The following is a 221,515-nucleotide window of genomic DNA, read 5'->3' on the forward strand; positions in this document are numbered from 1 at the left end:
TTAACACGGGGTACCAGAATGCTGATAATATCCGAGCTGATTTTGGCCAACATGGCTTCTTCTTCATCAAAATCATCGTGCTGAGTAGATATTACGATGGCATCAATGCGTTGCGGCTGGTTATCATCGCTGTACTCCAGTGTTACCTGCGATTTTGCATCTGGCCTCAGGTATTTGATCTCGCTGTTTTCGCGACGAATGGCAGCAAGCTCTATCAATAAAGCATGAGCAATATCCAATGCCAGCGGCATATAGTTTTCTGTTTCGGCGGTAGCATAGCCAAACATCATCCCCTGGTCTCCAGCGCCCTGTTCTTCAGGGGCTTTACGTTCAACACCCTGGTTAATATCAGGTGATTGCTCGTGAATAGCTGATAGCACACTGCATGAGCTGCCGTCAAACATATACTCGCCTTTGGTATAACCAATTTTGTTGATCACCTCGCGGGCGATTTTTTGTACGTCTAAATAGGCTTTTGACTTTACCTCGCCGGCTAAAAACACCTGCCCGGTTGTTACCAGGGTTTCGCAGGCAACTTTTGAATTAGGGTCAAATGCTAAAAAATGATCAATAAGCGCGTCTGATATCTGGTCAGCAACTTTATCCGGATGTCCTTCTGATACGGATTCTGAGGTAAATAAATATGGCATATAATTTTTTTTATATTTTATTTAACTAATGTAAAAAAAGAAGTGGGTTTGAAACGGATCGTAGTAAAAAGAAGCATTGGTTTTAGCACTTTTTTACGTGGTTGCAATCCAGCCTGGTAAATTCAAGGCAATTAAATCAGTCCACTTTCGGGTGGCAAAAATAAAACAAATTTCACAAAGCCGAAAATAGATTTACTTTTGATGGCTGAAATAATACATATAATTGAAACGTAAAGCGTTATTTATAATAAACCCTATATCGGGCGGCAAGAAAAAGGACGGTGTACCTGAGCTGATAGATCAAAACCTTGATAAAGGTGTATTTGATTCCACGATTGTTTTTAGCGATGGCATATCGCATGCACGTATCATTGCATCGGAGGCAGTGAATAAGTATGATGTAGTGATAGCTGTAGGCGGCGATGGTACTGTAAATGAAATAGCATCGGCCATTGTGGGGAGCAATACAGCCCTGGGCGTGGTTCCTTATGGATCAGGCAATGGGTTGGCGCGGTTTTTAGGCATTCCCATGAACCCGCAACACGCCATAAAAACATTGAGTACCGGCCGGGTTGAAAATATTGATTCGGCCACGGTGAACGGACAGCCATTTTTTAATATGGCGGGTATGGGTTTTGATGCCCACATCAGCGAGGTTTTTTCACATGGCAAAAAGCGTGGCTTTGTATCCTATATAAAATCATCAATGCAGGAAATAGCAACCTATAACGAGCAGGAATACCATATTGAAGTTGATGGAAAGGTTTATAACCGTAAGGCCTTTATGTTAAGTATTGCCAATTCATCGCAATATGGCAACAATGCGCATATATCACCGCGGGCATCGGTGCAGGATGGCTTACTTGATGTTTGTGTGATCAGGAAGTTCCCGTTATGGCGCTTTCCTGAAATGGGTATCAGGATGCTAACCAAAACAGCCGAAGGCACCAGCTATGTTGAAATTATACGCGGCAAGCAAATTAATGTAACCCGTCAAATGGATGGACCTATACATCTTGATGGTGAGCCCCAGATAATGGGTACAGCTATACATATTAATATAGTACCAAATTCGTTAAAGGTTATTGTGGGCCAATCCTATAAAAACTGATATTATGGCTAAGAAGAATTTTACAGGCGTAGTTTATTCAACTGATCCCGATTTTAAATACCAGGAAAATGCGGGTCAAGCCTCGCAAACACTGCCTCCGCAGCAGCAAAACTTTAAAATTTATTTAGATCGCAAAGGCGGGGGCAAACTGGTTACGCGTATTACCGGTTTTATAGGTACAGATGCAGATCTGGAACTTATTGGCAAAAAGCTTAAAACAAAATGTGGTGTTGGCGGCTCGGTAAAAGACGGCGAAATATTGATACAGGGCGATTTTAGGGATAAAATTTTAATTCTGCTGCAAACAGACGGTTATAAGGCAAAAAAGGCGGGCGGATAATATTTAGTGTTACCCAGGCGTTTAAAGCCGCATTAAGTGGCGGCTAAGCGTACAATGTACACTAAAACAAAAATCATGTACTACTGTTGTATAGCACCGCAGGGATTATAAACACTGTATAAAACGTTATTGTAACAGATTAATAACATAATTTTTATTGGGGATTGCTTGATAATCTAAAAAAAAATGGTTTTCATTGCAAATAATTGTCGTGGAAACACACAATATTTATGCTTTGTAACGTTATTTATGACCAATTGGTTACAAAATGTAATTTGGTATTAAAAAATTGTAAAGAATAACATAAAAGATTTTTTTATTTCATTAAAATTCTATTTTTGTTATTCGCTAATTAAAAGCACATTTAACAAACTTATAATATAAACAAAAACTAAAACTAAAATTTAAAAGTAATGGCAAACGCACCAACAAAACCAACTACTCCTATTAACAAAGAAAGCTCAAGTGCATCGGGCATGTTTGCTTCTTTAACTATTCCAATCTGTCTGATTGTAGCAATCTTAATTTATATTTTCATTCTTGGCGATCCAAGCCACTTTAAAGGTGGTGACGTAGTAAACGGTTATCCTGCAGATATTTTCGGAACAGTTCATAAAGGTGGAGTGATTGTACCTTTGATCATGTCGTTTTTATTAATGGTTATCGTTTTCTCTATCGAGCGTTTTGTAGTAATTGGTAAAGCATCAGGTACAGGCAGCGTTGACGCATTTGTTAGAAAGATCCAATCTCAGCTTAATGCAGGTAATATTGCTGGAGCATCTGCAGAGTGCGATAAACAAAAAGGCTCAGTTGCAAACGTTATTAAATCAGCTTTGAAAAAATACGGCGAAATGGAAGCTGAACCAAATTTAGATGTTGACCAAAAAACTTTGGCTATCCAAAAAGATATTGAAGAAGCAACTGCATTGGAAATGCCAATGTTAGAGCAAAACTTAACTATCATCGCTACATTGGTATCTATCGGTACATTAACCGGTCTGTTAGGTACGGTTGTGGGTATGATCGGTGCGTTCTCTTCTTTAGCAACTGCTGGTGTGCCTAACCAGGTTGAACTTTCTTCACACATTTCTGAAGCTTTGATTAACACAGCATTAGGTATTAGTACTTCAGCAATTTCAATTATCATGTACAATGTGTTTACATCAAAAATTGATAAGCTGACTTACGCTATTGACGAAACTGGATTTAGCATTGTGCAAACATTTGCTGCATCACATAAAAATGCCAACAGATAAATATATAAGTGCTTAGTTTTTCGTCCCTGTATACACAAGGAGAACAGGGCATGGATAGTTAATAATAACACTATATATATTAAAAAATTTAAATATGTCAAGGATAAAAGTCCCAAGAAAGAGTACAGCGATTGACATGACCGCCATGTGCGACGTGGCTTTCCTTTTGCTTACTTTCTTTATATTAACTGCAAAAGTAAAAACCGAAGATCCGGTTCCTATCGATGTACCAAAGTCTTCGATACAGCAACCAGTGCCAGAGTCTGATTTTGCTACAATATCTGTAGGTTCTCAGAAGGCATTTTTTGGAGTTGAGGGAACAGATATACGTAAGCAAACCTTAACTCAAATGGGCGAAATTTATAAAACTACATTTACGCGCGAGGAATTGAATAGGTTTTCAACCATTACAGCATTTGGTGTTCCGTTTAGCCAGATAAAGCAGTTTATCGCTTTATCCTCTGAGCAGCAAAAAAAGCTTAACCAGCCCGGTATCCCAAGAGATTCTGTAAGCAATGAGTTATCTAACTGGATCCGGGAGGCTCGTAAAGCTACTGTAGCATTGCATAATACCCAGTTGCGAATAGCCATAAAAGGCGACAGTAAAGAAGAATACCCGGTTATTAAGGATGTTATTGGTATTTTGCAAAAGCAAAAAGTCAACAAGTTTAGTTTAATAACAGATCTTGGCGGCGGCGGTGGCGCTGCTCCTAAAAAATAAAGAATCATGGCAGAATTAGACACCTCCGGGGGAGGCAAAAAAAAGGGCGGGAAGGTACGGAGTAAAAAAGCTTCGACCCGTGTAGATTTAACCGCAATGGTTGATTTAGCTTTCTTATTGATCACATTCTTTATCATGACAACAACACTGGCTAAGTCAAAAGCTATGGACCTTGTAATGCCTGATAAGGATGATAAAACAAAGGACCAGTTAGCAGTTAAAGCTTCGTCATCACTAACGTTACTGTTGGGCAGCGATGATAAACTGGAGTGGTATCTTGGTGAGGCTGGTAAATCAGCCCCTACTATTGATAACTACGGAAAAGATGGTTTGCGTAAAACACTTGTTGAAAAAGGCAAGGATATTATGACATCTACCGGTAAACCCATGATAGTTTTGATAAAGCCAAGTATTAAGTCAACGTATAAAAACGTAGTTGCAGCACTTGATGAAATGAATATCACCAACGTACAAAGCTACGCTATAGTTGATATCACGCCAGCGGAAATTGCTTTATTACAGAAAGACGGTTTGTACAACGATAAGAAATAATATTTTTCGCAAAATAGCGTTATTAATCACCATTAAATCCTAAAAGATGTTCGGATCGAAATTAGACATATTAAAACAGGAATGGATCGACGTTGTTTTTAGTAGCCGGAACAAAGCCTATGGGGCTTATGAACTAAGAAGAGATAACTCAAAAAATACAGTAAAGGCACTTGTTATAGCCATTGTACTATTTGTGTTTATTATCTCTTTGCCTACTATCATCAACAAGATAAAGGGACTTATCCCTAAGCCAGACCAAAAAGTGAAGATAACAGACGTAGTCCTGTTACCTCCGCCACCGGTGGATCAAACTAAAAAACCACCACCACCGCCACCTGAACCACCAAAACCAAAGGTTGACCAGGTACGTTTCCCTCCTCCGGTTGTAAAACCAGATAACGAGGTTAAGGAAAAAGAACCACCAACCGTAAAGGAACTGCAGGTTGCTGACCCTGGGCAAAAAGACCAGAAAGGTGATCCGAATGCCGACATCAGAATTGATGAGCCAGTAGGTAACTCAGATATTAAACAAGTAGTTGAGGCTGATCCTAACCAGATCTTTACCTCGGTTGAGCAGGTTCCGGAGTTTCCGGGAGGTTTGGATAAGTTTGGTGCTTACTTAAGTAAAGCTATCAGATATCCGGCTGTTGCACGTGAAAACGGAACACAAGGACGTGTAATTGTTACCTTCGTTGTGGAAAGAGACGGCTCTTTAACTGATATCAAAGTTACAAGAGGCATCGGTAGCGGTTGCGATGAAGAAGCAGTACGTGTATTGAAAAATTCACCAAAATGGAAACCTGGTATACAAAACGGTCGCCCGGTTCGTGTACAATACAGCGTTCCAATTAGCTTTACATTAGCAAGCGATAATTAGGATAATGCCATTTAATTTTAATAAAGAACAAAAATCGCCCAAAAAGCGGTTTTTGTTTATTTTAGGCACTGTCACCTTTGTTTGTTTTGTCGTTTTGGGCATTATGATCGCATTTTGGGAGCAGTTGCCTATACAGTTACCAAAATACCAGCGATATCTATTTGGAGCATTTGTTATTGCTTACTCCATTCTGCGGTTTTCCAGATTGTTCAAGAAAGATCAGTATGAAGATTAATTTAAATAGTAAATTCTTATTTATTTCGTTGCTTTTACTTGTTGGCTTGCAAGCCTGCAAGCAAAAAGCCACAAAATTTTCTACGGATAATAATTTTAAATCGGGTACCGCCACTTTTGTAGCTGATGATTCGTTTTCACCGATAATTAGCCAGGAACTTTATATTTATAAAAGCTTAAACCCTGCGGCTAATCCAACTATTCTGTACAAAACAGAGGCTGAGGTTGTAAATATGCTCATTAATGATAGTGTACGCGTAGCCATACTTTCCCGGGAGTTGGATACAGCAGAACATTCTGCCCTAACCAAAAGGCAGTTAGTTGTTGAATCTGTACGGTTTGCAACCGATGCTGTAGCGCTTATTGTGAACACTGCTTCAAATGATACATTAATTACTGTTAATGAGTTAAAAAAACTACTTAACGGCCAGGGAAACTTGAGTAGAACTATCGTTTTTGACAATCCTAATTCAAGTTTGGTAAGATATTTGAAGGACTTTGCTGGAAGCAAAGGATTTACACAAAAAAATATTTATGCCCTTAAGTCAAATAAAGAAGTTATTAAATATGTAAGTGAGCATCCGGATGCATTGGGTATAACCGGTTTTAGCTGGTTAAATGATCCGGATAAAGATTATGCTGATTATGTGGATAAAGTTAAAGTTGTTGGTGTTAAAGATGAAGCTAACAAGGAATATCCTAATACATATTTTAAACCTTCGCAGGAATCACTTGTCTTAAAACAGTATCCGCTGAGCCGGGGATTGTTTATGATTAATTGTTCAAGCAAGGTAGGGTTGGCAACAGGCTTTGCTACGTTTTTAGCCAGCTCAACAGGACAACGTATAATTTTAAAATCGGGCCTGTTACCCGATTCAATACCCACGAGGGAGATTAGTTTAAAAAATAAATTTGATTAAAACATGAAAATGATCAGTAAAATAGCCACGGCATCATTAGGACTGGTATTAGTAGGTTCATCAGTTTTCGCGCAGAGTCTCGCTGACGCCAAAAAAGCTATTGACGCGGAACAGTATCAGAAAGCCAAATCGATGCTTAAAAACCTTACGGCTACACAAGCAGACAAGGACGAGAATTTCTTTTATTTGGGATGGGTGTATATTAAACAAGACTATACCGATTCTGCAAAAACTGCCTTTAATAAAGGTATAGCTGTAAATGCAAAATCTGCATTAAACTATGCAGGTTTAGGAGCAGTTGCCCGTTTAGATAAAGATAACGCCGGTGCAACAAACAACTTTAACCAGGCCACTACACTGGCTGGTAAAAATTCCAAACCTTATGTATATGTAGGGCAGGCTTATTTATTACCAATAACAGCCGACGGGAAAGTTTCTCCGGCAGATGCTAATGCAGCCATAAGCGTTTTAACAAAAGGTAAAGCAGTAAACCCTAAAGATGCTGACTTACTTATTGCATTAGGTAATGCTTACCGTTCGCAATTAAAGAGTAATGAGGCTTACCAAAACTACTCTGATGCAACAGCAGCCGACCCTAAAAATCCGGGTGCTAAAGTTGCTACAGGTGTATTGTGGAGATTTGCCAACAACTTTGAAGATTCTGAAAAACAATTTCAGGACGCTTTAGCAATTGATCCTAATTACGGACCAGCTTATCGTGAATGGGCCGAAACAGACCTGCGTTGGTCAATGAACGATCCTAAAATGGCTTCTGTTAAAATAAAGGCAGCATTAGATGAGTATAAAAAATACCTGAGCCTAACAGATCTGTCAATTGAGTCAAGAATGCGTTATTGCGACTTCCTGATCCTTGCCGGTGATTATAAAACCCTGCAGCAGGAAGCAACCGCGTTATCACAATCAGCAGGTAATAATGCCCGTGTATATCGTTACCTGGCTTACTCAGCTTATGAAAATAAGGATTATCCTGCAGGTTTAACAGCCATGAACACCTGGTTCCAAAAAGCAGACCCAAAACGTATTATTCCTCGTGATTATCTGTACATGGGCCGTTTACAAGTTAAATCAGGTCAGGATTCTGCAGGTATCAATACTTTAAGGAAAGCCTTAACGCTTGATACTACACAGGCTGATGTTTATGGTGAAATTGCTTCAAGCTTATATGCTCAAAAGAAATATGCCGAAGCTGGTGATGCTTATAAAGTATACATATCTAAATCACATACCGCAACATTAAATGATTATTTAAAAGAAGGTGTAAGTTATTACAACGCTTTTAAATTGCAATACTATAGTACTGCTAACCCAAAACCAGTAGCCGATACTACTTTATTGGTAAAAGCAGATTCAGCATTTAGCTACATACAGCATAAGGCATCAGCTCCGCTTGCTGCGGTAGCACTTTATCAGGCCAGGGCTAATGATTTAAAAGAGCCAAGCAGGAATACTACCAATGGATATGCTAAACCATACTATGAACAGTATATCACGCTGTTAATTGCAAAACAGCCAGTTGCTGATGCAGATAAACCTTACCTTGCTGAAGCTTATGTTTACTTAGCAACTTACTATGAGTTCAAGGAAAAGGATGACGCTAAAGCCGCTGAAAACTACACTAAAGCGCGTGAAGCCGACCCTACTAACAAACAGGTGTTAGCTTACTTTGCCCGTAAAGGTGGTGCAGGTAAAAGCAAATAATAAAAATTATTAAACAGATTAAGGCCTCTTGAAAAAGAGGCCTTTTTTATTATAGTTGCATTAGTATATTTGCATCATGGAATTACAAAGTTTACCGGTTAATTATTTGCCCATCATATTTCAAATGCTGGTGGCTATAGGGTTTGTGGTAACCACTATGTTTGTAACGCATAAAATTGGTCCTAAGCGTGTTACCCTGGATAAATTGACTCCTTTTGAGTCAGGTATTGAGGTTGTAGGTAATGCCCGTACACCAATGTCTATCAAATATTTCCTGGTAGCCATATTGTTTGTGCTCTTTGATGTAGAGGTGATATTCATGTATCCCTGGGCCGTTAATTTCAGGGAGATGGGTAAAGAGGGCATGATTGAAATGTTCATATTTATGGGCACACTTTTATTAGGTTTTGTATACGTAATAAAAAAGGGTGCTTTAGATTGGGACTAAGTTTAGATTGATTCTAAATATGCCCTCTGCATACTCATAGTGTACATTTTACATCGTTATTATTGTAAATTTGTACTCGCTATCCGTCTTTTTTGGAATAGTAAAATTTCTATTAAAATAGTGCAATGAGTGATATTCAAATAGTTGATGCCCCTGCAGGAATAGAAGGCGCTGGGTTTTTTGCTACCTCGCTTGATAAAGTAATAGGTATAGCACGCTCAAATTCATTGTGGCCCCTGCCATTTGCTACTTCATGCTGCGGTATTGAATTCATGGCAACTATGGCATCTCATTATGACCTGTCAAGATTTGGTGCCGAGCGTTTAAGCTTTTCACCCCGCCAGGCCGATCTTTTGATGGTTATGGGCACCATCGCCAAAAAAATGGCTCCTGTATTAAGACAGGTATATCTGCAAATGGCCGAGCCCCGCTGGGTTATGGCCGTAGGCGCATGTGCATCAAGTGGTGGTATATTTGATACTTACTCTGTTTTACAGGGTATAGATGAAGTAATACCGGTTGACGTTTATGTGCCCGGATGCCCGCCACGCCCCGAAGCTATTATTGATGGCTTTATTAATATTCAAAAATTGGTACAAACAGAATCGCTTCGACGCAGAAATGAGCCTAAGTACCAGGAATTGTTAGCTAAATACGGAATTCAATAATGGCCCAGATACCCAACGAAGAGCTTTTAAAAAGAATTGGCGAAAAGTTTGACCAGCAGGTAACCATAGTAGGTGAGCCGTATGGTTTGCTTACTGTAGAAACCGGTCGCGAACAGATTATTGACCTGTTAACCTTTTTAAAGACCGACGCTGCTCTTCAATTTATATTTTTAACAGACATTACCGCTATACATTATCCTGAACAGGAAAAGCAAATTGGTATTATTTACCATTTGCATAGCCTTACAACAAATACCCGCATCAGGATAAAGGTTTTTTTAACCGATGGCGATGTGCATATCCCTACTGCTACTGTGCTATGGGATGGCGCCAACTGGATGGAACGTGAAACGTATGACTTTTTCGGAGTTATATTTGACGGCCACCCTGATCTGCGCCGTATATTAAATGTCGATGACATGACGGCTTTCCCGATGCGAAAAGAGTTTCCGCTGGAAGACCCTAACCGCGTTGATAAAAAGGACTACTTCTTCGGAAGATAACATATATAGAATTTAGTATCAAGTAGTTAGTATCAAGTATCAAGATTTTTGAAGTGCCCAAACGGTACATGGCAATAGTCTTGATACTTGATACTAACTACCTGATACTGATTAAACAATTATACTGATGCAAAATCATCCTGTATATACAGACAACGATCCGCAAAGCGAGCTTTCAACCCTTAACCTGGGCCCAACTCACCCTGCAACCCATGGTGTGTTTCAAAATGTGCTGCAGTTAGATGGCGAAAGAATAGTTAGCGGCGTATCAACCATTGGTTATATACACCGTGCGTTTGAAAAAATTGCCGAACACAGGCCTTTTTACCAGATCACCCCGCTTACAGACCGTTTAAACTACTGCTCATCGCCTATCAATAATATGGGCTGGCACATGACAGTTGAAAAACTGCTGGGCATCACCATGCCAAAAAGGGTTGATTATCTGCGCGTGATTATCATGGAGCTTGCACGCATCTCTGATCACATCATCTGTAACGGTGTATTGGGTGTTGATACCGGCGCGTTTACAGGGTTCCTGTATATGATGGAACACCGCGAATCCATTTATGAAATTTACGAGGAGATCTGCGGATCGCGCCTTACTACCAATATTGGCCGTATAGGAGGTTTTGAACGTAACTTTAACGCTATTGCATTTAATAAGCTGCGTGCGTTCCTGAAAAACTTTCCTGTTACGCTAAGAGAATTTGAATCGCTGTTTAACCGTAATCGCATTTTTGTTGACCGCACTAAAGATGTGGCCGCCGTTACTGCCGAAACCGCGTTAAGCTATAGCTGGACAGGCCCTTTACTGCGTGCTGCTGGTGTTGACTATGATGTAAGGGCCATGAATCCGTATTCGTCATACGAAGATTTTGATTTTGAAGTACCTGTTGGCACCAACGGTGATGTTTACAGTCGCTTTTTGGTACGTAACGAAGAGATGTGGCAAAGCTTGCGCATTATTGAGCAGGCCCTGGTGAAACTGGAAAAAGAGCCAACAGATATTTTTCATGCCGATGTGCCTGAGTTTTACCTGCCTCCGAAAGAAGAAGTTTATAATAACATGGAAGCCCTCATCTATCACTTTAAAATTGTGATGGGCGAGATACCAACCCCTAATACCGAAGTATATCACTCGGTTGAGGGAGCTAATGGTGAACTGGGTTTTTATTTGGTGAACGATGGCGGGCGCAGCCCATACCGCTTGCATTTCCGCAGGCCAAGCTTTATCAATTACCAGATGTATGCCCCGATGAGCCAGGGTATGTTATTATCTGACGCGATTATTAACATGAGTAGTTTAAACGTTATAGCCGGAGAATTAGATGCTTAGAGTGGATGATGCTCAGGTGCCGGTTGATTTTTCGCCGGAACTGATCAGTAAATTTGATGATGTAGTTAGCCGTTATCCGCAGGGAAAACAAAAATCAGGGCTGCTGCCTATACTGCATTTTGTACAGGCCGAGTTTGGCTGGTTAAGCGTACCCGCAATGGATAAGGTAGCGGCATATTTGGATATACTGCCTATCGAGGTTTATGAAGTGGCTTCATTTTATACCATGTACTTTTTACGCCCGCAGGGTAAATATGTACTGGAGGTTTGCCGTACCAGCGGTTGCTGCCTGGTAGGTGCCGAAAAGATCATGGATCACATTGAACAAAAGCTGGGTGTAAAAGAAGGTGAAGTTACTGCCGATGGCCTGTTTAGCTGGCGCGGTGTAGAATGCCTTGCTGCATGCGGCTATGGTCCGGTTTTACAAATTGGCCCTGAATATACTTTTTACGAAAATTTAACTAACGATTCGGTAGATAAGTTGATCGGCGATTTAAAAGCGAAAGGAAGTAATTAAATGAACAGGAAAAAATTAATTATCACTGATTTGCTCCTTGTTATTGGCATAATATTGTTAACCTATGCGAGCGATGGTTTTAATAAAGCAATTATGCCATTAATGCTGTTAATTATTTCGGCCTTTACGGGCTGCTTTATAAGGCATGCAAATTATTACAAGCTTACTAAAAAGATCTATTAAGCTATGGGACGTAAATTATTATTAGAACATATAAACGTACCCGGCATCAATACATTTGATGTTTACCGCTCAAAGGGTGGTTACGCGGCTGTTGAAAAAGCTATAAAAACCATGTCGCCCGAGGAAGTGGTTGAGGAGGTGAAGAAGTCGGGCTTACGTGGGCGTGGTGGCGCAGGTTTCCCAACCGGAATGAAGTGGAGCTTTTTGGCTAAGCCAGAAGGAGTACCCCGTTACCTGGTTTGCAACGCCGATGAATCAGAACCCGGTACTTTTAAAGACCGTTACCTGATGACCTACATCCCTCACCTGTTAATTGAGGGGATGATCGTATCGAGCTTTGCATTGGGCGCCAATACCTCATACATATATGTACGCGGTGAAATGATGCCGCAGATCAGGATCCTCGAAAAAGCTATTGCCGAAGCTAAAGCGAAAGGCTTTTTAGGTAAAAATATATTAGGCTCGGGTTACGATCTTGAACTTTATGTACAGCCAGGTGGTGGTGCATACATTTGCGGTGAAGAAACCGCTTTGTTAGAGTCGTTAGAAGGTAAACGGGGTAACCCGCGTATAAAACCGCCATTCCCGGCCATTGCCGGCTTGTACGGCCGCCCAACGGTAGTGAACAACGTAGAGTCAATTGCGGCAGTAGTGCCAATTGTAAATGAGGGTGGCGATGAATATGCCAAACTTGGAATTGGCCGCAGCACAGGTACCAAGCTGATCTCGGCTGGTGGTAACCTTAAAAAACCTGGTGTTTATGAAATTGACCTGGGTTTACCGGTTGAAGAATTTATATACTCCGACGAATATTGCGGCGGTATTGCCAATGGCAAACGCTTAAAAGCAGTTGTTGCCGGTGGTTCGTCGGTGCCCATTTTGCCAGCTAACCTGATCCTGAAAACCATTAACAACGAACCCCGCCTAATGAGCTATGAATCATTAAGCGATGGTGGTTTTGTGAGCGGTACCATGATGGGTTCGGGTGGTTTTATTGCATATGACGAGGATGCCTGTATTGTGCGTAATACCTGGAACTTCGCCCGTTTTTATCACCATGAAAGCTGCGGACAATGTTCGCCATGCCGTGAAGGTACCGGATGGATGGAAAAAGTATTACACCGTTTAGAGTACGGTCATGGCAAAATGAGCGACATGGACCTGCTGGTTGATGTATCTAAAAAAATTGAAGGAAATACAATTTGTCCGCTGGGTGACGCGGCAGCATGGCCGGTGGCCAGCGCTATTCGCCATTTCAGGGATGAATTTGAGTGGCACGTAACAAATGCCAGTGAAGCAATTTCGAGAAATTACGGACTGGCGCATTATGCAGATCCGTTGGATGTAAAAGAAACAGCTTAAAACCGCGCGTCATTGCGAGGTACGAAGCAATCCCCGATTTACAGAGCCGCTCTGTGTAGCATGGAGATTGCTTCGTACCTCGCAATGACGAGTTGAAGAAATAAAATAAAGAATCAGAATTTTTAATTTTGACTTAATGAAAGTAACAATAGACGGGATACCCGTTGAAGTAGAACCAGGGACAACCATCCTGAATGCCGCAAGGCAGATAGGTGGCGATATTGTTCCGCCTGCTATGTGCTATTACTCCAAGCTGGAAGGTAGTGGTGGTAAATGCCGTACCTGTTTGGTTAAGGTAAGCAAGGGCTCTGAAAAAGACCCACGCCCCATGCCTAAACTGGTGGCTTCATGCCGTACCACGGTAATGGATGGCATGGAGGTGCAAAATATTACCTCGCCCGAAGTTGTTGAGGCCCGTAAAGGCGTGGTTGAAATGTTATTGCTTAACCACCCGCTTGATTGCCCTGTGTGTGATCAGGCTGGCGAATGCCACCTGCAAGACTTAGGCTTTGAACATGGCGCCGCTAAAACCCGTTATGAGTTTGACCGCCGCACGTTCGAGAAAATTGATATTGGCGATAAGATACAACTGCATATGACGCGTTGTATCCTTTGCTACCGCTGCGTATTCACTGCCGATCAGATCACCAATACTCGTTTACATGGTATCCTGAACAGGGGCGATCATTCTGAAATATCAACCTATATCAGCAAAGCTGTTGATAATGATTTTTCAGGTAACATTATTGATGTTTGCCCGGTAGGCGCCTTAACAGATAAAACTTTCCGCTTTAAAAATCGTGTATGGTTCACCAAACCGGTTGAAGCACACCGCGATTGCGATAAGTGCTGTGGCAAAACCACTTTATGGTACAAAGGCGAAGACGTGATCAGGGTAACCGGACGTAAGGATGTGTATGGCGAGGTTGAAGAGTTTATTTGCAATACCTGCCGTTTCGACAAAAAGAAAACAGCCGACTGGGTAATTGAAGGCCCGCGCAAGGTATCGCATAAATCGGTTATCAGCTCAAATCATTACGAATTTACACCGCTGCCGGTGGTTAAAACCAACCCGGTGCTGATGGAAGCGAATAAAGAACAATTTGAAAGAGACACACGCTTATAATGGGATCAACTGCAGATATATTAATTAAAATTGGCCTGATATTGATCATTTTCGTTATCAGCCTTGTTATGGCCATGTACTCAACTTATGCTGAGCGCAAGGTTGCCGCATTTTTCCAGGACAGAATTGGCCCTAACCGTGCTGGTCCGTGGGGTATTTTACAACCCCTGGCCGATGGTGGTAAAATGTTCATGAAAGAAGAGATCATCCCTACCAACGCCACGCCGTTTCTGTTTATAGTTGGTCCGTCATTGGCTATACTTACGGCCTGTATAGGTTCGGCGGTTATTCCATGGGGACAAAAAATGATTATTGGCGGTCATAGTATCGACTTGCAAGTAACTGATATTAACGTAGGGGTGCTGTATATCTTTGGCGTAGTATCATTAGGTGTTTATGGTGTAATGATAGGTGGCTGGGCATCAAACAATAAATATTCATTGTTAGGCGCCATCCGCGCGGCATCACAAAATATCAGCTACGAAATTTCGATGGGCTTATCCATCATAGCTTTGTTAATGGTTACCGGCACTTTAAGCCTGCGCGAAATTGCTGAACAGCAGCATGGCTGGCATTGGAATGTTATTTATCAACCATTTGGGTTTATATTATTTATAGTATGCGCATTTGCCGAAACCAACCGTACACCATTCGATTTACCTGAGTGCGAAACCGAACTGGTAGGTGGTTACCATACGGAGTATTCATCAATGAAGCTGGGTTTTTACCTTTTTGCTGAGTATATCAACATGTTCATATCATCGGCAGTAATGGCTACCTTGTACTGGGGTGGTTATAACTATCCAGGTATGGATTGGGTATTGGCACATACCGGGCCGGCTATTGGGCCGCTTATTGGTGTGGTGGTATTCTTCATAAAAATAGTTTCTTTCATCTTCTTCTTTATGTGGGTGAGATGGACCATCCCCCGTTTCCGTTACGATCAGTTAATGGATCTGGGTTGGAAAATATTAATACCATTGGCTATTGCCAATATTGTACTGACCGGACTTGTTATTACTTTTTTAAAATAGATTGGAGTTTAACTAAAATGGAATCATTAAGTAATAAACGCAAAGTATTGGAAATTAAGCCGCTCAATTTTTTAGAGCGCGCTTATCTGCCTGCTATTGCAGGCGGCCTTATTACCACCATGAAGCACTTTTTCAGGAAACCGGTAACAATCAGTTATCCTGAAGAAAAACGCGAATTTTCAGAGAATTTTCGTGGTATGCATTCATTGAAACGTGATGAGGATGGCCGTGAACGCTGCACCGCCTGCGGACTGTGCGCCCTCTCATGCCCGGCCGAAGCCATCACCATGACGGCGGCTGAACGCCAGCCTGGTGAAGAAAATTTATATCGCGAAGAAAAATACGCCGCCGTTTACGAAATAAACATGCTGCGCTGCATTTTTTGCGGTTTGTGCGAAGAAGCATGCCCTAAAGAAGCAATTTATCTTGACGGTGATATTGTGCCTGCCGATTATTTGCGGAAGGATTTTATTTACGGTAAAGACAAATTAGTAGAGGCGCCCTTAAATCAATAAAGAAGTTTTATACCTTTGCCCAAACTTTAATGGGAAAGGGTATTTTGTAAATATAAACATGAGTACATTTTACTTCATCGCGTTTTTGTCCATATTCTTTTCGATACTGGTTATCTCGGCCAAAAACCCGGTACATAGTATCCTTTATTTGATACTTACCTTTTTTACATTCACCATTCATTATATTTTAATGAACGCCCAGTTTTTGGCGATAGTTAATTTTATAGTATACATGGGCGCCATACTGGTATTGTTCCTGTACACGCTGATGCTCATTAACCTGAATAAGGAAAGTGAACCTGTAAAACCATTTATGGTGAAATTTGCCGGTGTTGTTGGTGGTGGTATTTTAATAGTGGCCCTGGTGGCCTCGTTAAAATCAATGGGTATATCTGACCCGGTTGTACTGAAAAACCCTGACCTGGGCCTGGTGAAAAACTTAGGTAAAGTATTGTTTAATGAATTTTTACTGCCATTTGAAGTATCGTCAGTATTGCTTTTATCAGCAATGGTGGGCGCGGTTCTATTGGCTACAAAAGACCCTAAAGCTGCGTAATGAATAATATAATCCAGTCGGTACCGCTTAATCATTACATATTATTAAGCACCATCATTTTTTCGATAGGCGTAATAGGCGTATTGATCCGCCGCAATGCCATCGTGATCTTTATGTCGGTTGAGCTGATGCTTAACGCGGTTAACCTGTTGCTTACTGCATTCTCAGTTTACAGGGGCGATGCAACCGGGCAGGTTTTCGTTTTCTTTATTATGGCGCTGGCTGCTGCCGAAGTTGCAGTAGGGCTGGCCATTATTGTGATGATATACCGGAATACAAATTCGGTTGATATCAATGTGCTGAACAGGCTGAAATGGTAAGCCCCCTGACCCCCTGAAGGGGGAGGGTTTAAACAAAATAAAACGCGTCATTGCGAGGCTGATCAAACTGCAAGCAATGGTTTAATGATAAACATAAAAACGTATAACGCAACACGTACAACGTATAACATAAAATATGAATCAATACATCTGGCTTATTCCCATATTACCGTTAGCCGGTTTTATTATTAACGGACTTGGCCGCAATTCATTATCAAAAAACGTAATTGGCTTTATTGGCAGTTTACTGGTGCTGGTATCTTTTGGTTTAAGTCTGGCCGTTTTCTTTCAGATCAAATCAACAGGGGCACCTGTTAACGTTACTTATTTCAACTGGTTCTCGGTTGGCGCGCTAAAAATACCATTCGCATTCCTGGTTGATCAGCTCAGTTCCATTATGCTGCTCATTATTACGGGCGTTGGTTTCCTGATCCATTTGTACTCAGTAGGTTACATGCATGACGATAAAGGCTTTGGTAAGTTCTTTGCCTACCTCAACCTGTTTGTGTTCTTCATGTTGCTGCTGGTAATGGGGTCAAACTACCTGATCATGTTTATTGGCTGGGAGGGTGTAGGTTTATGCTCATACCTGCTTATCGGTTTCTGGTATACCAATCCAAGTTATGCCGATGCTGCTAAGAAGGCCTTTATCATGAACCGTATTGGAGACCTGGGCTTTTTATTAGGTGTGTTCCTGATCATATATGCTTTTGGCAGTATAGAGTTTGCCACCATATTCCCTAAAGCAGCCACAATGAAAGTGGGTTCGGCCCCATTTTTTACCATCACTATATTGCTGTTTATAGGCGCGGTTGGTAAATCGGCACAGTTACCATTGTTTACCTGGCTGCCTGATGCCATGGCAGGTCCAACACCGGTATCAGCACTGATACACGCTGCTACGATGGTTACAGCCGGTATCTACATGATAGCCCGCTCTAACATATTTTATACGCTATCGCCTGATACGATGGAGATCGTAGCGATAGTAGGTTTGGCAACCGCGTTGTTTGCCGCGCTGATAGCCTTAACACAAACCGATATTAAAAAAGTACTGGCTTATTCAACCGTATCGCAATTGGGATATATGTTTTTAGGTTTGGGCGTAGGTGCTTATACCGGCGCTTTTTTCCACGTATTAACACATGCTTTCTTTAAAGCCTTATTATTCCTGGGTGCAGGTTCTGTGATCCACGCGATGGGCGGCGAACAGGATATGCGCAAAATGGGTGGTTTAAAAGGAAAAATTAAAGTAACCTTTGTTACCATGCTGATAGGTACCATTGCTATATCAGGGATCCCTCCATTCTCGGGTTTCTTTTCAAAAGATGAAATTTTGGCTCATGCCTACGCGCATAGCACTACGTTTTATGTAATAGGTGTATTTACAGCCATGCTTACATCCTTCTACATGTTCAGGATGTTGTACCTTACTTTTTACGGCAAGTTCCGCGGTACACACGAGCAGGAACACCACGTACATGAGTCGCCTGCAAGCATGACTATTCCGCTTATTGTGCTGGCTATACTTTCTATAGTAGGGGGCTTTGTTGGTGTACCTGAAGTTTTAGGCGGCCATCATGAACTGGAGCATTTCCTGGCGCCAGTGTTCGAAAAATCAAATGCCATTATGGGCGAACATCATTTACTGGCAAGTACCGAGTATATACTGATGGCTTTTTCGGTAGGTGTTGCCCTGGTAGCTTTGATATATGCTTATATTAAATATGCTAAAAATGGCAGTGTTCCGGTTGCCGATGGTGAGGAACGCCCTGCATTAACCAGTATATCATACCATAAATTTTATATCGATGAATTGTATGACCTGCTGATCCGTAAACCTTTGGATTTCCTGTCCACATTTTTTTACAACGTGGTGGAGCGCCTGGGTATTGATGGTTTAGTGAACGGACTGGGTAAAGGTACTATTGAAACCAGCAAAGGCTTGCGCTTATTGCAAACCGGTAATGTGGGTTTTTACATATTTGTAATGGTGCTGGGTATTATTGCTGTATTAGCGTATAGCATATTTGGATTAACTAAATAAACGATAAGCGTTTACAATATAACATGACCGTTAGTATATTAATTTTTTTACCAATAGTTGCCGCAATTATTGTTGCCTTATTAAAAAATGAGGTTGCCAAATATGCTGCATTGTTTTTTGCTGTTGCCGAACTGGTAATAGCCGGCATATTTTTAAGCCGTTTTACACCCGATGCAAGCACTCAATTTACAATTGATGTGCCCTGGATCTCCAAATTCGGCATTTACTTTAGCGCCGGTATCGATGGCATCAGCATGATCATGGTATTGCTTACCACGCTGCTTGTACCGCTTATTATTTTATCAACCTTTCAGCATCAGCATAAAAACGCGGGCGCTTTTTACGGTTTGATATTGTTTATGCAGGCTGGCTTACTGGTTGTATTTACCGCTTTAGACGGATTTTTATTTTACGTAGGATGGGAAGCCGCCCTGATCCCTATTTACTTTATATGTGCCCTGTGGGGTGGCGAAAACCGCATCCGCATCACCATTAAGTTTTTTATATACACGTTTGCCGGTTCGTTATTTATGCTTTTGGGTATCATTTACCTGTACCTGCAATCACCAGAAAAAACTTACGACCTGCACGCGTTTTATAAATTAGGTTTAAATGCACCGCACCAGTCGCTGGTGTTCTGGGCGTTTTTCCTGGCCTTCGCCATAAAAATGCCATTGTTCCCTTTCCATACCTGGCAGCCGGATACTTATACCGAGGCACCAACTGCAGGAACCATGATGCTATCAGGCATTATGCTAAAAATGGGTATTTACGGCGTTATCCGTTGGTTAATACCCAATGCGCCAATAGGTTTTATACAATGGCAAAGCCTGGTAATGATATTGGCCGTGATAGGCATTATATATGCATCACTTATAGCCTTTAATCAAAAAGATGGAAAACGTTTGGTAGCCTACTCATCCATAGCGCACGTAGGCTTGATAGCCGCCGGTATTTTTGCCTGGAATGCACAAGGTATACAAGGCGCCATGATACAAATGCTTAACCATGGTATCAACGTTGTGGGTATGTTCTTTATATGGGATATCATCAGCAGGAGATTAAACACACGCGACATCAGTCAGCTTGGAGGTATTGCCAAAGTGGCCCCGCAATTTTCTATAGCCTTCTTAATTATTGTGCTGGGTACAGTAGGCTTACCATTAACAAATGGCTTTATAGGCGAGTTTTTATTGCTGAATGGTGTTTTTGAATATAGTGCTTACCATTACGTGAATATAACAATAGCTGCAATAGCAGGATTAACCATCATTTTTGGTGCAGTATATATGCTGCGCATGTACAAAAATGTAATGCAAGGCGAAACCAACGAACTGACCGCCACATTTACAGACATTACCGGGTCGGAGAGAGTAGTATTGGCCATCATTTGCATTTTAATAATAGGCATAGGTGTTTATCCTCAACCTATTATGCATATATCCGAGGCTGCTGTTAATAATTTAATACATACTTTAAATGCAAGAGCGAATTAAATAAATTCTAAAGCATAAGTTCTAAAATATAAAATGAATACTTTAATCATCATATCTGTTTTACCTATAGTGCTTTTGTACCTCGGCTTGTATAAGGCTACAAAATCATTATTGCCGGTTACTATTGTTGGCTTATTGGTCGCTTTAGGTTTAGCCATTGCTCAATGGAATAATGTTGCCCTGCCAATTTATCATGGTATGATGATGTTCGATAATTTTTCTATCGCGTTTTCAGGCATTACCATCATTGCTACTATCCTTATCGTGATGTTATCAGGCGGATATTTTGAAAAGATCAGCAGGAACGTGGCGGAGTATTATGCCATTATCTTGTTTTCGCTGGCTGGTATCATTGTTATGGTATCATTTTATAACCTTACCATGCTGTTTATCGGTATCGAGATCATGTCGGTAAGTTTATATGTATTGGCAGGGATCAAGAAAAGTGATTTTGCATCAAACGAGGCTGCTTTAAAATATTTCCTGATGGGGGCGTTCTCAACCGGCTTCCTGTTATTTGGTATTACCTTAATATACGGAACAACCGGTTCATTCAGCCTGGAAGTGATACGCGACTGGGTGCTGTCCCATCCACACCACATCGACCCTATGTTTTATACCGGCATAGCTCTGATCATTGTTGGTCTTTGCTTTAAGGTAGGTGCCGCCCCCTTCCATTTCTGGACACCAGATGTATATGAAGGTTCGCCAACCCTCATTACCGCGTTCATGTCAACCGTGGTAAAAACTGCTGGTTTTGCAGCTTTCCTGCGTCTGTTCTCAGCCTGTTTTGCTCCACTGTCTGACTTTTGGGTGCCAGTACTATTGGTCATCACCATCATTACTTTATTTATAGGCAACATTACCGCGCTGTACCAGCAAAGCTTTAAGCGTATGCTGGCATTTTCAAGTATATCACATGCCGGCTATCTGCTTTTCGCTATTGTGGCTTTAGGTTCAGGCTCGGCTAATTCAGTATTTGTTTATGCAACAGCTTATTCTATTGCCTCCATTATTGCCTTTGGCAGTTTGATCCTGGTGCAGCAGCAAAGCGGCAGCGATAATTTTGAAAGCTTTAACGGCCTGGCAAAAAATAATCCTTTCCTGGCGTTTGTGCTTACCATATCTATGCTTTCATTAGCGGGTATACCACTTACTGCAGGCTTTATGGGTAAGTTCTTCATGTTCTCGGGTGCACTGGCAACATACCATGTTTGGCTGGTTATTATAGCTGTAGTAAATGCCATTATCAGCATTTTTTATTATTTCAGGGTTATTATAGCCATGTATTTCCGCTCGGCCGACCGTGCAGAACTGGTTGTGCCTGCTTACTATAAAATTGTATTTGGCTTCTCGGCTTTGGTAACTATTATCATCGGCATCTACCCTGATTTTATTGCCCGGTTCATTTAATCGGTAAACAGATAACTGCAAATTGATTTAATATTTGTAGTTTTACAGATATAGTGAATGGAAAGTTTTTGGGAACACCTTCAAAATTTAACGGACGCTCAATCCATTATAAGCAGGGGAGGCTTTTATCTCCTGCTTGTTGTTGTATTTGCTGAAACCGGATTATTTTTTGGCTTTTTTTTACCAGGAGATTATTTGCTTTTTATGGCCGGCCTGCTATGCTCGGCAGGTAAGGTTGATGTATCCATATCTACATTAGTGTTATCGCTCATTGGGGCAGGAATATTAGGAAATTTTACGGGATATTGGTTTGGCTATCGAACGGGGCCCGTGCTGTTTAACAAAAACGATTCGCTGTTTTTTAAGAAACGATATGTAACACTTGCCAGCGAATTTTATAATAAGTATGGTGGCATGGCGCTGATTTTAGGGAGATTTTTCCCAATAGTTAGAACATTTGCCCCTATATTTGCAGGAGTTGTTAAGGTTGATATAAAAAGGTTTACTTTATATAACTTTATAGGCAGTATTACCTGGGTATGTACATTTACTTTGAGCGGGTTTTTCTTAGGGAAAAGGTTTCCGCAATTAGAAAATTACCTGCAATATATAGTTTTAGGGCTTATAGTGGTTACATCAATTCCGCTTATAGCAGCTTATATAAGGAAGAAGTTTTCGGAAGCAAAAGAAAAAGATAAGGAAAAAGAAATAAAATAAATATAATATACTAAATGAGTACTCAACACCCCTGGCACCAGGTTTCTCCCGGTGAAAATATTCCTGAAATTGTTAATGCTATCATCGAGATACCAAAAGGTTCAAAAGCAAAGTATGAAATTGATAAGGATTCCGGTTTGTTAAAATTAGACCGCGTTTTGTTTTCATCAGTAATGTATCCGGCCAATTATGGCTTTATCCCGCAAACTTATTGTGATGATAAAGATCCGCTGGATATTCTTGTTCTTTGTTCTATTGATGTGTTCCCAATGTCAATCATCGAGGCAAAAGTGGTAGGTGTGATGCACATGGTTGATAACGGTGAGCAGGATGACAAGATCATTGCAGTGGCTAAGAATGATATGTCTGTAAACTATATCAATGACCTGAACGAACTGCCGCCTCATGCCATGACCGAAATAGTCCGTTTTTTTAAGGATTATAAAAAACTGGAAGGCAAAAACGTAACCATTGAACATTTATTGGGCTTACGTTATGCGCATAAAGTGATATTAGAAAGTTTGGAATTGTATAAGTCTACTTTTCCTGTCACGCAATAATTAATAGATGGACCCCGCGCATTACGAAATAAGTACCTTTTATTTAATTGCAACCGTATTTCTGGTTTTGCTCAATGGTTTTTTTGTAGCCGCAGAGTTTGCCATGGTAAGGGTACGGGGGTCACAAATAGAAATAAAGGCCAAATCGGGGAGCGGGGTTGCTAAGGTTGCACGCGGTATATTACATAATCTTGATGGTTACCTGGCTGCAACGCAATTGGGTATTACTATTGCATCACTTGCACTTGGTGTTGTGGGCGAAGAAGTGGCCACTAACGTGGTGATCAGGGGCTTTATGGCAGTAGGGATAAATCTTTCAAGTGGTTTTATCACCGCCAGTCACATTTTAGCCTTTACTTTTATTACCGTATTGCATATTGTGTTTGGTGAGCTTGCTCCCAAATCAATAGCTATTCAAAAATCAATACGTACGGTGCTGGCAGTTTCTCTTCCGCTTAGGTTTTTCTTTGTGTTTTTCAAGCCTTTGATATGGTTGTTAAATGGGTTCGCTAATTTTATTTTGAAGCTTTTAGGGATTAATACTTTAGAAGGCGGAGAGGCCCATCACAGCTCCGAAGAATTACAATACCTGCTTGAACAGGGTAAGGAATCAGGCGCTTTGGATTCGAACGAACATGAGCTGATACAAAATGTATTTGATTTTAACGAGCGGGTGGTTAAAAATATCATGGTGCCGCGTACCAAAATATCAGGTATCGACATCAGCTCATCCAAACAGGAACTGCTTGATATGATCATTACCGAAGGTTACTCACGTATGCCGGTTTATGATGATGTTATTGATAAAATAATTGGTATTGTACACGCCAAAGATATACTGCCATTATTGGCCCGTAACGAAGAGATCGTACTAAAAGATATTATCCGTAAACCGTACTTTATCCCCGAAACCAAAAAGATCAATGACCTGATGGCCGAGCTGCAGCAAAAACGCATACAGATTGCCATTGTGCTTGATGAGTTTGGCGGTACGGCCGGCATGGTTACGCTGGAAGATATTGTGGAAGAACTGGTGGGTGAGATACAGGATGAGTATGATGAAGAAAAGCCTATTGTTGAAAAAGTGAACGACCGCGAGTTTATTGTAAATGCCCTTGCGCCTATATATGACGTAAACGAACATTTACCGCATGATCTGCCCGAAGATGGAGACTTTGATACCGTATCGGGCTGGCTGGGCGATATATTTGGTAAAATACCGGATGTTGGTGAGCAAAAGGAATCAAACGGGTACAATATTACCGTGTTGAGAAAATCTGACCAGAATATTGAATCGGTTAAGCTCGAATTGCTGATAAATGAAGAAGATACAGTAGATTTACACTAAACGGAAGCTAAAAGCTGAAGGCTGAAAGCATAAAGCTAAAGTCACTCAACGCTTGGTGCTTTCGGCTTTATGCTTTTAGCTTTATGCTTTTTTATACCCCCGATATTGAACCATCGCACCCACAATATTTTCTTAGTGAAGAAGAAAGCAGGCACGCTATCCGTGTATTAAGGCTTGAAACCGGTAGCGAAGTACAACTGATTGATGGTCGCGGAGGTTTTTATACCGCTGTAATACAGGATGCGCACCCCAAACGCACCATACTAAATATCACATCGGTTACAACTGGTTTTAACAAGCGTAACCATTACCTGCACTTAGCGGTAGCCCCAACAAAAAATATTGAACGCCTGGAGTGGTTCTTAGAAAAAGCCACGGAGATTGGTATCGACGAAATATCACTGATCATTAGTCAGCGGTCTGAGCGTAAGGAGGCCAAAGTTGACCGGCTGAATAAGATCATTACCGCGGCTATCAAGCAATCATTAAAAGCATACCACCCCGTTTTAAACGAGCCTGTAAAACTAAGCCAATTGTTTGCCCAGCCATTTGATGGCCAAAAATTCATAGCGCATTGTGAACCAGGTGATAAGTTTAATCTTCGTGACGAGTTGACTTTGCAGGGGCAGTATTTGATACTGATAGGCCCCGAAGGCGATTTTACACCTGCCGAAATTGAAACAGCTTTGCAAAACGGATTTAAACCCATAACTTTAGGTGAAAGCAGGCTGCGTACCGAAACCGCCGCGCTTGAGGCTTGCTTTGAAGTGAATTTTTTAAACCGCGTATGAAAACTGCTAAATTTATCATAACTGCTTTTGTTATTATTATGGTTATGAGCGGTTTTAACGCGCCTGCGTATAAAATTGCCCGCATTAAATATAGTGGTGGCGGCGATTGGTATGGCGACCGTACTGCTTTGCCCAATCTGGTAAAATTTTGCAACGAAAATTTAAAAACAAATTTTGAGGCGGAGGATGATGTTGTTGAAGCTGGCAGCACTTCATTATTTAATTATCCCTTTACTTTTATGACCGGGCATGGCAACGTGATATTTACCGATCAGGAAGCCCGCAACCTGCGCAAATACTTAACTGGTGGTGGCTTTTTGCATATTGATGATAACTATGGCTTTGATAAATTCATCCGCCCGCAAATGAAAAAGGTTTTCCCCGAGCTTGATTTTGTTGAGCTGCCGGTTAATCATCCTATTTATCATCAAAAATATAGCTTCCCTAATGGCTTGCCTAAAATTCATGAGCATGATGGTAAACGGGCGCAGGGTTTCGGGCTTATATATAAAGGAAGGCTGGTGTGTTTTTATACCTACGAGTGTGATCTGGGCAACGGTTGGGAAGATTATGGGACCTATGCCGGCGATACACAGGAAGCTCGCTTAAAAGCCTTAAAAATGGGCGCTAACCTGATTCAATATATATTTACCCAATAAGGGTTTTCAGTTTGCATTAAGCAGTAAAAGTTACCGTTGGGTAGTTAGAGGTTATCAACAAAAATTAATAACTTTAAAACGCTCAAAGCCTATTACTCCAAAACTAATCACTTATATGTACCAATTAAAAGTAAACGACCGGCATGATCTTGAAATTGACAGAACTTCACAGGACCTGCTGGTAAATAACGTGAAAACCGTGGTTGATGTAAAGCATATAGGTGGCGCAATATATCATGTTATTGGAAACAACCAGTCATCATACAACGTAGAAATAGTTGGTTTTAACAGTGCGGAAAAGACGGCCGAAATTAAGGTGAACAATACCACTTACTCCATTTCGGCAAAAGACCAGTTTGATGTATTGCTGGATAAGCTTGGCTTAAGCAACCTGACCAGTGCTAAGGTGAGCGAAATAAAGGCGCCAATGCCAGGAATGGTACTTAAGGTTTTTGCAGCCGAAGGTGATGAAGTAAAAAAAGGTGATAACCTTTTTGTGCTGGAGGCCATGAAAATGGAAAACATCATTAAGTCGCCGGCTGATGTTGTCATAAAAAAGATAAAAATAAAACCCGGTGATAAAGTAGAAAAGGGCCAAATTCTGATCGGGTTTTAAAAAATAACCCTCTTTAGTGTAATTTATAGTAATATTTGCAATGAAAGCAGCGGATATTTAGGGTTTTTATTGTTTTTACTCTTTTTTTTTAATAGCTTACTTCTTTTAACTAAATACTAACTACATGAAGAAAAATTTACTAACAATTTTGTTGTTATTTTCTTGTATCTCATTTGTTTTTGCACAAAACCGTGTTATAACAGGTAAAGTAACGGATCAAAAAGACGGGTCGCCCTTACCTGGGGTAAGTGTAACCGTGAAGGGAGTTGCCGGAACCGGAACTCAAACAAGCATTAATGGTACCTATAGCTTATCAGTACCGGCCAATGCCAAAGTACTTGTTTTCAGATTCCTGGGCTTTAAAGAAGCCGAATCACCCATCAATGGTCAGGTAATAAATACGGCGCTTGAACAGGATTCAAAACAACTTACCGAAGTTGTTGTAGTTGGTTATGGTACCCAAAAAAGACAATCTATAACAGGTTCCATTGCATCTGTTTCTTCAAAAGAGATACAAGGCACCCCGGTTACCACACTTGAACAGGCAATACAAGGTAAAGCCGCAGGTGTTAATATACAAGCCAACAACGGTAAACTTGGGCAGGGAATTAAAATCAGTATACGTGGTACGGCCTCTATTACTGCCGGTACGCAGCCATTGGTAGTAGTTGATGGTATTGTACTTAATAATTCAGATATTTCCAGTACATCGGCAGCAACAAACCCACTTGCAGATATTAACTTTAACGATGTAGAATCGGTTGACTTTTTGAAAGATGCTTCTGCATCAGCAATATATGGTGCACGTGCTTCAAACGGAGTAATGCTAATTACTACCAAAAAAGGTAAAGCCGGAACCGCTAAAATCAATTTCTCTGCCCAGTTTGGTACCAGTACTCCATCCCGTCATCGCGAATTTTTAAATTCAACCCAATGGCTGGCAATGGAAGAACAGGCTGGTATTGGAGCAGCTAAACAAGATTTTGCAGCAGATCTTTATCCCTCATTAAATGCTGCCCTGGCTGATTATAAATCATATGTTGAGGATAAATTTACTACCTATGCGGCAGGTAAAACTAAAGACTGGGGCACAACCAATACCGATTGGGAAAAAGAAGCTTTCCAAAGCGCGCCCCAAGCACAGTATGACCTTAACGTATCAGGAGGTAATGATAAAACCACTTATTATATAGGTGGCCAATACCTTGATCAAACCGGGATATTGAAAGGTAATAATTTTAAAAGAATGTCTGGTCGTTTAAACCTCACTTCCAAGCTTTTCAATAACTTTGAAGTGGGTATGAACATGAACTTTACCCACTCTTTAAATGAACGGATTGATAATGACAACTCATTTGGTACACCACTCCAGGTTGTGGCATTATCTCCTATAACTCCTGTTATTGATCCACGCACGGGTTTGTTAAGCGGAAGTTTGCCCGGTGCTGCCAGCAGTTACCCGCTTTACTACAATCCATTATTGAATGTGGATAATGCTTATTTTCATACCAATAATTACAGAACGTTAGGTAATATATATGCCAATTGGGATATAGTAAAACATTTAAGTTTCCGCTCAGAGTTTGGTGTTGATCAAACCAACTCCAATGAGGATAGTTACTCAGGCCGGTTAACATTCAGAAATTCGGGCCAACCTAACGGTTTGGGCGAAAATACAAACACCACTATAATACACTATACAGTAAATAATTACTTCACCTATAAAAACACCTTTGGCACAGATCATACCTTAGATGCAACACTGGGTACAAGTTACGAGTACAGCCGTAACAATGGTAATGATATACAAGGGCAACAGTTCCCGTCAGATGCGTATAAACAAATAGCTTCTGCGGCCGTAAAATCAGGTGGTACATCAACTCAAACCGAATATAGCTTTGTCTCTTATTTTGCAAGGGCCAATTATGCTTTTAAAAGTAAATACTTATTATCAGTAAGCGGGCGTACAGATGCTTCATCAAGATTTGGTGCAAACAACAGGTATGGTTTTTTTCCTGCGGGATCAGTGGGTTGGGTTATTAGCCAGGAAGACTTTTTGAAAAATTCAAATACCCTTAGCAATTTAAAGCTTAAGGCCAGTTATGGTTTAACTGGTAATGCAGAAATTCCTGAGTATGCAGCGTTTGGTTTATTCTCGGGCGATGCCGGATATAACGGTGTTCCCGGGCAGCGTTTTTACCAAATAGCCAACCCTAATTTAAGATGGGAAAAAACACTGCAGTTTGATGCTGGTTTTGAAATAGGTTTCTTTAATAATCGTTTGTCAGGAACTTTTGATTATTACCGTAAAAACACCCGCGATGGTTTGCTTGAGGTAAACGTACCGCAAACTTTAGGGATAGCTTCACAACAACAAAATTTAGCTAAGCTGTACAACAAGGGTTATGAAATTTCTTTATCATCAGATAATTTTGTGGGTAAATTTAAATGGTCTACATCATTTAATATAGCTTACAATAAAAACGTAGTAACTTATGTAAACGGTTTAATTATTGGCGACAATGATTTAAACCGGGTTATGGAGGGGCAGCCGATAGGTGTGTTTTACGGACGTGAATATGCGGGCGTTGACCCGGCAAATGGTGATGCCTTGTACTACTTAAACACTAAGGATGCAAGCGGAAACGTTAACCGCGCAAAAACAAATGACTATAATGCTGCACAGCAAGTGCCATTGGGTAACCCAGCACCTAATTATACGGGTGGTTTAACCAATAATTTATCGTATGGAGGGTTTGATTTTTCTATTACCTTCCAGGGATCATTTGGTAATAAAATTTATAATGGCGGTGGTCAGTACATGAGCGCTAATGCCAGCAACGGCTTTGATAACCAGACGATTGATCAGCTAAGTTATTGGAAAAAACCTGGTGATATTACTAACGTACCTGAGCCTCGTTTGTTTTATGCTAACGGAACAAATCCATCAAGTCGTTATCTTTCTGGTGGTTCATACGTTCGTTGTAAAACTGTTAGTTTAGGCTATAATATACCAAAAGATGTTTTATCAAAAATAAAGATTGATAGGGCAAGGATATTTGTTAACGCTTATAACCTGTTCCTGATCACCAAATATAAAGGTTGGGACCCTGAAGTTAACGCCGACTTTGAAGCGCAAGACCATAATTACAACCTTGGTGTTGATTTTTACTCGGCGCCACAACCCCGTACAATTACTTTTGGTGTAAACATAGGATTGTAACCATTAATATTTACAGAGATGAAAAAAATAAAAATATATATAACAGCTTTTGGTACCATACTTTTATTAGGGGCCTGTAATAAGCAATTAAATCTAAACCCATCCAATCAAATAGAGGCCGATAAGGCAATACTTACGGCCACAGATGTGCAAAGCACGCTTATAGGTGCCTATAACCGTATGAGCCTTAGTGACTTGTATGGTGGCAGAGTGTTTCTGGAGCCCGACCTTATGGCTACACAGTCGGTTGTTGATTGGTCTGGTACTTTTCAGGGTTTAACTCAAATGGTAAGTCAGGAAATCCCTATTGATAATACTTTTGTTAACTCCATATGGCTTGATGGTTACCGCGTTATTAACCAAACTAATAATGTTTTGGCTAATTTAGATAAGGTTGCTGCCGGTGATAAAAATTCGACCGAAGGACAGGCCAAATTTTTAAGAGGGCTTGTTTACTTTGAAATGGTAAGGCTGTTTGGAAAATCATGGAATGATGGTAACCCAACTGTTAATTTAGGTGTTCCTATCGTGTTAACTCCTACATCAGTTATCAATTCATCATCGTATCCTTCCAGATCAACTGTAAGCCAGGTTTATCAACAGGCTATAGCTGACCTTACCGATGCTGAAACTAAATTAGGTAAAGGTGTTACCTTTTTCGCAAACAGCTATGCCGCTTCGGCTATATTGGCAAGGCTTTACCTACAGCAAGGTGAGTATGCAAAGGCTGCTACCGAGGCAACAAAGGTTATTAGTTCCAACGCGTATTCATTAGTGGCGGTTTATACGGACGAATTTCCTTTTCCAAATCAATCGGCGGTACACGTTGATAATACAACCGAGGATATTTTTGCTATTCAGTTAACCAGCCAGTTAGGAACAGGGGTTTCTAACGAGTTGAACACCTTTTATGCATCGTCTGAATTTGGCGGGAGGGGTGATATAACGATAAAAGAAAGTTTTTTAAATCAGTTTAGCAATGGCGACACTCGTTTAGATATATACAATGAAGACTCCGATGGTAACTTAAGGTGCGATAAATTTGATAATTTATATGGCAATGTACGCATAATACGCCTTGCTGAATTATATTTAATTCGTGCGGAAGCCAACCTGCGTTTGGGGACAAGCACGGGAGCCCAACCGATTGCAGATATTAACGTGATCAGAAAACGCGCTGGTATTGCCAACTACGTACCACCAGTTAACCCGGATCCTACGAAAGTAATAGCAGCTAACATTGCCGAAGTGCTGAAGCAAAGGGTATTAGAGCTTGCATTTGAAGGGGGCTTCTTTTTTCATGACGCCAAACGTTTAAAACAAAAGGTTGGCCCATCAGAGTTTGATGCTACAAACGTGGTATTTCCTATTCCGCAAACAGAAACAAACGCCAATAAAAATCTAAAACAAAACGATGGTTATTAATTAAACCCATCATAAGTTAAGCCCCGGCACCAGTAATGGTGCCGGGGCTTTTGTTTATCTGAAGTTCTTAAATGCTGCTCAAATTGTATGTGGTTTTGGATGCCATGATGCGAGCGTAGCGTAGCAACCGACCATAGGGAGCTCATAGGATAGGTAACGAACTCTGCTTGTATAACCTGCATGATAAGATTGCTTCGTTAGCAATCACATGTTTGTTAACTGCGATAATTGAAGCACGTAGCGGGTAATAACGAAGGATCTAATGGTTAGGGTAGTATGCACCATTTATATACTTCGCTTAGCATCGGTTAAAAACAAAAAAGGCCGTTCAACTACTGAACGGCCTTTTTATATAAATAAAGAGTTTTTATTTTGATTTATAAGCCCTGGCTTTTTTAATGCTGTAATGCGGCTTGCCTGTAGGGTAAATTTCTGGCGCGCCAACCAACGTCATAGCGCAGCGGAAACCAACTTCGGCGCTTGCCTCATCCTGGTCCATAAAGCGGCGGGTTGATGGGTTTAACCAATAAGCCATATCATTCCATGAACCACCTTTGTAAACTTTTGAATGGTTGTTAACCAAAGTGGTGGTACCATATAGTGCCATATTAACGGTGTCTTTTTCGCCCCTCATATCGGCGTTAAAAGCTTTTCCGGAGTTTTTAGCCGAGAGCGGATTATTCGGATTAACCGCCGCATTACCGTTAGCAGGAGCGGCTGCAGCAACTGAGTCGGCGCTTTGCCCTTGTAAGGCTAAAAGTTCACTGTATTTTAATTTTTTATTTGATTTTGCAGGATCCTTAATGGGGCGGCCATATTTATCCTTGGCGTAAAGTCCCTTTGTAGGATCGGCTAAACGTTTGTTGGTATACTCATTACCGCGAAAAGGGTTAAAATCATCAAACTCCTCAAATGAGGTTTGGCGATAGGTATCGGCTACCCATTCATTCACGTTACCTGCCATATTATATAAACCAAAATCATTTGGCGCGTATGACCTTACCGGAGCGGTAATGTCGGCCTTATCATTCAGGTATCCACCCACACCGGCATTATCACCATTACCACGTTTAAAGTTAGCCATGATTAAACCACGGGTTTTGCTTTTGGCCGAACGTACGCCTAAGCCATTCCATGGATACAATTTACCATCGTCAATATTTTCAAACTGGGTATTACCGGCCAAAGCCAAAGCTGCGTATTCCCACTCGGCTTCTGAGGGCAGGCGATAACCTTGCTTCAATATACCATCTTCCATACGTACCGGTCTTACAGGCTTACCGCCTTTACCGGTACCCGGCTGTGCATTAGGACTTAGATCTGGCATCATCTTTTTACCGTCAATTCCGGCACCTTTCATTTGGCCGTTAAGGTAAATGTCGGTATTAAATGGTTGTGCCGATGCCGTTGCCGGGGCAGCCGCAGCCGCGCCTTTTTTGCCGCCACCATTTAAGTCTTTCCAGGATACCATTCTGCCCGACTCACGTAAAATATTCTCATTGGTACGATCGGTGCGCCATTGGCAGTAATCCTGGGCCTGGTCCCACGTTATACCTACAACAGGATAATCCTGGAATGCAGGGTGGCGCAGGTAATTATCTACATAGGGTTCATTATATGATAGCGCTTTACGCCATACCAGCGTATCGGGTAACGCATCATAATATAATTCACGATCCTGAGGGAAGGTGATGGCGGTCCAGTGCAGGTAATCAAGCCAATCCTGGTTTGATACCTCGGTTTCATCCATATAAAATGAAGGAACGGTTACCCGGCGGCGCACATTATTATAATCATAAGTAACATCCTGGTCTGCACTACCTCCCATTACAAAAGTACCGCCCTCAATAGGCACCAAACCCGGTCCCGGAGCTGGGTGGGTTTGTCTGAAGCGCACATAACCACCATTGGTTTTGTCGTTATATGTGATTCCGGTTTTTTGCGACTGTTCGTGTTTACTGCAGCTGCTCATCACGGCGCCTACAGCCAACATCACTAAAGCAGTTTTAGTAAAAAGTATTTTCATATTTTTACAGTTATATTTAGAGGTAAATTTAGAAAAAAATGGCTATAATGCTAATATTCATTAACCATTATTAAAAATAAATCAAACTATTATCTCGCATTTGAACGAAAAAATGATGAAATTAGTTGCATTGGATTGCTTTTTTGATTGAGCAACTCTTCAAACAGTTCCTTGAAAAATCCAAAGTGAATTTTGAGTGTATCTATATATCAATTAAATTATTAAAGTTAAATTGCACCCAATGAACTTTTTTACCTTTCGCTGTATTGTTTATTCCGTGCTGTTTTTATTGCCGTTTGCAGGCATTGCACAAACCTCTGGCACAAACCCAAATGGAAGTAATATTAATGCAATACCGGTACAGGTACAATTTCTGAACATCGCTCCTGACTCGCGCGCGGGTGGCATGGGTGAAGCCGGCGTAGCTACATCACCTGATGTTAATGCTAACTACTGGAATCCCTCAAAACTGGCTTTTTTAGAAAGTAATGATGCCTTGTCAGTATCATACAGTCCATGGTTAAGGCACCTGGTACCCGATATCAGCCTGTCATACCTGAGTTATGCACATAAATTAAATGATCGTAATACTTTAGGTGCATCCCTGCGTTACTTTAATTACGGCTCCGTACAATTAACTGATGATCTATCCAATAATCTTGGTACATATACACCTAACGAATTTTCACTGGATGGTTCTTTTGCGCGTAAATTTGGCGAAAACCTATCATTGGGCTTAACGCTGCGCTATATACATTCCAATATATCAAGCATCTCCTATTCGCAGGGATCTGGTCAGGTTAGCAAAGCCGGTAACGCGGTTGCTGCCGATGTTTCTTTATACTATAAAAAGCCTTACGGCATTGATAACCTTTTTGCCTTTGGTGTGCACGTATCAAACATTGGTACAAAAATAAGCTATAGCGATGTAGAGCCCGGCTACTTTTTGCCGGCCAATTTAAAGATTGGTGCCGCCAACACCTGGAACCTTGATGAAACCAACCAGCTTACTGTTACCCTTGATCTGAATAAGCTATTGGTACCCACCGGGCGCGATTCAACAGGCGTTATAAGTGATATTTCGGTGCCATCAGGTATTTTCAGATCTTTTACCGATGCCAGGGGCGGATTTAGCGAAGAGCTTAAGGAAATAAGCCTTTCGCCAGGTATAGAGTACTGGTATAATCAGCAGTTTGCCTTTAGGGCTGGGTATTTTTATGAAAACCCCTCAAAAGGCGACAGGCATTACCTAACCCTGGGTGTAGGTATGAAGTATGATATTTTTAATTTTGATTTTTCGTATCTGGCTGCCAGCCAGCAAAACAGCCCTTTGGCCAATACGCTGCGCTTTACCTTGTCGGCAAACTTTGGCGGTACAACAAATGTGAGTAAACGGTAATGGGTAAAATAAAGGTAGGTTTTGGGTTTGATGTACATCAGTTAAAAGAGCAGCATCCATTTGTTTTAGGCGGCGTAAATTTAGAGCACCATTCAGGAGCCTTCGGACACTCTGATGCCGATGTATTACTACATGCCATTTGCGATGCCTTGCTGGGTGCCGCCAATTTACGCGATATCGGCTTTCATTTTTCAAACACCGATAACCGGTGGAAAGGCATAAGCAGCCTGGTGTTACTGCAGCATGTGGTAGTGCTTATAAAAGAAAAAGGGTTTAGTATAGGCAATATTGATGCCATGGTATGCCTGGAAGCACCAAAGATAAACCCGCATATACCGGCCATGAAAACACAAATTGCCGCCGCCGCCTCCATAAGCGAGGATGATATATCCATCAAAGCTACTACTAACGAACAATTAGGTTTTATTGGCCGGGAAGAAGGTGTAGTGGCCTATGCGGTTTGTTTGATTGAAAGGGATTGATTTTAAATTGCCTGCCGCTTCCCAATTTTTAAAGCTAAAAAATAGCGTCATTGCGAGGAACGAAGCAATCCCCGATAAGCAGAGGGACTCTGTATAGCATAGAGATTGCTTCGTTCCTCGCAATGACGTGATGGTTTTGTAAGAATATTATATTATTAACCTTACACCTGACTTTCCTTCTCTTTTTCAACCTTAACGTTTCCGGTACGTTTTAATACGCCCCAACCGCTCAGCTCGCCTTTTAAGGCTTTCCTGATCGATTTAAACAGTACATAATACATAAGCTGACGCCACATGAAACGCTGCGGTATAATGTAGATAAGCTTCTTATAATTCTCTTTTTCCATCTTGAAGGCAATGATGCCCACGATGAAATCAATCAAAACAAAGGCTAAATAATAGAATAGCATTTTTTCGGGCTTGGCACCAAACAGGGCAAATATCATCATCAGATCGGCCAGCGGCGAAAACAGGGGTAATATGATCTGGAAGATGAGGATATTAGGCATGCCCACCATCCCAAAAAACTTATATTTTTTATTGAACAGCGCGTCGCGGTTTTTCCAGAAACTTTGTATTACGCCAAAACTCCAGCGGAAACGTTGTTTCAATAGCATATTAACGGTTTCAGGGGCCTCGGTATAAGCTATGGCTTCGGCACAGTTCTTAATGATATAACCCTGTTTTAATATGCGCATGGTAAGGTCGCAATCTTCGGCAAGGGTATCATAGGTAAAGCCCCCGGCTTTAAAAATTGCCGATTTCCTGAACGCGCCTATCGCGCCTGGCACCACGGTAATGCTGTTGATAAGATCAAAGGCGCGGCGGTCCATATTTTGGGCCGTAATATACTCAATTGATTGCCAGCGCGTAATGATATTGGTTTCGTTACCTACTTTTACCGTACCTGCCACTGCGCCAATTTCATCATCAGTAAAATAGGTCATTAAGTGATAAATAGCATCTGTTTTTAGCTGTGTATCGGCATCAATACAAACCACAAAATCGTTTTGGGCATGGGTAATACCGAAGTTAAGGGCCGATGCCTTACCGCCATTGGGTTTGGTTAATATTTTAACCAGCGGATTACCGGCATAAGCAGCGGTAACCACTTCAAATGTTTTATCTTTTGATCCATCATCAACAAAAATGATCTCGAAGGATGGGTATTCGGTTTTTAATAAACTTTGTATGGTTGCAACAGCGTTCACCTCTTCGTTATAGGCAGGTACAATGATACTTACCGGCGGCAACGGAATATCGTTGCCCCGTAATTTTATCATCTTTTTATTTTCGCCATGCTGCCTTACTGCCAGTATGCCAATTAAAACAATACGGCCAATGGCCAGGAAAATAGCCGATAAAAATACGTAGATCAATATCCAGTTAATATAAAAATAGCCATGTACAAATACATCATACATAGGCCCTAATATGCCGCTGTTGGGGTCGTTCTTTATTGGCGGCATCAAATCGGCCTTGGTTTTGCCCAGTACATCGGCAATGGTTGTAAACTTGTAACCGTGCGATTTAAAGTAATGTATAATTGCGGGCAGAGCCTTTACCGTTTCTTCGCGGGTATCACCGCCGGCATCATGCAGTAATATCATGGAACCATTATCCTTTTGCCTGATGGTGCGTGCTATAATACTATCAGCCGTTACACCGGGCTGCCAGTCCCAGGGGTCAATTGATTCGCCAATGGTGATATAGCTTTGCCTGCGGCTTTCAGCAACCGGTATAACCTCTGCAAGCGTTTGGGGCTCGGCATCAGCATTAAACGGTGGTCTGAACAATATGGTGCTGCGCCCGGTTATCGATTCAATGAGCTTGCGCGTGGCATTAAGCTCCAGTACAACACGGTCAAGGCTTATGGTTGAAATATCCGGATGGAAAAAGGTATGGTTACCAATTTCATAACCTTCTTCATATATCCGGCGCACTATCTGCATGTTCTTTTCGGCCATTGAGCCTACCACGAAAAAGGCTGCCGGTACGTTTTCTTTTTTTAATATATCTAAAATACGTGGGGTAAAGTCTGGATCAGGGCCATCATCAAAAGTTAAAACCAGCTTTTTAGGTGCATACCCATAGCGGCGTATCACATATTTTGTGGGCAGTTTAATATATTGCTGGTCGGTTATGGTAAAATTGCTGGTATCCAGTTTTACGTTTATTTCGCCTGTTGTAGGGGTGGTGATCAGGTCAAGCACTTCACCATCGCCATCATAATCAACATTTACACGGTTATTTAAACCTACGGTAGTTAATTTTTTGATATCGACACCGGTTTTCCTCAAAGAGTCGATAGACAGATTTTTTTGGAAATATGACCACAAACGCGGATCCTCGGCACCCAGGCGCCATAGTGCCACTCCACCCGTTGCCCAATCGTCGGCCATGCGGATCACGTTAAAATTGGTAGCGGCATCGGTAAAGTAAATGGAATGCTGCAGGCTATCCTGATCGAGATATTTGAAATGCAAATTAGCCGACATCGGATCAAATACAATTTTGCTTTTTTTCTCCTGCGCCGTGCTGATGGCCTGTTGGTAGCCTATCGATTTACCTACGCTGTTTTCGGGCCAGTCATAAGCGCCGCCTGCAAAAGTTAAGATGATCTTCTCGCTTGGTACTTTGGTGCACACATCGTCCAGTATCTGTTCAACCCAATGCTGGTTAGAAAGATCACCGGCATTGCTTGATTCGTTATGCTCATCAATGGCCATAACAAACAGAAAATCATTAAAATGCTGCAGCTTAACAAGATCATAAGCTTCGTCTTCGGGTACCACGTTTTGGGTTACCAAAAAGTTTTTCTCATGCAGAACGGTGTAAAGCTCCTGCAAGAATGTCATATAGTTTTTGCCGTTCCTGTCTTTAACATCGTCAAAATCAACATTTATGCCTTTAAATTTATATTTGTTGAGTGCATTTACAATGCTGTTAATAAAGTTTGTGCGAAGCCTTTTGTTTTTAATAATACGCTCAACATCCTTAGTATCGTAACCACCACTTGTATTGTTATAATTAACATAGTTGGAGAGCGTGATTAATACAGGCTTGTTGAGTTTTTTATTAAGATTGATAAGGCCGGTATCTATTTTGGTAACAACGGTATCAACTCCGGGTGTGATTGAAAAACCCTCACTTACTACCATATCCAGTCGGGATAAATTGGTAACCAATGAATTATAGGCCTGTGGCTCCCAGGCACGGTAAAACGCGGCGTTTATACGATCTTTATTGTTGGGGTGTTTTTGCTGGTGCAAGCTCCTTGCACGCTCCATCGCCTCTATCTCAGACTTTTGTATATTGAAGTACTTGAACCTGGTTGATTTTTTTAACTGGTCAAGCTCTTCTTTCGACATTTTTTTGGGAGCCGGATTCAGATTTGGCAGATCAGGGTAATAAGTTGATTTAACAGTAACTATTACGGCTATTATTCCAATAACAAGTACTGCAAGAAGTACGCGGCTTAGCCACTTGAATTTATTCCATCTACCCGGTGAGTCGGCCTGAAAAACTTGCTTGTTTGAAGACATTAAGTGATTTTACTTTTATTTAAAAGTATTAATTACAGATGAAGATTTAATGAATGGTAATGCAGGTTATTTATGTGCTTTCCCCGTTTCGATACCAGAAAAATCAACACCGCATTTACAATTACCGCCGCATCCCTTTTTTGCAGTTATGCTTTTATACATCATTCGACCGATGTAAAAAATTGCAGCAGCAAAAAGAATTATTACAATTATGGCCTGGATATTCATGTTGCAAAAATACTACATTTTTAATATATACGTACAGACGCATTTAATAGTATAAAGTTTAACGCGGTATAAAGGCAATTGTTCCGCCTACCCAATCAAAATCTTTATTATATCGCACCCCTATCATTTTACCGCGGCTAAGCCTGGCCAGGTTAATGGCCAATGTAGGCTTTGTATCGCCATCGGGCCATAAATACAACAGGCGTATCTCGGCTTTTACACCACCATCCGGAGCCTGTATCACTGGTTCGTAATTTACCTTTTGTTGTAATATCCAGTTTTCAGGATCCTGAATGTTCTTAATGTCATTTTCGGTAACATCAATGATCACGCCCTGCCCTGCAAATGAGAACAAAGGTTTAAGCACATAGTTTTCCAGATCGGCAGGTATTTGTTTTAATAGGTGCAAAAATTGTGTTTTAGGTATGTAATTGCCGCTTAAATAGGGCATGGTGAATTTGCTGATGCGGTAAAACCAGTTAGGGTGGGTTATCCACTCTACGTCAAGCTGCTGGCGTATATCAACCACCTGATCAAAAATGGTGTCGTCGCCATCAATCTCGTCAAATATCAGTCTGTTGTAAATGCGCCGGACGCGTTTTTTTTCGCCATTGACCTTATAAAAAAGCTGTTTATCTTCCTGCTGCAAATCGCTAAGGGAAACAACCGGAATGCCCAGGTATTGCTGGGTAATATAAAAATCGACTACTGTTTTTTGTTCGGGGGCGTTTACATCCATTAGTACTACCTCATGGGGTTGATATGGGCCAAGGATGGTTTTTTTAAGCAGATCAAGATACGAATTCCTGTCAAGCCCATTAAAATAGATGGATTTATCGGTATCAATGTCAAAAATTTCCCGATAGGTATCACCCAAATGAACCTGGAAGCCATATAATGAAGGAAAGCCCTGCAGCTCGATCAGTTTGGGGACTATCTGCCCGTCGGCATCTTTACAGATCCCAAAATCAAGCGCGATAAAATGCGGATTATCGTTCTCATTAGCTACCCGCCACTTATCAGGGATTGCGCGTTCTGTTAACTCTTTAAAGCCGGGTTGTAAAATGGTATCAATAATATTGTCGCCGGCGGTTATCAGTTTATCCCTAAAGTCGGCGGTCAAAAAAACCGGCGTTTCGGCCACGCGAAATTGTACGGGGCTGTGCAAACCATCATTAAGCCGGTTTAAAAAAGCCTGATACTTTTGGATGGTAAAATTTTGGTTAAATGTTTTTCTGGCTGATGGGTTCATTGGCAACAGGTGTTAAACAAACTTAACCAATTTGATTTAATTTTATCCTTTGTCTTTTATCCGTCTGTGCTTCCTCCTAAAAATCTGCATAATATTTCATTAATTTGCTTCGTCAATTAAAACCTGGCAGTACCATTTTTATTTGTTGATGTATAAGCAAAAGAATAAGATCACAGTTGTTGGCGGAGGGAGCTGGGCTACAGCCAATATTAAAATGCTGGCTGATAATACTACAGAAAAGGAAATTTTTTGGTGGATGAGGAATGCGCAGACGGTTGAACACCTGCATAAATTTGGGCATAATCCTAATTACTTAAGCTCTGTTGAAATAAAACTACCCCCGCAAAATATCTCGGGCAATTTAAAGGAACTTATACAGCTTGCCGATATTGTATTGCTTAATGTACCCGCTGCATTTTTAAAGGAAGCCTTAGCAAGTATAACCCCTGCCGACCTTGCTGGTAAAAAAGTGGTATCGGCTATTAAAGGGATAGTACCCGACGAAAACTTAATTATAGGCGAATTTTTAAACCAAAAAATGGGCGTTTCGTTTGATGATTTTATGGTGATCAGCGGGCCATGCCATGCCGAAGAGGTGGCGCTCGAAAAACTATCGTACCTTACCATTGCCTCGCGCGATACGGCACTGGCTGCCGAGTTTGCGGGAATGATTAACACCCGCTATATTAAAACCATTGTATCTGATGATATTTACGGTACCGAGTATGGCGCGGTTTTAAAAAATGTATACGCCATTGCCAGTGGTATTTGTCATGGTGTTGGTTATGGCGATAATTTTCAGGCGGTACTGATATCAAATGCCATACGTGAGCTGGAAAGATTTGTTGATGTTGTTCACCCGATAAACAGGGACATTAAGGAATCGGCTTACCTTGGCGACCTGTTGGTTACTGCTTACTCGCAATTTAGCCGTAACCGTACGTTTGGCAACATGATAGGTAAGGGCTACACGGTAACATCGGCCCAACTGGAAATGAATATGATAGCCGAAGGATACTATGCAGTAAATTGCCTACATCAGGTGAATAAAAAGTACAACGTGAACATGCCTATTTGCGATGCTGTTTATGCTATTTTGTACCAGAAAAGCTCACCGGCATTTGAAATGAAGAATTTGGCAGAAAAATTGAGCTGATTATTGAAAAATAAACTTAATTACAGCCTCTTATGAAAAATTTATTCAAAATTGCCATGCTTGCAGCCGGTACATTTATAATATCGCCAAGCTTTGCACAAACACACAAGGATTCAACCCTGGGTCATAAAATAGGTAACACCGCAAAAAAGGTAGGCCATAAAACATCAGAGATAGCAGCCAAAGGCGCATCAGGTGTAGTTGATAAAAAATATGCAGGTAAAGTTGGCCCGGGCGGTCAAACCATTTATATTGATAAGAATTCTTATTATTATTACATCAACAAAAAGGGCAACAGGGTATATGTTAAAAAAGCGAATTTGATAGATAAACCCGCCAAACAATAATAGTTAATTCAATGGCGCCGGCTACGGGCGTAAAAAATGCATTATGAAAAAAAACGCTTTAATAGTCCCGATAGTTGCATTGGTATTACTGGCCTTTGCATGTAATACAGAACCGGAGCACCAGGTTAATAAAAAACTGGTTGGTAAATGGCAATCAAAAGATGGTAATACCAAGCTTGAAATAACTGATAAAGGTTTCACCATGGATGATGGCAAACCGCTTACCGAGGATTATTTTGTAAATAACGATACCATTTTTACATCATACCAGGGTAGCAGGCCGTTTACAAAATTCCTGATCAAAGATCTGGACGACCATAAGCTTACGCTATTTTACCCCGACTCAGATCTTGTTGAATTTTCGCGTTAAAAACAAAAGCCTTCAGGCTGCTGGCGGCAGTTGAAGGCTTTGTTAACAAAACTAAACTAAAACTAATGCTTCTTACCACGGAAGCTTCATGAAAACTATCTTTTAAAGTCTTAAGTTCTTAGTCTCCAGTCAAAAGTTTTTATGACTTTGGACTGGAGACTCAAGACTTTTTATATTAGAATCTTTTGCGACGTTCGGGACGATCTTCACGGCGTTTGCCAGAGAAATCACGGAAACCACCACCGCCACCGGCAGCATTGCTTCTTTCGCCACCGCGATATCCTCCGCCTTCACGACGTTCGCCACCACGGTAACCACCGCCACCTTCGCGACGTTCGCCACCACGGTAACCGCCTTCACGACGTTCGCCGCCACCACGGTTATCACTGGTGCCTTCGCCAGATACTTCTATCCTTACAGGGCGACCTTTAAATTCAATTTCTTTAAAGTTGGTCATTACTTTTTCTACTTCCTCATTTGGAACTTCGAAAAATGAATAAACACCCTTAACATCTATTTTACCAACGGTACGACCGCTTATTTTGGTAGTGTTGCAAATGTAACCCAACAGATCGCCGCGGTTAAATTCATCAACAGAACCCAGGTTTATAAATAAACGGGTATAAGCAGATGGTCCGCTTGATGCACCGCGTTCATGACGGTCATCAGATCTTTCGCGACGGCCTTCCTCCATACTTGCGTTCAAGTCAGGAGCGTTTTTGTAATAATCAAGGAAACGGTTAAATTCAATTGAAGCAAAACGCTTAATGAAATCTTCCTTGGTCATATCCTTAAACTCTTCCATTATACGGGGCAGGTATTGCTCAATTTGCTCTTCATTCACCTGTACATTATGTACTTTATGAACAATAGAGAATAATTGTTTTTCGCAAACATCAAACCCTGTTGGTATTTCGGCTTTAACAAAACGCTTGCCTAAGCCACGCTCTATCTGGCGTATTTTACCTAATTCTTTAGCGTTGATGATAGAGATAGATACACCAGTTTTACCGGCACGGGCTGTACGGCCGCTACGGTGGGTGTAATTCTCAACCTCATCAGGCAATGAGTAGTTAATAACGTGTGTAACATCATTAACATCAATACCACGTGCGGCAACATCAGTAGCAATTAATAATTGCAGGTTGCGCTCACGGTAACGTTTCATTACCTTATCGCGTTGTTGTTGTGACAGGTCACCATGTAAAGAATCGGCATTGTAACCGTCTTTGATCAGGGCCTCTGCAATATCCTGAGTTTCAATTTTAGTACGGCAAAATACGATACCAAAAATATCAGGGTTAAAATCAACAATGCGTTTAAATGCGGCATACTTATCACGGGCACGTACTATATAGTATTCGTGCTCAATGTTGGCATTACCGGTGTTTTTTGTTCCCATGGTAAGCTCAAACGGCTCATTCATGTACTTTTTCGCTATACGGCGAACTTCAGTAGGCATGGTGGCCGAGAATAACCAGGTTTTTTTCTCATCGGGTGTGGTAGATAGGATACTGTCAATATCTTCCTGAAAGCCCATGTTGAGCATTTCATCAGCTTCATCCAATACTACGTACTTCACCTTCGAAAAATCTATCGCCTTGCGGTTGATGATATCAAGCATACGGCCTGGTGTGGCCACAACGATCTGTACACCGCGTTTTATCTGGCGTAACTGATCCATAATACTTGCACCACCATAAACGGCAACAACGTTAACGTTGCCCATTTTTTTGGCGTAATTTTTAATGTCGTTTGTAATCTGTAAGCAAAGCTCACGTGTTGGGCATAAAACAAGTGCCTGTGGATGATTTTCTTCGAAATCCAACAGCTCTAATAATGGTAGGCCAAAGGCAGCAGTCTTACCGGTCCCGGTTTGGGCTAATCCGACAAAATCGTTGCTGCCTGTTAACAATACCGGAATTGACTGTTCCTGGATTGGCGTTGGGTTTTCAAACCCTAACTCAGAGATGGCATTAACAATATCATGACGGATTCCCAGTTCAATAAATGGGTTCATGAATTAAAATAACGAATTTGGCAACATCGCCAAATCGGGCGCAAAGATAGCTACTTTAATTTTAAATTCCAATAGGGTATATTGCTTATTGTAATTATGGAATTTTATGGGTTAAAAAACTTGTGTTTTTTATGGTATTGATATCTTTTGTTGTTCAAAACAGGCTTGCTATCAGCAACATGACATTAATGAAGTGTTTGCTTGTTAGATAAAACGGTAGGTGACGCATAGGTTCACCCGTTCATTGCTGCGCTTGGGCGCCCTCTCTTCGGTTTTGGCGGATACTACCATGTGTACATTCCTCGAAAACAGCCAACAGGATAATATGCTCCGTTAGCAGCTACCTGTAATAAAGTTGTTTTTTACCGCAGCCTATCTGCCGATTTGATCAGCTTTTCATCGCGCTGGATACTTTTTGCCGCCAGGATCAGGAGTACAATGCTTAATGAAGTAAGGAACAAGCCGATGCCCATGGTCCGGGAATCAAGCTGAACGCTGCCTACCGCGTTTTTAACCGTTTGGGCCATCCAAAAACTGTACCCAATTAATACCAGTATGGCGCTGTAGCAAAGCGCGATTTGCTGTTTGCGTTTTTTAAATAAAAATATAATAACCAACGGTATCAGGGCAACAATGGCGGTTACCGCTGTAAGGGCTGTAAAATGTTCGGTATATTTTTGTGCGCCGTCGGTATCCTGAAAAATGCCTGTAACCATAATACTTACGGGTTTATCGGCTACATAAACGTTATGTGCTAATGGAAAAAAGAAAAGAGCAAACAGCACAAGGCTGGCAAATAGCAAGTAAATGCTTTGTATTCGTTGCAGCATAATATTAAAATTATAATGGCAAATATAATTGTTTTAATTATTGCCGTGCGGCATTTTTATTGGGCAATGAATTTGCCTTGAATGATAATTATTGCCGTATATTTATAATTAATTTCTAATTAATAAACTTGGTTATGACCCAACCCCCAGCTAACAGCCTATCGCCGCAGGATGTGAAGTTTGAAGACGCGCACCTGAAAAAAATATTCCTGGAACATTTAAATAGTATTTATTGCGGCAAGCAGCACTTGATACATTTTTTTGAAGAGATTCAAGGTTTGTCAACCCTTAAGTTTTTAAAAAAAACCATACAGGAGTGCAGCGATGATGCCCAGGAACAATTGCAGCATCTGGATGGTATATTTAATTCCATTAATCAGGACCAATCAAAAATTAGTGTTTTAGGCATGAAAGCCATGACGCTCGAAGCCTATATATCGGCCATTAAGGCTGGTAAAACACCCATGGAGCGCGATGTTTTTATTGTTTTTTACCTGCAGTTAATTGAAGGTATTGAGGTTACCTATTTTAAGGTGTTGAAAAACCTGGCGAAGGCCATAGGTTATAGCAATACCTTTTTAGATAAACCCTTTAATCAAGCGGTTGAAGACAGGGTGATGTTTGAATCTATTTATAAAGAATATATAAGCGAACCGGCACCATAAGGGATGACTCACCCGGTCTTTGCTTCGCTCGACCACCCTCTCTTCGCCTGCGGCGGAAAGAGGGTTTAAATTCGATACATAAAAACTTTCTTTACCCCCTCTTTCCAGCGAAGCTGAAGAGAGGGCAACAAGCGCAGCGATGTCGGGGTGAGTTTAATCATTATGCCTGAATTTATAGTTTGACCAAATAATGAACACCCATACCCGGCATATTGCTAACTTTGCCGCGTGACGGATAAACAACGCTATTTTATTGAATTGGCTTATGATGGCACCAGCTATCATGGCTGGCAGATACAGCAAAATGCCGTAAGCGTACAGGAGGTATTGAATAAAGCCCTGGCTATTATTTTACGCCAGCCCGTTGAAACCGTCGGCTGCGGCCGTACAGATACCGGTGTACATGCCCGGGAGTTTTTCGCGCATTTTGATGTGGATGTCCGTAGTCCGTTGACTATAGACCATAGTGCAAGCGACAACCATGGACCATTGACTATGGACCATGGACTATCAACTATCGACTATGGACAAAAAGTTCGCGGCCTCAACGCCCTGCTGCCTCACGATATCGCCATAAAAAATATTATTCCGGTTCATGCGGATGCTCATGCGCGGTTTGATGCCACGCTGCGGTCATACCAGTACCATATCCATTTTAATAAAGACCCTTTTTTACGCGGGTACTCCTGGCAGGTTCGGGATGTGCCAGATATGGAATTGATGAACCAGGCTGCCGCGATGATCATGGAGTATATTGATTTTAGCTGTTTCAGTAAATCAAACACGCAGGTTAAAACCAATAATTGCAAAATAAGCAGGGCCGAGTGGGTAAAAACGGAACAAGGCATGGTTTTTCATATTTCGGCCGACAGGTTTCTGCGTAATATGGTAAGGGCCATTGTAGGTACGCTGATGATGGTTGGCAAACATGAAATGCCGCCCGAAGCCGTGCGCCAGATCATTGAAAGTAAAAATCGATCAAACGCGGGCATGAGTGTGCCGGCTTGCGGCTTGTATTTAACGGAGGTGAAGTACAGCCCCTAACCCTCTGAAGGGGGAACGATAATGTAAAGGAAATAAGACAATGATTTATAAATTAGTTGATAAATTAGCAAATCAAAAAACTCCCCCTTTAGGGGGCTGGGGGGCAAAATGTCTGAAATAACCGGAAAAGCGCTTGATTGGAAACTGTTAAAACGGGTGATGCATTATGTAAAACCGTATAATAGTACATTTGTAATAGCCGCATTTTTAACCATTTTTTTGGCGGTTAGCGCGTTGGCGCAGCCATTCCTTATTCAGCACACGTTGGATGTTGATATTCTGAATGATAATTATGACGGCCTTGTTTTTATGGTGGCGTTTATGATAGGGCAGCTCATTATTCAAACAGTGGCTCAATATTATCAAACTTATTTAACCAATGCGCTGGGTCAATCCGTGATCCGCGATCTGCGCATTGATATTTTTAATCATATCACCAGCCTGCGTCTTAAATATTTTGACCGTACACCTATCGGGATGCTCATTACCCGTACCGTGTCTGACTTGGAAACTATTGCCGATATTTTTTCTGAAGGATTGATCTCCATCATGGGCGATATGCTGCTCGTATTAGCGGTGATTGGCTTTATGCTGTACCAGGATTGGAAACTGGCCCTCATTACGCTAATCCCCATGCCGTTCCTGTTCGCATCGACCTACGTGTTTAAGGAGGCCATCAAATCATCTTTTCAGGAAGTGCGCACACAGGTGGCCCGTTTAAATACTTTTTTGGCCGAGCATATTTCGGGCATCAGCATTATACAGTTATTTGCCCGCGAAGACCAGGAAATGCGCAAGTTTAAAGCGGTTAACCAAAAATACAGGGATGCCAACATTCGCTCCAACTGGTACTACTCCATATTTTTTCCGGTTGTTGAAATTTTGTTTGCCATTTGTATGGGGTTGCTGGTTTGGTATGGTTGTAAACGGATGCTGTCTGATAGTCAGTTGGCGGCGCTCTCGGCAAGGCCGGGCGGCATTACCCCCGGTGTTATTACAGGCTTTATTGTATTGCTCAACATGCTTTTCAGACCGATACGCCAACTGGCAGATAAGTTTAATACCCTGCAAATGGGTATGGTGGGTGCCGACAGGATATTTAAAGTATTGGATACCGACGAAGTGGCCGCTGATACAGGTACAATAAACACAGGCAGGCTGCAGGGCGATATTGAGTTTGACAAAGTTTGGTTTGCTTATAACGACGAGAACTGGGTTTTAAAGAATATTAATTTCCGGGTAAAACCCGGCGAAACACTGGCTCTGGTGGGCGCTACCGGTGCAGGTAAATCATCAACCATAAATATACTGAACCGCTTTTATGAAATTGGTCAGGGCAATGTTAAGGTAGACGGTCATGATATACGCGAATACCAGGTTGAGTTTTTACGCTCACAAATTGCTACCGTTATTCAGGACGTATTTTTGTTTACTGATACCATTGCCAATAACATCAGCTTGAATAACCAGTCCATTACGCGCGAGCAGATTATAGCTGCAGCTAAAGATGTAGGTGCGCACGAATTTATTGAACGCCTGCCCGGCGGATATGATTATAATGTGATGGAAAGGGGCGCAACGCTTTCGGCAGGGCAATCGCAACTGATCTCATTTATCAGGGCCCTTATATATAACCCGGCAATTTTAGTTTTGGATGAGGCTACCTCATCTGTAGATACCGAAACCGAGATCCTGATACAAAACGCCATCAATAAACTGATGCAGGGCCGTACCGCCATTGTAATAGCTCACCGCTTATCGACCATACAAAATGCCGACAGGATCATTGTGCTTGACCACGGCGAGATCATGGAGAGTGGTACCCACCAGGAACTCCTGAAAATTGAGCACGGTCATTACCGCAAACTCTACGATCTGCAATTTAACTCGGCTGGGATAGCGAGGTGATTATAAAATTGTCATCCTGAATTTGTTTCAGGATCTCTCAGGACAAGTGACCAGTATGTTGTATAATTAGCATGTGGGATGCCGAAATAAATTCGGCATGACCTGTTTTAATATCACGGCTGTACTTTACCCTTTTCCATTCCTTTTTCCTTAGGCGGATCTTTAATCGGTTCAACTGGCTGCTCTTCTTTTTCGTGTTTTTTGGCAATGTCGCCGCCGTGAGGGGTATCGGCGTGGTATTGTTTATCCTCTTTTCGTATTTTACTTTTACCACCGTTATCCTGGGGTCTTTTGGTTGGTGTATCTGACGGTGATGGTTTGTCGGGTGAATTTGCTGGCTTTGTCATGTGTATTTAACAAAGGGATACGGGGATTTGTTTATTGTCTGAACCGGGATTAAGCGGATTAAGCAGATTCATTGGATTTTGGGGTTATTGTCTGAACCTGGATTAAGCGGATTTATCAGATTCATTGAATTTTGATTTGCATTACGGTTATTGTCTGAACCTGGATTAATTGGATTTATTAGATTCATTGGATTTTGATTTGCAAAAGGAGAAAAATCGTGGTTAATCCTTCAATCCGCTTAATCCTGGTTCAGACAAATAGTTCATACAATAGTTAATAAATGTTAAAACTACCGGTCTAATAAGCTATTAAACAATATTTATAACTAATAAACTTTTACCTTTAAGGCGGGTTTCTTAATTTCGCACAAATCCGGATGGGTGGTTGTGTATGAGCAGTATTAATCTCATATATCAAATCTCACATCTCATATCTATATAGAATGGAAGAATTTGAAGCAAGCGCATCGGCAAAAAAAACAAAAACCATATACGTATCTACCGTATTTGGTATTGCTATGGTATTAGTAATGATTGGGCTTTTAGGGCTCATACTGGTACATGCCAATAACCTGTCGCGCTATGTAAAAGAAAATATAGTGCTCAATATTTTTGTTGATGATGCCGCGCATGAAACCGATGTATTGCAATTGCAAAAACAATTGGATGCCAACATGATGGTGAAGCAAACCCAGTACGTAAGTAAAGAACTTGCCGCGCGCAACCTGCAAAAAGACCTTGGCGAGGATTTTGTGAAGTTTTTAGGATATAATCCACTATCACAATCGCTTGATGTTTATCTGAAGGCCGACTATGCTAACAATAAAGACATTGAAAAATTTAAAGCCGACCTGTTAAAAAATCCATTGGTTAAAGAAGTGAAATACCAGCAATCACTGGTTGATCAGATGAACCAGAATTTGGCTTCTATCAGTTTAATTATTTTAGTGTTCGCCGCCATATTTGTTGTACTATCAGTAGCGTTAATTAATAACACCATCAGGCTGGCTATTTACTCACAGCGCTTCCTGATCAAATCAATGCAGTTGGTAGGGGCTACTAAAGGATTTATCCGCAAGCCGTTTTTATTTTATGGCATATGGCACGGACTTTTAGGAGGCTTAATAGCCATTATTATATTAATCGGTACACTTTACCTGGGCTACAGACAAGTACCTGATCTGGTAATATTGCAAAACTATGCCGAGTTTGGCATTGTATTTTTAGCGGTTATTGGCATTGGGATATTTATTTCGGCCTTTAGCACCTTTTTAGCGGTCAACAAGTTTTTACGTTTAAAAATATACGATCTATATAGATAGTTGGAGATAAGGGATAAAGCGGAACGGTTTTAACAGGAAGCTTAATTCACTAACTCAATAATTCAATAATTAAAATATATGGCACAGCAAATTAAACCAGCCGCAACGGCTAAAACCACAACAAAAACAACCAGCAGCGAGCCTGTACAATTTATATTTGATAAAAGTAACTACAGGTTGCTGATCATCAGTGTTGCTGTGGTGGCTTTTGGCTTTGTATTAATGGCAGGTACAACTGATATTTACAGCACTACCAAAATTGTTATAGCTCCTATTGTAGTATTAGCAGGATTTGCATTAGGCTTTTTCGCGATATTAAAGAAGCCGGAAGTTAAGTAATTTGGTTGATTAAGTTGATTGGGAGCGTGGCTGATTGAGTTGAAAAGACTAATCAACCTGCTGATCCAAACCCAATCAACTTAATCCAGCTCAATCAACCAAATCTAATCCAACTCAATCCCCAATCTACCCCCAATGAATATCATCCACGTTATTATCCTTGCTATAATTGAAGGGATAACAGAATTTTTACCGGTATCGTCAACTGGCCACATGATTATTGCCTCATCCGTAATGGGCATAGCAGCCGATCCTTTTGTTAAGCTATTTACCATTGCCATACAGTTAGGCGCTATATTATCGGTTGTAGTATTGTATTACAAAAGGTTTTTACAATCGGTTAACTTTTACATAAAATTGCTGGTAGCTTTTATACCCGCGGCTATATTCGGCGTATTATTCAGCAAAAAAATAGATGCTTTTTTAGAGAGCGCGCTTACAGTAGGCATCACGATGTTTGTGGGTGGTATTATATTGTTGTTTGTTGATAAATGGTTTAACAAACCAACCGTAAAGGAAGAAAAAGACATCAGCTATTTAACGGCGCTTAAAATTGGTTTTTTCCAGTGTTTGGCCATGATCCCCGGTACATCACGTTCGGCAGCAAGTATTGTAGGTGGTATGGCGCAAAAGCTTACGCGCACAGCCGCGGCCGAGTTCTCTTTCTTTTTGGCAGTACCTACCATGTTTGCGGCAACCGCAAAAAAACTATACGATTTTCATAAAGAAAACCACGTATTTACAGGCGAAGAAATTAAACTGCTGGCCATTGGTAATGTAATAGCGTTTGTAGTAGCCATGCTGGCCATCAAAACATTCATTACCTTTTTAGAGCGTAAAGGCTTTGTAATATTTGGCTGGTATCGTATTGTTGTAGGCGCACTTATTATCGGGCTCATCTGGAGCGGGCATCCTTTGCAGATCGTTTAAATATTATTTTTTTAATCTGAACCATGATTTCCGGGATTAAAGGATTGAGGGATTTTTTCCCTTAAAATCGTGGTAATCTCTTAATCTGTTTAATCGTGGTTCAGACAAAGTCTTTAATCCCGGTTCCTGCAAATTCCCTACCTTTGCCCCAAATCCCGGGGATATCCGGTAAAAAGAATCCATATTGAAAAAAACTTATACCAAAATAGAAGAATTTGCCGAAGGACAGCTGCTGCTGGTTAACAAACCCTACAACTGGACAAGCTTTGATGTGGTAGGCAAAATTCGTAACTCCTTTAAGCCGCTTAAGTTAAAGGTGGGCCATGCCGGTACACTTGATCCGCTGGCTACAGGTTTGCTGATCATTTGCACCGGTAAAATGACCAAGCAGATAGATACTTTCCAGGCCGAAGAAAAGGAATACACAGGTACCATGATATTGGGCGCAACCACGCCATCATACGATATGGAGACCGAGCCTGATAAAAAGTTTGATACCAGCCAACTTACCGAAGAGCAGCTGCGTAATAACTGCGAACAGTTTATTGGCGACATACAGCAATATCCGCCGGCGCACTCAGCTATAAAAATTGATGGTGAACGCTTATATGAAAAGGCCCGCAGGGGCGAGGATGTAGAATTGCGTTTACGCAGTGTTACCATCAGCGCGTTTGAGTTAACCCGAATTGAACTGCCCGAAGTTGATTTCAGGGTAGTTTGTAGCAAGGGTACGTATATCAGGTCGCTGGTGAATGATTTTGGAGCTACGCTTAATAACGGGGCATACCTTTCAAAATTAAGGCGCACCCGCAGCGGTAATTACCGGGTAGATGATGCCTGGGAAGTGATGGAGCTGGTAAACATGATCAGGGGATTAAAGGTGGTGAACGAGCCGGCGGCAGAGTAAATACATTTCTGCGTCAAAATAATGTGCAGCTTCACCGTGGTCAACTAAAAAATTAACTTTGTGCTTTTACTCATAAAATGAGGATATATCATCATATTGACGAATTTACAGCGGTAAAAAATGCGGTAGTAACCATCGGTACATTTGATGGGGTGCATATTGGTCACCGTAAAATTATTTCGGGGATAAAGGAACTGGCGGATAGCATTGGTGGCGAAACCGTTATTTTAACCTTTTTTCCGCATCCGCGCATGATATTGCATCCCGAGGATGAAAGCCTGAAACTGATCACTACCATTACCGAAAAGGCTCAGTTAATGGAGCAATTAGGGGTTGATCATTTGATTATTACGCCATTTTCAAGAGATTTTTCAAACCAGACCGCCGAAGGTTACATTCGCGATGTGCTGGTTAATAAAATAGGAACCAAAAAAATTGTAATAGGTTACGATCACCGCTTTGGTAAAGACAGGCAAGGGGGCCTTAATGATCTGCTCAAACTTGGTCCCGTTTATGGTTTTGATGTAGTAGAAATACCTGAGCAGGACATCAATGAGGTGGCCATCAGTTCAACCCGTATCAGAAATGCTTTGTTAAGTGATAAAATTGATCTGGCTAATTCCTATTTGGGCTATCCATTTTTTATTACCGGCACCGTGATCCGTGGCGATCAGCTCGGCAGGCAGCTGGGTTATCCAACGGCAAATATTGTGGTAGAGGAAAAATATAAGCTTATCCCCGCCGATGGTATTTTTGCCGTAACTGTAAATGTGGCCGGCATTGAGCATAAAGGCATGGCCTATATTGGCAGCCGCCCAACGGTGAATGGCTTAACCCACAACATCGAGGTGAATATTTTTGATTTTGACCAGGAGATATATAACCAGCCCATCCGCATGGAATTTCACCACTATGTACGCGGCGATATCAAGTTTTCATCCCTTGATGAACTCAAAGTGCAGTTAGCAAAGGATAAGGAAGACGTGCTGGCGTTGTTGTAATAATTGCTTGAACCGGGATTTTTGGGATTAAGAGATTATAGGATTCTTTTTCTTGAAAATTGTGTTAATCCCTTAATCTGTTTAATCCCGGTTCAGACAAAGTCTTTAATCCCGGGTCATACAAACCATAAGAAACTCAAAACTCTTAACTAACTTCCCCAAGTTTTCAACTAAAACTGTACCTTTACCTGTCAATATGGCTCTGTTAATTGCCTTGGCGCAATTGTTGAGTTTGTAGGATCATATCAAATTAATATGTTAGATTTTATCAGTAAGCTTTTTGGAAGCAAATCAGAACGGGATGTAAAAGCAATACAGCCAATAGTTGAAAAAATTAAAGCTGAATTTGCAAAACTCGACAACATCAGCAATGATGAGCTTAGAGCTAAAACCATAGATTTTAAAGAAACAATAGCCCAGGGACTTTCAGGCATTGATGGCGAGATACAAGCTATTAAAGATCGCACTGAAAATGAGCTGGATATGGATGTAAGCGAAAAGGTAGAGCTTTATACTCAGTTAGATAAACTGGAAAAAGACCGCAATAAAGAGCTGGAAGATATATTGTTAAATATATTGCCCGAAGCTTTTGCGGTAGTAAAAGAAACCGCCCGCCGCTTTGCCGGTAATAAAACCATTGAAGTTACCGCCACCCAGTTTGACCGTGAACTTGCCGCGAGCAAGAGCAACGTGGTTATTAAGGGCGATCAGGCTATACACCACAATACCTGGCTTGCCGCTGGTAATGAGGTAACCTGGGACATGGTACACTATGATGTGCAGCTGATAGGCGGTTTTGTACTGCACCAGGGTAAAATAGCCGAAATGGCTACTGGTGAAGGTAAAACGCTGGTAGCCACGCTGCCTGCGTATTTAAATGCCTTAGCCGGACAAGGTGTTCACATAGTAACGGTGAATGATTACCTGGCCCGACGCGATAGTGAATGGATGGGCCCGCTGTATGAGTTCCACGGTTTATCGGTTGATTGTATTGATAAACATGAGCCAAATTCAGAGGAGCGCCGCGCCGCTTATCTGGCCGATATAACTTTTGGTACCAACAATGAGTTTGGTTTTGATTACCTGCGTGACAATATGACACGTAGCCCTGAAGAATTAGTACAACGCAAATTGCACTACGCGATGGTGGATGAGGTCGATTCAGTTTTAATTGATGATGCCCGTACACCTTTAATTATATCAGGCCCTATACCACGAGGCGATGAGCATGAGTTTTATGAACTGAAACCACGCATTGAGCGTTTGGTTAACGCCCAGAAAGCTTATGTTAATGGCGTACTGAACGAGGCTAAAAAAGCCATTAATGAAGGTAATATAGATGCTGATGGTGGTGGACTGGCCTTACTACGGGCTTTTAGGGGTTTGCCAAAAAGCAAGGCTTTAATTAAGTTTTTAAGTGAGGGGGCCAACAGATCGCTTTTGCAGAAGATCGAAAACCATTACATGCAGGATCAGGGTAAGGATATGCCTAAGGTTGACTCCGAGCTTTTCTTTGTGATCGACGAAAAAAATAACCAGGTTGAACTGGCCGAAAAAGGTATCGAACTGATCACCTCATCGGGCGAAGATCCTCACTTTTTTGTGATGCCTGATGTAGGTACCGAAATTGCCGAGATCGAAAAATCGACCCTGAGCACTGAAGAGAAAATTGCCCGCAAGGATGAACTGATGCGCGATTTCTCTATCAAATCAGAACGTATCCACTCGGTTAATCAGTTGTTAAAGGCCTATACCCTGTTTGAAAAAGATACTGAATACATTTTGGACGAAGGCAAGGTGAAAATTGTTGATGAGCAAACAGGTCGTGTATTGGATGGCCGCCGTTACTCTGATGGTTTGCACCAGGCTATCGAAGCAAAAGAAAATGTAAAGGTGGAGGATGCAACGCAAACATTCGCGACCATCACCCTGCAAAACTACTTCCGTATGTACCACAAGCTTTGCGGTATGACCGGTACTGCTGTTACAGAGGCAGGTGAGTTTTGGGAAATATACAAACTGGATGTGGTGGAGATACCAACCAATACCCCTGCAAGCCGTGCAGACAGGCAGGATCTGGTATACCGTACCATCCGCGAAAAATATAATGCCGTTGCCGATGAGATTGTTAAACTGACAGAGGCCGGCAGACCGGTACTGGTAGGTACTACATCGGTTGAAATTTCTGAATTGCTAAGCCGCATGCTTAAACTGCGCGGCATTAAACATAACGTACTGAATGCCAAGATGCACCAGAAGGAAGCCGATATTGTGGCCGAAGCCGGTAAAACTGGTACAGTGACCATTGCTACCAACATGGCTGGTCGTGGTACGGATATAAAATTAGGGGCTGGCGTTAAGGATGCAGGTGGTTTGGCCATTGTTGGTACAGAACGTCATGAGTCGCGTCGTGTTGACAGGCAGTTGCGTGGTCGTGCCGGTAGGCAGGGTGACCCAGGTTCGTCACAGTTCTTTGTATCGTTAGAGGATAATCTGATGCGTTTATTCGGATCAGAGCGGATCTCTAACCTGATGGTGCGTATGGGTATTGAAGAGGGCGAAGTAATCCAGCACTCTATGATCTCCAAATCCATCGAGCGTGCACAGAAAAAGGTAGAAGAGAACAACTTTGGTATCCGTAAGCGTTTGCTGGAGTATGACGATGTGATGAACTCACAGCGTACCGTTATTTATACTAAACGTAAAAACGCCTTGTTTGGCGAACGCCTTGACGTTGATTTGAGCAATACTATTTTTGATGTTGTTGAAGATATCGTTACTGAGTATAAAGAAACCAATAACTACGAAGGTTTTACCCTGGAGGTGATCCGTTTGTTTTCGGTTGATATTGAGTTAAGCATTGATGAATTTGCAGCCACATCTATCGCAGCGCTTACCGACAGGACTTTCCAAACGGTAATGGACTTTTACAAGCGTAAAGCCGAAGCCGTTGCGCAACAGGCATATCCGGTGTTGAAAGATGTATATGATACCCGCGGCCAGTACGTTGAAAATATAGTGGTGCCGTTTAGCGATGGTATACACGGCATACAGGTTTCTGTTCCGCTTAAAAAGGCAGTAGAAAATCATGGGGTTGAGGTATTTAAATCGTTCGAAAAGAATGTGACCCTGTACCTGATTGATGATGCCTGGAAAGAGCACCTGCGCGAAATGGATGAGTTAAAACAATCTGTACAAAACGCGGTTTATGAGCAAAAGGATCCGTTATTAGTTTACAAGTTTGAAGCTTTTGAACTATTCAGGGGGATGCTGGCCAACGTGAACAAAGAGATCGTGAGCTTCCTGTTCAGGGGTGGTATCCCGGTTCAGCAACAGGCCGAAGAGGTAAAGGAAGCCAAGCCACAGCCTAAGCTTGATCTGCGTAAAATGAAAACTTCCAAACCTGAGCTGGTGAACGAAAGCAGTGGCCTGCCGATGGATGATTTCCGTGAGCAACAAAAAGCTACCCCGGTTAGGGTGGAGAATAAAATAGGCCGCAATGACCCTTGCCCTTGCGGTAGTGGTAAAAAATATAAGAACTGCCACGGCGTAGGACAAAATTAAAGCCCCTCTAAATCTCCCCTAAAGGGGAGACTTTAAAAAGACAAAAGAGAGATGTCATCCTGAACTTGTTTCAGGATCTCTCAGGATAAGTTGGCCAGCATGAAGCCGATTTTACATGTGGGATGCCGAAACAAGTTCGGCATGACAGCCCTTGTTTTTAAGAAATAAAAGAAAATGAAAACAGCAGTATTTGATCATAAATCTAAACCAGCCTTCATCAAATACTGCTTTTTTTTTATACTGATACTGGCATCAACCCAAACCTTTGCCCAGCAGGTACGTGGCCGGGTTGAGGTCATTAAAGATCCGCTTGTTGATACGCTGATAGCCAAAAGATTTGAAATGAATAACGCGGCGGGAGTTCCGACTGCATTTTCATCCTACGGTTATAGGGTGCAAATATTTAGCGGATCAAACCGTAAAGATGCCTACAGCGCCCAGGCCAGGTTGCAGGATCAGTATCCCGAATTGCGTACGTATATCATTTACAGCGAGCCTAACTTTAAGGTTCGTGCCGGCGATTTCAGGACACGCATGGAAGCCCAAAAATTGATGCAGGAACTCCGGTCTTCGTTTTCAAGCCTGTTCATCATCTCCGAAAAAATTAACCCTCCTAAAACAGATCCCGATAATGATTAAAGAGCAAATACAGGAATTATCCAGGAAAATATTTGATGATGTGGTAGCTAACCGCCGCCATTTGCATAGCCATCCCGAACTATCTTTCCACGAGCTACAAACCTCTGTTTTTGTAGCCAACAAATTGGAAGAACTTGGTTTGGAGTATCACAAAATGGCCGATACCGGCTTGGTGGCCCTTATAAAAGGGGATAAACCATCAAACAATGTGGTTGCTTTGCGTGCAGATATGGATGCATTGCCTATCACCGAGGCTAATGATGTACCCTACAAATCACAAAACGTAGGGGTAATGCACGCTTGCGGTCATGATGCGCATACTTCATCATTGCTGGGTACTGCCCGTATTTTAACCGAACTGAAAAGCCAGTTTGCAGGTACTGTAAAACTGATATTTCAGCCGGCAGAAGAAAAGCTGCCCGGCGGAGCCAGTTTGATGATCAAAGAGGGGGTATTGGAAAATCCAAAACCACAGGCCGTGTTGGGCCAGCACGTAATGCCTTTAATAGATGCCGGTAAGGTAGGTTTCCGTGCAGGTAAATACATGGCCTCAACCGATGAGCTTTATGTTACGGTGAAGGGTAAGGGAGGCCATGGCGCCCAGCCCCAGCAAAACATTGATCCGGTAATTATTACCGCTCATATATTAACCGCCCTGCAACAGGTAGTAAGCCGCTTTGCCGATCCAAAAAGTCCGTCGGTATTATCATTTGGAAAAGTGATTGCCAACGGGGCTACCAACGTGATCCCGAATGAAGTTTATTTGGAGGGTACTTTCCGCACCATGGATGAGAAATGGCGTGAGGAAGCCCACAAACGCATGAAGAAGATGGCTGAGGGCATTGCTGAAAGTATGGGTGGCAGCTGCGATTTTAATATTATGCGCGGTTATCCATTCCTGATCAACGAAGAAAAACTAACCGCCTCAACCCGTGGCCACGCCGAAGATTATCTGGGCAAAGAGAACGTGCTTGACCTTGATATTTGGATGGCTGCCGAGGATTTTGCCTATTATTCACAAGTTGCCGATTCTTGTTTTTACCGTTTAGGTACACGTAACGAAAGTCGCGGTATTACCTCATCGGTACACACATCCACGTTTGATATTGAAGAGAGCGCCTTTGGTATAAGTACCGGTTTAATGGCTTATCTTGCAGTTAAACAGCTGGGAAATTAGCAACTGCATCTGTCATGCCGAACTTGTTTCGGCACCCCATATGCAAGGTGTACTTCATAATGGCAACCTATTCCATGAGATCCTGAAACAAGTTCAGGATGACTTAATGGTTAGTTCTTTTGAATGGTATGTACAGTTTTAAATCTTGAACATCAATAGTGTGATAAAAAAATTATTATTAATGCTGGCGTTAACAATAGCCGGCAGCGCTACCTTTGCCCAGCAGATCAATCGTTTTAATCCTGATACCATTCGCACTATTGTTATTGACTCATTGGTTGATATCAGGTCGCACAAACTTAACGCGCAGGATTTTATTGATGCCGTACTGGCCGATACCAGTTTTTATAAGGCTTTTCAAAACATGAAGCAGTACGGCTTTACTGCCGAGAACCGCATTTTTACCTACGATAAAAAGAACAAGGTTGACGGTAAGATCTATCGTAAAATAGTACACAGTAGTGTTGCCGGTAAACACAAAATGGAGTATTTAGCCAAACTTGATAGCGGCAACATGTTTAAAAAGAACGGCAAATACCAATTGTATACCGTAGAGATGTTTGATTATATTTTCATGAATGCCTACAACTCTGATTTTGTTAAGGGCGATGCGCTGCCGGGTTCGGGCGGTAAAAATGAATCATATAAAGACAAACTTAAAACACTTATCTTCACCCCAGGGCGTAAGGTAAAAGGTATCCCGTTCATCAGCAGTAAAACCGAGATATTTTCGGAGGATATGCGGGAATATTATTACTATGAATTTGCCCGCGGCAAATATCTGGATACCATACCTGTTTACCGGTTTAGGGTAAGGAGCAAGCCAAGCACATCTGACGGCGATACCATGATTAAGGAAATGACCACCATATTTGATGAACGCACGTTCCAGATACTGGGCCGCTATATTGATATGAAATTTAGTAACATGTTTGTTGATTTTGATGTTCAGATGAACATTGAGCTCAACAACTTTGAGGGCGAGTTACTGCCCACAAAAATAACCTACCAGGGCAACTGGAATATTCCTTTTCATAAGGAAGAACGTGCCAGCTTTTTGATTGTTCATAAAGATTATAAAAAGAACTAACATTGATAGAAGAAATTACCATCCGCAGGCATTGGAAAAAATTCTACCTAAAGGTGCTTCTGTTAGTGCTTTATTACCTGTCGCTGGCCCTTATTGTAGGGAGGCTATATGAAGAAGCGCTTTCAAAAGCAGGCGAGGGCTTTATAATTTTGATGAGTTTAAGTTTCATAATTTTGGCCCTGTATACCATAGTTCGATATTTTAAAAACGTTCCAAATTTTTACATTAATACAGATGCTGTAGTAATTAACCGCAATACTACCTTTTTGTGGCAAGACCTTGAACGAATTGAGTTAGCAGGCAAAAGACCTTTTAATTATATGTTTGGCTATCCAAGGGAAGGGATAATGTTCAAATTTAAAGGCAGCAACAAAATATATTTATTTGATGATATGTATGCTAATACAGCGGCCATTAAAAGATTTATAAGATACCACATTATTAAGAAAACCAACGATTGGATAGAACCAATTATAAGGCCCACTATTTCAGATATTCAGCATGAACAATTTGTACGGTATAATGGCTCTCAGTTTCTTAATTACAGAGGGGTAATTTTATGGATAGTTCTTGGCCTTTTATGTTATGGTATTATAATAACTAACCACGTATGGCTTGTAGCTTTTTTAATTTGCCTGGGTATTATTTGTTTCTGGTGGCTATCCTCATTCATGTGCTTTTTCGGTGTTTCGGATAAATATTTTATAGTCCGGAACCCTAACTTATTTTGGGTGAAAAAAATATACCGGCTTGGTGATATTAAAGAAGTGGTTTTTGAACAGCAGGATTCTAACATGCCTTATTCATTAAGAATAATAAGTGTAGATTTTGAAAGTGACCTATATATGGCAGGCACACTGCGGAATAAAAAATGGCGTCAGTTACAAGAAAACCTTGAAGATAAAAATATCAATGTAAGGAATGAATGCGTGTTTTAATATTTTCATGCTCCATTAAGTTAAAATGAAAAGGCCCTAAAAATGGGCCTTTTCATTTTATAAACTGTTGATCCACTTTACCAACTCATCACGGGATTTGCCCGTTTTTTGCTGAAGTTTCCCTAACAATTCATCGTCCTTGCCTTCGTCGCGTATCAGGTCATCATCTGTCAGATCGCCGTAGGCTTGTTTTATTTTGCCCTTCAACTCATTCCAGCCGCCTTTTATTTCTAATTTATCCATGGTGTTTTATATTTAGATGTATTAGAATAACCGCAGGAAGTTAGATTGGTTTTGGGGAATAGGAAATTTGAGCCAGGATGCGAGAATCAGGAACAGAAAAAACGCGTCATTGCGAGGTACGAAGCAATCTCTATGCTATACAGAGTGCACTGAAGTGCATAATTGATCTACTTCCGTAGAGATTGCTTCGTACCTCGCAATGATGTGTTGGAGCCAGATTTGGTCCTTGATCCTTGTTCCTTTATCCTAAAGTCTTTAATCCCCTTACAATGCCCCTGCCTTTATTTCATCCACCACAGCCGGATCAAGCAGGGTAGAGGTATCGCCTAAATTAGAGGTGTCCCCTTCAGCTATTTTACGCAAAATACGGCGCATGATCTTACCGGAACGTGTTTTAGGCAAACCAGTTACAAATTGGATCTTATCGGGTTTGGCAATAGCGCCTATAATACGGGCTACAGTCATAATGATGTCTTTACGGGTAAGCTCTTCATCATCATGTTGATTAGGGCATACCACAAAGGCATAAACGCCTTGTCCCTTAATATCATGTGGGTAACCAACCACGGCCGACTCTACCACGCTGCTATGCATGTTAATGGCGTTCTCTACCTCGGCAGTACCAATCCGGTGACCAGATACGTTCAGCACATCATCAACACGGCCTGTTATGCGGTAATAGCCATCCTCATCGCGCAGGCAGCCATCGCCGGTAAAATATAAATTGGGGTAAGTGGCAAAATAGGTAGTACGGCAGCGTTCATGATCGCCATAAGTGGTGCGCAGCATACCCGGCCACGGAAATTTGATACACAGGTTGCCACTTACGCCGTTGCCTTCAATTTCTTGCCCGGTCTCGTCAACTAATACGGGTTGTACACCCGGTAATGGCAAGGTTGCATAACCCGGTTTGGTGGGTGTAACACCGGCTATTGGCGATATCATAAAACCACCGGTTTCGGTTTGCCACCAGGTATCAACAATAGGGCATTGTTTATGACCAATTTTTTCGTCGAACCAGTGCCAGGCTTCTTCGTTGATGGGTTCACCAACCGAGCCCAGCTTTTTAAGTGAGCTAAAGTCTTTGCCTTTTAAAATATCATCGCCAAAGCTCATGAGTGAGCGGATGGCTGTAGGAGCCGTATATAATATGTTTACTTTATATTTTTCAACTATATCCCAAAAACGGCCTGCAGTTGGCCATGAAGGGATTCCTTCAAACAATACGGTAGTTGCTCCCTGCGATAATGGTCCATAAGCGATATAAGAGTGACCGGTGATCCAACCGATATCAGCAGTACAAAAATAAACCTCGCCCTTATTGTATTGAAACGCGTTGGCAAAGGTATAACCGGTATAAACCATATACCCGCCACATGTATGCACCACTCCTTTGGGTTTGCCTGTTGAACCGGATGTATACAGGATAAATAACATATCCTCGGCATCCATTTCTTCGGCGGGGCAATCTGTATTACCCTGTGTTTCTACTTTTTTAATTTCATCTTCCCACCAAACATCCCGGCCTTTGATCATCGAAACCGGGGTACGGTTACGGGTAAGTACAATCACTCTTTTTATAGAAGGGCATTGTACAAGGGCGTCGTCAATAATTGATTTTAGAGGGATCTCCTTGCTGCCCCTGAAACCGCCATCGGCAGTTATAACAATATTACAGGTGGCATCATTTATCCGGTCGGCAATTGATTGTGCCGAAAAACCGCCAAACACTACCGAATGGATAGCGCCTATGCGGGCGCATGCCAAAACCGCAATGGCAAGCTCAGGTACCATAGGCATATAGATACAAATACGGTCGCCTTTTTTAGCGCCGTTGTTTTTAAGCACATTGGCAAACTGGCAAACTTTGTCATGCAGCTGGCGGTAAGTTAGTATACGGTGGTTTTCCTGCGGATCATTTGGTTCCCAAATTATAGCAGGTTTATCACCCATGGTTTCCAGGTGGCGGTCAAGGCAATTCTCGGTAATGTTAAGTTTGGCTCCCTGAAACCATTTAATTTTAGGTTCCTTAAAGTTCCACTCGAGTACCTTGTCCCATTTTTTGCGCCATAAAAAGTTTTCGGCAATGCCGGCCCAAAATTGCTCAGGCTGCTCAACACTTTGCTGATAAACCTGTTTATACTCGTCAAATGATGTAATTTTCATGTTGGTTTAAATGGAGGCGTAAAATAGCAAATTATGTGTTAAGTGTAAATTAAAAACAAATCTTTTTAAATAATTTTAAGAAGTGGGAATAACTCTGAGAAAGGCCGTAATATTTTGATTACAACAGCTGTAATTAGTTTATTAATTAAACGGAATTATTAGATAGAACATATCTTAGTTAAGTTTAAAAACATTGATCAATGAAAGCGTTCGCCATTGGGGTATTTTTAGGTTTGAGCATTTTTGTAAGTAGGGTTGAGGCTCAAAAAGCGCTTGATCCATTTAAAAAAGATAATTTATTTGGCAGGATAAAGCAAATTACCGAAACAGATTATAAAGACAAAGCAAAGTTTGAAGGAAGTACCGGCGTGGATTCGTTGACTAAGAATGTTATCAAGTACGATAGTGCCGGTAACATAACAGAGCGGGTTTATTATAGTAGTGGAAAAGACAATCAGTTTCAGTTTAATACCAGGTTTGTTTATCAACGGAAAGAAAATACCGGTGACAGTATAATTATGGAACTTTATACTAACAGGAAACAAGCCGATCTGTATTTTGATGGAACGGGTAATATAATTGAATTTAATTTCTATGCGGATGAAAGAGCTTTTCGGTATAAGAATAAATATAAATATGATAGAAAAGGGCACCAGGCGAAGGATGAAGAATATGATCAGAAAGGTGATATGGTACTTGTAAATGAATTTAAATATAACAAGGCCGGCTTTATTAAGGAACAAAATAGCAACATGGTAAACCGCAATCACATCAAAACGCATTATACTTATACGGCTTTTGATAAGGCAGGCAACTGGATTAAGCGCATAAAAGTACCCGAACTTGATAACGGAACCCTATCCCAACCTTTTTATACCGAAAGAAAGATAGTTTATTATCAATAAGTGAGATAGCCTTTCGGGAGGTAGCGAATACGCTTTTTTGAGGCTCGGAATATTTATTTAATCTTTTTTGAAAACACCCTTGAATATTTGATTTAAAAGTCTGATATTTGCAAACTCTTTTAAGTAAAGGGTTGATAATTAAAAATATTTGTCATGTCAAGAATTTGTGATCTAACAGGAAAAGGATCTTTAGTGGGTAATAACGTTTCTAACTCAAACGTTAAAACAAAACGTAGGTTTCATCCAAACTTAAAACTTAAAAAGTTTTATATCCCTGAAGAAGATAAATGGATTACCTTAAAGGTATCTACATCGGCTGTTAAAACCATTACTAAAAATGGTATAACTGCCTGTATCAATAAATTTGTAAAAAAAGGATACATTTAGTAGGGTTGTACGTTTGATGTTTTACGTTATACGTAAGATTCAAAACGTGCAGTATTATAATTAAAAAATTACGTAAGCCGGGAGGTGACACGTACAACATAAAAAGAAAATGGCAAAAAAAGGCAACAGGGTTCAGGTAATTTTAGAGTGTACTGAACACAAAACAAGCGGTATGCCAGGCATGTCTCGCTATATTACCACTAAGAACAAGAAAAACACAACTGAAAGACTGGAAATGAAAAAATTCAACCCGGTTTTAAGGAAAGTAACAGTTCATAAAGAGATTAAATAATTGGTTGATTAAGTTGATGGTTGATTAGGTTTAAAGTGCTAACAACAATTAACTCACTAATTCAATAAGTCACTAATTCAATAATTAAAAGAAATGGCAAAGAAAGTAGTTGCAACACTGAAAGTAGCAGGTAAAGGCAAAGAATATTCAAAAGTGATCACTATGAATAAATCACCTAAAACAGGTGCTTATTCATTTAAAGAACAAATTGTCCCTAACGATTTTGTTAAGGATGCTATTGCAGGTAAAACACTGTAATAACTTTTGATCAAAATATAGAAGCCGTCTTGTTTTTACGAGAGGGCTTTTTTTGTTGATTACATACTGATGTGCAGATTTCAAGTGTACAGATGTGCAAATGAGATCATATTATAACATTGATCTGATATCTGCTAACATGAATATCGGCATATTTGCAAGGCTAAGTTTAAACATCAAAAAATCTGCATATTTGAAATCTGCATAGCTGCACATCTAAAATCTGCATATCTAAAAAACTATGGGATTATTTGATTTTTTTAAGAAAAAGGATAACACACAGCAGGAGCAGCAAGCCCTTGATACTGGTTTAGAAAAAACCAAGGATAACTTTTTTTCAAAGATCACCAAGGTAATAGCAGGCAAATCAACAGTTGATGATGATGTTCTTGATGAGCTGGAAGAAGTGCTGGTAACATCAGATGTTGGTGTAAGCACCACTCTAAAAATAATTGAGCGCATACAGGCTCGCGTTGCCCGCGATAAATATGTAGGCACCAACGAACTGAACACTTTGCTGAAGGACGAAATTCAGCAGTTACTGGCCGAAAACAACAGTAACGATTTCAGGAACTTTGAATATGGCAACCACAAGCCTTATGTAATTATGGTGGTTGGGGTTAATGGTGTAGGTAAAACTACTACCATTGGCAAATTGGCCCATAAATTAAAGCAAGCAGGCAATAAAGTTGTCTTAGGCGCTGCCGATACCTTCCGCGCTGCCGCGGTTGAACAGCTGCAGCTTTGGGGCAAAAGGGTTGATGTAAGAGTAGTTGCGCAGCCTATGGGCTCAGATCCCGCATCTGTAGCTTATGATACATTGACATCTGCAGTGGCCAATGGCGATGATGTGGCTATCATTGATACCGCAGGCCGTTTACATAATAAAGTAGGTTTAATGAACGAGCTTACCAAGATCAAGAATGTAATGCAAAAGGTGATCCCTGGCGCCCCGCACGAGATATTGCTGGTGCTGGATGCCTCGACCGGGCAAAATGCTATTGAACAATGCAAGCAATTCACCGAGGCTACCGCGGTTAACGCGTTGGCGCTAACCAAGCTTGATGGTACGGCCAAAGGTGGTGTAGTGATAGGAATTTCGGATCAGTTTAAGATCCCGGTAAAATATATAGGTGTAGGCGAAGGCATGGAGCATTTGCAACTGTTTGACAGAACTGAATTTGTGAACAGTTTGTTTAAAGTGTGATTTCACTGATTATTTGAGTTGATTTCACCGATTGATATGTCAAACTTTGAACATGATGCTCTTACTGAAAAGATAATAGGCTGCTGTTACGAAGTTCATCGTTCATTGGGGCCGGGATTTATTGAAAAGATTTATGCTAAAGCGCTGCAACATCAGTTAGTATTAGAGGGAATAAATTTTGAAGTAGAAAAAGAGTTTAACGTTGTTTTTAAAGATCAGTTTGTTGGAAAATTCAGGTGTGATCTTTTTGTTGAAAACAAAGTTATCGTTGAACTTAAATCAGTAACGGGGTATATCCCAGCATTATTTAAAAGTCAACTACTTTCCTATCTCAAAGCAAGTAAGGTAAAGACAGGATTACTTATCAATTTTGGTAATCCAAGTTGTGAAATAAAAAGGATATCAGTTTGATCAAATCAATTGTAATTCTTAATAAAGATCGGTGAAATCACTCCTAAAATCAGTGAAATCTCAAAAATATTATGAAAACAAAAGAAATTTCAAGGCCGACAGCCCAAATAGTTAAACCCCGTGTAAACGTGGTTACTTTGGGCTGCTCAAAAAATATATACGACTCTGAGATCCTGATGGGTCAGCTGAAGGGCAACCAGTTTGATGTGGTGCACGAGGCTGAATCTGTTAACAGCAACGATATCATCGTGATAAATACCTGTGGCTTTATTGATAACGCCAAGCAGGAATCTATCGATACTATTTTACAATACAGCGAGCTTAAAGAGCAGGGTAAAGTTGGGAAAGTAATTGTGACCGGTTGCCTGAGCGAGCGTTATAAACCTGAGCTGGAAGCCGAGATCACCAATGTTGATGCTTACTTTGGTACTAACGATCTGCAGAATTTATTGCAATCAGTTGGTGCAAATTATAAACATGAGCTGATAGGCGAACGCCTGCTGACCACCCCATCGCATTTTGCCTATTTTAAAATTGCCGAAGGTTGTAACCGTCCTTGTTCATTTTGTGCCATCCCGCTGATGCGTGGCAAGCACCTAAGCACACCAATTGATCAGTTGGTTATGGATGCGCAGAAGCTGGCAAAAAATGGCACCAAAGAGCTTATACTCATAGCGCAGGACCTTACCTATTACGGGTTGGATCTGTATGGTAAACGTAACCTTGATGAGTTGCTTCGCCGCCTGTCTGATGTAAACGGTATCGAATGGATCAGGTTGCAGTATGCTTATCCATCCGGTTTCCCAATGGAGATCCTGGACGTGATGAACGAGCGCGATAATATTTGCAAATACATGGATATGCCTTTACAGCACATCAGCGATAATATGCTGAAATCCATGCGCCGTGGTCTTACCAAACAAAAAACAATAGATGTAGTAAACGAGATCCGTGATAAAGTACCGGGTATTGCTATGCGTACTACCTTAATTACCGGTTACCCCGGCGAAACAGAGCGCGATTTTGAAGAAATGCAGCAGTGGGTTGAAGAAACTAAGTTTGACCGTTTAGGTTGTTTCACTTACTCACACGAAGAAAAAACCCATGCCTACTCTTTAGTTGATGATGTTCCTGATGAAGTAAAACAACAGCGTGCCGATGCCATTATGGAAATTCAGCAAGGTATTTCGTTTGATAAGAACCAGGAAAAAATAGGTCATACTTTTAAAGTGCTGGTTGATAAAAAGGACGGTGATTACTTTGTGGGCCGTACCGAGTTTGACTCGCCCGAAGTGGATAATGAAGTTTTGATTGATGCTAAAATTGATTATGCAACTATAGGAAGCTTTGTTAATGTAAAAGTTAACAGTGCCGAAGATTTTGACCTTTATGGACAAATTGTAAAATAATGTTAATTTGTGGCACATTACCAGTAATGATTTTACATTTGGATTAATGGAAGCCTCCTGTACAAGTTATAAAGACACCGGATTTTTTTCGCCCACGGTTATTGATTACCTCGAGAACCGTGCTGATCTTAAACAATTTTACGGCTACCGACCGGATATGACAGGTTTTGCCGAGCTGCTAAAAAATAAAAAGGTAGTTGCCAACAGGGAGGTACTGGTACGTGTATTGACAAAACAATATGCCCATAATGAGCCTTATCCATCCATTGTAGAGCACAATATTGAGCTGCTTAAAGAAGATAGTACTTATACAATTACCACAGGTCACCAGTTAAATATTTTTGCAGGCCCGCTTTATTTCCTTTATAAAATAGCTACGGCTATTAAATTAGCGCAGCAACTAAAAGCCGCTCACCCCAATAAAAATTTTGTTCCTGTTTACTGGATGGCCAGTGAAGATCATGACTTTGCCGAGATCAACTATACCAATATTGGTGGTAAAAAGGTGCATTGGTGGTACGAGGCATCGGGCGCGACAGGGCGTATAAATCCCGATACCATGCGCCAGGCCCTTAACCAGTATAAGGGAGTTTTAGGCATGGAGGGTTATTCGCAAGATTTGGCAAAAATTGTAGAAACAGCCTATACCCGATTTGATAAACTTGCCGATGCTACCCGCTACCTGGTTAATGCCTTGTTTGGCCAATACGGCCTGGTGATTATTGATGCAGATGACCATGAGTTTAAGCAGCAGTTTGCCCCAATCATGGAGCAGGACATCATTGGTCAGCACAGTTTTAAAAATATAAGCACCACCAATGAGCAATTGCAAAAATTGGGGGTACATATACAAGTTAATCCGCGAGAGATAAACTTTTTTTACCTGAAAGACAGCCTGCGCGAACGTATAATTTTTGAGCAGGACAGCTATCAGGTAATGAATACTGATATCCGTTTTACAGAGGCTGAGCTGAAAAAGGAAATCGCGACAGTGCCGGAGCGTTTTAGCCCAAATGTGGTGATGCGCCCGCTATACCAGGAATGTATTTTACCCAACATTGCCTATATTGGTGGTGGCGCCGAAGTGGTTTACTGGTTTGAGCTTAAATCTAATTTTGATTTTTATCAAGTCGATTTCCCTATCCTGATATTGCGTAACTCGGCTTTGGTGGTGCGTAAAGAACAGGCTGCCAAAATTGAACGTATGGATCTGGATGTTGCCGCCCTGTTTAAGCCGACAGACGAATTGCAAACTGAATGGATAAAAAAGCATAGCGAACATAATCTTTCATTAGAGGGGGAGTGGCGTGAATTGACCAGCGTTTTTGAAAAAATAAAACTGAGGTCGTATAAAATTGACCCCACATTGTCACCATCTACAGCTGCAGTGCAAGCCCGCCTTAAACATGCCGTTGATAATCTGGAAAAGAAATTAGTTAAGGCCGAAAAACGCAATTACAAGGTAAGGCTTGAACAGCTATCAGCAGTTAAAGCCGAATTGTTCCCTAAAGACAGCTTGCAGGAGCGTACCGAAAACTTTGGTCTGATGTATGTAAAATGGGGGCAATCATTCATTGATGAACTCATTCGCCATTTTGAACCGCTTGAGTTTAAGTTTACTATTTTAACAGAAGAATAAGCTAAATTTAGTCAACTACATAGGGAGTAATCCCCTATCGGCGGCTCAACTATAAACAATTATATCTCAAACGTGTTTTAAACATAATCTTAGTTCCTTTGCTGCTTTAAGCAGTTTTCTCTCTATTTCGTTATTAGCCAGGAACTCACTAAATATGTTGTTATTTAAAAGAATTTCGTTACTGTTTATTCTCGAAATGATAGCAGTATTTAGAGTGCTCAAATGAATAGTTTGGCTTTTGTCTTCGTAGTTAGGCATTTTGCCATTTTGAAGGTTAAAAATGATTACCTGAAAGTAGCTTTCAATATTTTCATAGCTGATAGAAATAACATGTACCTTATCTCCATAACGGATGTCGTAAAAAGCATTCCCAATTATTTTTTCATCAATGAGGTTTAAATTAAATTCACTAATGAGGAATGAATAATATTCCTTTGTTTTGCTTATATAATGCTTTCCATCTATCATTTTATTGTGTCCGTATCAATCAAATATGAGTATTCGTGCAATGAATATAACAAAACCAACTATACTTATTGTAAACGACGACGGAATAACCGCCTCCGGTATAAAAGCCTTGATTTTTAAAACTTAAGTCTCAAATATAAATCTTCAAAATATACGCTGATTAATAACCGCCATAAAACTGTCCTTGAATTTTTCGCTAACGGGGATCTGTTTATCGCCAATGTATATATGGTTATCCTGAATTTTGTTGAGCTGTTTGGTATTTACAATGTATGAGTTATGTACGCGTACAAATGGAATTGACAGTTGCTCTTCAATATCTTTCAACCGCCGGTAAATAAGTAATTGATCGGTATGCGTCACCACCCTTACATACTCCTTTTCACCTTCAAAATATAGTATGTGTTCCAGTAATATTTTGCGGAGCACTTTGCCCGATTTTACAAAAAAATATTCCTGCTCGGGTTGTGTTGTTGGGATAATAACTGGCTGGGCTTTTCCGAAATAAGCTTCTATCTTTTGCATAGCAGCCAGGAAACGTTTCAGTGTTATGGGCTTTAGTAGATAGTCAATAGTTTGAAAAGTATAGCTCTCGGCAGCAAATTCAGAATAAGCGGTTGTAAAAACAATTTTGGTGTCAGGTGATAATAGTCCGGCGAGTTCCATACCGCTCAGATGCGGCATGTTGATATCTAAAAATATAAAATTGACCTTATGCTTGTTCTCTTTTAAAAATGCAAGCGCTTCCAGGCCGTTATAACACTTTGTTAACAGTTGCCATTGCGTGGTTTGACTGATCAGCATTTCGAGCAGTTTTACCGCATTTGGTTCGTCATCAATAATAATACAACTTAAATTCACGCTAAAGGGATTTTTAAAAAAGCTGTAAACGATAGTTCATTTTTATTAACATCCAGTTCAAAGTTTGTTCCGTATAGCAAGGTAAGCCTTTTATGCAAATTTGCTATCCCAAATCCGTTACTGCCATTTTGTTTAGGTTTGGCATATACACGGTTAGTGGTTTCAAACAATAGGTAATTATCCTGCTGAATCAATGAAATTTTGATGCAGTTATCCAGGCTTGATTTATCAATGCCATGCTTAAAAATATTCTCTATAAAAGTCATCAGCAGCATAGGCGGAATCCGCAGGTCCTGGCTAAAATCTTTTTTAAAGCTCATCTGGGTATCATGCCTTATACGGATCTTTTCCAGCTCCATATAATTCTCAATAAATTTAACTTCGGTGGCGATAGCAACCTCATCCTTAGGACTCTCATCCAAAAAATAGCGCATAATGTCTGACAGGCGCTCGATCAGAGCAGCGGTTCTCGGCGCTTCGCGATAAGCCTCGTAATAAATGTTATTGAGTGTGTTGAACAGAAAATGTGGCTGTACCTGCGATTTTAAAAGATTCAGCTCTGCCTGGCTTTTTTGTACCATGATCTCTTCGGTTTGCTGTTTCAGTTTAAAATAGGCAATAGCTATGCGGAATATAAAACTGAGCGCGAATATTAAAATTCCGGCCAATGAATATTTTAGCTGGCTAAGAAATGTTGCAGGCTCAATTTTAGAGGGTTCGGCAAAGTATGTATTGTAAATAAACGAAGATAAATAACCCCGGGTTAGTCCTGTTATCAGCAAAAGAAGGATCACCAATAATACATACACTGCATATTTTTCACGCTGGTAAAAACGCGGAAACAAAAACAGGATATTGCCATATATAATAACCGCATAAAAAAAGCAATTGATCACGGGGAACACAGCCGATTCTGCAAGCCCATCCATTGGCAGATAGGAAAAAAATGTAATAACGTAGAATGAAACCCAGGCAAGCCATTGCAGTTGAGTAATGGTTGCCTTTCCTTTAAATACTTGCATGTTTTAAAATTACAAAGGTTTTTTATTGTTCTTGCTTTTTTTCAACCGATGCCTTTGTTTATTAAACCAAAGGGGTACAGGGTTTAATAAACGGCGTAAAGGCCTGTTTATTGAATGTTTGCCGCCAGTTGTTAAAAATAGCTATGCAGCAGTTGAATTGATTTTTTTTGGCGGTGAATAAGAGGCAGTTTTAATCATTAATTATAAAAAGGACGTGCTTTAAACCATTAACTATCATGAAAACAGACTGCTGCTCTATCATCAAAATTATTTTGACAAGTTTAGCCTTGCTGTGGCAATTGCTGGGCAATTTAAGGCCGGTATGGGCACAAACAGATACCATACGCCTTAATGATAAACGATTGATGACCCAGGTGTTACAACCGGGCAATAAGCAATACCTGGTGTATTTTCAAAATGTAAAAAGTAAAAAGAATTTACGATTTTGGTTTTGGTTGCGCAATATTGAAGTGGGAACCAAAAATAATGAAAAGGTTTTTACCATAAGTCAAAACTGGTTTGGTAGCGATAGCACATCATTCAGACAAGTTTATTCTGTTAATAAGGTTGCCGATTTTGCACCTCTTTACCATGCAGAAACTATGGGCGGCAAAACAAAAGCCTATAACTGGGACACGGATAAGATCACCGCGGCCGATACCGTAAAAGATAACGTCGCGAAAAATTTTTCGCTTGATTTTAAGCAACCTAATTTTAACTGGAATTTGGACATTGAAACTTTTGAAATGCTGCCATTGGCGTCAGGGAAAACCTTCGCTATTAATTTTTATGATGCCGGTTTGGAGCCACCCATGTACGTGCTTTATAAAGTTACCGGCGATGAGGTGCTTACTACCTTAAATAATGACAAGGTTGATTGCTGGAAACTGTTTACCGAAAGTGATTACCAGGGTAAACACTATACAGAAACCTATTGGATAAGCAAAAAGGCACACGAGTTTTTAAAGGAGGAAGATGCTTTTGATGGAGGCTATCGCTATAAAATTAAACTCCTGGCCGCGGCGCCTGATCTGTTGAAAAGGTTTGTAAAGTAGGGGTGGGATAGAGATCTTAAAAAAAACAACTTGCCTCGTCACAGCCGAGTGCAAGTTGTTTTTTTAAGATGAAAACCATGTCATTGCGAGGCACGAAGCAATCTCATAAAGACAAGTAGTAGACTTTGTATGAGGAGATTGCCACGCTATCGCCCGCAATGACATATTTTTTATGTTATCATGCTGAAACCAGATGCGTTTTATATATAATGATGTCGCCATCACGCAGATCGGCAGAGTTGGTAACGAAGTTTTGCAGGTGGGGCTGGCTGTTATGCAGCTCTAATCCAGCGGCATCGCTCCACTCTTCATGAAAAATATAAATATTAGGATCTTCTTCAACTTGGTGCAGATCATACTGCAGGCAGGCGATCTCAGTTTTTGAATGGCTCACTAATTCCAGTAAGTGTGCTTTTAAAGCATCGGCATAGCCTGGTTTGCTTTTAATTATTGCAGTTAAGTAAATGCTCATGTTCTTGTGTTTGGGCGATGATGAAATTTTTGGTAAGATGATCTATATAGGTGTTAAGATTATGTTGAATATCGGCATTTTTCATCACATCATGAAAATGCAGGCTTTGCAAAGGCGTCATACCGGTAAAAGCATTCATCCGGTGAAAGCCAAATAATGGTCCGTCGTCAACACTGGTTTCCATAAAAAACTCATTCGGCAAGGTAAAAGCTTCTTTGGGCGCGTTCCATGAAGTGGTTACCATATATTGCCTGCCGTGCAGCATACCACCGGTGCCATAATTAATTGTTGGGTTTTCGGCCGTGCGGCCATCGCTTTTATATATCCCATTTGCGTGACCTTCTGTAAATACCACATCAATATATTTTTTAAGTCCGTGTGGTACCTGGAACCACCAAATAGGTGTGTGGTATATCACCACATCTGCCCATACATATTTTTGAACTTCTTCGGCTGGGTCGTACTCTTCATTAATATCAGTGTATTTAACCTCGAAGCCGGGTTGGTTTTCGAAAAAATCAACAGTTGTTTCGGTTATTGTTTTATTAAACTTTCCTCCGGAATGGCCAAATTTTTGGCCGCCGTTTATTACAAATATTTTCTTCATTTTGTTATGCTCTAATTTTATGACACAAAATTAGGTCTGATTTATCTACTATTAAAATAATTTAAATCATACATTTGTATCATAATTATGATAGATAGAAATGGTAAATTTAGAATGGTACAGAACTTTTAAGGCCATTTATGAAACCGGGACATTAACAGGCGCTGCCGAAGCGCTGTATGTATCACAACCCGGAGTTAGCCTCCATTTAGGTTCGCTGGAGGCTTATGTTGGTTATAAGCTTTTTGACCGCACCTCGCGTAAAATGGTATCAACCGAACGGGGAAAGATATTGTATAACTATATACAGGAGGCATTGGAAAAACTGGAATCGGCCGAAAAACATTTTCACAGGAGTACGGAAAAGGATACGCCCACCATAAGTATAGGCATGTGTTTTGAAACTTTTCAAATTACTTTAGAGCCTTATTTGGCCGGGTTGCCCTTCAACGTGATCATTAAGTTTGGCGAATACCCGCAAATGCTGAGCGACCTGGACAATGGTATCCTCGACTTGATCATTACCCCGCAGAAGGGCAATAATAAAAGCATAGAATACACGCCGTTCTCCAAAGAGACAATTGCATTGGTAGCTGGGAAAAATACCGATACTACACGCTTTGAAAAGTTGCTCACGCAAAATGACATGCCTGGGTTACAACAATGGCTCACCGACCAGAAGTGGTATGGTACAACCGGTGATATGGAACATTGGCTAAGGTTTTGGTATGTTAATTTTAACAGGCGGCCAAATTTTAAACCCAACTATATAGTACCCAACTTAAGCTCCATTGTTCGGTGTTTAAGCAGTGGTGTAGGTCTGGCCGTGATTCCTGATTTTTTATGTAAAAAGGAACTTGAAAGCGGTGATGTAAAGTTGATATGGGAAGGTAAACAGAAAGTGGAGAACACCCTGTACTTTGCCATGCGCAAAAAAACCATTTACACCAAAGAGATCAATGTTATCCAGGAGATCTTTATGAAGGAAATGGCTTAAAAGCAACATATCATCGCGACATTGCGGGAGAAAGAAGCAGAAGCCTCACCCAACCCTCTCCAAAGGAGAGGGCTTTAAAAGATTTTAAAAGTCTCCCCTTTTAGGGGGAGATTTAGAGGGGGCTTCTACTTCTTCCACTCATTATCAACCAACCGCCATATCTGTAGCGGATTAGCATCCTGCAAAGCCAAAGGCAACAAACTATCTGGCCAGTTCTGGTAACATACCGGGCGAACCCAGCGTTTTACGGCATTAACACCAACAGCGGTAAAACGACTATCGGTGCTGGCCGGATAAGGGCCGCCGTGCACCATGCTGGCACAAACTTCAACTCCTGTAGGTACACCGTTAAACAATATCCTACCGGCAATGGAAGGTAATACATCCACCAGGTTTGGATGATCTGTCAGATCCTTAACGGTACCCATTACGGTAGTGGTAAGCTGTCCCGATACCGATTTTAAAACCGTTACCAATTCTTGCTCATCCTTACAGCTTACCATGAGCGAGTATGGTCCAAAAACTTCCTCATGCAGTATAGGATTTGCTAAAAATGTTTCGCCGCTAACCAGGGCAACGGTTGGCAGAGCTTCAATGTCATGAGCGGCCGTAGCGGCTTGCTGAACCAGCTTTACACCTTTTTGCTCCAGTGCCTCGTGGCTCTTTTTTTCGTAAGCTAAATGGATACCAGCATGCAGCATTTTAGCCGGTTGTATGGCTTCAATGCCTGTGCTTAAATGATCCAGGAAATCATGTAGAGCAGGGCTTTCAACCGCCAGCATTAAACCGGGGTTAGTGCAAAACTGCCCCATGCCTAAGGTGATAGAGCCTGCGTATTGTGTGGCCAAACCGGCGGCATTTTGTTGCAGGGTATCTGGTAAAAATATAACCGGGTTTATGCTGCCCATTTCCGAAAAAACAGGAATGGGGTTTTTTCTTTGTGCTGAATAATCAACCAAGGCCTTACCCCCGGCGGTAGAGCCGGTAAAACCTACCGCGGCTGTATGGTCGGCCTGTACCAGGGCTTTGCCACTTTCAAATGAGGTTCCGTGTACATGCTGAAAAACATCTTGAGGTATGTTGCAGGTAGCTATGGCTTTTTTAATAGCGCTGTATACCATTTCAGAAGTTTCGGCGTGGGCAGGGTGTGCCTTTACCACAACCGAACAACCGGCCGCCAGCGCGCTGGCAGTATCGCCACCAGCGGTGGAATAAGCAAACGGGAAATTACTGGCGCCAAATACAACCACCGGCCCCAGCGGGATCAGCATTTTACGAAGATCGGGTTTTGGCAACGGGGCTCTGTCAGGTATGGCGGTGTCAATGCTGGCCTCTACCCAGCTGCCTTCGCGCAGCATGGTGGCAAACATGCGCAACTGTGCAGTGGTACGGGCACGTTCGCCGGTTAAGCGACCTATGGGTAAATTAGTTTCTTCGGATGCCTTTTGCAGCAGGGCATCGCCTAATGCTTCAATTTCATTGGCTATGGTATCCAGAAATGTGCTTTTTTCTTCGATGCTCTTTTTTTGAAAGATCTGAAACGCGGCATGTGACTGCTGCATTACCTGGTTTATTTCTTCAACGCTTGCTTCTTTAAAATGGTTAGCCATGGCAGATTTTATGATGTGTTATATATGATACAAACGGGTTGTATCCAAAATAATTTTAACAAATATATTTAAACAAGGTTCAATATAACTCACCAATACTATCCATTAATGCTATGATTTTGGCATGTTTGATCCGTAGGGCTTTAAACAGAGATTACTATCCCATATGTCAATGGTTTTAATTAATATTTAAAAGTACTGATATACAATAAAATATATCTATCTTTAAGCAATTCCTTCCTCGCTACTGCAATAGATTCTTAGGCATTGCCATTTTTTGATACGGTAATAATTAAGCTTTAGTTAATAAAACGATATCAGTGCAATCATATAAAAGAATGGTTATATCAATAATCGCCATGTTTTTAAAATGCTGCCCTTATATTGGTAATTGCTGGTACCCGGTAACAAAGGAACTAACCCTAAGAGATAACAAACTATGATAATGGATAAGCAAACAATTGAAAGCCAAACCCGTATGTACATGTTCGATCTATTGAACACAGCCAAAGAACATGGCTTTAAAGGCGAGGATAATTGGGAATTGAGCATGGTTACCAATACCGAAAGAATAAAAATTCAGAAGGATTACTACCCTACCGTTGCCGCCAAAATATTTCCCGAGATCCTGTTGCAGGTACTCCACACTATTAAAACAAGGCTCAATCAGTCGGCCCATAAAGAAGAACAAAAACAGGATAGGAACAATGTTTTAAATGAGGAACTGAACTATTTAGTAGCCTTTAATCCCAAAAGACCGCGTACTTAATTATCCAAAGTATCTTATTAAGCAAAGGGATCTGTCATCCTATGCTTGTCGGAGGGTTGTGTGTAAAGGCCTGCTCATAATGCTTCGACAAGCAATGTGACATTCTTTTTTTTGTATGTAAATTACCGGGAGCTCTCTACTGTATAAACAAAACTATCAGCCTTGTAATAACCAAGATTGTATTCAATAGGCCTTTCGCCCTGGTCAAAAACAAATCTTTTTCTGAACAGCACTGCGCTGCCAACACTTACCCGCAACTTTTCGGCAATGAAACTACCGGCCGATTTAGCACTGATCTCTTCTTTTGATAAGGTGGCGATAACAGAATGGTCCTGTTCCAGCATTTCATACAATGGTCTTTTGAAATCTTCATCGCCGGTAAGACCAACGCGGGGGTGAAAATAAGAAGCAAAATAAACAAAAGGCTCATCGGCCCGCCCCCTAACCCGTTCCATTTTTAATACTTTGCGGTCGGGTTTTATTTCAAAGAATTTGGCTAAGGTCTCATCCGGGAAAACCCAGGTAACATGCAGTTCAAAATTCTTAATGGGTATACCCCTTAATGCCATTTCCTGCGAAAAGCTTAGCCAGTTATTTGATTTTGAACTAACCGCAGCCTGGGCAACCTTGGTGCCAAATCTTTTTTTGCGCACCAGTAATCCTTCAAAAACCAATTTATTGATGGCTTGTCTTAAAGTTGTACGAGATATGGCCAGTTTTTTGGCAAGGTCAACTTCGTTGGGTAAAAGCTTACCTTCCTGATATTCTTCTTCGGCTATTAACTTTCTTAAAAGAGCTTCGGCCTGTACGTGTAAAGGAATAGGGCTTTTATGGTCTATAGCGTATTTCATTTATCGAATAAATTACAATGATAACCATTTTTTAATAACAAGTTTATTTGTTACTACATAAAGACGTTTTGAAATAGTTTTTATTATTAGCCGTTTTACTTATTTATATACGAAAATAAATTAATTTGAAAATTATTTGGATTATGAAATTATTTATATGTTTGTACATAATAAATAATAAGCCAATCTGTTTTGAATGTTACAAATATAAAGGAATAGGCCTTTAAGTTCTTTATAAATGTTAATTAATATGTTCATACATTATTACAAATAAATGAATACTGATCAACCTAATACCAACACTCCTGGACAACCTAAACCTGAGGAAGTATTGTTCCGAAAATCGTCACAATTTTTAATGCCAGTAAAGTTAAACAGCTCGGGTACCGAAAAGGACGAATACAATATTTATCCGGTATGTTCGGTAGGGAGTGGGAAAATTTTTAATGGATATGATTCGCTGGGCCAATATATTGCCGGTAAAAAAACAGTGATAATTGATGGCTATGCCGGGGTTTTTTGGAATAGGATACAAGGTTCATTAAATAAATATTTTGCAAAAAGAGGCTTAACGGTTAACTGGGTACAAACTTCAGAATATTTAAAACCCGCCGAAGTAATTGAAGCTTTGGTTAAGCCATTTATGGGTGCGGAGGATGCTGTATGGGGAACAAAGTGTACTTTATCACTGCATGATTTTTATGAGCTGGATAAGTTAACAGAACAAACAATAAATAATGAATATGATATTAATATAGTTATTGGCACGGCCGCTGCGTGGATTGGTTGGGATGCTCCGGTAATTTATATAGACCTGCCAAAAAACGAATTGCAGTTTAGGATGCGGGCCGGCTCCGTAACCAATCTGGGGACCGATCAGGTTAACGATCCGTTTTATATGTACAAGCGGTTTTACTTTGTTGACTGGGTTTTACTAAATAACTATAAAAAGCAAATATTGGGCAAAATAGCCTTAATAGCTGACGGACAATGGCCTGATGATATTAACTGGATGCACCGGGTTGACTTTTTGACTGGCCTAAATCGCCTTAGCCGGTCGGTTTTTAGGGTTAGGCCCTGGTTTGAACCTGGCGCGTGGGGAGGACATTGGATAAGGGAGCATATAAAAAGCTTAAACAAGGATGTGGTAAATTACGCCTGGTCGTTTGAGTTGATAGTGCCCGAAAATGGTTTGGTTTTTGAAAGCGATGGTTACCTGCTTGAGGTATCATTTGATTTTCTGATGTTCCATAACCAGGAACAGGTGTTAGGGGCACACGCGCAAAAGTTTGGCCATGATTTCCCTATCCGCTTTGATTTTCTGGATACTTATGATGGGGGCAATTTATCCATCCAATGCCATCCTAAATTAAAATATATACAAGACAATTTTGGGGAAACCATAACCCAGGACGAAACTTATTATATACTGGATTGCAAGGATAAAGCCGAGGTTTATTTAGGTTTCCGGGAAGGTATTGACCCGGAAGAATTCAGATCGGTACTTGAAACAAGCCAGGCCGAAAATAAAGAGGTTGAAATAAAAAAATATGTGCAGGCCCATACTGCTAAAAGGCACGACTTGTTTTTAATTCCGAATGGTACGGTACACAGCGCCGGAGTTGATAATCTGGTACTGGAGATCAGTGCTACGCCTTACATCTTTACCTTTAAAATGTACGATTGGTTAAGGCTTGATCTTGATGGCAACCCGCGGCCTATAAATATTGATCACGCATTTAATAACCTCGACTTTAGCCGCAAAGGACAAAAAGTTCAGGATGAGCTTATTTCAAAACCAGCGGTTATACAACAGGGCGAGGATTGGCAAATAGTTCATTTACCAACACACCGCGAGCATTTTTACGATGTTCACCGCATGGAATTTGACAGCGAAATCAAAGTTAAAACCAATAATCAATGCCACGTAATGATGCTGGTTGAAGGTGCAGCAGTATCTATAAAAACTGCCGACGGAACAGAACATGTTTTTGCTTACGCCGAAACTTTTGTGGTACCGGCAGCTGCAACGTCATACACATTAACCAACCTGGGGCAAAGCCGTGCAAAAGTTATCAAAGCCTTTTTAAAATGAATGAAGTAATAACAACCGTAAACAATAAAGAGGCAAAAATGAGCAATACCTACCTGTACTTCGTTTGTTTGGTGGCCGCCCTTGGCGGGTTTTTATTTGGGTTTGATACTGCTGTAATTTCAGGAACGGTAAGCTTGGTTAAGCACGATTTTAGCTTAAATGCAGTTAGCGAGGGCTGGTTTGTAAGCTGCGCGTTGTTGGGCTGCATCATTGGTGTAAGTTGCTCAGGTAAATTGAGCGACAAATACGGCCGTAAGATTGTATTGATCATTTCGGCGGTTTTGTTCCTTGCATCGGCATTGGGTTGTATGCTTTCAGACTCGTTTACAACATTAATTTTATTTCGCTTAATTGGTGGGTTGGGTATTGGCGTGGCTTCTATGGTATCGCCATTATATATATCGGAGTTTTCGCCGTCACGTTTTCGCGGAATGATGGTATCCCTTTACCAGTTGGCTTTAACCATAGGCATTGTATTGGCCTATTTTTCAAATGCGTACCTGGCCAATCATGCCGCTGATACATTTGACAGTGCAAGCCTGGGGAAAATATTTTCGGCCGATGTGTGGCGGGGGATGCTGGGTTTAGGCACATTACCAGCCGGTATATTTTTGATCAGCCTGTTTTTAGTACCCGAATCGCCACGATGGTTGCTATTAAAAGGGCAGGAGCAAAAAGCTATGGCTATACTGGTTAGGATTGACGGCGCTGAGGCCGCCCAAAAAGAGATAGAAGCATTTAACTCCCTGGGTGATAATGATGAAGGCTCTCTTAAGGAATTGTTTACCCCCATTTACCGCCGTGCTTTATGGATAGGTTTACTGCTGCCCTTTCTGTCGCAGGTATGTGGTATAAACGCTGTTATTTATTACGGCCCCAGGATTCTGGAGCAAGCAGGCTTTACCCTCAGCAATGCGTTGGGTGGGCAGGTAACCATAGGTTTGGTTAATGTGGTATTTACCTTTGTGGCCATTTTTACTATTGATAAATGGGGCCGCAGACCGTTGTTGTTTGCAGGTATTGGCGGCGCTGTATTTTCATTGATCATTATTGGGGCTTTGTTTGGGCTGGGTATAACCTCAGGCCCCTGGATCCTGATCTTCATTCTTGCTTTTATAGCCTGTTTTGCTTTTTCGTTCGGGCCGGTTTGCTGGGTGGTGGTTGGCGAAATATTTCCTAATGCTATTAGGGGTAAGGCCATGGCATTGGCTACCCTGTCTTTATGGGTGGGTAATTTTTTGGTAGGACAGCTTACGCCCTTGATGTTAGAAGGTTTAGGTTCTTCATGGACATTCTGGTTATTTGCACTGTGCTGCTCGCCCGCTCTTTGGCTTACCTGGAAACTGATACCCGAAACCAAAGGTCGGTCATTGGAAAATATTGAAGCTTACTGGAAAGAAACGCATAAATAATAGCAGTAAAAAGGCATAATATAGTTACCCATAGCACCGCAGCCAATTCTTTAAAAATGAATTGGTTTTATTTTGAATATCGTTATATAAATAAAAATATATCGAATAAATTAGCAGAAAACAACCACCTATGCTAAAAAAGTACTTTCTTCTAATCCCAATAATGCTTACTGGCAGTGTACTATATGCTCAAAGCCGGAAAAAGATCATTCCGGCTGATACGGTATCCAAAAAAAGCGATACCACACAAATAAAAAAACATGAGCTTAATGAAGTGGTGGTTTCCGCTTCGAGGATTAGTGAAAGTATCTTACGGTCGCCGATAAGTATCGAAAAAATAACAGCTGCAGATTTTAAGCGGTCGGCCGCGCCATCGTTTTTTGACGCGTTGGAAAATGTAAAAGGTGTTCAGTTAATAACACCCAGTCTTGGTTTCCGGATCATTAATACCAGGGGTTTTGCCAATACCACCAATGTGCGCTTTACCCAACTGGTTGATGGGGTTGATAATCAGGCGCCGCATATAGGTGCCCCAATAGGCAATGCCCTGGGGCCAGGTGATCTGGATATAGAAAGTGTGGAGATCATTCCCGGTACAGCATCAGCATTGTATGGATTGAATGCCATTAACGGCCTGGCTAATTTTATCACTAAAGATCCTTTTACCAGTCAGGGCATCAGTATTCAGCAAAAAACAGGGATAAATCATGTTGGCGATAAAGAAACCTCGGCTAAACTATTTTCAGAGACCAGTTTCCGGATAGCTAAGGCCGTATCCAAAAAATTCGCCTTTAAATTGAATGGAACCTATACCACAGGATATGATTGGATAGCTGATAACACAACCGATTTGAACGCCGCCGCAAACGCTAAGCTGGGCATAGCTGGTGGACCGGATAATCCGGGTTATGATCCGGTAAATGGCTATGGCAATGAATCATCAGACCGAAAAACTGTAACGCTGGGTGGCAAACAATACTCCATTGCACGCACCGGTTATGCCGAAAAGGATGTAACCAGTTACGATTTGCATAACGTAAAGGTGGATGTTGGACTGGCTTATAAACTGAATGAAAATACCCGGATCAACTATACTTATCGCTTTGCCGATCTGGATAATATTTACCAGCGAGCCAATCGTTTCCGGCTATCGGGCTATATTTTGCAGCAGCACGCGTTGGAGATAAAAAATAACATTTACCAGGTACGCGGCTACTGGACAAGCGAAAACACGGGTAAATCATACAACCTGCGCTCTGCCGGCGAAAACATAGACAGGAATTATAAGGATGATAATACCTGGTATGCCGATTTTACCAAAGGCTTTAATGCGGCTACAGGGGCAGGGGTCTCGGTTCCGCAAGCTTTGCAGCAAGCCCGGCAACTGGCTGATGCAGGCAGGTACCAACCCGGAACGGCTGCTTTCAAAAATGCACTTGATAAACTGGCCGATATCAATAACTGGGATATAGGGGCTGCATTACGGGTAAAGGATGATCTGCTGCATGTAGAAGGGCAGGTAAATATCTCCAATGCCATATCCCCAACGTTCCAAAAAGAAACAGGGATCGATCTGCTGGCTGGGTTTGATCACCGTACCTATATCATTCACCCGGATGGTAACTACTTTATTAATTATGTACCGGGTAAGGCCTATAGCAATATAGATTATAGCAAAACCGGCGGCTTTGTGCAGGTGGCCAAAGAGCTTTTTGATAATGAACTTAAACTATCGGCCACCCTGCGTGCAGACAGGAACGATTATTTTGATCTTAAACTGAACCCGCGTTTTACTGCTGTTTACTCGCCGGTAGCTGAGCAAAATTTCAGGATATCTTTTCAAAGCGGTTATCGTTTCCCAAGCATATTCGAGGCATTCTCAAACGTGAACAGTGGCGGTGTTAAGCGTATTGGCGGTTTAAAGGTGGTATCAAACGGGGTATTTGAAAACTCCTACCTGCGTACTTCAATTGATGCTTTCCAGGCTGCGGTAAAGAATGATTTTAACGCAGGCTTAAGTACAGATGCTGCCATTGAAAAGGAGAAGGGTTTACTGAAAAAGAACACCTATACCTACCTGCAACCTGAACATATCAATTCATTTGAAGCGGGTTATAAATCTATACTGTTTGATGGGCAGCTCAGCGTTGATGCCGACTTTTACTACAATAAATACAACAATTTTATTGGCCAGGTAGAGATCAATGTACCTAACACCCAAAAGGCTGATTCCATACCCTATTATCTGAATGATAAAACCAAACAAGCCCGTTACCGGGCCTGGACAAACTCGCAAAGCACAGTGTACAATATAGGAGGCAGTTTAGGCTTATCCTATAAATTATTCCAGAAGTATGTTTTAACAGGCAATGTATCTTACGCCAGGTTACAACGTACCGCTAATGAGGATGCGCTGGAAGATGGTTTTAATACCCCGCAATGGATCACCAATCTCTCTTTTGGCGGCAACAGAGTAGTGGGTAACTTTGGTTTTAATGCAACTTATAAGTGGCAAAGTGGCTTTTACTGGCAATCGTTTTTAGTTAATGGCGATGTGGCTGCTTACGGTACTATAGACGCGCAGGTAAATTATGACTTTTTAAAAACCGGACTTAATTTAAAAGTAGGCGCTACCAACCTCACCAATAAATATTACAATTCATTTTTGGGCGGCCCGGCCATTGGTGGCTTTTATTATACCACACTTACGCTTGCGATTAAGTAAAATTGTAGTGGTATTGAAGGAAGTGTATGATAATCATGCGATTGTCAGTTTCTTTGCTTTCCAAAGAATTTAAATGCAATAATGTTGCATTTAAATTCTTTTAAGTAACTTGCCCTCATTACTAATAAAATAAGGCGATGAGCAATTTTGAAATGGATTTTGATGTAATTATTATTGGCGGTAGCTATGCCGGCCTTTCGGCGGCTACCGCTTTGGGCCGTGCACTGCGTAAAGTGTTGGTTGTTGATGCAGGTAAACCATGTAACCGCCAAACGCCCCATTCACATAACTTTTTAACCCGCGATGGTGAAACTCCGGCCGCTATAACCAATATTGCCAGGGAGCAGCTTGAAAAATATAAAACTGTTAAACTGATTGGTGACTTTGTTACTGACGGATCAAAACTCACAGATGGCTTTAAAATACACACCCTGGCGGGGCAAACCTACACCGCGCAGGTGGTATTATTTGCTACCGGCATAACTGATGTGATGCCTGATATCGCCGGGTTTGCCGAGTGTTGGGGTATTACCATATTGCATTGCCCTTATTGTCACGGATATGAAGTGCGCCATCAGTCTACCGGTATTCTGGGTAATGGAGATATAGGATATGAATACGCAAAGCTCATTAGTAACTGGACCGATGATCTTACGTTATTTACCAACGGTATATCGACACTTAGTGCTGAACAGGCAAAAAAACTAAGATCACATAATATAAAAATTGAAGAGGCGGATGTTAAAACCATAGTTCATGAAAACGGGAGAATAAAAAGTATAAAGCTTCAAAATAATGAAACCTATGCTTTAGCTGCATTATATACAAGACCGGCTTTTACCCAACACTGTAATTTGCCTCAGCAATTGGGTTGTGATTTTACCGATGCCGGATACATAAATGTTGACGGTTTTAGCCGAACCAATATTCAAGGCATTTATGCCGCAGGCGATAACACCTCACCTATGCGTTCAGTAGCAGGGGTTGTAGCGGCGGGTACAGTAGCAGGCGCAATTATCAATAAAGATTTAATTGACAATAATTATATTTAATCCATACCGATAACCTGATCAGCGAATAGGATATTTATAAAACTAAGTTCAATCTATTGAAATACAAAAAGGCAGCCTGTTTTACTGGTTGCCTTTATAGTTTAAACCAGTTTTCTATGAAAGTATGGCGACAGTTTTTACATGGCAAAGTGTTAATAAAACACTTTGTAAGTTTTTATTAACTAAAATGTTACGAAACAAATGAAAAATTCAACGAAACTATTACAATCCGCATTTGGTTGGTATTTGATTTTTTTTCAGTTTTGTTGATTGGTTAATATTTTAATTACATCATATTAACCTGGGTGTTATTTAGGTTATGACTGATTTTACAGAGCTGTCCGAAGAGGAACTGATAAGATTGCTGAGGCAAGACAGGCTTAATGCATTCCGTGAGATATACTCCCGGTACTGGAAAAGACTATTTGACGAAGCATATAAAAGGTTAAAAAGTAAGGAATTAGCGGAGGAGGTTGTACAGGAGCTTTTCACCAATCTATGGACAAAAAGACAATTACTTCAAATTAACACCACCATAGGCGCCTATCTGTTTTCGGCAGTTACCCATCAGGTTATTGATATTTACCGTAAAGAATTGGTAAGGGCAAAGTATAACCAGGCTTTTAAAGTTGTGCACACAGAGGCTGATAACTCGACCGAAGATGCCATTATGCTGAAGGACCTGACTTACACCATTGAAGAAGAGATAAGTCATTTGCCTGATAAATGCCGTTCTGTATATGAACTGAGCCGCAAGGAGCATAAAACCAATAAAGAAATTGCCAGCTACCTGGGCATATCTGAAAAAACAGTAGAGCAGCACCTAACCAAAGCGCTGAAAAAAATACGTCTTACGCTTAGTCATTACCTCCTGATCGCGGCGCTTGCTTTTGCTGGTAAAGTAATCCAAAGATCTATTAAGCCTGCCTATAATACCAGATCGTATCTTAATTCAATCAGTGGTTTATCAAATGCGTGCGATACTTTTTCTTCAGTTAAACGGAAGCCATATCTGGTATAGAGCGATATCGCTGCCTGTTGTTCATTAGTTGTCCATAGATACGCTTTTTTATAACCAAGTTCATTCATATAAGCTATAAACTCATCCATCAATTTTTTTCCGAGCCCTATTCCTCGATACTCCGGCAGGAAAATGAAATATCGCAGTTGAACCGATTGTTCCCGGTTAACACCCACAAGAAATCCAATAATTTGCTGATCATGCTCACAAATCCATACCCGGTCTTTAGAGGGGGCATACTGGCGCGCGAACTCCTGCAGGCCTTCCAGAACATAGCCCTCAAAGTTTAATCCATAGCCAAGTTCTTTAGCGTACTGTTTCCCATGCAGGTAGGCAATATATCCCAGATCTCCTGGTAATAGTTCTTTTCTTAATTTGATATCATTAAGAGTTATTTGCGTATCCATGGTAATAATTATTGCTGCTTTTTAAAAATGTTCATTATTGAATTCATATGCGATACCAACTCCTGCTGATCTGTATTGTTTAAATTGGTAAGCAGTTTACCGATCTGTTCATCAGAGGCTTTATTCAGGGTATCAAACTCCTTCAAGCCATTTTTGGTTAAGGAGATCAGCATAGCCCGGGCATCATGACCGGATGGTTTTTTGATAATCAATTTCTCCTTTTCCAGCTTTTTTAACAACCTGCTTAAATAGCTCTTATCAATATTCATAGCTGTCATAATTTGAGATGCCTGTACATTTCCTCCAATATAGATTTCATAAATGATCCTGGCTTCGGCAAGGGAGTAAGCGCTATTTAGCAAGTGTTTGTCTAACAAACCAATAATGTCTGTATAAAACCGGTTGAATGCCCTGATATCAGGGATAGGATTTATTGTGGTAGCCATATTACAAAGGTAAATAAATATGGTGGACTTTGTCAACTATATTTATTGTTAAAGAAATTTTAAAAAAAATTATTTCCCGACTAAGGGATGTGCCTTTCATAAACGTCAATCATAGTATAAACCGAATTATTTCTTTTTCATGAAAGAACATCTATCAATTGAATTACTGGAAAAGTATATTAATGGGAATTGCACGGAGGCCGAGGTTGCATTGGTAAAACAATGGTACCAGTCATTTGAGCATGATCCTGATTATACACCTACCCTAAGCACAAGCGGGCAAAAGGAATTGGAGGAAAAGATATACAACAGTATAATAAACAATATAGATGTTGTAAATGATGAGGAAACGCCGGTAAAAACATCAGGCATCCGCAGGTTGCATACCTGGCAGTGGGTAAGTGGTGTTGCTGCCGTGCTGCTTGTAGCCATAACCATAGGCACCTATCAAAAAGTACAGGTAAACAAAAAACTTTCTGCTGATGCGGAACAGCTGCAAATAGTAGCTATAACTAACAATTCAAACCGTATTTACAAGTCAATACTTCCTGATAGTAGTTCTGTATGGTTGAGCCCTCATGCACAATTGAGATATCCTAAAGTATTTGCCGCTTCCTCACGGGTGGTTTTCATGTCGGGTGAGTGCTTTTTTGAGGTTACTAAGAATCCTAAACGTCCTTTTATTATCAATAGCCGCTCCATCATTACTAAAGTTTGGGGAACAAGTTTCCGCATACGTGATAATGATCAAAGCAGCGAGGCCGATGTATCGGTTGTTACAGGTAAGGTTTCTGTGAGCATAAAAACAAAACAAAATATTAATAATGCTTCGTTAAGTATAGCTAAAGGTGATGTTATGCTTTACCCACATCAAAAAGTGGTGTATTCAACAAACGATCATACCCTAAAGCCCGAAAGCACCGCGGATGAGCCTGCCCTGAAAATATGGAACCGTGTGGATCTTTTATTTGATAACAAGCTTTTGAAAGATATTATCCCGGTACTTAACTCCAAGTACCATGTTCATATCGTGGCGGCAAATGAAAAACTAAATCATTATATGCTTAATGCCGATTTTTCTGGTTTTAACCTGCCCGATGTTTTGGAGGCGCTTAATAAATCGTTAAATATCGATTACGAGATAAAAAATAACACTATTGAACTTAAATAAACCAATTAATTAACCAAACAATAAACGGATGAAACAGAGAACAAAAGCTTAAATACCATTATAAAGCCAGTAAAAACCGGCATAAAATAAAAAAACTTAGAAGTGTTACGACCACTCCTAAGTTCAGATTAGCCCACTATCGATGGACACCATTTTTAATGGTGACGGGGCGTTAATTGTCTCATTTTTAAAAAGAAACATAACAAATATATGAAATTTCGTTTACGAACACCCATTCCCTGGTATCAAATCATGAGGATTACATTTATTCAAATTCTGATATCGACCATGTTAAGTGGCATAGCATATTCAAACACTTTGAATGCTCAGGATATACTTAATAGAAAGATAAGCATATCATTAAATAACACCACATTGGTTGATGTATTAACTCATTTGCAAAAAAATGACAACGTTAAATTTATATACAGCAGCGATGCCATTAACGGTTTACAGAAGGTTACCATCAATATGGAAAACCAGTCGCTTAAAAATGTGCTTGATCAGGTATTAAAAAGCAAAGGCATTAATTACGAAGTATTGCAGGACAGGATTGTTCTGGGTAAAGCTACTGATGCCGTGCCTTTAAATGCTACTGAACCTGTAATTATATCAACTGTAAACGCTGATGCATCAACGGCCGTAACCATAACCGGTAAAGTAGTTGATAAAACCGGCGAGCCGATAATCGGCGCCAGCATTTTAGAAAAAGGTACTACTAATGGTGTATCTACCGATCTGAACGGTAATTTTAAATTAAGCGTAGCAAGTCCGGGTTCAGTACTGGTAGTGGCCTATATTGGCTTTAACAACCAGGAGGTTACTGTTGGCAACCAAACCAATATTACCATAACCATGGTTGAAGGTGTAAAAAACCTGACCGAAGTTGTGGTAGTAGGTTATGGTACGCAAAAGAAACTTACGGTTACCGGAGCTATCAGCAGTATTAAAGCTACCGATCTGCAGGATCAGCAGGTAACCCGTATTGATGATGCATTAAGAGGCAGAACTACGGGTGTAAATGTTGTTCAAAGCTCTGGCGCTCCAGGTTCAACACCACAGATCAGGATCAGGGGTATTACTTCAAGGCTAAACAGCGATCCTTTATATGTAATTGATGGTGTTGTAGTAGATAACGGCGGCATTGACAACGTTAACCCGAATGATGTAGAATCAATTGATGTTTTAAAAGACGCGTCAGCTGCTATTTATGGTTCGCGCGCGTCAAATGGCGTTATTATAGTTACCACTAAAAAAGGAAAAAAAGGCGAGCCACAAATCTCTTATAATGGTTATGTAGGTGTGCAAGGCCCGGTTAGTAAAGTAAAATTAGCCAATGCATCACAATATGCAACTTTAAGGAACGAAGCCCTGACCAATGACGGTAACGCAGCCGCATTTGCCAACCCTTCATCATTCGGGACCGGAACTAACTGGCAGAATGAAATTTTCAGCAACAGCGCCCTAATCCAGAATCATAACCTAAGCATCAGCGGTGCTACTGATAAAGCCAATTACTATACATCTTTTGGTTACCTTGATCAAAAAGGTATAGTTACGCCTGATATTTCTGATTACAAGAAATTTAACTTTACTACCAATACCAGTTATAAAGTTAAAAAATGGTTTACCATAGGCGAAAACTTTACTTATGCTTATACACGAAGCAAAAGCGTAGGTAATACAAACAGTGTATTTGGTGGTCCGCTTAGCTCAGCCCTCAATCTTGATCCACTTACACCGGCGGTAGTTAACAATGTTAACGCTCAGCCAAATGCAGCCATTTATAACGATCCTACTAATCCAATTGTGTATAATGCACAGGGTTTACCATACGGTATATCAAACTATGTATCGCAGGAAATTACGAACCCATTGGCATATGCGCAAACCCGTGCAGGTAACTACAGCTATGCCACTAATCTTTTAGGTAGCGCTTTTGCCGAGATCGAGCCAATTCAGGGTTTAAAGATCAGGTCGCAGATCAGCGCCAAACAGGCTTATTATGGTCAGGATGGTTTTACACCTATCTACTATCTGAATTCAAGTACCAAGAACTTGTCAAATACTTCTCAATACCAGGAAAATGACAGGAATTTATCATGGAACCTTGACAACACAGCCACTTATACCCGTGCATTTGGCAAGCATAATTTTACTGCCTTGGTGGGTACCAGCGCGCAAAAAACAACATCATCAGGTTTAGGGGGTACATTTATTGGCGAACCGGTAAACTCATTTGACGATGCCTCAACAGGTTTCGCTTTACCGGCTACTAACAGGATAGCCAATGGCATTACCGCCCAGCCGCATACACTGGCGTCAACTTTTGCCAGGTTAACGTATGATTATGACCAAAAATACCTTTTCACCGGTATTGTTCGTCGTGACGGATCATCAAAATTTGGTAGCAATAATGTATACGGAACTTTCCCATCTGCACAGGTTGGTTATGTAATGAGCCGTGAAGATTGGTTCCCGAAAAATACATTTATCGACTTTATTAAATTACGTGGTTCATATGGTATAGTGGGTAATGAAATGGCGCTTGATCCATTCCAGTATGCCGCAACTATTGGCAGCGGTCGTAATTATGTGTTTGGTAACGATGGACTTATTATTGGTTATAGCCCTAACGCGCCGGCAAACCCTGACCTGAAATGGGAAGAAACCCGCAGCGCCGATATTGGCTTTGATGCAACGTTGTTCCAAAATTTAAGTGTAACCTTTGATGTGTACAGAAAGCTAACTAAAGGTATGCTACAACAAGTACAGTTCCCTACATATGCCGGTTTTAGCGGTCAGCCATTTGCTAACGTAGGTGATATGGAAAACAAGGGTGTTGAACTTAGCCTGGGATATACTAATAAAGTAGGCGACTTTAATTATAATGTAAGTGGTAATATATCATATAACCATAATGAGGTAACTAATCTGGGTCCACAGATCAATTACTTTACTGTTGGTACTGTACAAAGCTCAACTTATGAAATTGGCCGCACAGCCGTTGGACAACCGGTTGGTGAATTTTATGGATTTCAGGAACTGGGTGTATTTCACTCACAGGCAGAGATCAATGCCTATACTAAAAATGGCCAGCTGATACAGCCAAATGCAAAACCCGGCGATTTTAAATGGGCCGATACTGATGGCGATGGTAAAATTACTCAGGCCGACCGTAAGTTCCTGGGCAACCCACTGCCTACATTTACGTATGGCATTAATTTCAACGCCAATTACAAAAACTTTGATATCAAGTTATTTGGACAGGGTGTTTGGGGTAATAAAATTTACCAGGCCTACCGTCGTTTAGACATCGCCAGCGCTAATTATCCTATCGCGGCTTTGGATGCCTGGACACCAGCTAATGCCAGCAGTAATTACCCACGTTTAACTGATGCAGACCCTAATCAGAACTTTAAAAACCCATCAAACTTCTATCTGCAAAACGGTGCTTACTTCCGCATTAAAACGCTGCAGTTAGGTTACACTTTACCACAATCATGGCTTAAAGCAGCCGATGTAAAAAGGGTTAGGGTATTTTTAAGCAGCAATAACCTCGTTACCATAACAGGTTATAAAGGTTATGATCCGGAAATAAGCGGTGGTATTGATATGGGTATTTACCCTCAGGCCCGCACATTCATGGCAGGTTTAGATATTACTTTATAATAACAAATTACAATTATCATGAAATCAAAATATTATATATATACAGGAGCTATTTTGTTGGGCATTGGCACTATGGCATCCTGCAAAAAATCATTCCTGGAATTACAACCCCAGGGCGAGTTTTTACAGTCAAATTATTACGCCAACCCTGCCCAGGCGCTTACCGCTGTAGTGGCTGCATATGACCCTTTGGTTACTGAAACTGGTGGTATCGACAACACCTATTCTTCACCGCTGGGTGCACTTAACTCGGCATCTGATGATTGTTTTGCAGGTGGTGGCAGTTCATCCGATGTACCGGCATGGCAGGCAATTAATAACTATACAATTTCTCCAACGGTTGGTCCGCAAAACCAGTTTTGGGCTATTAATTTTCAGGGTGTAAATCGTGCCGACGTATTGTTGGAACAACTACCCAAGGTACCTGGTTTAAGTGCCGATCTTTTAAAAAGATATACAGCCGAAGGCCAATTTTTACGTGCACATTATTACTTTGACCTGGTTAGGTTATTTAAAAATGTGCCCTTGATTCTATCTACCCTGAATCTTACCAACGTATATGATCAGCCGCAGGCAACTCCCGAGGCTGTATATACACAAATAGAAACAGATCTGAAAGCTGCCATTGATGGTTTACCGGTAACTGTTGCCGCTGCCGAAAACGGACGTGTAACCCAGGGTGCTGCAAAAGCGTTATTAGGTAAAGTTTACTTATACGAGAAAAAGTGGGCGCTTGCCGCTACAACCCTGCAGGATGTTAACACCAATTATGGTTACAAATTGCAGGCAAATTTTGGAAGTGTATTTAGCGTTAAAAATAAATTTAACAGCGAATCGATATTTGAACTGGTACACTCAGGTACGCAAAACTATACCTGGAGCAACTGGGACCAGTTTAAATCAAACATCTTAGTACAAATGGTTGGTCCGCGTAACTATAAAGGCCCAATTTATTACGGCGCTGGTTATGGTTTTAACCCGGTAACCACCCAATTGGCTACAGCCATGAAAGGCGACCCAAGGTATGGCTATACTATTGTAAATATTGATAGCTTAACCAAAGCTACCGGTACAAGTTATGAGGCAAGCTATCAAAACACCGGGTATTTTATAAACAAATACGCTCCCGTGTTAGCAAACATAGTAACTACAGGTATTACTGATTTGAACTGGCCTAATGATTATATTGAGATCCGTTTAGCTGATACTTACCTAATGGAAGCCGAAGCAGATCTTAACGGAGGCGGTACCGGACGTGCACAAACATTATTGGACGCAGTACGTAGCCGTGTTGGTTTACCATCGGTACCTGCAACTTTACAAAACATTTATACCGAAAGGCGCCTGGAGCTGGCAACAGAAGGCCACCGCTGGTTTGACCTGGTAAGATGGGGTCAAGCCCCTACAGCACTTGCATTTAAAGGCTTTAAGGCAGGTGTTAATGAAATTTTACCTATACCATTAAATGAAACCACTAATGGCAGTAAAGTAAAACAAAATCCTGGTTACTAATTAATAATCAGGCCTAAACAAAAGGCTGTCGCTCATGGTGGCAGCCTTTTGTTTTTTATTTGTTTTGTTTAATTATTGAAGTAAATTGTTGCTGATTTTATAATGATCTTTTAGAGGATCAAACCAATTTTAAACCGCTTTATCCAATACGCTGAATTAAAAGATATGCTTAAAAAAAAGACATTTTTCTTTGTTTTAATTGCGCTGATCCCCTTAAGTTTTATTTTAACACAATGTTATAACGGTGGTGCTCCCGAAGATGATCCACGCGGCGAGATATACGCGGGCTCGGCCAGTTGCGTAAAATGCCATAGCAGTGTTTATGATTCTTATATCCACACTGCTCACTTTCAAACTTCGGGCCCGGCATCACCAAATACCATCAAGGGTAGTTTTGCTAAAGATTCAAATACTTTTGAATATGGTAATGGCCTTAAAGTGACCATGGAAAAGCGGGGCGATAGTCTTTACCAGGTGGGTTACTTAAATGGAAAACAAACCGAGGCACAAAAATTTGAAATAACCATTGGCCTTGTAAATGCCCAAACCTATCTGTACTGGAAAAACAATCAATTATTTGAATTGCCGGTATCGTACTTTACTGCCTTGCACAACTGGGCAAACAGCCCCGGTTATGATCCCACCCGTGTCAATTTCCAAAGGCCAATTTTAAGGAAATGCCTGGAGTGCCATACCTCATACATTAGCGAACTGCCTATGGAACATATGTCGGTAGGGTTTGACAAGGCATCGCTGATATATGGAATTGATTGCGAGCGTTGCCACGGACCGGCTGCCAATCATGTAAATTACCATACCGCGTACCCCGATGAAAAGAAGGCAAAATATATAACCACTTACAGCTCGTTAACCAGGGGCCAAAAAATGGACGCCTGCGCTGTTTGCCACTCGGGTACTAAAGGCGCTTTTTTGAGGTCATCATTTAGTTTTCAAATGGGGGATACCCTGGCTAAGTTTAAAGAGCTCGACTTTGTAGGCAACAGCCCGGTACCCGCTACGCTTGATGTGCATGGCAATCAAAGTTCATTACTGCCAACAAGCAAATGTTATATCATGAGCAAGATGGATTGCGGCACTTGCCATAACCCGCATGTTAGCCAAAGTCAAAGTTTGGCTTTGTACACACAAAAATGTTTAAGCTGCCATAGCGAGGCTAAACATAATTTTTGTACCATGGCACCCAAATTAGGTACGGCCATCAACACTTATTGTATAAACTGCCACATGCCCCAAAAATCTTCCCACATCATTACGATAGGCGAGGCCGGGGGTAAAATGAACGCGCCTTACCTGTTGCGCACCCACCGGATTGCCATATACCCGGAAGAAACCCAAAAGATTTTAGCCTTTATAAAAACAAAGAATTTGTAAGCCCCCGAAGGGGGAGCTTTTATCAAGATGCTTCTTAAAACCTCAATTTAATACGTAAGCGTTAAGCCCCCGCCCAATCCCATATCGCTATCATAATGGCTCGACAGAGAGAAATACTTGGTGAAAATATACCTGAAACCCGCGGCATATTCTTTATCAGTATTGCCCATAACGGTGAAACGCAGGCGACTGGTAAGCGGTATATCATCCCGGCTTAACTGAAACCGTAATTTTCCATTCCCATCTACCCGGGCATCGGCGATTAGTAACATGGGCAGGGTATAAGCCAAACCGGCAACTACAGTTTTACGGTTATTTTTATTGCTTACCTGTCCAAACAGGTTCTTCTCCTGCCCCTCGGCTTTTTTATAGTGATAATCAAAGCCGCCATAGGCATACAACCATTGCATTTGTCCAAAATAGCGGCCCACCATAGTTTCACTTTCGTAACCGTCATGATCATTTAAGCCCAGGTGCCACAGGGTTGATAGTTTCCAGCGGGTATTGGCGAGGGCCGCGGTGCCATCACTGCCATTACTTTCCAGCCCTACTTTTGCGGTAGCATAAAAATGCTGGTCATCGGCATAGATCTTTTTGATGGCTGTTGCCGGGTCCGGGATCTCGGGGTTAGGCGGCGAGTTCTCATAACTGAATATACGCCCCATACCGCTCATCATATGATAAAGTATATGGCAGTGGAAAAACCAGTCGCCGCTTTCCGTTGCTTTAAATTCAATAGTATCCCTTTCCATCGGCATAATATCCAGCGTGTTTTTTAGGGGGGAGTATTCACCCTGCCCGTTCAACACCCTGAAATAATGGCCATGCAGGTGCATGGGATGCCGCATCATGGTATTGTTGTACAGGATGATCCTTACATTTTCGCCATTTTTGATCAGGATCTTATCTGATTCAGATACCGTTTTATTATTGATGGTCCACACATAACGATTCATGTTACCGGTAAGGTCAAACCTTAACAGCTTGGTCGGCCCTTTAGGCAGGGTAGTAACTTTGGTTGATTTTAACATGCCGTAATTCAGGGTAACTATATCTGATGTGCTTCCGCCCATATCCATACCCGGCATATCATCCATTTTAGCAGCGGTTGAGTCTTTTGGATGATCGGCCATTTTTGCATCACCGGTTATCTCCGGATACATTACGGTGTTCATATCCATTACCTGGTTGGTCATCACCATACCATCCATTTCTTTCATATCGCCGTTCATACTCATCATGCCGTTCATCATTTTCATTCCCTCAAAGTATTTGAGTTTGGGCAGATGTTTTGCTTTATGCTGTGTCCCTGAACCAAGCCATAAGGAAGTGTATTTAGTGCGGTCTTCGGGCGTAGCTAAGAACTCATAGCTGCCGTCTTTGGGGATGGTTACCAGTACATCATAAGTTTCGGCAACAGCAATGATGAGCCTGTCGACCTGAACGGGTTCCACATCCTCCCCGTCGTTGGCTACCACGGTGATTTTGCCACCGGCATAATTGAGCCAGAAATAGGTAGACGAACTTCCGTTAACCACATGCAACCTTACCTGGTCGCCGGCTTTAAATTGCGGGGCAGTGTTTTCGGGTTTGCCATTGCTAAAAAAGCGGTCGTAAAAAACATCGCTCACATCCATAGCCAGCATTCTTTTCCACTCGTTGCCTATCTTGGTTTTAAAATGACCTTCTTTAATAGCCTCAAAGTAATTTTGTGTACTGCCCTTGCGTATAGCATACCAGTCGGTAGCATTATGCAGGGAGCGTTGTACCTGTTCGGGGTTTTCATCTGTCCAGTCACTGAGTAGCAGGGTGTAATCTTTTACCGTCGAAGGTTGCTTTTTGTGGATGATAAAAGCGCCATACATACCGCTTTGCTGCTGGGTCATGGTGTGCGAATGATACCAGTACGTGCCATTTTGAACCAGCGGAAATTTATACAGATGTGTTTCGCCGGCCTTTATAGGCGAAGTGGTTAAGTACGAAACCCCATCGTACCGGTTGGGCAATATCAACCCATGCCAGTGGATGGAGGTTTCCATCATCATATTGTTGTGTACATAGATCTCGGCAGTATCACCCTCCGTAAAAGTTAAGGTAGGTGCCGGGATAGAGCCGTTAATGGCCATGGCAGGCCTTGCTTTACCGGTGTAGTTAACCACGGTATCGCCAATATATAAATGGTAAATGTCCCTGTTGCCAATTTTGGTATAAAAGGGCAAACGCTTTTCGGCAGCACCACTATCCATTTTCATAGACATGTTATGCTGACCGAAAGCAAAAAATGACAGGAACAGATTTACCCATATTAAAAGGTAAGTCTTCATAAATAAAACCTGTTAAAATTATTTAGTAGCCGGGGCCAGTGTCTCGGTTGTTTTGCCGCAGGTAAGCATTTGTTTGCCGTAGTATGGATTTTTGATGGCGCTGGTTTCGCTTAACCAGGTAGCTTTTTTCATGGGGCAATATTGCTCATAAACTGTAGCAGCGTTCAGCTTTAACCCTTTTATTACTTCATACAGGTTTTTTGAAAGACTGGTAAAATGTTCGCGTTGATGATCAATAGCATCGCTTTCGCTGATGTGCCTGCTATCAAACTCCAGCTTTTCACTGTAGGTCATCCATAGCTTGTGTTGCTCTGGTGACAGCTTATCCATAGGCACGGTATTTATAGCGGTTAGCAAATCATGGGCCTTGCTTTTGGCAGCAGCTTTATTATCGGTTGTTAAGGCATTTTTAACATCCAGATAAGCGGTAAGCACATTATTTACAGCGCTTGCTGCCGGCTTGTCCTGCGCATTAACGGTTGAATAAGTTACAAATACGGTAAAAAGTATGATGAGTGTTTTAATAGTTTTCATGGTTTTATTTATTAAAGATTTTTAAATTTTATCTGATGGTTATAGCCCGTAAGCAGCAATAATCGTGCTTGTAGTAAAGCTATTTAACCTGGTAATTAAATCGGGATTGGAAAAAATGGAGCAATAAATGCCCGGCTGCACATCATGCAGGTTATCTGTTTATCAGATCTGAAGTGAACGTAACTGAATGGAAATTTCCTTACCCGATAAGCCTGGTGGTGCCTTGCCATATCGTGGCACAAATTTATTCAGGGCTGGAGATTGATCAGGTAATGGTATGTAATTAAATTCACGAAGGATCGCTGCCATTTGTGGCAACTGTAAAGCTACCATACCTGGCTTAATGTTTTCTTTAATCACATAATTGCCATGCTTTTTGCAGCAGTCGCAATCCTTATCTTTTACGTTATGCTTATGTTGTTTACTCTGATGTTCATCATGGTTCATGGCCTGCATAGCCATTTTGGGATGAAATAAGCTTTGGCCGGTACAATGCACCATACAGACAAACATCCCTGTGGTGAGTAACAGGTTAAATGCCGCTATACTTAAAATGGCCGCTCTTTTCATTAAAACAAAGATATACTATTCACACCTATCTGTTTTATAAAATTTTGTAAGCTATTTATAAAATTTCGCGATAATACCAGGGCATAGTGTGGAGAAAGATCAGATATAACTCACAGCTTTTATCAGACTCTCCGGGCATTTCTTGTATTTATTTTTGTTGTAAATATTTTTCCTGCATATAGCTAACAGAAGCGCTGACCATTTTTCGCAGCACCTCTTCGTTAACATCCTGCAGCTTTTTTATATAGATGCAACCAACACTGGTTTTGTGTTTGCCAAAATTTGCAAGCAGTTTTTCTTTTTCTGTAAAATCCTGTGACAGGTAAAGGGAAATTTCGCCCTTACGGGGAGAAAAACCTGCCAATGGCGCATCACCCTCATGACCGCTTGCATATTTGTAATGATAACTGCCAAAGCCTACAATACTTGGTCCCCACATTTTGGCTTGGTATCCGGATTGTTCTTCCATGATCTCCACCAGGCGAAAGCTGTCGTTGCGTTTCGTTTCGTCAGGTACTGTATTTAAAAAATCAGTTACACTGCCTGTAGTTTCGGTTGTTTTGTTCTTAGCCATTGTATTATATGTTAGGTTAATACTATCCTAAGGCGACATGAATTTTTATGCCACAACTATATTTAAATATAGGATTTTTAACAGCTAATAAACGCTTTTGCGTTATTTCAATGTTGAATAATTATAAAACTGGAGCCTGCCTGTGCCATTTATTTTGATGGTTTTGGTTTCATCAGTTCCCCGGGCATTTTTCATAGTAATACTGATCTGATTTTCGCCTTTTTGCAATGGGATACGGGCATAAGAAATACTGGCCGGCAGGGTTTGCCAGTTGCGGGTATCTGCTTTTTCAGAAAGCAGGCTGTACAGCTGCATACCATAACCCAAGCCTTCTAACAGTGAATTGCTTTTATGATCGTCGCTTTTAGCGCTTGCGCGTAACGCATATTCAGCCATTTTTTTTACGGCCAGCCTGGAGAGCACTTTGCCCATTTCATTTAGGGTGCGTTGCTGCAATGTTTTAAAAGCCAGTTCATTAATATCTTCGGCTTTTTCAAATGGGATCTTTTCCTGGTTTACGGTGATTACAGCGCTTAAATAATAAGGTGTTTGCGCAATATATTTTGGCCATGCTGCTCTTAAACTTTCAACCGATTTAGTATTCACCCTGTTCCTGTCGCCATTATAATTAAAAGGTATTACCAGCCCGCCGGCAGCATCTGTAAAGAAAAGGTCGCCATTACTGTTTCTGATCAGGCTAAAAAACAGATCGACCTGGGTTTTAACCGGTGCAAGGCCATTTTCCCAGAAAAATATCAGTTCCCCGCCTTCGGCCGGTTTTTGAGGTTCGTATTTAATGCCAAACGTTTTTTCAAACTGGTCTGCTTCTGTTGTAAATCCATTTAATGAAGCGGTACGGATTACATCCTCTTTAAGCCCGAACGGTATGCGGGTGCCATAGTAGGTGCTGTCCGGGCTTTTCAAATATATTTCGACAGCGTTACGGTAGGATATAAAGGCATTATTAACATCATTATTGCTTTCATAAAGCATTCCCTGTAACATCAGCGAAAATGCATCATTGCTATAACGTTTATCCTTATTATTAAATTTATCCCCTTGCTCCTGCGCCTGTAAAGTGATGCGTCTGGCTTCAACAATGGCATCTTCGGTATTGTGCAGGTACGTGTAATTGAGTGCTTTATAATAATGGATCATGAATTTTTCAAAATCCTCGCCCTTATACTTCTGCTCCATAGGGTTAAGCAACACACCAACAGCCGCGTCCGAAGCACTTGATAAGCCCTGATCCAGCATGGAGTCGGCCTCATTAAAATATCTGTTACTGTTTTCGTATTCCCCGTTCAGGTGGCTTATCCTTCCTTTTTCCATCAAATACAGCAGTTTATTCCGTGGTTTTTGTATCAGGCTATTTTTGTCAAGCTGCGTTTCTGCTTCCCGGTAATTTCCAGCCGAAACATTTTTGTAGTATGGAAGAATACGGTCGTTATAAGAAGCGCAGCCTAACAAAAAAAGCATCAATCCTATAACAGATGATGCCCCAAGAATATACGTACGAATATTTGTCATTATGAAAGTGTTCGTATCAAGTAGTTAGTATCAGGTATCAAGACAGCTTCGGTAAGCTATATTAATAATATTCAAAAAAATCCTGATACTTGATACTAACTACTTGATACTAAAAGTGGATTAGTTTTTAACGTACTTGGCTATTTTCTTTTCTCCTATCCACACCACTTCATTGGTTTGGATGTTTGTCAGTTCCAGGTTTACCTGATAATAAACTACCTTTTGACGTTTGTGCGCGTCAATAATTGAATTTATAGAGCCTTGCAATATGTAATCAGCACCATTTTCAAGTCCGAATTTTTTCATGCTTGAAACCGTTGCATTGGTTTGCTGGTCTTCTTTCTCGGCGCGCAATTCATCACGCTTTTTGCCGCCCTGTACCAAACGTACTTTTTGCGTTTGTATAAATGAGCTTTCAATATCTTTTATAAACGTTTCGGCATCTATGTGTTCATGACTTTTGTTTTGAACAAACCCAACAATAACTACCGGTTTTTTACCCTGGTGTTCTTCCTGATGTGTGCTTATCCAGTTGGCGCCCAAAATTTTACCGGTTAGCTCATCTGCTGCCATTCTTGAATCGCTGTTATTCCAGCTGCCGCCTACGTCTATTGTTTGATCTGTGCTTACACGAGTTACTTGTCTGGAACAAGAGGCTATAAGCATTCCCGAAACTGCAATTGCAGCAACTGTTAAAATTTTATTGAATTTCATTTGTATTGTTAGGGTTTTTATGATGTTTTAGATTGTATTTAATATAAATTGTTACCAGCCAAAGCCAACGCCTATTCCAATGTTGCTTCGGCCACCCCAGCGGCCTCCGTAACCACCACCCCAGCGGTTGCCATAGCCACCGCCCCAGCGGTTACCCCAACCGTAGCCTAAGCTAACACTTGGGTAATAATTACCATAAAGGCCCCATGATGGTGTATAATCATAATATCCATTCATGCGCTCCTGATGTCTCCATTCGCGATTTTGACGGCGACGTTCCATTTTGGCCTCGTACCAGTCATAGGCTTTGTAAGTGTTTTGAATAGTAGTACCATGCAGGCTGTTCAAACTGTCGGCACCCATGGCGTATTTGCGCTGACTCTCCATATATCTTGGATTTTGGTCGGGCAACAAAGCAGTTTGCTGGGCGTTTACTATGCCGCTATAAAAGCTGCCAAATAGCAAGCCGGCTATAATAATTAATTTCCTTTGCATCACTTTAAAATTATAGAGTAAAAATAAGCAAAATATAAGCTCATATGTTCACGTAAAGTTAGCCTGAGGTCATAATTTAACGTTATTTAACTATGGCGACCATATTTAAACAATTAATAAATTTCAACAGGAAACTTACCATATGTTGACAGCCAAACTTCTCCATTTTGACATAAAATTTGACAAATGGATTAATACAGCTTCAATTAATCTTCATAAACCTAACCATAAATGGAGTAATACCTGATCTGGTTTCATAATAAGTGTTTAATCAACGTTTATAATCCAGAATTTTTTAAGAAAACTTCAAGATAATGAGATCAATAGCTAAACTGCTATGATGGGGCTATTATGTTTATTTTATAGGTAAAAAATATAATTGCGCAAAGATATAAAGTATTTTCCAGGGCAATTTTATCAAAAAAAATGTAATTAAAAGCATTTAGCTTATCCACGGGGGGTATTCTGTAATTTTTTTAAGTGTTTATTTCACAATTAAATAAAAATTATTATACCTTAGATTTTAATTAGTATCACCGATACTTAATAATAAACCAAACACCAATTATATTAAGGTTAACTCAGTTCAGATAAATGCCTGGTTAACTCATAAAACTTATAAAATATGAAAACGCCTGAGAAAAAATTTCTTTCATTGATTTGTCTTGCATTAAGTTTAACTGTTGGATGCAGTGGTCCGGCTCATGATAATGCTGCTGCAAGCGATTCAAGCTCGGTTGCAAAAGACTCATCTATAATCAACGAAAAGAATTTTGAAGGTACGGTTAATGATAAGGCCGTAAAACTTTTTATACTAAAAAATAGCAAAGGTGCACAAGTTGCCATTACCAATTACGGCGGAAGAATAGTAAGTCTGCTGGTTCCGGATAAAAAGGGAACTTTAACCGATGTTGTTTTAGGCTATGATAGTTTGAAAACCTACCAGAAACCCAAGGAACCCTATTTTGGCGCCATTATAGGCCGGTATGGTAACCGTATAGCCAAAGGCAAATTTACCCTTGATGGTAAATTATACCAGCTTGATATTAATGACGGTGTAAATACACTGCACGGCGGGTTTAAAGGATTCTTTTCGCAGGTATTTGATGCTGCGCTGGTTAACGGGCAAACGCTTAACCTCACCTATATTTCAAAAGATAGCGAAGGCGGTTACCCGGGCACTTTAACGGTTAAAGTGGTTTACACCCTAACTGATGATAACGCCCTTAAAATTGATTACACCGCTACTACTGATAAAACCACTATAGTTAATTTAACCAACCATGCTTATTTTAACCTGAATGGCGCGGGCAGCAGCACTATAACCAATAATATATTAAAAATTGATGCCGATGCCATCACCCCTGTTGATACTACCCTGATCCCGACCGGGCAGTTGCAACCGGTTAAGGGTACACCTTTTGATTTTACCACAGCCAAAGCTATAGGCTTAAACATTAACGATAAAAATGATCAGCTAAAAAATGGTAAGGGCTACGATCATAATTTTGCGTTGAACAAACATGATACTTCAAAAGTAGTAGCCACCGTAAGCAGTCCCGAAACCGGCATAGTGATGGATGTTTATACCCAAGAACCGGGCCTGCAGTTTTATAGCGGCAATTTTTTAACCGGCGAAACCAACGATGGCAAAGGCGGCAAAGCATATGGGTACCGTTCGGCATTTTGTTTGGAAACCCAGCATTTTCCTGATGCCCCTAATCACCCTGCATTTGCATCAACCGTGTTAAAACCGGGTGAAACTTATCATACCACAACCACCTATAAATTTTCGACCAAATAGCACTTGGGGCAAATGCAGTATGTTGATTTATTAACAAACGATTAAAGATGTTGGATACCGGGATCAAAGATTTACTGAATAACATTGCTTTGAATAATGATCGGGCATCTTTTAAAAGACTGTATTTATTTTACTATGGCAAATTATTTAGTCTGGCTAAATCATTTGTGAAATTTGATGAACTTGCCGAGGAGGTTACCAACGATGTGTTTTTAAACCTTTGGATAAAGCGTGCCGGTTTAACGGAGATCAACAACTTTACTTTTTACTGCTATACCGCTATTAAAAACAAATCACTTACCTGTATTTCAAAGGGACTGGCTAATAATGTAAATATTGATCAGCTCAGTTTAGATATAGCAGACACTTCGGCCACAGGCGAGGATAAGGTTGCCTGCGAGGATCTTACAAAAATTATAAAAAATTCTTTAGGTAAGCTTTCTGAACCGTGCCGGATTGTTTTTAAACTGGTAAAAGAAGACGGATTAAAATACAGGGAAGTTGCAGAACTGCTGGATATATCTATTAAAACAGTGGAGTACCATATAGGCAATGCCCTTAAAACCTTGTCGAAAGGAATTGAAAACTCCCAAAGATCAATGGCTCCTCCCGCTCCGGATAAAATTTTAAAAAATAATTAAGTTTCCCACTGGGGTATCGTCATTATTTGTAGTCTTTATATATAGAAGCTATAAATAATGATTAATAACATTTGGATACTTATTGGTAAAAAGGTAAGCGGTGAGGCTTCGCCCGAAGAACTGCTTGAACTTGAGGAGCTGTTGCGGCAGGGAGCAGCAGATCAGTATCCGCTCCCATTGCTGGAGGAGATCTGGAAAAATGAGCATCAAACCAATTCCGACGAAAAATTACTAAACAAATGGGAGGCCTTTGAGGCTAAGCTTGATGTTGCCGATAAAAATGAAATTGATGAGGCTGCTCAGGTTGCGGAGTCTAAAACCAGCGGTGCAAAACAAAAAATAATAAAATTCATTAAACGAGGTTCCTGGCTTGTTGCTGCAAGTTTAGTTTTGGGAGTACTATGGTTTACACGCCATGGCGATGCTGCCAATAACAAGCCAAATGAAATAAGCGCCCCCAAAAACGGCATCAGTAAAATTCAACTGCCCGATGGTACTAAGGTATGGCTAAACTCAGGCAGCAAGTTGGTGTATGGTAATGATTTTGGAACGGATTTCAGGAAGGTATCATTAGTTGGCGAAGCTTTTTTTGATGTGGTGAAAGATGCCAAACATCCGTTTATTGTAACAACCCCAACTATCAGCATCAGAGTATTGGGTACCCGCTTTAATTTACGGTCCTATAAAAATGATAAAACTTCTGAAGCCGCGCTGATACGCGGACAAATAGAACTAACTGTTTTAAGGAACCCGGAGAAGAAGATCATTTTAAAGCCATCAGAAAAATTAACGGTTATAAATAATGAAGACGTTGCCGGTAAAACCAACACACAACAGGCAAACGTATCCGAAGAAATACCTCTGATTGCACTAAGCAGGATCCACCAGGCTAAACAGGATACTTTACCCTCGGAAGCGCTTTGGCTCGAAAACAAACTGGCCTTTGATGCCGAGGATTTTGAGGGGCTTGCTAAAAAGCTGGAGCGCCGGTATAGCGTTTCTATTGTTTTTGAAAACGAAGAGGTGAAAAAATTAAGATTTACCGGCAAATTCCAGAATGAACCAATTAACAAAGCTTTAAGGGCTTTGCAAACCACAACCAATTTTCATTATAAAATTGATAGCAATCAAATTGTAATTTATTAATTATTAAACAATTATAAAATGCCTATGCATAAATAACTATCTAAAACCTACACCAAAAAAATGGGGAAATGTTGAAGCATCCCCCCATGTAAATGGTACAAGTTAACTACCAGTCCTTCTATAAACCAAATAGTTAAATAACCTTAATGCTAAATTATGAAAAAAAATGCACACCGCATTAACCAAGTGCGGCTGAACCAATTTTTGAAAGTACTTCTTATGTTTAAATTTATCCTTATTCTGGTCATCGTCTCCTCTATGCAGGCGTTTTCCAAAGGGTATGGTCAGACCAAAATTAATGTCAGTTTTGAGAAAGTGCCGTTAAAAAAAGCGCTTAAAGAGATTGAAAAAAAATCTGATTACCACTTCTTGTACAATGATGATGTGCTTTCGAGGAACGATCTGCCTGCAAGTCTGAATATTAAAGATGCATCGCTTGACCAGGTAATGAACGCCTTGCTCAATAAAACCAATCTGGGATACACGCTGAGCGACAATAATCTTGTTATTTTATCCGAAAAGGGAAGTGTGCTTTCTGCGGCTACAGTAACAGGAACCGTAACCGATGAAAATAACCTGCCATTACCCGGGGTAAGTGTTAAAGTTAAAAACTCAGGGTTAGGTACCCAAACCGATGTAAATGGTAAATATTCCTTAAATATTCCCGATGCAAATGCTAACAACGTTGTACTGGTATTTTCGTTTGTTGGTTTTAACCAGCAGGAATTACCACTCAATGGCAGTACGGTAGTTAATGTAAAGCTTCTGGCTGCATCAAGCTCGCTTAATGAGGTAATTGTGGTGGGCTATGGTGGTGTAAAAAAGAAGGATATTACCGGCTCGGTAGGTATTGTGGATGCTAAAGAAGCCAAAAAGTTTTCAACTAATGATCTTTCGCAATTGTTACAGGGACGGGTAGCAGGTGTAACAGTTAACAGTGATGGGCAGCCGGGCGCTTTCCCAAGTGTAAGGATCAGGGGGTTCAGCACATTTGGCGATTCAGCACCATTATATGTAATTGACGGGGTGCCCATGAGCAACTCTCCGCGCGATTTTAACCCCAATGATATTGAATCTATGCAGGTGTTAAAGGATGCTTCGGCAGGTGCTATTTATGGTTCAAGGGCTGCCAATGGGGTAGTTATTATCACCACAAAACATGGTAAAAAAGGATCTCCTTTCAAAGTTGATTATAGTGCCTATTATGGCGTCGATAAAATATGGCAACAAATACCGGTACTTGACCGTGTTCAGTATCAGACAGTGATCAACGAGGTAAATACCAATGCTGGTTTGCCCTTAATTCCGGGTAACGATCCAAGTTCGCCGGTTTTTGTGAGTAACACCAATACCGATTGGCAAAAGGTGGGAGAAAAAAATGGCAATCGTCAAAATCATAATGTTAACTTCTCGGGCGGAAGCGAACATTTTACCTATAACGTATCTTTAGATTATTTTGGTAATAAAGGAACTTTTGTAGGTAATGGTCCAACTTATGACCGTTATTCAACCCGTGTAAATACAACCGGCGAAAAAGGTATTTTCAGGTTCGGAGAATCAGTTTTTTATGCCCATTCGCATGAAAACGCACTTACTTACCGGTCTGATATTTTAACAGGTAACCGCCCGCCCCTCATTATCGATTTGATTGAAGCTGTACCTACCCAGCAGTTATATGACCCTACAAAAGTTGGTGGTTTTGGGGGTATTCTGTCAAGCGTTCAAAATGTAATTTCGCTTAATGCGGTGGGTATTAACTCGCTGATAAAAAACTATACAGATGTTGACCGTGTACTGGCCAATGCATTTGGCGAGGTGACCCTATTAAACACAGGAGGACATAGCCTGAAATATAAGATCAGCTTAAGTTATGATAAAGTGCTGGCTAATGATTTCTCCTACCAGCCGCCTTTTGATTTGGGATACTTTTTTAATCAAAGCATATCACGTCTTGATAATACCGAGCGTTTATACACTACCGGCATCATTGAAAATACCTTAACTTATAATAAAGCTTTTGGCAAACATAGTGTTGATGTTTTGTTAGGTCAGTCATACCAGCAGGACAATTTCCAAACGCAAACCGGCCATGCCGAAAACGTAGTAGCCCCATATCTTGTTTTGGATAACGGCGTCAATAAAACCACATCAGGTTCAAGGTCCGAAAGTACACTGTCATCTTACTTTGGAAGGGTGAATTATAATTTCGATTCCAGGTACCTTTTAACAGCAACCCTGCGCAGGGATGGCTCATCGCGCTTTGCACCTTCAAACAGATTTGGTTATTTCCCATCCGCAGCGGTAGCCTGGCGTATTACTAACGAGCCATTTTTTACCGTACCTAAAGATATCCTTAGCGATCTTAAATTCAGGGCGAGTTATGGCGAGCTGGGTAACCAAAACATTGGTAATTACCTGTACACCTCATACATTAACCCCAACATTGTATATAATTTTAACAATACTAAGGTAACCGGCGGTTTGGTAACCAGCCTGGTATCAGAAAACATCAAATGGGAAACCCGTAAAACCACCAACGTGGGCTTCGACGCTACCCTGCTGAATGGCATCTTTGATCTGTCGGCCGAGTATTATAACAGTACCTCATCAAACGTACTGGTTGGGGTTCCAATCCCTTCCTCAACCGGATCTGTAAACCAGGCACCCTTAATTAACGCCGCGACTTTACGTAACACGGGTATTGAGATATCAGTGGCTTATCATAAAAGAGCAGGTGATTTTACGCTTGATGTTGCTGCCAATGTAGCAACAGTTAAAAACAAGGTACTGGCCCTGGGCGGTAACAATGAGCCTATATATGGAGTAGGTTCTAAAACCGCTGTAGGTGGTGAAGTAGGCGAACACTTTGGCTATGTAGCCGAAGGTATTTTCCAAAACGTTGCCGAAATTGCCGGCCATGCCAAACAAGAAGCAGGCACAGCTCCCGGCGATATTAAATTTAAAGACATCAATAATGACGGTGTAATTAATACCGAGGATAGAACATACCTGGGCAGCGCTATACCTAAACTTAATTATGGCCTAAACATAGCTGCAGCTTACAAAAGCTTTGATCTTTCTATCAATACATCGGGCAGTTCGGGGTTCTTGATAAACAGCCGTTTATACCGCGATCTGATGCTGACTACTGATTACATTAACAGGAGCACTGATATATTAAACCGCTGGACACCAACCAACACCAATACCGATATACCTCGTGTAGTTCAAAATGATCCAAACCAAAACCAGCGCGACTCGAACCGCAAAGGCTGGTTACAGGATGGCAAATACCTGCGCATTAACACCGTATCGCTTGGTTATACCTTTAAGAAAGGGCTTATAAAAGGACTTTCAAATGCAAGGATCTATGCTACAGCTCAAAACCTGTACTCGTTCCAGGCTTACAAAGGGTTTAACCCCGATTTTACTTCGGGCGTGTTTAATCCCGGATTTGATGCAGGCTCCTTCCCTAAGCCAAGAACCATATTAATGGGTGTACAGGTAGGTTTTTAACAAAGTTGTTTAGATCGTTAATTGAATCAACATGAAAAAATTTAAATATTTCGCTATAGTAATATTAACAGCATCCATGTTTGGGTGCGATAAAAAGCTGGACCTTCAAAATCCTAACGCGCAAACATCAACACAGTACTGGAAAACAGCTGCAGATGCTACCGCCGGGGTTGTGGCCATTTATAACAGTATGATACAGGATGGCAGCTACATGCGTATGTACCCTGCACTTAGCGATGGTCGCGGAGATGATTTTAAGGGCGACAGTCCGTGGGGCGACCTTGTCCAGGTAGCCAATTTTACTATTCCAACCACATCGGGCCCGGTACAATGGGTATGGGCCCAGCATTACCAATGGGTATACCGTACCAATCAGGTTTTAACCAACGTGCCAGCCATTACTATGGACGAAGGTTTAAAAACGCGCCTGTTAGGGCAGGCTTACTTTTTAAGGGCGCTTGCTTATTTCAATTTGGCACGTACCTACAAAGTTGTACCGCTTATTTTAACCATACCTAAAGACCAGAAGGATTACTACCCGCCAACGGCAAGCGAAGATGATATCTGGAACCAGATCTATACCGATTTCCAGAAAGCCGCGACCATGCTGCCGGTAAGTTATGCCAGTGTTAACGGGCCCGATCAGGGACAAAAAGCTCGGGCTACAAAAGGTGCCGCGGTTGGTTTACTCGGAAAAGCTTACCTCTACCGCCAGAAATGGCAGGAGGCTGCCAATCAGTTTAAGCAGCTCATTGATGGACCTGAGTTAAATACTTATAGCCTGATGACCGATTTCAGGGATAACTTTAAACCTACCAATGAGAACAATGCCGAGTCGTTATTTGAAATACAGTTTGCTGATCCGGAAACGGTTGGTGGTACGGTAGGTAACTATGGCGGTGAGCCCAAGGCCAACTGGAAACAGGTATCATCAATAGGGCATACTTATGCTATGGAAGGTTTTGGTTATTCAGACTTTTTACCCACCCGCTGGATCTATGATGAATTTAAAAAGGAAAAAACGGTTGATGGCCAGCTTGACCCCAGATTGTTGGCTACCATAGCATCATATGAGCCCGGTGTATCTGAGCTGGCTTATTTTGGTCCCTGGCTTAATCCCAAAACTAATATTTATCCCCGTAAATATACCCATGACGGCATCCCTGGTTTTACCAATGAGAATAATGGTATTGAAAACTCCGGTATTAATTACCGTGTTTTAAGATACTCAGATGTGCTGTTAATGTATGCTGAAGCATTGAATGAACTGGGCCAAACAGCCGCAGCCTATCCTTATATCCAAAAAGTAAGGGACAGGGCACATCTGCCTAATTTGGCTACGACCAAACCGGGAATGAGCCAGGCCGATATGCGTGAGCAGTTGGGCCATGAAAGGGCTTTGGAATTTGCTATTGAAGCACAACGTATCAATGATATCATTCGCTGGGGCTGGCTGTATAAAGCAGATAAACTAGCAGAGTTAAAAACCCATGATGTAGAGTTTAACACCTGGACACCTGGCAACGAATATTTGCCGGTCCCTCAAACGGAATTGGATGTGAACAAGAATTTGAAACCTAACCCGGCCAACTAAAGCATGACCTCCCTTCCGGTAATTAAGCCGGAAGGGAATTATGCTAAGTCTTAGTTTAAAATCTATTTTATGAAAAATATGAACAGGTTAGGGGGGCTTTTTATGCCGCTTATTTTAGCAGTAAGCTTATTAAGCGCGTGTAAAAAGGAAGGTACCGGATCAAAGCTAACTGATACGGTTGTTGTAAAACCGCCGGTAACAACGGCATTTGACATTAATTCCATTACTGATACTTATGCCGATATTGCATCATTTGCAACCTATCAAAAATGGACTGTGTACAATGTGCATGACCCATCAGTAAAAAAGTTTGGCGATTACTATTATAGCTACAGCACGGATGTTGCTTTTGGTACCGACGTAAGACCCGGCCTGCAGATCCGCAGATCAAAGGACCTTGTACAATGGGAATATGTTGGCTGGGTGTTTAATGCAATCCCGGCAAAAGGCGCGGCTTTTATAAGTAATTTAGGTGGAACAGCCTTTAATGCCTTATGGGCTCCTTATGTATTAAAGGTAGGTTCGGAGTACCGGTTGTATTATTCCCTGTCGTCAGCCGTTCCGCGCCTCAGTGTTATCGGGATGGCTACCGCCACATCGCCCGAAGGGCCCTGGACCGAAAAAGACCTTGTAGTAACATCTGCCAATGATGCCAGTATACAAACCAATGCTATTGACCCCACCGTGGTAACTACTACCAGCGGGGAGCAGTACATGTATTATGGTTCGGCATGGGATGGCATTTACATATTGAAGCTTGATCCGGCTACTGGTCTTGCCTCATCATCGGGTGATAAAGGAAAGAGGATAGCCAACAGGGGTTTTACTGCCGGCAAATACAATGGTAATATTGAAGGTGCTGAGGTGATCTATAACCCCGATCTTAAAAAGTATTTCCTGTTTATATCTTATGATTGGTTGCAAACTAAGTATAATGTAAGGGTAGGCAGAAGCGATAACCCAACTGGTCCTTTTTACGATTATAATGGACATGATCTGAACACCAATGAAGATCATGGCCCTATGATACTGGCACCTTACCAGTTTGCAAACCAGAGCGGCTGGCAGGGAACCGGACATTGCGCGGTTTTTGATAATGGCAGCGGACAATATTTTATGGCACATCAGGCAAGGCCGGGTGTTAATTCTTTCTTTATGGATTTGCATGTACGTAAAATATCATGGACAACGGATGGCTGGCCCATAGTATCGCCCGAAAGATATGCCAATGTTGTTCAAACCGCCATCACGGCTGCTGATGTTGCAGGTGTATATGAAAAAATCACACTGAACTATCATGTAGTGCCGGGCTACGGAACTGAACAGGTTTCGCCCGATTTTCAAACCGCTGTAGATTTTAAACTTGATGCCGGTGGCACTATAAATGGAAACGCGGGCGATAAATGGACTTTTACCACGCCCTGGATAACCTTAACTTATAGCAATGGCGATACCTACAAGCTCAAAGCCGAAAGGGAAAGAGATTGGGAAAACAAAATAGCATCTACCATAATTTTTACCGGTTTAGATAAAAGCGGTACGGCTATATGGGGGAAGAGAAAATAATGATTGTTAAATCAACACTTATTAAATAATTATTTTTACATTTAGCTACCAATAACACCCAAAATGATCAGGAAAGCTTTTTTTACCATTTGCAGTGCAGGTATGTTTTTATCAGCCTATGCACAAACGCCTAAGGTTTACACCATTCAGGCCGATAAAATTAAAACCCCGATACAGAAAACCATGTACGGGATCTTTTTCGAAGATATTAACCTGGCTGCCGATGGCGGGGTATATGCCGAACTGGTAAAGAACCGCTCGTTTGAATTTAATATGCCATTAATGGGCTGGCAACAACATAAAAAAGATGGTGGTGATGGCCGGGTAGAAGTGATTAACCGCGCGACGGAGCGGCCCGAAAACCCGCATTTTATAAAAGCATACGTAACATCGGCAACAGGAGCTTTTGGTCTCGACAATGAAGGCTTCCGTGGGATGGGTATTAAGGAAGGTGAAGAATATAACTTTTCTGTAATGGCCAAACAGGATGGAGCCGCCAATGTAATGCTGAACATTGAGCTTCATGGAGATAACGATGCTATTATAGGCAAAGCCGAATTAACCCCCACCGATAAGGAATGGAACAGGTACAGCGTAAAGTTTAAGTCGGCGGCAACGGTGCAAAAGGCCCGATTATATGTTTGGCTTAGCGGCGAAGGTGTTATCGATCTGGATATGATCTCGCTTTTTCCTGAGCATACCTGGAAGAATCGTCCGGGTGGCCTGCGTGCCGACCTGGTGCAAAAACTGGCCGACCTGAAGCCTGGCTTTTTGCGTTTCCCCGGTGGTTGTATTGTGGAAGGTCGCGATTTGAACAATCGTTATCAATGGAAAAAAAGTATTGGCGATATTGATAAACGTACCAACATCATCAACCGCTGGAATGTTGAGTTTGCCCATCGCCCTACACCTGATTATTACCAGACATTTGGCCTTGGTTTTATGGAATATTTTATGACCGCCGAAGATATTGGCGCATCGCCGCTGCCGATCCTGAACTGCGGTATGGCCTGCGAGTTCAATACATCTGAAATGGTGCCGCTTGACCAGCTTGACCCGTATCTGCAGGATGCGCTTGACCTGATAGAGTTTGCCAACGGCGATGCCAGTACTAAATGGGGCAAACTGCGGACAGATCTTGGTCACCCTGCTCCCTTTAATTTGAAAATGATAGGTGTTGGCAACGAGCAATGGGGCCCGCAGTATATAGACAGGTGGAAGATATTTACCAAAGCAATTAAGGGAAAATATCCGGATGTGAAGATCATATCTGCTTTGGGGCCATTCCCCAAAGGGCCGGAATTTGATCTGCTCGATAAAACTTTCCGCAGCCTGGGCGCGGATATCCTGGACGAGCATTATTACGCATCGCCACAATGGTTTAGGGATAATGCCCGCCGGTATGATAACTATGACCGCAAAGGACCGAAGATTTTCGCGGGCGAATATGCTGCCCAAAGCGTACAGACTGTTAGTCCGAAAAATAAAAACACCCTGGAATGCGCCCTGGCTGAGGCGGCCTTTATGACCGGCCTGGAGCGCAATGCCGATGTGGTGACTATGGCCTCATACGCACCGCTTTTTGCTCACGTGGAGGGCTGGCAATGGTCACCAGACCTGATCTGGTTTGATAACCTGAACAGCTATGGCACACCCAATTATTATGTACAACAGCTATTCTCGCTCAATAAGGGTACCGACGTGGTACCGCTGACGCTGGGCAAGGAGTCGGTTGCCGGGCAGGATGGCTGTTTTGCCACCGCCAGTTTGGATCGCAACACCAACGAACTGGTAATTAAATTTGTAAATACAGCCGCTTCGGCACAAAAAGTAAGCTTTAAAATAAATGGCGGCAGCTACCAAAAACAAGCAACTCTAATAACACTGAAGGGTGAAAAAGACAGCGACGAAAATTCATTAACCAGCCCGACAGCAGTAAGCCCCGTGCAAACCGCCCTGGCAGTTAACGGCAAAACGGTAAATGTTGATGTGGAACCGTATGCTTTTAAAGTGATCAGGTTAAAGAATAAATAAGTTGAAAAGGTTTTGTTTAGCAATAGCCATCATATTCCTGGGTATTAATTTAAATGCCCAGGAATTAAAAACTGATATCTCGGTTCATGACCCTGTTATCATTCAACAGGATAGCAATTATTATGTCTTTTGTACAGGCAGAGGTATAGCCATGTGGTCATCGACAGATCGTGTGCATTGGAAGGCCGAAAAGCCTGTTTTTGCAAACGCACCGCAATGGGCGGTTGATACTATCCCGGGTTTTAAAAATCATATCTGGGCGCCGGATATTTCGTATTATAAGGGGCAGTATTACCTGTTCTATTCAGTATCGGCATTTGGTAAAAACACATCAGCCATAGGGCTTGCCATCAATACAACTTTACATACTGACGATCCCAACTACAAATGGGTTGATCATGGCAGGATCATTCAATCTATCCCCGGTAAAACAAACTGGAACGCTATTGACCCTAATTTAATTACCGATAAGGATGGTACCCCTTACCTGGTATTTGGCTCGTTTTGGGACGGACTGAAATTGATTAAGTTAAACAAGGACAGGCTAAGTGTTGCTGAGGATATCAGGAATATACCGACCGTTGCCACGCGCAGAAAAAAATCATCTGAAAAACTCGCAGCAGTTGATGGTAACCCGGTTGATGCTGGCGGTAATGCCATTGAAGCACCTTTTATTTTTAAGCACGATAAATACTTTTACCTGTTTGCCTCTATTGACTATTGCTGTAAAGGGCCGCAAAGCACGTATAAAATGATTATCGGCCGATCTAAGAGTCTTAGAGGGCCTTATTTGGATAAGACTGGTTCGGCGATGAACAAAGGAGGTGGTACCATTTTACTGGCCGGAGATAAGGATTGGTATGGGGTAGGGCATAACGGGGTAAGCACTTTTGATGGTACGGATTACATCATATTTCACGGTTATGACGCGGCAGATAAGGGGATATCCAAACTGCAATTGAAAAAGTTGAGTTGGGCTGATGGGTGGCCGGTAGTAGTGAAGTAAAAGTCATTGCGAGGAAGCCCCCTCTAAATCTCCCCCAAAGGGGGAGACTTAAAAAAATATATTAAAGCCCTCTCCAAAGGAGAGGGTTGGGTGAGGCTTTTTGTTTCGTGCCTTGCAATGACGTAATTATATAAGTTAATAGTATTTACAATGAAAATATCAAAATATATTCTCACAATAACAATTGCCCTCGGCTGTTTAACGGAAACTAAGGCAGCAGTTGTAAACCCTGATACTACTATCCACGCTACCGGTAACCCCATTATCAGGCATGAGTTTACGGCCGATCCGGCGGCTATGGTGTATAAGGATAAAGTTTATTTATATACAGGGCATGACGAAGCGCCTACAGGGAAAAATGGTTACGTAATGCACAACTGGACCTGCTTTTCATCATCAGATATGGTGAACTGGACCGAGCACCTCTCACCCCTTAATATTAAGGATTTTGCCTGGGCAAAGGCGGATGCCTGGGCATCACAGGTAATTGAGCGCAACGGCAAGTTTTATTGGTATGTAGCGGTTGAACATGGTACTATTCCGGGTAAAGCTATTGGAGTAGCTGTGTCTGATAGTCCGACAGGGCCTTTTAAGGACGCCCGGGGTACCGCATTAGTCACCAACGATATGACCAAAGCCATTAAGCATTCCTGGGATGATATTGACCCTACAGTTATTATAGATAAGGATGGGCAGGCTTACCTGTTTTGGGGCAATGGTATGTGTTATTATGCCAAACTTAAAAGCAACATGACCGAGCTTGACGGCCCGATAGAAACAATTACTTTGCCGCATTATACCGAAGCCCCCTGGGTACATCAACGTAATGGCTGGTATTATTTATCATACGCCTATGAATTTCCTGAAAAAATAGCTTACGCCATGAGCCGTAGTATAAATGGCCCCTGGGTTTATAAAGGCATCATCAATGAACTGGCCGGCAACTCCAACACCAACCACCAGGCCATTATTGATTTTAAGGGCAAATCATATTTTATATATCATAACGGGGCATTAGCCGCCGATGCCGGAAGTTTTCACCGTTCGGTATGTATTGATTATTTATATTATAACAAGGATGGCAGTATAAAAAGGGTGGTGATGACAAGCGAGGGGGTAGGAGCGGTTAAATGATAAACAGCCTATCCGCTGCTACATCAGTTGTTCCTCTTTTATTTTGCCTGTTTGTAAGTTCATGGTCAAAAAGTCGAAATGGTTCCAGCCATTCATTATTTGACCGTCTTTTAACTCTGTTATACTTGTTCCTGTGAAGTTAACCTCCTTGCCAGTTTCATTATGCTTAGCTTTTACGGTACACAATGCTGTTACATAATCACCTTCATTCAGAATTTTATCAACAGTTACCTGAATGTCTGAATAGGCGCTTTTAAAAGCTTTATAAAAGGGTTTAAACCCTGCCGGGCCAATAAGTGGTTCAGCTCCCAAACCATGAGCTTTTCCTTGCGGATGCAATAGCTCATCAATAGCATTTTCATTACCTTTATTCCATACTTCATCATACCAACGAAGTATTATATTGTTGTTTTGATTGGCCATATAATTGGTTTTTAGGTGGTTGGTAATATCAATCTAATTTAAATAATTAATTCTGTTAATTGTCTTCTTACGCAGGTACTACGTGGTTGTGATGCAACCAACTTGTATTTTTCTTAAATTAGTTCTAAACTTTTCTTCTATAAACCAATAAAATACGGTGTCGCAAAGTCACCCTTAATTTGTCTTTTCCGGCCTCTATAATATTTAAACAAGCATACTATGTTTGCTTTATCAAAATCAAACTACAAATCATCTATTTAAAAATCAACCAAATGAATACAGCAGAAAAAGTAACCATTACAGTAGAAGCTACCGTGAATGCACCTATTGAAAAAGTTTGGAATTTATGGACCAATCCTGAGCATATCATTAACTGGAACAATGCATCGGACGATTGGCATACACCCCGCGCAGAAAACGATTTACGGGAAGGTGGGAAATTCCTTGCGCGTATGGAAGCCAAAGACGGAAGTTTTGGTTTTGATTTTGGCGGTGTGTACGATAAAGTAAAAACAAATGAACTGATTGCCTATACCATTGGTGATGGTAGAACAGTAAAAGTTTCTTTTACCCAAAATGGCAATACAACAAAGGTGACTGAAACTTTTGAAGCAGAAAACACACACTCCATTGAGATGCAGCAAGGTGGCTGGCAAGCTATTTTAAACAGTTTTAAAAAGTATGCAGAATCAATAGCTAATTAACTATCAAAAAAATGAAAACTAAAATAAATAATAGTATAGCATTTATTTGATTTGGGAGCTGAAGGATATAAGCTTTTAATTTTAAATAATTCAATATAAACAGCAAAGCCTGATACAAAAGTATTGGGCTTTGCTGTTCATAAGCATGTGATTTAATATAGTAAATTATGGTTTTGAGTTGCTATATTTTCCATTTTTTTAGCTTCCAGAACTGCTTAAATATCAGGCATGTATCAGTATTTTAAAGTTGATTTAGGTAAGCGAAACATAAAAAAAGAGGATACTTGATGAGTATAAATGAGTTAAGGCTAATTTATTTGTACTCGATTTGCAAAATCGAGAGCTTTTATATATATTGCATCAATCAATTATTATCCCAATTTTAATGTTTAACTTATTGAATAATAACTGTTAAAATGCAAAGTAGACCTTCTGCAGGTGTAATTTGACTTTTTACGAGTGTTAATTATAAATTCGTTAATTGTAAAATTTATTTATCCCGATAAATCAAAGTCAAATTCGTCAATAGTATGAAGGCGATAGTTCATAGCCGATAAAAAAAACACTTTCTTCCGGAACTAAATAAGCGAGCCGGATGGAGGAAATAAGAAACGGAGGTCCCATACAATTTAGGAATTTATTAATTAAGTATCGTGAAATTTTTAAAGTTATAAATTTTGTTCCCTGCAAAAGTTCAAAATTGAAAGCAAATTAAACTACAATAACTTTAACCTTATGTTATGAATGAATGCATTCTTATCATCGACGACGAGGATATAATAAGGGGCGTCGCTGCTAAAATATTAAAAAATGCAGGCTATAATATAATACAAGCCAACAACGGAAAAACCGGAGTTAGTTTAGCCTCGCAAATGAAACCCGACCTAATATTATGTGATATTATGATGCCGGAATTAGATGGTTTTGATGTTTTGCAACTACTAAGCAAAAGTCCGGAAACAGCCATTATCCCTTTTGTTTTTTTAACAGCCAAAACCGAGCAGATGGATTTTAGAAAAGGGATGGAAATGGGTGCTGATGACTATATAATTAAGCCATTTAATCAAAAAGAGCTCCTTAACGCAATTGAAGGCAGATTAAAGAAAAACGAAATACGAAAAGTATCTTTTACCAAAGCGTTAAAAAATCTGGAGAGCCTGGCAAACAATTCAAAAGATGAAAAGGCCGAACTAAAGGCTTTAATAGCAAGCCGCAAAATACGTCAGGTTAAAAAAAAGCAGATCTTGTATTATGATGGAGACCAGCCTACCGGTATATATTTGATACTTGATGGCTGTATTAAAACAATAAAATTTTCAGATGACGGGAGAGAATTTATGACTGGATTATACAAAACTGATGATTATTTAGGTGTAAATGCGCTGCTGTTAAATGAAGCATTTAAAGAAACAGCGATAGCTATTGAAGATTCAACGGTATGCTTGCTTCCTAAAGATATTATTTTATCATTGCTTACAAAATATCCAGCCATCAGTCAGCAGTTTTTAAGGATACTTTCAAACAATATATCCGAGAAAGAAGACCAAATGCTTGAGCTTGCCTATAATTCGGTAAGGAAACGATTAGCACAAGTATTGTTGCGGTTAAATAAACAATCTGATGATCCAATATTGTTGAAAATATCCAGGGAAGAGCTGGCCGGCATGGCAGGTATGGCTTTGGAAACAGTTAGTCGTACTTTAACCAATTTTAAAGAAGAAGGATTGATTGATAAAAAAAACGGACATATTACGATACTGGAACACGATCGTCTTGAAAAAATAAAAAATTGATAACTATCCTACTTATCATTTTAACAGCAAAGCAGTAATGGCAGGTTTATTGTTTTATGATAAACAATGGCTTTGCAGATAAACCAGTTTCTCTCCGAAACGGTTTAAACCTATTTTACATTTTGATTACTTCATTAAAAAGCCAATGTGCTTTTATAAACATTAAAACCGCAACATTTTATTTCTATTACCTTTTTTTCTGACTTCCGCCTGATAACGCATGGATATTAGTTAGTTATTTATTTTGACTGCTTAGCTATAATGGGCGTGATTAATCTCATTATTAAAAGTGATGACGGTCACAGTAAACCTCATATTGGGTAACGATATTAGTTGTGATCACAATAACCAATTATAAGATAGAAAATTAAAAATCTATCTGATCACTGTTCAGGATTTTAATAAAACTAAATTTTATCAATATAAAGTTCATACAAAAAAATAACGCTTATGTGTGGAATAGTAGGTTATATCGGGTTTCGCGAAGCTTGGCCGATAGTGATTAAAGGTTTAAAAAGATTGGAATACCGTGGTTACGACAGCGCTGGTGTTGCAATTATAAACAACAACGGATTTAATGTTTACAAAAAAGCCGGAAAAGTTTCGACCCTCGAAGATTTTGCCAGCGACAAAGACCGAAGCGGAAGTATCGCTATAGGGCACACCCGCTGGGCCACTCACGGAGCCCCGTCTGATGTTAATTCCCATCCGCATAGTTCAAATGATAATCGTTTACATATTATTCATAACGGTATAATTGAAAATTACTCCACACTTAAAGAAGAGTTAATTAGCCGTGGGCATGAGTTTAAAAGTGCTACCGATACTGAGGTTTTAATTCATTTGGTAGAGGAAATACAAAAAATAGAACAAATTGATTTGATGGAAGCGGTTAGGCTTGCTTTAAACTCAGTAATTGGCGCCTATGCTATAGTAATTATAGACAGGGAAAACCCTGGTCAATTAATTGCTGCAAGAAAAGGTAGCCCATTGGTTATTGGAGTAGGGAGTGGCGAATATTTTATTGCCTCTGATGCCACACCAATTGTTGAATACACTAAAAATGTGATTTATTTAAAAGATAATGAAATAGCATTAATAAAGCCCAATGAGCTTTTAATCAGGCGCCTTGATAATGTGATCCAAACCCCTTTGATACAGGAACTGGAGCTCAAGCTGGAGGCTATTGAAAAAGGAGGCTTTGACCACTTTATGTTAAAGGAAATATATGAACAGCCACGATCTGTAAAAGATTGTATGCGCGGTCGTATCAATCTAAAAGACGGTAAGATAGAATTAGGTGGTATTAAAGAGTACGCCGATAAATTAAAAAATATTGAACGGATAATAATTGTTGCCTGCGGTACTTCATGGCACGCAGGTTTAACAGGTGAATATTTAATTGAGGAATATGCCCGTATCCCCGTTGAAGTTGAATATGCTTCAGAGTTTAGGTACCGTAATCCTATTATTAATGAAAAGGATGTAATAATTGCCATATCCCAATCGGGCGAAACAGCAGATACCATGGCAGCTATTGAAATAGCAAAAGAAAAGGGCGCAACAATTTTTGGAATTTGTAATGTTGTAGGGGCATCTATACCACGTATTACACACGCAGGTGTTTATACCCATGCCGGTCCCGAAATTGGCGTAGCTTCAACAAAAGCATTTACTGCTCAGGTAACCGTTTTAACCCTGATGGCACTTTATATTGCTCAGCAAAAAGGAACCCTTCCAGTATCTAAATTAACCAGCCTTTTAACCGAATTGAATAGCATACCTGATAAAATACAAACAGTTTTGGCTACCGATTATTTAATTAAAAATATTGCTGCTAAAGTTAAAGATGCAAAAAATTGTCTGTTTTTAGGGCGTGGCAGTGGTTTTCCGGTTGCTTTAGAGGGCGCTTTAAAATTAAAAGAGATATCCTATATTCACGCAGAAGGTTATCCTGCTGCCGAGATGAAACACGGCCCGATTGCATTAATTGACGAAAAAATGCCGGTTGTTTTTATTGCCACAAAAAACTCTTCATATGAAAAAGTGATTAGTAATATACAGGAAGTTAAAGCTCGCAAAGGAATAGTTATAGCCATAGTAACCCAGGGTGATACAGAGGTTAAAAAAATGGCCGATTACTGTATTGAAATACCTGATGCGGACGAAGTCTTTTTGCCTTTGCTGGCAACTATTCCGTTACAGCTGCTTGCTTATCACATTGCGGTAATGCGTGGTTGTAATGTTGACCAGCCCCGTAATCTGGCTAAATCGGTAACTGTTGAATAAGTTAATGTGTGTAATAAAGCTCCCATAAATGCAGCGTTCTCTACAGGTAAATTACCAGGCAGTAAACTATCTCACCTGCAAATAAAATTCTCAAAATACTTCATAAATGCAATGCTAAGAATCAATTAAAATTCTTAGCATTTTTTGTTTAATGGCACTGACCATATTGCCCGCCTGGTGCCTTTTTATAGCCCTCGTAATTAATTCCAGTTAAGTTTAACGGGGTTAATACAGATGTAAATTCTGCCATCATCGCACCGGTAATCTCCACTATTTTAAGTCCCTTCAAGAATTTTCTTTTTTCTCCGTTGATGGATTATTTCACTAATTTATTTTTTCCAAAAAAAAAGTCATTTTAGGTACTCATAAACCTAAAAACAGCCTTGATAATTACTCAGAACAAGGCGTTTTTTTTACATCTTTTTTACAGCATGTGTAAACTACACCTCGGTTTTCTTTACACTTTATGTAAAAAAATAATGTGGTTTTACAATTTAATTTCAATCGTGAAAATCAATATGTCATTGATGGCCAAATAGATATATTTGATATGTAAAAGCAAAAGAAATATATAACCAATAAACCTTATTACACATGATTATGAAAATACTAACTCGAAGTTCCGTCTTGATACTGCTGGTGATAAGCGCCTGCGCTCCAAGAAGAGATCTGGTTTATTTTAGCAACATGGCCAATACCACTACAACAAATGATGCACAAAACCCGGAAGCTCGTATCCGTCAAAATGACATTGTTAATATCACAATGAACAGCTTAAGTCCTGAATCGAATTTACTATTTACCAGCAAAAATATTTCGCCGGATGCTACTTTAAAAGGCTACCGGGTAAATAAAAGCGGCAACATACATTTACCATTAATCGGCGACTTTAAAATAGAAGGAATGACCATTGAAGAGGCTCAGTCAGGGATTGCTGCTGCATTAAGTGAGCATGTGAAAAAACCCGAAGTGGAGATACAAATTGTAAATTTCAAAGTTACGGTTATAGGCGAAGTTAATAAGCCCTCTACATTCATAATAACCGATGAAAAAATAAACCTGCTTGAAGCTTTAGGAATGGCCGGAGATATGACGGTATATGGTAAACGGGATAATGTATTAATTATCCGTACCGAAGACAATCGTAAAACCATGAAAAGGCTAAATCTGAATAATCAGGAAACGTTGAATTCGCCTTACTTCAATCTTAGGCAAAATGATATTGTTTACGTTGAGCCAGATCGGTCTAAAGCGGTTGAATTTAGTTCAAATACCCGGATAGCACCAATGATAATAGCTTCGATATCAGCCGCCGCCGTTTTAATTGCCGTGCTGCTAAAAAGATAAGAACCAATAAAACTATTGACCAATGTTAAAAACTGATGTTATGGCAACCAATTTTATTTATAAGCCCGCTGTACACACTAATTATAAGGATATAATTATGCCATATTTAAAACAGTGGTATTTATTTTTAATAACATTAATGGTCAGTTTGGGGATTGTTTGGCTTTATCTTGATTTTTCAACACCACAGTATAAAATAAGCAGCACTTTGCTTATACCTGATGATAAAAAGGGCGATGGCGGCCTGCTCAAGGCCACCGCTTTTAGTGATCTCAACATGTTTCAGGAAACCAAAACGGTAGATAATGAAATGGAGATTTTACGGTCCAGGGATTTGATTTATACAGCACTAAAAAACCTTAACCAGGAAACCAGATATTATGAACTCAAAGGTTTTAAAACCACAGAGCTCTATGGAGATGAGATTCCCTTTAAAGTTACGGTGAAAAAGCTTAACAAGCTGGCTTACTTAAGAAGGTTACAGCTGCAAAGTTTATCTGAAAATACATTTTTGTTACAAGATGGGCCGTTAAGCTGGATATATCGTTACGGCCAGGTGATCAGGCACAAGGATTATGTGTTTAAAGTAGATAAGGGGCCGGCCTTTGCCGAGCTATCAGGAACAATTGAGATAGAGTTTAAAAATTTATACCGGCTGGCTGCAGCTTATAGTGCGGGAATGTTAAACGTTAATCCCGTATTAAAGGAGTCTAATACCCTAATCTTAAGTCTGATAGATCCGGTACCTTCAAGGGGGGTGGATATTCTGACAAATATTATCAATACCTATAATATTGAAAATGTTCAGAAAAAGAATGTAATGGCTGTTAACACCATTTTATTTATTGATAAGCGATTAAAAGCAATGGAACAAGACCTTTCTACTGCCGAAGGGGGGATAGAGGCATATAAGCAACAAAATGGAGCAGTTGATGCGAACAGCGGCGGCACACAGATCAATTTAACAAAATCTGCAGAATATAGTCAATTGCTGGAAACATCAGATGTACAGCTTGGTATAGTAAGATCTATCGAAAGTTATTTAAGTCAATCTGATAATCAGTTTAGTGTAGTGCCAAGTACCATGGGATTAAAAGACCCTGTGCTGAATACTTTAATAAGCCGCTTTAACGATCTGCAACTGGAAAGAAACAGGATGCTGAACAGCGCTAACTTAAGTAATCCGCTGGTTCAAAACCTGAGTGATCAAATTGCTGCCCTGCGTGTGAATATCAAAGAGAACTTAAGTAATATCAAGAAAGGCTTTATTATAGAGCATAACCATCTTAAAGCAAATTCTGCACAGTATGATTCCAGGGTGCGCTCTGTACCTGCACTTGAAAGAGGTCTGTTACAGCGTAGTAGGGAACAAAGCGTTAAAACTTCATTGTATCAATATTTATTACAAAAAAGAGAAGAAACAGCCTTGTCATTATCTGCAACAATCCCAACCTCGCAGTTGGTTGATAAACCAGCTTTTGATCCCAACCCAGCATATCCAAAACAACCTTTAATGTACCTGTGCGGTAGTATTCTGGGGTTACTATTACCCACCTTGTTTATTTATACCAAACAACAATTTAATGTAAAAGTTAAAGATGCAGCAAGTTTAAACAGCATAACAGGCGTAAGGATATTAGGCGAGCTTAGCCACAATGAGGTTAAAAGTCCAATAGCCATACACAAAGGCAGTAATTCTGTTATTTCCGAGCTGTTTAGATATATCCGCACTAACCTGGGGGTAACAAATTCTAATTCGGGCAATAAGGTTATGCTTATCACCTCCTGTATGAAAGGCGAGGGCAAAACATTTTTTAGCATCAATTTGGGTTTAACACTGGCATTACTTAATAAAAAAGTATTAATACTTGAGTTTGATCTGCGTAAACCTGATCTGCTTCAAAAATTGGGGATCATGCAAAAAAAGGGTATTACAGACTTTTTGCAGGGAGATACCGAAGGGCTTTTTGATTGCATTCAGCCTTATAAAAATGCCGATAATCTTTATGTATTGGGTTGCGGTTCAATACCCCAGGATCCTGCAGAACTGCTGATGGATCAGCGTATGGATCTGCTGTTTGACTGGCTAAAAACCAAGTTTGATTATTTAATTGTAGATACTTCTCCGGTTGGGTCTGTTGCCGACGCTTTTAGCCTGGCCCCGTATGCTGATCTGAGTATTTACCTGGTACGTTACAATTACACCAATACACAGCAATTAGATATCCTGCGGGATATTCATGATAATAAGAAATTAAAAAACCTAACAGTGGTTTTTAACGATGCAAAAAAAGAGAACCGTCAGGCTTATGCCTATGGTGGTTATGGTTATGGTGCCACAAAAGGCAGCAAATAGTATACAGTTATAGTTTAACCGGTTTTGAACCGGCGTGTAATTCAAAATTAATATTTTAAAAGCTTCGCCATGTAAGTGGTATGGCGAAGCTATATAAGCACTTGAATAAACCAATTATTAAATATTTTATTTAGCCGAACCCCATGCAGTCATGTAATAGTTATTCTGCATGAAAATTATCTCCACCCGGTCTTAACCGGTAACCTAAATAAGTAGCGTGTATTTTTTAAGGCAATGGCATCATGTAAGTGATATGGCGAAGCTATTTGCTTGCCTCAAGCTTTGATCAATTCCTAATTCAACATTATAAAAATCTAAACCTGGCACAATGAATTTAAATGAAAAAAAATGGCTGGTTGTTTACACCAGACCACGATGGGAAAAGAAAGTTGACACATTGTTAAAACAGCAGGGTATTGAATCATATTGCCCGGTACGCCAGGTGCAAAACCAATGGGCCGATCGCAAAAAAGATGTCAGCCTGCCATTATTTAACTCCTATGTTTTTGTGCGGGTTAACCTTCGCGATGAGGCCGCTGTACTTTATTGCATGGGCGTAATGGGATACGTTTATTACATGCAAAGGCCCGCCGTAGTACGCGATAATGTTATTGATGAAATCAAAAAGAATTTAGCGCTTTATAAGGACTTAGAGGTTGTTAACCTTGAAGGTGTGTCTGTTGGAGACCGTGTTCAGGTAAAACAGGGCGCATTTGTTAATCAACTTGGCCAGGTTGTTCAAATACAAGGCAAAAATGTACTCATGATTTTTGACAACATCCATTGTGCACTGGTAACCCGAATCCCCTTTCAACACATCACCATACAAAACTTAAATCAGGATAATAAAAATGCTACAAAATAAGTACAAAATAGGGATCATCGGCCTTGGATACGTCGGTCTCCCGTTAGCGGTAGAATTTGCTAAACAATATAAAGTGTTTGGCTATGATATCAATTCTAAACGGATCGATCAGCTTAAAGCAGGCTGGGATCATACCAGGGAAGTTAATGAGCAAGATTTAACAGCTGTAATTACCCCGGTTTGTACCACACCAAAAGGGCTGTATTTCACTGACGAAATTGAAACGTTAAGGGCTTGTTCTGTTTACATTGTAACTGTACCTACTCCGGTTGATAAAAATAACAGGCCAGATTTAAGCCCGTTGATCAATGCGAGCTTATTGATTGGTAAAGTACTTAAACCGGGTGATATTGTTATTTACGAATCAACAGTTTATCCCGGAGTTACTGAAGATGAATGTATGCCTGTACTTGAAAAAGCATCCGGCTTGCGTTATAATATTGATTTTTTTGCTGGTTACTCACCAGAAAGAATTAACCCGGGCGATAAGCTTCATACTGTAGCAAATATCCGTAAAATCACCTCAGGCTCCAATGCACAAACAGCCGAAATTGTAGACGCACTTTATAGCTCTGTAATTACTGCCGGCACATTTAAAGCCGATTCTATTAAAGTAGCCGAAGCAGCAAAAGTTATTGAAAATGCCCAGCGTGATATAAACATCGCTTTCGTAAATGAGCTGGCAATGATTTTTAACAGGCTTGGAATTGATACACATAAGGTTTTGGAAGCGGCAGGAACCAAATGGAATTTTTTAAATTTTCGTCCCGGACTTGTTGGGGGCCATTGTATTGGAGTTGATCCGTATTACCTGGCTCAAAAAGCTCAGGAAGCAGGCTATCATCCCGAAATTATATTGGCAGGGCGCCGCATAAACGACTCTATGGGGGCATACGTTGCAGATCAGCTTATTAAAAAAATGATCTGTAAAGGAACTTCCCTGATTGAGGCCGAAGTTTTGGTACTTGGCTTTACGTTCAAGGAAAATTGCCCGGATGTACGTAATACCCGCGTAATTGATATTGTACGCCGGTTAGAAGAATATAAGGTTAAAGTGCATATACATGACCCCTGGGCCAATGCCGATCAGGCTAAACATGCTTACGGTATTATCTGCGAAAACGGCGAATCCAAGGACCGCACCTATGATGGGATTTTGCTGGCTGTTGCACACGAAGAATTTAAAGACATGGACCTTAAGGCCCTTTGTAAACCTAACGCAGTCCTTTATGATTTAAAAGCCTTTTTACCTGACAGTATAGTTAACGCACGCCTTTAAGTTTATTGATATGGGTTTTAAAGAAAAAGCTGTTTCGGGCATGCTATGGTCTATATGGCAACAGTTAAGCGGTAAACTGATTGGCTTTAGCATTTCCATTTTCCTGGCAAGGATACTTGAGCCCGCAGAGTTTGGGCTGATTGCAATGTTATCTATTTTTATTGCAGTAGGGAATATTTTGTTGGATGGCGGCTTAACTGCTTCACTGATCAGAACAACAGATGCAGATCAAAAAGATTTGTCGACCATATTTTATTTTAATCTGGCCGGAAGCACCTTTTTATATTTATTGCTTTTTCTGTCGTCTCCGCTGATAGCTGATTTTTATAACCAGCCTTTATTAAAAGCAGTAGTCCGTGTGTATGGCCTTATCCTGGTCTTGAATGCCTTTTTTGGAGTACAAAGCACCCTGTTGATCAAAGATCTGAAACTCAAGAAACAAACCAGTATTCAGATACCGGCGGCAATTTGTGGTGGTATATTGGGTATTGTACTGGCAAAAATGGGATATGGTGTTTGGAGCCTGGTTTGGATGGGCCTGTGCACTTCGTTTTTATCAACAGCAATGCACTGGATCTATTCCCCATGGCGGCCTTCATTAGTGTTTGATAAGGAATGTTTTAAAAAGCATTTCAATTTTGGCTACAAAATGACATTGTCGGGAATACTGGATACAGTTTATCAAAACATATACTTTATTATTATTGGCAAGTACTTTTCAGCGGTCCAGCTTGGATTTTACTCCCGGGCCGAATCCATTAGCCAATTACCGATCAGCAATATATCAGCAGCGGTTAATAAGGTTGCCTATCCAATGTTCGCCGAGATTTCCAATGATGTTGTACAGCTAAAAAATGTATATAAAAAGCTCATGCAACAAGTGCTTTTCTGGAACGCACCGGTATTGATTTTGTTATGCGTGGTTGCCGAGCCCTTAATTCGCTTTTTGCTGACTGATAAATGGTTGCCTTCGGTACCATACTTTAAAATTTTATGCATTAGTGGTATCATGTACCCCCTGCACTCCTATAACCTGAATATTTTAAAGGTGATGGGCAAAAGCGCTTTATTCCTCAAGTTAGAGATAGTTAAAAAGGTACTCAGTGTGGTTGGTATTTTATCCTTCATCTCATTTGGGATTTATGGCCTGCTTTATTTTCAACTGTTTTTCAATTTTGTGGCCTATTATATCAATTCAATATATAGCGGTGAACTGATCCATTATCCTGTTAAAGAACAAGTTGAAGATATTCTGCCTATCCTGGCACTGGCAGGCAGCATAGGTGTGGCTTGCTATTTTCTTGACCTCCTGCTTGCTCACCTGTTTATACCTGATCTGATCCGAATTATGATCATTGGGATATGCTACGCGCTGTTTTACTATGCTTTTAGCCAGCTGGTTAAACTAACAGCAATGAGAGATTTTAAACAATTAATCCTAAAAAAATGATACCAGTAACCAAACCTTTTCTTCCTTCCGAGAAAGAATTTAAAAGTTATGTAAAAAGTATTTGGGAGCGGCAATGGCTCACCAATAATGGTCCGCTTGTAAATACGCTGGAACTAAAGCTTAAGGAATATTTAGGACTTAATCACATGTTGTATGTTTCAAACGGTACAGTTGCATTGCAGTTGGCCATTAAAGCCCTGGAGTTAAGCGGTGAGATAATCACTACGCCTTTTTCTTTTGTGGCAACTACCAGCACTATTGTATGGCAGGGTTGCAAGCCTGTATTTGTAGATATTGATCCGGAAACATTTAATATTGATCCTGATAAAATTGAAGCGGCTATTACACCACAAACATCAGCCATCCTGGCCACACATGTTTATGGAACCCCATGCGATATAGATGCTATACAGCAAATTGCTGATAGGAACGGACTTAAAGTAATTTACGATGCCGCCCATTGTTTTGGCACCCGGTATAAAAATAAATCAATATTTGAATATGGTGATATAAGTACAACAAGCTTTCATTCCACTAAGTTGTTCCATACAATAGAGGGTGGTGCCGTGTTTACCCGTCAGCCTGATCTGTTAAAGAAAATGGCGCTCATGCGTAACTTTGGCTATTCCGGGGTCGACACTTTTTCTGAGCAGGGTATAAACGCTAAAAATTGTGAATTTCATGCGGCTATGGGTTTATGCAATTTGCCGCACATTGATGAGATCCTTAGAAAAAGGAAATATTTATCGGCTCACTACATGCTCCGCTTAAATAAGCTTGATGTGCAGTTTCAAAAATTGCAGAATATAGATGATTATAATTACGCTTATTTTCCTATCCTTTTTAAAAGCGAAGAATTGATGAAGGAGAGTATGCAGAAGTTGGAACTGGCGCAAATTTATTGCCGCCGGTATTTTTATCCATCCCTATCTACTTTGCCTTATGTAAAAAATGTAGCTATGCCTGTTTGTGATTCTATTGCCAGCAGGATCATGTGTATACCGCTATACCACACCTTAACACTTGCTGATTTAGACATGATTTGCCGGTTATTGTTAAGGGCTCAAAACTCCGATGAAGGCAAGGCGCTTGAATCAAAACACTTTGGAATGTTGATTGCCGATCAGATAGAGTCTGAAATTAATACAGAACCCGTAAAAGTAAATGGTTCAATATGATTAATCAAAATCCTACGGTTAGTATTTGCTGCATTACTTATAACCATGCGCGGTTTATTGCCCATGCTATGGAGAGCTTTGTAATGCAGCAAACAAATTTTCAATTTGAAATTGTTGTAGGTAATGATTGCTCAACCGATGGTACATTAGAGGTTCTTGAAGGATTTAAAAAACAATATCCAGGCAAAATAACACTGGTTTCTACAAAAAAAAATATGGGCCCGCACCATAATATGATCAACGCGCTCAAAGTATGTAAAGGTAAATATATTGCTCTTTGCGAAGGGGATGACTACTGGACAGACTCATGCAAATTACAGAAACAGGTTGATTTTTTAGAAACCAATACCGAGTATATAATTTGCTGTCATTATACCCGGGTAATTGATCATGCCAATAACACCCTGTATGTAAATCCCAAGCCAGTACCCCTGGTACATACTTATCATGATTTGCTTGCGGGGAAACAGGAAGAGACAAAAACAGCTACATTGATGTACCGGAATGTAATTGAGATGCACCAATTATTTAACAGGCCATGGTTTTTTACCTGTTATGCAGGCGACAAAATATTTAAGCTTTTTGCAACCCATTATACCGGCCGAAAAATTTATGTAATGCCCGAAGTAATGAGCTGTTACCGCAATCATGAAGGAGGTGTATGGAGCATGATCAGTGCAAAAATAAGGATGGAACAGATGATCAGTGATTTTAACCTCATCATTAAACACTTTACATACCCGGCAAGGCAAAAAAAAGAGCTGTTATGGTTATACATCAAACGCTACTTATTGTTTGAATTAAGCCACCTGCATGTACGTAAAGCTTATAATACTCTAAAATATCTACTTTAAGCCAATCAGGAATATCTTATATTTTCATGAAAACTTTTTTACAACAAAAACCCCAGGTATTCTTTGTTATTCCTTCTTTAAAAGGAGGTGGGGCCGAAAGAGTATTAATTGCTTTAGCTAACCATTTTAATCAATTAAACTGCACCGCAGTAATTATAGCATTAAACCATGGTGAGCCTGCATACACTATTGATGAGGGTGTAAAAGTTATTTACATGCTTGAGCGCCGGCATAGTACGTTATTACACAGGATATATTATATGTTGTTTACCTTTTTTAAGTTATTGAACCTGTTATTAAGAGAAAAACCAATTTGCGCGCTGTCTTTCATTACCTCTGCAAATATATGGACGGGAATTGCCTGTAGTATTACGCAAACCCCCTTCATTGTTTCGGAAAGGACGTCGCCTAAACGCAGTGTAAATCAATTAAGTTATTTAATTAAACGCCTAACTGCTTTATTGTATAAAAGAGCAGCAGCAGTTGTAGTAGGTGCAAAAGGTGTTGAGGATTGCCTTCGCGAGAATAAGGAATTTAAGAACCTTAATAACGTTTATAAAATAACCAATTCAGTACCTTCTTTTAACCCAGTATCGCCCAGGCGGGTACATCATCGCAAGTTTATACTTGGGGTAGGCAGACTGGAATATGTAAAAGGCTTTGATCTGCTCATAACAGCCTTTAACAATGCTAAACTGCATGATGTAGATCTGCTAATTGTGGGCGACGGACAGGAAAGGACCAACTTATTATGGCAGAGTTATAATGGTGAATTAAAAGACCGCGTAATATTTACGGGGGCCCAAACCAACCTCCAGGATTATTACAGCCAGGCAGAATTATTTGTGCTGCCCTCCAGAAATGAAGGTTATCCTAATGCGTTGGTAGAAGCTATGAGTTTTGGTTGCCCATGCATTGCTGTTGATTGTGAATTTGGCCCTTCGGAAATTATAATTAATGAACAGAATGGTCTTTTAGTTGAAACAGGAAACATTTATGCCATATCCAACGCCATAACCCGGTTAATTAATGACCCTTTGTTAAAAGACAGTTTAGGCAAACAGGCAATGCGTATTAATGATACTAACAATGCCCAACAAATATTTAAACAGTGGGAGAATTTGATTTTGAAGCATGTTCCACAACGTTATCAGCCTGCAGCTCTGAGTTTGTAATGTGTAATTATCAATAAGCAGGTTGCATTAAATTCATAACCCATCAGCTAAGTATTTATGGTACAATATTTAATCCGTCTGGATGATCTGTGTCCAACCAATGACCTAAAGAAATGGGAGCGTTTTTTCAATCTCTTTGATCTTTATGAAATTAAACCAATTATTGCAGTAATACCTGATAATCAAGACCCCAAATTAAGCGTATGCGGAGATCTTAACCCTTATTACTGGTCGCTGGTTCGTCATCTGCAGAAAAAAGATTATATAATAGGCATGCATGGTTTTGAACACCGCTACCAGAATCATAATTCGGGTTTGTTCAGGCTTAATAAACGCTCAGAATTTGCTGGTTTACCATTGTATATCCAGGAACAGAAAGTAAAGGCAGCCGTTTCCATATTTAAACGCGAAGGGGTACACACCCCACTTTTTATTGCCCCGGCGCATACTTTTGACCGTAATACGCTCAAGGCGCTGGATAAGTATTCAGATGTATTGATCATTAGCGATGGGTTATTACGATCACCTTACATAAGGTTTGGTTTTGGATGGGTCCCGGTGCAATTATCAGAGGTAGCCGTAAAATCTAAACACACCTGGACATTTAATTATCATCCGGAAACCTGCACCGATGAGGCATTTGAAAAGCTCGAAAAGTTTATTGCTCAGAATCATAAACACTTTGTTTCCCTGTCCAAATTAACTTTTAAGGACTACACTTTAAAAGATTATGTTAAGGAGCAATACATTATTTATTCGCGGTTGGCACGCAACTTTATAAAAGACCAGATAAGCCGTTTCCGGCGTCTTAAACTGGTAAGATAATATAATCTGATACCCCTATTTGAATGTTTCACTGCATAGTGGAATACAATAACTCACTGTTTTAATATAAATATGATGAACATTCCATTTTCGCCACCCTTTATTGACGAGGCTGTAATTGATGAGGTTGTACAAACACTTCGTTCCAATTGGATCACTACTGGTCCAAAGGTAGCCGCATTGGAGCAGGAGATTGTAAAGCTAACATCATCAAAGGCTGCTGTTTGTGTTAATTCATGGACCTCAGGAGCTATATTGATGCTAAAATGGTTTGGAGTAAAAGCAGGAGACGAGGTTATTGTTCCGGCTTATACTTACAGTGCTACTGCATTGAGTGTTTTGCATTGCGGGGCAACACCGGTAATGGTTGATATTAACGATGATTTTTGCATATCTGCAGATGCTGTCCGCAAGGCTATCACCCCTAAAACAAAGGCAATTATTGCCGTTGATATTGCCGGGTGGCCATGTGATTATGACAAGCTGAATGCAATTATAAATGACCCTGAAATTACCGGGTTGTTTGTTGCCGAATCCTTTAAACAGCGTATCCTGAACAGGATCTTGTTAATTTCAGATGCTGCTCATTCCCTGGGTGCTAAATTTAATGGCTTAGCTGCCGCAAAAAAGAGTGATGTAACCATATATTCCTTTCATGCGGTTAAAAATGTTACAACAGCCGAGGGAGGCTGTATTTGTTTAAACCTGCCTGATCATTTTGATACGGCAGCTGAATATAAATACCTCAGGATGTATACACTTAACGGCCAAACCAAGGACGCGTTTTCAAAGTCATTGGGAGGAGGGTGGAAATATGATATCCTTTTTCAGGGCCTTAAAATCAATATGCCTGATATATGCGCTGCAATTGGACTTGCTCAAATTAAAAAGTACGAAACACAGCTTTTACCTTTAAGAAAGCAGGTTGCGTTGAAATATTATGATGGATTTAAAGATATGGATTGGTTCATTTCGCCCCCGTTAATGGATGAAAACCGCGAATCCAGCTATCACTTATTTCCACTCCGGATCAAAAACATAACCGAAGATCAACGCGACCAGATCATTGAGGATATAACCAGCGATGGTGTTGCTGTAAATGTGCATTTTATCCCCATGCCAATGCTTACTTATTTCAAAAGCCTTGGGTACCAAATTGTCGATTATCCGATGGCTTATCAGCAATATGCCTGTGAAATATCATTGCCGATATATCCACAGTTAACCGGTGAAGAGATCACATTCATTATTAACACTGTTATCAGCGCTGTTAAAAAACAGTTTGCGAATAATCTGGTGCCTGATACAGCAATTGAAAACATGAAACCGGCCAGAATAAGCTTTTAAAATATACACATGATTTTGAAAAGGGCTTTTGACGTTTGTTTTGCATTAACAGGTATTGTACTGTTGATGCCTGTATTTATTCTGATAGCACTATTGATCAGGATAGACTCCAGAGGCGGGGTGTTTTATATTCAGCGCAGGGTTGGCCGCAATGGCATTGATTTTAATTTGTTCAAGTTCAGGACCATGTATGTACATGCTGACCGGATCGGACTTTTAACAATCGGTTATCACGATTATCGTATCACGCCAACCGGGTATTGGCTGCGCAAGTACAAACTTGATGAATTACCGCAATTGTTTAATATCCTGATAGGGCATATGAGCTTTGTGGGGCCAAGACCTGAAGTGCGTAAATATGTAGAGATGTACACCGCGCATCAACAAAGAGTGTTGAGCATTAAACCCGGGATAACAGACCGTGCATCCATTCTGTACTTTAATGAAAATGAAATTCTTGCAGGCGCCGAAGATCCTGAGAAACTATATATAAACGAAATAATACCCTCAAAAATTCAACAAAACCTGGATTACATTGACAAGCATGATATGTGGGTTGACATTAAAATAATATGCCAAACCTTAAAAAGGCTCATCAGTAAATAAATCCTTTATACATCAGTATATGTCACTTAAAAAACTTATTGTTTTTGGTGTAATGGCAGCCTATCTGTATACACTGACCTTTGATATTTTTATGACAAATATTTTCAGGATACCATCTCCGATGGTTTTGGGCCTGTTGCTAACATTATTTGTGAAAGCGCCTATGCAGCCTTTTGCCTACTATAAAGAGACTGCTTTGATAATTGTAGCGATGTTTTTATATGATATTGTAGGACAGGGCGACTATACGGGCTTTTTTGCAAGCGTCATTGTTGTTGTAACCTGTGCCCTTTACTTTAATTATTTTGTTGGCTTAAACAGGCAACGTTTTAATACATCAGTTATAGTGGTATTTGCGGTGTTATCACTCTCCATGATGATCATGGTTTTAGATCATATTTATCCAGGGATTATTGATCCGCTAAGATCAAGAATGCTTGATGATCAAGTTAAACAAAGCCCTGCAGGGCTGGCCATTACCCAGTTTACTTTTGGCTACCAGGTTGCTGCTTTTACGGCTTTTGTTTTTGTGCTTACATTCACTTTCAGACTGCACGTGGTCATTAAAATACTTGCTTTTTGCATTTGTGTAGTATGCCTGTACCTGGGAATGAATCGGTCGGCCTTTGTTAGTTTTACCGGTGCGGTTGTTGTGTTTTTATTTATTTACTACCGTTTTAAGGCGGTTGTTTTTGTGGCCGCCGCCGCCCTTATGTGTTTTGCAATTTATACTTATTTCTTAAAAGATAACCTGGATAGTAAAAACAATATTCTTACAAAAAATGAAGCCAAACAAGCCAATGATTATAACCGGGCAGACATGGCTTTAGAAAATTTGAAAGTTTATGCTGATTATCCCTTTGGTTTGATATTTTATGGTAAGAGCTGGGAAGAGGTAACATACCGTAACCCATTATTTACTTTCGGCCTCAGCTCGCACAATGCTTACTTAATGTTTTTTACATACCTGGGGCCTTTTTTAAGTTTAGGATTACTTGGGGCTATTTACTACAGGATTGTCCGGTTGTTTCGGGAAACTATAAAACATATAAGGTTAAAACCCAATGCCTTATTGTTGCCCCTGTTTTTTTCTTTTATTGCAATATCACTAAATGCGCTATCTCATAATGCCTGGCTAATTAGTGCCGATGGGCCCACGCTGTTTTTATATTTTGCTATTCTGCAAAGTGCAAAAATTACTGAAAATGAGCACAGTGAGGCAACTGTTGATGAGCAAATTATTAGTGAAATGGCCTAATGGCAATTGATAATTTTACAATGAAAAAAAAGATATTCTTGATTGTGGGCTCACTTGGAGCCGGTGGTTCTGAGCGGGTTTATTGGCTGCTTTCGCAATATTTTAATAAAGAGGATTACGCGGTATCTGTAGTGTTTTTAAACGCCCAGGAACAATGTTTTTCAACCCATATTGAAGGTATTGAATTTATTGATCTTAAAACCGTTAAGGCGTCGAGGTCATTTTTTAAACTGTACCGGCTTTTAAAAGCTGCTAAACCCTTTGCTGTTTTTTCAACAACCGATCATATTAATATTTTAACTGCAATGGTAGCTTGCTTTTTAAGGGTGCCAAACCTTATTGCCAGAGCATCCAATAACCCGCAGCAGATGAAACAATTTTACGGGTATAAATCCAGGTTTTATAACCTTTTCACCCGGTTTTTATCTGTTCGGTTTGATTTTATCGTTTGTCAATCAGCTGAAATGCAGCAGTCTATTTCAAAACTATATGGCATTAGTGCAGGAAAATTAAAGGTTATATCAAACCCGGTGCTTCATACACCCATAATTAAAAAGCATTTGAACGGATCAGATCAGAAAAAATTAATAGTGGTGGCTCGTTTAAGCCCTGAAAAAGGCCTGTTCCGCTTGCTTGAAATTATGCAGCAGTTGCCCTCAAATTATATTTTAACCATTGCCGGCGATGGCCCTCTAATGGCCGATTTAAAAGCAGATGTTAATTTACGCAAACTTGATGAGCGGGTTATTTTTTTAGGCGAAGTAAATGAGGTTTCGACCCACGTTGTACAGCATGACCTTTTGGTATCCTGCTCTTTTACAGAAGGTTTTCCCAATGTTGTTTTAGAGGCTTTGGCGCTGGGTGTTCCTGTAGTTACTTTTCGTGTAGGAGGTATAGATGAGCTGATCCGCGAAGGTTTTAATGGCTACGTGGCAGAACAGCATGATATAATAAATTTAAGGAAACTGATTGTACAGGCCTGCTCCCAATCATGGCCGCATGAAAAAATTAAAGCAGACGCATACAACAGGTTTTCTCTTGATAAAATAGGCCAGGCTTATGAAAGCCTGTTACATGAATAATTTAATTATTAAACATTAATTAATATGTGTGGAATTTACGGGTCAACGGTTTACTATAACGACGATATTGTTAGGGCTAAGTTAGCCCGGGTGCATTTCCGCGGACCGGATCATTCTGGTTTTGAACGTATTGATTCTATCATTTTGGGGCACAACCGGTTGGCAATTGTTGATCTGGATCCCCGTTCAAACCAACCATTTACATATAAGTACCTTAAGGTTGTTTTTAATGGCGAGATATATAATTATCAGCAACTGAAATCCAAACTAAAAGTATTAGGGCATACATTTAATACAGACTCAGATACAGAGGTGCTTGCTGCTGCCTACCTTGAATATGGTGCAAATTGCGTAGATCATTTTAATGGCATGTTTGCTTTTGTAATTTATGATGCAAAAGCGCAGAAGCTTTTTGGGGCAAGGGACAGGCTGGGAAAAAAACCCTTCTATTATGCGCATAACGGGCTTGATTTTGAATTTGGCAGTCAACCGGCGCAGATTACAATGAACAGGCAGGTTAATATGGATATGCAAGCTGTTCATGAATATTTTATATGGGGATATGTACCTGAGCCGCGTTCTGCCTGGCAAGAAATTAAAAAACTGCAGGCCGGTTATAGCTTTATTTTTGATTTGCCAACCGGGCATTTTAAAACTGAAAAATATTGGGACCTTGACCACGCAAATTTAAATAGCTATACAGGCACCTATTTACAGGCCAAAGCCGAACTTAAAGGACTGTTGAAAGATGCAGTTAATATCCGTATGCATGCTGATGTACCCCTGGGGGTTTTTCTTTCAGGAGGAATTGATTCTTCATTAATAGCTGCTCTTGCGGCCGCAAACACAAAGCAAATAAAAACATTTTGCATTAAGTTTAACGAGAAGGGGTTTGATGAAAGTGTTTTTGCCGGAAACATTGCTAAACATCTAAAAACTGATCATCACGTGATTGAATGTGATACGGATGAAGGTATGACATTAATTGAAAAATTTGGAGAATACTATGACGAACCATTTGCCGATTCAAGCGCTATCCCTATGCTGTTGCTTAGTAAGTACACTAAAAAATATGTAACAGTGGCCCTTAGTGGCGATGGAGGGGATGAAAGTTTCATGGGCTATTCCAGGTATAAATGGTTAAATATGGCACATCAGTTTTTTAATTGTCCGCTGGCGCTGCGTAGGGTTATGGGTGGCCTTATAAAATTATCACCTGATTATCGCCATAAATTAATTGCGATGGGTATTAGTACCACTACAATTGATATGTTGTATGCGCTGATGCTTGGCGGCCTTGAATATTCCTGGCTTCAACAACCCGAATTAGGATTGAATGTACCCTTTATGGATATACTGTCGGCAGAAAAGGGAAGTTTTTTACAAAAAATGTCGGCCTTTGATACCAAAACTTATTTAAATGGTGATATCAATACCAAGGTTGACCGCGCTTCAATGGCTTTTGCAGTAGAAGCAAGAGCACCACTAATGGATCACCGGGTAGTTTCATTTGCCCAACAACTACCCGATAACTTCAAATTTGGGAAAGGGGTTCAAAAAAGGATATTAAAAGATATTTTATATCAGCACGTTCCCGCTCATATGTTTGACAGACCCAAATCTGGATTTACGATGCCCTTTAGCCAATGGTTCAGATATCAACTTAAGGATTATGTACTTGACCAATTATCCCTGCGCGAACTGAAAAACATTCCGGGAATTGATGCGCAAAAGGCCTTAGATATGGTACATGACCACATGGCTGGCAGATGGAACCGTTTTCCACAAATATGGAAATTACTGGTGTTTAAGCAGTGGCTAAAAAGCCAAAAATCAAGCGCTTTACCGGCGTATCAATTGGTATAAAAAAACAAATCTATCTAATATTTATGATCCAGATTAAAGCAAAGGCACTCCGCTTAATGCCTGTGAATATTATTTGGTTTGCGGGAAAGCCGCAAAAATGGCAGTGTCTTTATAATTATTATAAGCAAAGTGCTTATAACGAAGAGGTTGCAGGTTATTGCAGAGAGGCGTTTTTTACTAAAGTTATAGATATTAGCGCGCCGGCAGAAGTTTTTGAATCCGGGTTTGATCAAAAAACCGTCTACGAGATCAGAAGAGCCGTTAAAGACGGTGTAACAACATCTACCGAGACAGATTTAGCACATTTTGTTAGCTTTTATAATTTATTCGCCAAAACAAAACAGCTGCCAAAACTCAGCGCTAATTTTAATAAATACAGGTCTCGCATCATTATTACCAAGGCTGTTTATAATCAGCAGGATATTGTAATGCATGCATATCTGAGTGATATGAGTATCAAAAGGGTAAGGTTGTTGTACTCGGCGTCACTTTTCAGGAATGAAAACGATACACAGTATAAGGCCGTAGTGGGCAGGGCAAACCGGTTATTGCATTTTAAGGACATGTGTTTTTTTAAACAACAGGGGTTTGAAGTTTATGATTTGGGAGGGTATGCTTCAGGAACAACCAACGAAGCGCTTATGAGGATCAATCAGTTTAAAGATAGTTTTGGCGGTGCACTAATACAAGAGAGTGATTATTTGCCTTTGCCTGCAATGGTGTTAGCCTTTATTAATAAAATGTTTAAAGTATGAAATTGATCAATTTGTTCCAGTTATATTTTGACAAATTATTCATATGCGATAAATGGAATATTGGTTACGTTAATCAAACTCCTGAAAGTCTTATTAACAGCCAAAAATTAAACGGCGAAATAAACTGGCTTCAGGAAGATAGCGCTGATTATGCTGCAGATCCCTTTATCACAAAAATAAATGGCCGCATACATTTATACTACGAAGAGCTTAACTTTTGGAAAGCGAAGGGTGAGATAATGATGACGGATGGGTTGAATTTTAAAAAGAAAAGGAAAGTAAAAGGTATAATGAACAAATCGGTACATCTCTCGTACCCATACCTGTTTACAGTAAAAGATAAATTATACTGCATTCCTGAAACAGCTAATGCGAAGCAGGTTGCTTTGTACCAGGTAGATAAGGATAACCCGCAAAAATTAAAAAAAATACGCGTCATATTAAATGGTAATGATTTTGTGGATAGCTCCATTATATATTATCAGGATAAGTACTGGTTGTTTACCAGCGTATCAGGAAGGCATGGCGAATTGCATATTTTTTACTCAGATACATTGCTGAGTGCATTTAAGCCACATGCTTTAAACCCAATTGCTGTTGATAATCACGTGAGCAGATCGGCCGGAAGTTTATTCATTGTTGAACAAAAACTTTATATGCCAAGCCAAAACCCCGAAAAGTGTTATGGTGGTTCAATCATGATCAATGAAATTACACACATTAATGAAACGGAATTTCAATACCGCACCGCTTTTGAATTATTGCCCAAGTTACCTTATGACCAGGGTTTACATACCATAAATTTTGCAGACGGTTTACTTATTGTAGATGGTAAACGCAGCGTGTTCAATGTGTTTACCCCTCTGAAAAAAATAGTGAGGAAAATCAGGAATTATACTAATGCCAACAATTATGCCTGCGATTAATCAACATGTGCTTTTCGTTTCCATGACTAATGAGGCTAATGGAGCCGAAAATGTATTGCTTATGGCTGCCAGTGCCATTGGTGCACCTATATTGTTTTTGAAAAAGGTAAAAACTGGCGGTTTGCACATTCCTACCGGGCAGCCATCACAGTATGTAACCTGTAAAAGTATGCTTGCTGGTTTTTTAGGGTTGATGAGCTCACTTAAACCTTATCGCAAAGATTTTATTATCATGAGCACCCATCCTTATTTAAATGCTTATCTGGGCTTTTTAAAACGGATTGGTTATTTAAAATCGCAGCTTATTGTGCGTGAATGTACCTCTGTTTTTACCAGGTATGCCGGTTTTAAGAGGTTGAGCTATTTGTTGGCCTATCAATTAGGTTATCCGGGTGTAAACCTTGTTGTTTGCCAAACAAGTTTAATGCGTTACCAATTTTTGCAACATGTAAATTTTATATCGGCTCAAAAAGTTATTGTACAGGAAAATCCCGTGAACCTGGAACAAATTCTTACTAAAGCTAAATCACCTTTAAATGATCCTGATACTGATACTGATTTTATTTGTGCCGCAGGCAGGCTGATCCCTGAAAAAGGATTTTCAATTTTAATTCACGCCTTTAGTTGTATTGAAAAACAGTATCCTGATTTAAAGTTACTGATATTGGGTGAAGGACCCGAAAGGCACTCGCTAATCACCTTAATTGAAACCCTGGGGCTTACAAACCGCGTCATTCTTAAAGGCCGTATTGATAACCCTATGCCTTATTTTAAGCAGGCCAAGGTATGCGTGGTATCATCTATTAAAGAAGGCTTTCCAAATGTTTTACTTGAAATGATGACCATGAATCAGTCAGTTATTTCTACACTATGTGCCGGGGGGATAGAAACCATACCCGGAATTTTGAAAACAAAGGCAAATAGTATTAATGAGCTGGTGCTTACCATAAAAAAAGCACTTTGCAAAGATACCGATAACAAGAGCGAAATAATAAGGCAATACCTGTATAACAGAACGCCTGAAATATTTATCAGCTCTTTATTAAAGAATTTTAACAACGTACCTACCATGAACAACCTTTAGCAAGAAGGTTATCTATTACACTTTAAATTAAAATCGTATGAAAAAAGAAATGAAATTTCTTGGAAGAGTGGGTTTATCTGTCATGGTATTAGGTGTACTTATATTATTTGATAGCTGTAAAAAAGAGCTGGCCAACCCAAGTCCAATACAAGAAGAAAAACCAATACAAGTAAAGCCACCTATACAAATTAAGCCAGGCTTGTATAAAATAGATTTTGATGGTTTAAGATCAGATGGCGGATTTTCCTATAAGATAGGATATGTAATTGAAGGAGGGGATTCGAATGCGGCACCTACTGTATCAATTCTCCGTCTTTTTGAAAATGGTGTGGAATTACGTCCTCCTCATTCTGCCCACCAGGATATCCGTGATTACGGTGAGGGTCGTTTTAGCCATTGGGGTACAACTTTATATTTTTCAACCACCAATAATACAGATCCGGTTGTAAATGGTAAGGAGTATAGCTATACAATAGATGGTTCAGGATACCCATCAAATTGAGCATTATCACAAATGCACTAAATAACCGATGCTGTACTATACGTGGGATGAAATTTATTTTTAAACTAATTATTGTTGAATAAGGTCTGGTCAGACTTTGTTCAACAATAATCTATCAGCCTGTTCCATAGGCGTTCAAAGCTTTCATTATCAAAGCTTTCTTGTATTCTCTTTACTTAAAAAGTTCTATTCATTCATTTTTTAAATTTAAAATCTTATGAAAATTTTAGTTACCGGCACGGCTGGTTTCATTGGCTATCATTTGGCTAAACGTTTGTTGAAAAGGGGGGATACGGTAGTAGGCATTGATATTATTAATGATTATTATGATGTACGTTTAAAGTATGCGAGGCTGGAAGATGCCGGTATCAGGGTATCTGAGCTGGAATATGCAAAGCCTGTTTGCAGCGAAACAAACCCTAACTATACATTTATAAAGCTTGACCTGCTTGATAAGGACCAACTTGAATTATGTTTCAAAACCCATCAGTTTGATGCTGTATGTAACCTGGCAGCACAAGCCGGTGTGCGTTACAGTTTAACCAATCCCGAAGTTTACATTGACTCTAACATTAAAGGGTTTTTAAACATTCTGGAGTGTTGCCGGCATTTTAAAATTAATCATTTAGCTTATGCAAGTTCATCAAGTGTATATGGCTTGAATAAAAAAATGCCTTTTAATGAACATGATATAGCTGATCATCCGGTTTCATTATACGCAGCTTCAAAAAAGGCTAATGAAATGATGGCGCATACTTATAGTCATTTGTTTAATTTACGCACTACAGGTCTGCGTTTCTTTACTGTTTACGGTCCCTGGGGCCGGCCAGATATGGCGCTCTTTATTTTTACCAAGGCTATGCTGGAAGGTAAACCTATTGAAGTTTTCAATAACGGTAATATGAAACGCGATTTTACCTATATTGATGATATTGTTGAAGGGATTATGCACGTGATTGACAGTCCTGCTGAGGCAAATCCTGAATGGGATGCGCTGAAACCTGATCCTGCAACTTCAAAAGCTCCTTTTCGTATTTTCAATATTGGCAGGGGCGCGCCGGTTAACCTGCTTGATTTTGTAGTAGAAATTGAAAAGCAATTACATATTACCGCTAAAAAAATATTTTTGCCCATGCAAGAGGGCGATGTAGCTGAAACTTGTGCTGATGTATCTAATTTGGATGGTGTTTTAAACTATAAACCTAAAATTTCTGTTCACACTGGTGTTTCCAGATTTACAGCCTGGTATAAATCGTTTTATAAGGTCAAAAAGCAACATTTTGAGCCCGTACCGTCTGATATTGAAACCCTGTAATGTCATATTAATGTCAGAAAGTGTGCAATTTTATACACTTGGTTTACACATGTCTTTTACACATTTTAACAGTAAATAGGTGTTATAACGCAGTTTTTGAACCTCTTTCAATTTAAGTTCATCTTTCCATAAAGTTTTTTTATTGGCAATTTATCAAACGCAGCTCCGTTTGATGGCCTTAATAAAAAAAACATATGGAAAGAACAAAAAAACCTATTACAAAAGTGGCAGTAGTCAGTATGATGCTAAGTGCAATTATCTTTTTTGGTAGTTGCAAAAAAAACGGAGATGATCCGACGCGTGTACAAGATAGCACTGCATTAACAACAAATTCGGCAACCGCAGCTTTGGCAACTACTGCGGGAACCAAGTACACTGTAAATTTAGCCGGTTTACGGAATGATGGAGGACATGCCTATAAAATTGGATATCCGTTAAGCAAATCAGGCGACTCTAACGAGCAACCTACCGTATCCACCCTTCGTCTTTTTGAAAACGGGGTTGAATTAAAGCCACCTCATTCGGTTCATCAGGACATCCGTGATTATGGTAAAGGTCGTTTCAGTCATTGGGGAACTACACTGATTTTCTCAGCATCAGATAATTCCAACCCCATGAATAATGGCCGGAAATACACTTACACGTTAGATGGATCTACCGGAGGTTCTACAACAGCACCCGTAGCTCCAACTGCTCCAGCGCAGACCGCGCCGACGTCAACCGCCGGCCTTATGGGATACGCAATGGTTAACGGAACAACCACCGGAGGAGCTGGGGGTTCATCTGTTACAGTGACAACCTTAGCGGCTTTAAAAGCTGCCGTAGGAGATAACACTAAAAGAATTGTATATGTAAGCGGTACAATCACAGGATCAGGCGGCGAGCCGGTATACGTTTTATCAAATAAGTCAATTATTGGAAAACCAGGCGCTGTTATTCAAGGTGTATCATTGTATATTTTTACGGTAAGCAACATTATCATTCAGGATATAAGGTTTAAAAACTATGTGAAAGATGCCGCGGTAATGATCAAGGATCAAACACATCACGTGTGGGTTGATCATTGCGAGTTTTCAACAGACCGTAACCATGGCTGGGATTACTGGGGTAAAGACATCTCTATTACCCGCGCTGCCGATTATGTAACTGTTTCCTGGAGCAAGTTTCACGACACCAATTTATCAGTACTTATAAGTGGAGGAATAGCTGGGCATGAGTCAGATATCGGTCACCTTCATGTAACCATGCACCATAACTTTTGGTATAATGTTAGCGAAAGAGAACCTGATATGAATTATGGCAGTGTACACGTGTTCAATAACTACCATTTAAATAACACCGGTTATTCATTAGGTGCAAGGGCAGCAGGTAATGTACGTACCGATAATGAGTATTTCTCAAACTGTGCCAAACCTATTTCTACAAATTTAGCTGGTGACCCTCCAGGTTATTTTAGTGGTGTTAACACTAATATTTATTTAAATTGTGGTAAAAATGATATTACAACCGCAATTTCAAACTGGTTACCAGGTTACTCTTACACATCAGTATTGGATCCGGCTGCAAATGTACCAGCTTTAGTTCAAGCAGGTTCAGGCCCAAGAACTACTAACTAAAAATTCTGATCTTTATTTAAAAACTCACTTTTAATACCCCAAACCACCTCAAGGTGGTTTGGGATATTTTAAAAAAATGTTTTGTTTGCCTAACTAAACCTTATACCTGTTACATCATTATTGCAATAATATATTTATTGCCCGCATTTAGCGCCTGCTAAATGCTATTCATTTTAATATAACCAATATAATATATATGCTCAACCCGATCTGTCTGATCGGTTGAAAAAACCTATTATCCCGCTTTATAATAACCATTCCGGTGTTACAATTTAAATCATACGTAAGTAGCCGGTATTAATTTATAGTACCCATGAATAAAACAGGGCAAAGAATACTGATCGTATGCGATTCGTCCAGATCATTAATGGATTTCAGGGGCAAACTCATAGAACAATTGGTACAACACCATGAGGTATATGTATTTACACCTCGCATTACACAGCAAAGCGTACGTGAAAAATTAGCATTACTAAAGGTAGGTGTATATGAAAATGAACTGGATGGCAGCAATGTTTCCGTTTTTTCAGATATCCGTTATATTATTCAGCTATATAAGCTGATCAAAAAACTGCGGCCGGATGTTTTTTTTCCGTACACTTTTAAACCTGTAATATACGGAACCGTCCTGGCAAAATTATGTCGTGTTAAAAAGATAACACCAATGCTTACAGGCCTGGGTTATAACTTCACTCCAAATGCAAAAAAAGGTTTGCTAAGCAATATTACACGCAAGCTTTTAAAATTCAGCCTGATGAATAACCGTCGGCTGAGAATAATTTTTCAGAACAAAGATGATTATCAAACACTGTTACAGCATAAAATTTTAACTGCTAAACATAAGGTTGCCGTAGTAAATGGTTCAGGTGTTGATCTGGAACATTATGAATACGCTCCGCCTGATATAAAAAACGTTAGTTTTTTAATGATCTCGCGTTTAATAAACGCCAAAGGGATCTATGAATATTACGAGGCGGCACGAAATATCCGTTTACAACACCCCAATATCCAGTTTAAACTGATTGGAGCGTATGGCAGCAACGTTGATACCATAAGCAATGAGCTTTACAGTAAAATTAAGTCAGGAAAAACAATTACTTACCTGGGCGAAGTTGATGATGTGAGGCCTCATATAAAAGATGCATCCGTAGTAGTATTACCTTCTTATTACGGGGAGGGTATTCCTCGCTGTTTGCTGGAAAGCATGGCAATGGGAAGAGCAATTATAACCAGTGATTCTGTGGGCTGCAGGGAAACTATTGAATCAGCTTTGGCTGCAAACGGCTTTCTGGTTCCTGTTAAAAATGTCACTGAGCTTGTTTCAAAAATGAAATTTTACCTCAGCAATAGCAATGCTATTAGTTCCAATGGGGTAAACGGACTTGCTTTTGCCCGGAAAAAATTCGATGTAAATCTTGTTAATGCCGAGATGTTGAAAATTATGCAGCTGAACTAAAATATTGTACCAAAGCAAGACCAATAAATTTTACGCAATGGAAAATAGGTTGAATTATGCCGACCGAACTTTAAGTGATTTTACAAGTGCAATAGATGAATATGGATGGGTTGTTTATAATAATGTTTTAGGGGCGGATTTTGTTGACAAGATTAATGAAGATTTAATAGATGCTTATAAATACAGGAGAAGTATCCAGGAGAAAAACGGCATAAGTGCTAATATGGGTGGAACGTTGCATCATTTGTTAGAACGCGAAAATTTCGGGCTTCGTTTTCTTGAAAAAATGTATTGCAATGAAGAGATCAGGCATTTCTTAAACGGCAATTATATCCTGAATGGTATGAATGCAGTAATACATGCTAAAAAAGAGCACCCTTATTTGAGTAACATACATCGTGATGCGCGCACCTTTATGAAAGATGCAAAATTGCTGATCCAGATGATTGTTACGCTTGATGATTTTACATTGTTAAATGGTGCAACTTGTTTTCTTTCGGGCTCACATAAAACAGATCTGAAACCCGATGAAATGTATTTTTATGATCATGCAGAACGGGCCATTGCACCAAAAGGAAGCATAATCCTTTTTAACTCAAACATTTGGCATGCTGCTGGCGAAAATACTACCACAGACGTGAGAAGAGCTTTAACATTGGGCTTTACCCCTCCGTTTTTTAAGCAACAGTTGGATTATTCAAGATTTTTAGGTTATGACTTTGTTGCAGGGTTAAGTGCTGAACTGCGACAGGTTATTGGATATAATGCACGTGTCCCTGAAAATTTAGATGAATATTATCAGCCTCCACATTTAAGAATGTACCAGCGTGACCAGGGCTGAGAATAATACCTAAACCAATCATATTAAACTTTTAACCATGCAGAAAACTAAAACCACTCTAAGAACCATGGGGGGGTATTACGAATTGCAATTAGCCGTAGGAAAGGAGTTTTACCCTAATTTGATCAGACTAAATACCGGCCGTAACGCTCTGGAATATATTCTGAAACAAAAAGGGTATGCCAAAATTTATATACCTTATTTTACTTGTGATGTTTTACTTGAGCCTATTAAAAAGCTTGATGTAGCCTATCAGTTTTATAAAATTAATGATCAGCTTAATCCTGTTATTGATTTTGAAATTGAACCGGATGCCTGCTTTTTATACACCAATTACTTTGGCATTAAACAGGAAACAATAAAGTGTTTAAGTAGGCAGATCAAAAACCTGATCATAGATAATTCTCAGGCTTTTTTTTCGGCTCCATTGCCTGGCATAGATACTTTTTATTCGTGCAGAAAGTTTTTTGGGGTTCCTGACGGGGCTTATCTGCAGATTAATAAAAAGCTCAGTCGGAAGTTGCCGGTTGATTCATCTGTTAGTCGTTGTTCTCATCTTTTAAAAAGCATTGAATTTGGCGTAGAGGCGGGTTATTCTGATTTCAAGAGAAATAATGATGCTTTAGTGAATAATGAAATTAGGAGCATGTCGCCCTTAACACAAAGAATTCTTTCAAGTATTAACTACGAGGAATGCGCCCGGATACGAAAGCGGAATTTTGAATTTTTACATAAGCATTTGCAGGCCCAAAACCTGTTTAAGTTTGATATTCCAGACGACTACTCCCCAATGGTTTATCCTTTTTTAAGTGCTGATCGTGATCTGAAATTACACCTGATACAGAAAAAAATATTCGTGGCTACATACTGGCCAAATGTGTTTAAGTGGACCACCAGCAAAATGTATGAAAACTATCTCGCCCGGTGTATGGTGCCTTTGCCAATAGATCACCGGTATAATCTTCAGGACATGTTTTTTATGTTAAACATTTTACAACAATTTATATGAATATTTCAGTATACATACGCCCCCTGGTTTTAGAAGATGCACAAACATCTTATTTATGGAGAAATGATCCAAAGGTTTGGACTTTTACCAATTTTAAGGCTACTCAGCGTATTACCCCAAGAATGGAGGCTGCATGGCTACAAAGTAACCTGAACAGGCCCGACCAAATTCGCTTTGCCATCTGCTTAAAAGAGCTTGACACCTATGTTGGTAATATCCAATTGCTGGATATTCAGGATAAACGTGCGGAATTGCATCTTTTTATCGGAAATAAAATGTATTGGGGTAAAGGTATTGGCTATCAGGCTACCATGCTTATACTGAAATATGCCTTCTTTTTTAAAAATCTGGACAGTTTATATTTAAGAGTACATCCCGCTAATATCCCGGCTTTATCCATCTATGAAAAAGCCGGATTCGATATTGTCGGTGAAAAAGATGGTCTGGTCAGGATGAGTATTTCAAAAAAAAAATTCATGGCCCTGGAAACCTCGGATAAATGATTGCTATATAAAACTAAATTAAACCAAACCACATGATCAAATTATTGACAATCCATGATAAGCTGGAATGGACTTCTTATGTACAGAAAGCAGCAGAGTATGATTTTTATCATACCTGGCATTATCATGCATTAGAAACGGGGCAGGGTATACCTCTTTTGTTTGTTTATCAGGAACATGACGATTATATCGCATTTCCGCTGCTTAAAAGGCCAATTCCTGGATCTGATCTTTACGATCTTGGCAGTGTGTATGGTTATACAGGTCCTTTTTCAAACAAAAAAATGGATGAATTGGGTAATACATTAAAGGAAAATTTTAAACATGCCTTTCAGGATTTTCTTATAGACGGAAAATATGTTTCTGTATTTACCAGGATGCATCCATTTTTTAAGCAGCAACTACTGCTTGAAAAATTTGGAGGTATATATGAAAATGGTCGTACCGTAGTTATTGACCTGTCAGAGAGTATAGAGGAGCAGCGTAATAAATACAAGCAATCAACTATGGATGCAATAAAGCATGCCTGGAACAAGGGTTTTAAGGTTAAAGAGGAGAGAGGACCCGATGCCATTGCGTTGTTTGTAAAAATTTATCTGGAAAACATGAACCGGGTAGGTGCTTCACCTTATTATTTTTTTAACCAGGAATACTTTAACAAAATTTTAAACACTCCTGAATATGATGCCCGTCTGATAACAGCGTATGATGGTGATATAGCAATTTGCAGCACCATAATCATGTTTACCAATGGCATTATCCAGGCACATTTAATAGGAACGCTTAACGAATACCTGCATCATAGCCCCGCTAAGTTTATGGCCGATGAGATTTCAATATTGGGCAGATCGCTGGGTATGCGCTACTATAATTTGGGGGGCGGGCTTGGTTTTAAAGAAGATGCTCTTTTTAAATGGAAGTTAGGCTTTACAGAGCATTGTTTAGATTATAAAAGCTGGCGCTATATTGCCAACCCCGCTATATATCAAGAACTGCTTGATAAAAAAGATATTGATAAAAACGCCGATATCGATTTTTTTCCGCTATACAGATACGCCTGAATTTTTAGACTATAAAAGTTGGCATTATAATGCCAAATCCCGCCCATATATCAAGAACTGCTTGATAAAAAATATTGATCGAAACACCAATATCTATTTTTTTCGAATATAAAATAAACCTGAATTTTTAATAATCTTAAATCTTATTGCTATGATATACATAAGAAATTTGATATTTCACGATAAATTTCATTCCAGATGGTTAGTTCTTTTAATTGATCTGATGATCGTGTTTATATCCCTTTGCCTTTCTATTTCTTTAAAGGATAAATTGGATTTGAAGCTAAATAATATTTACTACATGATTTTTTACTGTAGTAATGCAATTTTAATTTTTCTGGTAATGCGTATCCATACCCGTATTATAAGGTATTCGAACACAAAAGATATGTTACGCATTTTTATGGCAGTGCTGGCAAGTAATGCGGCGTTCATGTTGCTTTGCAATGTATTATTTGCACCTTATTTGAAATTTAGCCTTATTGGGTTGGGCGATATACTACTTATTAATTTTTTTATATCGTCATCCTTATTGATGGGTATGCGAATTGTAATAAAAGACTTATTCGTATATCTTGAAGGTCCGGGATTGACTGAAAAGAAAGAAAATATTTTGGTTTATGGTTCAGGTACATCCTCTATTTTAATTAAAAATGCGGTAGAATCACAAAAAGGGCTCATGATACAGGTTCAGGGTTTTATTGATGTGGGGTCTGATAAAATAAATAAATGCCTTGAACAAAAGCAGGTGTACCCGATACGGTCGATTGAAAGATTAAAACAAAAGTTTTCTATCAAAACGATGCTTATTACCTCCGAAGAGCTGAATGTTGACAACAAACGAAACGCTGTTGAAAAATGCATGGAACTTGGTATTAAAGTGATCACCGTTCCCCCATCTGATCAATGGCTCAATGGAAAACCTAACTTGAACCAGTTTAAAGATTTGAAAATTGAAGACCTGTTACAACGTGCGCCTATTGAGCTATGCAAAGATCATATCTTTAGTGAACTTAGTGGTAAACGGGTTTTGGTTACAGGTGCAGCCGGCTCTATCGGGTCTGAAATTGTGCGGCAGGTAATGTGCTATGATCCGGAGTATATCATATTGTGTGACCAGGCCGAAACACCTTTGCATGATATTCAAATGGAAATTGAAGATGGGAAAAGCTCATGCAAAACAAAAATATTTATTGCTGATATTCAAAATACCAATCGCATAAAATCACTTTTTAACTTATATAAACCACAAATTGTTTTTCACGCTGCCGCATACAAACATGTGCCCATGATGGAAAATAATCCTACAGAGGCTGTATTAACCAATGTGTGGGGTACCAAAAACGTAGCAGATATTTCCATGGAATTTGGGGTGGAAAAGTTTGTTATGATTTCTACCGATAAAGCGGTGCGGCCAACCAACATAATGGGTGCCTCCAAGCGTATTGCAGAAATGTACATACAGTCTTTAAGCACAGAAATTAGTAATGACCAGGGTTTTTATCCAATAAATGGAGATATTGCAACAGGAAAAACCAAATTTATTACAACCCGTTTTGGAAACGTTCTTGGATCCAACGGTTCTGTTATTCCCCGGTTTAAAGCACAAATTCAACGTGGCGGACCCGTAACTGTAACCCATCCTGATATTACACGTTATTTTATGACAATTCCGGAGGCTGTACAACTTGTACTGGAAGCAGCAGTAATGGGCAAAGGCTCTGAAATATTCCTGTTTGATATGGGAGAGCCCGTTAAGATAGCAGATCTGGCTGCCAATATGATAAAATTAGCAGGCTTTATTCCGGATGAAGATATAAAAATTGTATTTACAGGTCTAAGACCTGGCGAAAAACTATATGAAGAATTGTTAAATGTTGAAGAGCATATCATTCCAACATATAATAAAAGCATAAAAATCTCGAAAACTATACCTAATAGCTATGCAGAAGTTAATAGCGTAATTAAAGAGTTGCTGGAGCTTAGTTTGCTTAATAATGTTGATTTAATGGTGCTTAAAATGAAAGCTATTCTTCCTGATTATATCAGTAATAATTCTCAATATGAAAAACTGGATCTAAGACTTGTAAACACTGAAACAACATAAATTTAATTAGGAATTGTTTGGGAAATATGGCCAAAATACCAATAAATCTTATTTGACGAGAATCACTGTTAAATGTGATGAAAATCATTTTTTAGTGTTTTGTTTAATCTACTTTTATTATGATAAATATAAAATAAAGGCGTATAGTAATGGGTTGTCTAAAAATGGATATGATTTGAAGATGTTTTTTTATGATTGTTTCATTGAATAGGTACATGGGCCCTGCAAAACTTTATAATTTGGAAAAATATTTAAATGGGACTACTTTTTACGCTAAAGTATTTTATGGTAAGTTAATGTATTTCAGTTTTTAGGTAAATTTTAGAGGCGAATTACCTCTATATAAAAATTTAGGTTATGCACAACAAAATTGACTATCCGCTTATTGGTTATGTAACCAATAACAATAATTCTGGTGGCATTTATAGCAGCCCTGATTTGAATTACGGACAAATATTGGAACGGGTTGTTCGCAGAGATCGTATGGGTATTAGTGAGCTTGCAAGGCGACTAAATGTAAGCAGGCGAACCATTTATAACTGGTTTGAAATGGAAAAACTTAGTCTTGACGTCATTTGTAAAATTGGCTTTGTAATAGGGCATGATTTTTCAAATGAATTTCCCGAAGAGTTTGCTAAAACAAATAACGATACTATTGGTGATTCTCTTGCAGAAACACAAAATGCAGCAGAACAAACGCCTAATGCTATTTACTATTGGATGGATAGGTATATAAAGTTGCTTGAAAAATTTAATGAGGTTTTGAGCCACGAGATAAAAGATCATGAAACCGTGAGTTAATAAATTTATTAACCAGCACCAAAATAATACTTGTATTTCTTAATCAACTATACCTAAACAAAGAAGGCGCCATATCATGATATGAGCGCCTTTTTTATTTAAATAAGGTTTTGATATAAAATAGGGCCCGTTGATCATTGATCAACGGGCCCTATGATTTTTAGCAAGTGAGATAGATTGTTAAAAATCCGAATACTCAGCAGGATGTAGGAAAATAATATCCGCGTGCGAAACATTATTTTTGAATTCAGCTTTTGCAGTAAGTGTTTTCCATTGCGCGTCATTGCTAAATGCTTCCCAATGTTTATCCCTGTCTTCTTTACTGTTAAAAGTTGTCATATACATTAGGTTAGGCATGTGGCTGCCGGCTATCACTTCCGAATAAAAAACGGCATTAAATTCTAATCTTTTAAAAAGCCCTATTTCATCACCAACGTTAAACATCCTTACTTTGTTAAAATTGTATTTTTCAGTAGCGCTCTCATAGCTGCGCAGTTCATAAACCCTGTCGGCCTTAGCTGCGGTAAGGTTTGGAACAGCAGGAGCTGGCATACCTGGGAAAGCTTGCAAGACAATGGTCTCTATACGGCTATATGGCGCATCCTTATAATCAGCATCAATATAATCTTTACCATCAGTCAGATATTGAGCATCTTCCTGTAATTTCTCGTTTATTCCGGCTAATTTATCCAACGAAGAAAACGGGGTGAAAACATAAATAAGTTTGGCAGTATCCTGTTGTGTAACTGGTTTAAATACCCCAATATTTTTAACACCTGCACGATGCAATGCCGGTATGTATGCTTGTTGCAAGTAATGCTCAATCTTACTTTCCTGCTCCTGCGTTTTATAATGATATATTTTTAATTGGTAGTAGTTTTTAGCCGGTGCTTTAGCAAAAGCGGTTGAAGAGGCGGCTACGAGCACTAAAAGGCAGGCACAACAAACCAGCCTTAATTGTTGAGATAACTTCATGATGGTATTTTATTTATATAAAAATGATTACTATTGGTAAATACCTGTGCGATATTTTGCCATAAAAGTAAGTTAATGATGCTTTAATAAATAAAATGGGTTAACTAACAAATCAATTAGCTGCTTTTGGTATGCTTTGACAGGTAGAAGTTAATACTTGTAAGTTTGATTATGCCAGATATCAAAATTGCATTTGGTTTTCTGCAAAGTGGCATAAACCCTCTAATATCTGGCTAAGTTCTGTCCCTTTACCAGTTAAGGTATACTCGGTTCTTGGAGGATTGCCTGGTACATAGCTTTTATGTATCAGTTCATGCTGTTCCAAAAATTTCAACCTGTCTGCCAGGATATGATCGCTTATATGTTCCAAATCCTCCTTTAGGCTTGTAAAACGGGTATTGCCCTCTTCAATACTAAATAGTACTTCAGTCATCCATCTTTTACTCAATAAATATATAAGTTCATTAAGCGCGCATTTTTCCTCCAGGAATGACTGGTTATGGTAATTGGTGGAGCTTAGTTTTCTTTCTGCCATGCTAACTGATTAATGAGTTACTAATTACTGGGTAAGTTATTGGTCTTCATGACCTTTTGTTGTTCCTTTGTGGCTGTTGCAACAATGTATAAAGTTAATAAAACGATTTAATTTGTTGTATGGTGCATAATAAACAAAAAAAGTAATTAAAAACAAAAGAATGATGAAGTATCGGAAATTAGCAAATACAGATTTATTACTCTCCGAAGTAACTTTTGGTGCATGGGCAGCCGGTGGCTGGATGTGGGGTGGTACCGAACGCAAAGAGGCTATTGATGCCATAAGGGTTTCATATTCGCTCGGCGTAACATCTATTGATACGGCCCCGATCTACGGTCAGGGTACAAGTGAGGAAATTGTTGGTGAAGCGATCAAAGGACTGCCCCGTGATAAATTTCAGATCCTTACTAAATATGGAATGCGCTGGGACCTTAAAAAAGGTGATTTTGGCTTTAGCAGTAAAAATAACAGCGGAGTAGATATTGATATTTATAAGTATGCGGGTAAAGAAAGTATTATAAAAGAGTGCGAAGACAGTTTAAAACGTTTGGGGACTGATTACATTGACCTGTACCAAATCCATTGGCCCGATTCAACAACGCAGATAGCAGAAAGTATGGAAGCTGTTTCGCGGTTAATTGAGCAGGGAAAAGTGCGTTACGCGGGCGTTTGTAATTATGACGCGGCACAAATGGCCGAAGCCGAAAAATATGTCACCGTTGTATCTGATCAGGTACCTTATAGCATGGTTAAACGTTCAATTGAATCAGAATTAATTCCTTATTGCCTGGAGCACAATAAATCCATCCTGGCTTACAGTCCATTAGAGAGGGGACTTTTAACCGGTAAAATGAAACCAGGCTATGAGTTTTCAAAAGGTGATCACCGCAAAGAAGTGTCATTTTTTAAAGATGAAAATTTAAAAAGGACCAGTGAGTTCCTTAATCTGATAAAACCCATTGCCGATGAAAAACATTTGACATTAGGACAATTGGTTATTTTATGGACACTTGAGCAACCGGGCATAACCATAGCGCTGGTTGGTGCACGAAATAGTGAACAGGCCATTGAAAATGCCAAAGCTATTGACAGCAAATTAAGTATTGACGAAATAGAAGTTATAAAAGAATATCTTAATCAGCTTGAGTTAATAGCTTAATTGTTAAAATAGCGATCAGGACATTGCAAATTATCGCCCTTAATTTCCATATAATACCCGGGGATGCTGATTTATATTTTAGGTCAGTATCCCTTTTATCTTTTTAGTAACCTATTATTTATTCCCTATTTTTTGAATGTCGCATAACGTTCAATTGCATCCTGTGATCAATGAGCTTCTTAATACAAAATTTAATGAGGTTCATAAACTCCCGTTAAATGTTAACACATTCAGGTCATTGATCAATGATTTTGCGCGTATTGCTACTTATTCTGCCGGGGGATGCGTACCGGTTATGGAGTTTAAACTTACGCCTGATAAAGTACCGGCTTTTAATTTCAGAGTATACCGCGGCGCGTCGTCAGGGTTGAAACCGGTTTTAGTTTATTTTCATGGTGGTAATTGGATTGGTGGCAATATGGAAACCTGTGATTCAATATGCGATACGCTTGCTGAGGGTAGTGATTGTGTAGTAATATCGGTTGATTATGCCCTTGCGCCCGAGTACCATTTTCCGGTTCCGTTATACCAGGGGCTGGCCGTGCTTGACTGGATCAAGGAAAAAGGGTTTAATTTTGGTATGGATAGCGAAAAGATAATTGTTGGAGGAGAGAACGCGGGAGGCAATATTGCAGCAGGGTTGGTCCACTTGGTTGACAAGGTCAGAGAGTTCCAGCTGTTTGGCCAGATACTCGTATGCCCTGCCTTACATTACGGGTTTGATACACCTTCATATCATACTTATGAAAAGGGTTATCTGCTCTCGGGCGAAATAATGCGGTTGACATGGAAAACCTATCTTGGTAATTTAGATGAAGCCTTTAACGAACTTGCCTCTCCGTTTTTGACCGGGCACGTTAAGCATATTCCACAAACATTGATCTACACGGCCGAACATGACCCATTACGTGATGAAGCCGAACATTATGCGGCACGTTTACAGAGGCAGGGTATAGAAGTGTCTTTTCGCCGGTTTACAGGAGTAACTCATTATTTCTGGCAGATGGATGCCATATTAGATACGGCCCGTGAGGCTCATCAGGAAGCCATAACATGGCTAAAAGCGATCAATAAATTTGTTGATGCGGATAAGATCGGTATTTAATCAACAATCCCCTTTCTTTTACCAGGGCAATGTATTATTTCCATGTTTTTAGTAGCCCACCTGCGTTTCCAAGAAGCGGATCAGTATCGGGAAAAGGAACCGCGGCAATATGCTTATCAGCCAGTGGCCTATCTCCCGGCTCTCCTTTAAGCAGGTCCCATTCATGGCCGTTGGGATAAGCGCCAACTACGCCAAACATTTCGTTATCCCCCAGGTTTTTATGCCCTACACCGGCTGGGATAATCAAAATATCGCCTGCATTAACTTTTAATTTCTTTCCCTTTTCGCCTCCAAGATGCAACGTAGCCGAACCCGAATATATACCTAAAACCTCATGCGATATGCTATGGTAGTGATGAAAGGGATAAACGCCGTTACGCCATGAATTACGCCAGTTGTTTTTGGCAAACCTTTCCTCAAGCCAGGAAGCACCTTCACTTCCGGTTTCAGAAAAAGCCTTCCGGTAAATTATTAAGGGATATTTACTGTTGGGGATTACCCCGTCGTCCTGAAAATAAACAACCTCCATTAATGGAGGTTGTTGTTTGCTGAAAGCTTTTAAACTTATAAAGGCTGATAAACCCATTAAAAATCTTCTTCGCCTCATACACTCCCCGATTTAATATTTACACTACTTAAGGCATAATTATTAAGAAAATGCGCGCCTAACTTTTTTTAAGCGTTGCCCGCACTTTTGCTACCTCGGCAATTTTAACAGCGCTTGCCTTATTACCAAAACTATTCCGCACATAGGTTAAAACATCAGCAATTTGTTGATCTTTTAAATCATCATGCGAGCTCATGGAGTTAGAATATCTCTGCCCGTTTATTTCTACATCTTCGTTAAATCCATTTAATACAATTTTGATTAAAGTGGTTTTATCTCCCAGTACATAACTTGTTTTAACCAAAGGCGGATTCATGTTTGGTACACCTCCGCCATCTGCCATATGACAGGGCAAGCATATACTTGTATATACAATTTTTCCGCGTGCAACAGATGTTGCTGAAACTGCACCGCTGCGCGGTGTTTGTTTACGTTTTACCTGAGCATGTAAATTGGTAATTGATAGTGAGCATAATGCCACCAATAAAACGGTTATTTTGATCTTCATTTATTATTTTTTATAGCTTATTTTATAAATAGTTCCTTTGTTGTCGTCACTTACATAAAGTGATCCATCTTGTGCCTGAGCAAGACCGCACGGGCGGTGTTCTGCACGACCTGAAGCCTCCTGCTCTGGTGTGCCTGCAAAACCATCGGCAAATATTTCCCATTTACCATCGGGCTTGCCATTTTTAAAAGGTTGAAAAACCACAAAATATCCTGCCTGAGGTTCGGGTGCCCTGTTCCATGATCCATGGAATGCTATAAAGGCCCCGTTTTTATATTTTTCAGGGAACTGGTTACCGGTGTAAAACAGCAAGCCATCAGGTGCCAAATGGCCAGGATAAGCAGCTACAGGATCAGCATACTTAGCATCAGCTTCTTTTACGCCATCGCCACCATATTCTGGGCCTTGCATCTTTTTTTGCTTTACGTCGTCATAATACATATATGGCCATCCGGCGTTATCACCTTCCTTAAGAGCGTACATACATTCGGCCGGTAAAATAGCAGATTGATGAACGGTATAAAGTTTTGGGAAAAGATCATGTAATGCATCGCGGCCATGCTGCATTACAAAAAGCTGGTTGTTCTGCTGGTTCCAATCAAGCCCTACAACGTTGCGTAAGCCGGTTGCATAACGTATACCATTGCCCTGGGTTTGATTTAGCTTATCGGCTTTAAACCTCCAGATACCTCCTGCCGAATCCAAAATCGGGCATCCCTTTTTTTGTGGATCTAACTCGCTGCAAATATTTGAATATGCGCCTATGTTCACATACAGATTTCCATCATTATCCAATGCTATGGCTTTGGGTCTGTGGGCTCTTTTAGTAACCAAATTACTAACTACTGTTTCAGGATGTTCAGGATCAGCAACTTCGTTATTGTTATTTAATTTATAACGATAAACAGCCTGGTCTGACGATGCATACAGGTATCCGTTTTTAATGCTGATCCCCGTACCGCTAAAGGTACCAAAAGTGGTTTTTACATCGGCTTTATCTCCATTGTCATGTAAAACAACAATGCCTTTCCCATTTTTGAGTCCTCCAAGGTGTACAAAAATATCACCCTGTGGTGTAGCAACAAGGTGCCTTGCACTACCTAAATTATCAGCAATTATACTTGCTTTAAAGTTCCCGGGTAATTTTAAGCCGGCATTTTCTACTTCATTCTTTATTAATTTGAATGATAGTAGTCCCCCCACCGCAATAACGGACAGGCAACATGCAAGAATTGTCTTTTTGTTCATAATACGCTCAATTGATTAGGCTAAATTAACTATAAGCTGCTTCAGTAAAAAGCATGCATTAGCTAATAAATAAGTTAGTTTCCTGTTTTTTAGCTAAGCTGCTATCAGGAACTGTCCTCTTGTAACGAAGTTCTTACAGAAATTCAGGGGTGATTTCTATAACTAATATAACGTAATTTTTAAAGCAGGGTATTATAAAGCTTAAGAAATGCAAAATGAAGTATAAGAGAAGTAGTAAAGCCGAATTAGGTTACTTTTTTGCTGAGCAGGATAAATGTCCTCTAAAAAGGCGCTATGAACCCCAATTATTAAAATAAGTTTAGCAATAATGATTAAATTTATAATTACTTATTTAATATTTTTTAATAAGCGTTGATGGTGGATATTTCGCGAGTAGGTTATCCAAACACCGGATAGGGATTTGGGAAAAGTAGAATTTAAAAGTTAATTCCTTATTACAACGATTGTTTGATTTTTATGAGTTAAATTAGTAATGACTTAATTATGAATTTAAGAGAGCATGTAACCTGCCTGGGTAATTGCTTTTGTTAATGTAAATATTTACTAACCAGAATTAACCATAAAATATGAAACATTTTTTACTCATTATTTTTATTTCGTTGATAAGCGTTACAGCATATTCAAATGCAACCAGCGATTTGTTAGATAAATTAAAAAGTGAGATAAACAAAAAAAGCGAATATGATAAGAATAAAGAATTACGCATAAAAAGCTTAAAAGCCCAGCAAACGAAATTATCAAAAACAGACTATGATGGTCAGTTTGATGTTTTGAACAATTTATATAATGAATATAAATCATATCATTCTGATTCGGCTTATGTTTATGCACATAAAATGATTGCTGTTAGCCTAATAACAGGTAATAAAACACAACAGCATTATGGGTATGTTAAACTGGCCTATATCCTGCTATCATCCGGAATGTTTATGGAAACGTTAGACCTCCTGCATAACGTTGATTTGAATGCGCTGAGTAACCAAAACAAAGTTGACTACTATTTATCTTTAAGCAGGTGCAATTATGAACTTGCTAATTACAGCGATGATAATCACTTTAGCCCTGTTTATGTACAGGCAGCTAATAAATATATGGATTCGGCCATATTGTTTTGTGGTAAGGAAGAAATAAACCGCGCCTATTTGCTTGGATTGCAAAAAATGCAGCATAACAACTTTAATGAGAGCCGGTTCCAGTTTGAAAACCTATTAAATCATGATAAACCCATCTCCATGCACATAAGCTCCATGGCATCCAGTTCTATAGCTGCCGTATGTTTAGCTAACGCGGAGAGAAAAGAAGGGCTTGACCTGATGATACATGCAGTTATTTCAGATATTAAATCGTCGACCAAAGAAACTGTGTCACTTTATACTCTTGCACAGTTATTATACCAGGAAGGAAACATTGATGATGCTTATAATTTAATTAAGCTGGCTAAAGCCGATGCTGATTTTTACGGGGCACGCCAACGAAAACTTCAAATAGGCAAAATTTTGCCTTTAATTAGTGAAGCCAAGCTTGGTCATTTAGAGCATCAAAAAAATAAATTCTGGGTTTACCTGCTTGTGTTAGCAGCATTAGTATTATTGGGGTTATTTGTTTTCTTAATACTTGTTAAACGACTTAGAAAAATAAAGGACAGGCAACATAAGATCAGTGCAGATAACCTGCAGCTTAGCCAAATTAACGGACAACTTATAAAGGATGCTAAGATTAATGTTGAATATTTAGGGCAGTTCTTTAAAATAATATCTGATTATATATCAAAACTTGAAAACTTAAAGTTTTCTTTAAAAATAAAGCCCGCTGCTAATAGAAATGAGATTATTTACGATTTAATAAATAACCTAAACATCAAAAAAGAAAGAGAAAAAATGTACTTTAATTTTGATCATATTTTTACACAGCTATTTCCCAATTTTATCACGGTCTTTAACAGTATGTTCGATGAGAAGGACCAGATATGGCCCGTAAAGGATCAAACCTTAAATACCGACCTTCGCATATTTGCCTTAATAAGAATGGGTATTACGGATAACGAGACCATTGCTAAAATCTTAGAGTATTCTGATAGTACTATATACGTTTATAAAATGAAGATAAAAGCCAAATCCCATTGCCCCGATCAGTTTGAGCAACGGATAATGAATATTAAGGTTACAGATTTTAACTAAGGTTTTTCCCTAAAATCATACCCCTTTTTAATATTAAAAAATAATGTTTTAGTATTCAAAAGGTATTAAAAGTATTAAAAAATGGTAAAAATCGATTATATTTTTTATAGATCATTTTAACTTAAGTATTTGATTATCAAATATTTTAATTTAAAAATCAAATAAAAAAGTTATATAATTATTAAAATAACTTCAAACTGGCTTCTCAAGGGCGTAATCAGTGGCTTTCTGGCTTGATAATAGTTAAATTGCATTAGATTTTAACACACAGTATTATAAACCAAATACAACCTGCGATCTCTCGATAATTACTTCGTTTTTTTAAGTTCTGAAGCTAAAAAGGCTTAGTGCTATTTCTGGTAGTGCACTGCTATTTAGCCGATTTAATAATCGAAAATTTACCAACAGCCCCGTAGGAAAGTTCAGGTTAATATGATTGTTGTTTAAAATTTAACCAAGTATAAATCTCAATATCAACTAAATCTCAACATTATGCAATTTAAACACTTACTCAACGTATGTTTCTTTGCTGTTATGCTCTTTTTTTCGATGCCCTCTATAGCTCAAAATAAAGTAATAACAGGAAAGGTAACTGACAAAAAAGATGGGTCTCCTTTAATAGGGGTTTCAGTGGTTACAGCCGTAGGAGCTTCCGGAGGCGCAATAACCAACACGGATGGCGCTTACCGCATATCGGTTCCGGCAAGCGTAACAAGCCTTACCTTTACTTATGTAGGGTATAACAACGTAACTGTTCCCATCGGCGGCCAATCAACCGTAAACGCAAGTTTAGAATCAATCAGCAAAGCGTTAAACGAAGTAGTTGTAATCGGTTACGGTTCGCAGCGGGTAAAAGATGCTACCGGCTCGGTGGCTTCGCTAAGCACTAAAGATTTCAACAAGGGCGTTATAGCAACTCCTGAGCAATTACTGCAAGGCCGTATCGCGGGTGTGCAGGTAACCCCTGCAAGCGGTGAACCCGGTGCCGGTGCTACTATTAATATTCGTGGAGCCAGCTCTATCCGCGCAGGTACTGCTCCTCTTTATGTAGTAGATGGTGTGCCTTTGGATAACGGTGGTACAGCAGGTGGTTTTGACAGCGGCGCCGGTATGTCAGCTGCCCGTAACCCTTTAGCATTTATTAATCCTGCTGATATAGAAAATATCAGTATCCTGAAAGATGCATCAGCATCTGCCATTTACGGTTCACGTGGTGCTAATGGTGTTATATTGATCACTACCCGTAAAGGGCGTAAAGGCCAGGGAATTCAATTTAGTGCCAATACCAGCGTTTCAAGTGCAGCTAAACGGTATGATCTGCTTGGCCGCGAACAGTTTTTAGCTGCTGTGACCAGCGTAGGCGCTGACGCTGCCGCGGTTGATTTTAAAGGTAATACAGACTGGCAAAAGGAAATTTTGAGAACTGCTGTTTCTCAAAATTACACGCTTGGTTTTGGCGGTGCATCTAACACTGGTGGTACCTATCGTGCTTCCTTTGGTTATGACAATCAAAACGGTATTGTTAAAAATACAAGCCTAAAGCGTATTTCCGCACGTATCAACGCATCACAATCCTTATTCGGCGACAGGTTAAAATTTGATCTTCAATCATCATATTCAAATGTTAAGGATCAGTTTGCGCCTATAACTAATAATGCTGGTTTTAATGGTAGTTTAATTGGATCTGCAATACAGCTAAATCCTACCGCGCCTGTTTATGATGATCAGGGAAGATTATTTAATTTGAACGGTTATGAGGATAATGGTATTCCAAAGGGTAACAGCTTCAGGAACCCGGTTTCTTTATTAACTCAATTAGATGATAGAGATAACATCAACCGTTATCTGAACAATTTAACCGCTACGGTTAGGTTATTTCAAGGCTTGACCTATAAAGGGAATTTTGGTGCCGATATATCAAGAGGTTTGAGAAAAACATTTTATGACCCCAAGATCATTGGTTTTACCGATGCTACCAATATAAGGGAGTTTAATATTCCTTCGGCTACAGGCAATGGTCGTGCTATTTTGGTTCATACCGAATTAACCAATTTTACAACTGAGCATACTTTAAATTACGAAAAAAAATGGAATAATAACAGTTCCATTACCGCTTTATTAGGTTATTCATATCAAACCTTTAAACATTTTGACCGTGCTGATATTGCCTGGGGTACTTCAACCTTCGGCGTGCTAAAAAAGGACTATAATGATTTTAAAAATCATTTAGCTTATCCTGTTGGTAACATTAATGGCCTTGATAGTAGCCGTTATCAATTGCAATCATATTTTGCCCGTGTTCAATATTCTTATAAAGATCGTTACATTTTAACAGGTACAATAAGAAGAGACGGTTCATCACGTTTTGGTAAAAACAATCAATATGCCAATTTCCCTGCTTTGGCCGCCAAATGGCGTATCAGTGGTGAAGATTTTGCACCCAAAGGTATATTTGATGATTTGAGTTTAAGATTAAACTACGGTCAAACAGGTAACCAGGATTATCCATCTTATGCTTCTATAGCGCTTAGGCAGCTAAACTACTTAGGTACTTCAAATCCCCCTCAAAATGCTGATAACCCAGATTTGAAATGGGAAACGCAAACGGCGTATGGTGCAGGTATTGATTTCACCATATTAAATGGGCGCTTAACCGGTACAATTGATTACTTTAATAAATCTCAAAAAGACATTTTATTCTTCCAGGATATAGCTGCACCTGCCGCTACTGCAAGATTTTGGACCAACCTGCCGGGTAATGTAAGAAACAAAGGCGTTGAAGTAGGTTTGAATTTTCAAGCCATACAAGGCAGCGTATTTTCCTGGGATATTTCCTATAACATGACCTTTATTAAGAATAGGATAGAGAACTTTGGTAACCGCAACGTAATTACCGGTAATATTGATGGCCAGGGCTTATCTGGTGCTTATGCGCAGTTTTTTGGTAATAATTACCCGCTTTATAGTTTCAACGTACCAAATTATTCTGGTTTAGATGCTAACGGTTTTGGTATCTATCCACAAGGTATTGACGTTTCAACTCCGCAAGGTAGTCCTCTCCCTAAATTTACTGCAGGGTTAACCAATAGCTTTACTTACAAAAACTTTAGCTTAAGCTTCTTTTTAACCGGAGCTACTGGTTTCTATCTATATAACAACACTGCCAACGCATTTTTTTACAAAGGCAACCTTGTTAGCGGTCGTAACGTAACTAAAGAAGTAGCTGCAACCAATGAAAATCCACTTAACTCCGCAGAGGTATCAACACGGTTCTTAGAGAAAGGCGATTTCCTTAGATTAAGCAATGCTACTGTTGGTTATACTTTCCCGGTAAAAGGCAAAACAATTAAATCACTCAGGGTATCATTAACCGGACAGAATATATTTTTGATCACAAGCTACAGCGGTTTAGATCCTGAAGTTAATACTGATAAACAAAGAGACAATGTACCTTCAAGAGGTATAGACTATACCCCTTATCCAAAGGCACGCACATTTACATTAGGATTAAATGCAGGTTTTTAAAAAAATATGATCATGAAAAAAATAACTTCAAGAGCAGTAATATGCGGCTTAATTTTTTTAATAGCTGCAGGCTGCAAAAAATTAACTGAGACTCCATACGGCTCAAAAACAATTGACGCCGGAGGTGCATCTTCATCGGCCGATCTTAACGGTGTTTACTCACAACTTTACGGACAGGCCGATCAGGCAAACACATACGCTTTACAGGAGCATCCAACGGATGAAATGATGGGGCCGACCCGTGGTACTGACTGGGGCGATTTTGGTACCTGGCGTAAACTACATACCCATACCTGGACACCTACACATAACCAGGTTAATGATACCTGGGATCAGTTAAATATTGGTGTATACCGGGCAACACAAGTTATAGTAAGGGCTACTGATGCTAAGATCAAAGCAGAAGCCAGCTTTTTGCGCGCCTGGTATATGTTTCAGGTAATTGATTTGTATGGCCAGGCGCCGTATCGTGACCCTAATTCACCAAATACCTCAATACCAATTGTTTACAACCGTAGTGATGCAACCGATTTTATTATTAAGGATCTGGAATTTGCCGAGGCAAATTTAACCACATCTGCTAACATTGGTATTGCAAGCAAAGCGGCTGCACAAGCATTACTGGCTAAAATTTATTTAAACAAAGCGGTATACAAATCAGCAGTAGTGGGCGGCCCGTTCACCTTTGTTAAAGCAGATATGGATAAGGTAATTGAATATGCCAATAAAGTAACGGCAGCTGGTTATTCTTTAGAACCCGCAGGTAAATATTTTCAGGATTTTGCGTGGGATAACAGTGAACAATCACATGCAAACATCTTTGGTATTTACAATACAACAACCAATGCGCCGGGATCAGCTAAAAACCGTTGGAGAATGGGCTTACATTATAACCAAACTCCTGATGGCTGGAATGGATTTACAACTTTAGCTGATTTTTATAAATCTTTTGAAGCTACAGACGAGCGCAGAGGTGTTGCTTATCCTGGTTTAACAGATAAGATTGGTTTAAGAGCTGGTTTTGCTGTAGGTCAGCAATTCGGCCCTGGTGGCGTGGCTTTAAAACAAAGAGGTGGTAAACCACTTATCTTTACCGAAGATGTTAACCTGAATTACTCTACCGAGGCCCAGGGTATAAGGGTGTTTAAATACTTCCCGCAGCCAACCGGCAATACCGTTAATGATGATAACTCATCTAATGATTATGTATTTTTGCGTTATGCCGATGTATTGCTTGAAAAAGCAGAAGCTATTATGCGTGGCGGTAGTGATCCAAACGGGCAAACAGCTTTGGCAATTGTAAATGCAGTACGTGTGCCACGCGGTGCAACTCCATTAGCAAGTGTTGACGCTACTGCTATGCTTGCCGAAAGAGGGCGTGAACTTTATTACGAAGGCTGGAGAAGAAATGACCTGATCAGGTTTGAGAAATTTAATGATCCTGTTGATCAGCGACCAGCAAAAACCGACAAGTCAAAAACAATATATCCTATACCACAACGTGCTGTGGATACAAATCCTAACCTTAAACAAAACGCAGGTTATTAATATTGAGATTATTTGATTAAGAAAGAACGTAGCGGAAATTTTCCGCTACGTTTGTTTTTTCTAAGTATATGATGCTATTTAAAAAAACTAAGTTTTTTGTTTTTGCGGTAGGGATAATGTTAGGTGCCTGTAATGGAGGGGACAATAAGTCGGCTTTATTTACATTACAGTCAAATACAGATATAGGTATAAATTTTATTAACCAGCTAAATGAGCAGGACCGTACCAATGTATTTACCTTTCGCAACTATTATAACGGTGGAGGGGTAGCCATTGGCGATGTTAATAATGATGGGCTTAATGATGTTTATCTTACTTCAAACATGGGTGGTAACCAGCTTTATATTAATAAAGGTGGCTGGAAATTTGAAAATATTACTGATAAAGCAGGCGTAAAGGGTACAAAGTATTGGAGCACAGGTGTTACCATGGTTGATATTAACGGAGATGGCTGGCTTGATATTTATGTTTGCCACAGCGGTAACGCGCGCGGTAATGAAAAAGGAAATGAATTGTTTATTAACCAGCATGATGGCACATTTAAAGAAGAAGCCGAAAAATATGGACTGGTTGATAACGGGTTATCAACCCAGTCCATATTTTTTGATTATGATAACGATGGGGACCTGGATTGTTTCATACTAAACAACTCCTTTAGGCCCATTGGGTCATTTGACTTTAATCAGAACCTGAGGGCTGTAGTTGATGAATTGGGTGGCGCACGCCTATATCGTAATGATAATGGCCATTTTACCAATGTAACCAGGCAGGCAGGTATATTCTCCAGTGATATTGGCTTTGGTTTAGGTGTTTCAGTTGTTGATATTAACCAGGATGGTTACCCTGATATTTATGTGTCCAATGATTTTTTTGAACGCGATTACCTGTACATAAACCAAAAGAACGGAACGTTTAAAGAAGATATTCAGCGTGAAACCGGTCATTTGAGCCTGGCTTCAATGGGGTCAGACATCGCGGATATTAACAACGATGGGCAATATGATATTTTTACTACCGAAATGCTGCCCGAAGGTGATAAGCGTCTGAAAAAAATGACCTCTTTTGAATCGTTTGATGTAATTAAAGCCAAACAACGCGATGGTTACTATAACCAGTTTATGCAAAACTGCCTGCAGATAAACAATGGCGACGGTACATTTTCTGAAACTGCATTTTACTCGGGCGTGGCTGCTACTGATTGGAGCTGGGGTGCGCTAATGTTTGATATGGACAATGACGGTTGGAAGGATATTTTTGTGTCAAATGGTATATACAAGGATTTAACCGACCAGGATTATATAGAATTTTTAGGGAACCGGGACAATATGGCAAAAATTGCCGAGGGACGAAAGAAGTTTGATTATAAGGATTTTACGGATAAAATGATCTCAACACCCTTGTCAAACTATGCTTATTTAAATAATCGTAATCTTACCTTTTCTAATAAATCTGTCGACTTTGGTTTGGATAAGCCATCGTTCAGCAATGGGTCAATTTATGCCGATCTGGACAATGATGGTGATAATGACCTCATAGTTAATAACGTGAACTCACCGGTTTACGTTTATAAAAGCAATGCCGAAAAGAATGGCAACCATCATATACAGATAAAATTAAGGGGGGCAGGTTTAAATACCTTTGGTATTGGCGCTACCGTAAAAGCATTTATGAAAGGCAGTTCGCTTATTTATTACAATCAACCAACCCGTGGTTTTCAAAGCTGTACTTCGCCCAACCAGCTTCTTATTGGTTTAGGTAAGCATAAAAAAATTGATTCCTTGCAGGTTATTTGGCCCGGAGGTAATTATCAGCTCATAAAAAATGTAAATGGCGATAGTACATACACCTATAAACAGGCTGATGCAAACCTTAAATATAGTTGGGCTAAACCTGTAATAAAACCATTGTTTGCCGATGTAACAAAATCAGTTTTTGATAGTATACCTAAACATAAAGAGGACGATTTTATTGATTTTGATAATGAGCGCCTGATGTTGCAAATGTTGTCGACCGAAAATCCTTACATGGCACCGGGTGATGTGAATAATGATGGATTAACTGATTTTTATTTTGGAAGCTCAAAAAATAGTTTTGCAGCTATATATATTCAACAAAAGGATGGTAAGTTTAAGCAAACTATTCCCGAAGATTTGAAAAAGCAGGAATATCTTGAAAATGCCGGTGCCGCATTTGCCGATTTTGATGGCGACGGCGATCAGGATCTTATAATTGGGGTAGGAGGCAATGCCGATGAGGCTGAAACACTTGTTTACAATCCGCGATTTTATGAAAACGATGGTAAGGGGCATTTTCACCGCGATCCTGACAGAACTTTACATGCCGCGGTTAACGCATCGGTAGTCATATCCTGCGATTATGATGGCGACGGTCACCCTGATTTGTTTATTGGTGGCAGGAGCGTACCGGGGCTTTATGGATGTTCGCCCCAGTCATATGTGTTGCATAATGACGGAACCGGTCATTTTACGGATGTATCAACAGCCGTATTGGGTGGCAATGCAAAATTGGGAATGGTTACAACAGCTAAATGGGCCGATATTGATAAAAATGGTTATCCCGACCTGATTGTAGCCGGCAACTGGATGGGCATAAGGATATTTAAAAACAACAAGGGTAAATTTACTGAAGACAAACAGCTGGCCAATTACAAAGGTTGGTGGAACAGCCTTGAAGTTGCTGATGTTGACGGCGACGGCAATCCGGATATTATAGGTGGTAACCTGGGCCTAAATTCCAAGTTCCGTGCATCATTTACCCAGCCTATGAAAGTTTATGTTAAGGATTTTGATAATAACGGTACAAAAGAATGTGTAACATCAATGTATAAAAGTGATGGAGTAGATTATGTTTTTCACATGAAACCCGACCTGGTTGGGCAGCTGCCTATATTGAAGAAACGCTTTTTACGATATATTGATTATGCCGGCAAATCGTTTAAAGAGGTGTTTACAGATGAAATGCTTGGAGGTGCCGAAACACATGAAATGAATTTTTTAGCCTCGGCTGTGTTTTTAAATAATGGCAAAAAGTTTAGCTGTAAGCCGCTCCCGGCAGATGCGCAATTATCAGCAATAAACACCATTTTATGTGATGATATAGATAATACGGGTGCCGAAAAGATAATATTAGCGGGTAATTTTTATGGTTTTAAACCAGAAGTTGGCCGGCTTGATGCCAGTCGCGGGCAGGTTTATCAATACCATAAAAATGGGTTTAACTACCTGCCGGCCTCAAAAACCGGATTTGATTTATACGGACAAGTACGGTCATCATTAGTGATCAAAAATGCCAGCGGCGGTAAATATTACCTGTTTGGCATTAATGACGAACCGCTTAAAGCGTATAAATTACGTTAACCCTTAACCTTAATTAATGCCGTTGCTTACCCAATATATTATGAGATCCTTTAGGGCCTTTTGCTGTCTGTTTTTTATCGGTATTGTTTGTTTAAGTGCTTGTAAACCCAAAAAAGCAGGTGAGGGTGTTTTTAAATTACTGCCCGCAAATGAAACTGGTGTATGCTTTGTAAACAGGAATATAGTATCTGATTCGGTTAATATTCTTGATTACCTGTATTTCTACAACGGTGCTGGTGTGGCATCTGCCGATTTTAATAACGATGGATTGCAGGATCTGTACTTTGTTTCAAACCAGGGGGCAAATAAGCTTTACCTTAATAAAGGCGGTTTAAAGTTTGATGATATAACCGCCAAAGCGGGTGTTGCTGGTACCGGCAACTGGAAAACCGGCGTTACCATTGTTGATATTAATGGTGATGGCTTAAAAGATATTTATGTAAACGTAGTATCGGGTTATAAACATTTCAAAGGCAAAAATCAGCTGTATATTAATAATGGCGACCCTACGTTTACAGAAAGTGCCGCTAAATATGGGCTTGACTTTGCAGGGCTTTCAACCCAGGCCTCATTTTTTGATTATGACAAGGATGGCGACCTGGATATGTTCCTGCTCACGTCATCTGTACACAGCAATGATACTTATGGCGATTCGACCTTAAGGTTTAAATATAGCCATGATGCCGGCGATCATCTTTTCCGTAATGACGATGGTCATTTTACCGATGTTACAACCAGTGCCGGTATTTACAGCGCGCCCATTGGCTATGGGTTGGGCTTAAGTGTTGGCGACCTGAATAACGACGGCTGGGACGATATTTATGTAAGTAACGATTTTTTTGAACAGGATTATTACTATATCAACCAGCACAACGGCACCTTTAAGGAGCAGCTGAAAAGCGCCTTTGGGCATACCAGCCTGTTCTCGATGGGGAATACGATCAGCGATATCAATAAGGACGGCCATCTTGATTTGCTTACTACTGATATGTTACCCGAAGACATAAAGGCGCTGCGATCAACCATTAACGATGAGCCTTTGGACATTTACAATCAGGAGGTAAATGCCGGGTATTACTACCAGTATTCAAAAAACTGCCTGCTACTGAATGTTGGCAACGGTAATAAATTTGTTGATATGAGTTTGTACAGTGGTGTGTCAGCTACCGATTGGACATGGTCGCCCCTGGTGCAGGATTTTGATATGGATGGCCTCAAGGATATGTTTTTTTCCAACGGGATAAAAAAACGTCTTAATGATATGGATTATCTCAAATACCTGGGCGATCCGGGTGTTATGCAGGAATATAAAACCAGTCGGGTTTTTGATAAGGATAAGATCAACATGATGCCTGATGGCGCTGTGCACAACTTTTTTTATCATGGTGGCGATCAGCTAAAATTTACTGACCAGTCTTTAAGCAATGATATGCAGCAGCCATCTATTTCTGCCGGTTCGGTAGCGGTTGATCTGGATAACGACGGCGACCTTGATATTGTGACCAATAATATGGATGAATCGGCTTACATCTATAAAAATACCACCATGGAAACCCGCAAGGCTGATAAGCCGGGTTATTTAAAATACGCTGTAAAATATACAAAAGGCAACCCTGATGGTATTGGAACAAAGTTTTTCCTTAAATCAGGCAAGCAGCTTGATCATCAGGAAATACAAACCAGTACTGCTTATGAAAGCAGCCAAAGCACCGACCTCACTTTTACCTTTTTACCCGGTGATGCGCCTGCAGAACTATTAATAGTATGGCCGGATAATACCTGGCAAACCATAAAGGATTTTAAAGCCGGGCAAAAAGTTACAGTAACTTATAATGTCAAAAATGTTCAGCAGGCAGGTGATATATCATCAATAATAAATGCATTTATCAGCAGTAAAAAACAGTTTGATTATAAGCCGGTACAGGCGAGGCTTTTGGCCGCGGTAAAAACTTTTGATACGCCTGATTTTAACTATTATTCCCTGCTTCCGCATACCTATTTGCCACATACACCTGCCATTGCGGTTGCCGATGTTAATGGTGATAATATTGATGATATTTATGTAGGCGGCTTTGCAGCAGAAGAAAAGTATTTGCTTGCGGGTAATAAAACAGGTGGCTTTACAAAGGTTAGTGTTCCACAATTTGAACAGTTTCGTGAATATGGCGATGAGCAAGCTGTTTGGACTGATGTAAACAACGATGGCAGGCCCGATTTGATAGTAATAAGCAGCAATCACCCGTTTATTGAGGCTAATAAAAAATTGCCACCCCGCTTATATATCAACAAAGGGAATTTTAAATTTGAATATAAGGAATTGCCAAAATTGAATAGCCTGATATCAAAAATAGCTATGTTTGATTTTAATGGCGACGGGTTAAATGATATTTTATTTATCAGCAGTATATCCTACAAAAATTATACGGACAAAATCCCTTCGAGCATATTAATAAATAAAGGGGATGGCAATTTTGTTATCAGTAATGATAAAATGTATAATGATATTACAGGTATCTCATACATTACAAGTATAACCACTACCGATATTGACCGCAATGGTAAACCTGATCTGCTGATTACTGCCGAGTGGCAGCCTGTTTACATTTTCTTAAATGATGGCAAAAAACTAAACAGGCTTTCGTCATCTGTTCTGGATAATGAAAAAGGCTGGTGGCAATCGGCTATTATAACCGATATGGATGGTGATGGCAAGGCCGATCTTATAGCCGGTAACTGGGGCACAAACAATAAATATAATGTAACAGCCGATCAACCGCTATATGCCTACAATGATGATCTGGATAAGGATGGAAAAAATGACCTGATACTTTCTTATTGTTATAAGGGTCTGTATTATCCGTTCAGGCCAAAAAATGATCTTGAACAAGAACTGCCTTACCTGAAAAAAGAATGGCTGAGCTATCAAAAAATGGCCGATAAAACAACTGCTGAGATATTTAAGGATAAACTTGATGATAATGCACGCTTAAGTGCCAACCAATTTAGTAGTATTTTTGTAAGTGATGTGCTGCATGCTACCTCTTTTAAGGATCTGCCTTACTTATACCAGCAGGCCCCTATACGTTCCATAATACAAGATCATGAACAACCTGGTAATATATTATTGAATGGGAATTTTTGGGGTGTAGTACCATACGAGGGAAAATATGATGCATTGGGTTTAGTTGGTTTACGCTACAATAAACAGCAAAAGGAATTTGCAGCGCCATTATACTTTATAAGCCCGGCATTTAATTTTCAGGAGATACCCTATTTTTCGCCAATAAAACGGGCCGCATCAACAGATTACCTTATGGTTACTTACGATGGCAGGCTAATGCTGGTGTCAAAATAGTTTATAATAACTAAAATATAGGATAGTATATTTTAGTTATCCATTTTGCAGTATCTTTTTCAACATACCTATCGGTAATCAGGGATTCAAATGGCATGGCGGGCGAGATAAGCCTGTGATCCTTCATGAAAATTTTAACCTGTGCAAAAGCATTGCTGATGGTATTGGGTCCTCCTTTTACATCTGCTACCAACAAATTACCGCCTCGTACCATGTTATTAATGTATGATTTTCCAGTAGGGGTAATTGCTTTATCAATCGGAATGGCGAGAGTTATTTCATATTGTTTATCGTCGGTTTTATGAATATTGAGCATTGGGAAGTTTTTTTCTATAGCCCCCTGTACTTTTACCTGCTTCCTTAATTCTTTTATGGTTTCATAAATATGCTGCATATCAGGATAGTTTTTTGAGGCAATAGTTGTGGTAAGTAAAATAGGATATTCTATCTTGTTTATGTATATCTTATAGCCATATGCATTTTTTTCATCCTCTAAAAAAGTCTTTAGGTGATGTAAAATGATGGCTGTTTGATCTTTCAAATCGTCTATTTTTATGTAATTCGTTACCTTTTGTATGGGATTTAGGTTACTCTCTGTTGTGGCATACAGGGTTATCTTTACCATATAATCACTATTAGGTAAATAACTGATCTCGCCATTCAGCTTTAAATTATTTTTTTGAATTGACAGGTTTACACCGCTGTTAGTGGTTTTACTGATGTGATACTGTACCCCGTTATAGCTAAACTGATCATCAGCCATTTTGGTGCCGGGCCACCATTTATCCCATCCGTTTTTTTGGATCAGAAACCGGGATATAATTACATCAGATGTTTCAATGGTGACCTGATTTGTGACTTCTAATTTAGATGGAATTATAAAGTAAACGCCAACGGCAATAACTAAGGCAGAAGCTAAAATTATAAGGATGATCTTCTTCATTTGGGTTATAAATACAGAAATAACTGGAGGTTAAATCTAATAATATTGGCTCATTTGTTTAGCATATAGTAAGTAAAATAGTCAATAACATTTTCGCATTAAAAAAGGGAATTTTTATATAAAAACAAGTGATCATATGCTGCGGTGTTTCGTGAAAAAAGCTTATATTGGCTGTTGATCAATATAAAAACAAACGAATTTTGCCTTCATCACCGTTTGCTTTTTAACCTATATTTTAAGTTATGAGACCCTTTCTATTTTGTATTGCTGGATTATTGTTCTTAATGGCATCCTGCAAAGAAAAAGACTATCAAAAAGTTTTACATGATCCTGAGCTTTATCGTGTTACAGTAAAAAAACTAAATGATATTGTGTTGGAAAATAATTTTCCGCCGGTTACTGCATCACGTAATTATGCCTACGCTAACATTGCGGCTTATGAAGTTATTGCTGCCGGCGATCCTGAACACTTCAAATCATTATCGGGGCAAATAAAACATTTACCACCAGTACCCAGGGCCTCAAAAGATACAACTGTTGATTATCAGTTTGCCTCCCTGCTTGCCTTTTGCCATGTGGGGAATGCGGTAACTTTTCCGGAAGGCAGTATGGACCAGTATGTTGATGGCTTAAAGCAAAAGGCCAAAGATGCCGGGATGCCATCTGATGTGTTTGAAGGCTCGGTAAATTATGCTAATAAGGTGGCTAAATTTATCATGAAATGGAGCAAAGGCGATCATTATGCCCAAACCCGCTCTGCAAGTAAATACACAGTAAAACAGCAGGATGGTCGCTGGATACCAACACCACCCATGTATGCCCAGGCCCTGGAAGCGCATTGGGGCGAGATAAGGCCTATGGTACTTGATTCAACCGCGCAATTTATACCACCTGATCCGCCGGTGTTTAATATAAAAGATAAAAACAGCGCGTTTTATAAGCAGGCACTCGAAGTAAAGCTTATAGTTGATAGCCTTACCAAAGAACAAAAACATCAGGCCGATTTTTGGGATGATAACGCTTTTAAGTTAAACGTGGTTGGCCATGCATCATTTGCCACAAAGAAATTTTCGCCGGGCGGCCATTGGATGAATATTACCGCTATCGCCACAAAAAGCAAAAAAATGGATTTTAATACCACAGTTAGCGTATATACTGAAACCGCTATTGCTTTATTTGATGGCTTTATTAATTGCTGGTACCTGAAATACCGGTCAAACTATGTACGGCCCGAAACGGTGATCACTAAACATATAAATGCCGATTGGCGGCCATATATTCAAACACCGCCATTCCCCGAATACAGCAGCGGGCACGCGGTGATCTCATCTGCAGCAGCCGAGGTACTTACCAGCAAAATTGGTGACGATTTTGCCTATACAGATTCATCCGAAATGGAATTCGGAATTGAACCGCTATCTTTTAAATCCTTCAGGGAAGCCGCTAAATCAGCTGCTATGTCAAGAGTTTACGGAGGCATACATTTTAAAAATGCCTGTGTAGTTGGTAATGAACAAGGAATGAAAATAGGGCAGCTGGTAGTAGAAAAATTGAAACTTAAAACTAATTAATACACTTTATTACTATATATAACCAAGTGTTTTGGTAAACCGAGCTACTTAGTTGTAGCCTGTGCCAAAACACCTGGTTTGTTTACGGAAATTCTTCATCATTTCAGGCTCCATTATATCACCCGGATAGCCTGTAATGTTATCAATATCAGTAGCTATCTACCTCGATGACAGCTTCAGCAAAGGCCTTAGGGGCTTCCTGAGGCAGATTATGACCAATGCCACCATTAATGTTCCGGTGTATATATTTGCCCGAAAATTTATTGTGATAGGATGCGGGATCGGGGTGCGGGGCTCCATTAGCATCACCTTCAAGCGTGATTGTGGGCACAGTAATCGCCGGACTTGCTGCAAGCCGTTTTTCCAAATCATCATATTGAGGCTCACCTTCAGCAAGGCCCAGCCGCCAGCGGTAATTATGAATCACAATGCTCACGTGATCAGGGTTGTTTAAGGATGCAACACTACGATCAAGCGTAGCCGCATCAAAGTGCCACTTTGGCGAAGCAAGTTCCCAAATAAGCTTCGCAAAATCGCGACGGTATTTATCGTAACCCGCACGGCCGCGTTCTGTGGCAAAATAATATTGGTACCACCAATCATGCTCGGCGGTTGGAGGCAGCGGTTGCTTGCCGGCTTCAAGATTGGTCATCAGATAACCACTCACAGAAACTAGGGCCTTGCAGCGTTCTGGCCATAAAGCCGCGATAACGCAGGCTGTCCGTGCTCCCCAGTCAAAACCGGCGAGAATTGCCTTCTGGATCTTGAGTGCATCCATCAAAGCGATAATGTCAAGAGCTACGACAGATTGCTGGCCGTTGCGGATAGTTGCACTTGAAAGAAAACGTGTAGTACCGTGGCCGCGCAAATGCGGAATGATAACCCTGTAACCCTTTGCCGCTAATAAAGGAGCTACATCAACAAAACTGTGAATATCATAGGGCCAGCCATGCAGAAGAATTACCGGAGTACCGTTGGCTGGGCCAACTTCAGCATAGCCAACATTCAGTGCACCGGCATCAATTTGTTTCAGCGTGCCGAATGAGGTATTTGTTCCCGGTTTAATCCTGGCTGCAGTATCGGCTGGATTTATCTTGCTGGTTTGTGCATTTGCTGAACCGATCATAACGAGTGGCCCGGCGGCAATAGTGATGGCTGCTGTACTCAAAAAGCGGCGGCGATCATATTTAAGTTCTTCTGACATATGCTATCTATTCAATTTTTCATTAATTTTTTAACACTCTCCCTGATTATAAAATAGCCTGCCCGGGTTTTCCCGGGCAGGCTATTTTGGGCTTAGATCAGGTTAATTTCAACGTTGATGTTACCGCGTGTAGATTTAGAATATGGACAGGTTTGGTGGGCAGCATCTGTTAAGGCCCTTGCTACTTCAGGTTCCAAACCTGGCAGGCTAACGTTTAGGCGAGCCTGGAGGAAGTAACCTTCACCTATTTGGCCCAGGTCCACTTCGGCGTCAACTGCACCATCAGCAGGGAACCTTACTTTCATTTTACCGGCTGCTATCTTCATTGCACCGATAAAACAGGCTGACCAGCCAGCGGCAAACAGTTGTTCTGGATTGGTGCCGGTTCCAGAGGTGCCTGGAGTTGAAAGTTTAATGTCCAGATGGTTATCAGAGCTGCGTGATGAGCCGCCGTCACGGCCACCTGTGGTATGAGTTTTACCTGTGTATAATACTTTTTCAATTTGTGGTATGGTGATTTCTATTGAATCTCCGATTTTGTTATTTTCCATTATTTTAATTTTTAATTGTTTTAATTGTTAGTCAAATGTACCCTCACATTGGGCTTTGTCCAATCACTAAATATGTCAAGTGGACGATGTTGATCCTGAGTTAGACATTTTTTAACCTGACTAATACGCCGGTTAAATCATGTTTTACACTTTCTTTTAAACCCAGGATACGGTTTAAAGCCCTGCTCTGGTTAGCGTAGTGTTTTGAATGCTGCGCGAAGCTCTTCGGCAAAAATTTGTGGTTGTTCCCATTGGGCGAAGTGACCACCATTGTTTGCCTCGTGGAAATAAATAAGCTTGCGATAGGCACGTTCGGTCCAGCTTTTAGGCGCCTGATAGATCTCACCCGGAAACACGGTTACAGCAACAGGGATCGAGATCTCAGCTGTTCTTTGCTCCACAACGTTAAAGTTGTTGTTGTTATTTTCCCAGTAAAGCTGTGCTGAAGAAGCTCCGGTATTGGTTAACCAGTAAAGCGTGATATCATCCAGTATCTCATCTTTTGTAAGTACTTTCTCGGCGTTCCCTCCGCTATAGGTCCAGTCGTTGAATTTGTCTAAGAAAAATGAAGCAAGGCCAACAGGTGAGTCTGCCAAACTGTAACCCAGTGTTTGCGGGCGGGTCACCATTATGCCAGCATAACCAGCGCCTCGGGTGTATAAATAATTAAGCGACTTATAGGCAGCTTTTTCCTTATCAGATAGTCCTGCCGGTGCAGGGGCACCGCTATTAAGCGCCTTCGCTATTTCTGCCGGTACTGTTGCCGGCATATTAACGTGGATACCTAACAAACCTGCAGGTTTCTGGCGTGCCATGGCATCTGCTACTACCGAACCCCAGTCGCCACCCTGTGATACATAATGTGTATATCCAAGGCGTTTCATCAGCACATCCCAGGCGCGGCCAATGCGGTCAGGACCCCAGCCGGTAGCCTTTGGCTTTTCTGAAAAACCATAACCTGGCATCGAAGGTATCACCACATCAAAGGCATCTTCCGCGCGGCCACCATAAGCTTCAGGATCGGTAAGCGGGCCAACGATTTTCAGAAGCTCAAATACAGAGCCTGGCCAGCCGTGGGTGATGATGATTGGCAAGGCTTTTGGATTTTTGGAGCGGATGTGCAGGAAATGAATGTCGAGCCCATCTATATTAGTTACAAACTGCGGTAAAGCATTTAACCTGGCCTCCGCTTTACGCCAGTCATAGTCAGTGCCCCAATATTTTACAAGGTTTTGAATCTGATCCAGCTTTACACCCTGTGAGCGGTCGGTAACAGTTTCTTTGTCGGGCCACCTTGTTGCCAGCACACGCTGGCGAAGATCAGTCAGGGCCGCTTCGGGAATGTTGACGTGGAAGGGACGGATGGCATCAGATGCCTGGCTGCCGGCAGCAGGAGTGGTTTGGGCAAAACTGGAACCGGTTAGCAGGATAAGTGCTCCAGTAATAAATTTACTGACAAGCATGTGTTTGTTCTTTTTCATTGTTTTTTAAGTTGATTCGTTTAAGTGCGTGTGATGGTTATTTATATGAATTATTAAAACTATACCTATTGCCATGTTGACCACTGAATTTCATTTTTAGCTGAAATGGAATTCATTTATGGGGATAGAGATAATTCCTTCTTGTTTTTTAAAGGAAGTTATTTGTCTGCAGGAATTATGAAACCGATAGTTGGTGGTAGTGGGTGTTTTTTATTGTTCCAGGGTATGGAATTAAGCTTATCTGACACATTGATCGCTTTTGGCGATTTCCATGTTATCCCAGGTTTTAAGACTGCTTGTCCTTCAAAATAAGTAACGGTGGAGTTGAACGCGTTTTCGAATTTAGAAAACAGAGCCGGCGCCATAACAGTGCCCTTTGTTCTGTATTGGTTTGGTGGTGAAAGCTCAAATGAGGTTTTATAAGGCGCAGTATTACCAACGTGAAGTGAATTGATGTGCCAGCCAGATCGTATAGATACTTTTAAAGATACAGCTTCTTCTGTACAATTTAGTGTTCTGGTGTTATTAGAATACCATTTCACTGGTGTTTCGGTCTGAGCATACGCTCCAGCTCCTAAAAATGACGCTATTACAATTAAAAACAGCTTTTTCATGATGGTAATTAGAAATGGTTATTGTTTAATTAATGCCTTGTTATTAATTCTGCAGAAACTTTTCATCATCATCTGCCGGGTATGCATTCTTTTTCTTTTTTCCTGCAGTGCTTATCATCCCGCAAGCTTGTGGATTGCTTTCAAAAGGCGCACTGGTAAGAAATGACATGGACATTAAGGATATTAATCCGATAATTAACCTGTTCTGCCCGTACTTGCTAAGTTTGTTCATGATGCTAATTTTATTTTAGAGCATTGGTGTTCAGATCGGCTTTGGCAACCGCTAAAATTTCGCCCCTGGTCTGATCCTGTACCATACACAATACTTCCCAGTTTTGAGCATTGAAACCCTTTGGTAATGCGATTGTACTGCTACCATTTCCTGTAGCATTTAACGCATCACTTTGTAGTTTGCGAACGATCTGTACATGTGATAGTGTGCGTCCGGCGTTTTCGCCGCGCTCTACTTTGCTTTGAGCTGTTTTTTGTACTATGGCAATTAGGAAACTACTACCCTTGAGCGCCCCGGCAGACTGGTATTGTACCACGAGCTTTTCTCCGTCCTGGTGAGCCTGAAGTGCAAGGGTTGCATTTGGTTTAGTTGTCAGCTCGCCCGAGATGGCATTACGAAGTGCAGACTCATCCGATCCTACAAATTCGGCCTTTCCGTTTACAATAACCTGCGGTGTATAAATCTGTGATCCGCCAAACCAGCGTCCGTACTGAATTTGCCTGTTTGAAAAATCGACGCTGCTAAAAACATCTTTCCAGCCCTGGCGGTTCCAGTAATCAACATGGTAGGCCAGTAAATAAATGTCTTTGCCTTGTGACTCTTGCTGTATTTTTGCCAGCAGTTCGTCGGCAGGCGGACAGCTTGAACAACCTTCAGATGTAAATAACTCTAATACTGCGAAACCTTTTCCATCTACTTTAGTAGTAGCTTTTTTAGCTGGTGTTTTATCAATACCTATAAAGGCTGCAAGGGATAACGCGCTGATAATAAAGCTTGTGGTTAGTCCCCAGATTTTAATATTTTTCATAATTTTTTCTTGTTTGTTACTCAAAACTATCTTAAAAGCGCGCGGCCCGTTAGTTAAAACTGGTCCAGTTAGGCATAATTTAGGGTGAGTTAGACCTTTTTAATCCCGAAGACGTATTGATGAAGAAGTTTAAAATACGCTTTGTAAGTGCTGTCAATAAACAGGCGCAATCAATAGGCAGCAAGCTTGTTTGCTGCTCGTGTAATGGCGCAACACATCGGCATACAAAAAGAGATTTGAGAAAGACATTTGGCGCGGATTACGCGGCCCATGGAGTAAGCGGAGAACAGATTTTATGAACGCTTCGCAAAATCTGTTCCCGCGCTATGTGCAAGATTAACGGTTTTCAAGCCAGCTTAAAAAGCTGTTTATTTTTTCCTTATTAACCAATAATTTATCGGGTGTGGGGATAACCAGCCTTACGAACAGTTTGCGGGCAAAATACCGTTCTATTTCCTTTACAGCCGCAAAATTGATAAGGTATTGCCTGTTTAACCTGTAAAACTGGTTTGGTGAAAGAAGGCTGTGTACATGATCCATAGATTGAGCGACAGCATATTCCTGCTGATCAAAACTCATGATCGTAGTTGTTTCGTTCCTGATATAAAAAAAAGCAATATTATCAGTTGGTACCGTTATATATTTATTGAGCTTAGAAACCAAAAAGCTTTTTTTTCCCTCCGGGTTGCCTAATTTTGCCAGCAGGTCGCTGATATTTGGGGTGAGGCTTTGCTGAAAAAAGTTTTTAAGCTCGTCAACCTTTTTAAAAGCAGTTACAATATTTTCTTTTGAAATGGGCTTAACCACGTAATCAATCCCATTTGATTTGAAGGCCTCCAATGAATATTCATCAAAAGCGGTACAAAAAATAACCGGGCAGGTAATTTTAACCGCCTTGAAAATTTCAAAACATATCCCATCGGCTAATTGAACATCCATGAAAATCAGGTCGGGCTGTTCGTTTTCAGAAAAATAACTTACCGCACGTTCAATACTTTGAATTTGTGCTAAGATTTTAGCGGCCGGCTTAATTTCTGTTATCATGGCAGCCAGTGATTTAGCGGCCTTGATCTCGTCTTCAATGATTATAATATTCATAGATTACAGGAAGTTTTACTTTAAATATCTTTTCGTTAGCCTCAATATCAATTTTCTGATTTAACAGGTGAATATAGCGCTGATTGATGTTTTCAAGACCTACTTTGGTCGAAAACTCCTGGCTTTTTTTAAGCTGTATCGGGTTTTCGACAATTATTTTTTCGTTCTCGGTATAAAGTCTAATTTCAAGCGGATGATCAAGGGATACAATATTATGTTTGATACAATTTTCAATCAGTAGCTGTATCGTAAATGGGGGTATAAGTGACGAATTATACTGGGGTTCGACAGTATTTACAAGATTTATCCCATCCTCAAACCGCGCTTTCAATAAAAACATGTAAGCGTTTAATATTTCAATCTCTTCTGAAATATGAATCAGATCGTGCTTTCGGCTTTCTAATGTAAATCTATAAAAATCAGATAATTTAAGAATAAAATCAACGGTATGCTCATCATTGGTTTCAACCATTGCTTTCAGGGTATTCATATTATTGAACAAAAAGTGAGGGTTTACCTGTTGTTTAAGCATTTCGTATTGCGCGCCAAGATTGTCTGCCTTTGTTCGTTCCAACTCAATACCAACCTGTTGGTTTTGGTGACTTTGGTACAGCAAATGAAGAAACATATAGAATGTGAGGTTTATGAGTATACCACGTACTTCTATCATTAGCATATTTGGTCCGAAATCTAAATGGGAGAGCAGTAATTGCTGCACATAAGCCAGCAGGAACATAACCGCCAGTCCAAGTAACAAACTGCGCATGAGCCGGAACAGGGAAAGCCCCTTGTTTTTATCATGTGCAATGTAAGCGGGAAGGGTATAGATATTATAATACCATGCAAATAATGCAAATAAAAATGTGACGCCCGAGTTAACCAATGCCTCCGAAGCACTAAAGTGCCGCTCGGCAATTTTAGGTACAGAAGCTAATACGCCCATGAAAAACGAGCTTAGCCAAATGAGCCAGGGAGATACCCGATATGTAATTTTAGTTGTTGAACTATACATCATGTTTATGAAAATACTGATAGTTTCTGGTTAAAGATAAAGCTAATTCTAATTTCGTGACTTTGCCCGATTATTACACTAAGCTATCTCAAAATAGATGCGAGGAGGTAGTAATAACAAGTTTAATTAGACAATGGAGTTGCTCAAATAGACATTTTCAATGCTGACCTGCCATATAAATAATATTTTAAATTTTCGACGGGCCAATACTTAAAACAAAAAATGCCGCTTTATAAAGCAGCATTTTTTGTTTTACAGGAATGCCTTAATTAGCAATTGCCGTACAATAAACTATCAAAAATTCGGGTCGAAATTAAAGCAGATAGGATTTGATAACCCAACCATTTTGCCGCTCAGTGCCATTGATTCAGGAACCTGCGGATAGGGTGTAGGCGGACCTTCAACCACAACGCGATAGTAAGTGCGGCCCTGTGTTGCCGGTGTATCAGTGAATTCGATAGCGGCTGTTTTACCATTGGTTTTAAAGGTGCCGAATGGATTGCCGTTCTTTACAACACTAACCGTATAATCTCCCTCCGGAACAGTATTCCCGGTTAATTGAACACGGAATTTAACGGGTTTACCTGTTGATTTTGCATTGTCGCCCATCATCATGTCCATCTTGCCATCCTGATTGAGATCAGCATAGAATTCCACCCGGGGGGCGTATGGGTTTGAGCTAATGGAAACCCGCCCGTTGGTAAGGGCGTCTATGACCGCTTGCGAGGTCCGTGCAGTGGCGAACACCCAGGTTGTGGGGGTGCCTACATAGTTGGCCTTCGCCTGGTAGCTGTTTTTTGTTGCCTTGTCTGGTGTTTCCGGAACGCCATGGTGCGCGTCGCTTCCACCCCTGCCGGTCAGCTTGCGGCCCGATGAGAGCATATCGTCCCAAATCATGATCGCATTGGCATTTTTAGGCCATACCGCAGAATTCCATACTTCGATAGAGTTGACCATGTCATAAGAGTATCCGAAATGGTCTTTTCCGCTCGGGTGATTAGCTGATAGATGAATGCCAAGCTCTTTTTTGACTGATCCTACCACCACGTCGCGCTGATCGCGAACATCATATAGCCGTTGGTGATCATAAGGTTTGGCTGAGAACGCATTGCCATGGCCACGGGTTGTGGTCCATTCTGCACCATACAATAACAATACGGAGTCTGACTTAAACTCAGGATCTGTCCAGGTGTTATGCGCAACATCGCCATCTACATGGTTGTCGTGGTCGGTGATACATAGATAATCCATACCTACAGATTTAGAAAAGGCTATGATTTTTCCAACAGGATTGTTCGATGATTCTATGCTGTGCCGGGAGTGCACATGAAGTTCGCCCTTTAGCCACACGCCGTTAGTAAGGCTGGCGATAGGTGGCAGCGTTCCTACATCCTTTGTAGCCCATGGGTTTTTGCGAGCTGACTGGCCCAATGCAGAACCGCTGATGCAGCAAGCTGTAATCAACAGTAATCCTGTACAGGCCCTGCTCATAAGTAGCGTCAATTTTTTGTTATTTTTGATTGTCATATCAAATTTTAATGAGTTATATAATTTGGCAAGCAACATACCTCATTGATATTAGTAAATTGTTAACATCACTAAAATGAAGTAAAAATGTGACAATCTGTCTCCGTACAATCAAGCAACAAGAGGAGGAGACAAATCAATTTTGCCAAATCAGCATTGGAAGCTGTGAAACAAATTATCAACTTAATGGAAACAAAAAATAACAATATTGATATTGCCAAACTACTTAACGGCCAAATGATACAAATTCCAAATGGAAAAATAACGTTAAGAGATGATAGGATAAAACATACCTGGGAGATTGAAATACAAACATTCCATATTGCAAAATTTCCAGTGACTCAAGACCTTTATTTTGAAATCACACAGGAATGTCCCAGCTTTTTCAAAGGCAAGAAAAAGCCTGTTGAAAGCGTGTCGTGGAAGGATGCCTTATATTTTTGTAATCTACTCTCTATTAAAGCTGATTTAAAGCCATGCTATGAACTAAATAACGATAATATATTATTTGATTCGATGGCTAATGGCTATCGGCTTCCCTCGGAAGCCGAATGGCAATACGCTTGCCAGGCAGGTACAAACAAAATCAGATACGGAGAACTTGACGATATTGCCTGGTATAAAGAAAATTCCAATAATGAAACGCAGGAAGTAGGAAGAAAAGCCCCCAATGAATGGGGACTTTATGATATGTTAGGAAATGTTTGGGAGTGGTGCTCAGACTTGTATGACACGGAAGTTTATGGTTCATATAGAATTTTCCGTGGTGGGGGTTGGTGCGATGAAGAAAGGGGCTGTATAGCAACCAACCGCAGACGTAGCCACCCAACCTTTAAAATTGATGACCTTGGATTTCGCATTGCAAAATCTCTTAACCAGGAGTAGTTGAATATTAAAAGATCGGGTACTGCTTAAAGGTTAATCATTCGGCCTAAAACAAATTAAGCTTTGGGGTATTCAGGAGGTAAAATAATGCAAAAAAGATAAAACAAGCTGAGGTTCAGTATATTTGTTTTAGAGAATGGTCATAGCTTATGATCGGCTTCTGTGGTTATATATAAACCAATATTACCTGTTTCTCTAATCTGTGAATAATATGGACAAAGCCTCGTACAACCAAATCTTTAAAGCTAAAAAAATCAGCTTGATCAAATTACTTGCTTTGAGCTTTTTATGCATACCATTAGTTTTTGCGGCAACAGGATGCGCCGCGCAGTCAACGCCTCCGCGTTCACTGCTTGCGCTTTCAAAAAGCGATCATATTCTGGCGATCATTGACCCGGTTACGCTGAAGGTTCTCGCACGTGTTCCTGTGGGTTCCGATCCTCATGAGGTTATCGCGTCGGCTGACGGAAAGACAGCCTATGTTTCGATCTACGGCGGTGGGAGTTTGCACGAGCTTAGTGTGATCGACCTTGTGGCACAAAAACCCTTACCCACTATTGATACCAGGCCACTGATGGGACCGCATGGGCTAACGTTTGCCGATGGTAAGGTGTGGTTTAGTGCCGAAGGTTCTAAAGCTGTCGGCCGCTATAACCCGGCAACAGGTAAATTCGACTGGGCCATGGGAACAGGCCAGGCCAGAACGCACATGATTTGCGTAAGCAGTGATGGGAAAAAGGTATACACCACAAACGTTACGGCAGGAACAGTAAGCATTTTGACAGATAGCCTGATCAAGCCTGCCACCTCTCCGACGGGGGGGGGGCCTCCGGCGCGTCATGACTGGGTACAGACCGTTATTCCGGTGGCTAAAGGTTCTGAGGGGATTGATGTATCGCCTGATGGCCGTGAATTGTGGACCGCAGGTGCTGACGAAGGGATCATTTCCATCATCGATATCGCCGCCAAAAAGTTAACCGGTAAAATTGACGCGAAGGCTGTGGGGGCCAACCGGCTCAAATTTACGCCGGATGGCAAGCGTGTGCTGATTACGAGCCTGAGAACCGGCGATCTGTTTATTTATGATGCGGTATCGCACAAGGAATTGAAACGCTTGAATACTGGTCGTGGCGCGGCAGGCATCCTGGTAGACGATGATGGAGCACGTGCGTTTATTGGCTGCACAGGCGATAACTATGTGGCTGTAATAAACCTAAAGACATTAGAAGTAATCGGGCATATCGCTATACGCGGAGCAGACGGGTTGGCCTGGGCTGTTCGACCTTAGATTGAAAATTGACGTTTTAAACAAAGTAAATTGACGTTTTAAACAAAGTAACTTTATTATAGTGTCGTTAGTTTTGTCTTTTAAAAATTTAAAGATGAAATTGAAAGATAATTACAACGGAATTTTACAGAAACCTGTTAATTCCGGGTTTAGCACAACGTCGACCGTTCACGATGTTATAAAAGGAATTGATCTTCATGGTAAAACAGCTATTGTTACCGGAGGGTATGCGGGTATAGGATTTGAAACTGTGAAAGCTTTTGTAGCTGCAGGGGCGAAAGTGATCATACCAGCCCGTGATATCCATAAGGCGGCAAACAACTTAAAGGATGTGAATAATGTGACGATTGAGGAAATGGACCTTATGGACCCGGAATCTATAAATACTTTTGCGGATAAATTTCTTGCTGCAAATAACACCCTTCACATCCTTGTTAATAATGCAGGTGTTATGTGGGTGCCATTACAGCGCGACAAGCGCGGTTATGAATCTCAGCTTGCTACCAACCATTTGGGACATTTTCAACTAACGGCAAAACTTTGGCCGGCGTTAAAGAAAGCAAATGGCGCCCGGGTGATCAATGTATCTTCATTCGGTCATCAGATGGCACCGTTTAATTTTGATGACCCCAATTTCATGAACCGGGAGTACGAAACACTGCAAGGTTACGGACAATCCAAAACAGCCAATAATCTTTTCGCTGTAGAACTTGACTATCGCGGCAAAGCTTTTGGTGTACGGGCTTTTTCTTTGCATCCCGGATCTGTAATTGGTACCGACCTGGGGCGTGTTGCCCCTATGGCTTTATTTCAGCAAATGGGCACCCATGATGAAAAAGGAAATATAAAACCAGAAGTAGCAGCCAAACTCAAAAATGTAGAGCAGGGGGCAGCCACATCAGTTTGGTGCGCTACCAGTCCTCAGTTAAACGGCATTGGCGGTGTTTACTGCGAGAATGTAGATGTGGCCGAATTGGATGAAGGAAATATTGAACATAATTATAATGATCCTTCATCCCTGAGAGGAATAAAACCTTATTCGGTTGATGCTGAAAATGCGAAAAAATTATGGACATTAACCGAAGAAATGACGGGTGTGCCATTTCCCGCCAACTGATATACATGATAATACAGATTTGTTATGACAAGCCGAACACATTTATTCGGTTTGTTTTATTTTGTAAATTTGCTATTGAATAAATGGAGTTTGAAACAAAATATATTACCGCTGACATTAAGCTTTCTGAATTTAAAGGTAAGGTCTTTAAAACAGAAGTAATGTTTGAGCATCACATGCTGGTTTGGTTCATTTCGGGCGAAACGAAAATTATCCAGGCCGATGCAACCTTTATTTTTAATGCTGGCGATATTTTTCTTATCCCCCGTAACCAACTGGCTACAATTATTAATTATCCAAAAGATGGGCACCCGCACAAGGCTGTTGCAATGCATCTCACCAAAGAAAGGTTAAAGGATTTTTACTCCAGACATAAAGCTATTGGCAAGGTACAACCGCTTAAAAAAGTGTATCATTTTTCAAAGCACCCATTATTGGAAAGTTGCCTTGCATCGTTAATTCCCTATTTTGATCTGGGCGAAAACCTGCCTCCGGATATAGCCACTATTAAAATTGAAGAAGCCATCACCATATTAAGATCAATTGATAAAAGTGTGGACGGTTTGCTGGCTAACTTCGAGGAACCAGGCAAAATAAATCTTACCGACTTTATGGAGCGGCATTATATGTTCAACATGACATTGGATAGGTTCGGTTACCTTACCGGCCGCAGCCTGGCAACTTTTAGACGAGATTTTAAAAAGGCCTTTAATACCACACCCCAAAAATGGCTGACAGAAAAACGGCTGGAACTGGCGTATTATCAGCTAACAGAAAAGCAACGAAAACCCATTGATGTGTATGTTGAAGCAGGCTTTGAGAATCTTTCCCATTTTTCGTACGCTTTTAAAAACCACTTCGGATATCCGCCCAAAGCCTTGCCTGGTAAGATAACAGCGTCAAATAAAAAGCCCTGATTAACATCATATTAGCCGCGCGCCAGTGTATGCTGGGATAGGCTACTGTAATGATCTATTTCTAAATTCACAAATCGTGAATTGGTTTTACGATTATCCATGTATATTTGATATAGCTGCTATTGCCTGCCCATTCAATATGTACGAAGTTATCACGCAATCATTACGTAGCCTTGTTGATTTTACCGATGAGGAGCTTTTTTTGTTTATGCAAAGGCTTAAACCGGTAACGTTAAAAAAATATGCTTTTTACCTAAAAGAAGGCCAGGTTTGTAAAGGTATGGCCATTGTAAATAAAGGAGGATTAAGATATTTTTCGCGGAGCGAAAAGAGCGACCACACCATTGGATTTGCTTTTGAAGGCGAATGGATTGGCGATTACGAAAGCTTTTTATTGCAGGTTCCATCGCCCGATTTTATTGAAGCCCTTGAAGATTGTGAGCTGTTTACCTTGAGCTATGCTGATATGCAGGCTTTATACCAGCACAGCCAGCGCTTTGAAAAGTTTGGGCGCATTATTGCCGAAAGCCTTTTTATTAGTGCTGCCAAACAAAAGCGCAATTTAATGATGCAATCGGCCGAAGACAGATACCTTGAATTGTTAAGCTCCCAGCCACATATATTTGAAAGATTACCCCAGCATTTGATCGCATCATACTTAGGCATCCAGCCTCAAAGCCTCAGCCGCATCCGTGCTAAGCTTTTCAATACCAAAAATTAACTTAAGTTAATAAAACCGTTTCCTTTTTTAACCTCATAACATTTTGTAGCTGTGCGGGTTTCCCTAGTTTTATGTTGTGCATTTTACGGGCATACCAGGTATAATCAAATTAAATAATATGGGTACAGAACAAGTTTTTTCGACCGTTGGTGCAGTGGCTGCTTTGCAGTGGTTGTTATTAATAGTACTTCCAAAATGGAAAGTAACGCATTGGTTAATTGATCATGCTATTGTGCCCTTACTGTTATCATTGGTTTATTGTATTTATATCGCCGGTTTTTTCAAGATAGATGGCGGCGGCTTTGGCTCCTTGCAGGAGGTTCGCATACTTTTTACTAATGACAACCTGTTGCTTGCAGGCTGGGTGCATTACCTGGCTTTCGATCTGCTGATAGGTTTTACCATTATCAGGTCGGCACAAACAAAGCTGGTTTCGCATTGGCTGGTAATTCCCTGCCTGGTACTCACATTTATGTTTGGGCCATGCGGCTACCTGCTTTATCAAATCATCATTAAAATCAAAACTACCAAATGAAAACCTTACTCATCCGGATCAGAAATATAAGTCCTGCTTTTTATTATTGCGGTTTAGCGCATTTTGCACTGTTTGCGCTACTGCTCATCATTTCTCAATTTGATCAGCGGCAGCTGATGGGGATCAATTTATGGATAAAGCCAATGAAGTTTGCTTTATCCATAGCTATTTACAGCTTAACGTGGCCTTTGTTTTTGCAATACCTGCCTTTTGAGCGGATCAGAAAACGGTTCATTAACTTTAGTGTATTTGCCCTCACATTCGAGATGTTTTGTATTGCCACACAGGCCGCAAGAGGGCAGCTATCACATTACAACGTTGCCGGGCTTTATAACAGCCTGGTATTTAGTTTGATGGGGGTAGTTATTGCTTTGCAAACATTATTTGCGCTATACATTGGGTTCCTGTTTTTTAAAATGAAAGCTGTGCAAATACCCGCGGCTTTATTGTGGAGTATCCGTTTAGGGATAATTATGGCTGGCATTTTTGCTTTTGAAGGTGGTGTTATGGCAACCCGGTTGGCGCACACCGTTGGCGCCAGCGACGGCGGACAGGGCCTGCCTTTTTTTAACTGGAGCCGGATAGCCGGGGACTTACGGATAGCTCATTTTATGGGTATACACGCTTTACAAATTGTGCCCTTATTTGCATTTTTTACCGGATTTAAAAATGCGCGGGCGGTTATCATTTTTGCAGCAGTATATTTTGTATTGGTATCCCTGCTTTTGTACAATGCCATGCAGGGCAGGCCGTTGTTTTAAAGAAATTACTGATCATCCAATCCCTTTCCGCTGAGGATTTGCGGTATATACTTTTCAACCCTTGCCTCTCGGGTTTTAGATTGTTTGGGTGAAGAAAAATGCAGCATGTATGCTCTTTGCCTTCCCGGTGTTAATGCCTCAAAAGCAGTTTTCAAGGCAGGTATTTTATCTAATTTATTTTGAAACTCTTCGGAAACGGCGAATTCTGCGGTCTTTTTAAGAATCACTTTCAAACCGGCTTTTTCAACCTCAATGGCTTCAAAAATATAGGCTTTCAGGATGGGTTTCATCTCCACTATTTCCCGCACATTGGTGAACCTGATCTGGCGCGCCGCCTGCACATTTTCCGTTTGCTGGATCAGCATACCATGGGCATCATTTAATAAAGCACCTTTGAAAAACAGAAGCGCGCAGTATTCTTTAAATACATGTATCAATACGATGTTACTTTGCTGAAACGTGTAACAAGGACAACCCCACTTCAATTCTTCGGCGAGCCCGCAATCAAGAATGATCGTTCTCAATTGCTCCAGTTCTTCCCGCCACTTACCGGCTTTATTAAAATAAAAATCAACCTTTGGATTCATGTTATTCTTTTTAGCTGTGTGTGCGAAATTCAGACCCGTAGCGATCCACGGAACCCCCTGGCGGCATAGTAAGATTCTGCTCCGTTGTGATACAAAAAGACAGTATCGTAGCGACGGTCACAAAAGATGGCGCCACCGAGTTTTCTTATATCAGGAGGTGTTTTCAGCCAGCTCGATGTTTTCAAATCGAAATTTCCAAGTTTCTGTAGCTCTCGGTATTGTTCTTCCGTTAAAAGCTCGATGCCCATGTCACCTGCCATCTCAACGGCGCTATTTTCTGGTTTGTGTTCTTTTCTTGCTTCCAGCGCTTCGTGATCGTAACAAAAACTTCTGCGGCCTTTAGGGCTTTCGGCCGAACAATCATAAAAAATGTATTCGTCAGTCTTTTTATCATGACCAACAACATCCGGTTCGCCGCCGGTTATTTCCATTTCATCGAGCGACCGCAGTTTTTCAGTATTAGCTTCCAGCTTTGCTTGTACCTTAGCCCATTCAATACCTTTATGGCGGTTCATGTTTTTCTCAAAACGGGCTTTCAATGCGTTGAGTAGCTCTTCATGTTGTTCTGCCGACAACTCCTTTTTATTGCTCTTCATATTGTTCATACTTTATCAACCTTAGGATTCATGCTATTTATTGATTAGCTAAAATAACTTTTCTATCGGCAGGCCTGAAATACCATGATACTATGGTAAGGATCAGCAATAGCAACGACGGAAATATTTCAATAACCGAATCGCCCGTTGCGATATGCGAAAATATTGCTCCCGTCATAGCAAAGAAAAAGCCTGCATAAGCCCATTCCTTTAGTAAAGGAAATTTAGGAATAAGTACTGTTAAAACTCCCAAAAACTTCCAAATACCCATTATTGTCAGAAAATAAACTGGGTAACCCAAATGTATAATACTGTCTACCCCTCCCTGTCCTGCTTTCGCTCTGAATAATTGTACTACCCCAGTCGATAGCATTCCTAATGCAAGCCAGATGGTAGCGATCCAATAGATAATTTTATTTCTTTTTGTCATAAGATAATATTTTTATTAGGTTGTATGATTGATAATTAGTGTCTGCAGGGGCAAACCTGCAGACACTGAAAATGGCAGATTATTGCTGCTGTTTAATAACATTGAACATCCAGCGGATGCCAAAGCGGTCTTTGCAAGTGCCCCAGTATCCCCAGAATTCATCATGTGGTGCCACTGCTTCTGTTCCGCCTTCCGATAGCTCGTTGTACAACCTGTCGGCTTCTTCTCCGGTGTCGGGGTTTAAACTGATGGTAAAATTGTTTCCTTCTATCAGTTTTTGTCCCATGCTTCCCAGCATATCGGTTGCCATTATTTGTAAGCCGCCAAGTATGGGCAGCGCAACATGCATTACTTTGTTTTTGTCGGCCTCTGGTAATGGCGGTGCTCCATCCTGTGGTGGCATGTCTTTAAACCGCATTACCGGATTTGAAAATTCTGTTCCGAAAACCTTTTTGTAATGGTTAAATGCTTCTTCGGCATTGCCCATAAAGTTTAAATAAATTGATACGTGTGCCATTGTTTATAATTTGGTTTTAATGATGTGTTATTTTAATTTGCCTGCTATGTCCTGTAACCGGTTATGCGCCATGTTTATGCCCTGAGCAAAAGGCAACTTCAGCAACTGGTCTCTTTTTGCAGCCGATTCATATATTACGTGTATGCTGAGTTTGCTGGTATCATCAGTAAGTTTTTCAAATTGCAGCAACTCCAGTTGTACGCCAAAAGACGTATTCTCCATTTCAAATGTCCGTGTGATTTTCTGGTTCGGGCTAAACTCATGGATCGTTCCATTAGCCCGGAGTACCACATTTCCTTTAGCATCTGATGTTTCAAACCGGTAACCACCGTGCTGTTTATTTTCAAGTTTCAGCACTTTAGTTCCCATCCATTGCTCCACAATTTCGGCCTCTTCATATGCTTTAAAAAGTAATTCCAACGGCAAATCAAATTCCCTTGTAATCACTAAATCCTGTTTGCCCTCTTCGGCATTGATTTTTGTTTTTCTTTCCATAGCAGGTTATTTTTTTGATTTGTATTTTTTCATTATGGCTTCCAATTTGTTAAACCTATCATCCCACATTTCGCGGAATGGTTCAATAAAGTCTGCTATTTCTTTCATTTTTTTTGCATTAATGTGGTAGTGAATTTCCCTGCCGTTTTGCTCTTGTTTAAGCAATTCACACTCGGTAAGTATTTGAAGGTGTTTTGAAACTGTTGGTCTTGCGGTGTCAAAGTTTGAGGCTATCGCGCCTGCTGTCATCGAATGTGCGGCAACCAACAGCAGTATAGCCCTTCTTGTTGGGTCAGCTATGGCTTGAAATACGTCTCGTCTTAAATTCATTATGTAGCTATTTGACTACAAATATAAATGTAGTTATTTAACTACGCAAATTTTTCTGAGATTTTTATAAAATGCCCTGATCTTAATGAGACTGAACGGGGATCTCTAAAACCGTCTGATCGGTATCCTGCATAACGATTGTTTCCATAGCTATTTTGGTATTCCCGAATATTTATGTGACCGAAAATAATTCAACTTTCTCGCCCCTGCCTCTTAGTTTATTTTCTCCCAGCGATTTTATTTGAAATAAAGGATAAAGCTCCAGTCTTTTTAAGAGGTCGTTAGAAATAAGAATATCAACATTCAATTGATTGCACAGCCCTTGTATACGGGCTGTTGTATTTAATACATCACCGGTAAAAATGATTTCTTTTTTGAGGACTCCAATCTCTCCGGTGGTTACCTTCCCATAATGAAATCCGGCTTTGAATTTTGGTAACAATCCAAATTTTTCTTTGTACTTCTCAGCCTGACCATTTAAGGATTCTTTCATTGCAAAAAAACAGCGAATGCAATTATTATTTTTCAAGCCGTTTTTTAGTTTCCACGACACGATCATCTCATCCCCTGCATATTGATAGATCTCGCCCTCATGATTGATCACAGGCCCAGACAAATCATAAAAATATTCTTTCAGCATTTCAAAGTATTTAATATGACCCAGATTTTCGGCGATTTGGGTAGAAGACTTCATGTCAAGGAACATAAATATCCTTTCTTCTTCCACCGGCCTGTGATATTTCCCTAAAAAGAAATTACTCAATACCCCCGGACCAATACTTTCGCTTACCTCTGTGTAAAATTGGGTAACCACAATGATGGAAGCAATGTAAATCGAAACACTCACTATAGAATAGTCAGTAAAGAAAGCCCACGCATCAGACCAGAAATCTTTATGGGTAATCGCAGCAGGCATACCATTCGCTGTAATGATGAATGTGGTGATGAGAAACAATAAAATGATCACCAAGTAGATAAGAGACTTGTACAGGATTTTTTTAGTGAAGCTTTTTTTGATGAACCATTTGCTGAAATAAACAATTTCAAGTGTGCCAATCAATATGCCGGTTATTAAAGCGGAGAGTGGTGTCGTGAAAATATTCCTTGTAAAAACGTATGTGTTCCCTGTTGAAGGGTAATAATTAAGGTTGCCAAGTAAACCTCTTTCCAGCAGCGTATAAACGATGCTGAATACCAGCCACATCATACCGAAAGGAATGATACGAAAGATATTCCTTCTGGCTTTTGGTGATAGCATTTAATATAAAATTGGTTAACAACAGCAATATACTATTCTTTTCAGAAGATTTATAACTGCCTTATATCCTATGCTTTAAAGGGTGACTGCTAAGGTGAAGTATAGTCTCATATGAATTAGTTAAAACATTTTTGCAATTCGCCGTTTCCCTTAAATCAAAGCGTACTTTATTAATTAGTGCCCCTGTTATCAATAAACTTGATATCCATGATCTTCTGTTCAAAATCATCTGCAGGAACCAATGCTTTTGCTTTAATGCGCATTTTATAGGTGTAAACTGTGCTAACGCTGTAATCCAATATTTTGGCAATTGCCTCAAGATCATTTACCCCCAGCCGCATTAGCGCAAATATTCTGAGCGTTGCATTGAGTGTTTCACCAGATTTTGGCCAAATTTGATCTTCTTTTTTTAACAGCCCATTAAAAGCAGCAATAAAATTGGGGAACATCGTTAAAAAGACGGTATCAAGTGTATTGTATAATTGCCCTTTCTCTTCTTCGATGTGAATATTATTTAGAATTGTATTTACATCATTATATTTCCCAAGTTTAATATTGTGCTGCGTTTTGCGCTTTACTTTATCGAGTGTTCTGATATATGACGAACACGTTTTAAAGAACAGTCCGATAAGTTCCTCTTTTATTTTCGATGACTCCCAAAGCTTTCCGTTTACGTTTTCCAGTTCCTTATTTTTTTCATTTATCACTACTTCATTAGCTTTTATCCTCAGCATTTGTTTTCGGTAAATAACAAGCAGGAAAAACAACAAAACGGCAACAATCACAAAAATCAGAAACCCGATGAGCAGTTTATCTTTTTCATGTTGTTTTTCGTCAATCAGCTTACTTGCAACAAGGGGCAGAATAGACTCTATCTGTACAGCTCGGTTTCTTGCCCCATAAAATTTGGCATTCTTTGCAGCTTCCTGCATAAAAATGTAGGCATCAGCTGTGCTATTCATTTTAAATAATTCCTGCCCGAGTAAAAATACGGCCAGGGTTTCTTTGGTTGAGGAGCGAATGTCATTGATGGCAGCAAGTGCGAGAAAAAGTATTTTATCCTGACCTGTATATGCATAACTGATCCGGGTAGCAACCATCGCTACGCTATGTTCAGGCATACGACGCTTCATAATTAAGTTGTAGAAAAACAGCGGGGTCAGCTTATTGTTTTTCATCGAATCAGGAAGAAAAGCCAGGTTAATGGTTTTTTCGAATTCATTTGGAGGCGTTGAAATTTCAGCATTTTTAAAATCATCTGCTGATTGTTTGTAATATATCCTTGAAAAATGAGCGTCGTTGTCATAATCGCCTATCCCTGCATTTAATCGGGCATATAAAACCAGGTAATCGGTTTTAAGCGCATTAGTTAAACCGCTGGTATCAATTTTTTCCGTTACGTCAAAGGCCTCTTTATAAAACCCCGAATTTAATAAGGTGATTCCCAACAGGATTTCGCTCTGAATCAGATTTTTCTTTTTTTTAAATTTCACGGAAAGATCAATCATCTTTTTGACGTAAGTATATGCTGAGTCAAATTTAAAGGAATGGTATTCGTCGGATATCCTGGAATAAAGATCATATTGAGCATCAAAGTTGGTGGTATCGGTATGAAGCAAACGATACTGCAACAGGTTTATTCGCTTTTTTTTGTTGAGATCATGAAAGTTTTCCCTGACCAGCTCAAACTTTAAAACTTTTAAAAGACTATCTGATTTTACGTCTTGCGAATAACCATCAAAGCTGGCAAGCAAAAAAAAGTTAATAAAAAGTATTTTAATTTTCATCGCAGATCAGGTTTTTGAATTCAGGCTGTGCGCAAATTTTGCGTAATAGTATCGGGCAATGTTTAACCATCTTTCTCCCTCCGAATTTAATTCAACCATTTGGAAAAATCACCATTTATTGTCGGGTAGAACTGTACTGAAAACATTTTAACAAATGATTAAGGCATTCTAATCATTTCACAAGGCGGGTTTGGATAGCCTTTTTTGGCTAAAATCTGTTGAAATTGCTTAGATTTTTCGCCCCGATTAAAAATATATATTATTAATTATCAATTATATAGCTACTTATTTTTTTAGATTTTTGGCCTCAAGGCATATGCCTGCTGAGTAACATGCCCAATTCATGTTTTACTTTGACCTGCCAATTTAAAAGCGCCACGATGGTGCCAGCATTACCAATAGTCGGCTGCAGCGATGAATGGTAAATGCTTGTGTTTATAAACCAATTAACCAAACAATTATGCAAGTAAAAATTTTACGATTATTAAGTTGCTTTGCCTTGTTATGCTTTTTTGTGCTGCCCGCTATGGCACAAAATAAAATGGTTACAGGTAAAGTGACAGACTTAGAAACCGGTTCGCCACTTGCCGGCGTAACTGTTGCAGCCAAAGGATTAACGATTGGCACCAATACCGATACCAATGGTAATTTTAAACTTTCCATCCCCGGATCAGTAAACACCCTGGTAGTTTCTTTTATTGGCTACAAACGCCAGGAAGTGGGGGTAACTGATGTTACAACTTTAAATATAAAGCTGGAAACTGATCAGAAAACGCTGAAAGAAGTGGTTGTGGTAAGTGTAGGCTACGGAACCCTTGATAAGAAGGAGGTTTCCAGCGCTATTACGCACGTATCTTCAAAAGAGCTGCTTTCTGTTGCCAGCAATAGCCCTTTAATGTCATTACAAGGCAAAGTGCCGGGACTTACAATTTCAAATACTGCGGCTGCCGATCCAAACTCAACACCCAGCGTTCAGTTGCGAGGGGTTTCATCCCGTAATGCAGGTTTGGGGCCTTTGTATGTTATTAATAATGTGCCTGGCGGTAACATTGATAATATCAATCAAAACGATATTGAATCAATTGATGTGTTGAAAGGCGGTGCGGCATCGGCCATTTATGGTACCCGGGGCAGTAATGGTGTTATTATAATTACTACTAAAAAGGGGACATCTCAGTCGAGCTTATTTTATGATGGCTATACCAGTTTTGATTATATCACTAATAAATTACAGGTACTTTCTAAAGATGATTTCATCAAAAATAGGGTTGATAATAAGCAGGGGCAGGACTATGGGGGAAATACCGATTGGCTAAAATCGGTAAGTAATTCACCTTCATTTGGTCAAAAGCACACCCTTCAATTTTCAGGAGGTTCTGGAAAAACCAACTTTTTTGCGTCAGCCGATTACAGAAATGCCGACGGAATTGATCTCAGGGCCAATAAAAAGGAATATGGTGCCAGGGTTAATGTTAATCATACCTCGGCAGATGATGTTTTTACCGTGAGCCTGAATGTTGCTCCGAGATATGCAAATACAAACACTGCCGATTATGGTGGGTTTAATAATGCTTTAACCCTTAACCCCACACTGCCTATATATAATAATACAGGTCAGTATAACTTTATAAATACGGGTTTCTTTTCTAATAACCCGGTTGAAAATGCCAAACTCATTCAGGCACAACAGGAAATCAAAGAGCTGGATATGAACGGTACTTTTAAAGTGAATATTTTAAAGAACTTAAATACCGCAGTTACAGTTTCGGAAGTAAGTTCTTCCTTTAAAAACCTCAACTTCAGCCCCTCCACACTTAGCACTATTTTGCATTCAAACCCTGTCAATAAAACAAATTATGCTTCACAAGAGCAGATTGAAAATGATGTGAAGAATGTAGAATGGACAGGTAACTATTTTGCAAGTTTTGGTAAGCATGATATTAAGCTGTTGGGCGGGTATTCATATGCTTTATATGACTACCAACAGTTTAAGGCCAGTAATTATGATTTTCCATTCGACTCTTTTCTGTGGAATAACTTAGGTTCAGGTGCCTATAACGGGGGCGATAAAGGTAACGGGCAAGGGGCTGTTTCATCAACCAGGAACGGCTCTACGCTCATTGCTTTTTTTGGCAGGGTAAACTATACTTATGATAATAAATATATTGTAACCGGGAGCTTAAGGCGCGAAGGTTCTTCCAAATTTGGTCCTAATAATAAATGGGGGAATTTTCCGGCTGCATCGGCAGCCTGGAGAATTTCGGACGAAGGCTTTTTGAAAGATAAAATCTCGTGGCTCAATGACCTGAAATTAAGGGCAGATTATGGCGTAACCGGTAACCAGGATTTCGCAAGCTATCAGTCATTGCTTTTGTATGGTGGCTACGGTTATTTTCCATTTGATGGTACCTCGTACCAGGTATTTGGCCCGTCGCAGAATATTAACCCCAATTTAAGATGGGAAAAAGCCGTCAACTTTAACGTAGGGCTCGATTTTGATTTATTTAATAGCCGGATTTCAGGGTCATTGAATTATTATATCCGTACCAATAAAGATCTGTTGGGCAGTTATAACGTACCCGTACCACCAAATCCTCAGTCGCAAACCTATGCAAACGTAGGCACCTTAAAAAACTCAGGTTTTGAAATACAATTGAATGCAAGTGCTGTGAAGGGGCCGAAGTTTAAATATGACATCTCTTTTACCGCTGCATTAAACAATAATAAGTTTGTTTCTTTCTCCAATGATATTTATCAGGGAGCTCCATTTCAGGATGTCGCAGGCTTACCGGCACCTGGAAGTCCCGGTAATATTCAACGTATTCAGGAGGGTGAAAGGATCGGGGAGTTCTATACATTTAAATCGGCAGGGGTTGATAATACCGGGGCGCTGCTGGTTTATAAAAAGGATGGGAGTATAGTAACTGCCAATAACGCCAGTAATGATGATAAGCAGTTTGTAGGTAATGGACTGCCTAAATGGACTGCCTCACTGGGTAATACTTTCAGATATGAGAATTGGGACCTGGGTATATTTTTACGGGGGAATTTTGGATATAAGATATTTAATACTCCTGCTTTTTATATCGGGACACCATCTACCCAGGCAGATGCCAACGTGCTTACTTCTGCCTATAACAATAGTAAATATGCCAAGCTTACTAATTCTTCTACCACTTCCATAGCCTCCGATTATTTTCTTGAATCAGGTTCTTTCGTAAAAATTGATAATGTTTCATTGGGGTATTCGCATCCGGTGTCATCTAAATATATACACCGTTTCAGAATATATGCTACCGGAAGAAATCTCCACACATTTACAAAATACACAGGCGGCGATCCAGACCTTGTTCCTGTAAATGGACTAACACCAGGAGTAAATACCACCTTGAATTATTATCCATCAACGCTTCAATTGCTGTTAGGTGTTCAGGTAACTTTTTAACCTTTAACTTTTGTAAAGATGAAACGCATAAAAAATTTAAGATATATAAGCGCGGGCACAATGCTCATTGTACTGTTATTGGCAGGCAGTTGTACCAAGCTTGATGAGAAAGTGTATGATAAAGTTGCTGTTAATCAGTTTCTGACCCGCAGAGACGATGTGATCCGTGATTTTTTAAGGCCCTTTGAACATGCATATTGGAGCATACAGGGTAATGATATTTATGCAGCCAGCGAAGATTGTACTGATGAACTTGCCACTATAAACCGGCAGGGCGACTGGCAGGATGGTGGTTATTACCAGCGCATGCATTACCATACCTGGACCATTAATGACGGGTTTACCAGCGGCGCGTGGACAGCCTTTTATCAGGGTATTTCACTTGCAACCAATTCTCTGCAGGATATGGAGGGCATCAAAGATCCGGCTAAACTAAATGTTACTCCTGTTGAGTTAGCTGATTTTAAGGCCGAATTAAAAACGCTGCGTGCCTGGTTTAATTTAAGGGCGCTTGACTTTTACAGAAATATTGAGATTGTTACCGATGTAAAAAGCTCAACACAGGGTAATAAGCAGGTGCCCCCGCAAGAGGCCTTTAACTTTATAGAATCGGAACTGAAAGCAGCCATTCCTGATTTGCCAACACGGGAGAGTTTGGGCGACCAGGGCATTGGAAGATGGACCAAAGCCGGTGCGGCCGCATTGCTTGTACGCTTATATTTAAATTCAAAAGTATATACAGGGGTCGATAAGTTTGCCGAATGTGCCGCAGTTTGTCAGGACATTATTAACGGAAAGTATGGGGCGTACGCGTTAGATACCCGCTGGGATGCGCCTTTTGATTACACTAATAGTACAACAGCGTCCGAAACCATATATGGTTTCCCGGGTAGCTTATCACGTACACACTGGCAATACGATGGCGGCATGTTCTTTTTCGCGATGACCTATGATGCAGCACCCCTTTATTGCGGATTTACCGATTTTGGTCAGGCTAATCCAAAATATGCGCTGCAACCAGGCAGAGATGTGGATAGTGTGGAATATAATTTTACTTTAGGAAAGCCACTGATCAAATTTCAAAAATACGCTGATGACTATCGCCTCAAACTGTATAAAAATCTGGGTAACAGCAAAAGGGAAGGTATGTTCTTATTCGGTTATCTGCCTTATCAACATAATGTTAACGGGAAAATAGTAACCGATACTGTAAAAGGAAATAAAGGAGATTACCCCTTGTTTATCCGCGATCAGGTGGGCATGTTCCTGGATACCAAGCCCGGCAAAAAAATAGCCGATAAGGAATCTGACATGAACCATGGGGATCATAACTCAGGAGTATTCTTTTTAAAGTATCCTCTTTACCCAACTCCTGATCCTAACAGGATAACATCGGCTTATGCAGAAATCAGGCTGTCGGAGATTTATTACTCGCTTGCAGAGTGTAAATACAGATCGGGCGACAAGGCTGGGGCCGCGGCATTATTAAACGCGGTGAGGAAGCGTAACTATCCTGCAAATTCTGCAAGTTTATATAAAAGCGACGGAAGCCAGTTAACAGATCAGGAAATACTTGATGAGTGGGGGCGTGAATTTTTGGGAGAAAACCGCCGCCGTACCGACCTGATACGCTGGGGTGTATTCAGCACAGGCACCTGGTGGGATAAAAAGCCCGATGGAGATAAACACACCGAAATATTTCCTATTGGTAAAGATATTTTGGGCGTGAATCCTCAGCTGGTGCAAAATCCGGGATATTAATCGAATCAACTGCTGCTCCGGATCCGTATAGGCGGTTTGATGGGAAAAAAGGCAGTAAGATAAGATTTCCCCAAAACAAAAGCCTGCAATGGTTATTTGCAGGCTTTTGTTAGTTTAATATCATTTACCTGGCGGAGAGGGAGGGATTCCAATCGAACACCTGATACCATTTTTGATGTTTTTAGAGACTTTAAAAATTTAAATCGGATTTAAAGAGCATGTAAGGTGCCACTTTTTTCTTCGGTTAAACTTACCCGTTATAATTGGGGTCAAATTCCACGATCCATTCAATACCATATTTGTCCCTGAACATGCCTGCGTAGGTACCCCACGGGCCGTCACCAATGGGCCCTTCAATATCTCCACCTGCCGATAGGCCGTTAAATATCTGGTCGGCCTCTTCTTTGTTTTCGGCACTGACCACTATTTTAGACCTGTTTTCGTTTTCGTTTACCCGCCCCATAATTTCAGGAACATCATTGGCCATCAATACATTGTGTTTGCCAATAGGTAAAGCAATGTGCATTATTTTGTTTGCTTCATTTTCGGCGACCGGAAATTCAGCGCTCGCCAGGTCTTTGAAACGAATGATCTTTGCGAACTCGCCGCCAAAAACTGATTTGTAAAAAGTAAACGCTTCTTCGGCATTTCCGTTGAAGTTGATCCATGGATTGATTGTTCTCATAATTTTTATTTTTAGATGGTTAATTTTTTCTGCTTATGATTTCTGCGATAAGGTTGTCAAGAGGTCTTCCAGGTTTTTTAAGGTTATGGTGAAGCCTATTTTGAAGCCCTCTAATAATTTCTCCAATCGCTCAAACGATTCATTGAAAATGGTAATGTCCACTTTGGTTATGCCATTTTGTTCGCTGAAATTGTAATCCCATTCAGAACCCGGCAGTTCACGATTTTCGTCTTTATCTGCAAACGCGTTGTACATCTTAAAATTGGTTTTCGGGGTAATCGATGTAAATTCCTGCACCGCCCAACGCTCCTGCCCGTCTGGGCTTATCATCGCGTAAAATCGCCGCCCGCCTACCTCAAAATTCATATACTTGGTTTTGGCGCGCATAGGTGCAGGTGCCCCCCATTGGTCCAGTAGTTCGGCTTTAGTAAAGGCATCCCATACTAAAGACTGCCCGGCATTAAATTCCCTGGTTATATAAACCGTTTTCGCTGCTTTGTCAACATTAAAATCAAATAGCAAATCGTTGTTCATTATTTCTGTTCTTTAATTATTGTTAATAATTGGTCAAGTTGGTTAAATTGAGTTTCCCAGTTTTGCCTGAATTGGGCTAACCAATGGTCAAACTCCTGCATCTTTTTGGCGTTAAAGTGATAATAGATCTCTCGGCCACTCTGCTCGGGTTTAATCAATTCGCATTCGTGCAATACTTTAATATGTTTTGATACTGCTTGGCGGGTCATATCAAATTTTTCGGCCATTACATTTGGCGTCAAAGCCTGAATGGCCAGTAAGGTCAAAATAGCTCGGCGTGTAGGGTCGGCTATGGCCTGAAATATATCTTGTTTCATCTTAATAATACTAAATAAGCAACCTTCAGGTTGCAAATATATATGCAACTTTTGAGTTGCGCAAATATATTTGCATTTTTTTTGTCGGGTATAATGACGGGAAGTTTAATGGTAATTGTGGTATGCGTTACAATAACTAACCAAACCATGCCTTACTTTACATGAAGAAAGGATTCGAACTTGCAAACATTCATAACCATAGTTTTATAAATGCCTAGGGGAAAAAGCCGTGCTTTTTTAAAAGAATGCAACTTTGAAACTTCTAACCCATTTAGATTCATGCGATGGTTATTGAAGTCCATATAATGGATGAAAGGGTTAAATTTGACGGTTTTCAGTTTGTTGTCTGATGAGTTCAAGGGTTGCCCCCCAATACAGTTCCAGGTGTTTGCGGATTACTTCGTCGGGAAAATTGCTAATGGTAAGGTCTAGTCTGGTTTGGTTCTTTTTATATGTCAAATTAAATTCCAATATACAGTAACTTTCATCGGCATCAGGTAGGTTGGAGAGGGAACTTAAAAAGCTATAAATGAGTTTGGTATCGGGATCAAAGGCCAAGATCGTTCCTGAGTTATTGAATGGGATTCCATGTAGATCTCCACTAATGATTATTGTACTGCCCACTTTCCAATCCGTTTGTATTTCAACAGGGGTATCGTATGTCCACTGCCGGATAAACAGAGGGAGAGTAAGAGTATCCCAAACCGCATATGCTGGAGCGCTGATAAGAATGTTTCTTCGCATTATTTCAATAGCTTCTAAAATACAAATAGAAGAAATTTATAGTTAACGAAGAAGTCCTTTTCTCCCGAAAGGGATGTAATTCATTGCATTTAAATTAAATAGGGTGCTCGATTTCGAGCACCCCTGTCATTTTGAGAAATCATTCTCCTTATGCGGAGAGGGAGGGTGCAGAACTTTTGTCTGCAACTAACTCACTGTCAATATGTTAACATGATCGTTTTTTCGAACTCTACGAATCACGCAATGGGCGAATAACTCTAATTGTTCCAGCAAAAATACGGAATATTTCCGTTATTAAAAGACCAGCTATAGCATAAATAAGATACATTAAATTAAATATTTATAATTTATTTTGTTACCTTTTTAGATATATTTGTAACACAATTGAATTCAATTCATCAAAATATTGCAACACGGATAAAAGGCTATGCTATAGGCAGCATCCTCTTTCCCTGTGATTTTAGGGGTTTAGGTTCTGAAGATGCAATCAAAATGAGTTTGAGCAGGCATGCGAGAAACGGTCTGGTGGAACGGCTTGGACAAGGCGTGTATTTGAAAGTAAAGGCTAAGGGCAAGACTGCCAAACCGACTATGGAGCAAATTGCTTTAGCGATTGCAAAAAAAGAGAAAATCAAGATCAAACCGTCAGGCGAGTTTGCATTGCATAAGCTTGGAATGACAGCCAATCTTCCTGATGACCTTATCTATATCACCGATGGCGAACCCCGTAATATCCTGATAGGCAGTAAGCGTCTTATTTTCAAATCTACAACGCCTAAGAAATTGCGCCTATCAAATGGGATCAGTGGTTTGCTTATTCAAGGATTAGAAGAGCTGGGAAAAGATGCACTGAATGACCAGCTTAAAAACCAGGTTTCGGCACAATTAAAAAAAGAAGACGAAAAAAATGTTATGGCAGATCTCCAACTGGCACCCGCTTGGATATATGATCTGCTTTATAAATTAAATCAACAGCTAACAAGGTAATATGAAAATGCAACTTAAAGTAGATTTTAACGAACACGGTACCGATGAAACATTTCTGTGGCACCAGGCAAAGGAGGTATTGCAGCATCTGCCTAACGAGCAGCAAGAACTGATGCCAGGCCTGAAGTGGGGTTCGGTCTTTCAGCTCTATACACCTGCTTTTTGGAAATACCAGTACCTCACGAATAGCTTCCCGGCTGACACCGAAACACACCGTCTCGCGGGCTCAGTAAGGGATGAGATTGTCATGTGTATGCTGGGCGGCTATGGCATTCCATCCGAAATGGGAATCATTGCTTTTGATCGTCTTAAATCGGAGTGCTTGATCCAACCATTTATTAAGCTGGAAGTATTAATGGAGGCGTTAAGCCGGCCATTTGAATTAGGAAATGGAAAAAAAGTGAGGTATCGTTTCGCTCGCCAGAAGGCTGAATACATTTATGCTTTTTTAAATCGTTCAGACATTAACGATATTCCTGCAACGAACGACCTGTCTTTACGCGAGTGGCTGATGTCTGTAAAAGGCATTGGTTATAAAACGGCTTCCTGGATCACACGCAACTGGCTCCGGAGCGAACAGGTGGCTATCCTGGATATACACTTACTCCGCGCAGGAGTGATTACTGGTTTTTTTCACCCGGATTATAACCTGAATACCGAATACTTGAATCTTGAACAGCGTTTTCTGAATTTTTGTCTGCAGCTGGAAGTCAGGCCATCAGATATGGATGCGATTATTTGGCACTATATGAAAAAAAATAATAAATTAGCGTTAAATATTTTAGCTTCAATTACTTAAACCTTTTTCAATAAACCTTTTCATGTCAGGAAGTTCAGGCGGTTCATTTGGTGGGGGATTCTCACCTGAGCCAAATTGTGAGAAATTAAATATCAAAATTAACTTAGCATCCCCGGTGCCTGAAGTGATTGATGATCTGGTAACAGGTGAAGTCCTCACGGTAAGTCTGGACGGTCCTGCTGGGCCAATAACCGCAGTTACTACCGACGGTGACGTTGCAGGCGCAATCTTGGTATCAGACCCCGCCAAACTCATTAGTTGTATGAATGATGGGTTTAATTTTATGGCCAAGGTATTATCGAAAACTGGAGGTGACTGCCAGGTTGCGATTTATTGTATCGGCAAATGATTGCAATTACAGGCGGAAATTACCGGGAACAATGCCTTCACCCGGATTTCGATCAACAGTTCGGTTCCGGGCTAAGAGCGTGCCGAGCAATAAATGCATTGGACACCAACACTGTTATTGAGTTTCATACTTTTTGTACAAAGGAGAAGGAACTCTATTTGGATATGTTTGAAAGCGCATATAAAATAAAAACCCATAAATACCATACCCAAGATGATATCGGATTTTACTATGAGTATCCGCTGAAGACTCCGACAATATATCCCCGGCCCGATTTGATCCGAAAAGCTAAACCAATCATTTTTGAGGCGCAACATGTCCTTTATTTTGGTATGCTGGAAGGTAACGCTATTGTTAAAGGGAAAAAAGTAGTATATGACCCTCAATCTCCAGTCTGTCCAAAATCTTTTAAACAAACTAAATCACAAGCAGATGAACTGGTTGTTGTAATCAATTTCAAAGAAGCCCAAAAAATAACGAAAAAGAAAAAACTGGCCGATATCAGGAAGTTTTTCTTCAATAAAGAGAAAGTCACCGCCCTGGTTATTAAGATGGGCCCCAAAGGAGCGATGGTTTATACCGCCACTGAACAAGCTGTTATTCCGGTTTATAAAACTGGAGCGGTATGGCCTATCGGTTCGGGCGATGTTTTTGCTGCCATTTTTGCTTATCATTGGATGGAGGGAAACAAGTCGCCTATCGAAGCTGCTCAAAAGGCCTCTTTCTCGACGGCTATATATTGTAATTCAAGAAGTTTCCGTTTTGAATATCCCGGAGACCGTGAAAATATTACACCAATCGAGATACCGGAATATCCTGAAGGAGAAGTTTACCTCGCAGGGCCCTTTTTTACCTTTGCTCAGCGTTGGCTGGTGAACGAAGTCTTAAATAATTTGACTCATTTAGGAATGAGAGTTTTTTCACCGCTACATGAGGTTGGCTTAGGTGAACCAGGTAGCGATGTAGCCAAACAAGACCTGGATGGTTTAGACAGGTGCACTATTGTTTTCGCGATACTGGACGGGTTAGACTCAGGGACGTTAGTAGAAATAGGTTATGCGCTGAAAATGGGCATCCCGGTGATCGCTTATGTAGAAAATGAAACCAACGAAAACCTGACCATGCTGGTCGGTACTGGTTGTACTATTGAAAAAGATCTTACCACGGCTCTTTATAAATGCTTATGGTTATTAGCTGAAAAAGAAAATGCCTAAAACAGCCATTTTACTTTCCGGTGGTATCGACTCCATAGCGCTGACTTATTGGAAGAAGCCAGATATTGCTATCACTGTGAATTATGGACAGGCACCTGCTGAAACAGAAATCAGGACAAGTGCGACCGTAGCTAGTGTTTTAAACATACCGCATTATATCGTAACGGCAGATTGCAGCAAGCTGGGTAGCGGAGATTTGCTCAATCAGAAGGCGTTAAACGTTTCACCCTCTTCTGAATGGTGGCCGTACCGCAACCAGTTATTGGTTACTCTGGCCTGTATGAAAGGCATCGCTTTAGAAGTTGGAGAATTGATGCTGGCTTCTGTTAAATCTGATGGCTTTCATAAAGATGGTACAGCGCAGTTTTATCAGTTAATGAGCCAGCTCATGGAATTTCAGGAAGCAAATATCCGCATCACCTGTCCGGCTATTGAAATGACTTCGGTTGAATTAGTGCAGCAGTCTGGTGTCCCTGACAGTTTGCTTCATTGGGCCCATTCCTGCCATAAATCAAACATTCCCTGCGGAAATTGCCGGGGCTGTAATAAATACCGGGAAGTGATGTATGAATTGCAGCAGGGAAAATAAATATGAGCAATCCGACACCTAAATCCCGGGAAGATACAGTCCCCATGTTTGCTTATCCGGTCAAAGAAAAGACAAAATTACAGCGACCAATAACCGGTGATCATAACGCTGACTTCTTTGAAATTGCGATGACCAGGCATTCTACCCATAGTTTTGGAGCTTTACTTCCGGGACAGCTTGACCACTTACTTTGGTTCGCTGCCAAAGCTTTAGAAACGCGGGTGCAATCTGATGGTTATGTGCTTTCGCATCGTCCAAGCCCTTCCGCGGGCGCACGGCATCCCATTGATATTTTGGTTTGCAGCAATGCATCGCAACCAACGGTTGCTTATTATAACCCCTTTGAACATAGCTTAAATACATTAAGGTTAGATTTGGTGGTAGTAACTGAATTAGTGGCCCATATCAATACCGCTGTTGATATGCAGCAAGGCGTTTTTTTATGGTTGTTGGCACACCCATCCAGAACTGCAGCCAAGTACGAACATCCTGAAAGTTTAATCTGGCGGGATGCAGGGGCGCTGCTACAGCAAATTCAGTTAACGGCCATTGCGTTAAAACTAAGCAGTTGCGCTCTTGGTACTTTAGCCGAACCATTTGCGAGCCAGCTATTCGAAAACATAGGTAGTGTAGTATCAGCTGGAGGAATAATAGTTGGAAATTTGGATTTGTAGTTTGTTCACTTTAACTTAGTGTTCACAAATAAGTGAACAGGAGTAAATAGTGAACATAGAAGAGCAGGTCATTTATAAAGTTATACAGGTACTGCAGGAACGAACCGGGCTGAAAGGGCGGTGGTATGCGCGTACAGGTAGAAAGAATGTAGATGGCCAGTTAGAGTTAAAAGGAGATCGTCACAAATACATATTTCCGGTAGAGTTTAAACGAGAAGTTAAACAGATTCATTTTCCGCAGTTCCAGCAAACCCGGGAACAGGCTGGAGATGTCATCATCATAGCGGAGACAATTTACCCTGCGATACGGGAACAACTCAGGAATCTGGGACTGAATTATCTGGATGCAGCGGGCAACTGTTACATTAAAAAAGATGACTGGCTGTTTCTCATCGACGGTTTTAAAACCGAGCAGGTAAACCCTGTTAAAAAAGACCGAGCTTTTAATAAAACCGGACTGACCTTGCTGTTCCATTTCCTTAACGACGAAAATTACCTGAATGTCACTTATAGACAAATGGCGGACGACTACGATATCGCCCTGGGTAACATCAACTATATTATCAACAGCCTGAAAGACCAGGGCTTTGTAATACAATTAGATAAAAAGAACTTGCGTCTTGCCAGAAAGAAAGAATTGCTGGATGAATGGATCGCGGCCTATGAGGAAAAGTTGAAGCCACTGTTGAAAATAGGCGATTTTAGGTTCATTAACGGAAACGAAAAGGAATGGGAAAAAATACCCCTCACCAACTACGAAACTCAGTGGGGCGGTGAACCAGCAGCCAAGTTGCTGACCGGCTACCTTAAACCTGGAAAATTAACGCTATATACGGTAGAAAGCAAGACGAACCTAATCAAAAAATATCGTTTAGTCCCCCAGGATAACGCTATACTAATGGTCTATAAGAAGTTCTGGAAATTTAATCTTCAAAACGAAGATACTGTTCCGCCTATATTAGCCTATGCCGATCTGATCAATACCGGCGACCCAAGAAATCTGGAAACCGCACGAAAACTTTACGATGGATTACTTAAAGATCAATTTTGAAGAAATGCGGTTCGGGGCCATGCGAGCCACCTTTGAATCTTTAGAAAGAGGGTTCAGACAATTTGATATTGATTATTATTTGATCGGTGCTTTTGCACGCGATCTCTGGATGAATCACATCGAAACACTACCGGTAAGGAGAACGACTTTAGACGTGGATTTTTCCATATACATCAGTAGTCATAATACTTTTATCGCCCTTAAAGATTATTTAAAAGAATCAGAGGGCTTCCAGGCCGACAAAGAGCCCTATCGTTTGCATGCCCCTGACGAAACTATTATTGATCTCATTCCATTCGGGGGAATTGAGCGGGATCATATGGTTTACCTGGAGGGTAGCCCGCCAATGGATCTTTCGGTGTTTGGTAATATGCAAGTACTAGCCCATGCCGCAAATATTCAACTGAACGGGATTGATTTTAAAATTTGCACACTTCCGGGATTATGCATACTCAAACTGATTGCCAGCCATGAAAAACCGGAACGGCTTGCGAAAGATCTGGGCGACTTTTACTATATTTTAGAAAACTATTTTGAAATCGCCGGCGATACGATATACGAGGGTGAATATGAAGATTTGATCGATGAGGATTTTGAGCCACTGATCGCAGCCGCCAAAATGCTTGGGCGCCAACTGTTACCCATATTGAATGACTCTGCAGTGTTAAAAAATACTTTTGCTGCCATCCTTGATAAATTAAAACAGGGGTTTTCAGATCCGGAAATCGATCAAATGTACTTACATGAACCAGCCGACCAGCAAATCAAAAGAATAAAACTTGTTAGCATTTTGCAACAAGAAATTACCAGCCGCTGATCTTTTACATGTAAATTAGCGAGAAGTGATTATGATTTGCAGGCCATTAAGAAAGAAAGCGTCTATGTTTATTTTAAAGCGCAAAAGATTATGAAACGAGTTGCCCTGAACACATCGTTATTTCCTTTCAAAATTCGATCGTTGATAATAAATAGTTATCAATGGTTGGTCATTGATATCGTATGTAAAATAGCCAGAAAAACATTATTCATATTGTTTTTTCAGACATGGACATGCCGAAAAAACAATATGAATATTATACTTTAACATTATTTAAAGTTTAAATTTTGGCAGCAAAAAGCCTTTAGCGATATTGCGCAACTTAAACTTAAATAAATCATGAAAAACCTAACTCGCATATATACAAATCCGTTGATTAATAATACCCCTGGCTTTCAAGATGTAAGAAACCTTGTGCAAGGGGTCATAGCAGCTAAGGGACAAAAAGGACGTGTGTTATTGGTTACAGGTCAAAAGCAACAAACCGAAATTGTCGAGCAGCTCGTTAATGGAAAATTTTCAAAAACGAAGCCGACCATTTCCGGGCACCAAAGTATTTACTGTTCATCAAGCAATTAATAGTATTCGCTCTGTCGAGCAAGAAGCATTTGTATCGCTCGGGTTATCAAGCGATGAATTGTTAGCGTTAGAATCGGAGATCAATTCCGACTTCATGATAGTTGCGCCTTGGTATAATGGCTCAGTTGACAAGTGGGCAAAAATCACCGGGGCAATCGCTTACCCTGCACAAACAGTAGCCACTCCATATCCACCGGTTAGTTGCCTTTTAGAGCAGGCCTTATTAAATCTTCAGTCGATAGGTGACGAAGCAAGTCACCCTGGCGATCGAAGTTTGATAAAAACAGTTTTTACAGTCGTTTTAGAAAATAACATTTCAACTAATACCGATGAAATGGAAGCCTATTTGTTTGCAAAATCAGGATGGTCAAAACGTAAAATTGATAAAGTTTTGGACATATTAAATACTTTAAAGGCCGGAGGACAGACCAGGGATGCGCTGCTTGACAATCGGCCCCAAATGTATGATCGTTGGCAGAAAGCTTGTGAGCCTGATACAACGTTAGCTCACAAAATAAAAAACTAAGTTATATTTCCTGGTCAGTTATAAACAAGGGTTTAAGGATATCCATTTTTTTAACTCTGTCTCTCTCTTTTTCTTCTTTATAAATGTCACTTAATTCTTTAATATACTCGGGTTTTATTGAAACCAGGTGTTTTCTATATTCATTGAGCCAATTGTAGGTTGCCATAATTTCTTCATATTGCTTTTTATAAAATGAAGCATCACTGCCAATGATAGATTTCAATTCATCAAATCTTGACCTCAATTCGGAAACTTTTATTGCAAAAAGCGAAATAGGATTAGGCAAATCGGAGGTTAGATTAGAGAGTGTATTAAATAAATCAACCGTCTTTTCATATAACTCAAACTTGATTCTGCTCCAAATCATGTCGTAGATACCGCTTTCAGCTAAATGCCCATTTTCAAAATCATCCCAACGGCCAAGCACTTCGGCAAGTTTAGAATTTTCGGGATATTCCTTTGCCCTTTGCCGTAACTTGTCTAACAGCTTAAAGAACCTGTTAAAATCTTCTACCGAAATTAGATATAGTTCAATGTTACTATTCAATAGATTATTTAGGGTGATTTGTTCATCCTTCAGACTATTGAAAACATCCAATATATAGTCGAGATCGTATAGCAAATCCAGCGCTAAAATTTTAAAGTCATTTCCAACGGAATTGCCAGTATGTAAGAACCTATTTCGTAAACGTGGCAGGATGTATTCAAAATAATCAAACGTGCTTTCGTGGTAGTCATAGAATGGCCGTACGGCCGACACTTTATTAGGAAGCGAATTGAACTTTTTGTCCGGTTTGAGTAACGCGGTCATATCAGAAAAAATTCCCTCTACCTGAGGTAAAGCAAGAGCTGTAAATCCGTACCAAAGTTCATTTTCAAAAAGCCTCTTCAATTCTTCGAAAATCGGTTTGCGATCCCTAAGCAAATTATTCACTGCAACATAGTAACTCAAAATCCCGTGAAAAACATGCTCGGGTGATTTAGTTTCCGCAAGCTTCGAATAAAACTGATTTACTTCGCCATTCACATATAAATCTTCCAGTTCCTGCCTATTTATCAATAACTCGTTATTACCCAAGCGGTGTCTGTAAGTATTAATTAGCTTATAGTCAAAGTAGGGGTTAGCAAATGGATGCCACCACCGATATGGACGATCCTGTAATTCAATGATCCATTGAGTTTGTACGCCACCTAATTCATGGTCATTAATGGATTTTTCAAAAGCGCGTTTTTCGATATTGAACGTCAAATATTTTACGATGATATCACGCTCTTTAATGCATCGGGCGTAAAAATCCAATCGAATTTTATCCTCGTGCTCGCCTCGTTTTGTACCTTCGTTTAGGTAAGTTTTAATGGCCGATTCATTAGTTTCATAGCGTTGGATCAGGGTCAACAAATACCGCAAATCTTCACGAACCATCTGGTCAAGCTTATTCAGGTTGTTTTTAGGCAGATCGTTAAAACCAAGAATATGCCTAAAATAGTGAAACACCGGATTATACCAAGCAGAATGGCCATCCCATAACTGTTCAATTATTTTACCATCATGATAAAATCTAAGCTTACTGAGTACTTGTTGGCAACAATTTTCGAGAGCAATGATATCGAACATATTGATTGCCTGGTCAATATCTAATTGTTTAATAGAAAATCTTACGATTGCCGCATAGTCATCCGCAAATTTTAATTCATTAGGCAATGTTTGAAAACATTGCTTTCTGATCTGATTAACTGCTGGGTAATTATCATTTAGGCTTTCAAGGGCAATAAGGCTCATCCCGTAAATATCATAGAAATCTCAATCAATCATACCTCATTTTTAAAAATTGTATCGAAACAAGATGACTATTTCTTAATTATCAATTTGTCGGCATATTCTGTCAGGATATTTTTATTGGGGCCAAATACTATTTTATTATAGTGGCGAAACAACATCCCATTTGAGGTTTCGAGCATATCCTGGGGTGCTGGCCCCTTGGCATATACCTTCATAGCAGGATTTTTCAGGAAATATGGGTCACCTTGACTGTCTGAAATCGTTAAACATAACGATGACGTTAAGGGAAACACAAAAACAAAATCTTTCTGCAAAAAGAAATTATGAATTTCGCCATCTTCACTCATGGAACTACCCGGGTTATCGCTTGTAATGAAATTACCGGGAGACTCTAAAATAACCCAAGGGCAATGGATAAAATTCATCATAACGGTTTCTAATGCTATCCTATAACCATCTTCCTTGCGCATCATTGTGGACAAATGGGCTTTCTGCTTAAAGTCCTTGTCGTTAATCAGCATTTTCCTGATTTTCTCATTCAAATCCAGCATGTCTTTCAAGGATGCACCATGAAACTTTTTGAAATATTCCTCATCCTCTGAAAGCTGTTTTTTAAGTTCATCCGCCGCCTCATTGACAACCTTCGCATGATTCGGTTCGATGTACTTATCCCGGAAATATTTGTTACGCAGTTTTATATCAAAGATAATTTGAATTAAAAAACCGGCATCACCGATGGCTAATGCTTGCCCGGCCTTTATCTGATCGATAAGTTTATGATAATGGTTTTCGTATCGGTGGAAGCTCTTTTCTACGACATACTTATCCCCATTGTCAGACACATTAAAGCCGGTCATATCTCCAACAGTATAGAAATCTTCCTCGTAGCAAATTTGAGAAGGGGCGTATTCTCTTGGGTATGGCCTCTTGCCGCGCTTCGCAAATAATTCCAGATTCAAGGTTTGTAGTTTGCCATTTTCATTCGTGAAGCCCTGTAAATAGCAACGAGGAAGGAAATGCTGATCCTTTATATTTTCTTCCATTTTAAACTAAAAAATGAGATTAAAGATGCAGGTTAATATGCTCAATTTGCAATTAATTGTAGTAAAGTCTTTAATTGGGTATATACTAAAATTAGCTAAGCAAAATTATATTTCAAATACCTGGCGGGCATCTTAATTGGCGAAAACTTACGTATCAATCGCATATTATCGCTTAATATTTCAATTTCCAGCCTCCCGTTCATATTGTTCTATAACTTCGATAAACATTTTGGGCTGGCTAACACGGCCACCGAGAGTTTGTTCTAAATGATATTTTATGAACTGATCGAACGGAAAGGTGTCATTTATTGGATCACCCGTATTGATATATTTGATATAAGATTCAATGGCCTGAATCAGGTCAATTTCACTATCGCTAAAATTGTCTTGAAGCTTAATCAAAGTTTCTATATTTATCAAGATAAGGTTTCCAACCCGTTCGTATTTTAAAGATGAATCTGATACGTAACGTTTCATCTTTTCATTTAGGAAGTAATTAACTCCACAGCTTTCAAGGCTCACATCGGTATGAACGATTATTGGATAAATAATGGAATGATGATGCTTTCCATCTAATCCTTTCTGTTCATAGAGTCCGGATTCGATTTGCTCTATACTATTCAATAATTGGGTTATACCTTTTTTCTTCCCTTTCGAATCTTTTTCCAATTTTTCAAGGATTCCTGATTTAATTTTCTCGATAGAACTCTCATATTTAATGGATGCAGGGATTAGAATATCCTTAAATTCAAAAAGCAAAATTATGTCATCTTTCCTGATATAATAATCAGATTCACCGCTAAGAAGCTTAGCCTTCATTTCAGCTCCCGTGTAAGTTACATTTCCATAATCCGCAAAACATTGTTTCATCACTGAATAAAACAAGACGTGTTCTGAAAAATCGTCCCCCATTTGTTGCTTTAACTTTGGGAATTTAAGGCCCGTTACCTCTGCAAAATCGAACAAAAAGCCATTATATAGTTTGTCAATAAAAAACCTAAAATCAAGAAATACATAGGTTTTATCATCGGCTTTTAATAACGGATAAGATCGCAACTGCTTAAAATCACTATCTAAGGTGGCATGACCATTTATGATCATCCGATTTAGAAAGTGCAGGCCATTGGGTGTTGTGTCAAAAAACATTTTCGGGGATGGAGGTTCAGCAGTCATCACGCTTAAATATGGTGTAATTAAGCGCCATAGGTAACTTTTATAAGATGACAGCCCGAGATCTGCAAGGTAAGACTGAAGTAATGGCGTAAAGCCTTGGTTCCCCTCACAATATTTAAAAAAGTAATAAATCTTTAAAAATTGTATGTCATACTCTTTAAATCGCTCATTTTCTACGTTCCTAATTTGAACTTGAAGAATCCAATCAACAAAATCGTCAAAGCTTCCGTTGTCATCCCAGGCAAAGACCTTGCTTTGAAATTCCACCTCTTCGCTATTGAAATGCAGTAATGCCTTAAACAATAGAGAATAATCCTTACGGTCCAAAGTGCGATCAGATGCAGCATCGGCATTCACCAAAAGATATTGTATCAAATTGAGGCATGACCTTCTTTCCAGCAATTTGAAAGCTGCGGAGTTAACAACTGCATTATTATTTTGAATAAACGCCAGTAAATCACGTTGGTCGGTCGATTCAAGCCTCATCATCCATTCGTACAATTTACCGGACTGAAACCTCAAATCATTCCTCTTTCTGAGGTTGAATAAATGCAATAAATAGGCGATGAACTCGACTGCAGGAGTTTTGGGAATCGTTTTAAAGGCTTGTCCGATTTCAAACTTGCTGTCAAAAACGCTATCATAGGTAATCAATATTTCTCTTTGAAACTTTACATTATCCATAGACCTATTCAATCAACTTTTGCGTTTTTTATCAAACAACAATCTCCCAAACTCCATAAAAATCGCAGGGGTCTTTCTTTTCTTTCTAAACAATCTTAAAAAGGCTCCAAAGGTTAGTGTGCTATCGTAAACAGCTTGGGTGATGCCCAACTTACCTAAAGCTAAAAAGCCCTCCTTATAAGCCCAATATTTCGATATAAATTCATCCAACTGAAATTTCCCACTTTTAAAATCATCCTGGAAAATTATTAAGGTATCCACATCGATCATCGTAAGTGGCTTAATAGCAATTCGGTCTTGTAACCTAAGCAGGCCGGGATCATTGAGCAATTCCTGTTGAAACCAATGATTTATAATCTCATTTATACCAGGTGTAGAAAGCCCCTGATCAACAAATAATAAAACAGGATAGAATGTTAGGTACTTATTTTCTAAATCTTTATCAAAAGGTAATTCATCAAATACCGCACGCTTAATATTATTTATTAGCTGCCTGACGGCTTTCGGTTCTTCTTTTATTCGATCTTTTTTTGGTGTTTCTTTATACCATAGTTTAGACTTTAATTCGGCAATGATCCGTTCAATATTAAATGACTGTTTTGTTAACCCACTGACAAACGTATCCTTTAATTCAAATAGAAAAATATTATCAAAATTTCGTGCGTAATAATCAGGTTCCGCAATAAAATCGGGCGCATATTCCCTTCTTATTTCATCGCCTGAAAATCTAATGTACTTACCTTCTGCAAAAATTGAATTAAGAACCTGCTTTGCCAGGAATGACTCTGAAAATTCGTCATTTAAATACCCCTTGAAATCACCTTTTGTAAATAACGCTCGATTTGATTTTATAATAGCATTAAATTCAAAAAAGAGGGAGTTATACATTTTGTTGTAAACCAACAAATTATCAACGATAACAAATTTTTCAGAATTGATTTGAAGCAACGGCTTTGATCGGGGTAAAATAAAATCATGTTGTGAAAAACCGCTATCATGGCTATCAATTGCCAGGCGTTTTAAAAACAACCTTGATGTTTCGGCACGGGGATTATTAGGGTCAACTGTTAGATAAGCTAATCCATCCTTATTATTTTTAAAGGCGTGATCGACAACTGGAAAAATAGCTTTGAAATACTCCTTCCAGTTTCCGACGCCACACTCACCTAAAAACACTGCAAGTACATCGGGTAAATTTGCTTCAGCAAATTGAAAGAAATAAACAGCTTTGACAAATTGAGTTATCATTGCATCACCGTCGTCGATATGGTTTAAATCATGATAGGGTAACAACATAGCTGTCATTGTAAGTCCCATCATCATTATTACGCCGACGCCTTTTGGAACGCTTTGTACTACTTTCTGTGAATTAAAATTGGCAACATAGATTTCGTTGATAAAAAGATAGGCCTTAAATAACCGTTCGTGGGTGCCGGCAACATCGATAATCCTCTCTACATTATTTTCACTTTGCCCGTAAACCTCCAAAAAATATTGCAACAGGGTTAAATTAGACCATATATTAAGCAGCCGCAATTTTGCCAATTCATCTCCACCATACCCATGTTCGATACGGAATAAGTATTGATTAACCAATGGTGATTTATCCCCAAACCAAAAAACAACCTCGTCAACGTAATTTTTAATCTGTCCTTCCCGAACAATAAAGTTCAGCCTTGCGATAATCGGAAAAGCCACCTCAAAATCAACCCCAGAAATTAAAGATAAAATCTCCCCATGTTTGTCCCCCTGAAATTCAGGGAACAAATATTTGTATTCGAGCATAGTCATATTATTTACCTTCATAAGCCGATATGTGGTGAATTTTATATTTTTATACCTCTAAGCCAATAATCACAAATTATGTCTAATAATAAAGTCGACGAATATTTCAAAAATCTACCCATCGGCATTGTCTCACCTGTATCAATGGACAATCCAAATGAACCTATACAAATATACTCAGGAGAATTTAAGCTTAAGTTAGCTGACAAAGAATACGAGGTAGACGGCAATATATTTTTTAAATGGTATCCGGATATGGGAGTGAAATTTAAAGCTACTTTTTTAAATAGCCAGGTTTCACCATTTAACTCGGAAGACGAATTTGAAATTCTGGTAAAAGACCAACCTATTGGTAAAATAAAAATCACAGATCTTAATTATTTAGATGAACCCATTTGCGGGGGATATGCCAATCGGTTTGTTTGGGGAGAAGGTAATATTCCAGTAACCGAGGTAACATTTGCAATTCCGAACATGCGCGAGTTCTTTGGTGAACCCATAAAAATGACTACAGCGGCGGGCCAGGGAATGCGCGCATCCCGACTTACATTAGACGATAAACCTTATAAAATTGTACTTGACAAATATTCCGATTATAATGAGAGGCTCAATAAACTTGACGAGCATGGCGGATATTTAATCACCTACGCTGGAAAAATCATGAAACATAAGGGTTCGATCAGCCTTGAAGATTTGCAAAAATGGCACGATAGATTTTATCACTTTCTTTATTTTTTAAATGGCCGAAGAATTGCGCCCATGTTTTATGCTGGTTCGTTTGATGGACAAAATGTTTGGACTGACTATTCAACTTATTATACTGTTGACAGTCATAAGGTGGTACCATGCTGGTCGGATGTGATGTATTTAAACGACTTACCAGACTTATGGAAAACTTACAACAAACTTTGGAAAGTTGAAAACAACCAAGACTTTCTTATCACTGCAATACATTGGTATGTTGAAGCCAACGCAAACGCGGGAATGGTGGAGGGATCAATTATTCTGATTCAAACCGCACTTGAATTAATTTACAACTGGCTAATTGTCGAAAAACAAAAAATAATAATTGGAGGTGATGCCGAAGGTCTAACTGCAGCTAATAAAATTCGGTTGATTATTTCTCAATTTAAGATAAAAGCTGAAATACCTCCAGCATTTGCAGAATTGGCAACATCATTCCCTAATGTCAAAGACGGCCCCGAGGCGTTCACAAAAATTCGCAACGCGCTGGTACATGGTCAGGAAGCTAAGCGATCCGAGTTGAAAGGCATAAAACTAAAAGCAAAATACCAAGCTTTACAACTCGGGATTTGGTATGTCGAGCTGTCCCTTCTATATATTTTAGGATATAAAGGGAAATATAGAAACAGGACCAGCGGTAAAATATGGAGGGATACAGGAACACTGGTGCCATGGGTAAATGATAAAACTTATAAGGTAGGCAAGCCGTCTGATTTTACGGATGATGAAATAAGCACCTTTCTAGAATTATTAGAAAAACAAAACAAGGTAAATGACCCTTCAGAGCAAAAAATTAAACGATGCAAACTTATAGCCATTGGATATTCATGGGAGAAACCGGTTGCAATTGGTGCTATTAAACCTAAAACGGCGTCTGATTTTACGGCAGCAAAGGCAAATCTGCCAGATTTAGCTAAAGATTATGATTGGGAAGTCGGGTATTTCTATACCGAGCCGGCGTTTGAGGGCCGAAGATTTTCTTCTGCTTTATTGAGCCAATTGCTTACAAAATATGGGGATGGCAACCTGATGGCAACTACAGAAATTCGTGAAGGTAACCGCATGGTCGATAGCCTTGAACATCGGCGTTTTAGGCAAGTTGGCGCGACCTGGAAAAGCGCGATTAGTAACAATGACTTGAGGTTATTTCTACGTGAAAAACAAGCTTTAAGTCCTAATTTATTTCAATTCACTGACGAAGACTTTGAATAAAGTAAGCAGCATCGCCGTAAATTTGCAGTAATGAAACGTCAGATACTTATAATTACCGGGCATCCCCATAACGAAACACAAAAAGCTCAATTGCAAATAGTTGGCAAATATTACAACGAGTACTTTAAAAGCAATACTGGTGGAGCATACGAGGATGCAGAAATAACTAATCTTGAAACCCCAAAAGTAAATGAAATTCAAGATCTACTAAAGGAGGATAAAAAAATAGATTTCGCCGTGCTGGTGCTTATTGGCCATGGAGCGACACAAGAAGGCAAGCAATTATTTCAAATTAACGCCGACGAAATTATTAACCCCGGTCAAATCGAACTAACCTTAAAGAAACAATTGGTTGTAGTTGAAAGCTGCCGGGTAACGGCTATTTCTGATCACCCGGTTGTAGATGTTACGGACAAAATTGCAAGTTTCAAGGATGGCGGTAAAATTAAGTTCCCTATAAGCAAGGCAAAATCAAAGGAGTTATATAATGCGGGAGTTGAGAAGTGCAATGATGGTTTAGTAGTTTGCTTCGCCTGTGATGAAGATGAAAAAGCAAGCAAATTGCATTTTACCAAAGCATTAATTGAAATGTCAAAAAATTGGAGCGCCAATCCTCAACTTGATTCGGCAGTTGCATCGATTCAAGGAATTATGGTGCCGGTTGCCGAACACGTAAAAAAAGAATCAAATGATAAACAATCACCGCAAATATGGGGAACGGAAAAATTCCCTTTTGCGATAAGCAGATACTAAGCATATGGATTTTACTAAAATGACAATTGCCGATCTTAAAGCGGCATACGATTTTTCAAAGGTATGATAGAAGAATGCCTGACGAAGGCTAAAAAAGAAGGAGTACCAATTGAAAAAGTACCAGTGTATAAGGATTGGGTAGAAATCGAAGGCAAACTTTATGACGAATTGAACAACCGGATTTTGTTAAGTTGATTCTGAGCTTTAACGCAAATAAAAGCCTTAAAACGAATAGTTTTAACGCTTTTTATTATTGCCTGAAATTTTCCTGTGAATAATATACCTTATATAACGGCGGATTGACTTCACGAAAGGCTATCATAACTTTATTTCCGACAAAATATAAAGAAAACACCAAAAGATAGTTATGAATGAATACTCGTCATCTGACCGGATTTAGGTCAATAAAGGATAACTGAACATTATTAATTAACAAAACGAATGCATTTGAGCATATGCAATTAACTTCTAAATCAATCACAACATCCTTCTTGGAAACCCGCATATAAATTTATCGCTATAACCATTTGATGCTAAAATATCTATCATCAGTTTTTGGATCAATAAATCCCCCTTTAAATATATTCTTCAAAGCTTAAACGAACTATGTGAATATTCCGCCGAATAGGGACCACCATTCCGCTGCAAAAGGGACCAGTGATGTAAGGTGTAAAAGAGCAGTCAAAGCTCCATCATCACTAAGC

Annotated in this window: 194 protein-coding genes (1 of these 194 running past the window's edge); 135 read left to right on the top strand and 59 right to left on the bottom strand. The window is 40.1% G+C overall.

Translation table 11 applies throughout. The features are described from left to right. Positions 1-650, bottom strand: partial view of a methionine adenosyltransferase gene (gene metK, locus M2273_RS21905; RefSeq protein WP_429399912.1) — the 5' portion only. 601 nt of this gene lie to the left of the window's left edge; only the first 650 of its 1,251 coding nucleotides appear in the window; its start codon is at positions 648-650; its stop codon lies beyond the left edge, outside the window. Between the two features lie 223 nt (positions 651-873). On the opposite strand from metK, the gene M2273_RS21910 reads away from it, so the two are divergent. The 30 genes from M2273_RS21910 to M2273_RS22055 all read left to right on the top strand — a co-directional run bounded on the left by M2273_RS21910 (position 874) and on the right by M2273_RS22055 (position 31,246). Continuing rightward, the gene (locus tag M2273_RS21910) at positions 874-1,761 is read left to right on the top strand and encodes a diacylglycerol/lipid kinase family protein (protein WP_429399913.1); all 888 of its coding nucleotides are present in this window, start codon (positions 874-876) and stop codon (positions 1,759-1,761) included. 4 nt (positions 1,762-1,765) lie between these two features. Beyond that, complete coding sequence (locus M2273_RS21915) at positions 1,766-2,101, top strand: translation initiation factor (RefSeq protein WP_429399914.1); 336 nt, start codon at positions 1,766-1,768, stop codon at positions 2,099-2,101. Between the two features lie 413 nt (positions 2,102-2,514). Next, a complete protein-coding gene (locus tag M2273_RS21920; protein ID WP_429399915.1) occupies positions 2,515-3,357 on the top strand; it encodes a MotA/TolQ/ExbB proton channel family protein in 843 nt (280 codons plus the stop codon). Positions 3,358-3,451: 94 nt separating this feature from the next. Continuing rightward, positions 3,452-4,078 (top strand): ExbD/TolR family protein, encoded by a 627-nt coding sequence (locus M2273_RS21925; protein ID WP_429399916.1) that lies wholly within the window; start codon positions 3,452-3,454, stop codon positions 4,076-4,078. A 6-nt stretch (positions 4,079-4,084) separates the two neighbouring features. Continuing rightward, the gene (locus M2273_RS21930; protein WP_429399917.1) at positions 4,085-4,630 is read left to right on the top strand and encodes an ExbD/TolR family protein; all 546 of its coding nucleotides are present in this window, start codon (positions 4,085-4,087) and stop codon (positions 4,628-4,630) included. A 46-nt stretch (positions 4,631-4,676) separates the two neighbouring features. Further along, a complete protein-coding gene (locus tag M2273_RS21935; RefSeq protein WP_429399918.1) occupies positions 4,677-5,507 on the top strand; it encodes an energy transducer TonB in 831 nt (276 codons plus the stop codon). A 224-nt stretch (positions 5,508-5,731) separates the two neighbouring features. Next, positions 5,732-6,661, top strand: a complete 930-nt coding sequence (locus tag M2273_RS21940) for a PstS family phosphate ABC transporter substrate-binding protein (protein ID WP_429399919.1) — start codon at positions 5,732-5,734, stop codon at positions 6,659-6,661. A 3-nt stretch (positions 6,662-6,664) separates the two neighbouring features. Then, positions 6,665-8,380: a tetratricopeptide repeat protein gene (locus M2273_RS21945; protein ID WP_429399920.1), complete on the top strand. Its 1,716-nt coding sequence runs from the start codon at positions 6,665-6,667 to the stop codon at positions 8,378-8,380. Positions 8,381-8,456: 76 nt separating this feature from the next. Then, positions 8,457-8,828, top strand: a complete 372-nt coding sequence (locus M2273_RS21950) for an NADH-quinone oxidoreductase subunit A (RefSeq protein WP_429399921.1) — start codon at positions 8,457-8,459, stop codon at positions 8,826-8,828. A gap of 125 nt (positions 8,829-8,953) precedes the next feature. Then, on the top strand, positions 8,954-9,496 hold the full coding sequence (locus tag M2273_RS21955; protein ID WP_183566843.1) for an NADH-quinone oxidoreductase subunit B: 543 nt from the start codon (positions 8,954-8,956) through the stop codon (positions 9,494-9,496). Further along, a complete protein-coding gene (locus tag M2273_RS21960; RefSeq protein WP_429399922.1) occupies positions 9,496-9,999 on the top strand; it encodes an NADH-quinone oxidoreductase subunit C in 504 nt (167 codons plus the stop codon). The genes M2273_RS21955 and M2273_RS21960 overlap by 1 nt, the downstream gene beginning before the upstream one ends. A gap of 127 nt (positions 10,000-10,126) precedes the next feature. Then, positions 10,127-11,338: an NADH-quinone oxidoreductase subunit D gene (locus tag M2273_RS21965; protein WP_429399923.1), complete on the top strand. Its 1,212-nt coding sequence runs from the start codon at positions 10,127-10,129 to the stop codon at positions 11,336-11,338. Further along, a complete protein-coding gene (gene nuoE / locus M2273_RS21970; protein ID WP_429399924.1) occupies positions 11,331-11,855 on the top strand; it encodes an NADH-quinone oxidoreductase subunit NuoE in 525 nt (174 codons plus the stop codon). Before M2273_RS21965 ends, nuoE begins: the two co-directional genes overlap by 8 nt. Positions 11,856-12,041: 186 nt before the next feature. Further along, the gene (nuoF, locus tag M2273_RS21975) at positions 12,042-13,400 is read left to right on the top strand and encodes an NADH-quinone oxidoreductase subunit NuoF (RefSeq protein ID WP_429399925.1); all 1,359 of its coding nucleotides are present in this window, start codon (positions 12,042-12,044) and stop codon (positions 13,398-13,400) included. A gap of 136 nt (positions 13,401-13,536) precedes the next feature. Beyond that, entirely contained in the window at positions 13,537-14,526 is a 990-nt protein-coding gene (locus M2273_RS21980) for a 2Fe-2S iron-sulfur cluster-binding protein (RefSeq protein ID WP_429399926.1), read from the top strand. Further along, entirely contained in the window at positions 14,526-15,560 is a 1,035-nt protein-coding gene (gene nuoH, locus M2273_RS21985; protein ID WP_429399927.1) for an NADH-quinone oxidoreductase subunit NuoH, read from the top strand. The genes M2273_RS21980 and nuoH overlap by 1 nt, the downstream gene beginning before the upstream one ends. A gap of 17 nt (positions 15,561-15,577) precedes the next feature. Further along, positions 15,578-16,075 (top strand): NuoI/complex I 23 kDa subunit family protein, encoded by a 498-nt coding sequence (locus M2273_RS21990; protein ID WP_429399928.1) that lies wholly within the window; start codon positions 15,578-15,580, stop codon positions 16,073-16,075. Between the two features lie 58 nt (positions 16,076-16,133). Continuing rightward, complete coding sequence (locus M2273_RS21995; RefSeq protein ID WP_429399929.1) at positions 16,134-16,631, top strand: NADH-quinone oxidoreductase subunit J family protein; 498 nt, start codon at positions 16,134-16,136, stop codon at positions 16,629-16,631. After that, positions 16,631-16,951 carry an NADH-quinone oxidoreductase subunit NuoK gene (gene nuoK, locus M2273_RS22000; protein WP_429399930.1) on the top strand — a complete coding sequence of 107 codons (321 nt, stop codon included), beginning with the start codon at positions 16,631-16,633 and terminating at the stop codon, positions 16,949-16,951. Before M2273_RS21995 ends, nuoK begins: the two co-directional genes overlap by 1 nt. A gap of 136 nt (positions 16,952-17,087) precedes the next feature. Continuing rightward, positions 17,088-18,998, top strand: coding sequence for an NADH-quinone oxidoreductase subunit L (gene nuoL, locus M2273_RS22005; protein WP_429399931.1), 1,911 nt, complete (start codon positions 17,088-17,090; stop codon positions 18,996-18,998). 23 nt (positions 18,999-19,021) lie between these two features. Next, complete coding sequence (locus tag M2273_RS22010; protein WP_429399932.1) at positions 19,022-20,494, top strand: complex I subunit 4 family protein; 1,473 nt, start codon at positions 19,022-19,024, stop codon at positions 20,492-20,494. 33 nt (positions 20,495-20,527) lie between these two features. After that, positions 20,528-21,907, top strand: coding sequence for an NADH-quinone oxidoreductase subunit N (locus tag M2273_RS22015; protein ID WP_429399933.1), 1,380 nt, complete (start codon positions 20,528-20,530; stop codon positions 21,905-21,907). Positions 21,908-21,964: 57 nt separating this feature from the next. Next, positions 21,965-22,624 (top strand): DedA family protein, encoded by a 660-nt coding sequence (locus M2273_RS22020; RefSeq protein WP_429399934.1) that lies wholly within the window; start codon positions 21,965-21,967, stop codon positions 22,622-22,624. Positions 22,625-22,638: 14 nt separating this feature from the next. Further along, on the top strand, positions 22,639-23,184 hold the full coding sequence (locus tag M2273_RS22025; protein WP_429399935.1) for an inorganic diphosphatase: 546 nt from the start codon (positions 22,639-22,641) through the stop codon (positions 23,182-23,184). 7 nt (positions 23,185-23,191) lie between these two features. Further along, positions 23,192-24,532, top strand: coding sequence for a hemolysin family protein (locus M2273_RS22030; protein WP_429399936.1), 1,341 nt, complete (start codon positions 23,192-23,194; stop codon positions 24,530-24,532). A gap of 83 nt (positions 24,533-24,615) precedes the next feature. Next, on the top strand, positions 24,616-25,323 hold the full coding sequence (locus tag M2273_RS22035; RefSeq protein ID WP_429399937.1) for a 16S rRNA (uracil(1498)-N(3))-methyltransferase: 708 nt from the start codon (positions 24,616-24,618) through the stop codon (positions 25,321-25,323). A 38-nt stretch (positions 25,324-25,361) separates the two neighbouring features. Then, positions 25,362-25,982, top strand: coding sequence for a DUF4159 domain-containing protein (locus tag M2273_RS22040; RefSeq protein WP_429400102.1), 621 nt, complete (start codon positions 25,362-25,364; stop codon positions 25,980-25,982). A 115-nt stretch (positions 25,983-26,097) separates the two neighbouring features. After that, positions 26,098-26,598, top strand: a complete 501-nt coding sequence (locus M2273_RS22045) for an acetyl-CoA carboxylase biotin carboxyl carrier protein subunit (RefSeq protein WP_429399938.1) — start codon at positions 26,098-26,100, stop codon at positions 26,596-26,598. 124 nt (positions 26,599-26,722) lie between these two features. Further along, complete coding sequence (locus M2273_RS22050; RefSeq protein ID WP_429399939.1) at positions 26,723-29,821, top strand: SusC/RagA family TonB-linked outer membrane protein; 3,099 nt, start codon at positions 26,723-26,725, stop codon at positions 29,819-29,821. Positions 29,822-29,839: 18 nt separating this feature from the next. Then, positions 29,840-31,246: a RagB/SusD family nutrient uptake outer membrane protein gene (locus M2273_RS22055; RefSeq protein WP_429399940.1), complete on the top strand. Its 1,407-nt coding sequence runs from the start codon at positions 29,840-29,842 to the stop codon at positions 31,244-31,246. On the opposite strand, the gene M2273_RS22060 is transcribed toward M2273_RS22055, so the two are convergent. Beyond that, entirely contained in the window at positions 31,243-31,428 is a 186-nt protein-coding gene (locus M2273_RS22060; RefSeq protein WP_429399941.1) for a hypothetical protein, read from the bottom strand. The genes M2273_RS22055 and M2273_RS22060 overlap by 4 nt on opposite strands. A 185-nt stretch (positions 31,429-31,613) precedes the next feature. After that, entirely contained in the window at positions 31,614-33,272 is a 1,659-nt protein-coding gene (locus tag M2273_RS22065; protein ID WP_429399942.1) for an SUMF1/EgtB/PvdO family nonheme iron enzyme, read from the bottom strand. A 241-nt stretch (positions 33,273-33,513) separates the two neighbouring features. Between M2273_RS22065 and porV the strand changes: the two genes are divergently transcribed. After that, complete coding sequence (gene porV / locus M2273_RS22070) at positions 33,514-34,671, top strand: type IX secretion system outer membrane channel protein PorV (RefSeq protein ID WP_429399943.1); 1,158 nt, start codon at positions 33,514-33,516, stop codon at positions 34,669-34,671. Then, entirely contained in the window at positions 34,671-35,153 is a 483-nt protein-coding gene (gene ispF, locus M2273_RS22075; RefSeq protein WP_429399944.1) for a 2-C-methyl-D-erythritol 2,4-cyclodiphosphate synthase, read from the top strand. The genes porV and ispF overlap by 1 nt, the downstream gene beginning before the upstream one ends. Before the next feature lie 161 nt (positions 35,154-35,314). Here ispF and M2273_RS22080 read toward each other — a convergent pair whose 3' ends face one another. The 3 genes from M2273_RS22080 to M2273_RS22090 all read right to left on the bottom strand — a co-directional run bounded on the left by M2273_RS22080 (position 35,315) and on the right by M2273_RS22090 (position 40,178). Then, complete coding sequence (locus tag M2273_RS22080) at positions 35,315-38,698, bottom strand: glycosyltransferase (RefSeq protein ID WP_429399945.1); 3,384 nt, start codon at positions 38,696-38,698, stop codon at positions 35,315-35,317. 66 nt (positions 38,699-38,764) lie between these two features. Further along, a complete protein-coding gene (locus M2273_RS22085) occupies positions 38,765-38,926 on the bottom strand; it encodes a FeoB-associated Cys-rich membrane protein (RefSeq protein ID WP_429399946.1) in 162 nt (53 codons plus the stop codon). A 58-nt stretch (positions 38,927-38,984) separates the two neighbouring features. Further along, positions 38,985-40,178: a hypothetical protein gene (locus M2273_RS22090; protein WP_429399947.1), complete on the bottom strand. Its 1,194-nt coding sequence runs from the start codon at positions 40,176-40,178 to the stop codon at positions 38,985-38,987. Between the two features lie 148 nt (positions 40,179-40,326). On the opposite strand from M2273_RS22090, the gene M2273_RS22095 reads away from it, so the two are divergent. The 3 genes from M2273_RS22095 to M2273_RS22105 are packed head-to-tail and all read left to right on the top strand — an operon-like array spanning position 40,327 to position 42,051. After that, positions 40,327-41,334 carry an NAD(P)H-dependent glycerol-3-phosphate dehydrogenase gene (locus M2273_RS22095; protein ID WP_429399948.1) on the top strand — a complete coding sequence of 336 codons (1,008 nt, stop codon included), beginning with the start codon at positions 40,327-40,329 and terminating at the stop codon, positions 41,332-41,334. Between the two features lie 32 nt (positions 41,335-41,366). After that, the gene (locus M2273_RS22100) at positions 41,367-41,681 is read left to right on the top strand and encodes a hypothetical protein (RefSeq protein ID WP_429399949.1); all 315 of its coding nucleotides are present in this window, start codon (positions 41,367-41,369) and stop codon (positions 41,679-41,681) included. A gap of 43 nt (positions 41,682-41,724) precedes the next feature. Further along, positions 41,725-42,051: a hypothetical protein gene (locus tag M2273_RS22105; protein WP_429399950.1), complete on the top strand. Its 327-nt coding sequence runs from the start codon at positions 41,725-41,727 to the stop codon at positions 42,049-42,051. 175 nt (positions 42,052-42,226) lie between these two features. Here M2273_RS22105 and M2273_RS22110 read toward each other — a convergent pair whose 3' ends face one another. Both M2273_RS22110 and M2273_RS22115 read right to left on the bottom strand, forming a co-directional pair. Continuing rightward, complete coding sequence (locus M2273_RS22110; RefSeq protein WP_429399951.1) at positions 42,227-44,071, bottom strand: DEAD/DEAH box helicase; 1,845 nt, start codon at positions 44,069-44,071, stop codon at positions 42,227-42,229. A gap of 362 nt (positions 44,072-44,433) precedes the next feature. Next, positions 44,434-44,901, bottom strand: coding sequence for a DUF4293 domain-containing protein (locus M2273_RS22115; protein WP_429399952.1), 468 nt, complete (start codon positions 44,899-44,901; stop codon positions 44,434-44,436). A gap of 134 nt (positions 44,902-45,035) precedes the next feature. Here M2273_RS22115 and M2273_RS22120 point away from each other — a divergent pair, with 134 nt between their 5' ends. From M2273_RS22120 to M2273_RS22130, 3 genes are all read left to right on the top strand, one after another. Further along, positions 45,036-45,566, top strand: coding sequence for a DUF892 family protein (locus tag M2273_RS22120; RefSeq protein ID WP_429399953.1), 531 nt, complete (start codon positions 45,036-45,038; stop codon positions 45,564-45,566). A gap of 228 nt (positions 45,567-45,794) precedes the next feature. Further along, a complete protein-coding gene (truA, locus tag M2273_RS22125) occupies positions 45,795-46,610 on the top strand; it encodes a tRNA pseudouridine(38-40) synthase TruA (RefSeq protein ID WP_429399954.1) in 816 nt (271 codons plus the stop codon). Positions 46,611-46,718: 108 nt separating this feature from the next. Beyond that, a complete protein-coding gene (locus tag M2273_RS22130; RefSeq protein ID WP_429399955.1) occupies positions 46,719-48,518 on the top strand; it encodes an ABC transporter ATP-binding protein in 1,800 nt (599 codons plus the stop codon). A gap of 113 nt (positions 48,519-48,631) precedes the next feature. Here M2273_RS22130 and M2273_RS22135 read toward each other — a convergent pair whose 3' ends face one another. Continuing rightward, positions 48,632-48,865: a hypothetical protein gene (locus M2273_RS22135; RefSeq protein WP_429399956.1), complete on the bottom strand. Its 234-nt coding sequence runs from the start codon at positions 48,863-48,865 to the stop codon at positions 48,632-48,634. 443 nt (positions 48,866-49,308) lie between these two features. On the opposite strand from M2273_RS22135, the gene M2273_RS22140 reads away from it, so the two are divergent. The 10 genes from M2273_RS22140 to M2273_RS22185 all read left to right on the top strand — a co-directional run bounded on the left by M2273_RS22140 (position 49,309) and on the right by M2273_RS22185 (position 60,772). Then, positions 49,309-50,187, top strand: a complete 879-nt coding sequence (locus tag M2273_RS22140) for a cell division protein FtsX (protein ID WP_429399957.1) — start codon at positions 49,309-49,311, stop codon at positions 50,185-50,187. Between the two features lie 78 nt (positions 50,188-50,265). Further along, positions 50,266-50,526, top strand: a complete 261-nt coding sequence (locus M2273_RS22145; protein ID WP_429399958.1) for a DUF3098 domain-containing protein — start codon at positions 50,266-50,268, stop codon at positions 50,524-50,526. Positions 50,527-50,661: 135 nt separating this feature from the next. Continuing rightward, a complete protein-coding gene (locus tag M2273_RS22150) occupies positions 50,662-51,456 on the top strand; it encodes an undecaprenyl-diphosphate phosphatase (protein WP_429399959.1) in 795 nt (264 codons plus the stop codon). Positions 51,457-51,640: 184 nt separating this feature from the next. Next, the gene (gene truB / locus M2273_RS22155; protein WP_429399960.1) at positions 51,641-52,363 is read left to right on the top strand and encodes a tRNA pseudouridine(55) synthase TruB; all 723 of its coding nucleotides are present in this window, start codon (positions 51,641-51,643) and stop codon (positions 52,361-52,363) included. A gap of 77 nt (positions 52,364-52,440) precedes the next feature. After that, on the top strand, positions 52,441-53,364 hold the full coding sequence (locus tag M2273_RS22160) for a bifunctional riboflavin kinase/FAD synthetase (RefSeq protein ID WP_429399961.1): 924 nt from the start codon (positions 52,441-52,443) through the stop codon (positions 53,362-53,364). Between the two features lie 255 nt (positions 53,365-53,619). Next, complete coding sequence (secA, locus tag M2273_RS22165) at positions 53,620-56,928, top strand: preprotein translocase subunit SecA (protein ID WP_429399962.1); 3,309 nt, start codon at positions 53,620-53,622, stop codon at positions 56,926-56,928. Positions 56,929-57,102: 174 nt separating this feature from the next. Continuing rightward, on the top strand, positions 57,103-57,567 hold the full coding sequence (locus M2273_RS22170; RefSeq protein WP_429399963.1) for an SPOR domain-containing protein: 465 nt from the start codon (positions 57,103-57,105) through the stop codon (positions 57,565-57,567). After that, the gene (locus tag M2273_RS22175) at positions 57,560-58,744 is read left to right on the top strand and encodes a M20 metallopeptidase family protein (protein ID WP_429399964.1); all 1,185 of its coding nucleotides are present in this window, start codon (positions 57,560-57,562) and stop codon (positions 58,742-58,744) included. Before M2273_RS22170 ends, M2273_RS22175 begins: the two co-directional genes overlap by 8 nt. Positions 58,745-58,925: 181 nt before the next feature. Beyond that, complete coding sequence (locus tag M2273_RS22180) at positions 58,926-59,834, top strand: hypothetical protein (RefSeq protein WP_429399965.1); 909 nt, start codon at positions 58,926-58,928, stop codon at positions 59,832-59,834. Positions 59,835-59,836: 2 nt separating this feature from the next. Further along, positions 59,837-60,772: a hypothetical protein gene (locus tag M2273_RS22185; protein ID WP_429399966.1), complete on the top strand. Its 936-nt coding sequence runs from the start codon at positions 59,837-59,839 to the stop codon at positions 60,770-60,772. Positions 60,773-60,829: 57 nt separating this feature from the next. On the opposite strand, the gene M2273_RS22190 is transcribed toward M2273_RS22185, so the two are convergent. Both M2273_RS22190 and acs read right to left on the bottom strand, forming a co-directional pair. Then, complete coding sequence (locus tag M2273_RS22190) at positions 60,830-61,015, bottom strand: CsbD family protein (RefSeq protein ID WP_429399967.1); 186 nt, start codon at positions 61,013-61,015, stop codon at positions 60,830-60,832. A 264-nt stretch (positions 61,016-61,279) separates the two neighbouring features. Further along, the gene (gene acs, locus M2273_RS22195) at positions 61,280-63,181 is read right to left on the bottom strand and encodes an acetate--CoA ligase (RefSeq protein WP_429399968.1); all 1,902 of its coding nucleotides are present in this window, start codon (positions 63,179-63,181) and stop codon (positions 61,280-61,282) included. A gap of 200 nt (positions 63,182-63,381) precedes the next feature. Here acs and M2273_RS22200 point away from each other — a divergent pair, with 200 nt between their 5' ends. The 8 genes from M2273_RS22200 (at position 63,382) to bshC (ending at position 69,689) form a co-directional block, all read left to right on the top strand. Then, positions 63,382-64,086 (top strand): hypothetical protein, encoded by a 705-nt coding sequence (locus tag M2273_RS22200; RefSeq protein ID WP_429399969.1) that lies wholly within the window; start codon positions 63,382-63,384, stop codon positions 64,084-64,086. 153 nt (positions 64,087-64,239) lie between these two features. Beyond that, positions 64,240-64,473: a 50S ribosomal protein L28 gene (gene rpmB, locus M2273_RS22205; RefSeq protein WP_183566999.1), complete on the top strand. Its 234-nt coding sequence runs from the start codon at positions 64,240-64,242 to the stop codon at positions 64,471-64,473. 109 nt (positions 64,474-64,582) lie between these two features. After that, positions 64,583-64,765 (top strand): 50S ribosomal protein L33, encoded by a 183-nt coding sequence (rpmG, locus tag M2273_RS22210; protein WP_067063463.1) that lies wholly within the window; start codon positions 64,583-64,585, stop codon positions 64,763-64,765. 93 nt (positions 64,766-64,858) lie between these two features. Then, positions 64,859-65,023 carry a DUF4295 domain-containing protein gene (locus tag M2273_RS22215; protein ID WP_429399970.1) on the top strand — a complete coding sequence of 55 codons (165 nt, stop codon included), beginning with the start codon at positions 64,859-64,861 and terminating at the stop codon, positions 65,021-65,023. Between the two features lie 241 nt (positions 65,024-65,264). Further along, entirely contained in the window at positions 65,265-66,230 is a 966-nt protein-coding gene (gene ftsY / locus M2273_RS22220) for a signal recognition particle-docking protein FtsY (RefSeq protein WP_429399971.1), read from the top strand. Positions 66,231-66,266: 36 nt separating this feature from the next. Next, complete coding sequence (locus M2273_RS22225) at positions 66,267-66,641, top strand: GxxExxY protein (protein WP_429399972.1); 375 nt, start codon at positions 66,267-66,269, stop codon at positions 66,639-66,641. 71 nt (positions 66,642-66,712) lie between these two features. Then, on the top strand, positions 66,713-68,050 hold the full coding sequence (gene rimO / locus M2273_RS22230) for a 30S ribosomal protein S12 methylthiotransferase RimO (protein WP_429399973.1): 1,338 nt from the start codon (positions 66,713-66,715) through the stop codon (positions 68,048-68,050). 46 nt (positions 68,051-68,096) lie between these two features. Further along, positions 68,097-69,689, top strand: a complete 1,593-nt coding sequence (gene bshC, locus M2273_RS22235) for a bacillithiol biosynthesis cysteine-adding enzyme BshC (protein WP_429399974.1) — start codon at positions 68,097-68,099, stop codon at positions 69,687-69,689. Between the two features lie 66 nt (positions 69,690-69,755). Here the strand turns inward: bshC and M2273_RS22240 are convergent, their stop codons facing one another. The 3 genes from M2273_RS22240 to M2273_RS22250 form a co-directional block, all read right to left on the bottom strand. Beyond that, the gene (locus M2273_RS22240) at positions 69,756-70,157 is read right to left on the bottom strand and encodes a hypothetical protein (protein ID WP_429399975.1); all 402 of its coding nucleotides are present in this window, start codon (positions 70,155-70,157) and stop codon (positions 69,756-69,758) included. Positions 70,158-70,301: 144 nt separating this feature from the next. Next, positions 70,302-71,018, bottom strand: a complete 717-nt coding sequence (locus M2273_RS22245; protein ID WP_429399976.1) for a LytR/AlgR family response regulator transcription factor — start codon at positions 71,016-71,018, stop codon at positions 70,302-70,304. Further along, positions 71,015-72,040: a sensor histidine kinase gene (locus tag M2273_RS22250; protein WP_429399977.1), complete on the bottom strand. Its 1,026-nt coding sequence runs from the start codon at positions 72,038-72,040 to the stop codon at positions 71,015-71,017. Before M2273_RS22250 ends, M2273_RS22245 begins: the two co-directional genes overlap by 4 nt. A 236-nt stretch (positions 72,041-72,276) precedes the next feature. Between M2273_RS22250 and M2273_RS22255 the strand changes: the two genes are divergently transcribed. Beyond that, a complete protein-coding gene (locus M2273_RS22255) occupies positions 72,277-73,095 on the top strand; it encodes a hypothetical protein (protein WP_429399978.1) in 819 nt (272 codons plus the stop codon). Positions 73,096-73,273: 178 nt separating this feature from the next. On the opposite strand, the gene M2273_RS22260 is transcribed toward M2273_RS22255, so the two are convergent. Both M2273_RS22260 and M2273_RS22265 read right to left on the bottom strand, forming a co-directional pair. Further along, a complete protein-coding gene (locus M2273_RS22260) occupies positions 73,274-73,567 on the bottom strand; it encodes a putative quinol monooxygenase (RefSeq protein ID WP_429399979.1) in 294 nt (97 codons plus the stop codon). Continuing rightward, on the bottom strand, positions 73,539-74,174 hold the full coding sequence (locus M2273_RS22265; RefSeq protein ID WP_429399980.1) for an NAD(P)H-dependent oxidoreductase: 636 nt from the start codon (positions 74,172-74,174) through the stop codon (positions 73,539-73,541). Before M2273_RS22265 ends, M2273_RS22260 begins: the two co-directional genes overlap by 29 nt. 100 nt (positions 74,175-74,274) lie before the next feature. Between M2273_RS22265 and M2273_RS22270 the strand changes: the two genes are divergently transcribed. Continuing rightward, positions 74,275-75,171 carry a LysR family transcriptional regulator gene (locus M2273_RS22270; protein ID WP_429399981.1) on the top strand — a complete coding sequence of 299 codons (897 nt, stop codon included), beginning with the start codon at positions 74,275-74,277 and terminating at the stop codon, positions 75,169-75,171. A 125-nt stretch (positions 75,172-75,296) separates the two neighbouring features. Here M2273_RS22270 and M2273_RS22275 read toward each other — a convergent pair whose 3' ends face one another. Further along, positions 75,297-76,781: an aldehyde dehydrogenase (NADP(+)) gene (locus M2273_RS22275; protein ID WP_429399982.1), complete on the bottom strand. Its 1,485-nt coding sequence runs from the start codon at positions 76,779-76,781 to the stop codon at positions 75,297-75,299. Between the two features lie 445 nt (positions 76,782-77,226). On the opposite strand from M2273_RS22275, the gene M2273_RS22280 reads away from it, so the two are divergent. Then, positions 77,227-77,550, top strand: a complete 324-nt coding sequence (locus M2273_RS22280) for a hypothetical protein (RefSeq protein WP_429399983.1) — start codon at positions 77,227-77,229, stop codon at positions 77,548-77,550. Between the two features lie 122 nt (positions 77,551-77,672). On the opposite strand, the gene M2273_RS22285 is transcribed toward M2273_RS22280, so the two are convergent. Further along, entirely contained in the window at positions 77,673-78,401 is a 729-nt protein-coding gene (locus tag M2273_RS22285; RefSeq protein ID WP_429399984.1) for a GntR family transcriptional regulator, read from the bottom strand. A gap of 274 nt (positions 78,402-78,675) precedes the next feature. Between M2273_RS22285 and M2273_RS22290 the strand changes: the two genes are divergently transcribed. The 5 genes from M2273_RS22290 (at position 78,676) to M2273_RS22310 (ending at position 86,706) form a co-directional block, all read left to right on the top strand. Continuing rightward, complete coding sequence (locus M2273_RS22290; RefSeq protein ID WP_429399985.1) at positions 78,676-80,496, top strand: class I mannose-6-phosphate isomerase; 1,821 nt, start codon at positions 78,676-78,678, stop codon at positions 80,494-80,496. After that, a complete protein-coding gene (locus tag M2273_RS22295) occupies positions 80,493-81,908 on the top strand; it encodes a sugar porter family MFS transporter (protein ID WP_429399986.1) in 1,416 nt (471 codons plus the stop codon). The genes M2273_RS22290 and M2273_RS22295 overlap by 4 nt, the downstream gene beginning before the upstream one ends. Positions 81,909-82,071: 163 nt before the next feature. Continuing rightward, on the top strand, positions 82,072-84,633 hold the full coding sequence (locus M2273_RS22300; protein ID WP_429399987.1) for a TonB-dependent receptor: 2,562 nt from the start codon (positions 82,072-82,074) through the stop codon (positions 84,631-84,633). Between the two features lie 137 nt (positions 84,634-84,770). Beyond that, complete coding sequence (locus M2273_RS22305; RefSeq protein WP_429399988.1) at positions 84,771-85,685, top strand: NAD(P)/FAD-dependent oxidoreductase; 915 nt, start codon at positions 84,771-84,773, stop codon at positions 85,683-85,685. Positions 85,686-86,004: 319 nt separating this feature from the next. After that, complete coding sequence (locus M2273_RS22310) at positions 86,005-86,706, top strand: RNA polymerase sigma-70 factor (RefSeq protein WP_429399989.1); 702 nt, start codon at positions 86,005-86,007, stop codon at positions 86,704-86,706. Here the strand turns inward: M2273_RS22310 and M2273_RS22315 are convergent. Together M2273_RS22315 and M2273_RS22320 are read right to left on the bottom strand one after the other, a co-directional pair. Further along, positions 86,613-87,113 carry a GNAT family N-acetyltransferase gene (locus tag M2273_RS22315; protein WP_429399990.1) on the bottom strand — a complete coding sequence of 167 codons (501 nt, stop codon included), beginning with the start codon at positions 87,111-87,113 and terminating at the stop codon, positions 86,613-86,615. The two genes, M2273_RS22310 and M2273_RS22315, sit on opposite strands and share 94 nt — an antisense overlap. Positions 87,114-87,121: 8 nt before the next feature. Then, positions 87,122-87,559, bottom strand: a complete 438-nt coding sequence (locus tag M2273_RS22320; protein ID WP_429399991.1) for a MarR family winged helix-turn-helix transcriptional regulator — start codon at positions 87,557-87,559, stop codon at positions 87,122-87,124. 139 nt (positions 87,560-87,698) lie between these two features. Here M2273_RS22320 and M2273_RS22325 point away from each other — a divergent pair, with 139 nt between their 5' ends. The 4 genes from M2273_RS22325 to M2273_RS22340 all read left to right on the top strand — a co-directional run bounded on the left by M2273_RS22325 (position 87,699) and on the right by M2273_RS22340 (position 95,306). Further along, positions 87,699-88,730, top strand: coding sequence for a FecR family protein (locus M2273_RS22325; protein WP_429399992.1), 1,032 nt, complete (start codon positions 87,699-87,701; stop codon positions 88,728-88,730). A 252-nt stretch (positions 88,731-88,982) separates the two neighbouring features. Beyond that, entirely contained in the window at positions 88,983-92,402 is a 3,420-nt protein-coding gene (locus M2273_RS22330) for a TonB-dependent receptor (protein ID WP_429399993.1), read from the top strand. A gap of 18 nt (positions 92,403-92,420) precedes the next feature. After that, complete coding sequence (locus M2273_RS22335) at positions 92,421-93,914, top strand: RagB/SusD family nutrient uptake outer membrane protein (protein ID WP_429399994.1); 1,494 nt, start codon at positions 92,421-92,423, stop codon at positions 93,912-93,914. Between the two features lie 165 nt (positions 93,915-94,079). Beyond that, positions 94,080-95,306 (top strand): cytochrome c3 family protein, encoded by a 1,227-nt coding sequence (locus tag M2273_RS22340; RefSeq protein ID WP_429399995.1) that lies wholly within the window; start codon positions 94,080-94,082, stop codon positions 95,304-95,306. Between the two features lie 47 nt (positions 95,307-95,353). Here M2273_RS22340 and M2273_RS22345 read toward each other — a convergent pair whose 3' ends face one another. The 7 genes from M2273_RS22345 to M2273_RS22375 form a co-directional block, all read right to left on the bottom strand. Beyond that, positions 95,354-97,630: a multicopper oxidase domain-containing protein gene (locus M2273_RS22345; protein ID WP_429399996.1), complete on the bottom strand. Its 2,277-nt coding sequence runs from the start codon at positions 97,628-97,630 to the stop codon at positions 95,354-95,356. Between the two features lie 18 nt (positions 97,631-97,648). Next, complete coding sequence (locus tag M2273_RS22350) at positions 97,649-98,164, bottom strand: DUF3347 domain-containing protein (protein ID WP_429399997.1); 516 nt, start codon at positions 98,162-98,164, stop codon at positions 97,649-97,651. Positions 98,165-98,326: 162 nt separating this feature from the next. After that, positions 98,327-98,734, bottom strand: a complete 408-nt coding sequence (locus M2273_RS22355) for a hypothetical protein (protein ID WP_429399998.1) — start codon at positions 98,732-98,734, stop codon at positions 98,327-98,329. 148 nt (positions 98,735-98,882) lie between these two features. Further along, positions 98,883-99,308: a DUF1801 domain-containing protein gene (locus M2273_RS22360; RefSeq protein WP_429399999.1), complete on the bottom strand. Its 426-nt coding sequence runs from the start codon at positions 99,306-99,308 to the stop codon at positions 98,883-98,885. 102 nt (positions 99,309-99,410) lie between these two features. Continuing rightward, positions 99,411-100,838 carry a COG3014 family protein gene (locus M2273_RS22365; protein WP_429400000.1) on the bottom strand — a complete coding sequence of 476 codons (1,428 nt, stop codon included), beginning with the start codon at positions 100,836-100,838 and terminating at the stop codon, positions 99,411-99,413. A gap of 120 nt (positions 100,839-100,958) precedes the next feature. Then, on the bottom strand, positions 100,959-101,552 hold the full coding sequence (locus M2273_RS22370) for a penicillin-binding protein activator LpoB (protein WP_429400001.1): 594 nt from the start codon (positions 101,550-101,552) through the stop codon (positions 100,959-100,961). A 51-nt stretch (positions 101,553-101,603) separates the two neighbouring features. Continuing rightward, complete coding sequence (locus M2273_RS22375; protein ID WP_429400002.1) at positions 101,604-102,047, bottom strand: hypothetical protein; 444 nt, start codon at positions 102,045-102,047, stop codon at positions 101,604-101,606. Positions 102,048-102,672: 625 nt separating this feature from the next. On the opposite strand from M2273_RS22375, the gene M2273_RS22380 reads away from it, so the two are divergent. From M2273_RS22380 to M2273_RS22420, 9 genes are all read left to right on the top strand, one after another. After that, complete coding sequence (locus tag M2273_RS22380) at positions 102,673-103,851, top strand: aldose epimerase family protein (RefSeq protein WP_429400003.1); 1,179 nt, start codon at positions 102,673-102,675, stop codon at positions 103,849-103,851. Between the two features lie 47 nt (positions 103,852-103,898). Continuing rightward, a complete protein-coding gene (locus tag M2273_RS22385; protein WP_429400004.1) occupies positions 103,899-104,492 on the top strand; it encodes an RNA polymerase sigma-70 factor in 594 nt (197 codons plus the stop codon). A gap of 57 nt (positions 104,493-104,549) precedes the next feature. Then, complete coding sequence (locus M2273_RS22390; protein WP_429400005.1) at positions 104,550-105,638, top strand: FecR family protein; 1,089 nt, start codon at positions 104,550-104,552, stop codon at positions 105,636-105,638. Positions 105,639-105,857: 219 nt separating this feature from the next. Continuing rightward, positions 105,858-109,154 (top strand): TonB-dependent receptor, encoded by a 3,297-nt coding sequence (locus M2273_RS22395; RefSeq protein WP_429400006.1) that lies wholly within the window; start codon positions 105,858-105,860, stop codon positions 109,152-109,154. A 31-nt stretch (positions 109,155-109,185) separates the two neighbouring features. After that, positions 109,186-110,748 (top strand): RagB/SusD family nutrient uptake outer membrane protein, encoded by a 1,563-nt coding sequence (locus M2273_RS22400; RefSeq protein WP_429400007.1) that lies wholly within the window; start codon positions 109,186-109,188, stop codon positions 110,746-110,748. Between the two features lie 69 nt (positions 110,749-110,817). Further along, the gene (locus M2273_RS22405) at positions 110,818-112,314 is read left to right on the top strand and encodes an arabinan endo-1,5-alpha-L-arabinosidase (RefSeq protein WP_429400008.1); all 1,497 of its coding nucleotides are present in this window, start codon (positions 110,818-110,820) and stop codon (positions 112,312-112,314) included. Between the two features lie 63 nt (positions 112,315-112,377). Further along, complete coding sequence (locus tag M2273_RS22410; RefSeq protein WP_429400009.1) at positions 112,378-114,348, top strand: alpha-L-arabinofuranosidase C-terminal domain-containing protein; 1,971 nt, start codon at positions 112,378-112,380, stop codon at positions 114,346-114,348. 1 nt (position 114,349) lies between these two features. After that, the gene (locus tag M2273_RS22415; protein ID WP_429400010.1) at positions 114,350-115,354 is read left to right on the top strand and encodes a family 43 glycosylhydrolase; all 1,005 of its coding nucleotides are present in this window, start codon (positions 114,350-114,352) and stop codon (positions 115,352-115,354) included. Between the two features lie 150 nt (positions 115,355-115,504). Then, on the top strand, positions 115,505-116,488 hold the full coding sequence (locus tag M2273_RS22420) for a glycoside hydrolase family 43 protein (RefSeq protein ID WP_429400011.1): 984 nt from the start codon (positions 115,505-115,507) through the stop codon (positions 116,486-116,488). 18 nt (positions 116,489-116,506) lie between these two features. On the opposite strand, the gene M2273_RS22425 is transcribed toward M2273_RS22420, so the two are convergent. Beyond that, positions 116,507-116,911: an ester cyclase gene (locus tag M2273_RS22425; protein WP_429400012.1), complete on the bottom strand. Its 405-nt coding sequence runs from the start codon at positions 116,909-116,911 to the stop codon at positions 116,507-116,509. A 272-nt stretch (positions 116,912-117,183) separates the two neighbouring features. Here M2273_RS22425 and M2273_RS22430 point away from each other — a divergent pair, with 272 nt between their 5' ends. The 30 genes from M2273_RS22430 (at position 117,184) to M2273_RS22575 (ending at position 153,161) form a co-directional block, all read left to right on the top strand. Then, positions 117,184-117,615, top strand: a complete 432-nt coding sequence (locus tag M2273_RS22430; RefSeq protein ID WP_429400013.1) for an SRPBCC family protein — start codon at positions 117,184-117,186, stop codon at positions 117,613-117,615. Positions 117,616-118,355: 740 nt separating this feature from the next. Beyond that, positions 118,356-119,408, top strand: a complete 1,053-nt coding sequence (locus M2273_RS22435) for a response regulator (RefSeq protein WP_429400014.1) — start codon at positions 118,356-118,358, stop codon at positions 119,406-119,408. A 450-nt stretch (positions 119,409-119,858) separates the two neighbouring features. After that, complete coding sequence (glmS, locus tag M2273_RS22440) at positions 119,859-121,697, top strand: glutamine--fructose-6-phosphate transaminase (isomerizing) (RefSeq protein WP_429400015.1); 1,839 nt, start codon at positions 119,859-119,861, stop codon at positions 121,695-121,697. Positions 121,698-122,297: 600 nt separating this feature from the next. After that, positions 122,298-123,044, top strand: coding sequence for a polysaccharide biosynthesis/export family protein (locus tag M2273_RS22445; RefSeq protein ID WP_429400016.1), 747 nt, complete (start codon positions 122,298-122,300; stop codon positions 123,042-123,044). Positions 123,045-123,084: 40 nt separating this feature from the next. Then, positions 123,085-125,400: a GumC family protein gene (locus M2273_RS22450; RefSeq protein WP_429400017.1), complete on the top strand. Its 2,316-nt coding sequence runs from the start codon at positions 123,085-123,087 to the stop codon at positions 125,398-125,400. A 328-nt stretch (positions 125,401-125,728) separates the two neighbouring features. After that, positions 125,729-126,265, top strand: coding sequence for a UpxY family transcription antiterminator (locus M2273_RS22455; RefSeq protein ID WP_429400018.1), 537 nt, complete (start codon positions 125,729-125,731; stop codon positions 126,263-126,265). Then, complete coding sequence (locus M2273_RS22460; RefSeq protein WP_429400019.1) at positions 126,252-127,544, top strand: nucleotide sugar dehydrogenase; 1,293 nt, start codon at positions 126,252-126,254, stop codon at positions 127,542-127,544. Before M2273_RS22455 ends, M2273_RS22460 begins: the two co-directional genes overlap by 14 nt. 10 nt (positions 127,545-127,554) lie before the next feature. Continuing rightward, positions 127,555-128,994 carry a lipopolysaccharide biosynthesis protein gene (locus M2273_RS22465; protein WP_429400020.1) on the top strand — a complete coding sequence of 480 codons (1,440 nt, stop codon included), beginning with the start codon at positions 127,555-127,557 and terminating at the stop codon, positions 128,992-128,994. Continuing rightward, complete coding sequence (locus M2273_RS22470) at positions 128,991-130,172, top strand: DegT/DnrJ/EryC1/StrS family aminotransferase (protein ID WP_429400021.1); 1,182 nt, start codon at positions 128,991-128,993, stop codon at positions 130,170-130,172. The genes M2273_RS22465 and M2273_RS22470 overlap by 4 nt, the downstream gene beginning before the upstream one ends. After that, positions 130,169-131,026, top strand: a complete 858-nt coding sequence (locus tag M2273_RS22475; RefSeq protein ID WP_429400022.1) for a glycosyltransferase family 2 protein — start codon at positions 130,169-130,171, stop codon at positions 131,024-131,026. Before M2273_RS22470 ends, M2273_RS22475 begins: the two co-directional genes overlap by 4 nt. A gap of 26 nt (positions 131,027-131,052) precedes the next feature. Continuing rightward, complete coding sequence (locus tag M2273_RS22480; protein ID WP_429400023.1) at positions 131,053-132,201, top strand: glycosyltransferase; 1,149 nt, start codon at positions 131,053-131,055, stop codon at positions 132,199-132,201. A 57-nt stretch (positions 132,202-132,258) separates the two neighbouring features. After that, positions 132,259-133,026 (top strand): DUF2334 domain-containing protein, encoded by a 768-nt coding sequence (locus M2273_RS22485; RefSeq protein WP_429400024.1) that lies wholly within the window; start codon positions 132,259-132,261, stop codon positions 133,024-133,026. A gap of 72 nt (positions 133,027-133,098) precedes the next feature. Continuing rightward, a complete protein-coding gene (locus M2273_RS22490; RefSeq protein WP_429400025.1) occupies positions 133,099-134,373 on the top strand; it encodes a DegT/DnrJ/EryC1/StrS family aminotransferase in 1,275 nt (424 codons plus the stop codon). Between the two features lie 9 nt (positions 134,374-134,382). Next, a complete protein-coding gene (locus M2273_RS22495; RefSeq protein WP_429400026.1) occupies positions 134,383-134,979 on the top strand; it encodes a sugar transferase in 597 nt (198 codons plus the stop codon). Between the two features lie 19 nt (positions 134,980-134,998). Then, the gene (locus tag M2273_RS22500; RefSeq protein WP_429400027.1) at positions 134,999-136,237 is read left to right on the top strand and encodes an O-antigen ligase family protein; all 1,239 of its coding nucleotides are present in this window, start codon (positions 134,999-135,001) and stop codon (positions 136,235-136,237) included. 20 nt (positions 136,238-136,257) lie between these two features. Further along, positions 136,258-137,319: a glycosyltransferase gene (locus M2273_RS22505; RefSeq protein ID WP_429400028.1), complete on the top strand. Its 1,062-nt coding sequence runs from the start codon at positions 136,258-136,260 to the stop codon at positions 137,317-137,319. A gap of 24 nt (positions 137,320-137,343) precedes the next feature. Continuing rightward, positions 137,344-139,185 (top strand): asparagine synthase (glutamine-hydrolyzing), encoded by a 1,842-nt coding sequence (asnB, locus tag M2273_RS22510; protein WP_429400029.1) that lies wholly within the window; start codon positions 137,344-137,346, stop codon positions 139,183-139,185. Positions 139,186-139,208: 23 nt separating this feature from the next. Beyond that, positions 139,209-139,940 carry a hypothetical protein gene (locus M2273_RS22515; protein ID WP_429400030.1) on the top strand — a complete coding sequence of 244 codons (732 nt, stop codon included), beginning with the start codon at positions 139,209-139,211 and terminating at the stop codon, positions 139,938-139,940. Then, entirely contained in the window at positions 139,937-140,866 is a 930-nt protein-coding gene (locus M2273_RS22520) for a glucosamine inositolphosphorylceramide transferase family protein (protein WP_429400031.1), read from the top strand. Before M2273_RS22515 ends, M2273_RS22520 begins: the two co-directional genes overlap by 4 nt. Then, positions 140,853-141,950 (top strand): glycosyltransferase, encoded by a 1,098-nt coding sequence (locus M2273_RS22525; protein ID WP_429400032.1) that lies wholly within the window; start codon positions 140,853-140,855, stop codon positions 141,948-141,950. Before M2273_RS22520 ends, M2273_RS22525 begins: the two co-directional genes overlap by 14 nt. 37 nt (positions 141,951-141,987) lie before the next feature. Beyond that, positions 141,988-142,452: a hypothetical protein gene (locus M2273_RS22530; RefSeq protein ID WP_429400033.1), complete on the top strand. Its 465-nt coding sequence runs from the start codon at positions 141,988-141,990 to the stop codon at positions 142,450-142,452. Between the two features lie 217 nt (positions 142,453-142,669). Next, complete coding sequence (locus M2273_RS22535) at positions 142,670-143,767, top strand: NAD-dependent epimerase (protein WP_429400034.1); 1,098 nt, start codon at positions 142,670-142,672, stop codon at positions 143,765-143,767. Between the two features lie 194 nt (positions 143,768-143,961). Beyond that, positions 143,962-145,383: a pectate lyase family protein gene (locus M2273_RS22540; protein ID WP_429400035.1), complete on the top strand. Its 1,422-nt coding sequence runs from the start codon at positions 143,962-143,964 to the stop codon at positions 145,381-145,383. A 313-nt stretch (positions 145,384-145,696) separates the two neighbouring features. Next, entirely contained in the window at positions 145,697-146,839 is a 1,143-nt protein-coding gene (locus M2273_RS22545) for a glycosyltransferase family 4 protein (protein WP_429400036.1), read from the top strand. 37 nt (positions 146,840-146,876) lie between these two features. Beyond that, positions 146,877-147,680: a phytanoyl-CoA dioxygenase family protein gene (locus tag M2273_RS22550; RefSeq protein WP_429400037.1), complete on the top strand. Its 804-nt coding sequence runs from the start codon at positions 146,877-146,879 to the stop codon at positions 147,678-147,680. Between the two features lie 37 nt (positions 147,681-147,717). Beyond that, positions 147,718-148,689, top strand: a complete 972-nt coding sequence (locus M2273_RS22555; RefSeq protein ID WP_429400038.1) for a hypothetical protein — start codon at positions 147,718-147,720, stop codon at positions 148,687-148,689. Beyond that, complete coding sequence (locus M2273_RS22560; protein WP_429400039.1) at positions 148,686-149,192, top strand: GNAT family N-acetyltransferase; 507 nt, start codon at positions 148,686-148,688, stop codon at positions 149,190-149,192. Before M2273_RS22555 ends, M2273_RS22560 begins: the two co-directional genes overlap by 4 nt. Before the next feature lie 32 nt (positions 149,193-149,224). Continuing rightward, complete coding sequence (locus M2273_RS22565) at positions 149,225-150,253, top strand: GNAT family N-acetyltransferase (RefSeq protein ID WP_429400040.1); 1,029 nt, start codon at positions 149,225-149,227, stop codon at positions 150,251-150,253. Positions 150,254-150,641: 388 nt separating this feature from the next. Further along, positions 150,642-152,360 (top strand): polysaccharide biosynthesis protein, encoded by a 1,719-nt coding sequence (locus tag M2273_RS22570; RefSeq protein WP_429400041.1) that lies wholly within the window; start codon positions 150,642-150,644, stop codon positions 152,358-152,360. Positions 152,361-152,717: 357 nt separating this feature from the next. Continuing rightward, positions 152,718-153,161 carry a hypothetical protein gene (locus tag M2273_RS22575; RefSeq protein ID WP_429400042.1) on the top strand — a complete coding sequence of 148 codons (444 nt, stop codon included), beginning with the start codon at positions 152,718-152,720 and terminating at the stop codon, positions 153,159-153,161. Positions 153,162-153,341: 180 nt separating this feature from the next. Here M2273_RS22575 and M2273_RS22580 read toward each other — a convergent pair whose 3' ends face one another. After that, the gene (locus M2273_RS22580; protein ID WP_429400043.1) at positions 153,342-154,136 is read right to left on the bottom strand and encodes an NIPSNAP family protein; all 795 of its coding nucleotides are present in this window, start codon (positions 154,134-154,136) and stop codon (positions 153,342-153,344) included. Positions 154,137-154,317: 181 nt separating this feature from the next. Then, the gene (locus M2273_RS22585; protein ID WP_429400044.1) at positions 154,318-154,671 is read right to left on the bottom strand and encodes a winged helix-turn-helix transcriptional regulator; all 354 of its coding nucleotides are present in this window, start codon (positions 154,669-154,671) and stop codon (positions 154,318-154,320) included. 160 nt (positions 154,672-154,831) lie between these two features. On the opposite strand from M2273_RS22585, the gene M2273_RS22590 reads away from it, so the two are divergent. Beyond that, the gene (locus M2273_RS22590; protein ID WP_429400045.1) at positions 154,832-155,830 is read left to right on the top strand and encodes an aldo/keto reductase; all 999 of its coding nucleotides are present in this window, start codon (positions 154,832-154,834) and stop codon (positions 155,828-155,830) included. A gap of 136 nt (positions 155,831-155,966) precedes the next feature. Continuing rightward, positions 155,967-156,935: an alpha/beta hydrolase gene (locus M2273_RS22595; protein WP_429400046.1), complete on the top strand. Its 969-nt coding sequence runs from the start codon at positions 155,967-155,969 to the stop codon at positions 156,933-156,935. A 34-nt stretch (positions 156,936-156,969) separates the two neighbouring features. On the opposite strand, the gene M2273_RS22600 is transcribed toward M2273_RS22595, so the two are convergent. The 3 genes from M2273_RS22600 to M2273_RS22610 are packed head-to-tail and all read right to left on the bottom strand — an operon-like array spanning position 156,970 to position 159,298. Then, positions 156,970-157,542 (bottom strand): hypothetical protein, encoded by a 573-nt coding sequence (locus tag M2273_RS22600; RefSeq protein WP_429400047.1) that lies wholly within the window; start codon positions 157,540-157,542, stop codon positions 156,970-156,972. Between the two features lie 58 nt (positions 157,543-157,600). Beyond that, positions 157,601-158,050, bottom strand: a complete 450-nt coding sequence (locus tag M2273_RS22605) for a c-type cytochrome (RefSeq protein ID WP_429400048.1) — start codon at positions 158,048-158,050, stop codon at positions 157,601-157,603. A 3-nt stretch (positions 158,051-158,053) separates the two neighbouring features. Further along, the gene (locus tag M2273_RS22610; RefSeq protein WP_429400049.1) at positions 158,054-159,298 is read right to left on the bottom strand and encodes a PQQ-dependent sugar dehydrogenase; all 1,245 of its coding nucleotides are present in this window, start codon (positions 159,296-159,298) and stop codon (positions 158,054-158,056) included. A 587-nt stretch (positions 159,299-159,885) separates the two neighbouring features. Between M2273_RS22610 and M2273_RS22615 the strand changes: the two genes are divergently transcribed. The 5 genes from M2273_RS22615 to M2273_RS22635 all read left to right on the top strand — a co-directional run bounded on the left by M2273_RS22615 (position 159,886) and on the right by M2273_RS22635 (position 173,301). Further along, positions 159,886-161,496 carry a DUF6377 domain-containing protein gene (locus tag M2273_RS22615; RefSeq protein WP_429400050.1) on the top strand — a complete coding sequence of 537 codons (1,611 nt, stop codon included), beginning with the start codon at positions 159,886-159,888 and terminating at the stop codon, positions 161,494-161,496. Positions 161,497-161,988: 492 nt separating this feature from the next. Beyond that, the gene (locus tag M2273_RS22620; RefSeq protein WP_429400051.1) at positions 161,989-165,021 is read left to right on the top strand and encodes a SusC/RagA family TonB-linked outer membrane protein; all 3,033 of its coding nucleotides are present in this window, start codon (positions 161,989-161,991) and stop codon (positions 165,019-165,021) included. A 12-nt stretch (positions 165,022-165,033) separates the two neighbouring features. After that, positions 165,034-166,569: a RagB/SusD family nutrient uptake outer membrane protein gene (locus M2273_RS22625; protein ID WP_429400052.1), complete on the top strand. Its 1,536-nt coding sequence runs from the start codon at positions 165,034-165,036 to the stop codon at positions 166,567-166,569. A 68-nt stretch (positions 166,570-166,637) separates the two neighbouring features. Then, positions 166,638-169,946: a VCBS repeat-containing protein gene (locus tag M2273_RS22630; protein WP_429400053.1), complete on the top strand. Its 3,309-nt coding sequence runs from the start codon at positions 166,638-166,640 to the stop codon at positions 169,944-169,946. A gap of 40 nt (positions 169,947-169,986) precedes the next feature. Beyond that, positions 169,987-173,301, top strand: coding sequence for an FG-GAP repeat domain-containing protein (locus M2273_RS22635; protein WP_429400054.1), 3,315 nt, complete (start codon positions 169,987-169,989; stop codon positions 173,299-173,301). Between the two features lie 10 nt (positions 173,302-173,311). On the opposite strand, the gene M2273_RS22640 is transcribed toward M2273_RS22635, so the two are convergent. Further along, entirely contained in the window at positions 173,312-174,244 is a 933-nt protein-coding gene (locus M2273_RS22640; RefSeq protein WP_429400055.1) for a hypothetical protein, read from the bottom strand. Positions 174,245-174,528: 284 nt separating this feature from the next. Here M2273_RS22640 and M2273_RS22645 point away from each other — a divergent pair, with 284 nt between their 5' ends. Beyond that, a complete protein-coding gene (locus tag M2273_RS22645) occupies positions 174,529-175,815 on the top strand; it encodes a vanadium-dependent haloperoxidase (protein WP_429400056.1) in 1,287 nt (428 codons plus the stop codon). 148 nt (positions 175,816-175,963) lie between these two features. Here M2273_RS22645 and M2273_RS22650 read toward each other — a convergent pair whose 3' ends face one another. The 9 genes from M2273_RS22650 to M2273_RS22690 form a co-directional block, all read right to left on the bottom strand. After that, complete coding sequence (locus tag M2273_RS22650; RefSeq protein ID WP_429400057.1) at positions 175,964-177,019, bottom strand: alpha/beta fold hydrolase; 1,056 nt, start codon at positions 177,017-177,019, stop codon at positions 175,964-175,966. Positions 177,020-177,111: 92 nt separating this feature from the next. Continuing rightward, entirely contained in the window at positions 177,112-177,570 is a 459-nt protein-coding gene (locus tag M2273_RS22655) for an organic hydroperoxide resistance protein (RefSeq protein ID WP_429400058.1), read from the bottom strand. Between the two features lie 191 nt (positions 177,571-177,761). Continuing rightward, the gene (locus tag M2273_RS22660; RefSeq protein WP_429400059.1) at positions 177,762-179,051 is read right to left on the bottom strand and encodes an epoxide hydrolase family protein; all 1,290 of its coding nucleotides are present in this window, start codon (positions 179,049-179,051) and stop codon (positions 177,762-177,764) included. A gap of 158 nt (positions 179,052-179,209) precedes the next feature. Next, complete coding sequence (locus M2273_RS22665; protein WP_429400060.1) at positions 179,210-179,665, bottom strand: hypothetical protein; 456 nt, start codon at positions 179,663-179,665, stop codon at positions 179,210-179,212. Positions 179,666-179,708: 43 nt separating this feature from the next. Beyond that, complete coding sequence (locus M2273_RS22670; protein WP_429400061.1) at positions 179,709-179,897, bottom strand: hypothetical protein; 189 nt, start codon at positions 179,895-179,897, stop codon at positions 179,709-179,711. A 10-nt stretch (positions 179,898-179,907) separates the two neighbouring features. Beyond that, positions 179,908-180,705 carry a DUF1223 domain-containing protein gene (locus tag M2273_RS22675; RefSeq protein WP_429400062.1) on the bottom strand — a complete coding sequence of 266 codons (798 nt, stop codon included), beginning with the start codon at positions 180,703-180,705 and terminating at the stop codon, positions 179,908-179,910. A 336-nt stretch (positions 180,706-181,041) separates the two neighbouring features. Then, a complete protein-coding gene (locus tag M2273_RS22680) occupies positions 181,042-181,803 on the bottom strand; it encodes a LytR/AlgR family response regulator transcription factor (protein WP_429400063.1) in 762 nt (253 codons plus the stop codon). After that, positions 181,784-182,746 (bottom strand): sensor histidine kinase, encoded by a 963-nt coding sequence (locus M2273_RS22685; protein WP_429400064.1) that lies wholly within the window; start codon positions 182,744-182,746, stop codon positions 181,784-181,786. Before M2273_RS22685 ends, M2273_RS22680 begins: the two co-directional genes overlap by 20 nt. A gap of 363 nt (positions 182,747-183,109) precedes the next feature. Continuing rightward, positions 183,110-184,306 carry a CehA/McbA family metallohydrolase gene (locus tag M2273_RS22690; RefSeq protein WP_429400065.1) on the bottom strand — a complete coding sequence of 399 codons (1,197 nt, stop codon included), beginning with the start codon at positions 184,304-184,306 and terminating at the stop codon, positions 183,110-183,112. Between the two features lie 222 nt (positions 184,307-184,528). Here M2273_RS22690 and M2273_RS22695 point away from each other — a divergent pair, with 222 nt between their 5' ends. The 7 genes from M2273_RS22695 (at position 184,529) to M2273_RS22725 (ending at position 190,566) form a co-directional block, all read left to right on the top strand. Beyond that, positions 184,529-185,227 (top strand): formylglycine-generating enzyme family protein, encoded by a 699-nt coding sequence (locus M2273_RS22695; protein WP_429400066.1) that lies wholly within the window; start codon positions 184,529-184,531, stop codon positions 185,225-185,227. Between the two features lie 259 nt (positions 185,228-185,486). After that, positions 185,487-186,515 carry a YncE family protein gene (locus M2273_RS22700; RefSeq protein WP_429400067.1) on the top strand — a complete coding sequence of 343 codons (1,029 nt, stop codon included), beginning with the start codon at positions 185,487-185,489 and terminating at the stop codon, positions 186,513-186,515. A gap of 94 nt (positions 186,516-186,609) precedes the next feature. Beyond that, a complete protein-coding gene (locus M2273_RS22705) occupies positions 186,610-187,632 on the top strand; it encodes an SDR family NAD(P)-dependent oxidoreductase (RefSeq protein WP_429400068.1) in 1,023 nt (340 codons plus the stop codon). Between the two features lie 83 nt (positions 187,633-187,715). Continuing rightward, a complete protein-coding gene (locus tag M2273_RS22710; RefSeq protein ID WP_429400069.1) occupies positions 187,716-188,549 on the top strand; it encodes a helix-turn-helix domain-containing protein in 834 nt (277 codons plus the stop codon). A gap of 76 nt (positions 188,550-188,625) precedes the next feature. Next, positions 188,626-189,270 (top strand): Crp/Fnr family transcriptional regulator, encoded by a 645-nt coding sequence (locus tag M2273_RS22715; protein ID WP_429400070.1) that lies wholly within the window; start codon positions 188,626-188,628, stop codon positions 189,268-189,270. A gap of 118 nt (positions 189,271-189,388) precedes the next feature. Beyond that, entirely contained in the window at positions 189,389-189,805 is a 417-nt protein-coding gene (locus tag M2273_RS22720; RefSeq protein ID WP_429400071.1) for an ABA4-like family protein, read from the top strand. Continuing rightward, positions 189,802-190,566, top strand: a complete 765-nt coding sequence (locus M2273_RS22725; RefSeq protein ID WP_429400072.1) for a hypothetical protein — start codon at positions 189,802-189,804, stop codon at positions 190,564-190,566. The genes M2273_RS22720 and M2273_RS22725 overlap by 4 nt, the downstream gene beginning before the upstream one ends. Positions 190,567-190,571: 5 nt before the next feature. Here M2273_RS22725 and M2273_RS22730 read toward each other — a convergent pair whose 3' ends face one another. From M2273_RS22730 to M2273_RS22765, 8 genes are all read right to left on the bottom strand, one after another. Next, positions 190,572-191,153, bottom strand: coding sequence for a YdeI/OmpD-associated family protein (locus M2273_RS22730; protein ID WP_429400073.1), 582 nt, complete (start codon positions 191,151-191,153; stop codon positions 190,572-190,574). Positions 191,154-191,182: 29 nt separating this feature from the next. Further along, on the bottom strand, positions 191,183-191,749 hold the full coding sequence (locus M2273_RS22735; RefSeq protein WP_429400074.1) for a DUF4256 domain-containing protein: 567 nt from the start codon (positions 191,747-191,749) through the stop codon (positions 191,183-191,185). 37 nt (positions 191,750-191,786) lie between these two features. Beyond that, complete coding sequence (locus M2273_RS22740; RefSeq protein ID WP_429400075.1) at positions 191,787-192,179, bottom strand: DoxX family protein; 393 nt, start codon at positions 192,177-192,179, stop codon at positions 191,787-191,789. A gap of 79 nt (positions 192,180-192,258) precedes the next feature. Further along, positions 192,259-192,696 carry a VOC family protein gene (locus M2273_RS22745; protein WP_429400076.1) on the bottom strand — a complete coding sequence of 146 codons (438 nt, stop codon included), beginning with the start codon at positions 192,694-192,696 and terminating at the stop codon, positions 192,259-192,261. 27 nt (positions 192,697-192,723) lie between these two features. Then, positions 192,724-193,191: an SRPBCC family protein gene (locus M2273_RS22750; protein WP_429400077.1), complete on the bottom strand. Its 468-nt coding sequence runs from the start codon at positions 193,189-193,191 to the stop codon at positions 192,724-192,726. A 6-nt stretch (positions 193,192-193,197) separates the two neighbouring features. Continuing rightward, the gene (locus M2273_RS22755; RefSeq protein ID WP_429400078.1) at positions 193,198-193,521 is read right to left on the bottom strand and encodes an ArsR/SmtB family transcription factor; all 324 of its coding nucleotides are present in this window, start codon (positions 193,519-193,521) and stop codon (positions 193,198-193,200) included. A 172-nt stretch (positions 193,522-193,693) separates the two neighbouring features. Continuing rightward, positions 193,694-194,779 (bottom strand): adenylate/guanylate cyclase domain-containing protein, encoded by a 1,086-nt coding sequence (locus tag M2273_RS22760; RefSeq protein ID WP_429400079.1) that lies wholly within the window; start codon positions 194,777-194,779, stop codon positions 193,694-193,696. A gap of 170 nt (positions 194,780-194,949) precedes the next feature. Then, entirely contained in the window at positions 194,950-196,566 is a 1,617-nt protein-coding gene (locus tag M2273_RS22765; RefSeq protein ID WP_429400080.1) for a DUF6377 domain-containing protein, read from the bottom strand. A 460-nt stretch (positions 196,567-197,026) separates the two neighbouring features. Between M2273_RS22765 and M2273_RS22770 the strand changes: the two genes are divergently transcribed. After that, the gene (locus tag M2273_RS22770) at positions 197,027-200,011 is read left to right on the top strand and encodes a SusC/RagA family TonB-linked outer membrane protein (protein ID WP_429400081.1); all 2,985 of its coding nucleotides are present in this window, start codon (positions 197,027-197,029) and stop codon (positions 200,009-200,011) included. 18 nt (positions 200,012-200,029) lie between these two features. Then, positions 200,030-201,772 (top strand): RagB/SusD family nutrient uptake outer membrane protein, encoded by a 1,743-nt coding sequence (locus M2273_RS22775; RefSeq protein WP_429400082.1) that lies wholly within the window; start codon positions 200,030-200,032, stop codon positions 201,770-201,772. 250 nt (positions 201,773-202,022) lie between these two features. Here M2273_RS22775 and M2273_RS22780 read toward each other — a convergent pair whose 3' ends face one another. The 4 genes from M2273_RS22780 to M2273_RS22795 form a co-directional block, all read right to left on the bottom strand. Then, on the bottom strand, positions 202,023-202,457 hold the full coding sequence (locus tag M2273_RS22780) for a VOC family protein (protein WP_429400083.1): 435 nt from the start codon (positions 202,455-202,457) through the stop codon (positions 202,023-202,025). A 33-nt stretch (positions 202,458-202,490) separates the two neighbouring features. Beyond that, on the bottom strand, positions 202,491-202,991 hold the full coding sequence (locus tag M2273_RS22785; protein ID WP_429400084.1) for an SRPBCC family protein: 501 nt from the start codon (positions 202,989-202,991) through the stop codon (positions 202,491-202,493). Then, positions 202,991-203,308, bottom strand: a complete 318-nt coding sequence (locus M2273_RS22790) for an ArsR/SmtB family transcription factor (RefSeq protein ID WP_429400085.1) — start codon at positions 203,306-203,308, stop codon at positions 202,991-202,993. Before M2273_RS22790 ends, M2273_RS22785 begins: the two co-directional genes overlap by 1 nt. Before the next feature lie 318 nt (positions 203,309-203,626). Further along, positions 203,627-204,052, bottom strand: a complete 426-nt coding sequence (locus tag M2273_RS22795) for an SRPBCC family protein (protein ID WP_429400086.1) — start codon at positions 204,050-204,052, stop codon at positions 203,627-203,629. A gap of 384 nt (positions 204,053-204,436) precedes the next feature. On the opposite strand from M2273_RS22795, the gene M2273_RS22800 reads away from it, so the two are divergent. The 9 genes from M2273_RS22800 to M2273_RS22840 all read left to right on the top strand — a co-directional run bounded on the left by M2273_RS22800 (position 204,437) and on the right by M2273_RS22840 (position 211,637). Further along, positions 204,437-205,039, top strand: coding sequence for a DUF6088 family protein (locus tag M2273_RS22800; RefSeq protein WP_429400087.1), 603 nt, complete (start codon positions 204,437-204,439; stop codon positions 205,037-205,039). Between the two features lies 1 nt (position 205,040). Beyond that, positions 205,041-205,838: a hypothetical protein gene (locus M2273_RS22805; RefSeq protein WP_429400088.1), complete on the top strand. Its 798-nt coding sequence runs from the start codon at positions 205,041-205,043 to the stop codon at positions 205,836-205,838. 22 nt (positions 205,839-205,860) lie between these two features. Then, entirely contained in the window at positions 205,861-206,187 is a 327-nt protein-coding gene (locus M2273_RS22810) for a hypothetical protein (RefSeq protein ID WP_372979819.1), read from the top strand. Further along, entirely contained in the window at positions 206,184-207,401 is a 1,218-nt protein-coding gene (locus M2273_RS22815) for a PfkB family carbohydrate kinase (protein ID WP_429400089.1), read from the top strand. The genes M2273_RS22810 and M2273_RS22815 overlap by 4 nt, the downstream gene beginning before the upstream one ends. Further along, positions 207,394-207,990 carry a 7-cyano-7-deazaguanine synthase gene (locus M2273_RS22820; RefSeq protein ID WP_429400090.1) on the top strand — a complete coding sequence of 199 codons (597 nt, stop codon included), beginning with the start codon at positions 207,394-207,396 and terminating at the stop codon, positions 207,988-207,990. Before M2273_RS22815 ends, M2273_RS22820 begins: the two co-directional genes overlap by 8 nt. A gap of 2 nt (positions 207,991-207,992) precedes the next feature. After that, positions 207,993-208,664 (top strand): nitroreductase family protein, encoded by a 672-nt coding sequence (locus M2273_RS22825; RefSeq protein ID WP_429400091.1) that lies wholly within the window; start codon positions 207,993-207,995, stop codon positions 208,662-208,664. 49 nt (positions 208,665-208,713) lie between these two features. Next, positions 208,714-209,715 (top strand): type IV toxin-antitoxin system AbiEi family antitoxin, encoded by a 1,002-nt coding sequence (locus tag M2273_RS22830; protein WP_429400092.1) that lies wholly within the window; start codon positions 208,714-208,716, stop codon positions 209,713-209,715. Continuing rightward, the gene (locus M2273_RS22835) at positions 209,690-210,532 is read left to right on the top strand and encodes a hypothetical protein (protein WP_429400093.1); all 843 of its coding nucleotides are present in this window, start codon (positions 209,690-209,692) and stop codon (positions 210,530-210,532) included. Before M2273_RS22830 ends, M2273_RS22835 begins: the two co-directional genes overlap by 26 nt. A 508-nt stretch (positions 210,533-211,040) precedes the next feature. Further along, a complete protein-coding gene (locus M2273_RS22840; protein WP_429400094.1) occupies positions 211,041-211,637 on the top strand; it encodes a hypothetical protein in 597 nt (198 codons plus the stop codon). A 1-nt stretch (position 211,638) separates the two neighbouring features. Here M2273_RS22840 and M2273_RS22845 read toward each other — a convergent pair whose 3' ends face one another. From M2273_RS22845 to M2273_RS22860, 4 genes are all read right to left on the bottom strand, one after another. Then, positions 211,639-213,417, bottom strand: a complete 1,779-nt coding sequence (locus tag M2273_RS22845; RefSeq protein ID WP_429400095.1) for a hypothetical protein — start codon at positions 213,415-213,417, stop codon at positions 211,639-211,641. Positions 213,418-213,485: 68 nt separating this feature from the next. Further along, on the bottom strand, positions 213,486-214,460 hold the full coding sequence (locus tag M2273_RS22850; protein WP_429400096.1) for a DUF4238 domain-containing protein: 975 nt from the start codon (positions 214,458-214,460) through the stop codon (positions 213,486-213,488). Positions 214,461-214,640: 180 nt separating this feature from the next. Next, on the bottom strand, positions 214,641-216,317 hold the full coding sequence (locus M2273_RS22855) for a hypothetical protein (protein ID WP_429400097.1): 1,677 nt from the start codon (positions 216,315-216,317) through the stop codon (positions 214,641-214,643). A gap of 12 nt (positions 216,318-216,329) precedes the next feature. After that, positions 216,330-218,102, bottom strand: a complete 1,773-nt coding sequence (locus M2273_RS22860; protein WP_429400098.1) for a hypothetical protein — start codon at positions 218,100-218,102, stop codon at positions 216,330-216,332. 78 nt (positions 218,103-218,180) lie between these two features. Between M2273_RS22860 and M2273_RS22865 the strand changes: the two genes are divergently transcribed. Together M2273_RS22865 and M2273_RS22870 are read left to right on the top strand one after the other, a co-directional pair. Continuing rightward, complete coding sequence (locus M2273_RS22865) at positions 218,181-220,058, top strand: hypothetical protein (protein ID WP_429400099.1); 1,878 nt, start codon at positions 218,181-218,183, stop codon at positions 220,056-220,058. 30 nt (positions 220,059-220,088) lie between these two features. Then, positions 220,089-220,811 (top strand): caspase family protein, encoded by a 723-nt coding sequence (locus M2273_RS22870; protein WP_429400100.1) that lies wholly within the window; start codon positions 220,089-220,091, stop codon positions 220,809-220,811. The last annotated feature ends 704 nt before the right edge of the window (positions 220,812-221,515 follow it).

The organism is Mucilaginibacter lappiensis (assembly GCF_050433765.1).
Taxonomy (GTDB): domain Bacteria; phylum Bacteroidota; class Bacteroidia; order Sphingobacteriales; family Sphingobacteriaceae; genus Mucilaginibacter; species Mucilaginibacter lappiensis_A.

Bases quoted from the DNA above. Each gene is read 5' to 3' on its own strand.
- M2273_RS21915 (WP_429399914.1), top strand. From the start codon at position 1,766: ATGGCTAAGAAGAATTTTACAGGCGTAGTTTATTCAACTGATCCCGAT.
- M2273_RS21920 (WP_429399915.1), top strand. From the start codon at position 2,515: ATGGCAAACGCACCAACAAAACCAACTACTCCTATTAACAAAGAAAGC.
- M2273_RS21925 (WP_429399916.1), top strand. From the start codon at position 3,452: ATGTCAAGGATAAAAGTCCCAAGAAAGAGTACAGCGATTGACATGACC.
- M2273_RS21930 (WP_429399917.1), top strand. From the start codon at position 4,085: ATGGCAGAATTAGACACCTCCGGGGGAGGCAAAAAAAAGGGCGGGAAG.
- M2273_RS21935 (WP_429399918.1), top strand. From the start codon at position 4,677: ATGTTCGGATCGAAATTAGACATATTAAAACAGGAATGGATCGACGTT.
- M2273_RS21940 (WP_429399919.1), top strand. From the start codon at position 5,732: ATGAAGATTAATTTAAATAGTAAATTCTTATTTATTTCGTTGCTTTTA.
- M2273_RS21945 (WP_429399920.1), top strand. From the start codon at position 6,665: ATGAAAATGATCAGTAAAATAGCCACGGCATCATTAGGACTGGTATTA.
- M2273_RS21950 (WP_429399921.1), top strand. From the start codon at position 8,457: ATGGAATTACAAAGTTTACCGGTTAATTATTTGCCCATCATATTTCAA.
- M2273_RS21955 (WP_183566843.1), top strand. From the start codon at position 8,954: ATGAGTGATATTCAAATAGTTGATGCCCCTGCAGGAATAGAAGGCGCT.
- M2273_RS21960 (WP_429399922.1), top strand. From the start codon at position 9,496: ATGGCCCAGATACCCAACGAAGAGCTTTTAAAAAGAATTGGCGAAAAG.
- M2273_RS21965 (WP_429399923.1), top strand. From the start codon at position 10,127: ATGCAAAATCATCCTGTATATACAGACAACGATCCGCAAAGCGAGCTT.
- nuoE (WP_429399924.1), top strand. From the start codon at position 11,331: ATGCTTAGAGTGGATGATGCTCAGGTGCCGGTTGATTTTTCGCCGGAA.
- nuoF (WP_429399925.1), top strand. From the start codon at position 12,042: ATGGGACGTAAATTATTATTAGAACATATAAACGTACCCGGCATCAAT.
- M2273_RS21980 (WP_429399926.1), top strand. From the start codon at position 13,537: ATGAAAGTAACAATAGACGGGATACCCGTTGAAGTAGAACCAGGGACA.
- nuoH (WP_429399927.1), top strand. From the start codon at position 14,526: ATGGGATCAACTGCAGATATATTAATTAAAATTGGCCTGATATTGATC.
- M2273_RS21990 (WP_429399928.1), top strand. From the start codon at position 15,578: ATGGAATCATTAAGTAATAAACGCAAAGTATTGGAAATTAAGCCGCTC.
- M2273_RS21995 (WP_429399929.1), top strand. From the start codon at position 16,134: ATGAGTACATTTTACTTCATCGCGTTTTTGTCCATATTCTTTTCGATA.
- nuoK (WP_429399930.1), top strand. From the start codon at position 16,631: ATGAATAATATAATCCAGTCGGTACCGCTTAATCATTACATATTATTA.
- nuoL (WP_429399931.1), top strand. From the start codon at position 17,088: ATGAATCAATACATCTGGCTTATTCCCATATTACCGTTAGCCGGTTTT.
- M2273_RS22010 (WP_429399932.1), top strand. From the start codon at position 19,022: ATGACCGTTAGTATATTAATTTTTTTACCAATAGTTGCCGCAATTATT.
- M2273_RS22015 (WP_429399933.1), top strand. From the start codon at position 20,528: ATGAATACTTTAATCATCATATCTGTTTTACCTATAGTGCTTTTGTAC.
- M2273_RS22020 (WP_429399934.1), top strand. From the start codon at position 21,965: ATGGAAAGTTTTTGGGAACACCTTCAAAATTTAACGGACGCTCAATCC.
- M2273_RS22025 (WP_429399935.1), top strand. From the start codon at position 22,639: ATGAGTACTCAACACCCCTGGCACCAGGTTTCTCCCGGTGAAAATATT.
- M2273_RS22030 (WP_429399936.1), top strand. From the start codon at position 23,192: ATGGACCCCGCGCATTACGAAATAAGTACCTTTTATTTAATTGCAACC.
- M2273_RS22035 (WP_429399937.1), top strand. From the start codon at position 24,616: ATGCTTTTTTATACCCCCGATATTGAACCATCGCACCCACAATATTTT.
- M2273_RS22040 (WP_429400102.1), top strand. From the start codon at position 25,362: ATGGTTATGAGCGGTTTTAACGCGCCTGCGTATAAAATTGCCCGCATT.
- M2273_RS22045 (WP_429399938.1), top strand. From the start codon at position 26,098: ATGTACCAATTAAAAGTAAACGACCGGCATGATCTTGAAATTGACAGA.
- M2273_RS22050 (WP_429399939.1), top strand. From the start codon at position 26,723: ATGAAGAAAAATTTACTAACAATTTTGTTGTTATTTTCTTGTATCTCA.
- M2273_RS22055 (WP_429399940.1), top strand. From the start codon at position 29,840: ATGAAAAAAATAAAAATATATATAACAGCTTTTGGTACCATACTTTTA.
- M2273_RS22060 (WP_429399941.1), bottom strand. From the start codon at position 31,428: ATGCAGGTTATACAAGCAGAGTTCGTTACCTATCCTATGAGCTCCCTA.
- M2273_RS22065 (WP_429399942.1), bottom strand. From the start codon at position 33,272: ATGAAAATACTTTTTACTAAAACTGCTTTAGTGATGTTGGCTGTAGGC.
- porV (WP_429399943.1), top strand. From the start codon at position 33,514: ATGAACTTTTTTACCTTTCGCTGTATTGTTTATTCCGTGCTGTTTTTA.
- ispF (WP_429399944.1), top strand. From the start codon at position 34,671: ATGGGTAAAATAAAGGTAGGTTTTGGGTTTGATGTACATCAGTTAAAA.
- M2273_RS22080 (WP_429399945.1), bottom strand. From the start codon at position 38,698: ATGTCTTCAAACAAGCAAGTTTTTCAGGCCGACTCACCGGGTAGATGG.
- M2273_RS22085 (WP_429399946.1), bottom strand. From the start codon at position 38,926: ATGAATATCCAGGCCATAATTGTAATAATTCTTTTTGCTGCTGCAATT.
- M2273_RS22090 (WP_429399947.1), bottom strand. From the start codon at position 40,178: ATGAACCCATCAGCCAGAAAAACATTTAACCAAAATTTTACCATCCAA.
- M2273_RS22095 (WP_429399948.1), top strand. From the start codon at position 40,327: ATGTATAAGCAAAAGAATAAGATCACAGTTGTTGGCGGAGGGAGCTGG.
- M2273_RS22100 (WP_429399949.1), top strand. From the start codon at position 41,367: ATGAAAAATTTATTCAAAATTGCCATGCTTGCAGCCGGTACATTTATA.
- M2273_RS22105 (WP_429399950.1), top strand. From the start codon at position 41,725: ATGAAAAAAAACGCTTTAATAGTCCCGATAGTTGCATTGGTATTACTG.
- M2273_RS22110 (WP_429399951.1), bottom strand. From the start codon at position 44,071: ATGAACCCATTTATTGAACTGGGAATCCGTCATGATATTGTTAATGCC.
- M2273_RS22115 (WP_429399952.1), bottom strand. From the start codon at position 44,901: ATGCTGCAACGAATACAAAGCATTTACTTGCTATTTGCCAGCCTTGTG.
- M2273_RS22120 (WP_429399953.1), top strand. From the start codon at position 45,036: ATGACCCAACCCCCAGCTAACAGCCTATCGCCGCAGGATGTGAAGTTT.
- M2273_RS22130 (WP_429399955.1), top strand. From the start codon at position 46,719: ATGTCTGAAATAACCGGAAAAGCGCTTGATTGGAAACTGTTAAAACGG.
- M2273_RS22135 (WP_429399956.1), bottom strand. From the start codon at position 48,865: ATGACAAAGCCAGCAAATTCACCCGACAAACCATCACCGTCAGATACA.
- M2273_RS22140 (WP_429399957.1), top strand. From the start codon at position 49,309: ATGGAAGAATTTGAAGCAAGCGCATCGGCAAAAAAAACAAAAACCATA.
- M2273_RS22145 (WP_429399958.1), top strand. From the start codon at position 50,266: ATGGCACAGCAAATTAAACCAGCCGCAACGGCTAAAACCACAACAAAA.
- M2273_RS22150 (WP_429399959.1), top strand. From the start codon at position 50,662: ATGAATATCATCCACGTTATTATCCTTGCTATAATTGAAGGGATAACA.
- M2273_RS22160 (WP_429399961.1), top strand. From the start codon at position 52,441: ATGAGGATATATCATCATATTGACGAATTTACAGCGGTAAAAAATGCG.
- secA (WP_429399962.1), top strand. From the start codon at position 53,620: ATGTTAGATTTTATCAGTAAGCTTTTTGGAAGCAAATCAGAACGGGAT.
- M2273_RS22170 (WP_429399963.1), top strand. From the start codon at position 57,103: ATGAAAACAGCAGTATTTGATCATAAATCTAAACCAGCCTTCATCAAA.
- M2273_RS22175 (WP_429399964.1), top strand. From the start codon at position 57,560: ATGATTAAAGAGCAAATACAGGAATTATCCAGGAAAATATTTGATGAT.
- M2273_RS22180 (WP_429399965.1), top strand. From the start codon at position 58,926: ATGCTGGCGTTAACAATAGCCGGCAGCGCTACCTTTGCCCAGCAGATC.
- M2273_RS22190 (WP_429399967.1), bottom strand. From the start codon at position 61,015: ATGGATAAATTAGAAATAAAAGGCGGCTGGAATGAGTTGAAGGGCAAA.
- acs (WP_429399968.1), bottom strand. From the start codon at position 63,181: ATGAAAATTACATCATTTGACGAGTATAAACAGGTTTATCAGCAAAGT.
- M2273_RS22200 (WP_429399969.1), top strand. From the start codon at position 63,382: ATGAAAGCGTTCGCCATTGGGGTATTTTTAGGTTTGAGCATTTTTGTA.
- rpmB (WP_183566999.1), top strand. From the start codon at position 64,240: ATGTCAAGAATTTGTGATCTAACAGGAAAAGGATCTTTAGTGGGTAAT.
- rpmG (WP_067063463.1), top strand. From the start codon at position 64,583: ATGGCAAAAAAAGGCAACAGGGTTCAGGTAATTTTAGAGTGTACTGAA.
- M2273_RS22215 (WP_429399970.1), top strand. From the start codon at position 64,859: ATGGCAAAGAAAGTAGTTGCAACACTGAAAGTAGCAGGTAAAGGCAAA.
- ftsY (WP_429399971.1), top strand. From the start codon at position 65,265: ATGGGATTATTTGATTTTTTTAAGAAAAAGGATAACACACAGCAGGAG.
- M2273_RS22225 (WP_429399972.1), top strand. From the start codon at position 66,267: ATGTCAAACTTTGAACATGATGCTCTTACTGAAAAGATAATAGGCTGC.
- rimO (WP_429399973.1), top strand. From the start codon at position 66,713: ATGAAAACAAAAGAAATTTCAAGGCCGACAGCCCAAATAGTTAAACCC.
- bshC (WP_429399974.1), top strand. From the start codon at position 68,097: ATGGAAGCCTCCTGTACAAGTTATAAAGACACCGGATTTTTTTCGCCC.
- M2273_RS22240 (WP_429399975.1), bottom strand. From the start codon at position 70,157: ATGATAGATGGAAAGCATTATATAAGCAAAACAAAGGAATATTATTCA.
- M2273_RS22250 (WP_429399977.1), bottom strand. From the start codon at position 72,040: ATGCAAGTATTTAAAGGAAAGGCAACCATTACTCAACTGCAATGGCTT.
- M2273_RS22255 (WP_429399978.1), top strand. From the start codon at position 72,277: ATGAAAACAGACTGCTGCTCTATCATCAAAATTATTTTGACAAGTTTA.
- M2273_RS22260 (WP_429399979.1), bottom strand. From the start codon at position 73,567: ATGAGCATTTACTTAACTGCAATAATTAAAAGCAAACCAGGCTATGCC.
- M2273_RS22265 (WP_429399980.1), bottom strand. From the start codon at position 74,174: ATGAAGAAAATATTTGTAATAAACGGCGGCCAAAAATTTGGCCATTCC.
- M2273_RS22270 (WP_429399981.1), top strand. From the start codon at position 74,275: ATGGTAAATTTAGAATGGTACAGAACTTTTAAGGCCATTTATGAAACC.
- M2273_RS22275 (WP_429399982.1), bottom strand. From the start codon at position 76,781: ATGGCTAACCATTTTAAAGAAGCAAGCGTTGAAGAAATAAACCAGGTA.
- M2273_RS22280 (WP_429399983.1), top strand. From the start codon at position 77,227: ATGGATAAGCAAACAATTGAAAGCCAAACCCGTATGTACATGTTCGAT.
- M2273_RS22285 (WP_429399984.1), bottom strand. From the start codon at position 78,401: ATGAAATACGCTATAGACCATAAAAGCCCTATTCCTTTACACGTACAG.
- M2273_RS22290 (WP_429399985.1), top strand. From the start codon at position 78,676: ATGAATACTGATCAACCTAATACCAACACTCCTGGACAACCTAAACCT.
- M2273_RS22295 (WP_429399986.1), top strand. From the start codon at position 80,493: ATGAATGAAGTAATAACAACCGTAAACAATAAAGAGGCAAAAATGAGC.
- M2273_RS22300 (WP_429399987.1), top strand. From the start codon at position 82,072: ATGCTTACTGGCAGTGTACTATATGCTCAAAGCCGGAAAAAGATCATT.
- M2273_RS22305 (WP_429399988.1), top strand. From the start codon at position 84,771: ATGAGCAATTTTGAAATGGATTTTGATGTAATTATTATTGGCGGTAGC.
- M2273_RS22310 (WP_429399989.1), top strand. From the start codon at position 86,005: ATGACTGATTTTACAGAGCTGTCCGAAGAGGAACTGATAAGATTGCTG.
- M2273_RS22315 (WP_429399990.1), bottom strand. From the start codon at position 87,113: ATGGATACGCAAATAACTCTTAATGATATCAAATTAAGAAAAGAACTA.
- M2273_RS22320 (WP_429399991.1), bottom strand. From the start codon at position 87,559: ATGGCTACCACAATAAATCCTATCCCTGATATCAGGGCATTCAACCGG.
- M2273_RS22325 (WP_429399992.1), top strand. From the start codon at position 87,699: ATGAAAGAACATCTATCAATTGAATTACTGGAAAAGTATATTAATGGG.
- M2273_RS22330 (WP_429399993.1), top strand. From the start codon at position 88,983: ATGAGGATTACATTTATTCAAATTCTGATATCGACCATGTTAAGTGGC.
- M2273_RS22335 (WP_429399994.1), top strand. From the start codon at position 92,421: ATGAAATCAAAATATTATATATATACAGGAGCTATTTTGTTGGGCATT.
- M2273_RS22340 (WP_429399995.1), top strand. From the start codon at position 94,080: ATGCTTAAAAAAAAGACATTTTTCTTTGTTTTAATTGCGCTGATCCCC.
- M2273_RS22345 (WP_429399996.1), bottom strand. From the start codon at position 97,630: ATGAAGACTTACCTTTTAATATGGGTAAATCTGTTCCTGTCATTTTTT.
- M2273_RS22350 (WP_429399997.1), bottom strand. From the start codon at position 98,164: ATGAAAACTATTAAAACACTCATCATACTTTTTACCGTATTTGTAACT.
- M2273_RS22355 (WP_429399998.1), bottom strand. From the start codon at position 98,734: ATGAAAAGAGCGGCCATTTTAAGTATAGCGGCATTTAACCTGTTACTC.
- M2273_RS22360 (WP_429399999.1), bottom strand. From the start codon at position 99,308: ATGGCTAAGAACAAAACAACCGAAACTACAGGCAGTGTAACTGATTTT.
- M2273_RS22365 (WP_429400000.1), bottom strand. From the start codon at position 100,838: ATGACAAATATTCGTACGTATATTCTTGGGGCATCATCTGTTATAGGA.
- M2273_RS22370 (WP_429400001.1), bottom strand. From the start codon at position 101,552: ATGAAATTCAATAAAATTTTAACAGTTGCTGCAATTGCAGTTTCGGGA.
- M2273_RS22375 (WP_429400002.1), bottom strand. From the start codon at position 102,047: ATGCAAAGGAAATTAATTATTATAGCCGGCTTGCTATTTGGCAGCTTT.
- M2273_RS22380 (WP_429400003.1), top strand. From the start codon at position 102,673: ATGAAAACGCCTGAGAAAAAATTTCTTTCATTGATTTGTCTTGCATTA.
- M2273_RS22385 (WP_429400004.1), top strand. From the start codon at position 103,899: ATGTTGGATACCGGGATCAAAGATTTACTGAATAACATTGCTTTGAAT.
- M2273_RS22390 (WP_429400005.1), top strand. From the start codon at position 104,550: ATGATTAATAACATTTGGATACTTATTGGTAAAAAGGTAAGCGGTGAG.
- M2273_RS22395 (WP_429400006.1), top strand. From the start codon at position 105,858: ATGTTTAAATTTATCCTTATTCTGGTCATCGTCTCCTCTATGCAGGCG.
- M2273_RS22400 (WP_429400007.1), top strand. From the start codon at position 109,186: ATGAAAAAATTTAAATATTTCGCTATAGTAATATTAACAGCATCCATG.
- M2273_RS22405 (WP_429400008.1), top strand. From the start codon at position 110,818: ATGAAAAATATGAACAGGTTAGGGGGGCTTTTTATGCCGCTTATTTTA.
- M2273_RS22410 (WP_429400009.1), top strand. From the start codon at position 112,378: ATGATCAGGAAAGCTTTTTTTACCATTTGCAGTGCAGGTATGTTTTTA.
- M2273_RS22420 (WP_429400011.1), top strand. From the start codon at position 115,505: ATGAAAATATCAAAATATATTCTCACAATAACAATTGCCCTCGGCTGT.
- M2273_RS22425 (WP_429400012.1), bottom strand. From the start codon at position 116,911: ATGGCCAATCAAAACAACAATATAATACTTCGTTGGTATGATGAAGTA.
- M2273_RS22430 (WP_429400013.1), top strand. From the start codon at position 117,184: ATGAATACAGCAGAAAAAGTAACCATTACAGTAGAAGCTACCGTGAAT.
- M2273_RS22435 (WP_429400014.1), top strand. From the start codon at position 118,356: ATGAATGAATGCATTCTTATCATCGACGACGAGGATATAATAAGGGGC.
- glmS (WP_429400015.1), top strand. From the start codon at position 119,859: ATGTGTGGAATAGTAGGTTATATCGGGTTTCGCGAAGCTTGGCCGATA.
- M2273_RS22445 (WP_429400016.1), top strand. From the start codon at position 122,298: ATGAAAATACTAACTCGAAGTTCCGTCTTGATACTGCTGGTGATAAGC.
- M2273_RS22450 (WP_429400017.1), top strand. From the start codon at position 123,085: ATGGCAACCAATTTTATTTATAAGCCCGCTGTACACACTAATTATAAG.
- M2273_RS22455 (WP_429400018.1), top strand. From the start codon at position 125,729: ATGAATTTAAATGAAAAAAAATGGCTGGTTGTTTACACCAGACCACGA.
- M2273_RS22460 (WP_429400019.1), top strand. From the start codon at position 126,252: ATGCTACAAAATAAGTACAAAATAGGGATCATCGGCCTTGGATACGTC.
- M2273_RS22465 (WP_429400020.1), top strand. From the start codon at position 127,555: ATGGGTTTTAAAGAAAAAGCTGTTTCGGGCATGCTATGGTCTATATGG.
- M2273_RS22470 (WP_429400021.1), top strand. From the start codon at position 128,991: ATGATACCAGTAACCAAACCTTTTCTTCCTTCCGAGAAAGAATTTAAA.
- M2273_RS22475 (WP_429400022.1), top strand. From the start codon at position 130,169: ATGATTAATCAAAATCCTACGGTTAGTATTTGCTGCATTACTTATAAC.
- M2273_RS22480 (WP_429400023.1), top strand. From the start codon at position 131,053: ATGAAAACTTTTTTACAACAAAAACCCCAGGTATTCTTTGTTATTCCT.
- M2273_RS22485 (WP_429400024.1), top strand. From the start codon at position 132,259: ATGGTACAATATTTAATCCGTCTGGATGATCTGTGTCCAACCAATGAC.
- M2273_RS22490 (WP_429400025.1), top strand. From the start codon at position 133,099: ATGATGAACATTCCATTTTCGCCACCCTTTATTGACGAGGCTGTAATT.
- M2273_RS22495 (WP_429400026.1), top strand. From the start codon at position 134,383: ATGATTTTGAAAAGGGCTTTTGACGTTTGTTTTGCATTAACAGGTATT.
- M2273_RS22500 (WP_429400027.1), top strand. From the start codon at position 134,999: ATGTCACTTAAAAAACTTATTGTTTTTGGTGTAATGGCAGCCTATCTG.
- M2273_RS22505 (WP_429400028.1), top strand. From the start codon at position 136,258: ATGAAAAAAAAGATATTCTTGATTGTGGGCTCACTTGGAGCCGGTGGT.
- asnB (WP_429400029.1), top strand. From the start codon at position 137,344: ATGTGTGGAATTTACGGGTCAACGGTTTACTATAACGACGATATTGTT.
- M2273_RS22515 (WP_429400030.1), top strand. From the start codon at position 139,209: ATGATCCAGATTAAAGCAAAGGCACTCCGCTTAATGCCTGTGAATATT.
- M2273_RS22520 (WP_429400031.1), top strand. From the start codon at position 139,937: ATGAAATTGATCAATTTGTTCCAGTTATATTTTGACAAATTATTCATA.
- M2273_RS22525 (WP_429400032.1), top strand. From the start codon at position 140,853: ATGCCTGCGATTAATCAACATGTGCTTTTCGTTTCCATGACTAATGAG.
- M2273_RS22530 (WP_429400033.1), top strand. From the start codon at position 141,988: ATGAAAAAAGAAATGAAATTTCTTGGAAGAGTGGGTTTATCTGTCATG.
- M2273_RS22535 (WP_429400034.1), top strand. From the start codon at position 142,670: ATGAAAATTTTAGTTACCGGCACGGCTGGTTTCATTGGCTATCATTTG.
- M2273_RS22540 (WP_429400035.1), top strand. From the start codon at position 143,962: ATGGAAAGAACAAAAAAACCTATTACAAAAGTGGCAGTAGTCAGTATG.
- M2273_RS22545 (WP_429400036.1), top strand. From the start codon at position 145,697: ATGAATAAAACAGGGCAAAGAATACTGATCGTATGCGATTCGTCCAGA.
- M2273_RS22550 (WP_429400037.1), top strand. From the start codon at position 146,877: ATGGAAAATAGGTTGAATTATGCCGACCGAACTTTAAGTGATTTTACA.
- M2273_RS22555 (WP_429400038.1), top strand. From the start codon at position 147,718: ATGCAGAAAACTAAAACCACTCTAAGAACCATGGGGGGGTATTACGAA.
- M2273_RS22560 (WP_429400039.1), top strand. From the start codon at position 148,686: ATGAATATTTCAGTATACATACGCCCCCTGGTTTTAGAAGATGCACAA.
- M2273_RS22565 (WP_429400040.1), top strand. From the start codon at position 149,225: ATGATCAAATTATTGACAATCCATGATAAGCTGGAATGGACTTCTTAT.
- M2273_RS22570 (WP_429400041.1), top strand. From the start codon at position 150,642: ATGTTACGCATTTTTATGGCAGTGCTGGCAAGTAATGCGGCGTTCATG.
- M2273_RS22575 (WP_429400042.1), top strand. From the start codon at position 152,718: ATGCACAACAAAATTGACTATCCGCTTATTGGTTATGTAACCAATAAC.
- M2273_RS22580 (WP_429400043.1), bottom strand. From the start codon at position 154,136: ATGAAGTTATCTCAACAATTAAGGCTGGTTTGTTGTGCCTGCCTTTTA.
- M2273_RS22585 (WP_429400044.1), bottom strand. From the start codon at position 154,671: ATGGCAGAAAGAAAACTAAGCTCCACCAATTACCATAACCAGTCATTC.
- M2273_RS22590 (WP_429400045.1), top strand. From the start codon at position 154,832: ATGATGAAGTATCGGAAATTAGCAAATACAGATTTATTACTCTCCGAA.
- M2273_RS22595 (WP_429400046.1), top strand. From the start codon at position 155,967: ATGTCGCATAACGTTCAATTGCATCCTGTGATCAATGAGCTTCTTAAT.
- M2273_RS22600 (WP_429400047.1), bottom strand. From the start codon at position 157,542: ATGAGGCGAAGAAGATTTTTAATGGGTTTATCAGCCTTTATAAGTTTA.
- M2273_RS22605 (WP_429400048.1), bottom strand. From the start codon at position 158,050: ATGAAGATCAAAATAACCGTTTTATTGGTGGCATTATGCTCACTATCA.
- M2273_RS22610 (WP_429400049.1), bottom strand. From the start codon at position 159,298: ATGAACAAAAAGACAATTCTTGCATGTTGCCTGTCCGTTATTGCGGTG.
- M2273_RS22615 (WP_429400050.1), top strand. From the start codon at position 159,886: ATGAAACATTTTTTACTCATTATTTTTATTTCGTTGATAAGCGTTACA.
- M2273_RS22620 (WP_429400051.1), top strand. From the start codon at position 161,989: ATGCAATTTAAACACTTACTCAACGTATGTTTCTTTGCTGTTATGCTC.
- M2273_RS22625 (WP_429400052.1), top strand. From the start codon at position 165,034: ATGAAAAAAATAACTTCAAGAGCAGTAATATGCGGCTTAATTTTTTTA.
- M2273_RS22630 (WP_429400053.1), top strand. From the start codon at position 166,638: ATGATGCTATTTAAAAAAACTAAGTTTTTTGTTTTTGCGGTAGGGATA.
- M2273_RS22635 (WP_429400054.1), top strand. From the start codon at position 169,987: ATGAGATCCTTTAGGGCCTTTTGCTGTCTGTTTTTTATCGGTATTGTT.
- M2273_RS22640 (WP_429400055.1), bottom strand. From the start codon at position 174,244: ATGAAGAAGATCATCCTTATAATTTTAGCTTCTGCCTTAGTTATTGCC.
- M2273_RS22645 (WP_429400056.1), top strand. From the start codon at position 174,529: ATGGCATCCTGCAAAGAAAAAGACTATCAAAAAGTTTTACATGATCCT.
- M2273_RS22650 (WP_429400057.1), bottom strand. From the start codon at position 177,019: ATGTCAGAAGAACTTAAATATGATCGCCGCCGCTTTTTGAGTACAGCA.
- M2273_RS22655 (WP_429400058.1), bottom strand. From the start codon at position 177,570: ATGGAAAATAACAAAATCGGAGATTCAATAGAAATCACCATACCACAA.
- M2273_RS22660 (WP_429400059.1), bottom strand. From the start codon at position 179,051: ATGAAAAAGAACAAACACATGCTTGTCAGTAAATTTATTACTGGAGCA.
- M2273_RS22665 (WP_429400060.1), bottom strand. From the start codon at position 179,665: ATGAAAAAGCTGTTTTTAATTGTAATAGCGTCATTTTTAGGAGCTGGA.
- M2273_RS22670 (WP_429400061.1), bottom strand. From the start codon at position 179,897: ATGAACAAACTTAGCAAGTACGGGCAGAACAGGTTAATTATCGGATTA.
- M2273_RS22675 (WP_429400062.1), bottom strand. From the start codon at position 180,705: ATGAAAAATATTAAAATCTGGGGACTAACCACAAGCTTTATTATCAGC.
- M2273_RS22680 (WP_429400063.1), bottom strand. From the start codon at position 181,803: ATGAATATTATAATCATTGAAGACGAGATCAAGGCCGCTAAATCACTG.
- M2273_RS22685 (WP_429400064.1), bottom strand. From the start codon at position 182,746: ATGGGCGTATTAGCTTCTGTACCTAAAATTGCCGAGCGGCACTTTAGT.
- M2273_RS22690 (WP_429400065.1), bottom strand. From the start codon at position 184,306: ATGAGCAGGGCCTGTACAGGATTACTGTTGATTACAGCTTGCTGCATC.
- M2273_RS22695 (WP_429400066.1), top strand. From the start codon at position 184,529: ATGGAAACAAAAAATAACAATATTGATATTGCCAAACTACTTAACGGC.
- M2273_RS22705 (WP_429400068.1), top strand. From the start codon at position 186,610: ATGAAATTGAAAGATAATTACAACGGAATTTTACAGAAACCTGTTAAT.
- M2273_RS22710 (WP_429400069.1), top strand. From the start codon at position 187,716: ATGGAGTTTGAAACAAAATATATTACCGCTGACATTAAGCTTTCTGAA.
- M2273_RS22720 (WP_429400071.1), top strand. From the start codon at position 189,389: ATGGGTACAGAACAAGTTTTTTCGACCGTTGGTGCAGTGGCTGCTTTG.
- M2273_RS22725 (WP_429400072.1), top strand. From the start codon at position 189,802: ATGAAAACCTTACTCATCCGGATCAGAAATATAAGTCCTGCTTTTTAT.
- M2273_RS22730 (WP_429400073.1), bottom strand. From the start codon at position 191,153: ATGAATCCAAAGGTTGATTTTTATTTTAATAAAGCCGGTAAGTGGCGG.
- M2273_RS22735 (WP_429400074.1), bottom strand. From the start codon at position 191,749: ATGAAGAGCAATAAAAAGGAGTTGTCGGCAGAACAACATGAAGAGCTA.
- M2273_RS22740 (WP_429400075.1), bottom strand. From the start codon at position 192,179: ATGACAAAAAGAAATAAAATTATCTATTGGATCGCTACCATCTGGCTT.
- M2273_RS22745 (WP_429400076.1), bottom strand. From the start codon at position 192,696: ATGGCACACGTATCAATTTATTTAAACTTTATGGGCAATGCCGAAGAA.
- M2273_RS22750 (WP_429400077.1), bottom strand. From the start codon at position 193,191: ATGGAAAGAAAAACAAAAATCAATGCCGAAGAGGGCAAACAGGATTTA.
- M2273_RS22755 (WP_429400078.1), bottom strand. From the start codon at position 193,521: ATGAATTTAAGACGAGACGTATTTCAAGCCATAGCTGACCCAACAAGA.
- M2273_RS22760 (WP_429400079.1), bottom strand. From the start codon at position 194,779: ATGCTATCACCAAAAGCCAGAAGGAATATCTTTCGTATCATTCCTTTC.
- M2273_RS22765 (WP_429400080.1), bottom strand. From the start codon at position 196,566: ATGAAAATTAAAATACTTTTTATTAACTTTTTTTTGCTTGCCAGCTTT.
- M2273_RS22770 (WP_429400081.1), top strand. From the start codon at position 197,027: ATGCAAGTAAAAATTTTACGATTATTAAGTTGCTTTGCCTTGTTATGC.
- M2273_RS22775 (WP_429400082.1), top strand. From the start codon at position 200,030: ATGAAACGCATAAAAAATTTAAGATATATAAGCGCGGGCACAATGCTC.
- M2273_RS22780 (WP_429400083.1), bottom strand. From the start codon at position 202,457: ATGAGAACAATCAATCCATGGATCAACTTCAACGGAAATGCCGAAGAA.
- M2273_RS22785 (WP_429400084.1), bottom strand. From the start codon at position 202,991: ATGAACAACGATTTGCTATTTGATTTTAATGTTGACAAAGCAGCGAAA.
- M2273_RS22790 (WP_429400085.1), bottom strand. From the start codon at position 203,308: ATGAAACAAGATATATTTCAGGCCATAGCCGACCCTACACGCCGAGCT.
- M2273_RS22795 (WP_429400086.1), bottom strand. From the start codon at position 204,052: ATGCGAAGAAACATTCTTATCAGCGCTCCAGCATATGCGGTTTGGGAT.
- M2273_RS22805 (WP_429400088.1), top strand. From the start codon at position 205,041: ATGAAAATGCAACTTAAAGTAGATTTTAACGAACACGGTACCGATGAA.
- M2273_RS22810 (WP_372979819.1), top strand. From the start codon at position 205,861: ATGTCAGGAAGTTCAGGCGGTTCATTTGGTGGGGGATTCTCACCTGAG.
- M2273_RS22815 (WP_429400089.1), top strand. From the start codon at position 206,184: ATGATTGCAATTACAGGCGGAAATTACCGGGAACAATGCCTTCACCCG.
- M2273_RS22820 (WP_429400090.1), top strand. From the start codon at position 207,394: ATGCCTAAAACAGCCATTTTACTTTCCGGTGGTATCGACTCCATAGCG.
- M2273_RS22825 (WP_429400091.1), top strand. From the start codon at position 207,993: ATGAGCAATCCGACACCTAAATCCCGGGAAGATACAGTCCCCATGTTT.
- M2273_RS22835 (WP_429400093.1), top strand. From the start codon at position 209,690: ATGGATTACTTAAAGATCAATTTTGAAGAAATGCGGTTCGGGGCCATG.
- M2273_RS22840 (WP_429400094.1), top strand. From the start codon at position 211,041: ATGGAAAATTTTCAAAAACGAAGCCGACCATTTCCGGGCACCAAAGTA.
- M2273_RS22845 (WP_429400095.1), bottom strand. From the start codon at position 213,417: ATGAGCCTTATTGCCCTTGAAAGCCTAAATGATAATTACCCAGCAGTT.
- M2273_RS22850 (WP_429400096.1), bottom strand. From the start codon at position 214,460: ATGGAAGAAAATATAAAGGATCAGCATTTCCTTCCTCGTTGCTATTTA.
- M2273_RS22855 (WP_429400097.1), bottom strand. From the start codon at position 216,317: ATGGATAATGTAAAGTTTCAAAGAGAAATATTGATTACCTATGATAGC.
- M2273_RS22860 (WP_429400098.1), bottom strand. From the start codon at position 218,102: ATGCTCGAATACAAATATTTGTTCCCTGAATTTCAGGGGGACAAACAT.
- M2273_RS22865 (WP_429400099.1), top strand. From the start codon at position 218,181: ATGTCTAATAATAAAGTCGACGAATATTTCAAAAATCTACCCATCGGC.
- M2273_RS22870 (WP_429400100.1), top strand. From the start codon at position 220,089: ATGAAACGTCAGATACTTATAATTACCGGGCATCCCCATAACGAAACA.